The sequence below is a fragment of the Bacillus altitudinis 41KF2b genome (genome assembly GCF_000691145.1).
Lineage (GTDB): Bacteria > Bacillota > Bacilli > Bacillales > Bacillaceae > Bacillus > Bacillus altitudinis.
Window position 1 is genome coordinate 1 of record NZ_ASJC01000001.1, and the last position, 230,686, is coordinate 230,686.

242 protein-coding genes, 1 tRNA gene, 3 pseudogenes, 3 riboswitches and 1 other annotated feature are annotated in these 230,686 nt (G+C 40.9%); of the genes and pseudogenes, 169 read left to right on the forward strand and 77 right to left on the reverse strand.

Annotated features, from left to right (window positions below):
- Positions 1–263 precede the first annotated feature (263 nt).
- Positions 264–1,553: a glutamate/proton symporter GltT gene (gltT, locus tag BA79_RS00005; RefSeq protein ID WP_008348850.1), complete on the reverse strand. Its 1,290-nt coding sequence runs from the start codon at positions 1,551–1,553 to the stop codon at positions 264–266.
- 339 nt (positions 1,554–1,892) lie between these two features.
- Positions 1,893–2,030 carry a protein YhfH gene (gene yhfH, locus BA79_RS18735; RefSeq protein ID WP_008359029.1) on the reverse strand — a complete coding sequence of 46 codons (138 nt, stop codon included), beginning with the start codon at positions 2,028–2,030 and terminating at the stop codon, positions 1,893–1,895.
- Between the two features lie 155 nt (positions 2,031–2,185).
- Between yhfH and BA79_RS00010 the strand changes: the two genes are divergently transcribed.
- From BA79_RS00010 to BA79_RS00020, 3 genes are all read left to right on the forward strand, one after another.
- Entirely contained in the window at positions 2,186–2,929 is a 744-nt protein-coding gene (locus BA79_RS00010) for an MBL fold metallo-hydrolase (protein ID WP_029575465.1), read from the forward strand.
- A gap of 2 nt (positions 2,930–2,931) precedes the next feature.
- Positions 2,932–3,921: a lipoate--protein ligase gene (lplA, locus tag BA79_RS00015; protein WP_035392513.1), complete on the forward strand. Its 990-nt coding sequence runs from the start codon at positions 2,932–2,934 to the stop codon at positions 3,919–3,921.
- A gap of 172 nt (positions 3,922–4,093) precedes the next feature.
- Positions 4,094–5,647 (forward strand): fatty acid--CoA ligase family protein, encoded by a 1,554-nt coding sequence (locus BA79_RS00020; protein ID WP_035700149.1) that lies wholly within the window; start codon positions 4,094–4,096, stop codon positions 5,645–5,647.
- Between the two features lie 193 nt (positions 5,648–5,840).
- Here the strand turns inward: BA79_RS00020 and BA79_RS00025 are convergent, their stop codons facing one another.
- The gene (locus BA79_RS00025) at positions 5,841–6,257 is read right to left on the reverse strand and encodes a YhfM domain-containing protein (protein ID WP_007497192.1); all 417 of its coding nucleotides are present in this window, start codon (positions 6,255–6,257) and stop codon (positions 5,841–5,843) included.
- A 177-nt stretch (positions 6,258–6,434) separates the two neighbouring features.
- On the opposite strand from BA79_RS00025, the gene BA79_RS00030 reads away from it, so the two are divergent.
- On the forward strand, positions 6,435–7,718 hold the full coding sequence (locus BA79_RS00030; RefSeq protein WP_035700152.1) for a M48 family metallopeptidase: 1,284 nt from the start codon (positions 6,435–6,437) through the stop codon (positions 7,716–7,718).
- Positions 7,719–7,764: 46 nt separating this feature from the next.
- Here BA79_RS00030 and BA79_RS00035 read toward each other — a convergent pair whose 3' ends face one another.
- From BA79_RS00035 to BA79_RS00050, 4 genes are all read right to left on the reverse strand, one after another.
- On the reverse strand, positions 7,765–8,910 hold the full coding sequence (locus BA79_RS00035; RefSeq protein WP_008348814.1) for a serine alkaline protease SapB: 1,146 nt from the start codon (positions 8,908–8,910) through the stop codon (positions 7,765–7,767).
- Between the two features lie 387 nt (positions 8,911–9,297).
- Positions 9,298–9,882, reverse strand: coding sequence for a histidine phosphatase family protein (locus BA79_RS00040; RefSeq protein WP_035700154.1), 585 nt, complete (start codon positions 9,880–9,882; stop codon positions 9,298–9,300).
- A 61-nt stretch (positions 9,883–9,943) separates the two neighbouring features.
- Positions 9,944–11,305: a globin-coupled sensor protein gene (locus BA79_RS00045; RefSeq protein ID WP_375803964.1), complete on the reverse strand. Its 1,362-nt coding sequence runs from the start codon at positions 11,303–11,305 to the stop codon at positions 9,944–9,946.
- A 25-nt stretch (positions 11,306–11,330) separates the two neighbouring features.
- A complete protein-coding gene (locus BA79_RS00050; RefSeq protein WP_035700160.1) occupies positions 11,331–12,863 on the reverse strand; it encodes an FAD-dependent oxidoreductase in 1,533 nt (510 codons plus the stop codon).
- A gap of 142 nt (positions 12,864–13,005) precedes the next feature.
- Here BA79_RS00050 and BA79_RS00055 point away from each other — a divergent pair, with 142 nt between their 5' ends.
- Positions 13,006–13,866, forward strand: coding sequence for an SDR family oxidoreductase (locus tag BA79_RS00055; protein WP_035700162.1), 861 nt, complete (start codon positions 13,006–13,008; stop codon positions 13,864–13,866).
- 58 nt (positions 13,867–13,924) lie between these two features.
- Here the strand turns inward: BA79_RS00055 and BA79_RS00060 are convergent, their stop codons facing one another.
- The gene (locus BA79_RS00060; RefSeq protein ID WP_008348804.1) at positions 13,925–14,161 is read right to left on the reverse strand and encodes an IDEAL domain-containing protein; all 237 of its coding nucleotides are present in this window, start codon (positions 14,159–14,161) and stop codon (positions 13,925–13,927) included.
- A gap of 289 nt (positions 14,162–14,450) precedes the next feature.
- On the opposite strand from BA79_RS00060, the gene BA79_RS00065 reads away from it, so the two are divergent.
- From BA79_RS00065 to BA79_RS00075, 3 genes are all read left to right on the forward strand, one after another.
- The gene (locus BA79_RS00065; RefSeq protein ID WP_017366958.1) at positions 14,451–15,029 is read left to right on the forward strand and encodes a competence protein ComK; all 579 of its coding nucleotides are present in this window, start codon (positions 14,451–14,453) and stop codon (positions 15,027–15,029) included.
- Between the two features lie 143 nt (positions 15,030–15,172).
- Entirely contained in the window at positions 15,173–16,279 is a 1,107-nt protein-coding gene (locus BA79_RS00070) for an alanine racemase (protein ID WP_035701023.1), read from the forward strand.
- A gap of 301 nt (positions 16,280–16,580) precedes the next feature.
- Positions 16,581–17,063, forward strand: coding sequence for a hypothetical protein (locus BA79_RS00075; protein WP_025207098.1), 483 nt, complete (start codon positions 16,581–16,583; stop codon positions 17,061–17,063).
- 30 nt (positions 17,064–17,093) lie between these two features.
- On the opposite strand, the gene pdxR is transcribed toward BA79_RS00075, so the two are convergent.
- Positions 17,094–18,533 (reverse strand): MocR-like pyridoxine biosynthesis transcription factor PdxR, encoded by a 1,440-nt coding sequence (gene pdxR, locus BA79_RS00080; RefSeq protein WP_025207099.1) that lies wholly within the window; start codon positions 18,531–18,533, stop codon positions 17,094–17,096.
- Positions 18,534–18,676: 143 nt separating this feature from the next.
- On the opposite strand from pdxR, the gene BA79_RS00085 reads away from it, so the two are divergent.
- From BA79_RS00085 to BA79_RS00115, 7 genes are all read left to right on the forward strand, one after another.
- Positions 18,677–19,846 carry an MFS transporter gene (locus tag BA79_RS00085; protein ID WP_035700168.1) on the forward strand — a complete coding sequence of 390 codons (1,170 nt, stop codon included), beginning with the start codon at positions 18,677–18,679 and terminating at the stop codon, positions 19,844–19,846.
- Positions 19,847–19,908: 62 nt separating this feature from the next.
- A complete protein-coding gene (locus BA79_RS00090; protein ID WP_025207101.1) occupies positions 19,909–20,187 on the forward strand; it encodes a barstar family protein in 279 nt (92 codons plus the stop codon).
- A gap of 158 nt (positions 20,188–20,345) precedes the next feature.
- The gene (locus tag BA79_RS00095; protein WP_035700170.1) at positions 20,346–21,296 is read left to right on the forward strand and encodes an ABC transporter permease; all 951 of its coding nucleotides are present in this window, start codon (positions 20,346–20,348) and stop codon (positions 21,294–21,296) included.
- Positions 21,289–22,239 (forward strand): iron chelate uptake ABC transporter family permease subunit, encoded by a 951-nt coding sequence (locus tag BA79_RS00100; RefSeq protein WP_035700173.1) that lies wholly within the window; start codon positions 21,289–21,291, stop codon positions 22,237–22,239. The genes BA79_RS00095 and BA79_RS00100 overlap by 8 nt, the downstream gene beginning before the upstream one ends.
- Positions 22,230–22,988, forward strand: coding sequence for an iron ABC transporter ATP-binding protein (locus BA79_RS00105; protein WP_035700177.1), 759 nt, complete (start codon positions 22,230–22,232; stop codon positions 22,986–22,988). The genes BA79_RS00100 and BA79_RS00105 overlap by 10 nt, the downstream gene beginning before the upstream one ends.
- Positions 22,989–23,010: 22 nt before the next feature.
- Complete coding sequence (locus BA79_RS00110; RefSeq protein ID WP_035700179.1) at positions 23,011–23,955, forward strand: siderophore ABC transporter substrate-binding protein; 945 nt, start codon at positions 23,011–23,013, stop codon at positions 23,953–23,955.
- Positions 23,956–24,094: 139 nt separating this feature from the next.
- Positions 24,095–25,051, forward strand: coding sequence for an LCP family protein (locus BA79_RS00115; protein WP_008348636.1), 957 nt, complete (start codon positions 24,095–24,097; stop codon positions 25,049–25,051).
- Positions 25,052–25,086: 35 nt separating this feature from the next.
- Here BA79_RS00115 and BA79_RS00120 read toward each other — a convergent pair whose 3' ends face one another.
- Positions 25,087–25,521: a hypothetical protein gene (locus tag BA79_RS00120; RefSeq protein WP_035700181.1), complete on the reverse strand. Its 435-nt coding sequence runs from the start codon at positions 25,519–25,521 to the stop codon at positions 25,087–25,089.
- Positions 25,522–25,606: 85 nt separating this feature from the next.
- Entirely contained in the window at positions 25,607–25,969 is a 363-nt protein-coding gene (locus tag BA79_RS00125; RefSeq protein ID WP_008348633.1) for a YhjD family protein, read from the reverse strand.
- Positions 25,970–26,128: 159 nt separating this feature from the next.
- Between BA79_RS00125 and BA79_RS00130 the strand changes: the two genes are divergently transcribed.
- Both BA79_RS00130 and lepB read left to right on the forward strand, forming a co-directional pair.
- The gene (locus BA79_RS00130; RefSeq protein ID WP_017366969.1) at positions 26,129–26,746 is read left to right on the forward strand and encodes a TVP38/TMEM64 family protein; all 618 of its coding nucleotides are present in this window, start codon (positions 26,129–26,131) and stop codon (positions 26,744–26,746) included.
- Positions 26,746–27,258 (forward strand): signal peptidase I, encoded by a 513-nt coding sequence (gene lepB / locus BA79_RS00135; protein WP_007499139.1) that lies wholly within the window; start codon positions 26,746–26,748, stop codon positions 27,256–27,258. Before BA79_RS00130 ends, lepB begins: the two co-directional genes overlap by 1 nt.
- Before the next feature lie 35 nt (positions 27,259–27,293).
- Here the strand turns inward: lepB and BA79_RS00140 are convergent, their stop codons facing one another.
- Positions 27,294–28,436 (reverse strand): AbrB family transcriptional regulator, encoded by a 1,143-nt coding sequence (locus BA79_RS00140; protein ID WP_035700184.1) that lies wholly within the window; start codon positions 28,434–28,436, stop codon positions 27,294–27,296.
- A 274-nt stretch (positions 28,437–28,710) separates the two neighbouring features.
- On the opposite strand from BA79_RS00140, the gene BA79_RS00145 reads away from it, so the two are divergent.
- The 3 genes from BA79_RS00145 to BA79_RS00155 are packed head-to-tail and all read left to right on the forward strand — an operon-like array spanning position 28,711 to position 30,433.
- Positions 28,711–29,133 (forward strand): BlaI/MecI/CopY family transcriptional regulator, encoded by a 423-nt coding sequence (locus BA79_RS00145; protein WP_007499135.1) that lies wholly within the window; start codon positions 28,711–28,713, stop codon positions 29,131–29,133.
- Positions 29,126–29,965, forward strand: coding sequence for a M56 family metallopeptidase (locus BA79_RS00150; RefSeq protein WP_035700187.1), 840 nt, complete (start codon positions 29,126–29,128; stop codon positions 29,963–29,965). The genes BA79_RS00145 and BA79_RS00150 overlap by 8 nt, the downstream gene beginning before the upstream one ends.
- A 57-nt stretch (positions 29,966–30,022) precedes the next feature.
- Positions 30,023–30,433 (forward strand): DoxX family protein, encoded by a 411-nt coding sequence (locus BA79_RS00155; RefSeq protein ID WP_008348626.1) that lies wholly within the window; start codon positions 30,023–30,025, stop codon positions 30,431–30,433.
- Positions 30,434–30,624: 191 nt separating this feature from the next.
- On the opposite strand, the gene BA79_RS00160 is transcribed toward BA79_RS00155, so the two are convergent.
- Positions 30,625–31,071 (reverse strand): ferritin-like domain-containing protein, encoded by a 447-nt coding sequence (locus BA79_RS00160; RefSeq protein WP_007499129.1) that lies wholly within the window; start codon positions 31,069–31,071, stop codon positions 30,625–30,627.
- Positions 31,072–31,237: 166 nt separating this feature from the next.
- Here BA79_RS00160 and addB point away from each other — a divergent pair, with 166 nt between their 5' ends.
- From addB to BA79_RS00185, 5 genes are read left to right on the forward strand one after another with little or no spacing between them, the layout of a single operon-like run.
- Positions 31,238–34,747 carry a helicase-exonuclease AddAB subunit AddB gene (gene addB, locus BA79_RS00165; RefSeq protein ID WP_035700190.1) on the forward strand — a complete coding sequence of 1,170 codons (3,510 nt, stop codon included), beginning with the start codon at positions 31,238–31,240 and terminating at the stop codon, positions 34,745–34,747.
- Entirely contained in the window at positions 34,725–38,429 is a 3,705-nt protein-coding gene (gene addA / locus BA79_RS00170; RefSeq protein ID WP_035700193.1) for a helicase-exonuclease AddAB subunit AddA, read from the forward strand. The genes addB and addA overlap by 23 nt, the downstream gene beginning before the upstream one ends.
- Before the next feature lie 25 nt (positions 38,430–38,454).
- A complete protein-coding gene (gene sbcD / locus BA79_RS00175) occupies positions 38,455–39,630 on the forward strand; it encodes an exonuclease subunit SbcD (RefSeq protein ID WP_008348619.1) in 1,176 nt (391 codons plus the stop codon).
- Positions 39,627–43,022, forward strand: a complete 3,396-nt coding sequence (gene sbcC, locus BA79_RS00180; RefSeq protein ID WP_035700196.1) for an exonuclease subunit SbcC — start codon at positions 39,627–39,629, stop codon at positions 43,020–43,022. Before sbcD ends, sbcC begins: the two co-directional genes overlap by 4 nt.
- Positions 43,023–43,039: 17 nt before the next feature.
- Positions 43,040–43,339, forward strand: a complete 300-nt coding sequence (locus tag BA79_RS00185) for a hypothetical protein (RefSeq protein ID WP_035700204.1) — start codon at positions 43,040–43,042, stop codon at positions 43,337–43,339.
- A gap of 47 nt (positions 43,340–43,386) precedes the next feature.
- Here BA79_RS00185 and BA79_RS00190 read toward each other — a convergent pair whose 3' ends face one another.
- From BA79_RS00190 to BA79_RS00225, 8 genes are all read right to left on the reverse strand, one after another.
- Positions 43,387–43,605: a spore germination protein gene (locus BA79_RS00190; protein ID WP_003211468.1), complete on the reverse strand. Its 219-nt coding sequence runs from the start codon at positions 43,603–43,605 to the stop codon at positions 43,387–43,389.
- 22 nt (positions 43,606–43,627) lie between these two features.
- Complete coding sequence (locus BA79_RS00195; protein ID WP_035392488.1) at positions 43,628–44,062, reverse strand: spore germination protein GerPE; 435 nt, start codon at positions 44,060–44,062, stop codon at positions 43,628–43,630.
- The gene (locus BA79_RS00200) at positions 44,062–44,238 is read right to left on the reverse strand and encodes a germination protein GerPD (protein ID WP_003210893.1); all 177 of its coding nucleotides are present in this window, start codon (positions 44,236–44,238) and stop codon (positions 44,062–44,064) included. The genes BA79_RS00195 and BA79_RS00200 overlap by 1 nt, the downstream gene beginning before the upstream one ends.
- Positions 44,235–44,849, reverse strand: coding sequence for a spore germination protein GerPC (locus BA79_RS00205; protein ID WP_008348607.1), 615 nt, complete (start codon positions 44,847–44,849; stop codon positions 44,235–44,237). The genes BA79_RS00200 and BA79_RS00205 overlap by 4 nt, the downstream gene beginning before the upstream one ends.
- Positions 44,850–44,880: 31 nt before the next feature.
- Positions 44,881–45,114 carry a spore germination protein GerPB gene (locus BA79_RS00210; RefSeq protein ID WP_003210877.1) on the reverse strand — a complete coding sequence of 78 codons (234 nt, stop codon included), beginning with the start codon at positions 45,112–45,114 and terminating at the stop codon, positions 44,881–44,883.
- A gap of 14 nt (positions 45,115–45,128) precedes the next feature.
- On the reverse strand, positions 45,129–45,350 hold the full coding sequence (locus tag BA79_RS00215; protein ID WP_003211745.1) for a spore germination protein: 222 nt from the start codon (positions 45,348–45,350) through the stop codon (positions 45,129–45,131).
- A 127-nt stretch (positions 45,351–45,477) separates the two neighbouring features.
- Positions 45,478–45,639, reverse strand: a complete 162-nt coding sequence (locus BA79_RS00220; protein ID WP_008348605.1) for an aspartyl-phosphate phosphatase Spo0E family protein — start codon at positions 45,637–45,639, stop codon at positions 45,478–45,480.
- A 122-nt stretch (positions 45,640–45,761) separates the two neighbouring features.
- Positions 45,762–46,856, reverse strand: coding sequence for a CotH kinase family protein (locus BA79_RS00225; RefSeq protein WP_035700208.1), 1,095 nt, complete (start codon positions 46,854–46,856; stop codon positions 45,762–45,764).
- 203 nt (positions 46,857–47,059) lie between these two features.
- On the opposite strand from BA79_RS00225, the pseudogene BA79_RS19985 reads away from it, so the two are divergent.
- The 4 genes and pseudogenes from BA79_RS19985 to BA79_RS00240 form a co-directional block, all read left to right on the forward strand.
- Positions 47,060–47,110 (forward strand): annotated as a pseudogene (locus BA79_RS19985) (hypothetical protein); the annotation flags it as partial.
- Between the two features lie 256 nt (positions 47,111–47,366).
- Positions 47,367–47,693: a hypothetical protein gene (locus BA79_RS00230; protein WP_035700210.1), complete on the forward strand. Its 327-nt coding sequence runs from the start codon at positions 47,367–47,369 to the stop codon at positions 47,691–47,693.
- Between the two features lie 18 nt (positions 47,694–47,711).
- Positions 47,712–48,617, forward strand: a complete 906-nt coding sequence (locus BA79_RS00235) for a fumarylacetoacetate hydrolase family protein (protein WP_035700212.1) — start codon at positions 47,712–47,714, stop codon at positions 48,615–48,617.
- A gap of 91 nt (positions 48,618–48,708) precedes the next feature.
- Positions 48,709–49,077: a YisL family protein gene (locus tag BA79_RS00240; RefSeq protein ID WP_007499115.1), complete on the forward strand. Its 369-nt coding sequence runs from the start codon at positions 48,709–48,711 to the stop codon at positions 49,075–49,077.
- A gap of 38 nt (positions 49,078–49,115) precedes the next feature.
- Here BA79_RS00240 and BA79_RS00245 read toward each other — a convergent pair whose 3' ends face one another.
- Positions 49,116–49,643, reverse strand: a complete 528-nt coding sequence (locus BA79_RS00245; protein WP_025207116.1) for a DUF2777 family protein — start codon at positions 49,641–49,643, stop codon at positions 49,116–49,118.
- 156 nt (positions 49,644–49,799) lie between these two features.
- Between BA79_RS00245 and asnB the strand changes: the two genes are divergently transcribed.
- The 4 genes from asnB to BA79_RS00265 all read left to right on the forward strand — a co-directional run bounded on the left by asnB (position 49,800) and on the right by BA79_RS00265 (position 55,610).
- Positions 49,800–51,641, forward strand: a complete 1,842-nt coding sequence (gene asnB / locus BA79_RS00250) for an asparagine synthase (glutamine-hydrolyzing) (protein WP_024720029.1) — start codon at positions 49,800–49,802, stop codon at positions 51,639–51,641.
- Between the two features lie 147 nt (positions 51,642–51,788).
- Positions 51,789–53,306 (forward strand): phytoene desaturase family protein, encoded by a 1,518-nt coding sequence (locus tag BA79_RS00255; protein ID WP_035700215.1) that lies wholly within the window; start codon positions 51,789–51,791, stop codon positions 53,304–53,306.
- Positions 53,303–54,778, forward strand: a complete 1,476-nt coding sequence (locus BA79_RS00260; RefSeq protein ID WP_035700218.1) for a phytoene desaturase family protein — start codon at positions 53,303–53,305, stop codon at positions 54,776–54,778. Before BA79_RS00255 ends, BA79_RS00260 begins: the two co-directional genes overlap by 4 nt.
- The gene (locus BA79_RS00265; protein WP_035700220.1) at positions 54,771–55,610 is read left to right on the forward strand and encodes a phytoene/squalene synthase family protein; all 840 of its coding nucleotides are present in this window, start codon (positions 54,771–54,773) and stop codon (positions 55,608–55,610) included. Before BA79_RS00260 ends, BA79_RS00265 begins: the two co-directional genes overlap by 8 nt.
- A gap of 245 nt (positions 55,611–55,855) precedes the next feature.
- Here the strand turns inward: BA79_RS00265 and BA79_RS00270 are convergent, their stop codons facing one another.
- The gene (locus BA79_RS00270) at positions 55,856–57,232 is read right to left on the reverse strand and encodes an MATE family efflux transporter (RefSeq protein WP_035700223.1); all 1,377 of its coding nucleotides are present in this window, start codon (positions 57,230–57,232) and stop codon (positions 55,856–55,858) included.
- A 113-nt stretch (positions 57,233–57,345) separates the two neighbouring features.
- Here BA79_RS00270 and BA79_RS00275 point away from each other — a divergent pair, with 113 nt between their 5' ends.
- The 3 genes from BA79_RS00275 (at position 57,346) to BA79_RS00285 (ending at position 59,126) form a co-directional block, all read left to right on the forward strand.
- Positions 57,346–58,212, forward strand: a complete 867-nt coding sequence (locus BA79_RS00275) for an AraC family transcriptional regulator (RefSeq protein WP_035700225.1) — start codon at positions 57,346–57,348, stop codon at positions 58,210–58,212.
- A gap of 14 nt (positions 58,213–58,226) precedes the next feature.
- Entirely contained in the window at positions 58,227–58,787 is a 561-nt protein-coding gene (locus BA79_RS00280) for a GNAT family N-acetyltransferase (RefSeq protein WP_035392472.1), read from the forward strand.
- Between the two features lie 63 nt (positions 58,788–58,850).
- Positions 58,851–59,126: a hypothetical protein gene (locus BA79_RS00285; protein WP_035700228.1), complete on the forward strand. Its 276-nt coding sequence runs from the start codon at positions 58,851–58,853 to the stop codon at positions 59,124–59,126.
- A 167-nt stretch (positions 59,127–59,293) separates the two neighbouring features.
- Here the strand turns inward: BA79_RS00285 and BA79_RS00290 are convergent, their stop codons facing one another.
- Positions 59,294–59,830, reverse strand: coding sequence for a serine O-acetyltransferase (locus tag BA79_RS00290; RefSeq protein ID WP_035700230.1), 537 nt, complete (start codon positions 59,828–59,830; stop codon positions 59,294–59,296).
- 387 nt (positions 59,831–60,217) lie between these two features.
- Here BA79_RS00290 and BA79_RS00295 point away from each other — a divergent pair, with 387 nt between their 5' ends.
- The 6 genes from BA79_RS00295 to BA79_RS00320 are packed head-to-tail and all read left to right on the forward strand — an operon-like array spanning position 60,218 to position 68,528.
- Positions 60,218–61,564: an aspartate aminotransferase family protein gene (locus BA79_RS00295; protein ID WP_008348573.1), complete on the forward strand. Its 1,347-nt coding sequence runs from the start codon at positions 60,218–60,220 to the stop codon at positions 61,562–61,564.
- Complete coding sequence (locus BA79_RS00300; RefSeq protein WP_035700233.1) at positions 61,551–63,047, forward strand: pyridoxal phosphate-dependent decarboxylase family protein; 1,497 nt, start codon at positions 61,551–61,553, stop codon at positions 63,045–63,047. The genes BA79_RS00295 and BA79_RS00300 overlap by 14 nt, the downstream gene beginning before the upstream one ends.
- Entirely contained in the window at positions 63,044–64,825 is a 1,782-nt protein-coding gene (locus BA79_RS00305; RefSeq protein ID WP_035700236.1) for an IucA/IucC family protein, read from the forward strand. The genes BA79_RS00300 and BA79_RS00305 overlap by 4 nt, the downstream gene beginning before the upstream one ends.
- Positions 64,822–65,376: a GNAT family N-acetyltransferase gene (locus tag BA79_RS00310; protein WP_007499091.1), complete on the forward strand. Its 555-nt coding sequence runs from the start codon at positions 64,822–64,824 to the stop codon at positions 65,374–65,376. The genes BA79_RS00305 and BA79_RS00310 overlap by 4 nt, the downstream gene beginning before the upstream one ends.
- Entirely contained in the window at positions 65,351–66,700 is a 1,350-nt protein-coding gene (locus BA79_RS00315; protein ID WP_035700238.1) for a lysine N(6)-hydroxylase/L-ornithine N(5)-oxygenase family protein, read from the forward strand. The genes BA79_RS00310 and BA79_RS00315 overlap by 26 nt, the downstream gene beginning before the upstream one ends.
- A 13-nt stretch (positions 66,701–66,713) precedes the next feature.
- Complete coding sequence (locus tag BA79_RS00320) at positions 66,714–68,528, forward strand: IucA/IucC family protein (RefSeq protein ID WP_035700240.1); 1,815 nt, start codon at positions 66,714–66,716, stop codon at positions 68,526–68,528.
- 45 nt (positions 68,529–68,573) lie between these two features.
- Here the strand turns inward: BA79_RS00320 and BA79_RS00325 are convergent, their stop codons facing one another.
- The 5 genes from BA79_RS00325 to BA79_RS00345 form a co-directional block, all read right to left on the reverse strand.
- Positions 68,574–69,431, reverse strand: a complete 858-nt coding sequence (locus BA79_RS00325) for a GNAT family N-acetyltransferase (protein ID WP_035700242.1) — start codon at positions 69,429–69,431, stop codon at positions 68,574–68,576.
- Between the two features lie 138 nt (positions 69,432–69,569).
- Positions 69,570–70,505: a hypothetical protein gene (locus BA79_RS00330; RefSeq protein ID WP_017360193.1), complete on the reverse strand. Its 936-nt coding sequence runs from the start codon at positions 70,503–70,505 to the stop codon at positions 69,570–69,572.
- A gap of 117 nt (positions 70,506–70,622) precedes the next feature.
- Positions 70,623–74,051 (reverse strand): methionine synthase, encoded by a 3,429-nt coding sequence (gene metH / locus BA79_RS00335; RefSeq protein ID WP_035700245.1) that lies wholly within the window; start codon positions 74,049–74,051, stop codon positions 70,623–70,625.
- The gene (locus tag BA79_RS00340; protein WP_007499079.1) at positions 74,035–75,876 is read right to left on the reverse strand and encodes a bifunctional homocysteine S-methyltransferase/methylenetetrahydrofolate reductase; all 1,842 of its coding nucleotides are present in this window, start codon (positions 75,874–75,876) and stop codon (positions 74,035–74,037) included. The genes metH and BA79_RS00340 overlap by 17 nt, the downstream gene beginning before the upstream one ends.
- Before the next feature lie 78 nt (positions 75,877–75,954).
- Positions 75,955–76,073, reverse strand: a riboswitch (SAM riboswitch).
- Positions 76,074–76,154: 81 nt separating this feature from the next.
- Positions 76,155–76,646 (reverse strand): YajQ family cyclic di-GMP-binding protein, encoded by a 492-nt coding sequence (locus BA79_RS00345; RefSeq protein WP_007499076.1) that lies wholly within the window; start codon positions 76,644–76,646, stop codon positions 76,155–76,157.
- 226 nt (positions 76,647–76,872) lie between these two features.
- Here BA79_RS00345 and BA79_RS00350 point away from each other — a divergent pair, with 226 nt between their 5' ends.
- The 3 genes from BA79_RS00350 (at position 76,873) to BA79_RS00360 (ending at position 80,502) form a co-directional block, all read left to right on the forward strand.
- The gene (locus BA79_RS00350) at positions 76,873–77,721 is read left to right on the forward strand and encodes a CvfB family protein (RefSeq protein ID WP_035700247.1); all 849 of its coding nucleotides are present in this window, start codon (positions 76,873–76,875) and stop codon (positions 77,719–77,721) included.
- A 157-nt stretch (positions 77,722–77,878) separates the two neighbouring features.
- Positions 77,879–78,856, forward strand: coding sequence for a BMP family lipoprotein (locus tag BA79_RS00355; protein WP_035700250.1), 978 nt, complete (start codon positions 77,879–77,881; stop codon positions 78,854–78,856).
- Positions 78,853–80,502: a methyl-accepting chemotaxis protein gene (locus BA79_RS00360; protein ID WP_035700253.1), complete on the forward strand. Its 1,650-nt coding sequence runs from the start codon at positions 78,853–78,855 to the stop codon at positions 80,500–80,502. The genes BA79_RS00355 and BA79_RS00360 overlap by 4 nt, the downstream gene beginning before the upstream one ends.
- A gap of 41 nt (positions 80,503–80,543) precedes the next feature.
- On the opposite strand, the gene BA79_RS00365 is transcribed toward BA79_RS00360, so the two are convergent.
- Positions 80,544–81,401: a DegV family protein gene (locus BA79_RS00365; RefSeq protein ID WP_035700255.1), complete on the reverse strand. Its 858-nt coding sequence runs from the start codon at positions 81,399–81,401 to the stop codon at positions 80,544–80,546.
- A gap of 141 nt (positions 81,402–81,542) precedes the next feature.
- On the opposite strand from BA79_RS00365, the gene BA79_RS00370 reads away from it, so the two are divergent.
- Positions 81,543–82,385: a YitT family protein gene (locus BA79_RS00370; protein WP_025207135.1), complete on the forward strand. Its 843-nt coding sequence runs from the start codon at positions 81,543–81,545 to the stop codon at positions 82,383–82,385.
- Between the two features lie 14 nt (positions 82,386–82,399).
- Entirely contained in the window at positions 82,400–82,861 is a 462-nt protein-coding gene (locus tag BA79_RS00375; protein ID WP_035700258.1) for a BsuPI-related putative proteinase inhibitor, read from the forward strand.
- A 34-nt stretch (positions 82,862–82,895) separates the two neighbouring features.
- On the opposite strand, the gene BA79_RS00380 is transcribed toward BA79_RS00375, so the two are convergent.
- From BA79_RS00380 to BA79_RS00390, 3 genes are all read right to left on the reverse strand, one after another.
- Complete coding sequence (locus tag BA79_RS00380) at positions 82,896–83,087, reverse strand: DUF3813 domain-containing protein (RefSeq protein WP_008348541.1); 192 nt, start codon at positions 83,085–83,087, stop codon at positions 82,896–82,898.
- The gene (locus BA79_RS00385; RefSeq protein ID WP_008348539.1) at positions 83,084–83,236 is read right to left on the reverse strand and encodes a hypothetical protein; all 153 of its coding nucleotides are present in this window, start codon (positions 83,234–83,236) and stop codon (positions 83,084–83,086) included. Before BA79_RS00385 ends, BA79_RS00380 begins: the two co-directional genes overlap by 4 nt.
- 88 nt (positions 83,237–83,324) lie before the next feature.
- Positions 83,325–84,137, reverse strand: coding sequence for a Cof-type HAD-IIB family hydrolase (locus tag BA79_RS00390; RefSeq protein ID WP_017360186.1), 813 nt, complete (start codon positions 84,135–84,137; stop codon positions 83,325–83,327).
- Between the two features lie 137 nt (positions 84,138–84,274).
- On the opposite strand from BA79_RS00390, the gene BA79_RS00395 reads away from it, so the two are divergent.
- From BA79_RS00395 to BA79_RS00455, 13 genes are all read left to right on the forward strand, one after another.
- On the forward strand, positions 84,275–85,060 hold the full coding sequence (locus tag BA79_RS00395) for an alpha/beta fold hydrolase (RefSeq protein ID WP_008348536.1): 786 nt from the start codon (positions 84,275–84,277) through the stop codon (positions 85,058–85,060).
- 46 nt (positions 85,061–85,106) lie between these two features.
- On the forward strand, positions 85,107–85,415 hold the full coding sequence (locus tag BA79_RS00400; RefSeq protein WP_003211530.1) for a metal-sulfur cluster assembly factor: 309 nt from the start codon (positions 85,107–85,109) through the stop codon (positions 85,413–85,415).
- 117 nt (positions 85,416–85,532) lie between these two features.
- Positions 85,533–86,978: an FAD-binding oxidoreductase gene (locus BA79_RS00405; protein WP_035700263.1), complete on the forward strand. Its 1,446-nt coding sequence runs from the start codon at positions 85,533–85,535 to the stop codon at positions 86,976–86,978.
- Positions 86,975–87,523, forward strand: coding sequence for an MFS transporter (locus BA79_RS00410; protein WP_008348533.1), 549 nt, complete (start codon positions 86,975–86,977; stop codon positions 87,521–87,523). The genes BA79_RS00405 and BA79_RS00410 overlap by 4 nt, the downstream gene beginning before the upstream one ends.
- 138 nt (positions 87,524–87,661) lie before the next feature.
- Positions 87,662–88,699, forward strand: a complete 1,038-nt coding sequence (argC, locus tag BA79_RS00415) for an N-acetyl-gamma-glutamyl-phosphate reductase (RefSeq protein ID WP_029575391.1) — start codon at positions 87,662–87,664, stop codon at positions 88,697–88,699.
- A 20-nt stretch (positions 88,700–88,719) separates the two neighbouring features.
- On the forward strand, positions 88,720–89,940 hold the full coding sequence (gene argJ, locus BA79_RS00420; RefSeq protein WP_035700269.1) for a bifunctional ornithine acetyltransferase/N-acetylglutamate synthase: 1,221 nt from the start codon (positions 88,720–88,722) through the stop codon (positions 89,938–89,940).
- A gap of 14 nt (positions 89,941–89,954) precedes the next feature.
- A complete protein-coding gene (gene argB, locus BA79_RS00425; RefSeq protein WP_017360181.1) occupies positions 89,955–90,731 on the forward strand; it encodes an acetylglutamate kinase in 777 nt (258 codons plus the stop codon).
- Positions 90,728–91,879: an acetylornithine transaminase gene (gene argD, locus BA79_RS00430; RefSeq protein ID WP_035700272.1), complete on the forward strand. Its 1,152-nt coding sequence runs from the start codon at positions 90,728–90,730 to the stop codon at positions 91,877–91,879. Before argB ends, argD begins: the two co-directional genes overlap by 4 nt.
- Positions 91,880–91,948: 69 nt before the next feature.
- Complete coding sequence (locus tag BA79_RS00435; protein ID WP_017360179.1) at positions 91,949–93,010, forward strand: carbamoyl phosphate synthase small subunit; 1,062 nt, start codon at positions 91,949–91,951, stop codon at positions 93,008–93,010.
- The gene (carB, locus tag BA79_RS00440; RefSeq protein ID WP_035700275.1) at positions 93,003–96,083 is read left to right on the forward strand and encodes a carbamoyl-phosphate synthase (glutamine-hydrolyzing) large subunit; all 3,081 of its coding nucleotides are present in this window, start codon (positions 93,003–93,005) and stop codon (positions 96,081–96,083) included. Before BA79_RS00435 ends, carB begins: the two co-directional genes overlap by 8 nt.
- Complete coding sequence (gene argF, locus BA79_RS00445) at positions 96,080–97,030, forward strand: ornithine carbamoyltransferase (protein WP_008348520.1); 951 nt, start codon at positions 96,080–96,082, stop codon at positions 97,028–97,030. The genes carB and argF overlap by 4 nt, the downstream gene beginning before the upstream one ends.
- A gap of 103 nt (positions 97,031–97,133) precedes the next feature.
- Entirely contained in the window at positions 97,134–97,313 is a 180-nt protein-coding gene (locus tag BA79_RS00450) for a YjzC family protein (RefSeq protein WP_008348517.1), read from the forward strand.
- Between the two features lie 169 nt (positions 97,314–97,482).
- The gene (locus BA79_RS00455; protein ID WP_007499050.1) at positions 97,483–98,748 is read left to right on the forward strand and encodes an MFS transporter; all 1,266 of its coding nucleotides are present in this window, start codon (positions 97,483–97,485) and stop codon (positions 98,746–98,748) included.
- Positions 98,749–98,868: 120 nt separating this feature from the next.
- Here BA79_RS00455 and BA79_RS00460 read toward each other — a convergent pair whose 3' ends face one another.
- A complete protein-coding gene (locus BA79_RS00460; RefSeq protein WP_008348514.1) occupies positions 98,869–99,063 on the reverse strand; it encodes a YjzD family protein in 195 nt (64 codons plus the stop codon).
- A 212-nt stretch (positions 99,064–99,275) separates the two neighbouring features.
- Between BA79_RS00460 and BA79_RS00465 the strand changes: the two genes are divergently transcribed.
- From BA79_RS00465 to BA79_RS00480, 4 genes are all read left to right on the forward strand, one after another.
- A complete protein-coding gene (locus BA79_RS00465) occupies positions 99,276–100,016 on the forward strand; it encodes a hypothetical protein (RefSeq protein ID WP_007499048.1) in 741 nt (246 codons plus the stop codon).
- 75 nt (positions 100,017–100,091) lie between these two features.
- Positions 100,092–100,667 (forward strand): hypothetical protein, encoded by a 576-nt coding sequence (locus BA79_RS00470; protein ID WP_035700277.1) that lies wholly within the window; start codon positions 100,092–100,094, stop codon positions 100,665–100,667.
- A 90-nt stretch (positions 100,668–100,757) separates the two neighbouring features.
- Entirely contained in the window at positions 100,758–101,723 is a 966-nt protein-coding gene (locus BA79_RS00475; RefSeq protein ID WP_008348509.1) for a BMP family ABC transporter substrate-binding protein, read from the forward strand.
- Between the two features lie 11 nt (positions 101,724–101,734).
- Positions 101,735–101,932 (forward strand): ComZ family protein, encoded by a 198-nt coding sequence (locus BA79_RS00480; protein ID WP_008348507.1) that lies wholly within the window; start codon positions 101,735–101,737, stop codon positions 101,930–101,932.
- A 201-nt stretch (positions 101,933–102,133) separates the two neighbouring features.
- Here the strand turns inward: BA79_RS00480 and BA79_RS00485 are convergent, their stop codons facing one another.
- Positions 102,134–102,367: a hypothetical protein gene (locus BA79_RS00485; RefSeq protein WP_035700279.1), complete on the reverse strand. Its 234-nt coding sequence runs from the start codon at positions 102,365–102,367 to the stop codon at positions 102,134–102,136.
- A 169-nt stretch (positions 102,368–102,536) separates the two neighbouring features.
- Here BA79_RS00485 and BA79_RS00490 point away from each other — a divergent pair, with 169 nt between their 5' ends.
- From BA79_RS00490 to BA79_RS00530, 9 genes are all read left to right on the forward strand, one after another.
- Positions 102,537–103,475 carry a beta-ketoacyl-ACP synthase III gene (locus BA79_RS00490; RefSeq protein ID WP_008348504.1) on the forward strand — a complete coding sequence of 313 codons (939 nt, stop codon included), beginning with the start codon at positions 102,537–102,539 and terminating at the stop codon, positions 103,473–103,475.
- 21 nt (positions 103,476–103,496) lie between these two features.
- Positions 103,497–104,738: a beta-ketoacyl-ACP synthase II gene (gene fabF, locus BA79_RS00495; RefSeq protein ID WP_008348501.1), complete on the forward strand. Its 1,242-nt coding sequence runs from the start codon at positions 103,497–103,499 to the stop codon at positions 104,736–104,738.
- 77 nt (positions 104,739–104,815) lie between these two features.
- Positions 104,816–105,610 (forward strand): DUF2268 domain-containing putative Zn-dependent protease, encoded by a 795-nt coding sequence (locus tag BA79_RS00500; RefSeq protein ID WP_035700281.1) that lies wholly within the window; start codon positions 104,816–104,818, stop codon positions 105,608–105,610.
- A 170-nt stretch (positions 105,611–105,780) separates the two neighbouring features.
- On the forward strand, positions 105,781–106,761 hold the full coding sequence (locus tag BA79_RS00505; protein ID WP_035700284.1) for an ABC transporter ATP-binding protein: 981 nt from the start codon (positions 105,781–105,783) through the stop codon (positions 106,759–106,761).
- Positions 106,762–106,784: 23 nt separating this feature from the next.
- Positions 106,785–107,780, forward strand: a complete 996-nt coding sequence (locus BA79_RS00510; RefSeq protein ID WP_035701027.1) for an ABC transporter ATP-binding protein — start codon at positions 106,785–106,787, stop codon at positions 107,778–107,780.
- Positions 107,781–107,865: 85 nt separating this feature from the next.
- On the forward strand, positions 107,866–109,500 hold the full coding sequence (locus tag BA79_RS00515; RefSeq protein ID WP_008348494.1) for a peptide-binding protein: 1,635 nt from the start codon (positions 107,866–107,868) through the stop codon (positions 109,498–109,500).
- A 77-nt stretch (positions 109,501–109,577) separates the two neighbouring features.
- Complete coding sequence (locus tag BA79_RS00520; protein WP_007499031.1) at positions 109,578–110,528, forward strand: ABC transporter permease; 951 nt, start codon at positions 109,578–109,580, stop codon at positions 110,526–110,528.
- A gap of 33 nt (positions 110,529–110,561) precedes the next feature.
- A complete protein-coding gene (gene opp4C / locus BA79_RS00525) occupies positions 110,562–111,461 on the forward strand; it encodes an oligopeptide ABC transporter permease (protein WP_081114822.1) in 900 nt (299 codons plus the stop codon).
- Positions 111,462–111,626: 165 nt separating this feature from the next.
- Positions 111,627–112,379: a YjbA family protein gene (locus tag BA79_RS00530; protein ID WP_025207150.1), complete on the forward strand. Its 753-nt coding sequence runs from the start codon at positions 111,627–111,629 to the stop codon at positions 112,377–112,379.
- A gap of 35 nt (positions 112,380–112,414) precedes the next feature.
- On the opposite strand, the gene trpS is transcribed toward BA79_RS00530, so the two are convergent.
- Positions 112,415–113,410 (reverse strand): tryptophan--tRNA ligase, encoded by a 996-nt coding sequence (gene trpS / locus BA79_RS00535; protein WP_035700292.1) that lies wholly within the window; start codon positions 113,408–113,410, stop codon positions 112,415–112,417.
- A gap of 53 nt (positions 113,411–113,463) precedes the next feature.
- Positions 113,464–113,682: a binding site (T-box leader), on the reverse strand.
- Between the two features lie 482 nt (positions 113,683–114,164).
- On the opposite strand from trpS, the gene BA79_RS00545 reads away from it, so the two are divergent.
- From BA79_RS00545 to spxA, 8 genes are all read left to right on the forward strand, one after another.
- Positions 114,165–115,802 carry a peptide ABC transporter substrate-binding protein gene (locus BA79_RS00545; RefSeq protein ID WP_035700297.1) on the forward strand — a complete coding sequence of 546 codons (1,638 nt, stop codon included), beginning with the start codon at positions 114,165–114,167 and terminating at the stop codon, positions 115,800–115,802.
- A 116-nt stretch (positions 115,803–115,918) separates the two neighbouring features.
- Positions 115,919–116,863: an ABC transporter permease gene (locus BA79_RS00550; protein WP_007499022.1), complete on the forward strand. Its 945-nt coding sequence runs from the start codon at positions 115,919–115,921 to the stop codon at positions 116,861–116,863.
- Positions 116,864–116,866: 3 nt separating this feature from the next.
- Positions 116,867–117,784, forward strand: a complete 918-nt coding sequence (locus BA79_RS00555; protein ID WP_017360167.1) for an ABC transporter permease — start codon at positions 116,867–116,869, stop codon at positions 117,782–117,784.
- Between the two features lie 12 nt (positions 117,785–117,796).
- Positions 117,797–118,876, forward strand: coding sequence for an ABC transporter ATP-binding protein (locus BA79_RS00560; RefSeq protein WP_007499018.1), 1,080 nt, complete (start codon positions 117,797–117,799; stop codon positions 118,874–118,876).
- Between the two features lies 1 nt (position 118,877).
- The gene (locus tag BA79_RS00565; protein ID WP_007499016.1) at positions 118,878–119,795 is read left to right on the forward strand and encodes an ABC transporter ATP-binding protein; all 918 of its coding nucleotides are present in this window, start codon (positions 118,878–118,880) and stop codon (positions 119,793–119,795) included.
- A 105-nt stretch (positions 119,796–119,900) separates the two neighbouring features.
- Positions 119,901–120,188 (forward strand): hypothetical protein, encoded by a 288-nt coding sequence (locus BA79_RS00570; RefSeq protein WP_035700300.1) that lies wholly within the window; start codon positions 119,901–119,903, stop codon positions 120,186–120,188.
- A gap of 137 nt (positions 120,189–120,325) precedes the next feature.
- Positions 120,326–120,904, forward strand: coding sequence for a GNAT family N-acetyltransferase (locus BA79_RS00575; protein WP_024720065.1), 579 nt, complete (start codon positions 120,326–120,328; stop codon positions 120,902–120,904).
- A 193-nt stretch (positions 120,905–121,097) separates the two neighbouring features.
- Positions 121,098–121,493, forward strand: a complete 396-nt coding sequence (spxA, locus tag BA79_RS00580) for a transcriptional regulator SpxA (RefSeq protein ID WP_003211421.1) — start codon at positions 121,098–121,100, stop codon at positions 121,491–121,493.
- 40 nt (positions 121,494–121,533) lie between these two features.
- On the opposite strand, the gene BA79_RS00585 is transcribed toward spxA, so the two are convergent.
- Positions 121,534–122,199: a TerC family protein gene (locus BA79_RS00585; RefSeq protein ID WP_035700305.1), complete on the reverse strand. Its 666-nt coding sequence runs from the start codon at positions 122,197–122,199 to the stop codon at positions 121,534–121,536.
- A 264-nt stretch (positions 122,200–122,463) separates the two neighbouring features.
- Here BA79_RS00585 and mecA point away from each other — a divergent pair, with 264 nt between their 5' ends.
- The 4 genes from mecA (at position 122,464) to pepF (ending at position 128,099) form a co-directional block, all read left to right on the forward strand.
- The gene (mecA, locus tag BA79_RS00590) at positions 122,464–123,129 is read left to right on the forward strand and encodes an adaptor protein MecA (protein WP_008348474.1); all 666 of its coding nucleotides are present in this window, start codon (positions 122,464–122,466) and stop codon (positions 123,127–123,129) included.
- A gap of 85 nt (positions 123,130–123,214) precedes the next feature.
- On the forward strand, positions 123,215–124,735 hold the full coding sequence (cls, locus tag BA79_RS00595) for a cardiolipin synthase (protein ID WP_008348473.1): 1,521 nt from the start codon (positions 123,215–123,217) through the stop codon (positions 124,733–124,735).
- A gap of 162 nt (positions 124,736–124,897) precedes the next feature.
- Positions 124,898–126,058, forward strand: a complete 1,161-nt coding sequence (locus BA79_RS00600) for a competence protein CoiA (protein ID WP_035700308.1) — start codon at positions 124,898–124,900, stop codon at positions 126,056–126,058.
- Between the two features lie 214 nt (positions 126,059–126,272).
- On the forward strand, positions 126,273–128,099 hold the full coding sequence (gene pepF, locus BA79_RS00605) for an oligoendopeptidase F (RefSeq protein WP_282706805.1): 1,827 nt from the start codon (positions 126,273–126,275) through the stop codon (positions 128,097–128,099).
- A gap of 231 nt (positions 128,100–128,330) precedes the next feature.
- Here pepF and BA79_RS19335 read toward each other — a convergent pair whose 3' ends face one another.
- The 5 genes from BA79_RS19335 to BA79_RS00630 all read right to left on the reverse strand — a co-directional run bounded on the left by BA79_RS19335 (position 128,331) and on the right by BA79_RS00630 (position 131,750).
- Positions 128,331–128,504, reverse strand: coding sequence for a hypothetical protein (locus BA79_RS19335; RefSeq protein WP_008348466.1), 174 nt, complete (start codon positions 128,502–128,504; stop codon positions 128,331–128,333).
- Between the two features lie 296 nt (positions 128,505–128,800).
- On the reverse strand, positions 128,801–129,712 hold the full coding sequence (locus tag BA79_RS00615; protein WP_007499002.1) for a ClpXP adapter SpxH family protein: 912 nt from the start codon (positions 129,710–129,712) through the stop codon (positions 128,801–128,803).
- The gene (locus tag BA79_RS00620; RefSeq protein WP_007499001.1) at positions 129,709–130,107 is read right to left on the reverse strand and encodes a globin domain-containing protein; all 399 of its coding nucleotides are present in this window, start codon (positions 130,105–130,107) and stop codon (positions 129,709–129,711) included. Before BA79_RS00620 ends, BA79_RS00615 begins: the two co-directional genes overlap by 4 nt.
- A 277-nt stretch (positions 130,108–130,384) precedes the next feature.
- On the reverse strand, positions 130,385–131,149 hold the full coding sequence (locus BA79_RS00625) for a lytic transglycosylase domain-containing protein (RefSeq protein ID WP_008348461.1): 765 nt from the start codon (positions 131,147–131,149) through the stop codon (positions 130,385–130,387).
- A gap of 25 nt (positions 131,150–131,174) precedes the next feature.
- On the reverse strand, positions 131,175–131,750 hold the full coding sequence (locus BA79_RS00630) for a CYTH domain-containing protein (protein ID WP_035700312.1): 576 nt from the start codon (positions 131,748–131,750) through the stop codon (positions 131,175–131,177).
- Positions 131,751–131,967: 217 nt separating this feature from the next.
- On the opposite strand from BA79_RS00630, the gene BA79_RS00635 reads away from it, so the two are divergent.
- From BA79_RS00635 to BA79_RS00650, 4 genes are all read left to right on the forward strand, one after another.
- Positions 131,968–132,333 (forward strand): UPF0738 family protein, encoded by a 366-nt coding sequence (locus tag BA79_RS00635; protein ID WP_008348459.1) that lies wholly within the window; start codon positions 131,968–131,970, stop codon positions 132,331–132,333.
- A 33-nt stretch (positions 132,334–132,366) separates the two neighbouring features.
- Positions 132,367–132,996 (forward strand): GTP diphosphokinase, encoded by a 630-nt coding sequence (yjbM, locus tag BA79_RS00640; RefSeq protein WP_008348457.1) that lies wholly within the window; start codon positions 132,367–132,369, stop codon positions 132,994–132,996.
- 65 nt (positions 132,997–133,061) lie between these two features.
- Positions 133,062–133,862, forward strand: coding sequence for an NAD kinase (locus BA79_RS00645; RefSeq protein ID WP_008355343.1), 801 nt, complete (start codon positions 133,062–133,064; stop codon positions 133,860–133,862).
- Between the two features lie 17 nt (positions 133,863–133,879).
- Positions 133,880–134,773, forward strand: a complete 894-nt coding sequence (locus BA79_RS00650) for an RluA family pseudouridine synthase (RefSeq protein ID WP_035700315.1) — start codon at positions 133,880–133,882, stop codon at positions 134,771–134,773.
- Between the two features lie 40 nt (positions 134,774–134,813).
- Here the strand turns inward: BA79_RS00650 and prpE are convergent, their stop codons facing one another.
- Positions 134,814–135,557 (reverse strand): bis(5'-nucleosyl)-tetraphosphatase PrpE, encoded by a 744-nt coding sequence (prpE, locus tag BA79_RS00655; RefSeq protein ID WP_017367020.1) that lies wholly within the window; start codon positions 135,555–135,557, stop codon positions 134,814–134,816.
- Between the two features lie 160 nt (positions 135,558–135,717).
- Here prpE and BA79_RS00660 point away from each other — a divergent pair, with 160 nt between their 5' ends.
- From BA79_RS00660 to BA79_RS00705, 10 genes are all read left to right on the forward strand, one after another.
- On the forward strand, positions 135,718–137,565 hold the full coding sequence (locus BA79_RS00660) for a monovalent cation:proton antiporter family protein (RefSeq protein WP_035700319.1): 1,848 nt from the start codon (positions 135,718–135,720) through the stop codon (positions 137,563–137,565).
- A 53-nt stretch (positions 137,566–137,618) separates the two neighbouring features.
- Positions 137,619–137,728, forward strand: a riboswitch (TPP riboswitch).
- Between the two features lie 78 nt (positions 137,729–137,806).
- Positions 137,807–138,517: a thiaminase II gene (gene tenA, locus BA79_RS00665; RefSeq protein WP_035700321.1), complete on the forward strand. Its 711-nt coding sequence runs from the start codon at positions 137,807–137,809 to the stop codon at positions 138,515–138,517.
- A complete protein-coding gene (tenI, locus tag BA79_RS00670; RefSeq protein ID WP_035700324.1) occupies positions 138,492–139,109 on the forward strand; it encodes a thiazole tautomerase TenI in 618 nt (205 codons plus the stop codon). The genes tenA and tenI overlap by 26 nt, the downstream gene beginning before the upstream one ends.
- Entirely contained in the window at positions 139,093–140,205 is a 1,113-nt protein-coding gene (thiO, locus tag BA79_RS00675; protein ID WP_035700327.1) for a glycine oxidase ThiO, read from the forward strand. The genes tenI and thiO overlap by 17 nt, the downstream gene beginning before the upstream one ends.
- Positions 140,202–140,405, forward strand: a complete 204-nt coding sequence (gene thiS, locus BA79_RS00680) for a sulfur carrier protein ThiS (protein WP_017367025.1) — start codon at positions 140,202–140,204, stop codon at positions 140,403–140,405. Before thiO ends, thiS begins: the two co-directional genes overlap by 4 nt.
- A gap of 4 nt (positions 140,406–140,409) precedes the next feature.
- A complete protein-coding gene (locus tag BA79_RS00685; protein ID WP_007498979.1) occupies positions 140,410–141,177 on the forward strand; it encodes a thiazole synthase in 768 nt (255 codons plus the stop codon).
- Positions 141,174–142,187 (forward strand): thiazole biosynthesis adenylyltransferase ThiF, encoded by a 1,014-nt coding sequence (locus BA79_RS00690; RefSeq protein ID WP_035700330.1) that lies wholly within the window; start codon positions 141,174–141,176, stop codon positions 142,185–142,187. Before BA79_RS00685 ends, BA79_RS00690 begins: the two co-directional genes overlap by 4 nt.
- Before the next feature lie 17 nt (positions 142,188–142,204).
- Complete coding sequence (gene thiD, locus BA79_RS00695) at positions 142,205–143,011, forward strand: bifunctional hydroxymethylpyrimidine kinase/phosphomethylpyrimidine kinase (RefSeq protein WP_017359661.1); 807 nt, start codon at positions 142,205–142,207, stop codon at positions 143,009–143,011.
- Positions 143,012–143,160: 149 nt separating this feature from the next.
- Entirely contained in the window at positions 143,161–143,937 is a 777-nt protein-coding gene (gene fabI, locus BA79_RS00700; protein ID WP_035700334.1) for an enoyl-ACP reductase FabI, read from the forward strand.
- Between the two features lie 113 nt (positions 143,938–144,050).
- Positions 144,051–144,626, forward strand: coding sequence for a CotO family spore coat protein (locus BA79_RS00705; RefSeq protein ID WP_017359659.1), 576 nt, complete (start codon positions 144,051–144,053; stop codon positions 144,624–144,626).
- A 37-nt stretch (positions 144,627–144,663) separates the two neighbouring features.
- Here BA79_RS00705 and BA79_RS00710 read toward each other — a convergent pair whose 3' ends face one another.
- The 5 genes from BA79_RS00710 to BA79_RS00730 form a co-directional block, all read right to left on the reverse strand.
- Complete coding sequence (locus BA79_RS00710) at positions 144,664–145,107, reverse strand: CotY/CotZ family spore coat protein (RefSeq protein ID WP_008348434.1); 444 nt, start codon at positions 145,105–145,107, stop codon at positions 144,664–144,666.
- 212 nt (positions 145,108–145,319) lie between these two features.
- Positions 145,320–145,811: a CotY/CotZ family spore coat protein gene (locus tag BA79_RS00715; protein WP_008348432.1), complete on the reverse strand. Its 492-nt coding sequence runs from the start codon at positions 145,809–145,811 to the stop codon at positions 145,320–145,322.
- A gap of 147 nt (positions 145,812–145,958) precedes the next feature.
- On the reverse strand, positions 145,959–146,444 hold the full coding sequence (locus tag BA79_RS00720) for a spore coat protein (RefSeq protein WP_008348431.1): 486 nt from the start codon (positions 146,442–146,444) through the stop codon (positions 145,959–145,961).
- A gap of 88 nt (positions 146,445–146,532) precedes the next feature.
- Positions 146,533–146,868, reverse strand: coding sequence for a hypothetical protein (locus tag BA79_RS00725; RefSeq protein WP_008355377.1), 336 nt, complete (start codon positions 146,866–146,868; stop codon positions 146,533–146,535).
- A 44-nt stretch (positions 146,869–146,912) separates the two neighbouring features.
- Positions 146,913–147,299 carry a spore coat protein gene (locus BA79_RS00730; protein WP_007498962.1) on the reverse strand — a complete coding sequence of 129 codons (387 nt, stop codon included), beginning with the start codon at positions 147,297–147,299 and terminating at the stop codon, positions 146,913–146,915.
- 177 nt (positions 147,300–147,476) lie between these two features.
- On the opposite strand from BA79_RS00730, the gene BA79_RS00735 reads away from it, so the two are divergent.
- From BA79_RS00735 to spoVIF, 5 genes are all read left to right on the forward strand, one after another.
- Entirely contained in the window at positions 147,477–147,827 is a 351-nt protein-coding gene (locus BA79_RS00735; RefSeq protein ID WP_035700339.1) for a DUF1360 domain-containing protein, read from the forward strand.
- A gap of 71 nt (positions 147,828–147,898) precedes the next feature.
- Positions 147,899–148,027 (forward strand): hypothetical protein, encoded by a 129-nt coding sequence (locus BA79_RS19765; protein WP_008348422.1) that lies wholly within the window; start codon positions 147,899–147,901, stop codon positions 148,025–148,027.
- A gap of 84 nt (positions 148,028–148,111) precedes the next feature.
- Complete coding sequence (locus BA79_RS00740) at positions 148,112–148,333, forward strand: hypothetical protein (RefSeq protein WP_008348420.1); 222 nt, start codon at positions 148,112–148,114, stop codon at positions 148,331–148,333.
- Between the two features lie 84 nt (positions 148,334–148,417).
- Positions 148,418–148,555 carry a YjcZ family sporulation protein gene (locus BA79_RS18755; protein ID WP_008348419.1) on the forward strand — a complete coding sequence of 46 codons (138 nt, stop codon included), beginning with the start codon at positions 148,418–148,420 and terminating at the stop codon, positions 148,553–148,555.
- 136 nt (positions 148,556–148,691) lie between these two features.
- Positions 148,692–148,949 (forward strand): sporulation-specific transcription regulator SpoVIF, encoded by a 258-nt coding sequence (gene spoVIF / locus BA79_RS00750; RefSeq protein ID WP_008348417.1) that lies wholly within the window; start codon positions 148,692–148,694, stop codon positions 148,947–148,949.
- 16 nt (positions 148,950–148,965) lie between these two features.
- On the opposite strand, the gene BA79_RS00755 is transcribed toward spoVIF, so the two are convergent.
- Positions 148,966–151,275: an ATP-dependent helicase gene (locus tag BA79_RS00755; RefSeq protein WP_035700341.1), complete on the reverse strand. Its 2,310-nt coding sequence runs from the start codon at positions 151,273–151,275 to the stop codon at positions 148,966–148,968.
- A gap of 126 nt (positions 151,276–151,401) precedes the next feature.
- Here BA79_RS00755 and BA79_RS00760 point away from each other — a divergent pair, with 126 nt between their 5' ends.
- Entirely contained in the window at positions 151,402–151,659 is a 258-nt protein-coding gene (locus BA79_RS00760; RefSeq protein WP_008348414.1) for a hypothetical protein, read from the forward strand.
- Positions 151,660–151,742: 83 nt separating this feature from the next.
- On the opposite strand, the gene BA79_RS00765 is transcribed toward BA79_RS00760, so the two are convergent.
- From BA79_RS00765 to BA79_RS00775, 3 genes are read right to left on the reverse strand one after another with little or no spacing between them, the layout of a single operon-like run.
- Positions 151,743–152,177, reverse strand: coding sequence for a GNAT family N-acetyltransferase (locus tag BA79_RS00765; protein WP_008348412.1), 435 nt, complete (start codon positions 152,175–152,177; stop codon positions 151,743–151,745).
- Positions 152,178–152,183: 6 nt separating this feature from the next.
- The gene (locus BA79_RS00770) at positions 152,184–152,699 is read right to left on the reverse strand and encodes a YjcG family protein (RefSeq protein WP_017359656.1); all 516 of its coding nucleotides are present in this window, start codon (positions 152,697–152,699) and stop codon (positions 152,184–152,186) included.
- Positions 152,700–152,751: 52 nt separating this feature from the next.
- A complete protein-coding gene (locus BA79_RS00775; RefSeq protein WP_035700344.1) occupies positions 152,752–153,492 on the reverse strand; it encodes an esterase family protein in 741 nt (246 codons plus the stop codon).
- Positions 153,493–153,712: 220 nt separating this feature from the next.
- Positions 153,713–153,834, forward strand: a riboswitch (SAM riboswitch).
- A gap of 79 nt (positions 153,835–153,913) precedes the next feature.
- Between BA79_RS00775 and BA79_RS00780 the strand changes: the two genes are divergently transcribed.
- From BA79_RS00780 to BA79_RS00790, 3 genes are all read left to right on the forward strand, one after another.
- Positions 153,914–155,032 (forward strand): methionine biosynthesis PLP-dependent protein, encoded by a 1,119-nt coding sequence (locus BA79_RS00780; RefSeq protein ID WP_035700347.1) that lies wholly within the window; start codon positions 153,914–153,916, stop codon positions 155,030–155,032.
- On the forward strand, positions 155,029–156,207 hold the full coding sequence (metC, locus tag BA79_RS00785; protein ID WP_007498948.1) for a cystathionine beta-lyase: 1,179 nt from the start codon (positions 155,029–155,031) through the stop codon (positions 156,205–156,207). The genes BA79_RS00780 and metC overlap by 4 nt, the downstream gene beginning before the upstream one ends.
- Positions 156,208–156,335: 128 nt before the next feature.
- Positions 156,336–156,408 (forward strand) — tRNA-Val (locus BA79_RS00790).
- 131 nt (positions 156,409–156,539) lie between these two features.
- On the opposite strand, the gene BA79_RS18760 is transcribed toward BA79_RS00790, so the two are convergent.
- Positions 156,540–156,716, reverse strand: coding sequence for a hypothetical protein (locus BA79_RS18760; RefSeq protein ID WP_080770808.1), 177 nt, complete (start codon positions 156,714–156,716; stop codon positions 156,540–156,542).
- A 23-nt stretch (positions 156,717–156,739) separates the two neighbouring features.
- Positions 156,740–156,874, reverse strand: a complete 135-nt coding sequence (locus BA79_RS19770) for a hypothetical protein (RefSeq protein ID WP_255201842.1) — start codon at positions 156,872–156,874, stop codon at positions 156,740–156,742.
- A 513-nt stretch (positions 156,875–157,387) separates the two neighbouring features.
- Between BA79_RS19770 and BA79_RS00795 the strand changes: the two genes are divergently transcribed.
- The 7 genes and pseudogenes from BA79_RS00795 to BA79_RS19345 all read left to right on the forward strand — a co-directional run.
- The gene (locus BA79_RS00795; protein ID WP_051626165.1) at positions 157,388–157,972 is read left to right on the forward strand and encodes a hypothetical protein; all 585 of its coding nucleotides are present in this window, start codon (positions 157,388–157,390) and stop codon (positions 157,970–157,972) included.
- A 155-nt stretch (positions 157,973–158,127) separates the two neighbouring features.
- Positions 158,128–158,583: a hypothetical protein gene (locus BA79_RS00800; RefSeq protein ID WP_035700350.1), complete on the forward strand. Its 456-nt coding sequence runs from the start codon at positions 158,128–158,130 to the stop codon at positions 158,581–158,583.
- A 155-nt stretch (positions 158,584–158,738) separates the two neighbouring features.
- Positions 158,739–159,242, forward strand: coding sequence for a hypothetical protein (locus BA79_RS00805; RefSeq protein WP_035700353.1), 504 nt, complete (start codon positions 158,739–158,741; stop codon positions 159,240–159,242).
- A gap of 73 nt (positions 159,243–159,315) precedes the next feature.
- Positions 159,316–159,717, forward strand: coding sequence for a hypothetical protein (locus tag BA79_RS00810; RefSeq protein WP_035700356.1), 402 nt, complete (start codon positions 159,316–159,318; stop codon positions 159,715–159,717).
- A 115-nt stretch (positions 159,718–159,832) separates the two neighbouring features.
- On the forward strand, positions 159,833–160,000 hold the full coding sequence (locus BA79_RS19470) for a hypothetical protein (protein WP_165378828.1): 168 nt from the start codon (positions 159,833–159,835) through the stop codon (positions 159,998–160,000).
- Positions 160,001–160,047: 47 nt separating this feature from the next.
- Positions 160,048–160,716: a phage terminase small subunit gene (terS, locus tag BA79_RS19340; RefSeq protein ID WP_234898376.1), complete on the forward strand. Its 669-nt coding sequence runs from the start codon at positions 160,048–160,050 to the stop codon at positions 160,714–160,716.
- A pseudogene (locus BA79_RS19345) lies at positions 160,685–161,530 on the forward strand (PBSX family phage terminase large subunit); the annotation flags it as partial. The gene terS and the pseudogene BA79_RS19345, both read left to right, overlap by 32 nt.
- Positions 161,531–161,698: 168 nt before the next feature.
- Here BA79_RS19345 and BA79_RS00825 read toward each other — a convergent pair.
- Together BA79_RS00825 and BA79_RS00830 are read right to left on the reverse strand one after the other, a co-directional pair.
- Positions 161,699–162,022 (reverse strand): hypothetical protein, encoded by a 324-nt coding sequence (locus tag BA79_RS00825; protein ID WP_035700359.1) that lies wholly within the window; start codon positions 162,020–162,022, stop codon positions 161,699–161,701.
- A 21-nt stretch (positions 162,023–162,043) separates the two neighbouring features.
- Entirely contained in the window at positions 162,044–162,589 is a 546-nt protein-coding gene (locus BA79_RS00830; RefSeq protein WP_035700361.1) for a hypothetical protein, read from the reverse strand.
- A 317-nt stretch (positions 162,590–162,906) separates the two neighbouring features.
- On the opposite strand from BA79_RS00830, the gene BA79_RS00835 reads away from it, so the two are divergent.
- Positions 162,907–163,101 carry a hypothetical protein gene (locus tag BA79_RS00835; RefSeq protein WP_035700364.1) on the forward strand — a complete coding sequence of 65 codons (195 nt, stop codon included), beginning with the start codon at positions 162,907–162,909 and terminating at the stop codon, positions 163,099–163,101.
- On the opposite strand, the gene BA79_RS00840 is transcribed toward BA79_RS00835, so the two are convergent.
- Both BA79_RS00840 and BA79_RS00845 read right to left on the reverse strand, forming a co-directional pair.
- Positions 163,102–163,506 carry a TIR domain-containing protein gene (locus tag BA79_RS00840; protein WP_035700367.1) on the reverse strand — a complete coding sequence of 135 codons (405 nt, stop codon included), beginning with the start codon at positions 163,504–163,506 and terminating at the stop codon, positions 163,102–163,104.
- The gene (locus BA79_RS00845) at positions 163,499–163,954 is read right to left on the reverse strand and encodes a DUF4231 domain-containing protein (RefSeq protein WP_035700369.1); all 456 of its coding nucleotides are present in this window, start codon (positions 163,952–163,954) and stop codon (positions 163,499–163,501) included. Before BA79_RS00845 ends, BA79_RS00840 begins: the two co-directional genes overlap by 8 nt.
- Positions 163,955–164,305: 351 nt before the next feature.
- Between BA79_RS00845 and BA79_RS18710 the strand changes: the two genes are divergently transcribed.
- From BA79_RS18710 to BA79_RS00860, 4 genes and pseudogenes are all read left to right on the forward strand, one after another.
- Positions 164,306–164,845 carry a hypothetical protein gene (locus BA79_RS18710; protein WP_051626166.1) on the forward strand — a complete coding sequence of 180 codons (540 nt, stop codon included), beginning with the start codon at positions 164,306–164,308 and terminating at the stop codon, positions 164,843–164,845.
- Positions 164,846–165,011: 166 nt separating this feature from the next.
- A pseudogene (locus BA79_RS19900) lies at positions 165,012–165,155 on the forward strand (DUF3102 domain-containing protein); the annotation flags it as partial.
- A gap of 24 nt (positions 165,156–165,179) precedes the next feature.
- Positions 165,180–165,371 (forward strand): hypothetical protein, encoded by a 192-nt coding sequence (locus BA79_RS19905; protein ID WP_248596519.1) that lies wholly within the window; start codon positions 165,180–165,182, stop codon positions 165,369–165,371.
- Positions 165,353–165,577 carry a hypothetical protein gene (locus BA79_RS00860; RefSeq protein ID WP_035700371.1) on the forward strand — a complete coding sequence of 75 codons (225 nt, stop codon included), beginning with the start codon at positions 165,353–165,355 and terminating at the stop codon, positions 165,575–165,577. The genes BA79_RS19905 and BA79_RS00860 overlap by 19 nt, the downstream gene beginning before the upstream one ends.
- Before the next feature lie 496 nt (positions 165,578–166,073).
- Here BA79_RS00860 and BA79_RS00865 read toward each other — a convergent pair whose 3' ends face one another.
- The gene (locus tag BA79_RS00865) at positions 166,074–167,018 is read right to left on the reverse strand and encodes an acetyl-CoA carboxylase carboxyltransferase subunit alpha (RefSeq protein WP_035700373.1); all 945 of its coding nucleotides are present in this window, start codon (positions 167,016–167,018) and stop codon (positions 166,074–166,076) included.
- A 32-nt stretch (positions 167,019–167,050) separates the two neighbouring features.
- Complete coding sequence (locus tag BA79_RS00870) at positions 167,051–167,497, reverse strand: MarR family winged helix-turn-helix transcriptional regulator (RefSeq protein WP_035700376.1); 447 nt, start codon at positions 167,495–167,497, stop codon at positions 167,051–167,053.
- A 247-nt stretch (positions 167,498–167,744) separates the two neighbouring features.
- Between BA79_RS00870 and BA79_RS00875 the strand changes: the two genes are divergently transcribed.
- From BA79_RS00875 to BA79_RS00900, 6 genes are all read left to right on the forward strand, one after another.
- A complete protein-coding gene (locus BA79_RS00875; RefSeq protein WP_035700377.1) occupies positions 167,745–168,575 on the forward strand; it encodes a sialate O-acetylesterase in 831 nt (276 codons plus the stop codon).
- 127 nt (positions 168,576–168,702) lie between these two features.
- The gene (gene catA, locus BA79_RS00880) at positions 168,703–169,365 is read left to right on the forward strand and encodes a type A chloramphenicol O-acetyltransferase (protein ID WP_035700380.1); all 663 of its coding nucleotides are present in this window, start codon (positions 168,703–168,705) and stop codon (positions 169,363–169,365) included.
- 512 nt (positions 169,366–169,877) lie between these two features.
- Positions 169,878–170,372 carry a hypothetical protein gene (locus BA79_RS00885; RefSeq protein ID WP_248596520.1) on the forward strand — a complete coding sequence of 165 codons (495 nt, stop codon included), beginning with the start codon at positions 169,878–169,880 and terminating at the stop codon, positions 170,370–170,372.
- A 56-nt stretch (positions 170,373–170,428) separates the two neighbouring features.
- Positions 170,429–171,310 (forward strand): hypothetical protein, encoded by an 882-nt coding sequence (locus BA79_RS00890; protein ID WP_248596521.1) that lies wholly within the window; start codon positions 170,429–170,431, stop codon positions 171,308–171,310.
- Between the two features lie 292 nt (positions 171,311–171,602).
- Entirely contained in the window at positions 171,603–171,776 is a 174-nt protein-coding gene (locus BA79_RS00895; RefSeq protein WP_035700382.1) for a hypothetical protein, read from the forward strand.
- 110 nt (positions 171,777–171,886) lie between these two features.
- Positions 171,887–172,717: an SMI1/KNR4 family protein gene (locus BA79_RS00900; RefSeq protein ID WP_035700383.1), complete on the forward strand. Its 831-nt coding sequence runs from the start codon at positions 171,887–171,889 to the stop codon at positions 172,715–172,717.
- A 32-nt stretch (positions 172,718–172,749) separates the two neighbouring features.
- Here the strand turns inward: BA79_RS00900 and BA79_RS00905 are convergent, their stop codons facing one another.
- Together BA79_RS00905 and cuyB are read right to left on the reverse strand one after the other, a co-directional pair.
- Positions 172,750–173,625 (reverse strand): LysR family transcriptional regulator, encoded by an 876-nt coding sequence (locus BA79_RS00905; protein WP_035700384.1) that lies wholly within the window; start codon positions 173,623–173,625, stop codon positions 172,750–172,752.
- A 23-nt stretch (positions 173,626–173,648) separates the two neighbouring features.
- Entirely contained in the window at positions 173,649–174,347 is a 699-nt protein-coding gene (gene cuyB, locus BA79_RS00910; RefSeq protein WP_035700385.1) for a cysteate racemase, read from the reverse strand.
- Positions 174,348–174,540: 193 nt separating this feature from the next.
- On the opposite strand from cuyB, the gene BA79_RS00915 reads away from it, so the two are divergent.
- Entirely contained in the window at positions 174,541–175,065 is a 525-nt protein-coding gene (locus BA79_RS00915; RefSeq protein WP_035700388.1) for a DinB family protein, read from the forward strand.
- A gap of 4 nt (positions 175,066–175,069) precedes the next feature.
- Here BA79_RS00915 and BA79_RS00920 read toward each other — a convergent pair whose 3' ends face one another.
- Together BA79_RS00920 and BA79_RS00925 are read right to left on the reverse strand one after the other, a co-directional pair.
- The gene (locus BA79_RS00920) at positions 175,070–175,633 is read right to left on the reverse strand and encodes a GNAT family N-acetyltransferase (RefSeq protein WP_035700391.1); all 564 of its coding nucleotides are present in this window, start codon (positions 175,631–175,633) and stop codon (positions 175,070–175,072) included.
- A gap of 16 nt (positions 175,634–175,649) precedes the next feature.
- On the reverse strand, positions 175,650–176,555 hold the full coding sequence (locus BA79_RS00925) for a LysR family transcriptional regulator (protein ID WP_019743043.1): 906 nt from the start codon (positions 176,553–176,555) through the stop codon (positions 175,650–175,652).
- 112 nt (positions 176,556–176,667) lie between these two features.
- Here BA79_RS00925 and BA79_RS00930 point away from each other — a divergent pair, with 112 nt between their 5' ends.
- Positions 176,668–177,825, forward strand: coding sequence for an MFS transporter (locus tag BA79_RS00930; RefSeq protein WP_035701038.1), 1,158 nt, complete (start codon positions 176,668–176,670; stop codon positions 177,823–177,825).
- Positions 177,826–177,939: 114 nt separating this feature from the next.
- On the opposite strand, the gene lpdA (BA79_RS00935) is transcribed toward BA79_RS00930, so the two are convergent.
- Complete coding sequence (gene lpdA, locus BA79_RS00935; RefSeq protein ID WP_035700395.1) at positions 177,940–179,334, reverse strand: dihydrolipoyl dehydrogenase; 1,395 nt, start codon at positions 179,332–179,334, stop codon at positions 177,940–177,942.
- Between the two features lie 181 nt (positions 179,335–179,515).
- Here lpdA (BA79_RS00935) and BA79_RS00940 point away from each other — a divergent pair, with 181 nt between their 5' ends.
- From BA79_RS00940 to alr, 5 genes are all read left to right on the forward strand, one after another.
- The gene (locus tag BA79_RS00940; RefSeq protein WP_007498915.1) at positions 179,516–180,085 is read left to right on the forward strand and encodes a TetR/AcrR family transcriptional regulator; all 570 of its coding nucleotides are present in this window, start codon (positions 179,516–179,518) and stop codon (positions 180,083–180,085) included.
- A gap of 20 nt (positions 180,086–180,105) precedes the next feature.
- Entirely contained in the window at positions 180,106–180,525 is a 420-nt protein-coding gene (locus BA79_RS00945; protein ID WP_017367058.1) for a GNAT family N-acetyltransferase, read from the forward strand.
- Positions 180,526–180,790: 265 nt separating this feature from the next.
- Positions 180,791–181,249, forward strand: a complete 459-nt coding sequence (locus BA79_RS00950; protein WP_017367059.1) for an AraC family transcriptional regulator — start codon at positions 180,791–180,793, stop codon at positions 181,247–181,249.
- Positions 181,250–181,500: 251 nt separating this feature from the next.
- Entirely contained in the window at positions 181,501–182,112 is a 612-nt protein-coding gene (locus BA79_RS00955; RefSeq protein ID WP_035700399.1) for a hypothetical protein, read from the forward strand.
- A 183-nt stretch (positions 182,113–182,295) separates the two neighbouring features.
- Positions 182,296–183,477 (forward strand): alanine racemase, encoded by a 1,182-nt coding sequence (gene alr / locus BA79_RS00960; protein ID WP_035700402.1) that lies wholly within the window; start codon positions 182,296–182,298, stop codon positions 183,475–183,477.
- A 78-nt stretch (positions 183,478–183,555) separates the two neighbouring features.
- Here alr and BA79_RS00965 read toward each other — a convergent pair whose 3' ends face one another.
- A complete protein-coding gene (locus BA79_RS00965) occupies positions 183,556–184,668 on the reverse strand; it encodes an NAD(P)-dependent alcohol dehydrogenase (protein ID WP_007498906.1) in 1,113 nt (370 codons plus the stop codon).
- A gap of 212 nt (positions 184,669–184,880) precedes the next feature.
- Between BA79_RS00965 and BA79_RS00970 the strand changes: the two genes are divergently transcribed.
- The 4 genes from BA79_RS00970 (at position 184,881) to hag (BA79_RS00985) (ending at position 189,327) form a co-directional block, all read left to right on the forward strand.
- Positions 184,881–185,495: a TetR/AcrR family transcriptional regulator gene (locus tag BA79_RS00970; protein ID WP_035700405.1), complete on the forward strand. Its 615-nt coding sequence runs from the start codon at positions 184,881–184,883 to the stop codon at positions 185,493–185,495.
- A 110-nt stretch (positions 185,496–185,605) separates the two neighbouring features.
- On the forward strand, positions 185,606–187,126 hold the full coding sequence (locus BA79_RS00975) for a Kelch repeat-containing protein (protein WP_035701040.1): 1,521 nt from the start codon (positions 185,606–185,608) through the stop codon (positions 187,124–187,126).
- Positions 187,127–187,349: 223 nt separating this feature from the next.
- A complete protein-coding gene (gene hag / locus BA79_RS00980) occupies positions 187,350–188,216 on the forward strand; it encodes a flagellin Hag (protein WP_035700407.1) in 867 nt (288 codons plus the stop codon).
- A gap of 289 nt (positions 188,217–188,505) precedes the next feature.
- Positions 188,506–189,327 carry a flagellin Hag gene (gene hag / locus BA79_RS00985; RefSeq protein WP_008346306.1) on the forward strand — a complete coding sequence of 274 codons (822 nt, stop codon included), beginning with the start codon at positions 188,506–188,508 and terminating at the stop codon, positions 189,325–189,327.
- A 32-nt stretch (positions 189,328–189,359) separates the two neighbouring features.
- Here the strand turns inward: hag (BA79_RS00985) and BA79_RS00990 are convergent, their stop codons facing one another.
- Positions 189,360–190,829, reverse strand: a complete 1,470-nt coding sequence (locus tag BA79_RS00990; protein ID WP_051626168.1) for an NAD(P)/FAD-dependent oxidoreductase — start codon at positions 190,827–190,829, stop codon at positions 189,360–189,362.
- 221 nt (positions 190,830–191,050) lie between these two features.
- Here BA79_RS00990 and BA79_RS00995 point away from each other — a divergent pair, with 221 nt between their 5' ends.
- Entirely contained in the window at positions 191,051–191,875 is an 825-nt protein-coding gene (locus BA79_RS00995; protein ID WP_019743472.1) for a methyl-accepting chemotaxis protein, read from the forward strand.
- A 38-nt stretch (positions 191,876–191,913) separates the two neighbouring features.
- Here the strand turns inward: BA79_RS00995 and BA79_RS01000 are convergent, their stop codons facing one another.
- The gene (locus tag BA79_RS01000; protein ID WP_017359605.1) at positions 191,914–192,285 is read right to left on the reverse strand and encodes a DUF5412 domain-containing protein; all 372 of its coding nucleotides are present in this window, start codon (positions 192,283–192,285) and stop codon (positions 191,914–191,916) included.
- Positions 192,286–192,529: 244 nt separating this feature from the next.
- Between BA79_RS01000 and BA79_RS01005 the strand changes: the two genes are divergently transcribed.
- Entirely contained in the window at positions 192,530–193,153 is a 624-nt protein-coding gene (locus BA79_RS01005) for a poly-gamma-glutamate hydrolase family protein (protein ID WP_017359604.1), read from the forward strand.
- Here the strand turns inward: BA79_RS01005 and BA79_RS01010 are convergent.
- Positions 193,144–193,728, reverse strand: a complete 585-nt coding sequence (locus BA79_RS01010) for an ImmA/IrrE family metallo-endopeptidase (RefSeq protein ID WP_017359603.1) — start codon at positions 193,726–193,728, stop codon at positions 193,144–193,146. The two genes, BA79_RS01005 and BA79_RS01010, sit on opposite strands and share 10 nt — an antisense overlap.
- 311 nt (positions 193,729–194,039) lie before the next feature.
- Between BA79_RS01010 and BA79_RS01020 the strand changes: the two genes are divergently transcribed.
- Positions 194,040–194,939 carry an N-acetylmuramoyl-L-alanine amidase gene (locus tag BA79_RS01020; protein ID WP_035700416.1) on the forward strand — a complete coding sequence of 300 codons (900 nt, stop codon included), beginning with the start codon at positions 194,040–194,042 and terminating at the stop codon, positions 194,937–194,939.
- Here BA79_RS01020 and BA79_RS19775 read toward each other — a convergent pair.
- The 6 genes from BA79_RS19775 to BA79_RS01045 all read right to left on the reverse strand — a co-directional run bounded on the left by BA79_RS19775 (position 194,928) and on the right by BA79_RS01045 (position 198,517).
- Entirely contained in the window at positions 194,928–195,059 is a 132-nt protein-coding gene (locus tag BA79_RS19775; protein WP_255201815.1) for a hypothetical protein, read from the reverse strand. The genes BA79_RS01020 and BA79_RS19775 overlap by 12 nt on opposite strands.
- Before the next feature lie 99 nt (positions 195,060–195,158).
- Positions 195,159–195,335: a type II toxin-antitoxin system SpoIISB family antitoxin gene (locus BA79_RS01025; protein WP_008346289.1), complete on the reverse strand. Its 177-nt coding sequence runs from the start codon at positions 195,333–195,335 to the stop codon at positions 195,159–195,161.
- Complete coding sequence (locus BA79_RS01030) at positions 195,304–196,074, reverse strand: type II toxin-antitoxin system SpoIISA family toxin (protein WP_017359599.1); 771 nt, start codon at positions 196,072–196,074, stop codon at positions 195,304–195,306. The genes BA79_RS01025 and BA79_RS01030 overlap by 32 nt, the downstream gene beginning before the upstream one ends.
- A gap of 146 nt (positions 196,075–196,220) precedes the next feature.
- The gene (locus BA79_RS01035) at positions 196,221–197,219 is read right to left on the reverse strand and encodes an inorganic phosphate transporter (protein ID WP_017359158.1); all 999 of its coding nucleotides are present in this window, start codon (positions 197,217–197,219) and stop codon (positions 196,221–196,223) included.
- Between the two features lie 15 nt (positions 197,220–197,234).
- Positions 197,235–197,852, reverse strand: coding sequence for a DUF47 domain-containing protein (locus BA79_RS01040; RefSeq protein WP_035700419.1), 618 nt, complete (start codon positions 197,850–197,852; stop codon positions 197,235–197,237).
- Positions 197,853–198,058: 206 nt separating this feature from the next.
- The gene (locus BA79_RS01045) at positions 198,059–198,517 is read right to left on the reverse strand and encodes an ASCH domain-containing protein (protein WP_025207200.1); all 459 of its coding nucleotides are present in this window, start codon (positions 198,515–198,517) and stop codon (positions 198,059–198,061) included.
- 227 nt (positions 198,518–198,744) lie between these two features.
- On the opposite strand from BA79_RS01045, the gene ggt reads away from it, so the two are divergent.
- The 18 genes from ggt to BA79_RS01135 all read left to right on the forward strand — a co-directional run bounded on the left by ggt (position 198,745) and on the right by BA79_RS01135 (position 216,080).
- Positions 198,745–200,499, forward strand: a complete 1,755-nt coding sequence (gene ggt, locus BA79_RS01050; RefSeq protein WP_035700423.1) for a gamma-glutamyltransferase — start codon at positions 198,745–198,747, stop codon at positions 200,497–200,499.
- Between the two features lie 258 nt (positions 200,500–200,757).
- The gene (locus BA79_RS01055; protein WP_035700426.1) at positions 200,758–201,789 is read left to right on the forward strand and encodes a sulfate ABC transporter substrate-binding protein; all 1,032 of its coding nucleotides are present in this window, start codon (positions 200,758–200,760) and stop codon (positions 201,787–201,789) included.
- A 12-nt stretch (positions 201,790–201,801) separates the two neighbouring features.
- Positions 201,802–202,647 (forward strand): sulfate ABC transporter permease subunit CysT, encoded by an 846-nt coding sequence (gene cysT, locus BA79_RS01060; protein ID WP_035700429.1) that lies wholly within the window; start codon positions 201,802–201,804, stop codon positions 202,645–202,647.
- 5 nt (positions 202,648–202,652) lie between these two features.
- The gene (cysW, locus tag BA79_RS01065; RefSeq protein ID WP_035700432.1) at positions 202,653–203,522 is read left to right on the forward strand and encodes a sulfate ABC transporter permease subunit CysW; all 870 of its coding nucleotides are present in this window, start codon (positions 202,653–202,655) and stop codon (positions 203,520–203,522) included.
- Positions 203,523–203,537: 15 nt separating this feature from the next.
- The gene (locus BA79_RS01070; RefSeq protein ID WP_017359151.1) at positions 203,538–204,269 is read left to right on the forward strand and encodes a sulfate/molybdate ABC transporter ATP-binding protein; all 732 of its coding nucleotides are present in this window, start codon (positions 203,538–203,540) and stop codon (positions 204,267–204,269) included.
- A gap of 240 nt (positions 204,270–204,509) precedes the next feature.
- On the forward strand, positions 204,510–204,977 hold the full coding sequence (locus BA79_RS01075) for a PTS sugar transporter subunit IIA (protein ID WP_008346265.1): 468 nt from the start codon (positions 204,510–204,512) through the stop codon (positions 204,975–204,977).
- 50 nt (positions 204,978–205,027) lie between these two features.
- A complete protein-coding gene (locus tag BA79_RS01080; protein ID WP_035700436.1) occupies positions 205,028–206,401 on the forward strand; it encodes a PTS galactitol transporter subunit IIC in 1,374 nt (457 codons plus the stop codon).
- Positions 206,402–206,420: 19 nt separating this feature from the next.
- Positions 206,421–206,699 carry a PTS sugar transporter subunit IIB gene (locus BA79_RS01085; RefSeq protein ID WP_008346262.1) on the forward strand — a complete coding sequence of 93 codons (279 nt, stop codon included), beginning with the start codon at positions 206,421–206,423 and terminating at the stop codon, positions 206,697–206,699.
- A 62-nt stretch (positions 206,700–206,761) separates the two neighbouring features.
- Positions 206,762–207,208, forward strand: coding sequence for a hypothetical protein (locus tag BA79_RS01090; protein ID WP_008346260.1), 447 nt, complete (start codon positions 206,762–206,764; stop codon positions 207,206–207,208).
- Entirely contained in the window at positions 207,205–208,236 is a 1,032-nt protein-coding gene (locus BA79_RS01095) for an alcohol dehydrogenase catalytic domain-containing protein (RefSeq protein WP_035700438.1), read from the forward strand. The genes BA79_RS01090 and BA79_RS01095 overlap by 4 nt, the downstream gene beginning before the upstream one ends.
- A gap of 180 nt (positions 208,237–208,416) precedes the next feature.
- Positions 208,417–209,400, forward strand: coding sequence for a pyruvate dehydrogenase (acetyl-transferring) E1 component subunit alpha (pdhA, locus tag BA79_RS01100; RefSeq protein WP_008346257.1), 984 nt, complete (start codon positions 208,417–208,419; stop codon positions 209,398–209,400).
- A 16-nt stretch (positions 209,401–209,416) separates the two neighbouring features.
- Positions 209,417–210,412, forward strand: a complete 996-nt coding sequence (locus tag BA79_RS01105; protein WP_008346255.1) for an alpha-ketoacid dehydrogenase subunit beta — start codon at positions 209,417–209,419, stop codon at positions 210,410–210,412.
- 17 nt (positions 210,413–210,429) lie between these two features.
- Complete coding sequence (locus tag BA79_RS01110; RefSeq protein ID WP_035700439.1) at positions 210,430–211,752, forward strand: dihydrolipoamide acetyltransferase family protein; 1,323 nt, start codon at positions 210,430–210,432, stop codon at positions 211,750–211,752.
- 12 nt (positions 211,753–211,764) lie between these two features.
- Positions 211,765–213,147: a dihydrolipoyl dehydrogenase gene (lpdA, locus tag BA79_RS01115; RefSeq protein WP_035700441.1), complete on the forward strand. Its 1,383-nt coding sequence runs from the start codon at positions 211,765–211,767 to the stop codon at positions 213,145–213,147.
- 31 nt (positions 213,148–213,178) lie between these two features.
- The gene (locus BA79_RS01120; protein ID WP_024719603.1) at positions 213,179–213,874 is read left to right on the forward strand and encodes an SDR family NAD(P)-dependent oxidoreductase; all 696 of its coding nucleotides are present in this window, start codon (positions 213,179–213,181) and stop codon (positions 213,872–213,874) included.
- Positions 213,852–214,637 carry an SDR family NAD(P)-dependent oxidoreductase gene (locus BA79_RS01125; protein ID WP_035700444.1) on the forward strand — a complete coding sequence of 262 codons (786 nt, stop codon included), beginning with the start codon at positions 213,852–213,854 and terminating at the stop codon, positions 214,635–214,637. Before BA79_RS01120 ends, BA79_RS01125 begins: the two co-directional genes overlap by 23 nt.
- A gap of 93 nt (positions 214,638–214,730) precedes the next feature.
- Positions 214,731–215,687 (forward strand): sugar-binding transcriptional regulator, encoded by a 957-nt coding sequence (locus BA79_RS01130; RefSeq protein WP_017359143.1) that lies wholly within the window; start codon positions 214,731–214,733, stop codon positions 215,685–215,687.
- Between the two features lie 63 nt (positions 215,688–215,750).
- The gene (locus tag BA79_RS01135) at positions 215,751–216,080 is read left to right on the forward strand and encodes a hypothetical protein (protein WP_017359142.1); all 330 of its coding nucleotides are present in this window, start codon (positions 215,751–215,753) and stop codon (positions 216,078–216,080) included.
- 13 nt (positions 216,081–216,093) lie between these two features.
- On the opposite strand, the gene BA79_RS01140 is transcribed toward BA79_RS01135, so the two are convergent.
- Positions 216,094–217,419, reverse strand: a complete 1,326-nt coding sequence (locus tag BA79_RS01140) for an APC family permease (RefSeq protein WP_035700447.1) — start codon at positions 217,417–217,419, stop codon at positions 216,094–216,096.
- 329 nt (positions 217,420–217,748) lie between these two features.
- Between BA79_RS01140 and BA79_RS01145 the strand changes: the two genes are divergently transcribed.
- Positions 217,749–218,699, forward strand: a complete 951-nt coding sequence (locus BA79_RS01145) for a ring-cleaving dioxygenase (RefSeq protein WP_017359141.1) — start codon at positions 217,749–217,751, stop codon at positions 218,697–218,699.
- A gap of 42 nt (positions 218,700–218,741) precedes the next feature.
- On the opposite strand, the gene BA79_RS01150 is transcribed toward BA79_RS01145, so the two are convergent.
- Complete coding sequence (locus BA79_RS01150) at positions 218,742–220,061, reverse strand: S1C family serine protease (protein ID WP_035700451.1); 1,320 nt, start codon at positions 220,059–220,061, stop codon at positions 218,742–218,744.
- A 169-nt stretch (positions 220,062–220,230) separates the two neighbouring features.
- On the opposite strand from BA79_RS01150, the gene proG reads away from it, so the two are divergent.
- The 10 genes from proG (at position 220,231) to BA79_RS01200 (ending at position 230,627) form a co-directional block, all read left to right on the forward strand.
- The gene (gene proG, locus BA79_RS01155; RefSeq protein WP_025207214.1) at positions 220,231–221,055 is read left to right on the forward strand and encodes a pyrroline-5-carboxylate reductase ProG; all 825 of its coding nucleotides are present in this window, start codon (positions 220,231–220,233) and stop codon (positions 221,053–221,055) included.
- 189 nt (positions 221,056–221,244) lie between these two features.
- Positions 221,245–222,069 carry a M55 family metallopeptidase gene (locus tag BA79_RS01160; RefSeq protein WP_025207215.1) on the forward strand — a complete coding sequence of 275 codons (825 nt, stop codon included), beginning with the start codon at positions 221,245–221,247 and terminating at the stop codon, positions 222,067–222,069.
- An 18-nt stretch (positions 222,070–222,087) separates the two neighbouring features.
- A complete protein-coding gene (locus tag BA79_RS01165) occupies positions 222,088–223,023 on the forward strand; it encodes an ABC transporter permease (RefSeq protein WP_008346233.1) in 936 nt (311 codons plus the stop codon).
- A complete protein-coding gene (locus tag BA79_RS01170; RefSeq protein ID WP_008346230.1) occupies positions 223,020–223,982 on the forward strand; it encodes an ABC transporter permease in 963 nt (320 codons plus the stop codon). The genes BA79_RS01165 and BA79_RS01170 overlap by 4 nt, the downstream gene beginning before the upstream one ends.
- Positions 223,983–223,989: 7 nt before the next feature.
- Entirely contained in the window at positions 223,990–225,003 is a 1,014-nt protein-coding gene (locus tag BA79_RS01175) for an ABC transporter ATP-binding protein (protein WP_007498841.1), read from the forward strand.
- Positions 225,000–226,619, forward strand: coding sequence for a peptide ABC transporter substrate-binding protein (locus tag BA79_RS01180; protein WP_035700454.1), 1,620 nt, complete (start codon positions 225,000–225,002; stop codon positions 226,617–226,619). Before BA79_RS01175 ends, BA79_RS01180 begins: the two co-directional genes overlap by 4 nt.
- A 115-nt stretch (positions 226,620–226,734) precedes the next feature.
- Entirely contained in the window at positions 226,735–227,676 is a 942-nt protein-coding gene (locus BA79_RS01185) for a S66 peptidase family protein (RefSeq protein ID WP_035700458.1), read from the forward strand.
- A complete protein-coding gene (locus BA79_RS01190; RefSeq protein WP_035700462.1) occupies positions 227,673–228,752 on the forward strand; it encodes a dipeptide epimerase in 1,080 nt (359 codons plus the stop codon). Before BA79_RS01185 ends, BA79_RS01190 begins: the two co-directional genes overlap by 4 nt.
- Positions 228,752–229,669, forward strand: a complete 918-nt coding sequence (locus tag BA79_RS01195; protein WP_035700465.1) for a C40 family peptidase — start codon at positions 228,752–228,754, stop codon at positions 229,667–229,669. Before BA79_RS01190 ends, BA79_RS01195 begins: the two co-directional genes overlap by 1 nt.
- On the forward strand, positions 229,659–230,627 hold the full coding sequence (locus BA79_RS01200; RefSeq protein ID WP_035700468.1) for an ABC transporter ATP-binding protein: 969 nt from the start codon (positions 229,659–229,661) through the stop codon (positions 230,625–230,627). Before BA79_RS01195 ends, BA79_RS01200 begins: the two co-directional genes overlap by 11 nt.
- Positions 230,628–230,686: the final 59 nt, after the last annotated feature.

A 230,686-nucleotide genomic window follows, 5' to 3' on the forward strand; every position in this document is an offset into this window, starting at 1 on the left:
AAGCTTTGCAGATTCAAAACAACTGCATGGGGCCGGTTAAGGGGAAAACAAAATGTAAGTGAGCAAGTGCTTCTCACAGCTGCCTGCCAGAACATGAAGAAGATTGCCACACACCTAGCAAAGCTAGGATAGGTGTGTGGGAGGTCTTTTTCATGTTTTTCCTTCAATCTCATCTATCATAATGATGGTGAAAATAAAAAAGATTGTAGAAAAACATGGGTTTCTCTACAATCTGAGAACCCCGCAATCGGGGTTCTTTTTGATTAGCTTGAAAGCTGTGTTGGCTCAGGTACATCTTGTCCAGTCATCACGCGGTGTCCTTTTTCAGGGTCATATTGCCCTTCCCATTTAGACATCACGACAGCTGCAAGTGCGTTACCAGTTAAGTTGACAACGGTTCTTGCCATATCCATGATACGATCAACACCTGCAATAAAGGCTAGACCTTCAGCAGGAACACCGATCGTTCCAAGTGTTGCAAGTAATACAACAAAGGATGTACCAGGAACGGCAGCCATTCCTTTTGATGTCACCATCAGTACAAGGATTAGTGTGAGCTGCTGTACGATTGTGAGGTCAATGCCATATACCTGCGCTAGGAAAAGCGCCGCAATGGCTTGATACAAGACGGAGCCGTCCAGATTAAACGTATAACCAATTGGGATAACAAAAGAAACAATTCCTTTTGGACACCCGATGCGCTCCATTTTATCCATGACTCTCGGTAAAACTGTTTCAGAGCTGGATGTACTAAAGGCGAGAAGCATTTCGTCTTTCATGTAAGCAAGAAATCTGAAAATATTGACGCCAATCATCTTTCCAATAATTCCGAATACAACGATAAGGAAGAGAGCGAGCGCAAAATAAACAAGACCTACGAGCTTACCTAATGAAACGAGAGATTCAAGACCAAATTTTGATACTGTCACACCAATGAGCGCGAACACACCAAATGGTGCAGCTTTCATCACAACATTGACGACATGGAACATCGCATGTGACACACCTTCAAAGAAGGCGAGAACTGGTTTGCCGCGTTCACCAATCGCTGAAACGCCAAGTGCGAATAATACAGTGAAGAAAATAATCGCAAGCAAATCACCTTCCGCCAATGATTGGAAGAAGTTCGTCGGAACGATATGAAGGAACGTATCAGCAACTGATTTACTGCTTTGTTCTTTTTCCGTTTCAACATACTGGCTAATATCCTGTTTTTCTGTATGTCCAAAGTCAACGCCTGCACCTGGTTGAACAAAGTTCGCAAGCACAAGACCAAGGATGATCGCAAACGTTGTGATAATTTCAAAATAAAGAATGGTTCTAAAACCAAGCTTCCCTACTTTTTTACCATCACCCGCACCTGCAACACCTAAAATTAAGCTAGATACGACAATCGGAATGACAATCATCTTAATGAGTCGTAAGAAGAAGTCTCCAATTGGTTTTAAATATGTCTCAACACCAGGGTTACCGAAAAAGATCGCACCAACCACGACACCGAGAATAAGACCGATTAGGATTTGAGTAGCTAATCCAAATTTTAATTTTTTCATAGATTTCCTCCCTAACTTATTCATTAAAGGAATATTCCCATTATATTAAGTTTTAATATATGAATTAAAGTATAACTAAAATTAAAGAGGTTCGTCCACGATTAAATTATATTAAGAAAATACAAAATTATTTGAAAAAATGGACACTTCGAACCCCCTTCGTTGTTTTAATTCAATAAAAAGTGCCTTCCGAACTAAAAGTCATCATATGAAAATACTAAAAAACCCTTCTGTACCAAGGGTTTTACCTTTTTACCTATTTTTCAGAAAAAATAAAAAGCACTTTTGACTCCAACTGACGACGGAGGAAAAAAGTGCTTTTTTATTCTATTTATTACCTTATTTAAGATAACTTACTTGTGAGCATTCCTCACATTCATTACCGTAACACTCGTGCTGTTCCATTAAATCATTTCCACATTTTGTGCATTTTTTTGAAGGCAAATTTCTAAAAAACTCAGTGATTTTTCCTAGCATTTGTCATCCTCCAATACGTTTTATTGCTATCATTGTATTATAACAGATTAATAATTGTCAATCTGTTTTGTAACAATAGGCAAGAAGAATGCTTTTTTTATGAAAAATGGGTATATTGTAAGAAGGGGATTTTTTGAAAAGGAGGAAATATGACGATGAAATTAACCGTGATTGGCTGCTACGGAGGATTTCCAGCAGCTGGTGAAGCTACATCAGGTTATCTTTTTGAATCAGATGGTTTTCGTCTGCTTGTCGACTGCGGGAGCGGAGTTCTGTCAAAGCTTCAGCAATACATTGATATAGAAGAACTAGATGCTGTACTCCTTTCTCATTATCATCACGATCATATTGCAGATATCGGACCTCTCCAATATGCGAAGCTAGTGGGTTATCATTTAGGAAAAAGCAGTGGTCCGCTGACGATCTACGGACATACCGGGGATCAAGCAGCATTTCAGCGGCTCTCTGATGATGTACATACAAAGACAAAACCTTATCACCCGGAAGAGGGCATTCAAATCGGACCATTTCAAATTGATTTTTTGAAAACGGTTCATCCGGCAGAATGCTATGCGATGAGAATTCAGGCACATGAGGCTGTGGTGGTGTATACAGCTGATTCCAGCTATCAAGATGCATTTATCCCTTTTAGCAAGGATGCAGACTTACTTATTGCCGAAAGCAACTTTTACGCTGGACAAGACGGATCGGGTGCAGGACATATGAACAGCACTGAAGTAGGGAAGCTGGCAAGTGAAGCAAATGTTGGAGAGCTCATCATCACCCATCTGCCTCATTTCGGTCGGCATAAAGACCTAGTCAATGAAGCACAGGCGTTATATACTGGCAATATACAGCTTGCCCATTCAGGGCTTAGATGGAACAAGGAAGGAAGATAGAGATGCTGTTTATCGATAACGAGCAACATTATGACCCAATGATTAATTTAGCCATTGAAGAGTATTGCTTAAAATATTTAGATCCAGAAGAAACGTATTTGCTGTTTTACATCAACCAGCCGTCCATTATTATTGGAAAGAACCAAAATACAATAGAAGAAATCAATACAAAATATGTCGAAGACAATGGCATCAAAGTCGTTCGCAGGTTATCTGGCGGTGGTGCGGTTTACCATGACAAAGGAAACTTGAACTTCAGTTTTATTACAAAAGACGATGGGGACAGCTTTCATAACTTTAAAAAATTCACCGAGCCAGTCATCAAAGCGCTTGAAAAGCTTGGCGTCAAAGCGGAATTAAGCGGCAGAAATGACATCATGGCAGATGGGCGTAAAATTTCGGGGAATGCTCAATTTGCTACACGAGGACGTATCTTCAGTCATGGCACCCTATTATTTGATTCAGAAATCGAACATGTTGTCTCGGCATTAAATGTGAAGAAAGAAAAGATCGAATCAAAAGGGATTAAATCCATTAGAAGCAGGGTCGCCAACATTAGTGAACTGATGGATCAAAAAATGACAACAGAAGAATTTAGAAAAATTCTTTTAAGCTATATTTTTGACACGAACGGAGACGTGCCTGAGTATAAGCTGACAGAAAAAGATTGGGAGAAGATTCATGAGATTTCTCGTGATCGATACCAAAAATGGGAATGGAACTACGGCCGTTCTCCTAAGTTTAACTTGCAGCACTCTAAGCGTTTTCCAGCTGGATCGATTGATCTTCGATTAGAAGTGAAAAAAGGCATCATTCAAGACTGCAAAATTTTTGGTGACTTCTTCGGTGTAGGAGATATTGCTGATATTGAGAAACGACTCATTGGGCAGCAATATGATCGCAAAACCATTAGTGATGTATTAGAAGACATGGATATGCGCCATTATTTTGGTAACGTATCAAAAGAAGATTTTCTAGATTTGATTTATTAAGCAAGGACAAGCACGGCTAGAGATAGCGGTGCTTTTTCTAATGAAAGGGATGAAAGCGGTTTACATTTGATCTTGTGAATTTTTTCGATTGTCTATTATAATAGAAAAGAGGAATGTTTGGTCATAAAATGAATGGCTATTCATTCATTGATGAAGTATAAGGGGTGGGAGAATGGATTTGATCAAAAATCTTGAGCAGACTGCGATGACCAAGGGAGAGAACGTCGCACTGATCTTTGAAGAGAACAAGTGGACCTATCGAGAACTGATGACAAGTATCGAACGTTTTGCAGATGGTTTAGTGAGCGAAGGGTTTCAAGCGGGAGATCATATCGCACTGATTTTAGGAAATTCACCGCATTTTGTGATTTCATTTTTTGGTGCATTAAAGGCGGGGCTTGTTGTTGTACCTGTCAATCCAACATATACGCCAAGTGAAATCGGCTATATGCTGGTTACTGGTGATGTAAAAGGGATTGTTGCACCGGATCAGCTTCTGCCGATATACGAGCAGGTGTATGAACAGCTTCCAGCGATTGAACGAGTCATTATTTGTGCTCAAAATGAATCTGCGTGTAGGTCAAGTTTAAAAGAAGTATCTGATCGTCTTGTTTTCTTCGGAAAGCTTGTGTCTGGAGATGCACCAGAAGCTGAGCATCCTGCCATACAACCTGACGATACGGCCGTTATTTTATTTACATCTGGCACAACAGGAAAACCAAAAGGGGCAATGCTCACTCATGTTAACCTTTATTCAAATGCAAGAGACATTGCGGAGTACCTGTCAATTGATGAGAAGGACAAGGTGATTGCTGCTTTGCCGATGTTCCATGTGTTTTGTTTGACCGTCTGTATGAATGCCCCCTTGATTCATGGAGCGACCATCTATGTCCTGCCGCATTTCAGCCCATCAGAGCTTTTACGAATGATGGAGAAAGAAAAACCAACGCTATTTGTTGGTGTTCCAACCATGTATAACTATTTATACCGCCAGGACGGTCATGAGGAAGCGATGAAGTCGGTGAGGATTTGTATATCAGGCGGTGCGTCCATGCCTGTTGCTTTACTTCACGGTTTTGAAGAAAAGTTCGGTGTCACGGTGCTAGAGGGCTATGGATTATCAGAGGCTTCTCCAGTGACGGCATTCAATCCCCTTGATGGAAAAAGAAAACCAGGCTCGGTCGGCACTGATATTATGAATGTGAAAAATAAGATTGTGAATGAACTTGGAGAGGAAGTTGGACCAAACGAAGTCGGAGAACTCATCGCAAAAGGGCCAAACATTATGAAAGGCTATTACCAAATGCCAGAAGACACAGAGGCGGCCCTGAAAGACGGCTGGCTGTACACAGGAGATTTGGCGAGAAGAGATGAAGAAGGATATATTTATATCGTCGATCGAAAAAAGGATATGATTCTCGTTGGCGGGTATAATGTCTATCCAAGAGAAGTAGAAGAAGTGCTTTATCAACATGAAGCTGTAGCAGAAGCCGTTGTCATCGGTGTGCCAGATCCAAACACAGGAGAGGCTGTTGTCTGTTACATTTCCCCTAAGAAACATGCTCACATCAATCAAGAAGACATCATCACACATTGTTCACGCTATTTGGCGAAATATAAGCAGCCCCAAACGATCCATTTCATTGATGATATTCCAAAAAACACGACTGGTAAAATTTTAAGAAGAGCGCTAAAGGATAAGTACCAAGCAGAAACAAGTAAATAAAAAAAGAGTCTCTTCTTATGAAGAGGCTCCTCAGCGTGTAGACAAACCCTCGCATTCTTTGTCAGTCCTGCGTGCTTGGTTCACATTCGCTCCGCGCCTCCTAGATTGCAAAGGTTTTCTATCACGTTGAAAAGAAGACAAGGGGAGAAAATAAAGTTCATTTTATCCCTTTGTCAACAATCTAGGGAGTCTCCTATGAAGAGGCTCCTTTTTGAATCGCTTCTTGTACCTGTTTTCGAAAGGAATTTGACTGTTTTTGATTTAATTCATAATAGGTGCCGTCTACTAAAAAAACAACTTGAGAGCGGTTGGTCCATAGCTGAAAAGAAGTGCCATTTGTCCGTCCGAACATGACCTTGGCGATATAATCTGGCTTTTTTACATTCTTTTTGAGATGGCTGCTTGTTTGTTTCCCTTTGTTTAATTGTTCAATTAGATCCTCAGTTGTATCTTTATCATCTATTTCATAAGAAATGGACTGGTTCGTCGGTGAAAGCAATAATTTCTCTGCTCGATTTTCATCGAAGATGTCACTTGTCCGGCTGAACACATAAAAGAAGGTAATCAGTAAAAGCCCAAAGATCACAATTCCTGCAAGGATTTTCTTCATGATGAACCTCCAACTCACTTTTTTATGGTTAGTTTCTCCGATTTTTGAACAGCATAATCATTTTTTTCACTCAAGCTTTTTCAGATAGGGCATGCTATGATGGAGCCACATGAGACAGGTTCTAAACAAAAACGTGCGTGATTACAATAGAGAGAGAAATGGAAAGGAGGCTGACCAGTGCGAGTACGCAAATGGGTAGCTCTTGCAACGGTAGCATACATATTGTACGGTCTTTTTATTTATTCTTACTTATTTCTAATGGGGGATTCATCTGTCCCTGACAGTGTGAAAGGGACAAGTGCAGACCCGCATACATTTATGACAAGCCATGAGCTTGTGATTAGCGGAAGTTACTCGAACATTCGTAACCTGTTGTACTTTATGACAATTCCTTTAGATTGGTATGTCTTTTTCCTTTTGCTCATTTCTGGGTTTTCAAGGAAATTAGCAGATTGGAGCTTGGCAGCAGCTCGTTTTCACCTTTTGAGCAAACTTGTGTATGTGTTTGTGCTGTCACTTTTGACGATGCTGATCACATTGCCGGTCAAGTGGGTGAGCTACCAGTTGTCCTTGCACTACGGTGTTTCAGCACAAAGCACGGCAAGTTGGCTAAAAGACCAAACGCTTGATTTTTGGATTCAATATCCGCTGCTTGTTCTATGCGCGATTGTGTTCTTTTGGCTCATTCAAAAGAAAAGGAAATATTGGTGGCTGTATGCTTGGTGTTTAACTGTTCCAGTTACACTGTTTCTCTTCTTTATACAGCCGGTCGTTATTGATCCACTCTACAATGATTTTTACCCATTGAAGGATCAGGCACTTGAGAAGAAGATATTAACCCTTGCAGAGAAAGCACACATTCCAGCAGATCATGTATATGAAGTCAACATGTCAGAGAAAACAAACACGATGAATGCTTACGTCACAGGAATTGGTGAAAATAAGCGTATTGTTTTGTGGGATACGACACTTCAAAAGCTGAAAGACCGTGAAATCTTATTTATCATGGCGCATGAGATGGGACATTACGTGATGAAGCATGTATATATCGGTTTAGCAGGATATTTAGTGCTGTCTCTGGTTGGATTTTTTGCCATTGACCGTCTTTATTTTTCCCTTTACCAAAAAGGCGCTTCTCCATTTCGTCTGAAGGCACCATATGACGTTGCTGCTCTTCCGCTTCTTTTGATCATTGTATCTATGCTGTCATTTGTTGCTTCTCCTTTTACAAATGCTGTGTCAAGACATCAAGAACGTGCAGCTGATGAATATGCTGTGAACTTGACAAAGGATGGAGAGGCGGGGGTGACGTCATTTCAAAAGCTTGCAAAATCAGGGCTTTCCCAAGTCAATCCGCCACTTTTAGTGAAAATATTCCGCTATGGGCACCCGACGATGATGGAGAGAATCATCGATATGGAAAAAGCGGCGAAAAAAGAGGAAACATCGAAAAAGCAATAAATAAAAAATCCGGCTCAGTTCGCCGGATTTTTTTGTCACACTTATTTTAGTTAGAAGCTGCTTGAACGTTAATCAATCCTTTTCCGTAATAGAACGAATTACCAAGCGGTGTTGCCGTATTTTCTAAGCGCTGACGAACCTGAGACGTTGATAGATTCGGATACTTAGAAAGGATAAGCGCTGCTGCTCCTGCTACATGAGGAGATGCCATTGATGTTCCCGTATAAGATGTATATCCACTGCTTGGTACTGTACTTAAAATCGATGTACCAGGTGCAGAAACATCTAATTCAGGACCTGCGCTAGAAGATGAGTTTCTGACATTGTTGCTGTTCACGTTGGCAACAGCAATGGTTGAGTCGTATTTAGCAGGATAGCCAACGGTGCTAGTAGAGCCAGTGGAACCTGAATTCCCTGCTGCGGCAACGACAACTACTCCGCGATTATTCGCTGTGTCTACAGCATTTTTAAGCGCTGTGGAGCCGTTTGGTCCGCCTAAGCTCATATTGATGACATCCATGTTATTGGCAACAGCCCATTCAATACCACTGATAATCCAGCTGTATTGTCCATCGCCGTAACGATCTAACACTTTAACGGCATACAAGGAGGCGCTTGGCGCAACCCCAAGAACACCAATCGTGTTATCAAGGGCAGCAATGGTTCCGGCTACGTGAGTTCCGTGTGATTGAAAGTCTTGTGTGGCATTTGGCTCTGAAGGGACGAAGCTAGCACCGCCTGCAACATTTAAGTCAGGGTGTGCGGCGTGGATTCCAGTATCAAGGACAGCTACTTTGACGTTAGCACCTTTATAACCTTGAGCGTGTACGGCTGGAGCTTTGATTTGAGGGATACCATAAGGGACGGTTTGTGCATATGCTTCTGCTTTGTGGTCTTCTTCTACATAAGCAATGCTAGGGTCGTGTTCAAGTTTTTTTGCGGCTTGTTCAGACATCTTCACTTGTGCAGCATTAATGAGGCGGTATTGTTTTTCTAATTTCCCACCATTTTGTGTCACTGCTTGTTTCTTAGAGCTGTTTGTGGTGGCAGAAGCTTTAAAGCCAACGATATAGCTTTTTTCACTTTCTGACTTTGAGGCAGTCTCGGCATTTGCCATCGAGCCTCCAAACCCTGCTGAAAACAGAAGAGGGACAGCCAATAAAACACTTGTCATCACATTTTTCTTTTTCACGCACATTCCACATCCCTTTTTTCTTATTTCAGAATAATCATCCGTAGTCTATAAGAATGATCCGTTTGATTATTCTGTATTTTCAGTTTAATAGAGATAGGCAAATAAGAGTAGACCCGAATTTTTGTGGAAGTCCTAGCGAAAAATAGGGAATTAAGTCACTTGGAAATGATGGCAAAATATGTTTATTCTATATTCTCAACGGTTTTCTATTAAAAAGGAATCGTGCTTTTTTTCTCATGATCCATTTGAGGATAAACATTCGATACCCGAAATTCCATAAAATAGGTAGAAAAGGCTATCATCTATTTCGAATTTCGATATAAAAAAATATTATTTTATCATTGTTTTTGTCATGAAAAAGAACCTGCTATGAAAACAGGTTCTTTAAGAAGGGGCAGATTGTGTTAAATGGCTGACCACGTTGTAATCGTTCACCTTCCATTCACCATCTGTCCATTCCACATAATTTAAGCAGGCATTCTCAAGTCTTGTATCCTTAATACCCATCTGTTCGTCAGCTAGTGAGGTGAGTAAGGCATGGATGGCAGCCCCGTGTGCCACGATGAGTACCCGTTTATCTGGGTAGGTTGCTCTCACTTTTTCGATACCTTCTAGCATTCGATCTTGAAGTGCCGATAGTGGTTCCATATTTGGATACTGTTTATTTGGAAACAGTTTCTGACGTTCCTCAAATGACATGCCTTCAGCGTCGCCATAGTCACGTTCAATAAAATCGTCCATGATCACGAGCGGTGCATGTACATGCTGTAAAATCAAATGAGCTGTTTCTTTTGCCCTTGATAGCGGACTGGAAATGACAACATCCCAGTGGGCATCTTTTAAGTAAAGACCGGTTTGTTCCGCTTGCCATTTACCAGTGTCATTTAAAGGGATATCTGTTCGTCCTTGAATTCGTTTTGCTGCATTCCAATCGGTTTCACCGTGTCTGACTAGGCAAATTGCTGTCAATCAAATCCCGCCTTTTCTATCTTTTCTTCTATTATACTAAAACAGAAGAAGAATGACTGGATCAGTGATTTGTCAGGCTCGTTAATGACTCGACCGAACTTGCCACTTGGGACACTGTTTGTTTGACTTCTTTCAATTCGTTTAGGAATGTTTGCAAATCTATTTCAATTTTTCCGTTTTGGTTTTTGCTTAAGTTCATGCTGCTGACGATATCATCGAATAGCGAGTTGATTTGGGTCATTTTTTCTTTACTGTCTGTCACAAGTAAATTCACATCAGCAATATGCTGTGACACAATGGAGATTTGTGAATTTGTGTTGTTGACGAGCTCAGATACAGTTGAAACCGTTTTCTTTGTATCCTCTGATAATTTGCGAACCTCATTTGCAACGACAGCAAAGCCTTTGCCATGTTCACCTGCTCGAGCTGATTCGATTGAAGCGTTTAAAGAGAGTAAATTCGTTTGCTCCGCAATACCTGTGACGATCCCAAAAATTTGTTCAATTTGTTTTGCAATTTCTTCTAAGCGTTTAATTTCTGTTTCAATCTTTGTCATACTGCCGTCAATTTGGTTCATTTGCGTCTGCTGAATTTCTAACTCTTTTTTACCGCCAATTGATTTCTCTTCAACTTGTGCAGAAATCTTTGTGCCAGCCTGTGACATATCCGCCATCTCATCAGATTTTGATACAAGTTTGTCCACTGCATTTGTTGTGTTTGAGAAGAGAGAAGCAAGTGAATTAGATGTTTCTGTAATTTTTGTATGAAGCTCTTTTTGCTGTAGTTCTGCTTCATCACGAACTTTAGAGTATTCATTTTGGAACGTATCTAGGACAAGCTGCTGCTCTAGATTTAAAATTTTCGTCGTCGCCTTCACTGCCGTCTGATATTCTTTGAAATCTTGGATATGCTGGGCAAATAAATCCATAATGGATAGCAATAGGTCTTGGAAGGCTGCCATATACCATTTAGGTTGAAGCCCAATTCTTAAATGAACTTGTGCAATTTTAATTCTTTTGGCCACATAAGATTCGTCAATCACACCGGCAAACATTTCACTAATATGAATGCGTAGTGTTTTCTTTAGACGCTCGACTGAGCTGTTATCTTGAATGATGTGCATCAAGGAAGACTCGACTTCTAGGTTTTTATAAAATTTATCGACGATATGTTCAATTTCATCTTGAACGATTGGATTCAGCTGTTTCAAGATAAAAAGGTCTTGCTGCGTCAAATCAATCATTTTAATTTGTTTGGCAATGTCCGTATTCTCCGGAAAATTGATTCGTTTTATCCCATCATCCTGCTGTGTGAAAAAAGCAGTGTTTTTCTTTTTACTCTCTTTTTTAAATAACAATGTGTTTGTCCCCCCATGATCATCAAAAATATCAGACTTTATGTTTTTTATCGGATAATATTGGATTTTTTAAAGGGGAAACAGTGAAATTTTACTGTTCTTTATATGACCTTTTTAGTGGTTTTTTCGCCGGACCTTCTACTACTTCTCCCGTAATGGAGAAACGAGACCCGTGACAAGGACAGTCCCACGTGCGGTCACTATTATTCCACGCGACTTCACAGCCTAAATGAGTACAGGTTGTATCGACAAGAAAGATATCGCCGTCCTCTGACTTAAAAGCGCCACATTTTTTATGCTCATAAGACACAATCCCGCCTTCACCCGGTTTTAAATCATCAATTGTTTGATCAGCTCGCTTTAATTTACCGCTGATCAGCTTCGCTGCAACATTGGTGTTTTCTTTGATAAAGTCTTTTACGAATGCGTCTGACACGAGTCTTGATGGAGTAAAGATGGATTCGTAAGGATTCGATTTTCCTTCGATCAAATCTCCGATCAGTGTTGCTGCTACGTGGCTAGTGGTCATGCCCCATTTTCTAAAGCCTGTTGCCACAAAAATATTCGAATGATGTGATGTCAGGCGGCCAATGTATGGGATTTGATCCATTGTGACCATATCATGCGTGGACCAGCGGTAAAGGACTTCCGTTATGCCAAGGGTCGCTTCACCAAACTTTTCTAGTGCTTCATAGTGTGCGGATTCATCTCCGCCTTGTCCGGTTTTATGGCCTTGTCCACCGATGAGCACGACGTCTTCTCCATGGAATTTTGCTGTTCTTAATGAATGGGCAGGCTGATCAATTCCTAAGTACATGCCGTCTGGAAGCGGTTTTTTTGTTTTGGCTGCGACGACATAAGATTGCTCAGGATGGATTCGCGTGAAATACAGTCCTTTGCCATCGTAAAAAGGAAAGTGTGAGCATGAAATGATAGAGCGCCCCATCAGATGATGGCCACTTTTTGTGATGACAGCAGGGTGTTTTCCTTCTTTTACATCGACTGCCGTTGTCTGTTCAAATATGCGCACGCCTCTGTCAATGAGCTGATCGATCAGTGCATGAAGATAATGAAGAGGATGAAATTGTGCCTGCTGCGTCATGGCGAGGGCTGCCTTGATGCCAGCATCAAACGGGAGCGCTGTTTTCCATTCGCGATCGATACCGAGCTGTTTGTACGCATCTAATTCCTTCTTTAACTTTTTGACGCCGTTTTCTTCTGTTGTATAAAGATAAGCATCTTTTACCTCAAGCTGACAATCAATGTCATACTCTTTCACACGTGCTTGGATGAGTTCCTTTGCTTTTTCATTTGCTTCTACATATAAACGGGCTTTCGGCATACCGATATGCTGAATCAGCTCATGATAGTACACATCATGCTGGGAGGTAATTTTCGCTGTTGTATGTCCGGTGGTTCCTTGCAATACTTGATCAGCATCTATGATGATGACATCCAGTCCGCGTTCTGTCATTTCAAATGCAGTAGCGATACCGGTAATACCGGCACCGACAATGATGACATCTGCTGTAAGATCTTCGCTGACAGTAGGAAAAGAGGGCTTCTCACTATCAGCTAGCCATAACGACTTTGCTTGTTCCGATCCTTTATGTTCTTGTTCCATGTTGTCGCCTCCAGTCACTTGTTGTGTATAATTTTTCCACGATGCTGAAAATCATACATTTTAATGAAAACAAGAGCGAAATACATAAAAAAATGAGCAACACATAAAAATAAACGAGATAAAAAGGAAGGAGTGGACTGACGTGTCAACAAAGCAGCCAAAGAAAACGTTACCGCCTCAGCATCAGAACGAACGTCCAGGACTTGAATATAAAATGAACCCTAGACCTATCTTTGATCGAGAGGTGCAAGGCAAAAAGCTGACAGGGAAAACGGCGATTGTCACAGGTGGAGACAGCGGGATTGGAAGAGCAGTATCTGTCTTATTTGCGAAAGAAGGAGCCAATGTAGCGATTGTTTATTTGAATGAACATCGTGATGCGGAAGAAACGAAGGACTATATTGAAAAGATGGGAGGCCGCGTCATTTTAATATCAGGTGACCTAGGGGATGAAGCTTTTTCACACGAGGTCGTCAAACAAACAAAAGATGCTTTCGGTTCGATTGATATTTTGGTCAACAACGCAGGTGAACAGCATCCGCAAAAAAGCATTGAACAGATTACTTCTCACCAGCTTCTTCGGACATTTCAAACGAATATATTTGCCATGTTCTATTTAACAAAAGCGGTGCTCCCTCATTTAAAGAAAGGAAGCAGTATTATTAATACAGCATCGGTCACTGCTTATAAAGGTCATGAAACCTTAATTGATTATTCATCGACAAAAGGGGCGGTTGTAACGTTTACAAGATCATTATCTCTATCTCTGATTAAACAAGGGATTCGGGTAAATGGGGTAGCGCCTGGACCGATTTGGACACCGCTGATTCCATCCACATTTACAGAAAAGGAAGTGTCTGAATTTGGTGGAGATGTTCCAATGGAGCGGCCTGGTGAGCCAGTAGAGTTAGCGCCGAGTTATTTATTTTTAGCGAGCGAAGACTCTTCTTATATAAATGGACAAATGATTCATGTGAATGGCGGAACCATATTAAATGGATAAAAACAAAAAACTTGCGGTAAAGAGACAAGTTTCTGTCTCTCTGCCGCAAGTAAAATCATCATGATTGATGTAAGCAGTGTTCTGCATATTGAGCTGACAGGTCATTAAAACGCTTTTCATCACGCTGATCTAGCGCCTTGTCAATCTCTTCTCTAAGGAAGGTTAAGCGCTGTTTATAAAGCGCCTCATCTAAAACCATTTGAATATAAATGTCTAAAATAGTAACGCCATTCTCTTCGGTTTTTTGGGTGTTGCGGGACTTCATGAGCTCAGCATACGTTTTTTTCTCTTTCATAAAGAATCCCCCCGATGCCTTTTTTATAGTATATGGATTGGCGGAGAAAAAATCAACAAGAATTTATAATTTTTAGACAATTTATTTTTGAGCCATATCGACACCCCTTGTCCAGTCGACAAGATACGATATATCTTTAAAAATGGCTTTTAGATAGATCGAATGTACTAAAAAATATGATAAAAAGATGATTTTAAATAAATATTGAAAAAATCCTGTCGTTTCTTATACGTTGGTGATAGATTAATAGTATCTAAAATAACCAAAAATTAACACAGGAGGAAATGAAGTGTCAGGAATTAGTGAAACACCATTAGATTCATACGTCATTAATCAAACAACAATGGCGGTCCTTCCGGTTGAAGAAGGAAAACGAGTATATTCAAAAGTGATCGAAAGAGAGACAAGCTTTTACGTTGAATTAAAGCCGCTGCAAATTATAGAACGCAGTTGCAGGTTCTTTGGCTCAAGCTATGCAGGCAGAAAAGCGGGAACATACGAAGTAACAGGAATTTCCCACAAGCCTCCCATCGTGATTGACTCATCCAATCATCTGTATTTCTTCCCAACCTATTCATCCAACCGCCCTCAATGCGGATGGATCTCCCACAAATACATTCATATCTTTCAGGAATCATCCCTCGGAGACACGGTTGTTACTTTTACAAATGAGCAATCGGTCAAACTAGATGTCTCATATAAGTCATTTGAGAGTCAGGTACACCGAACAGCGTATCTTCGAACGAAATTTCAAGATCGACTTGATGGAGGTCTTCCTAAGAAACAAGAATTTATGCTGTATCCAAAGGAACAGCAGCTCAACCTTGTGTATGATTTTATCTTAAGAGAACTTCGTAATCGTTATTAGTGAGAGACCAGCGGCAGACAGCCGCTGGACTGCTTACTCATCGCCATCACTTTTTTGCAGAAAAAACCATTGATTATCGTATAAAAAAATATATAATTTATCTATATCGTATAATTTTTTATACAACGAAAGGGGTCATGGGGATGATGTATGAAGAGCTGGATACGCCGGCACTACTCATTGATAAAAGGGTGATGATGGAGAATGTAGCGGCGATGCAGCAATACGCAGACCGTCAGCATGTCAAATTGCGCCCTCATACGAAAACGCATAAAACGCCTGCACTTGCCAAGCTGCAGGAAGAGAAAGGTGCATCTGGCATTACGGTGGCGAAAGTAGGAGAGGCTGAAGTAATGGCAGCCCATGGGCTCAAGGATATTTTTATCGCCAATCAAATTGTAGGTGAGACTAAACTCAAGCGGATTCGCAAACTGGCAGAGTCGATACAGATTTCATTCGGTATAGATTGTGTTGAGCATGTGAAGCAGATTGAGCAAGTCTTTCGTGAATCAGAGAAAAAAGCGGAGGTTTTAATTGAGATAGAGGTTGGAGAGGGAAGGTCTGGTGTCATTGAAGAACGTGATTTCTGCCACATATTAGAGGCGATTCAAACAAGTGATGCCGTTCATTTAAAGGGGATTTTTTCTCATGATGGTCATACGTATCAAGCGGAAAGTAAAGCACATTGCCAGACATTATACAATGAGGCTGTAAATCGAACGCTCCGTTTTGCGCACATTGCAGAAGAAGCTGGTATGCCGATAGAGGTCGTCAGTATTGGATCAACACCGCCATTTTTATTTCAATTTGATATTCCAAAAGGAGTCACAGAAATACGGCCAGGCACATACATCTTGATGGATGCTTCCCAGTCCAATGTAATCGGCACATATTCACATTGTGCAGCATCTGTGCTGACAACGGTCATTAGTAAACCGACAGAGCGCCGGGTGATTACAGATGTAGGGGCCAAGGGGCTGACGGCACAAACACGTACAAAAGGGCTGACCAAAACAGAGGGCTTAGGCAAAGTGAAAGAATATGATGATGTATTTGTTTCAAGCGTATTTGACGAGCATGCCATTATCTATCATGAAGGCTTTCGTCAAAGTGTACAGATCGGTGAGAAGGTGCAAATTATTCCGAATCACATCTGTCCTGCTGTGAATCTTCATGAAAAAGCATACCTCATTCAAGATGGCGAAGTGGTAGAAGAGCTGGAGATTGCTTGTAAAGGAAAGCTGCAATAAATGGGTAGGATCATAAAAGGCGCCGAAAGGGGTCTTTTTTATTGGAGAAAAAATGGCGAAGATGAATTAGATTGAAACCAAATGTGCCTTTCTCGTCGTCTATTGACTGTATCATCATGAAATGGCAGGGAAATGTGAACCATTAGAAGGATTTTCATTCATTTCCGCATAAATCACAGAAGTGATACATGCGGTCTGTTACAATAAAAATAAGTCATTTCTTGCAAGGTGTTCGTATGAGGTAAAAGTTGATCATATTTGACCGATATGAACAAATGGGAAAGAGAAATGGGGGCCGTGTATGAAAAAACGATGGCATTTGATGCTGCTATTTACCGTGACAGTGACACTACTCACGGCCTGCAATCAAGCAGGTCAGCCGCCTTCAAAACAAAACACAAAAGAAGCTGCGTATGAACAATGGGTTCAACGTTATATGGATGAGTTAAATGAAGCATATGAACACATGACCGATCAATTTATTTCAGATGGACATGGAAAAATTCAAGTCAATGAAAAATTGACAAAAGCGACGAAAGCATTCGACCGTGTCATTCAAAAAGGGCTTACTCATCAAGAAGTGCCAGCTGTGTATCAAAAGGCAGACAAACAATTAAAGACAGGTCTTGCTTCATTTGAAAAAGGAGTTAGCAAGGTAGAGCAGCTGTTAAAGCGTCCTGATCAAGAAAAGCTGTTTATGTCAGCCACTCAACATTTTCAAGATGGATTGCAAGAGACAGCCTCTTTCATTGAAGAAGTAGGAAACGTTCAGCAATCACAATGAAAAGCCTGGAAGAGAGACTTCCAGGCTTTTTCAGATGTGCAGTGTTTGCTTTAATCGGCGTACACCTTCTTGAATCATGGCTTCATCCGTACAGGCAAAACCAAGCAGCAACCCTTTCCTTTTGCTTTCATAACAATAGGGGCTTAATGGATAAATGCCGACACCTGCCGCTTTTGCGGCCTCAATCGTACCTTGTTCATCAAAGTCTGATGTTCCTTCCAAAAAGACGTGAAGGCCTGTATCAGTTCCATATAAACGGAAGTGTTTGTCAAAGTGATGTGTCAAAAGAGCATCCATCATCGCTGCCTGCCGTTTTTTATACACCTGTCTCATCCGCCTGACATATCGCGTAAACTCGCCTTCTCTGAAAAAAGAGGCAAGAGTGATTTGCTCCATGATCGGCAGCTGTCTTTGAATAAGTGATTGCAGTGCAGCGATTTCTTTGATGACTGCTTTGGAGCCGATGATGGCAGCAAGGCGGATGCCTGGTGCAAGCACCTTGGAAAAACTGACAATATAGATCACATGATCGGGTGCTTCTGAAAATAAAGAAGGAAGCGGTCCGCCATGATAACGATAATCCCCATCAAAATCATCTTCTAATATGTAAGATTGAGCCTTCGCAGCAAACTGCAACAGCTCCCGTCTTCTATTGACGCTCATACAGACACCGGTTGGCCGCTGATGAGAGGGCGTTACAGCGATCAGCTTTGTACGTTCTGGCAATGTATTCACCATCATTCCTTCTTCATCGACTGGTGCGGGGTAAATAGTCATTTCGCGATGTAAAAAGGACAACCTAGCTCCAGGAAAACCAGGATCTTCAACAGCGACTGTATCTCCTTTTTTGAGCATGACTTGTGAAATTAAGTCAATGGCTTGCTGTGTGCCCCCTGTTAACACCATTTGGTCTTCTTCTATATCAATGCCGCGTTCAACCGATAAGTATTGGCGAATTTCTGAACGCACTTCCCATAATCCATGCGGAGAAGAATAGCCCCAATCCTTCATATTTAAGCGCTGTAGTGCTTTTAGAAGCGAGCGTTTCCATATGTTTTGAAAATGGTCGTCGATGGCTGGTTCTTGATGGCGGAAATCAATCTCAAGTGTGTCATGAAATTGATTGGCCGAGAGCCAGTGATCCATTTGTTTTTCAGCCTCGTCAAAGTGAGGTCTTGTCGGAAGTGCAAAAGGCGGTTCGTTTTGATGTGGGGGAGAAGCAGCATAGTGATTACTTGAAATGACCTTTGTCCCGCCTCTTCTAGAGGTGCTGACATAGCCTCTTGCTAGCAGTTCATCATAGGCAAGCTGTACGGTGGATCGAGATACGTTGAGCTCTTGTGCTAATACTCTTGTCGGAGTCAACTGATCATCAGGATTCAGTGTGTTTGTATGAATTTTTTGAATGATGCCATTGACGATTTGCTGCCAGAGCGGGGTAGAGCTGGAACGGTCTAAATGAATGTACACAGTGCACCTTCTTTCCTTTGTCATGTCATCATTGATGATGACATGGAATTATGGACTGGTCAATAGCTTCATTTTTGGATGTAGGAAGAAATCCAAATGATGTGTACACTGGTTCATATCATTTACACAGAGGAGAGAGTCCCATGATTCCTGCATCAAAAGAAGAAACAGCACAGCTATCCATGATTCCGTTTGTGTTCGTTTTATTTAGCCTTTTTATGATTACAACAGCAGTGAACCTGCAAGTCCCTCTTTATACGGAATATGCAGAGCAGGCAGGATACGGAAAGGCGTCAACAGCCCTTGTGTTTGCTGCGTATGTTTTCGGACTGATTCCAGTATTACTGTTACTTGGCGGCATGTCTGACCGGGCTGGACGAAAACCGATTTTATTGATCGCTCTTTGCTTTTCATTATGTGCCACCCTGCTCATGATCGTGCATCCGACCATACAAATGCTCTTTGTCGCCCGGCTGCTGCAAGGAGTGGGACTTGGGTTAAGTGTTGGCACATGTACTGCCTACTTGATTGCTTTATATCCAGAGAAATCGGGCTGGATCCCAACGTTTATCGCATTATGCAGTTCAATTGGATTTGGGGGAGGTGCTCTTTTTACAGCGATTCTTTCTTTTGAGCAAGTGTCACTGACGCCTCTTAGCTATTGGATTGTGTTGGTCTTGATTATGTTGACGATTGTTGCTGTATTCTTTTTGGTGCCGCCTGTACAAGGGGATGCAAGTAAACCGCTAATGAACATGCCGAGGTTTCCAAAAGGGACAATGCCTGCGAACATAGCCATTGCTATCGCATGGTCTGTGTGCGGTCTTGTCATTTCGATTTTGCCAGCACAGCTTAAATTAAATGGCTATGAATTGTGGGTAGGCCCGGCGCTGTTTTTTATTAATATGGCAGGTGTTCTGATGCAGCCTTTTGTCCGAAAGATGAATAGCAGTGCAGCGCTTCGTATCGGTTTTATTTGTCTTCCGTGCGGATATGGCCTGCTGTTATTCGGTGCTAATAGCGGGTCCATTTTCCTTGTCCTTGCTGGAACTCTTTTAGCGGGCACAGCTTGCTATGGATTTACTTACTTAGGCGGTCTCCAGCTGATTGTTGAGAAAGGGAAGAAGGAAGCGGCTAGAGCCGTTGCTGGGTATTACTTGTTTGCGTATCTAGGTCTTGGCATACCAAGTGTGTTCGTTGGTCTCTTTGCTGATATGTACGGTACTCAGACAGTGTTAACGCTCTTTTTCATGCTCGTGCTGGCTACCTGTCTGATCTTGCTTAGTTTAAGTTTCAGAGAGAGGCAAAAGTGAAATGGATTCTTTCTCTTTCCTCTCCAATTCGTTTAAAATAAAGACAGAAGAGGGGGAGGGAAATGAAAAAAGTACAGCTAAATGGAGCGATGTGCAGATCACAAGAGGAGCTTCATGATCAACTAAAAACAGTGTTACAACTTCCTGATCATTACGGGAAAAATCTTGATGCCCTTTGGGACTGTTTAACAGGAGAAGTGAGCTTGCCTGTAGAGCTTACATGGATTCATTATCAAGCAAGCAAAGACGAGCTTGGTGATTATGCAGAGAATTTGCGGCAGTTATTTCAAGAGGCTGAAGAGGAACTGCAAGGGCAGTTTCAATTGAATATTGAAGTGTAAAAAAGCAGCTGATCCCAAAAGCTGTTTTTTTATGCAGTTTTCACCCTTTCTCATTCTACTATTGAATATTTCACTAAATATGATAATATATGAACTGCCGTTAATTGATAATGATAATCATTTGTGGCAGAGAGCTTGATAGAAAGTGTGAACCCTGTATGAAGTTGTACCAATTAAGTTTGTTGTTTGTGTGTTTGGCATGTGCGTCGCTGTTTGTCGGAGTACAGGACCTGTCTCTTTTACAGTTGTTTCATCTATCAGATGAACAAATGAACACCTTATTTTCAAGTCGCATCCCGCGGCTGATGAGTATTGTGCTTGCTGGCATGAGCCTGAGCTTATGCGGTTTTATCATGCAAAGCATGACGAGAAATAAATTTGTCTCTCCAACGACTGCAGGAACAATGGATTGGGCCAAGCTGGGTATTTTAACCGCTATGCTTGTTTTTACACAGGCAAGCCCGCTGATGAAAATGGCGATTGCGTTTTTATTTACGTTAGCTGGCAATCTATTATTCTTAAAAATTCTACGCCATATTAAGGTGAACGATACGATCTACGTACCGTTAGTCGGCTTAATGTTTGGCGGAATTGTTAGTTCAATTTCCACGTTTATAGCCTATAAATATGATTTGATCCAAAACGTATCCGCATGGCTGCAAGGGGATTTTTCTCTTATTGTTCAGGGGCGTTATGAACTGCTCTATGTGAGTGTTCCTCTATTGATCATCGCGTATTTATATGCTGACCGCTTTACAGTGGCTGGTATGGGTGAGAGCTTTGCCGTCAATTTAGGTTTAACGTATAAACGTGTCATGGCAGTTGGTTTGGTGATTGTTTCGATGATTACTTCTGTAACGCTTTTGACTGTTGGCATGCTACCTTTCCTCGGCTTAATCATTCCGAATATTGTATCGATCTACCGAGGGGATCACTTGAAAAAGAGCCTTCCGCATACGGCTTTATTAGGGGCCATTTTTGTGCTCATATGTGACGTGCTCGGACGAGTGATCATTTATCCATATGAAATATCTGTCGGGCTTATGGTCGGCATCATTGGAAGTGCGATCTTCCTGTACATGTTATTAAGGAGGAAGCGCTATGCATAAGAAACGAACATTATTTCTCATTGCAGCCATTGCAGCCGTATTCATTGTCATCTTCGTCACCTTTCAAATGGGGTACTGGGAGTACACAGTGCCGAGCCGTTTAAAAAAGGTGCTTGCCATGACTTTGACAGGAGGCGCGATTGCCTTTTCCTCTGTTGTGTTTCAAACATTGACCAACAACAGAATCTTAACGCCAAGCATTTTAGGGTTAGACGCGCTTTACTTGTTTTTGCAAACGGCGATTATTTATCTTTTTGGATCGACCAACTTGATGATCGCGAATAAGAACCTGAATTTCTTTCTCTGCGTTGGATTAATGATTCTTTTTTCTGTGCTGCTCTATACGGTCATGTTCAAGCGCAAAAACAAGCATATTTTCTTACTCCTGCTTGTCGGGATTGTGTTTGGAACATTGTTCAAAAGTCTTTCTTCCTTTATGGAAATGCTCATTGACCCGAATGAATACCAAGTCGTACAGGACAAGTCCTTTGCCAGCTTTAATCACATGAACACAGATATTTTACTCTTCGCTTCTCTTTTATTTGCGGCGCTTTGTCTTTATATTTGGACCTTCCGCGCGAAATTAGATGTCATGTCGTTAGGAAAGGAACAGGCTGTGAATCTCGGGATTGACTATGACGGGATCACAAAAAAGATGCTGATCGTCATTGCCGTCCTTGTTTCTATTGCGACGGCCCTCGTCGGCCCGATTACGTTTCTTGGCTTACTCGTTGTAAATGTGGCAAGAGAGCTGTTTCGTACATATCGGCACACGTACTTGCTATTAGGCTCGTTTTTCATTAGTGTCATTGCGCTTGTAGGCGGGGAATTTCTTGTGGAAAAGGTATTTACGTTTCAAACACCGCTTAGTGTGCTGATTGATTTAGTCGGCGGACTGTATTTTATTTATCTACTTTTAAAGGAGAGTCGTTCATGGTCGTGATGAAGGGAGTTAGTAAGACATATAACGGAAAAACAGTGCTTCACGAAACAACTGTCAGTGTAAAAAAAGGACAGCTGACCTCTCTCATTGGTCCAAATGGCGCAGGCAAAAGTACGCTTTTGTCCATCATGAGCCGCCTGATTCAACCTGATACTGGGGAAGCTTATTTAGAGGATAAACCTTATCGAGCGTACTCTCCTCAGGATCTTGCGAAAAAAATGAGCATCTTGAAGCAGTCGAACCACATGAGTGTGCGTCTGACCGTTCGTGAGCTTGTCAGCTTTGGCCGCTTTCCTTACTCTCAAGGCCGCTTGACAAAAGAAGATGAGAACATGATTGATGTGTCGCTTCAATACATGAGACTCGTCGAAATCCAGCATCAATATTTAGATGAACTAAGCGGCGGACAAAGGCAGAGAGCCTTTATTGCCATGGTGCTGGCTCAGGATACGGATTATATTTTCTTAGATGAGCCTTTAAATAATTTAGATATGAACCATTCAGTTGAAATGATGAAGCTGTTTCAGCAGCTCGTGAAAGATCTTGGAAAAACGATTGTTGTTGTTCTCCATGATATTAACTTTGCATCTGTCTATACAGATCACATCGTCGCCTTAAAAGAGGGTCAGGTAATCAAAGAAGGAAGCGTTGATGAAGTGATTCAAACAGAAGCACTTGAACACATTTATGACATGCGCATACCGATCGAAGTCATTCGTGGTGAGCGTATTTGCTTATATTTTTCTTGAAAAAATGAAGAGGTGATCAATCATGAAAAAATGGATTTGGATGATAACAGTATTAACAGCGATTGCTGTCCTTGCTGCCTGTGGTAACCAAGGAAAAACAGCGGGAACGAATGAGGAAACCGTAACAGTAAAGGATATGTTGAATAAAGACGGTGTAAAAATCAAGAAAAACCCGAAAAAAGTCGTCGTCTTTGATATGGGAAGTCTCGATACACTTGATAAGCTTGGTGTCAACGTGACAGCCTTACCAAAACAAGTGATTCCTCACTATTTATCTAAATATGAAAGTGACAAATATGAGAATGTCGGCGGCTTAAAAGAGCCAAACTTTGAGAAAATTGCAGAAATCAAGCCTGACTTGATCATTATTCAGCATCGTCAAGCAGATGCATTTGATGAATTTTCTAAAATTGCTCCGACGATTTATATGGATGTAGATAACGCAAACTATATAGAATCATTTAAAAAGAATGCTGAAACATTAGGAAAGATTTTTGATAAGGAAGACAAAGTCAAAAAAGAACTTTCTGCCATTGACCAAAAAGTGGCTTCATTAAAGAAACAAGCCAAAGAGTTAAAGAAAAATGGACTCGTCATTATGGCGAACGACAGCAAAATGACGGCATTTGGTCCTAAGTCAAGATATGGTCTGATTCATGATGTATTTGGGATTACACCAGCAGATCAAAAGCTAGAGCCATCTGATAAACATGGACAAAGCATTTCGTATGAGTATATGGTCAAAACGAACCCAGATTACTTATTTGTCGTGGATCGCGGCGCGGCAATTGGAGAAGAAACGTCTGCGAAACAGCTTGTTGAAAATGATTATGTGAAATCAGTCAAAGCGGTTAAAAACAATCATGTGGTGTATTTAAACTCTGACATGTGGTATTTAGCTGGAGGCGGCCTTGAATCATTGAATGCGATGATTGATGAAGTGAAAAAAGGAATTGAACAAAAGTAATGGATGAAAAGCTGCTCCTATCGAGCAGCTTTTTTATTGTGGATACATAAAAATATGTTGCGTGCAGGAAACTTTCATCAAAATATGTTATAGTGGAACCTACATTGTGATACTAAGATAGAGTGAGGGTTCGGAAAGGATGAAGGAGAAAACAAGATCAAAAAGAAGGCTAAGACCTTGGGTGAAAGTCGTGCTGTTTATCATGGCATTTGTCATGGTTATGGCTGTATCTGTCACAGGATACGCATACTATAAAATTTCAAAAGCGTCGAATAAAGCGCAAGTATCTTTAGAAAGAGGAGAGACCTCGCAAAAGCGTGTGAAAGCTTTTGATCCAGGAAAGGATAGCTTTTCGGTGCTGCTCTTAGGGATTGACAGCCGTCCAGGTGAAACGGTAGACGAAGCAAGAAGTGATGCGGTCTTACTGGCGACGGTGAATCGAACAGACAAAACGATCAAGCTCCTAAGTATTCCTCGTGATTCTTATGTTGATATACCGGGGAGAGGATATGATAAAATTGCTCACGCCCATGCGTTTGGGAGTGCAGATTTATCAGTCAAAACGGTAGAGAATTTGTTAAACATCCCGGTAGACTATGTGATTGCAGGAAACTTTAAGGCGTTTCAAGACATTGTCGATGAGCTAAATGGAATTGACGTAACGATTGAAGATGAAGGCATTGCAAAACAAATGGAGAAGGATTCAAAAGGAAAAGTTCATGTGGAAACAGGCACGCATACGCTCAGTGGTGAAGAAGCATTAGCGTTTGTGAGAACGAGAAAGGCAGATAGTGATCTCATGCGCGGAAAGCGCCAAATGGAAGCACTTCAAGCCATCTTTGAAAAATCCAAATCCATTTCGTCCATACCGTCTTATGACAACATCATTGATACACTTGGAGATAACGTCTCTACCAATTTATCCATGAAACAGTTGATCGGTCTATTCCCTTTACTGAGTTCATTAAAATCAGTGGATACCATCCAGTTAAAAGGGCACGATTACCAGCCTGGGAATGTGTATTACTTTGAGTTAGATGGACCAGGATTAGAAGAAGTGAGACAAGAGCTGAGAAAACAGCTCGAATTATCATAATGGAGAAAGAGCCTGCCGCTGTGGCAGGCTTTTTTTTAATAATAGAGGGTTGCAGGCATCGTTGGGTACCACACACCATTTAAAGCAAGCGCCCAGCCATACACCTTTTGACCTGATTCAATCTTGTCCTTTACCGAAGTGAGCGCTTCGTATGAAAAGACTTGATAAGACTGTCCGGTTTTTTTAGCGACAATGACCGATAGAATATTGTCATTGAATACACTTGGCTCTTCGTCCGTACTCGTCCAAGCAATTCGATTATAGTAATTCATGTTGAAAGGATTTTCGAGTGCTTTCACTTCAAACTTTACTCGTTTTCCAACGATAGAAACCGTTGTATAGGCTACACTTGTTATTTGTGTAGATGCTGCTGGGGCTTGTTTTCCTGTTTGCAGTGGTTCTAATGCTGACACTGTGCTTGGCACAAGTAATCCTGCTGCTAAGGTAAGTGCTGTTATTTTTTTGAACATGAGTTGGAACCTCCTAATTTTTGGTATAATAATCAATTCGCCAAAAAGTGAAGAGTTCCTTCTATAAATGTAAAATATAACCATATTATTTTCCTGAATGGAGGAAATAATGGGTGAGCATTTCCTCTACACGATGACGTATACGGGGATTAAAATATTTATGCTTTTCTTCATAGCCATTGATCAGAAATAAATATGTCGTAAATCCTTCATCGTGTTCAATTTGCTGTACGTTCATTTTTTCTTTACGTAACTGTTGTTTCAGTTGATAAAGGGCTTTTTGTGCTTCTTTTAATGAAGAGGTGACTAGCTGAATATATGGTTCATTTAGTTTGAATGTTTGATGTTTTTTAAGGTGCGTCAAATCACGATTGAGGATGGAGATGACCATTGGAAGAAAGATGGCTTGTTCCATCATCTGAAGTTGTACGCTTGATAATCTCGTCATGTCCATGCCTGCTTTCTTTATATATAGAACATTTGTTCTTGTTTATTATATCGGATGAGTTAAAAAATCTCAAGGGGGTGCTGAGAGGGATTCATTTGTATATTTTTATGTTTTCCATGTAAAATGAAAGATAGACAAACCTTGAAGGAGTCAAACAAGTTGCCATTATTTCTTTCTATATTTACTCATGAAAATATCACATCATTTTTTGAAAGCTACAAGGCTTTTGGACCCATTGTGGCTATATTACTCCCTTTAATAGAAGCATTTCTACCGTTTTTACCTCTCGTGGCATTTGCGGTGGCCAATGCAAATGCTTTTGGGCTATGGGAAGGCTTTTTATTGACCTGGATTGGTGCAAGTGCAGGGTCTATCCTTGTCTTTTTACTGATCAGAAAATTTGGACAGATGAGGATGTTGAACTTTATTAGCAGACACCCTTCTATTCAAAAGCTAATGCTTTGGGTTGAAAAGCGGGGATTTGGTCCGTTGTTTATTTTACTCTGCTTTCCTTTTACACCCTCTGCTGCCGTTAATGTCGTAGCAGGTCTATCAAGAATCAGCGTCTGGCAGTTCTCATTAGCCGCTTTATCAGGGAAGTGTGTCATGCTCTTTATTATTAGTTTTATCGGCTATGACATTTCAGCTTTAGTAAAGAATCCGTTAAGAAGTGTTTTTGCGGTTCTAGTCATTGCTTTATTATGGTATGTTGGAAAGAGAGTAGAAAATAGGTTGAATATTCGGATGAGTCAGCGTGAGGACAAAGGAGGCTCTTAATGAAAAAGAAGCCATTGCTATGGTTCATGATTATTACATGCATCGTCTTGTTGTTCCAAGTAAAGAATTTCATGTTTGTCACGTACAAAGTAGAAGGGGTTAGTATGGACCCGACATTTACAGATGGAACAGAATTATTAATTAACAAGTTCTCGCCAAAACTCACGAAAATTAGCCGGTTTGACTATGTATTATTTCATGGCCCTAAAAATCAAATCTTGATCAAACGGGTCATTGGACTTCCAGGAGAAACAATCAAATATGAAGATGATCAACTGTTTGTTGATGGTGTAAAGTGGAAAGAGCCGTATTTAAAAGAGCAGAAAAAACATAAAATGGGCAACGTCCTAACAGGTGATTTTCAGCTGAAAGCCATCACCGGTCGTCAGAACATACAAAACAATCATTACTTCGTGATCGGAGATAATCGAATACATAGCTTTGACAGCCGGCATTTTGGAACGATCTCAAAGGATCAAGTAGTCGGTGTAAAAAGGAATCATGATGAATAAAAAAGAGCCGCTCTGCATAAGTAGAGCGGCTCTTTCTATTTAGCGGTTTTATAATCAGTCTGTCTTTTTGCCCAGACATGATGTAAGAAACGAAAAAACGGTGGCAGCATGGCGATGACCAAAATAATTCTGACGACTTGTACAGCCGCAACAAATGTGGAATCCTCGTGAAGTGTAACAGCTGTTGTGGCCATTTCTGCAATACCGCCAGGCGAAAAAGCAAGAATGGCCGTAATGACAGAAATACCTGTTATTTCTGCGATGGCAATTGAACTGAGAACGGTCGCAGCAATCAATCCGGCTGAGCTGACGACGGCCACAATCAAGGTATTTTTTAGCCCGACAAACATTTGTTTATTCATTTTTGACCCGATGGTTGCCCCTAGAAATACCTGTGACGCAATGTTCGCTTGGGCTGGCCAGTAAGGAATCAAATCATGACCTGTCAAGGCGCCTGCCCCTACTTGGAGAGCCGCCACACCTAACATACTGCCGATGAGCCAAGGGGCGGGAAAGTGAAGACGCACGGCTAGGCGTGACATCAGCCATGCCCCTACAATGAGTGCAGCAGTCCAAGAAATGTTTGATATTGTGAAAACGCCTGATGAGAAGGCGCTGCCTTGGGCGACTACCACATCTGATTGGCTTTTTGTATTTAAATAAAATACCGTAAATGGAATGGTCAGTACGACCATTAACACACGTATCGTTTGTACAAGACTCACTACAGCTGTATTTGCTCCAACCTCTTGGGCGATGCCCGGCATAGCGGAAAGACCGCCGGGGGCAGTGCCGACAAAGCTGGTCAGCATATCTGTTTTACTCAGCTTCCATAAGACAAATCCGGAGAGCATGGCTAATAAAATAGAAAAGACGAGCATGAAACTCACGGGAAGCCAATTTTCAGCGAAAATGTGAAGGACTTTCATGTTCATTTTTTGTCCTAGTTCGATTCCGAGAATGAATTGACCAAGGAGTAGCCATCTGCTGTGAATACGTAAGGTATTCTTTCCTTTACGCTGAAACAGGGCGGGACGGCGCAGGGCAATAAATGCAGCTGTCATTAATGTGCCAATCATCCAGCCGATAGACATCCCTGTTAGAGATAAAAGGAATCCACCTAAACCGCTTACCGCAATCAAAATGAGATCGGTTCGAAGGCTGTTTCCTTGCTTCATCACGTATAAACCTTCTTCCTGTATATTTGTTCAGTAAGTGAAATGTTGTTATCTTCACTATAATACAAAAGTCTCTATAAATAAAATACGAATTTTTTTAGTATTTTCATAAGATTATCTTATGGTTAACTCTGTTAGTAAAAATTGTTTTTGATATAAATGACATATAATTTTTGTCAAAAACAAATACAATATACAACGATTTTCCCTTATTTTTGTTATCGGTTGACTATCATTTTCAATTACACTACAATGCTTAGTGTGAGGTGATGACATGAAAATTCCTTCTTTTAAATATAATGAAAAGGGATTGAACCGCTTTTTCGGTCCTTTAGAAGGAAGGATCATGGAGATCCTTTATCAAGGTGAGGATATGCCGATTAAAGAGGTACAGCAGAAGCTGTCAGATGAGAAGCCAATTAATTTCAACACGGTCATGACGGTACTCAATCGATTAACCGAAAAAGGAATTGTGGAAAAGAAAACAAAAGGGCGTTCATCTATCTATAACCCTGTTTTAACAAAAGAAGAATTTCTAAATGAGCAAACGAAATGGATTACTCAAGGACTGATGGATGATTTCGGCCCCCTTGCAGTCAATCATATGGTGGACGCAATTGAAAGTGCTGATCCTGAATTACTGAAGGTACTCGAAGCAAGGCTTGCATCCAAAAAAGAGGAGAAACGACATGATTAAAATGAAGTCGAGTCTGCTGTTTTTAGGCGGTATATTGATTGGCTTAGTGATCTTTTACCAGATGGGCTATTATGTACTCTCAAGCTTTTTTGGCTGGAATCAAGCATATAACCTGATCCACGTATGTCAATCTGTTCTCGAATTTTATGGATTCACTCCTTTAAAGTATTTTCTGGATGCGTTCGTCTTGTATACGCTTGGTTTTGCCGTTTTCTATATGACAAAGCAGGTCAGAAAGTATCTTCATTTCAAAAGAAATATGCTGATGGCAGTCGATCAACATTCAACGCAAACTCTATCAGACAAGTATAGAAATGAGATCATTGTGTTTCATTGCCATGAACCGCTTGCTTTCGCAATGGGGATGCTTCGGCCAAAAGTGTATCTCTCAACAGCGCTTATAGACATGCTGGATGAAGGGGAAATCGATGCGGTTGTCTATCACGAATTACATCACAAATACAGCTACGATCCTTTAAAGACTTTCGCTTTCTCTATGCTCACAAAAGTGATTTGGTACATTCCTGTGTTAAAGCATATGAGACAAAGTTACTCCGTTTTTCGTGAAGTCATTGCAGATGACTATGCCATTCAGCAGACAGGGACTGAGCTTGGAGTAGGGCAAGCCCTTTTGAAACTCATTAAAAATAGAACCCAGTTTCAAAAACAAACGAAATTTGCCGTGTCCTTTGGAGACCGAGCATTAAATTTAAGAATCCAAAAAATCTTAAACCCAACATACAACATACCGTTCAATGTACCACTTATCCCAATTGTGACATCAACCATCCTCATGTTGGTCTTAATGATTATGCTCAACTTAAATTACTAATTTTTTTTACGAATGAACATTACATGATGTAGTGTAAAAATGGGAGGAAATCACTATATGAAAACAAATCAAGAAATAGGAACACTTTTTGTACGCGTCATCTTAGGCATTATTTTCTTTTTACATGGACTTCAAGCATATCAAGGTGGACTAGGAGGCACTGCGGCATTTTTTGGTCAAATTGGTGTTCCTGAATTTATGGCCTATATTGTCAAAACAATTGAACTGGTTGGTGGAATTGCCCTGATTCTAGGTTTAGGCACACGTCTTTTCGCAGCTTTATTTGTGCCAATTATGGCTGTAGCCATTATCACAGTTGGTTTTGCAAGAGGATTTGTGGGCGGTTATGAATTTGAACTTTCTTTAATGGTCATGGCGCTTTACTTGACACTTAGTGGCAGCAAGATGCTTTCGATTGATGGATTGTTAAAACAACAGCAGCAAAGCAATGAAGCAAAATTTCATTAAATAACAAAAAACTCCTTCTGCGATTTGTAGCAGAGGAGTTTTTTTATGGTCAAAAGGTCGTTTTATCATTAAAAAAGGAAAAGCGAAGAGGCGTTTTGATGATGACAGCCCTTTATTTCACATATTGAATGAGCAAAAAAGCAATTTCATTTTTTGACGGAACATACGATCTCCTATTAAAATAGGGGTAACTAAGAAACATGGTGCGTTAAAAGATATAGAAACCAGACAGCATGCTGCTGTTCATCTTGAGCAATACGCTTCATTAATTCCTTTGTTCCTTGATCACGGACATAGTCTGATACCGTTAAGTAAAAATCGACTGTTTTTTGTTCGTCTTTAAAGGCAAATAAGAGACCTTCCCTAAATTGGTCTGGACAAGGCTCTGTTATGCTTGGTTTGTGGTTTTTACCAGTCAAAGAATAGTATAGCTTTGTAAATAGCTGATAATGTCTGACTTCATCCTGACGTATTTCTTGAATGATTTTTTTCGCTTCAGGATTTTTTGCTTTTTGTGCAAGTTTTTCATAGCATTGGATCGCAGAATATTCGCCATTGATGGCCTTTTCAAGGTCTGCAATGATCCTTGTGTTTTGGCGCATGTCATATGGCGAGTAGTCATAATAACCGTAATACATGATATTGCCAGCCTCCTTTTAGATCATGATGGTTTATGATATGAAAAGAGTCGGGAAAGGTGCCTATTTTCTTTTCAATCGGAGGAGAAAGGGAAGGTGATAGGAAAATAGCTATTTACCTTTATTTTCGCTAGAATATGAGTACATAAGAAAGGTGTTGTGGAACGTGGAGATTCAGTTTTTAGCAGGCAGATCGGGGAGTGGAAAAACGACTGCAATTCTAGAAGAAATCAAAGAACAACTGCGGCTTGATCCGCTGGGTCCGCCAATCATTTTTTTAGTCCCGGATCAAATGACATTTTTAATGGAATATGAGCTTGCAAAAACGTCTGAAGCTGGTGGAATGATCAGGGCCAAAGTCTTTAGTTTTACTCGGCTTGCCTGGTCTATATTACAGCAGACTGGCGGTGCGAACCGTCAATTTGTCACAAGCACAGGAATTCAAATGCTCTTAAGAAAAGTAATAGAAGAACAGAAAGACAAGTTTAAGGTATTCAAAAAGGCGAGTGATAAACCGGGATTTGTTGAGCAAATAGAAAAGACGATGGCTGAATTCAAAAGGTACTGTATGATGCCGGAGGATATTGAAAAAATCTCGGCATCCAGTATGCATTCAGAGTATACAGAAGAAAGACGTGCGGCGGAAAAATTGCATGATCTTCATGTTCTTTATCAGCAGATGGAGCAGCATCTGCAAGATGAGTATGTGCACTCAGAGGATTACTTGACACTTCTGGCTCAGCAAATTCCTTTATCAGAAGAATTGAGAGGGGCACACATTTATATAGATGGTTTTTATCAGTTTACCCCCCAGCAGCTTCTTGTCATTGAACAGCTTTTGCTACATGCCGAAAAAATAACAGCTGCATTCACAGTGGATCGTTCCTATCATGACACGCAGCCAAATGAACTTGATTTATTTCGCATGACAGGTAAGACATATTCCCAGCTTTATCAGTTGGCCAAAGAGTGCGGAGCGGCTATTTCTGAGAACATTTTGGAGAGAAATAAGCGGCATCTTCATACCCCAGATCTAGCTTATTTAGAAAATCAATATGAACAGAGACCTTTGCAGCCGTATCAAGAAGAAACGCCTCACCTTACCGTATCGAAAAGTGCAAATAAACGAGCTGAAATTGAGGGAGTAGCGAGAGATATTCTTGCTTTAGTAAGAGAGGAAGGTCTTAGGTTACGAGATATCTCAATCGTTGCAAGACATGTAGACGACTATAAAGATACGTTAAAAGAGGTGTTTCGAGATTACGATATTCCTTTCTTTATTGATGGAAATGAATCGATGCAGTATCATCCGCTCATTGAGTTCATTCGCTCGAGCCTCGATGTCATAAAAGGGAACTGGCGGTATGAGGCGGTGTTTCGCTGTGTGAAAACGGAGTTCTTATTTCCGCTTGAACTCGCTAAAAACAAAGCGAGAGAACAGGCGGATCAGCTTGAAAACTATTGTATTGCTTACGGTGTAAAAGGTGAACGCTGGACGAATGGTTCACGCTTTCATTATCGCCGCTTTCAATCATTAGATGAAGATTTTGGACAAACCGATCAAGAAATAGAAATGGAGCAAATGCTGAATGATGTAAAAGAATGGATTGTTCCGCCACTCTTTCAATTGCAAAAAAGATTGAAAAAAGCGCAAAAGCTAAGAGACATGGTGGAGGCAGTGTATGTCTTTCTAGAGGAAGCCCAAGTGCCAGAAAAGCTTGAAAAGGCAAGGCTTGAGGCAGAAGAAGCAGGCAGATTAGCTGAAGCGATGCAGCATGGGCAAGTGTGGGATGCTGTCATTCAATTGATGGATGAATTTGTTGAAATGCTGGGCGAGGAGGTGCTCTCATTTCAATTATTTCAACAGATGATGGATACAGGACTGTCCTCTCTCAAGTTCGCTTTGATTCCCCCTTCACTTGATCAGGTGTTTATCGGAAGTATGGATTTATCCAGAATGTATCAAGTAAAGTGTACGTTTGTCATTGGAGTAAATGATGGAGTTATACCTGCACGGCCCTCTGATGAAAGTGTATTGTCTGAAGACGACCGGGAATGGTTAAAACGGGCAGGAGCAGAGCTGGCAGAGACAGGGAAGGAACGGCTGCTGGATGAACAATTTTTGATTTATCAAGCGCTGTCCAGTCCATCGCACTACCTGTATGTATCCTATTCAGCTTCAGATACGGAAGGGCGGTCTCTTTTGCCTTCGACCCTCATCAAGTATTGTGAGGAACTGATGCCAAACCATCAGCAAGCCCTCTATGTGTTAGATCCAGAGCAGTTGGATGATCAGGAGCAATTAAAATTTGTAACAAACGAGCATGTCTCGTTATCCTATACCGTTTCGCAGCTGCAACAATGGCTCAATCAATATCCGATCAGCGGCGTATGGTGGAGTGTATATAATCATTTGATGACCTCGTCCAACCGCGACGTATCAAATAAAATCATGTCCAGCTTGTTCTTTACAAATAGAGCGACACGTTTAAATCCGAATGTCACAAAAGAACTTTACGGTGACCATATTCAGGGCAGTGTTTCAAGAATGGAGAAATTCAATGCATGTGCATTTTCTCATTTTGCTTCCCACGGGTTAAAACTAAAAGATCGACAATTTTACAAATTAGAAGCACCTGATATCGGTCAGCTCTTTCACTCGGCTTTAAAACTGATTTCAGATACGCTTGTTGAACAAAAAAAGGATTGGAAAAACTTAACGAAGGAAGATTGTGTGACCTACTCAAGGCATGCAATCGAACAGCTGGCTCCACGTCTGCAAAAAGAAATTTTATTAAGCTCTAATCGGCATGCTTATATCAAAGAAAAGCTCCAAAAAATCCTCATCAGGGTGTCTTCTATATTAAGCGAACATGCAAAAGTGAGCGGATTCTCTCCGGTTGGACTTGAGTTAGGTTTTGGAGGTCAAGGACCTCTGCCGCCGTTTACTTTTCAATTAAAAAACGGCTGCACGATGGAGCTTGTTGGAAGGATTGACCGAGTGGATAAAGCAGAAGGATCAAAAGGACTTCTATTAAGAATTGTCGACTATAAGTCCAGTGAGAAGGGGCTTGATCTAGCAGAAGTTTACTACGGTTTAGCCTTGCAAATGCTCACTTATTTAGACCTGACCATTACGTATTCTAAAGAATGGCTTGGCATGGAAGCGACACCGGCAGGGATTTTATACTTCCATATTCATGACCCGCTGATTCAAGCGCCTATTCCGCTCGCAGAGGATGCAATTGAGCAGGAAATATTGAAGAAATTTAAAATGAAGGGTCTATTGCTCGAAGATGTGGAAGCAGTGAAGTTGATGGATCAAACACTCGAATCAGGAAGATCACAAGTCATCCAAGCTGGTTTGAAAAAGGATGGTTCTTTCCGATCTGACTCTGCGGTATTAAGTGAAGATCATTTTCACATTCTCACAAAACACGTTCGGCGAACCTTTGAAGAGGCAGGAGAAAGAATTACAAGCGGTGAGGTAGAGATAAACCCATATAAATTAAAGGATCAAACCCCTTGCCGCTTTTGCTCCTTTAAGTCTATTTGCCAATTTGATGAATCAATAGAAGATAATGAATTTAGGGTGCTCACCTCTGAGAAGGATGATGTCATGTTAGACCGGATCAAAAAAGAAGGGGATCAGTATGCAAATACCAAAACCGAATAACAGTACTTGGACAGATGACCAATGGAACGCCATCGTTTCAGAAGGACAAGATATTCTTGTTGCTGCGGCGGCGGGGTCAGGGAAAACAGCGGTCTTGGTTGAACGGCTCATTCGAAAAATGACTCGGCCGGAGCAGCCAGTTGATGTGGACAGGCTGCTCGTAGTGACTTTTACCAATGCTTCAGCAGCAGAAATGAAGCACCGGATCACTGAAGCACTTGAAAAAGAACTATCTAAAAAACCTGGTTCCCTTCATATGCGGAGACAACTGTCACTTATGAATCGTGCCAATATTTCTACCTTGCACTCCTTTTGTTTGCAAGTTCTGCGCACTTTTTATTATGAGATTGACCTTGATCCAGGTTTTCGTTTGGCTGATCAAACAGAAGGAGAATTACTAGGAGATGAAGTGTTAGATGAACTGTTTGAGGATGAGTATAAGGCTGGAAAGCCGTCATTCTTTGAACTCGTTGATCGTTACACATCTGATCGGCATGATTTAGATCTTCAATGGCTTGTCAAAAGAATTTATGAGTTTTCTAGGTCACATCCAGCTCCCGAACAATGGATGCGGGCATTCCTTTCTCTTTATGATGTGGATACACAGACAAAGGTAGAAGAATTACCCTTTTATCCATATATCAAAGAGGACCTTTCTCTCGTTTTAAGAAGCTGTCAGGAACTGCTGGAACAAGCGCTCAATTTATCAAAAGAGCCGGGCGGTCCAGCACCGAGAGCAGAGAATTTTATAGATGATTTAGAGCAAGTAAATGAATTAATAAGGCATCAAGATGATTTTGGAACACTTTATGAGCTTTTGCCAAACATCAATTTTAAAAGGTTAAAGACTTGCAAAGGGGATGACTATGACCCAGCTCTGTTAGAAAAAGCAACAGATGCACGCAATCAAGCCAAAAAACAATTAGAAAAGCTAAAAGATGAATACTTTATGCGCAGTCCCGATCAGCATTTAAAAAGCTTGGCTGAAATGAAGTCAGTTGTAGAAACACTTGTAGAGCTTGTGATTCAATATGGAGAGCGTTTCGAGAGAGCAAAACAAGAAAAATCAATCGTAGACTTTTCTGATCTAGAACATTATTGTTTGCGCATTTTAGCGAAGCAGGACGCAGAAGGAAATCTCATTGAAACAGAAGCGGCTAAGTACTATCAACAGCAATTTGAAGAAGTACTCGTGGATGAATACCAGGATACAAACCTTGTCCAAGAAACGATTTTAAAGCTTGTGTCTAAAGGGAAACATCCTGCCGAAGGCAACCGCTTTATGGTTGGTGATGTGAAGCAGTCCATTTATCGCTTTAGACTTGCAGAGCCGATGCTCTTTTTAAATAAATATAAACATTTTAAAGCAGACAGCAATGAAACAGGTAAAAGAATTGATCTAAATAAAAACTTCCGTAGCCGGGCTGATGTTTTAGACAGTACCAACTTTCTGTTCAAACAGCTGATGGGAGAAACGGTTGGAGAAATTGAATATGATGAACAAGCTGAATTAAAGCTTGGAGCGAGTTATCCGCAAAGTGAAGACACGACGACAGAAATGCTTCTTGTTCATTTAGATCAGCACGACACAGAAAGCGATGAAGAACGAGAAGAGCTAGAGACGGTTCAATTTGAGGCGAGAGTGATTGCAAAGAAAATAAAAGAATTGGTAGAACAGCCTTTTCAAGTGTACGATGCAAAACAGCAGCTGACCCGCAACTTGCAGTATCGAGACATTGTGATCTTGCTTCGATCAATGCCGTGGGCTCCGCAAATGATGGAAGAGTTGAAGAAGCAGGGAATCCCTGTTTATGCGAATCTTTCCTCAGGTTATTTCGAAGCGACAGAAGTATCTGTCATTCTTTCTTTGTTAAAAGTGATTGATAATCCATATCAAGATATTCCGCTCGCTGCTGTTTTAAGGTCACCTATTGTTCATTTAGACGAAAATGAGATGGCACTGATTAGAACCAGTGATAAAAAAGGCACTTATTATGATGCTGTGAAGGCATTTATGAGTGTGACACACTCTGATCATCCGACGTGCAGAAAGCTGGAGCGTTTCTTCCTTCAATTACGCAAATGGCGTGATTTTTCGATTCAGCATTCGGTAGCAGAACTGATTTGGGAAGTGTACCGAGATACACAATATCTAGATTATGTCGGCGGGATGCCAGGAGGCAAGCAAAGACAGGCAAACCTTCGGGCTTTATATGATCGAGCGAAACAGTATGAAAAGGCTGCATTTAGAGGGCTGTTTCGATTTCTTCGATTTATTGAAAGAATGCAAGAGCGTGGAGATGATCTTGGAGCGGCAAAAACGTTCAGTGAAACAGAGGATGTTGTCCGCATGATGACCATTCATAGCAGTAAAGGACTCGAATTCCCTGTTGTGTTTACTGCAGGACTTGGCAGGAACTTTAATATGATGGATCTAAATCAGTCCTACTTGCTCGATAAAGAACTAGGTTTTGGCAGCAAATATATTCATCCTGAGCTGAGAATTAGTTATGCAACATTACCGCTGATCGCGATGAAAAAAAAGATGAGAAAAGAGTTATTATCTGAAGAACTGAGGGTTCTATATGTGGCGCTCACAAGGGCGAAGGAAAAATTATTTTTAGTCGGCTCTGTCAAAAATCAAGTGAAAGCTTTAAGCAAGTGGCAAAATGCCGCAAAAGGAGACGACTGGCTCCTCCCTGATTTTGAACGATATCAAGCGAGAACATACTTAGATTTTATTGGCCCTGCCCTTATCCGTCATCAAGCGATGTCTTCTCTTTTAGAAGAATCGAGAGAAGTCGTTCTCTCTCATCCATCATCATTTTCTATCACCTTTCATCAAGCGTCCGATCTTCTACAAGAAGACATGTCACTTGAAAAACAAAAACAGGACGAAGTGGTACAAGCATTAATGGAAGGGGTGCCTGTTCAAGGATATGGCGATTACGAGGAGGAAGTAAAAGAAAGGCTTTCATGGCGATATCCATATTTAGTGGCCTCCCAAGTAGGGACAAAGCAGTCAGTTTCTGAGATCAAAAGAATGAAAGAAATACAGGATGAATACAGTGTGCCTTCTTCCGTTCGAAAAGCTCGTGCGACATTGTACGAACGACCGGCTTTTATGAAGAAAAAAACACTCACAGCCGCAGAACAAGGGACGGCCATGCATACAGTCATGCAGCATATCCCTCTTCCTTCAAATGAATTATATGATGAATCTCGTGTAGAAGAGCTGCTCCATTCTTTAAAAGAGAAAGACTTACTAACAGATGAACAAATCCAGTCCATCAATCGAGAAGGAATTGTGGCCTTCTTTTCTACTGCTATTGGTCAAAAACTGCGGAAAGCGGACTGGGTGAAACGAGAAGTATCGTTTAGTATGGTTTTACCGGTTAAAGAGGTATACAGCCATATTGATGCAGAAGGTGAACCTGTGCTCATTCAAGGAATGATTGATTGTTTATTTGAAGCAGATGGCAAGCTCTATTTACTTGATTATAAAACAGATCGAGTGACTGGCAGATTCTCAGGTGGATTAGAGGAAGCTGAGGCGATGTTAAAAAAACGCTATGAAACGCAAATATCGTTGTATACAGCAGCGGTAGAGCGTTTAACAAACAGAACATTAGAGGAGAAAATCCTTTATTTCTTTGATGGAAATCTAGAAATTTCTTTATAGGTGGAATGAATGAGAGGTGAATCACATGAGGATTCTGCATACAGCGGATTGGCATCTAGGGAAAACCCTTGAAGGCCGAAGCCGGCTTGAGGAGCAAGCTGAGTTTTTAGATGAATTAAATCAAATCGTCAAGGATGAACACATTGATGTCGTTGTGATGGCTGGAGATGCCTTTGATACAGTGAACCCTCCTGCTCGCGCAGAACAGCTTTTTTATGAAAGTCTGTCTGCATTATCTGATAAAGGAAAGCGTCAGGTGGTTGTGATCTCTGGCAACCATGATAACCCAGACCGTTTATCAGCCGCATCTCCTTTAACGAATGAGCAGGGGATTCATTTAATTGGATATCCGACAAATGATTTAATTCATGTCGATGTTCCTTCTGCAAGTGAACGTCTATCTATTGCAGCACTCGCTTACCCGTCCGAAGCAAGGCTCAACGAAGTGCTGGCTGAAACATTTGAAGAGAAACTGCTCCGTGATCAGTACAATTTAAAAATACAACAAATGTTTCAACATTTAAGCAGCCAATTTCAGGCGGATACGGTCAATATCGCAACAAGTCATATTTATGTGGCAGGTGGCAGTCAAACGGATTCGGAAAGGCCGATTGAAGTAGGAGGCGCATATACCGTTGCGGCCGAAAGTCTGCCTGAGGCGGCTTGTTATGTCGCACTGGGGCATTTGCATCGCCCCCAAACCATTAAACGTGCCAAAACGATTGCCCGCTATTCTGGATCTCCACTTGCATACAGCTTTTCTGAAGCAGGCTACGCCAAATCAGTCACCATTGTGGATGCAAAACCGAATGAAACAGCAAGCTGGAAAGAAGTGTTTTTATCAAGCGGTAAACCACTTATGAAGTGGAAGGCGACTGAAGGACTGAGCCAAGTACACAGTTGGCTGGATGAAAAGCGGGATCTTCAAGCCTGGATTGATTTAGAGATTCACTTAACAGATCAGCTGTCGATCGAACAAATTCATCAGCTTAGAAAACAGCATAGTGGATTTGTCCATATTAGACCAAAGTTTAAAGAGTTACAGCAAAAAGAAGAACAAAAACAAGTGGAAAAGCTCTCGATTGAAGAGCGGTTCGTGAAATTTTATGAGCGTCAGACAGGTGGAGGTCTACCTGATGAAAAAACCGTCAAGCTATTTTTAGAGCTTGCCAATGACATGCAAGAGGAGGAAGCGAATTGAAGCCGATCACGCTAACCATTAAAGGACTTCATAGCTTCAGAGAAGAGCAAACCATTGACTTTAGCTCCTTATGTGATGCAGGTGTGTTTGGTATTTTTGGACCGACTGGAAGCGGAAAATCGTCCATATTAGATGCCATGACACTCGCACTCTATGGCAAGGTCGAACGTGCACTCAATAATACGCATGGTATTTTGAACCAAGCTGAAGAAAAGCTGTCTGTCTCCTTTACGTTCGCTTTGCAAAGGGAACACCATATTTCTTATAAAGTGGAACGTGCCTTTAAACGGGCAGATGAAATGAAGGTTAGAACGACGTTATGCCGATTGATTGAAATTGGTGATACGCAGACAGTTCTTGCAGATAAAGCAAGTGAGGTCAATCGTAAAATAGAAGAATTACTTGGTTTAACCATTGACGATTTTACGAGAGCGGTTGTTTTACCCCAAGGAAAGTTTGCGGAATTCCTTTCATTGAAAGGAGCCGACAGACGCCAAATGCTGCAGCGCTTGTTTAATTTGGAGAAATATGGTGATCAGCTCGTCAAACGTTTACGCGCAAAGGCTCAAAATCACTATGGACAGAAAAACGAACTGCTGGCTGAACTGACTGGATTAGGAGAAGCTGGTCCAGAGGCATTAGCGAAAGCTAAAGAAGCAGCTGCGCAGGCGCAAGCTATTTTTCTTGAGAAAAAACAAACGCGGGACGAAGCGTTCACTACTTTTACAAAAGCGCAAGCCATCTGGCAGTATCAAAAGGAACAAGAAGCGTACGAGAAGGAACAAAACAAACTCAATCTACTGGCACCAACGATGGAAGAGAAAAAGAATCAACTTCGCATTGCAGAGCAGGCAGAGACATTAAAGCCTTATGCGGATGCATTAACAAAGGCTGAAAAGCAGCTCTCTCAAGCATCAAAAGAGAAGCAGGAAGCAGAAAAACATTTACTTCATCAACGAACGATCTATGATCAAATGACGCAGGAGTATGAGCAAACGCGGCAAAAGAAAATGGAAAATGAGCCAGAGCTTCTTCAAAAGAAAGAGCAGCTGATTCAATTAAAAGAAATTGAACGAAAAAAAGAAACAGCTCTTCAGGAAAAGACCGTACTAGAGCAGCAAAACCATGAAAAAGCGCAGCAATTGACTCAAAAAAAAGCGGAAGCCGAAAACGTGCAATCTTTATTAGAGCGTGCGCTTGCGAAACAAACACAGTTGAAGCATGAGCTGGAACAATTACAAGTCTCTGTCAAAGAGCGGAAACTTGTACAAGACGCACTTCGTTTCAGTGAAAATGTTCAAAGAATGAATGTGAGCATTCAAAAGGAAGAACAAAAGATTGAGGAGCTAAGACAGCGTTCAGCACAGGCGACACAATCATATGAAAAGCTTCAAAAACAGCAAAAAGATCATCATGAAAAAATAAATCAATCGTTTCAAGCGATAGAACAATTGTATTTTTATGTATGTGAATTTGAACGAGGTCTTACAGAATGGAGTCATAAAGAGCAGGACAAAAAACAAGAAAAATTAAAACAGCGTGATGTTGTCAGATCGGCAGAATTAAGAAAAGAATTAGCGGCAGAGCTAGTAGACGGTGAACCATGTCCTGTTTGTGGATCGATTCATCATGATCCAAATGCTGTGATAGACAATGACCATGAAGAAACGGTTGCCCAAATTGATGAATGGATTGTAAAAATGGATAAAGAGCTCAAGCTGGCAGAGGAATATGCTAGAGACATGTTTGCTGCAAAGCAGCTGCTTGAAACGCATGCCAATCAATTAGTTAAACAGTTCTCCTTTTTATCTCAAAAAGCCCCCGATTCGGAAGTAGCTGCAGCAGTAGAAGCAGTACAGAATCCGCAGTCTTTGCACCAGCTGATTCAAGAATGGAAAGGTGTAAAACAAGATATTCAAGCAATCGAAAGCAAACGAGCTCGTTTAATGGACGTCACTTATGATCAAGCGGCAGAAATGAGCAAAGTAAAAGATCAACTGACATTTGAGCAGCAGCGCATACAAGAACTAGACATGCTGATCAAGGAGCTTCGATCTGAGCTTTCCGAACAACTGACGCAATTTGAACAGACCTTTCCTCACCTGACAATCAACCAAGTGCAGGAAATGCAGCAACAAATTGACGAAAAGGATCAACAAGCGGAAGGTTATCAAGAGCGTATTGAGAAGAGTATTTCTTTTCTAGAGGAAAAACAGCAGGCAAAAGAGCATCTGCAAACAGCCATATACGATCTAGAGAAGGAACTCGATAAGTTGGCGCATCAGCTCGGAAGCCAGCAACACCTGATCGATCAATATGAAACAGATTTACAGCGATATCCTTTAAAAGCCGCTTCTCTTTCTGATGAACTGGACGAAGTTCAACAATCTCTTGCTCATTTAAATGAAAAAGAACAGCAATCGTACGAGCAATTTAAGCATGCACAGCAATTATTTAGTGAGGCACAAAGCCATTTCTCAAGCAGTGAACGTCAGCTCCAAGAGGCGAAGCGGCGAAAACAAGAAGCTGAGAAAGCGTGGCAAAAAGAAACAGCATCTACTCCTTTTGCTCATCCTCAGGAGATAGCACCTGCTTTAATGGATCGATCTGTACGTCTTACAGTCAAACAGGAAATTGATGAATTTGAGGATAAAAGAAAGCAATGTGCAGCAAACTTAAAGCGAATTTCTGAACTGTTAAAAGGTGAGTCGCTGGATGAAGACGAGTGGACAGACATTCAACTAAAAAAAGAAGCGGCAGAAAAAGCGCTTGAAGAAGCGACAGCGCTGAGTGGATCTGCACAAGAGCATCTGCGAGTGATTGAAACAAACCATCAGCGCTTTGCAAGCATTCATGAACGTCTTGAAGAATTGCAACAAGAAATTGACCGGCTGGATAAGCTTCAAACTGTGTTTAAAGGGAATACGTTTGTTGAGTTCCTAGCAGAAGAACAGTTAGAAAGTGTCAGCCGCGATGCTTCTCATCGTCTTGGGATTTTGACAAGACAAAGATATGCCATTGAAGTCGATTCAGAGGGCGGTTTTGTGATGCGGGATGATGCCAATGGAGGTGTCAGACGTCCGGTATCCAGCTTGTCTGGGGGAGAAACTTTCCTGACGTCTTTAGCACTTGCTCTTGCTCTGTCTGCACAAATTCAGCTGAGAGGTGAGTTCCCGCTGCAATTCTTCTTCTTAGATGAAGGATTTGGTACACTCGATCAAGACTTGTTAGATACGGTGATTACAGCATTAGAGAAGCTACAGTCTCAAAATTTGGCCGTTGGTGTGATCAGCCATGTGGAAGAATTAAAGATGAGACTGCCAAAGAAACTGATTGTCCACCCAGCAGATCCAAGCGGGAAAGGAACAACAGTCTCGATGGAATTAATGTAAAGTGAGGTGATCTCAGGTTGGCAAAGCAAACGATTGGATTATGTGAGCTGTGCGGAAGACAAGAGGTCGTCCTTACGGAACATCACTTGACCCCAAAAGAAGAGGGAGGGGCCTTTCTACCGACTACCTTCCTGTGTATCCCTTGCCATAAACAAGTACATGCTCTTTATACAAACCAGGAGCTTGCCGCACGTTTGAATACGCTGGATGCACTAAGACAAGATGAAAAGCTTGTTCCGTACATCAAATGGATTCGAAAGCAGCCGGCAAGCAAGCTGGTCAAAACAAAGAAATCAAGACAACGTAGAAAGAAATGAGCATAAAAAAGCGCTCCTCTAAATGAAATGAGTGTAGAGGAGCCGCTTTATGCATTGCCTACCATATTCTGATCATTTAAGTCAGGATCCACATAGTTGGTGGCGCTAATGCCATTATTTAAAATCAAGAAATCTCCGGTATTCCCCGCTCCAGAGCCTAAAGCAGATTTTGAAGAACTTTTAGGCGAAAGATAAAATGAGTCACCGACGTTTACGACGCCCCCAGAAATCGAGTTAATGTAAATGGGTCCGACAATTGCTGGCATAATCGACATCCTTTATTCGAAGTCATATCACCATCATATGCGCAGGTAGGTCCAATTGTGAGTTTGGCGGATGTTCGTCATTGTTGCTAAATAACTCTCGAATATGCTTCACTCGCGCAACGGCATTTATTCCGCACGTAGAGCCAATTTGATAGATAGACGAAGAAGAGACCCCTTCTACATGAATGGACGACACTTTAATGAGAGGCTTTTCATGATAAAAGGCCGTTCTAACCGCTCGTTCTGGCAGCATCAATGGGATCGGCTCATAATACACTTCAAATTCTTTTTCATCTAGGTTTTCAGCTTCATTTCCATAAAACAAACTAATGGTTCGCTGGACAGCTAACACCTTCACGTTCGGACAGAGCTCCTGTGTATCACCAATTTGAACAACACTCGCAATCCCGACAGAATTCACCTTCGAGAACTTCACTTGAGATGTGCGCTTAATCATTATCGAGGGGCTAGAGGAACAAACGGGCCAATAATTAATGATTCTGGCGGTGTATCGAAAATCGATGACAGCTGTACATGGTCCGTGTCCCCGATAATAAATAGGGAAGAGGACGATACCCCAACTACTTTAATGCTTCCGGTTTCGATGTTGCGGTTGACGACTGTGAAATTCATCCGTTTTCCTCTCCTTTCGTTTCATTTGGAATATGGGCTAAAAAGTGCTCGATTGCCCGTTTGACATCATGTTTCACGTATTCAGCAATTTGCTCGGAACGTTGAAGCGGGGTCATATCTTCCCTTTGTGGCAGCTGCCCCGCATAATATTTGATTCTGCTGTCTATTTGTTTTCGAATGTCCTCAATAATATGGTGTTTGTTGCTTTCATCAAGCGAGCCTTCGTATCGCTGCTCTAGTTCTTCAAGAAGCTGCGGTGCTTCTTCATTTAAGAATGCATCGACAAGCTGGCGTGTTTGATTGAAAAATTGATCAGCCATTTCTTGCTGCATCATTCCAATTCCCGGGGTTGTTGTTTGGCCCACTTCAAAATTTTGAACACTATTTGGATCAGATGGATTGAGACCGATATTTAATGTGCCTTCCAGCCGCTCGATTTTCAGTTGATCAAATTGATAATCAATCCGTTCAATCGTCGTTGTCGGTTTATCTTTGATCATTTGCATTTCCTGCTGAAGCTCGTTAAGCCTTTTTTCAAGCATCATGATTTGCTGTGTTTGCTTTTGAATGATGCCATACATTTGTGAAGCGCTGTTTTGATAGTCATACATATGCATACACCTCCGGGGATTGCAGATGAACTTATGTTGTTGGTGACTGAAGCGGTACAAAAGGTGCCGTGCTTGCGCCCTGAGACTCTTCAATTCCTTGTGTGCCTGCTGCGGCAGGTGCTGCTTCTACGTAGCTACCAGTGTTATACAGATTGGAGAGTGCTTTGATTGATCCAGCACTGCCGATTTGCAGAACGGATGAGTTACTCACAGACTCCACACGTAAGTAATTAATTTGTATCGCTTGATTAATATAGAAGTTCAATGGATTCTCACTCCTTACAAGTTACCAACAAGCGGTTGATCAATGACATCACTATCATACGTATTTGTCACACTTTTATAGTTGCTAATGCGTAATTGATCACCAGTGTTAAAACTGCCTGCGCCGGCAAACGTTTTAACCTGACTATTTGGAGAAATGGTGATGCAATCTCCAACATGAACGACTCCGCTCGTTCCGACGGCATTTACTTTAAAGGCTCCAACAATAGCCGGCATAGCGGTGCACATCCTTTAGAAAAATAGGGCACTTCGTTTTTGGGCGTTTCACCATAGCTTATGATGGGTCTTTTAATATGTGATTGTCTTTTTGAAGAACTTTGATGAGAGGAATGAAGTGTATGGTTTACCCTTTATTCGAGCATTCTTTAGAGGTGGTTTTGATGCCTTTATTCAAGAGTGTGTCAAGCTCTTGACTGCACCTGATGGTTTCTTCGGCATTCATTCCGAATTTTTTTGCGGTCTCAATCAAATGTAATCTTTTTTGTTCAATTTCATAATTGATCATAACGGACGCCAACTCTCACATTTTTTATCAAATAGAAGGATATGGTTAGTATACCCTATTTTTCTATAAAAAAAGCTCTTTCGTCAATATGAGAACTAAAGTGACAAAATTCGAAAGTGTCTTTACAGGTGCGATGTCTCTTTTTTAATCTCAGTTTGTAAATAACGTCGTCTTTTGTTGATATACTGTCGGATTAATTCTCGCTCTGAACGCAGCATGTCTTGTCGGTTTTTCGTATATGGATCATCTCCAATTCGCTGCTCAATCGAAGCATGCCATGTCTCAATGATGGGGAGAAGCCGTTTTTCTAAAAAATGTGTATCTAGTACGTGCTGGAAAAGGGCATAATAGTCTCTTTTAAATGCAGGGATGTCTAGTAATCTAGCGGTTAATGTATTGAAACCGCTGACTGGAATATAATCAAACGCCATTTCTTCTCCGTGAATATCACGACCCCAAGTCGCATCATAGTCCCAAGGCATTACTTGAAACCTTCCTTGATCATTCACATAAAGGGCATAGTTATGAACAAAGCCATCAAAATTTTGGGTACACACGACACCAATGAGCCAGCGGAAATATTGTGTCACATCAAGATACTGCTCAATCTTATTTGCAAACGTGTCGTCCCTTGCGGTGTTCAAAAAGTAAATAAATTCACTCAGCTGCTTGTCGTGTTCAGGAGTTCCCGTTTTTTTCTCATAACCGAGAAGAAGATGTTTTTTTGGCTTTTTATCAAATGAACTTAAAAGAGAGAAATTGGCGTCATCATCTACAGCATAATAAATGCCGCCACCATGCAGCTGTCGTTTTTGGAGGAACAGCTCATCTACAGATTCTATTTTTAAATATATGCCTTCTTTTCTTCCATTAATGGTCAGAAACACATGAGAAGCGGACGGGCTGAACACACCCATTTGTTCAAAGAAATAAAAAGACAGCCTGTTGCGAATGAAAGAAGGATCATTGTACTCTGCATTTAAGTGAAAAAGGGATTCGCCCTGTCTTTGCTTTGGTTTTCGATATTCAATTTGATAGGATTTTTTCTTGAGCTTTCGGATGTGTGATCCTCGGTATGAGGCATAAATATGTGACTTCGTTTGGCCGGTTTTCAGAATGGCCTCGACGGGTTCATCGTTCCATACGTCCTTTTTTAAATCCATGAGATCTTTTGGATGAATCCAGATATCCAGTTGTTTTAAAGGTTCTGTGTCCATGCGTTCATCACCCTCCTATATCTCCTCCACTATATGAAAATGAAGGAATGTCCTGTACCTGCTGGTAGGTATTCATGGAGTTTTCTAAGAAAGAGGCATTCGCCAAGAACACTTGTCTATCGAGTCTCGTAACATAAAGCAGAGAAGATAAACAGCTTTGTCTGTTTGTTTTGTCAGAGCACAGATTGGGAGGGGAATTGTTCGTGAGCACATTTGATCATTCGCATATTGAACATGCAGTTGATTCACTTCGAAGTGAGGGGCGTGATCATCACTTAGATCGTGAACCTGAATCGGGACATTCGCACAAATCATCTCGTTCTCGTCATTCAAATCGCCGTCACTGGTTCTTTGGTGGGGGAGGCTGCCGTAAGTCACATCGCAGCAAAAAAAGCCATAAAAGCTATCGCTCTAAAAAAAGTCGCTGCTCAAAGAAAAGTGTAAAGAGCGAGAAACCATGCAAAAGTAAAAAGTCGTATAAAAGCAAAAAGTCTTGCCGCAGCAAAAAGAGTGAACCAAAAAAATCATGCCGCAGCAAACACAGATCACATCATAAGAAAAGCTGCCGCAAATCACACCGCAGCCATCGATCTAAACGTTCTCATCACCATAAACGGAGTCACTCTTGCCGAAGATGCGGGAAGAAAAAACATCATTCCCGCCATCAAGGAAATGTTGATCGTAAATGGGATCAAGGGAATATGTGGGAGTATCGACGCTACCGCTAAATGTCAGGTCTTCATTTTTGAAACCCTTTTTAAAAGAGAGTATGATAAAAAAGGGTTTTTTTTATTTCGTAGAGAAATAAAAATGAGACATCATAATGTATTGAAATGAAGATTGTGAGGGGAAGACATGAAGTTTTTTACAGGTGAGATACATAACAGATTGTTTATCGGGGTCGTCATTGATGATGAATGGGTGATGGACGTCAAAAAGGCAGAAGCAAAACTATTTGAGCTAGAAACATTGCCAAACTCTTTATCTGAATGCATCAACATGGGGGACAAGTTTGTCGAACACGTCAAACAGCTTCTTGATTGGGCGGAGAAAAAAGAAGAAGACCGCGGCTCTTATGTCTATCCGCTTTCGGACGTGACACTCCATGCACCGATTCCAAAACCAACGAAAAACATCATGTGTGTTGGGAAAAACTATCAAGATCACGTCATGGAAATGGGAAGTGCGGCAGATATTCCTAAAGACGTGATGATCTTTACAAAGGCGCCTACCTCTGTTGTAGGGCATGAAGCGGACATTCTTCTCCATGAAGATGTGACAAGTGAATTGGATTACGAAGGGGAGCTTGCCATTGTCATTGGCAAAACAGGAAAGAATATTGCTCCTGAAGAGGTCCAAGATTACATTTTCGGTTACACCATTTTAAATGATATAACCGCAAGAGATTTGCAGAAAAAACACAAACAATTTTTCATCGGAAAAAGCTTAGATACAACTTGTCCAATGGGACCTTATATCGTTCACAAGTCAGTGATCGAGGATCATGGAGCACTCCATGTGGAAACAAAGGTAAACGGAGAGGTTCGTCAGTCTGCGAGTACGGAATTAATGATCTTCCCAATTGAAGACATTGTGTCAACTCTTTCAAAAGGGATGACGCTGGAAGCGGGAGACATCATTGCAACAGGTACACCTTCTGGAGTCGGCAAAGGTTTTGAACCGCCAAAATTTTTAGCCTCAGGCGATCAGGTTGAAGTAACAATTGAACCAATTGGGACGTTATCAAATCGCGTCAAATAAAGGCGTGTTGACACAGGATTGTCGCTTTGTGTTCGACTTATTTCGTGGTACGATGAGAAGGTAATTGTTCTGATAAAGGGGGAAATCACAAATGGGAACACATTTACATATTACAGCGTGGGTGCTAGGTATTATTCTATTTTTCGTTGCCTTTGCATTAGCAGGTAAAAACGATAAAGGCGCTAAAATTGTGCATATGATCGTACGCCTATTTTACTTGATTATTATTGCAACGGGTGTAGAGCTGTATGTTCGCACAGGAATGAAAATCCCGGGTTACGGGGGCGAGTATGTTGGAAAAATGATACTTGGTATTCTTGTGATTGGTTTCATGGAAATGGTCCTGGTACGCAAGAAAAAAGGAAAATCGGTGACGGGTGTATTCATTGGTTTTATCGTGGTTGCTATTGTGACCATTCTTCTCGGCTTACGTCTGCCGATCGGTTTCCATATCTTTTAAGATAAAAAGGGCATTGCTTATCAAAAGCAGTGCCCTTTTTATGTGAGATCAAACTGAGACATCAGCCGGTGACCGTCAGACGTCGTCCATTCCAATTGAACTTGATTTGCGTCCGAATGATGGTGGCATTGAAGGGCAAGTGATTGCATGTCTCCTGAAAACTGAAAAAAAGACACGCGATGAGAAGGATGGAAGGAAGAGAAGACACAATCATAGACGGAAAAGCCAAGCTGTTCTACATAGTCAATGATCTGATAAAAGACGCTTTCCGGTACGAACATGAGCAAATCAAGCCACCCTTTAGAAAGAGACGCTGTATATTGAATGCGTTCACCGCCTTTTACCTCCATCAACTTCCCATTCTCACAAAGAACGACAGACCCGAGCAATTCTCCTTTTGTCCATCGATCCTTTTCTTTCAAACAGATCATAGAACTTTGAAGGCTTTCAGGCATCATGATGTCTCCTTCTTCGTCTTCAATCAGACAATGACCGTTTTCCATCAGTAAGTATCCGTTACACCATTTTGGGTGGTTTTGCTGAAGATAGGTCATGCGGTTCTCCATTCGCAAAACCTCCTTTCCTCTTTCTTTTCTTACCAAATGAAGCTTGTCCTATACACAGGAGGAAAAAAGGACAAATCAACTATCAAGGAGACGATGCATAAACTAAGAAAGGCTAAATGAGAACACTTGATGAAAAACGGATGGGAGCTGATGATGATGTGTGGAATAACAGGCTGGGCAGACTTTAAAAAGCAGCTCATCCAACAGGATCATGTAATCAATCAAATGACAGATACATTATCTAAACGAGGGCCGGATGATACAAATACGTGGAAAAGTGAGCACGTTCTTTTCGGCCATAAACGGTTAGCCGTTGTCGATGTTGAAGGCGGAAAGCAGCCGATGACATATACCCATCAACACCATGATTATACGGTGGTATACAATGGAGAACTCTATAACACAGAGGATATACGAAAAGAATTATTCAAAAGGGGGCACCGCTTTCTTGGGCATTCTGATACAGAGGTTCTTCTTCACGCCTATACAGAATGGAAGGAAGAGTGTGTGACCCATTTTAATGGAATTTTTGCATTTGTCATTTGGGATAGTGAACGTGAATTATTATTTGCAGCGAGAGACCGGCTCGGTGTTAAGCCATTTTTCTATACAGAACGTCATCATTCCTTTTTGTTTGGCTCAGAAATCAAAGCACTTCTGGCTCATCCTGAAATGAAAGCCAAAGTGGATCATGAAGGGTTATCAGAAATCTTTGGTTTAGGGCCGTCTAGAACACCAGGGCAAGGCGTATTTAAAGGGGTGAAAGAGCTGAGACCTGCTCATGCTTTAACCTTCTCAAAAGATGGTTTGCGTGTGTGGAGGTACTGGAATGTCAAAAGCAAGCAGCATACAGATTCGCTTGATGACACCGCTCAGCACGTGAAGGAACTCTTTACGGATGCTGTTACAAGACAGCTCGTCTCTGATGTGCCTGTATGTACGTTTTTATCGGGCGGTGTGGATTCTAGTGCCATTACGGCCATTGCCGCCAAGCACTTTGAGAAAATAGGGAAAGCCCCGCTGCATACGTATTCCGTTGATTACGACGGAAATGATCAATTCTTTGAAGCAAGTCAATTTCAGCCCAATGCTGACGGGCCGTGGATTGATCGAATGACCAAAGCGTTTCAAACGAATCATCACAGCTGTATCATCGGGCAAAAAGAGCTGGCTTCTTATTTAAAAGAAGCGGTTGAAGTGCGAGATTTGCCGGGGATGGCAGATATTGATTCTTCCTTACTATGGTTCTGCCGAGAAATTAAAAAGGATTTTGTTGTCGGTTTATCAGGTGAATGTGCAGATGAAATTTTTGGAGGTTACCCATGGTTTCACATGGCAAGCGAAACCAATGGATTTCCGTGGATGAGATCAACGGAAGCACGCATTCAGCTTCTTCAAGACTCATGGCAAAAGAAATTATCACTGAAGGAATATGCGCAAAGCAAATATGAAGAAACCGTGGCAGAAACCCCTCTTTTAGATGGGGAAACTGGAGTAGATAAAGCCCGAAGAGAACTTTTTTACTTAAATATGATTTGGTTTATGACAACACTGCTGGATCGAAAAGATCGTATGAGCATGGGTGCGAGCCTTGAGGTACGTGTACCATTCGCAGATCATCGTCTTGTTGAGTATGTATGGAATATTCCTTGGGAAATGAAAATGTATGGAAATCGGGAAAAAGGGGTTTTGAGAAAAGCATTAGAGGGAATTTTACCGAATGAAGTGCTTTATCGCAAGAAGAGCCCTTATCCGAAAACACATCATCCTGCTTATACTCAGGCGGTAAAAGAGATGTTAACAGATTGTCTCGCGCAAAAGGATTCTGTGCTTCATGAATTTTTAGATCCACATCAATTAAAACAGCTGATTGAAACAGAAGGGGCTTCTTTCCAGGTTCCTTGGTATGGTCAGTTAATGAAAGGCCCACAGCTCATTGCCCATTTGGCACAGATTCATCATTGGTTTGAAACATATCGAATTGATATAGAAGCATAACAAAGGGTCGGCTTTCTTGCACTTGTTGAAAGGAAGTCGGCTTTTTTGCTACATAACATGAGACTTTTAGAGCACATCAAAAGTTGATCTAACCGCTTCAATTTGTATAATTAACTTAAAGTGAATTAATTTGGAGGAAAAAGGATAATGAAAATCATTGTGATCGGAGCAGGACCAGGGGGACTTGCAGCAGCTATGATGTTGCAAAGCAAAGGACATGATGTTCATATATATGAAAAACAGTCCTTTGTTGGCGGACGTAACTCTAAGTTTCAACTTGGTGATTTCACGTTTGATACAGGTCCTACTTTTCTCAGTATGATTCATATTGCAGAGGAACTATTCACCTTTGCCGGTAAAAATCTCTATGATTATATAGATGTGATTGAATTAAAAGAAATGTATAGGTTAATCTTTCAAGATGAGAAGCTTGATATGATTCGAGATCGAGACGAAATGTACAAACGACTAGAAGCCTTTGCACCTGGTGAGGGCGAAGGGTATGTACGTTTTATGAATGATACAAAACGAAAAATGGATCGCCTAACGCCGATTCTACAAAGTAAAATGGATCGTTTCCATCATTATTTGCGTCCAAAGGTCATCAAAGCACTTCCTCAGCTCTCATTAAATAAAAGCTTATATGATGTGCTGTCGGATTATTTCTCAAATGAATCAGTGAAATATGCCTTTACATTCCAATCAAAATATTTAGGGATGTCACCTTGGGAATGCCCAGGAGCGTTCTCAATTCTTTCCTTTATGGAGCATGACACAGGCGTTTATCATCCGAAAGGCGGAGTGAATCAGCTGTCAGAAGCGATGGCAAAGGCAGCTGTTGAATCTGGGGCTACCCTTCATCTATCAACTGGAGTTGAGAAGTTGCTGACGGAAGGCACGAAAGTGAAGGGCATTCGCTTAGAAACCGGTGAAGAAATACAGGCAGATGAGGTCGTCGTAAATGGTGATTTTGCACACGTGATGACAAAGCTTGTAGAGCCGGGTCTTTTAAAGAAATATAGCGAGAAGAAACTGAAAAAGAAAAAATTCTCATGCTCCACCTTTATGCTGTACCTAGGTTTAGATACGATATATGATGAGCCGCATCATACCATCGTTTTTTCCGATGACTATGCGAAGTTCGTCAAAGAGATTACGAAAACCTTTGAGCTGCCGGATGATCCGTCCATTTATATTCAAAATGCAAGTGTGACAGATGATTCGCTTGCGCCAAAAGGCAAGTCCGCTCTTTATGTGTTAGCACCCGTTGCCAATAATCAAAGCGGTATTGACTGGGAAGCGCATCAAGAAGAATTTAGAGAGCTTGTGCTGGATACACTGGAGCGGAAAACGGGCTTTAAGAATATCAGGCAGCATATTGAAGTCGAGCGGATGATCACGCCGAAGCATTGGGAAGAAGAGCTGTACGTGTATGAAGGAGCTACATTTAATCTTGGTCACCAGTTGACGCAGATGATGGTACTCAGGCCGCATAATGAATTTGATGAGTTGAAACACTGCTGGCTCGTTGGTGGAGGAACCCACCCAGGCAGTGGATTGCCAACCATTTTAGAATCAGCGCGTATTACGACAAATGCGATTCTGTCAAAAGAGAAACATACGCATAAAAGAGTGCCACATCAAGAAAAGGGGAGCGCCTCATGAAAAAACATATATTGATTGCTGGCGGCGGTATTGGCGGAATGATCTCAGCCCTCTATTTAAAAAAAGCTGGACATGATGTCACCCTTGTTGAAAAAAATGAACGGCTCGGCGGGAGACTTGCTTTTGTACGTGAGAAAGGATATAAAGTAGATGAAGGTCCGACCATTGTCCTACTTCCTGATATGTTAAAAGGCATTTTACATGACGTAGGCATTGATGAAACATCTCTTGATCTCTTGCAGCTCGATCCGCTGTATACGATCCACTATCAAGATGGAACTTCCTATACGAAATACTCTGATACACGGCGACAACTAGAAGAAATTAAACGTGTATTTCCAAAGGAAGAACAGGGATATTTAACATTTATGCAAGAAATGACGGATCGGTTTCAAGAAGGGCAGGAAGCTTTTCTAGAAAAATCATTTCATGAAAAACGAACCTTTTTTACAAAAGCGAACATGAAGATTTTAATGAAATTAAAAGCATATCGAACCGTTCAAAGTTCTCTCAAAAAATATTTTTCGGATGAGCGCCTCCGAGATGCATATGCACTTCAAACCCTCTATGTCGGAGGAAATCCGTATGAAGCTTCTGCCATTTATTCGCTTGTTTCATATAGTGAGCACGCACACGGAATTTACTATTTAAAAGGCGGATATGCGAGTTTAGTAGATATATTGGAGAGACAGCTCTTAAAGACGGGTGTACACATAAGAAAAAGTGAAGAAGTCGCACAATTTGAGTTTGAGGGGAAACGTGTGGTCAAGGCAAAAATAAATGATGAGCACATAGCAGCTGATGCATTTGTGATGAACGGAGATTATCCAGCGGCGTTAAAACAGCTTGGTTTAGGTGAACAAGACCGGCGTAAATACGTTCCATCCTCCGGCTGCGTGATGGTGTATCTAGGGTTAAACAAAGTATACGATGAAGCACCTGTTCATCAATTTTTCATGGGAGAACACTTTGATCAGCATATGAGAGAGGTGTTCCAAACGAAAACGATACCTCAAGATCCATCATTTTATACGTTTAATCCATCGACCATCGATCCATCCCTTGCCCCAGAAGGCAGCAGTGTCCTATATATGCTCATTCCTGTTCCATCAGGAGATCACATCAACTGGGAACAAGAGACAGACTTTGTGGATAAAATGGTGGAGCGTCTTGAGAAAAGAGGCTTTCCACAGCTGCGAGAGGCGGTTGTCTGGCAAAAGGTGAGAACACCGAATGATTCAATGCGAGAAGGATTGTTTGAAGGCGGCAGCTTTGGACTCGCTCCTAATTTGTTTCAATCAGGTGTGTTTCGCCCGCAAGTAAAGGTTGCAGATGTAGACAATCTATATGCGGTAGGTGCTTCCATCCATCCCGGCGGCGGGGTACCGATCGTGATGCAAAGTGCAAAGCTCATGGCTTCTGTACTGCTTAAAGAGCTGAACAACAGAAAGGAAGTGAAGCTAAGTGGTTGATGTGCAAACAGCATTGAAAATATGTGAAGAGACCATTCAAACACATTCAAAAACGTTTTATCGTGCCTTTTCCATGCTACCTAAAAAGAAAAGACAGGCTGTTTGGGCCGTATATTCTTTTTGTAGGAGAGCGGATGACATTGTAGATGAGTCTCCTTCACCAAAGGAAGAACTGGCGTCTTTTCAGGAGGCATTTAATCGTTTCTTGCAAGGAGAAGTAGATCGTGATGATCCAATGTGGGTGGCGCTGGAGTATACATTTCAACAGTTTCGTATGGATGAATCCCCATTCCGTGACCTGCTGCGAGGACAGGAGATGGATTTAGAGCAGCATCGATATGAAACGTTAGATGAACTGCTCATCTATTCCTATCATGTCGCAAGTACAGTTGGATTAATGCTGCTTCCGATCATTGCACCGCGTAAAAAAGAACAGCTAAAAGAAGCTGCGATCTCCCTTGGGATTGGCATGCAGTTGACCAATATTCTTCGAGATATTGGTGAGGATAAGGCGGAAAGGAACCGCATTTATTTGCCAAAACAAGTCATGGATCAATTTGGGTATACAGAGCAAGAATTACAAGAAGGGATCGTCAATCAAGCCTTCCAGCACGTATGGGAATATATTGCTTTTGAGGCAGAGGCGTACTATGAGGAATTTTTTGACCATCTCCATGAATTCCCACTTTATTCAAGGATACCAGTGAAAGCAGCTGCTCACTTTTATAAGGCTATTCTAGATAAAACTAGAGAAAACGAATACCGCGTCTTTACGAAGCGGTCATATATTTCAACACAAGAAAAAGCACTTATTTTAGAAGATATTACGTAATGAAAAGAAGACAAAGGGGTAAAATAAAGTTCGTTTTAGCCCTTTCAGCGTGTAGACAAACCCTCGCATTCGGTGTCAGTCCTGCGCTTCGGTGCTCACGAATGTTAAATTCGCTCCGCGCCGATGCTCGTCCTTCCTAGGGCTGCAAAGGTTTTCTATCACGCTGAAAAGAAGACAAAGGGCTAAAATAAAGTTCATTTTAGCCCTTTGTCAACAATCTGAAAGGACTGCACCCGCAGTCCTTTTTATGTGGAAGTAAATCGATAATCCGTCCACACCCTTGAACGCCACCGCCTATACATGAAGATACCTCTTACCCATTCATCCACGATAAAAGAAATCCAAACTCCGATCAGGCCCATCTCAAGTTGAATGCCTAATAAATAAGCGATTGGAAGGCCGATGCCCCACATTGAAATCATCGCCATATAGACTGGAAACTTCGCGTCACCAGCTGCCCTCAAGGAGTTGATGATGACCATATTAAAAGAACGTCCAGGCTCTAAAATAATCGTCAATATGAGGAGGAGGCTCGCTATTTGAATGATCTCACTGTTGCTAGTGAAAAAAGTAAGTAAATGCGTCGATGATAAAGATAAAGCAGTAGAAGAAAGAAGTGAGATGGCAATGGCCCAGTATAAGCTTTTCATGCATCTTCGATAGGCCGCATCAAATTCTTTCGCCCCGATCAGGCGCCCAATTAAGATTTGCGTTCCTTGGCTAATGGCGGCACCAAATAACATAATGAACATCATCAAATTCTGGGTATAGACTTTTGCTGCCAGTGCTTGCGTGCCCATAAATGTGATAAACAGCGTAATAATCATTTGAGAGCCATTATAAGAAAGCTGTTCTCCAGCAGAAGGAATGCCGATTTTTAGCAGTTTTTTTAAATGCGTTCGCTGGATGTAAAACATTCGCTTGAATGAAAACCGCAATCCAATGCGGTGTCGAACAATGAGAATCATGGCTGTTAGACCGATCAACCGTGCAAATGATGTGGAAAGAGCAACACCCATGACACCTAATACAGGGAAGCCAAATGGTCCAAAGATGACCAAATAATTACCAGCAACGTTTAACAGATTCATACCGATGGTGACATACATCGTATCTCTCGTGAATCCATAGCTTTTTAAAATAGCACTATAGGTCATAATGAGCGCCTGAATAAAAGAAAGCAGGCCGACAATCTGTAAAAAGACGGTTGCATCTGGCATGAGCTCGCTAGATAATCCCATCATATGCAGGATGGGCACAGCTAACACAAACATAAGAAGACTGATCACAAAGCTAATGAGGAAGTTGGTGCCTAGTGATACATAGGCAACTTGGGTCGCTTCCTGCTTGCGGCCAGCTCCTAAAAGCTGCGCAATGACAATCGTCGTCCCAGTCGTAATGAAGCTGAACATCACAATCAATAGATTTAATAGCTGATTACTAACCCCTACTGCGGCAACACTATTGTCAGAATACTGGCTGAGCATCAGTGTATCTGCGCTGCCCATCAGCATATATAAAGAGATTTCGATAAAAATAGGCCAAGTTAATGCAAATAATGAAGGGTGGGATTTTTCACTTTTGGCTTGAACCTTTTGTATTGTCAGTGCTTGAGGTTTCATCACATCACCTTCTTTCGTATAAATCCGATTTATAGTGTACCTTGCATCGACTATAATAAGAAGAGATGAAACCGAAACTTATTGGAGAAATCCGACTTCATAAGGGGATGAATATGGGTCCGTTTATTACATTTACTGTACCGCCATTTCCAGTCTATATTGCTTCAGGCAAAGGTGTATTCCACCCAGGAGAACGACATATCTCCAGAATTTTCACCGTATTTGATCTTCTTTATGTCACAAAAGGTGAACTGTGGATCACAGAAGACGAGGTGCCTCATCACGTAAAAGAGGGAGAATATATCATCTTATCACCGGGACTTGCCCATGGTGGACATCTGCCATGCAAAGAAGAAACACTTTATGAGTGGCTGCATTTTTCAATTGATTCATTTGAGTTTACAGATCGGCCGAGAGAACACTGGTTTGACATGAAGCAAAATCAAGCCACTTTTGAAAAAGCAGCAAGCTATGAATTTCGTCTGCCCCGAAAAGGAAAAGTGAAAGGGGGAAGCGTGCTACAGAAGCATCTTTCAGCGATGCGCGTTTTAAATGATGATGCGTCTGAACTTCAGCTCAAAAAGCAGCTTCAATTTGAGGAAATGCTCATTCATTTACAAAAAGAAGCATTTCATATTCCAAGTGCAAAGGAGACTGTCGCTTCAGAAGTAGTTCACTATCTTGAACGTCATTTTACGCAAAAATTACAGATGGAGAAGCTGGCAGAGATTCTTCATTATCATCCTGATTACATGACAAGGTGCATGCAGACCGTGTACGGACTGACGCCGAGCCAGTACATCAATCGACTCAAAATTGAAAAAGCCAAAAGCCTGCTTGCTTCAACGAATGAAAAAATAGCTCTCATTGCAGAACATGTAGGCATTGATGACCCTACTTATTTTTCAAAGCTGTTTCGGCAAAATGAAGGCATGACGCCTATCGAGTATCGTCATCTTGCTAAAAGAACGACAAAGTAAAGGAACGTGAACAGATGAAAGGAAAAAAAGAAGAGATTGTGAGCATACGTCCATTAGACGAAACCGATTTAGAAGTGGTATGGCATTTAAGGTTTAAAGCACCAGATCAGGCCTATCGAAAGTGGAATGCTCCGTATTTTATTGAACATGACATATCGCTTGCTGCATTTAAAAAACGCTATTTACAGGATGATTCTGTCCTGCCAAAACTATTTGGCATTGATGTCGGAGGTGAATTAAAGGGCACAGTTTCTTATTATTGGGAGAATGAACGCACACGCTGGCTGGAGTGTGGGATTCTTATTTATGACTCACGTTTTTGGAATGGGGGCGTTGGTACAAAGGCATTGCGTCTATGGATCGATGAACTCTTTTCACACATTGATATCCCACGCATCGGTCTGACCACCTGGTCTGGAAATGAACGCATGATGCGTTGCGCAGAGAAATGCGGGTTTATCCTTGAGGGAAGACTGCGTAAGGTTCGTTACTATCAAGGGGAGTATTATGATTCGATGCGGTATGGGATGCTGAGAGAAGAATGGCAAAGCCTTCCGAATCATTCATTTGAATAGTTGTTTTTAAGATTAGGAAAAAAGTATAGTAAGATTCAATAAATTGAAAAAGAAGGGTGGCGGATGAATGTGAAATGGATTACAGGTTGGTTTGTATCCATATTAGTCGCAATCTACCTATTCGTTGATGCACCAAAACACGGGAAAAATAAATGGTTATGGGCCATCTTAGGTCTTTTACTCGGGCTCTTCACACTTGGAATATATCTCATTCAAACAGGAAGAAAAGGGTTGGGCTGGACAGTACTGGTTGTGTCCATTTTCATCTATGCGATTGCCATCCTCGTCTTTGTCTTGTACTTTCTCATGCTGGTCTTCGGGTACTCCAACGCAAATTAGAGAGTACGGCTGTGGTGATTTGTTTCACTTCAAGTTGCTACCGATTGATGGTTTGATGGCGCCAAAGCATCTTAGGATCAATGGTGATGGGGCTCGGCATGATGATCCTCATGTTTATCCATCTTATTTTATCTCATGTGGCTCACTGCTTTGATCAAGTAAGTCCTTCATAAAGAAGGGCTTTTTTCTTTTATTTTTTGGGCAGGGACACCTGCAATGACAATCCGTTCTTCATAAAAGGAGCGATTCACTACAGCATTTGCTCCGATGGAAATATGATTCGCAATATAAATGTTTCCAAACAGTTTAGCGCCAGGGCCGATCCATACATGATCTCCGATGACGGGCACATCTTTTTCATGATGGTTTTGACCGATATTCACACCTTGATGAATATCACAAAACGCTCCGATTTTGGCATGCTTGTTCACAATCAACAGCCCAGTATGGTTGATTCTGAGCCCAGGTCCAAATACACCAATTGGGATATCAAAGCCAAGCTGCATGCCTTTCTTTTTATGTAAGTAACGATAAAACCATTTGCGTAACGTAGCACCGCTATTCGTATAGTACTCATATTTTCGTAAATATCTTTGATATTTCCAAATATCATCCCCAAGCCACTTTGGTCTTTTTCGATTGATGGCAAGTGCTTTCTGATCTTGTGCCAAGTAGTGGTGAAGGTCATGCTTCGTTAAAATCATCAGATCTCCCTCGATTCCCTTTCATTTCAGAGAAATTATACCATCATAACCATTTATATCAAGATAAAATAACGTTCATTTTTTGTTTTACTGCATTCATTTCATTCGGCCGTCCCGTATCAAACAAGGGAGCTACAACGAATAGAGCAAAAGAACCAGGAGAATTGTTTTGTAATTTTTTTCAATATTTTTCATACTCAAACGTTACATCGCCCTTATGGCTGTAGATGTTTGTAAAAAATACACGAAATTACTCGTTAAAAAGAGAATATAGCATTCATATGCTTTTAGAATCATCTTTTTGAATACAATTGACTTTCGTATCTTACATCCTCTAGGCTAGTAAATGAAAATGATAATCTTTATCAATTGGAGGAGTGTTTTATTATGTCCATCAAAACCGTTTCTAAAAATCAGCAATTTTTAGAGCAACAAAGTCAAAGAGAATCTAATGCAAGGTCTTACCCGAGACGGTTCCCATTAGCCATGCAAAAAGCCGAAGGTATGATCGTGACAGATGCAGATGGTAGAGAATTTTATGACTGCCTAGCAGGTGCAGGAACACTTGCCCTTGGTCACAATCACCCGGTTGTTATAGATGCTATTGAACGTATGCTTCATGAAAAAAGACCGTTGCATACGCTGGACATCACTTCAGAGATTAAAGAAGAATTTGTGAATGAGATTTTTTCTCACTTGCCAGAAGAGTTTGCAAAAAGAGCAAAAATTCAATTTTGTGGACCAACTGGTGGTGATGCTATAGAAGCAGCAATTAAATTAGTCAAGACAGCGACGGGAAATCGTTCCATTCTATCATTCCACGGAGCATATCATGGTGCTACACATGGCACGATGTCATTAAGCGGCAACTTATCGCCAAAAGAAAAAGTACAAGGATTAATGCCAGATGTTCACTTCCTGCCTTATCCATATGAATACCGCTGCCCATTTGGAATCGGCGGTAAAGACTCACATCGCATTTCCAGTTCTTATATTGAGCGTGTATTAAATGATCCTGAGAGTGGAATTCTCCCGCCAGCAGGCATGATCTTTGAAGCGGTGCAAGGGGAGGGCGGCTCCATCCCGGCATCAATTGAATGGATACAAGAAATGAGACGAATCACAAAAGAAAAAGGAATTCCACTGATTATTGATGAGGTTCAATCAGGCATCGGCCGAACGGGTAAGATGTTTGCCTTTGAACATGCTGGTATTGTGCCAGATGTCATTGTGTTATCAAAAGCAATTGGGGGAAGCCTGCCACTATCAGTTGTGATTTATGACAAAGACTTAGATCAATGGAATCCAGGTGCGCATATTGGCACGTTTAGAGGAAATCAAATGGCGATGGCAGCTGGAACTGCTACGCTTAAATTTATAAAAGAAACCAATCTGCTTGATCATGTAGAAGCACTTGGTCAGCGTATGCAGGCCAATCTAAAAGACATTCAAAAACAAGTGCCTGCTCTCGGTGATGTGCGAGGAAGAGGATTAATGATTGGTGTTGAAGTTGTGAATCCAGATGAGAAACAGGATGTGGACGGCAGTTATCCAGCAAATCCAGAGCTAGCCAGTCTCATTCAAAAGAATTGTTTTGATAAAGGCTTAATTGTGGAGACAGGAGGCCGTTTTGGAAGTGTGATTCGATTCTTACCGCCTTTGATCATGACAGAAGAACAGCTTGAAAAAGTCATCACGATTTTTAAAGAGGCAGTTTACGATGCAGTCAACTAAACCATCTGTCGATTCATTATTTATTCAACAAAGCCAGCTTGGGAGGGAGTCCTTCCAAGCGGCACTCTACACATCCATCGATAGCTTACTGGCAGAGTGGCAAACAAGCAGAGGACCGTATAGCGGAATATTGCCTGGGAAATTAGCGGCTCATGTCGAATCGTTATTCCAGATTCAACCGGCTGGTGAATCCATTGAGTCTGTTTTTCAAGATATAAAAAATCACCTTTTACCGCATTTAGTGGATGTGTCACATCCTAAATGCCTGGCACATTTGCATTGCCCACCTCTTATCCCTGCTCTGGCAGCAGAGGTGATCGTAAGTTCCTTTAACCAATCAATGGATTCCTTTGATCAAAGCGGCATTGCATCTTTGGTTGAGGAGGAAATCCTCAAGTGGTTATGTGAAAAGTTTTCTTATGGAGAACGAGCAGATGGGACCTTTACGAGCGGTGGAACCCAATCTAACTACATGGGACTGCTTTTAGCAAGAGATGCATTTTGCGAAAACACTTGGCAATGGAATGTACAGCAGAAAGGGTTGCCGAGCGAGGCAAATCGTATGCGGATTCTTTGCTCCAAGAATGCCCACTTCACTGTAAAAAAATCAGCATCTCAGCTAGGTTTAGGTGAACAGGCTGTTGTGTTAGTTGAGACAGACGAACATCACCGAATGGACCTGCATGATTTGCAGAAGAAGCTTATGGAGCTTAAGGAGCAGGATTTGCTTCCATTTGCAGTCGTGGCGACTTGCGGGACAACTGATTTTGGCAGTATTGATCCTGTACGTGACATATATGACATGGTGAAGCCTTTCGGTTTGTGGATTCATGCAGATGCTGCCTATGGAGGAGCGCTTGTATTAAGCAAAACCTTCCGAGGAAAATTAGATGGCATCGAGCTGGCTGATTCGATCACGATTGACTTTCATAAGCAATTTTATCAGCCGATCTCCTGCGGGGCATTTTTACTAAAGGATAAAAGACATTTTGGTTTGATTGATTACCACGCAGATTATCTCAATCCAAAGGAAGATGAACTGGAAGGCATTTTGCATCTCGTGAATAAATCTGTTCAGACGACGCGCCGGTTTGATGCGCTAAAACTCCTTCTCTCTCTGCGTATGATTGGAGAAGAAGGATTTGCAAGTATCATTGACCATACCATCCATTTTGCGAAAGATGTGGCTACGTTGATTGAGAAAAATGAGCATCTTGAGGTGATCAATCCTGATCCAGAAATCAATGCAGTCGTGTTCCGTTTTATGGATGATCATCAAGCAGAGGACATCAATAAAATCATTCATCGCACACTTTTCCAAACAGGAACGGCTGTCGTAGCAAAAACAGTAGCCGATGGTCAAACATGCTTAAAATTCACTTTGTTAAATCCGAGAACGACTATTACACATATTGAGGAAATCCTTTCTGACATTGTTGATATCGGGATCGTTCATATTCAATCCGGGAGGGTACTACGTTGAGTCAATATAAACAAATGGCTGAAAATGCAACGATGCAAAGCTTTTTAAACTGTTTTTTACGTGAAACAGGAATTGATCGATCTGCAAAGAAAGAGACAAAAGCAGACGGCTCACTTGTATTTGTAGCAGCATTAGCAAAACAAGATCTTGAGCTTGTCATTCCGATTCGATATTTTTCGCCTGTAGGCCGTCATCTCTTTGATTTTCCCGTTCGCTTTCGCCCGCAAGGCAGTGAGCAACAGGGAACGATCATCGATTACACCACACTTGTTGCTTTATGTTCAAAGGAACTTCTCATTGAATATGGCCGCACAGATGCAGAGGATGAGTTCATGCTTCGCATCATTTTAAGCTGCCGGAATATTGAACGATTCATCAGAGAGAGAGAAGGTGATCGAGCAGCTCTTTCTTCAGCTGATTTTGAATATATCGAAGCGGAGCAGTCACTCCTTCTTGGGCATTTAACGCATCCTACACCAAAAAGCAGACAAGGAATGACAGAAGAGGAGGAAGCTATTTATTCTCCTGAGCTGAAAGGCTCTTTCCAGCTTCATTACTTTAAAGCACATCCGTCAATTGTGCTTCAGGATTCTTCAATTTCACAGTCTGCGGCAAGTCTCATGTTTGAGGAGCTCATGCGCCAGATGCCAGAAGAAAAAGAGAGACTGACGACGTTAACAGAAGGCGGTCAATATGTCCTGATTCCGATTCATCCGCTACAAGTCCAAGTGGTCATGGAGAAAGCGTTCGTCAAGCGTTATATAGAGGACGGGATGCTGACGTATTTAGGGCCGCTAGGATCTGAATACACAGCGACATCTTCCTTTAGAACGGTCTATCAAAAAGACTCTGCGTACATGCTTAAATTCTCTGTCCCTGTAAAGATCACAAACTCTTTACGCGTTAACAAACAAAAGGAACTTGATCGCGGAGTTGAGATGTCTCGTATCTTAAAAACAGAATTAGGCGTTTCTTTATATGACAAATTCTCTGGATTCCGTGTGATTGAAGATCCTGCGTATCTATCTATTCAAGGGGATGAGGCGGAATCTGGCTTTGAAGTCGTCATTCGTCAAAATCCATTTTTGCATCATGAAAAAGGGGCAAGCTTAATTGCAGGGCTATGTCAGGATCATGCATACGGAGAAAAATCACGCCTTTCAGGCATTATTCATGAATTAGCAGACGCTGAAGGCAGATCAACAGAAGATGTCAGCCGTGATTGGTTCACACAATATTTATCGATTTCGTTAGAGCCGATGCTTTGGTTGTTTGAAACGTATGGTCTTGCCCTTGAAGCCCATCAGCAAAATGCTGTCGTACAGCTAAAGAATGGATATCCGCACACATTCTATTATCGTGACAACCAAGGCTACTATTATAGCGAATCGAAAAAGGATCAGCTTGCGAAGCTTGTTCAAAACTTAAGCGTCAGAAGTGAAACCATTTGTGCAGACGATGTAGCGGTTGAGAGACTGCGTTACTATTTCTTCTTTAATCATTTGTTTGGTCTTGTGAATGGTTTTGGTACAGAGGGGCTTGCACAAGAAGAAGATTTATTAGCCCTGATTAGAGACACACTGCTTGCGCATGAAGAGACATATGGTGCATCTGAGCTGACGAACAGTCTTCTCCGGTCACAGGAGCTGCCTTCAAAAGCGAACTTACTCACGCGGTTTGAAGATATGGATGAGCTGACGGGTTCTTTAGAAACGCAATCCAGGTACACGTCTGTGTTGAATCCGCTCTTTTTACATAAGGAGGCGTTGATTGGATGAGGCATCGAATTGGGTTCATTCGCGCTGAATATGAACGGGACGTCCAGCTTGTCCACAAGTGGATGCAAGAAGAGTATGTCCACCCATTTTGGCATTTGAATATTCCATTTCCTGCTTTTGAAAAGCACTTTTATCAGGCCATTCATGATCCGCATCAAACCCTTTATTTAGGAACCATTGATGGCACGCCGATGAGTTATTTTGAAGCATACAATGTGAAAGGGGATATCATTGAATCGTACTATGAGCCTTCTCCGCATGATCAAGGCATTCACCTGTTAATTGGAGAGCCAGATTATGTAGGGAAAGGATTTGCGGCTCCGCTGCTTCAAGCCATGACAGCATTTCAGTTTGAGCAGAACAAACGAACAGAAAAAATCGTGGCTGAGCCAGATATTCGGAACGAAAAAATGATTCATGTCTTTGAAAAGTGTGGATTCGAACGTGTGAAACCAGTTACTTTACCAGATAAAACAGGTCTTTTGATGTTTTGTCATCGAGATCGATTTGAAAGGAAGTATAACCATGACGCGGTTCAACAAGCAAAATAATGTAGTGGATGTCATTGGGATTGGCATTGGACCATTTAACCTAGGGCTTGCTGCATTATCTGAAGAAGTAGATGAAATTGACGCTTTGTTTTTTGAAAGAAGTGAAGCGTTCCACTGGCATCCAGGTATGCTCATTGAAGGGACAACACTTCAGGTCCCCTTTTTAGCGGATCTTGTCAGTATGGCGGATGTGAAAAGCAAATATAGCTTTCTCAACTATTTGCAGGAACAAAACCGTTTGTATTCATTTTACTTTCTAGAAGACTTCCATATCCCGCGCAAGGAATATAGCCATTATTGCCGCTGGGTCGCGGATCAATTAGATTCTTGCCAATTTGGCATGAATGTCGAATCTGTCTCTATCGTTGAAAAAGCTGGAGAAAAACGATATGAAGTGCATGTCCGTCATGTGAAAGATCAAACGGTAGAGGTGTTTGAAAGTAAGCATCTTGTTTTAGGTATCGGTACACAGCCTGCGGTACCAGCATCTCTTCAGCCAGCTTTAGGGGATCGGGTGTTTCATTCTGCTGATTACTTGAAACGAAAGAAAGAAGGCTGTTTTAAAGGAAAATCCGTGACGGTCATCGGTTCTGGTCAAAGTGCGGCAGAAGTATTCTATGACATTTTATCAGACGATGAGGCGAAGGATATTCATTGGTTTACACGCTCTAAAGGGTTTTTCCCAATGGAATATTCAAATTTGGGTCTTGAGTATTTCTCTCCAGACTATATTGATTTCTTTTATGAGCTTCCGCAGCCTAAAAAAGATGCGCTATTAAAGCAGCAAGATTTGCTGTATAAAGGCATCAGCTCAGCGATGATCCGAGATATTTATCACTTGCTTTATGAACGTTCTGCTTGCGGAGAGCAGCTGAACACCGTGCTGCAGGCGATGACGGAGGTCAATTTGATTGAGGAAACGAGGGACGGCTTATCGCTTTCATGCAATCAATGGGTCAAAGAGGAATCCTTTACGCATGAGACAGACATTGTCGTTTTGGCAACGGGCTATCAATCTGTATTACCGCCATTTATTGATCCGATTTCCCATCATATTCAGTGGGATCATCAAGGACGCTTCCAGGTTGAACGTGAATATCGATTGAAAACAAATACATTAGGTGAAAATGATATTTTTGTACAAAATGCAGAGCTTCATACACATGGAGTAGGCGCACCAGATTTAGGGCTAGGGGCGTACCGAAACAGTGTCATTATCAATGAACTGGCTCGTCGACCTGTGTATCCACTTTATCAAAAGCATGTTTTCCAGACATTCGGTACACATAAACACGCAAATACATTTGAAGAAATCAAAGGGTAAGGAGGATGAACCGATGAGTGTACAAGATGAATTGAAAAAAGCGGTCAATCCTGCTGCTTGGAAAAAAGCAAACCAGCGAATGGTGGCAAAAATGCTGTCCGAATATATGTATGAGGATATGCTTCATCCCGTTCAACTAAATCATCAGGATGGCATCGCCCAATATGAATTAATCATTCACGAACAGAAGAAATATCGTTATCTCGCAAAACCTCGTTTGTTTGATAGTTTTGATACGATTGCTGAATCGATCGAGTGCTGTCAAGACGGAACATGGACAAAGGATGTTAGTGCCATTGTGTTTTTACTAGACATTCAGCCAATCATCCCAATGTCTTCTGAAACAACTGGCCATCTGATCAAAGAGCTTCACCATACCTTGTTAGCGGATGTTCATTTGCTGTCGAAAAAAGCACTTCGTGCAGATGAGTTAACGGATACAGATTACGCATGGATTGAAGGCGAGATGACGGGTCATCCTTGGATCGTCTATAACAAAGGGCGTATTGGATTCAGCTACGATGATTACTTAGCCTATGCACCTGAAAGGCAGGAATGTGTGCAGCTGTCTTGGATTGCTGTTCACCGAGAACTTGCGACATTCCATGCGGTCGATCATGAGAACTATGAGCACATCATTGCCAAAGAATTAGATGAAGTCACGATTCGTCAATTCCAACGTGTGTTAAAGGATGAAGGGCTAAATGCGGCTGATTATTATATGATGCCTGTTCATAAATGGCAGTGGACGCATATGATCATCCAGCATTTCCCCGAAGATTTGGCCATGCGCCGTATCGTGTATTTAGGAGAAGGGCTGGATCAATATATTCCACAGCAATCGATCAGAACCTTTACGAACATCTCAAATAAAGGCAAGCATCATATTAAACTGCCAATGAGTATTTTAAATACGCTAGTGTACCGGGGGCTCCCATCAGAACGTACAGTTATTGCGCCACGTATTACAGCGCATATTAAAGGAATTGCCGATCAAGACGCCTTTTTATCCGATGTATGCCGCGTGATTTTACCAGGTGAGAATGCGAGTATCAATGTTGATCATCCTTATTACAGCAAGCTACCTGGTGCGCCATATCAATACCTTGAAATGCTTGGGGTCATTTTTAGAGAAAGCATTTATACGTATTTAGATGAAGGGGAGAGCCCTGTTACGCTGGCGGCACTGACTTATGAGGATCATGAAGGCGAGCCTTATCTAAAGCAGCTCATTGAAAAATCGGGTCTGTCAGCAAAAGAATGGATGGCGTCATTCTTCCATGTTGTCATGCCGCCGCTTCTGCACTTTATGTATCAATATGGCACGGTGTTTTCACCGCACGGACAAAATACAATTCTTGTATTAAAAGATCACAAGCCGCATCGTTTGGCCATCAAAGATTTTGTTGATGATGTGAACATTAGTGATCAACCGCTGCCTGAATTGGCTTCATTAGAAGAAGATCTAAAGGAAGTGCTGCGTAGTGAGCCGCCTGAGGGTCTTGTACAATTTATTTTTACGGGCCTGTTTATTTGCAATCTTCGTTACGTGTCAAACGTGTTAGACAATCACAATCTGTTAGATGAAACGACGCTTTGGCGCTTGCTTGCAGAAGAAATTCAGCAGTATCAAAAGCAATTTCCACAGCTAAAAGATCGTTTTGCTTTATTTGATCTATTCCAGCCTCAGCTGACAAAGCTTTGCTTAAACCGTAATCGCATGATTGATTATGGCTATGGAGATGGAGATGACCGGCCGCATGCATCAGAGCATGGCAAGGTCACAAATGCACTCGCTCAAGTTCTCTCATCCGTAGGCGAAAAGTAAATAAGAAAAGCTGTAGACAACATCTGTCTACAGCTTTTTGATTTTTTAAGAAAATGCTTGTGAGGCCAGGAAATAGAGAAGCGCAGGATCGTTCTGCTTTTCGTTCCCGCGAATCATCATAAAATGTGCGACGTTTGTTTTCGTAAATCCTGCTTCTACAAGTGATGCATGCAGGCGTTCAGCTGTTTCTTCCTGCATATCTAAACGAAAGGCGCCAGAATAAGACGTGAGAAGTGATTGAATGAGTGATAGCGCCGTTTGTTCATCGTTTGCTGCAAGCGGGCCAATCATCAGATTAGCTGGTGTTTCCACACCAAACGCGAAGCCGGTGATTTCGTGGTGTTCATCCTTTGCGATCAGTTTAAATGCTGCTCGCTCCATTCGCTTTATTAAGAAGTTTGATCGATTGGTCCCTGCGCCTTTTTCATCCAGCCTTTCAATAGACGGGAGGTGCGTTTCATCAGCGGGAAAAAGATGAATCTGATGTGACACGTGAAGCGCACTAGGATTTGTTTTTTGTGCTTTGTATGTATGAATATAACCGGCTGTCTGAAAGCCGATTTTTTCATAAACTGGCTGTCCTTGTACAGTAGCCGTTAAAACGACAGGGACACTTGGATCACTATGACGAAGCAGTGTGTCAATCATTTGACGGGCAAGACCGAGGCCTCGATGTGTCTCAGATACAATGACCGCTCCAATTGATGCCACTCTGTCATATTGAAAAAGTCCTGCGCATGAAATGACTTGTCCGTCAGTTGTTGTAAAACCGGTAAAATGTCCATTTGTTAAAAGAGATGTGAGCTCTTCCGCATTGTAATCAGGCCAGTCGACCTCTTTTGACAATGCGACAAGGTCTGGTATGTCATCAAGGGTTAAAGATCGTTGAATAACGTTTGGCAATACACGCAACTCCTTCTTAGCTGATTTCTCTATATGTATCGTACCATAAGAACGCATAAGAAAAAGGAAAAGGGGATACCTTTTCCTTCACCGTGTAGACAAACTCCGTTTTGGTGCTCCCTTTTCCTTTTGTATAGTTTAATAATTGAGGTCACGGTTGTATTCATATTCAAAGGTGAGCTGTAAGTTCTTAATTGAGACAACGCCTACTTTGATTAACCGTCCACCGATCAATTGAGGAACCTCGGTTGCATTAAAAGAAACAAAAAAGCGGTCTTTTGCCGGCACTTGACTTGTTTTATAAGAAGAGATGTCAACTTTTTGACCGTTCCAAGGTACGTTCACTGTTCCGCCTTTTAAGGAAGAGACGGTGAATACATAATTATATGCATTTGTACTACCTTTTTCAGCTTCTAATGACAGTCCAGTGACAACGGCATCCTGCGGCAAGCTGCTTAAATCAAAAGAAGAATTGGGAGATCCGGCTTCATTGAAACTATTCAATGTGGCAGGTGATCCATATCGTTTCGTTGTGCCCTTTTCAATACTTTTATCAAAGACAATACGATACATGTTGTCCTCTTCATTTAATAATTGCTTTGGTTTGACGGCTAAATAGTAGTCAGTACTGGCGGCAATTTTCGGCATATGGATGATTTCATTTTGGTTGTTTGTTCGCACAGAGGAAGACACGAGTGACCCGCTCTGATTGTAAAGATAAAGATCGAAATCATTTCCAGCTTTCACATTGACGAGTTTGATAGAAAAGCGGCCATCTGCTCCATCAAATTTAGAGCTGGTAAACCGATAAAAATCAATGTCATTCATAGAAGAGATACTGCCTTCGTGATATAAATAGGTCTTGTTTAGATGAAGAGAGTGCTGTAAAAATTGAGCTTTGTCCATCGTATCATTGTTTGCATAATCACTGTCTGGATACAGATGCTCCAATTCTTCTGTATAATATGTTGTTTGTTTCGTAGACGTTTCACTTGCTTGAGCAGGTGATTGGAAAAGAGGGCTAGCGATAAAGAGGCCTGTAAGCAATAAAACCCCGATCTTCTTTTTGAACATGACAAACATCTCCTTTTAAGTAAATGACTTTCATTTATAATATCGGTAAATAAACTTAATTTTTCATATTTATTCCATTTTTATTTATAAAAAGAACCTCCAATTCAGGAGGTTTTTTTAGTGAACGTTAAAATATCGAGCTTCAGGATGAGAAACGACAATGGCTGAAACGGATGCTTCAGGCTCCATCATAAACCCTTCTGTGAGATGAATCCCGATTTTTTCTGGCTGCAGCAGGTGGAATAGTTTTTCTTGGTCTTCTAGATTAGGGCACGCTGGATAGCCAAAGGAATAGCGCTGACCTTGATATTTGGCTTGGAAGCGTTTTTCCATCGTGAAATCGACTGGGTCTGGGAATCCCCATTTATCACGAATTACTTGATGCGTTCGTTCAGCCAAGCCTTCTGCAAGCTCAAGTGCTAAAGCTTGGACCGCATGCATTTTTAAATAGTCACCCTCTTGTTTAAATTGCTGCGCAACTTCTCGTATGCGGGCACCAGCCGTCACTGCAAATAAGGCGATATAATCTTTCTCGTTCTCTCCGCTTTTCCGCACATAATCAGAAATAGACCGGTACGGAAGTTTTTCCTGTCTTGGAAATTGGAATGTCTCAATGACGCGGTCAGGCGCTTCTGGATCATAGATATGCAGGTCATTCCGATTTGAATTGGCAGGGAAGAATTGATAGACAAATGCAGGTGCAAACCAGTTTTTCTCTCTGCCTTCTTGAAGAAGATCTGTGATCAGTTGTTTTAACTCCAATGCTTTTGGATGCTGTTCAGCCAAGAGCTTTTTGACCTTTCCTTTTAAACCGAGATGATGGCCGATCAGCATTTGCTCATTGACATAGGGCATAATGTGGTGCAAATCAATATCCCGTACATAATGGCGTTTCGTATTTTCAGGCGTGAATATCGCTGCCTCCGGAAGTGTCGCGCGTTTTTCTAGTAATTCAATCACGGCTTTTGGCTGCTTTGTTTCTTTTTCCTTATGGAGTGTTTCTTGATCCTCTAAGGGTTTTGTTTGAAATTGAAGAGGGTTCGTTCTTAATTCATTCGCTAAAGACAGGCCGTCCATTGCATCTTTGGCGTAAAGGACGGGGCCATCATATTGAGGCGAAATTTTCATCTTCGTAAACTTCCGTGAAAGCGCCGCGCCGCCCACCAAAATGGGAACAGAGATGTTTGCTTTTTGTAAATCTTGAGCGGTCAAGACCATTTGCTGTGCTGATTTGACAAGTAAACCTGATAATCCAATCATATCTGGCTTTTCTTTTTGCACCGCTTCAATCAATGTTTGTGGGGTTACTTTGATTCCGAGATCGACGACGTGAAAGCCATTATTGCTCAAAATGATGTCGACCAGGTTTTTCCCTATATCATGGACATCTCCTTTGACGGTGGCGAGGAGAATCTTCCCTTTGCCGCTTGCGTCCTTTTTCTCCATAAATTGCTCAAGGTATGAAACAGATGCTTTCATGACCTCAGCGGATTGAAGCACTTCAGCTACAATCAATTCGTTTTGATTAAAAAGGCGCCCAACCTCCGACATTCCCTGCATTAATGGTCCATTGATGATATGAAGAGGTGATTCAAATTTCTCCAAAGCAAGGGCAAGGTCATCAATCAGGCCTTCTTTCGTCCCTTCGACGACATAGAGTGCCAGCCTTTCATCAAGTGATAAGGAGATCTTTGGTTTCTTCTCTGTTTTCTTTTTCCCGCGATAAAATTGGGTGAACTCAGCAAGGGTTTGATCATTTGTTTCATAAAGTAAAGTTTCAGCCAGCTTGATTTCTTCCTTTGGAATTGAAGCGAAGCGTTCAAGCTTTTCAGTATTCACGATGGCATAATCAAGCCCCGCTTTGACGCAGTGATACAAATAAACGGCATTCAATATTTCTCTGCCAACTGGCGGGAGTCCGAAAGACACGTTACTAATGCCTAAAATGGTGAGACATTCAGGCAGTGCTGCTTTGATTCGCTCAATGCCTTTAATCGTCTCTTCAGCAGCACCAATATACTGTTCGTCTCCAGTACCTACTGGAAAGACAAGCGGGTCAAAAATGATATCACTCGCAGGGATTCCATATTTTTTCGTGAGCAGGTCATGGGATCTTACGGCAATCTCAAGTTTTCGATCTGCTGTGACGGCCATCCCTGTTTCATCGATTGTTCCAACAACAAGTGCACCGCCATATAGCTTGACAAGCGGAAGAATCTCTTCAAAGCGCTCTTCTCCATCCTCTAAATTAATAGAATTAATAATGGCTTTTCCTTGAGAATACATGAGTGCTTTTTCGATGACATGTTTATCGGTTGAATCAATGACAAAAGGAGCTTTCACTTTTTTCATGGCTTCTTTTAAAAAGCCTTCCATGTCTGCTATCTCATCACGATCAGGGTCTGCTAGACACACATCAATGACGTGAGCGCCATTTTTCACTTGAGCACGAGCAATTTCTGCTGCCTCTTCAAACTTTTGTTCTGCGATGAGCCGTTTGAATTTGCGTGAACCAATGACATTTGTGCGCTCACCAACAAAGAGGGGGCGCATCGCTTCTTCATAAATGAGGGGCTCGATTCCTGATACGGTATGCGGTGATGACTCATGCGACATGCTGCGGGGCTGAAGCGAACGTACTTCATCTGACAATGCCTGAATATGTGCAGGCGTTGTACCGCAGCAGCCACCGACGATATTTAACCAGCCTTCTTTTGCAAAAGCGGCAATTTTTTTAGCAAGCGAAGCAGGGGATTCGTGATATTGTCCTTCTTCATCAGGGAGACCAGCGTTTGGATAGCAACTGACAGCCGACTTTGAGATGGAGGAGAGTGTACGGATATGGTCTGTCATAAATTCTGGACCAGTTGCACAGTTTAGTCCGACGCTGATTGGTTTCATATGCTCAAGTGAGATATAAAAGGCTTCAATATCTTGGCCTGCAAGGGTAGTGCCCATCGGCTCAATCGTACCTGACACCATCAGTGGCAGCTCAATACCGGTCGCTTGAAAGGCTTCTTGAATGCCTTTAAATCCAGCTTTGACATTCAACATGTCTTGACTCGTTTCTAAAAGAAGAGCATCACATTTCCCATCAATCAGGGCGCGGGCTTGTTCTTCATAATTTGCAACGAGCTCTTCAAACGTTGTGCCGCCTGTTACGGATAATGTTTTTGTAGTGGGCCCCATTGCGCCTACAACAAAGCGGGGCCACTCTGGTGTGGACAAACGGTCTGTTTCACGCTTTGCCAGCTGAGCTGCTTTTACGTTCAATTCATAGGCGAGGTGGCCAAGTCCATATTCATCGAGAACGAGCTTCGTCGCGCCGAATGTATTTGTTTCGATTAAATCTGCACTTGCTTCAAGATATTGCCGGTGGATCGTGGAGATAATATGAGGGGCTGTGACGTTCAAATATTCGTTACAGCCCTCATACTCTTCTCCGCCGAAATCCTCTGCTGTGAGATCGGCGTTTTGAATCATTGTGCCCATTGCACCGTCAAGGACGAGGATGCGTTTTTTGAGCTGTTCAGTGATAGTTGGCATGGATGTTTGGCTCCTTTTCTTTCTGATGGATGTAAGTTGTCAGTTCTGCTGTTAAATCTGATCGAAGGAAAGGGGTAATTAAATAGATGCCATTAAACAATTCACAGGCTGTATCTAATAAAGAACGGGCAATCGCTAATCCTTCTGTCCGCTGCTTTTCTTTATCTTCGCCTGCCTTGGCCATAATCTCACGAATCGAGTCAGACAATTTAATGCCGGGAATTTCATGATGAATAAACTCAGCATTTCGGCTGCTTGTCAGCGGCATAATACCGATGTAAATCGGTTTATCCAAATGTCGGCTTTCTTCATGAATCTTCACAAGCTGTTCCTCAGAGTATACAGGTTGTGAAATAAAATAATCGGCACCGTATTCGATTTTCTTCTCGAGGCGTTTGACCGCTTTATCAATATGACGGACATTTGGATTAAACGCGCCAGCCACTGAAAAATTGGTCTTTTTCCCGAGCGGCTTCCCAGAGAAAGATAGTCCCTCGTTAAATTGTTTGATCAGACGGATCAAATCAAAGGAGGTTAAATCATACACAGATGTCGCACCTGGGAAGTCTCCAATTTTAGACGGATCGCCTGTGATGGCTAAAATATCGGTTAGTCCAAGCGTGTCCAGCCCCATTAAGTGGGATTGGAGTCCAATCAAATTGCGATCACGACATGTGATATGGACAAGTGAACGCATATCAAGCTGCTGTTTTAATAAAGCGCCGCATGCCACATTGCTAATACGCGGGGTAGCTAGAGAGTTATCGGCCAGCGTGAGGGCATCAATGCCAGCACTTTTTAATTCGTTCGCTGCGACAAGGAATTTTTCAAAGTTCAGCTTCTTCGGCGGGTCCAGCTCGACGATAATCGAACGTTTTTTCACAGCCAGCTCGTCAAGACCTGGTTCTGTCCGTTGATCTTGGATCGAAATGATTTCTTCTTTTAATACTTTCACTTCTTTTTCGGTGATAGGTGCTAAATCTTTGACCGCCTCTGCCATGGCGCTTATATGCTGAGGGGTTGTTCCGCAGCAGCCTCCAATGATTCGTGCGCCCTGATTTCTAAACTCAAGTGCACTTTTTCGGAAATAATCATTATCTGTATCATAGACGAGTCTGCCTTCTTCAAGGGAGGGGAGACTGCTGTTTGGATAGACAGATAAATGAGAATTTTCCAAAAGTGGAACACCTTCAAGTGCCTGAATCATATGATAAGGGCCCAGCCGGCAGTTAATGCCGACGACATCAGCGCCAAGTGAGGATAATTCAGATAAACCGTCTTTTAGCGGTGTACCGTCCTGCAATACACCTTGCTCATGCATGGAGACGTTCATGACAATCGGAAGCGCTGTTTCTTTGCGCGCTATCTCAAGCACGGCCTTTGCTTCTTCAATATCGTAATACGTTTCAAGCAGTAATCCATCAGGCTCTTCATTTAAAAGGATATAGAGCTGTTCTCTAAAGCTCCGTTTAATCTCGTCTAAAGAGTAGGCATTTTTGTTAAATGTTCGAATGCCGCCGATCGTTCCGAGGACATAAGCTGAGCCAGCGGCTGCTTTGGCAATTTGTACAGCTTTTGTGTTAATGCGTTTTGTTTCTTCCTCTAAGCCGTAGCGGGATAGTTTAATATAATTCGCACCGTATGTGTTCGTTTGAATAATGTCCGCTCCAGCTTGCACATATGCCTCGTGCACTCTTTTGACTTCATCTTCTTTTGATAAATTTAATTCTTCAAAGCAGCGGTCAATGCCATAAGAGTATAAAAGTGTTCCCATTGCTCCATCAGCAATCAGTACGCGATTTTGTAAGTCTTGTAATAGGCCCATTGGTTTCCTCCTTATTTCTATGTAACAAAAAAAGCCTTCTGATAAGAAGAAGACTTTTTGGCTGTATGGAAATTCTTCTCCTTATCTTCCAAGCAGTTGCTTGCTGGATTTAGCACCTTGGTCATAGAAAATAGATTTCTACTACACCGGTTGCTGAGGCTTCACAGGGCCAGTCCCTCTGCCTCTCTTGATAAGAAAGCGATATGAACATGTCAATGAATTGAACTTCCATCAACTGTATCGAAAAAATCGGAAATAATCAATGGAAAATTTGAAATTTATCGAAAATTTATAAATTGGACGTCAATAGGTAAATCTGCCTTGCGCATAAGCGCAATCACTTCTTGTAAATCATCTTTATTTTTTCCTGTCACACGCACTTGATCATCTTGAAATTGCGACTTTACTTTTATACCAGATTGTTTGATCAAGGCATTGATCTTTTTGGCATTGTCCTTATCAATCCCGCTAATCAGCTTTGCACGCTGGCGAACGGTTCCACCTAGGGCATGTTCTGTTTTTCCGTAGTCAATGTTTTTAGTCGGTACGTTTCGTTTAATCAGTTTTGTCACAAGGACATCCTTTAGCTGCTCCAGCTTGAAGTCATCATCAGAAATGAGAACGAGTTCTTCTTTTTCTAGTGAAATATCACTTTTACTTCCTTTAAAATCATAACGGTTTTTAATTTCTTTCAGTGCTGCTTGAATGGCGTTTTGCACCTCTGGCAGCTCCACCTTCGATACAATATCAAATGAACTTTCTTTTGCCATCACATATGACCTCCAACTATAGATATTGCGTCTATTTTATCATGCCAATAGGGGAAGAAGAAACTTTATCGAAGAGAGTTAAGATGCATGCGGTATAATTCAAGTGCAGTTTGTCCACTTTAGCTAACAGAACTAGAGATGTTCATGATGACAGAAGTATAGTAGAATAAAGTGAATCAAAAGATGAACGAACGCTCTTTTAAGGGCAGATAGGAAGGAAGAGAACATGAGACCAGGTGAGCAACTGACCTTGCAAATAGATAACGAGATGGAATACGGCTACTTTTTAACAGATGGCGAAGATTCTGTCCTCCTACATCGCAGTGAGATGACAGAGGATATTGGAGATCGTGATGAAGTAGAGGTCTACTTATATGTAGATCATGAGGAAAGACTGGCAGCGACGATGAAAATTCCTAAAATCAATGCACATACATACGACTGGGTAGAAGTCGTAGACGTTGTAGAAGGTATGGGTGCTTTTGTCGATATAGGTTTGTCAAAGGATGCACTTGTTGCAACTGAACACCTCCCGCCTTTTGAGGAAGCGTGGCCGAAAAAAGGCGACAAACTATACTGTATGCTCAAAGTGACAAGTTACGGGAGAATGTTCGCAAAACCAGCCACTGAAGATGTGATCAGTGAATTATTTACTGAAGCGCCAGAAACGTTAATGAACAAAGAAATCACGGGGACAATTTATCGCTTAATTGCGACAGGTTCTTTTATGCTGACAGATACAGGCGTGCGTGGATTTATCCACCGCACGGAACGAAAGGAAGAGCCTAGATTGGGATCGACCGTGACAGGACGCGTCATTGCAGTGAAAGAGGACGGAACTGTAAACGTTTCTCTGCTTCCGAGAAAGCAGGATGCATTATCTGTCGATGCAGAAGAAATCTTAACTTACATGAGAACGAGAAACGGTGCAATGCCTTTCGGCGATAAAAGCGATCCAGAAGATATCCGGGAAAGATTTCAAATGAGCAAAGCAGCCTTCAAACGAGCATTAGGTCATCTGATGAAAAATGATCTTGTTTACCAAAAAGAAGGATGGACATACGAGAAAAAGTGAGCATTTGCTCACTTTTTTTATTTTTGTCATAAATAATGGTTTTTTTCAGTGAAAAAAGTCATGAAAAAAGCTGAAAATCCTTCACTTTATCATTGAAACAATGACTCTCAAATCCGATAAATAAGGGGTAAGGATGATAAAAGGAGTGTGTTTTTGGATGAAAGTGAAGATTTCATTACTTCTGATGGCAGCGATGATCATGGTACTCGCCTCATGCAGCAATCAGCAGGGAGGACCACCGGTATCAAATACGAAGCATATTGGTGTCATGCTGACGGATGATGGTCTTGGTGATCAATCATTTAACGATTCATCATTTAAAGGATTAGAAAAAGCACGTGATGAGCTTGGCATTGAATTCGATTATAGAGAAATTGCAGAAACCGATACATATGAAAAAGGGCTGACCGAGCTTGTGAAAGATGGAAATGACCTGATCATCGGTGTAGGTTTCAGTATGCAAGAAGACTTAGAAAAGGTAGCGAAAAAATATCCGAAAAAGCAATTTTTACTCATTGATGCTGTGTCTGAACTGAAAAATGTCACATCAGTGACTTTTAAAGAAGAGCAGGGCAGCTATTTAGCGGGAGCTCTTGCTGCCATGACAACAAAAAGTGATGTTATTGGTTTTGTGGGCGGAGTCGATGCAGAGGTGATCCACCGATTTGAACAAGGCTATCAAAAAGGCGCAAAATCAGTGAATCCGAAAATCAAGGTCGTATCCACGTATGCTGGCACATTTAGTGATGCAGGCAAAGGCAGTAACATAGCGAAAGACATGATCAAAAAGAAAGCAGATGTTTTATATGCCGCAGCCGGTTATACGGGTGTTGGTGTATTAAAAGAAGCGCAAACGCAAGGCAAATATGCAATCGGCGTGGACAGCGATCAGTATTATACAGCTGAAAAAGCCGTTATTTCGTCTATGGTCAAAAAAGTAGATGAAGTCGTCTATCAATTCAGCGAACAGCTCGTCAAAAGCAGCAACATCAAAAGTGGACATATCGTTTACGACTTAAGTAATGACGGAATCGATATGGCAAGAATCCGGGTGCTCAAAGATGCTGAGAAATTGACCAAAAAATTAAATGGACTGAAGCAAACACTTCTGAAAGAAGAGGGGGCAGCATCATGAGCTTACGCATCAAAATTTTGCTCAACTCACTCATTTCACTTCTTTTAGCGGTTGGCGTAATTGCCTTTATTATTGTGAGTATGACAAAGATTCAGTCATCAAGCGAAACAGAAGTTCAAACCTTACTGAACGTACAAAAAACGAAGGCCAGCTTTGAAAGTGTCGAACAAGCCATGACCAATTATTCCATGACCCTTTCAGATGAACAGCTAGAGGTCGTTCAAACCGATATATCGACAGCGAAAAAACAGCTGCAAACGTTAAACAAAAACGCAGGAAATATGAACAAAGAAGCCCTAACACGGTTAAATTCAAAGTTTGACACATGGACGCAAGAAGCAAACAATGCCATTGGTGAAAAAAATGCCTCTGATGCCAGACGAGTGGCTGCCAGAATTGACGGTGTTTTAAACGACGTGCATACGATGAATAAAAGAGCACAAGAAGCGTATGAATACCATTTAGAGGAGGCGGCAGACAATGTGCAAAGGATCATCACAAGCGCATCTGTCGCAGCCCTCACGCTGATTGTCATCGCCGTCTTTTTAAATATTGGTTTAACGAGATCCATTGTGACACCAATCAAATCCCTTTCTTACCGGGCAAAACAGATTGCCGAAGGAAACCTCGCTGTGGAGCGGATGAACATCAAGCGTAAAGATGAAATCGGCGGATTAAATGAGTCGTTCAATCAAATGACGGATCAGCTGATTAGCTTGATTCAAGAAATCAGCCATGTCTCAAGCCAAGTAGAATCATTTTCGATTCAGTTAGATGATGAAAACAAAAAGCTTATGGAATCAGCCAATCAAGTGTCTGTATCGACAGACGAAATGGCAAATGGTTCACAAGCGATTTCAGAAGACCTTCAGCATGGCGTTAGTTTGATTGAGAAAATGGATTCACATGGCCGTAAGAATTCCGAAAGATCACATACAGTCATCCGTAGTACAGAGGATGCCATTGAAGCGGTAGAAAGCGGAAAGCACACGTTAACAGAAACAAAAGCAGCCATTGAAAAAAATACACGTGCGACGAGACAAATTGAAGAGTCTGCAGGAGAATTCACTCAGTACGCAAGCGGAATCTCCGAAATGGCCAAAACGGTTTCTGATATTGCAGACCAGACAAACCTCCTCTCGCTCAATGCGGCGATTGAAGCGGCAAGAGCAGGAGAAGCTGGCAAAGGGTTTGCCGTCGTAGCGGACGAAATTCGTAAGCTGGCAGATGAATCGTCTCGTGCAACAAGACAAATTTTTGACATGGTGAGTCATATTGAAAAAGGCATTCAATCCATTAGCCAAACTGTACAAGAAGGGGTCAAGCTATCACTTCAGCAGCAAGATGCAATGGACAAAACCTCACACTCCTTTGAAGATATAGAAAAAAAAGCACAACATATTAAGCAAGAAATGGCGGTCTTAAATGACCAAATTATTCAATCAACAGAGCTTGGCGGACAAGTGCTGCACTCGATTGAAAATATTAGTGCCGTTGTAGAAGAAACGGCAGCGGGCAGCGAAGAAATTTCTGCCTCGGCAAACGAACAACTGCAATCTTTCCATCAAATGAACAAACAAGTAGAAGAACTGATGAGTATGACGGCAAGGTTAAACGAAACCGTTCACCGATTTAAGCTATCATAAGAAAAGCACCCTTCCCGTGATGTTTCAGGGAAGGGTGCTTTTTATGATGGGCTGCCTGTAAAGAAGATGGCAAGTGTGCTAGGGCCTGAGTGGGACCCGACAGCCGCGCCGATGACCTGGATGTCGATTTCTTTTGGATGAAATTCGGCTTCGATTAATTGTCTCATTTCTTCTGCAAGTGCAGGGTCGTCTCCATGACTAATGCCAACAGTTTGACTAGACCAGTCAGATCCGCGTTCTTTCATTAGCTCGATAATGCGTTTCAACAATTTTTTCCGGCCACGAATTTTTTCAAGGGGTATCAGTTTTCCATCCTCAACGTGTAAAATGGGTTTAATACTTAACAACCCGCCAACAAATGCGGACGCTTTACTGATTCTTCCGCCTCTTGCTAAATACGATAAATCGTCTACAGTAAAAATATGTTGTAAAGATTCACAAAAATGCTTTACAGACGTTTCAATTTCTTGTATTGTATTTCCGTCAATGGCAAGTGATTGAGCGTGTTTGACAGCTAGTCCATAACCAAGTGAAGCACATTTAGAATCAATGATTCGTAAATCGAAATCAGGGTATTCTTCCTTCACTTCGTTTGCCATCATCACAGCGGTTTGGTATGTACCTGAAAGCTCTGATGAAAAGGCAACATAAATAGCGGATATATGGGTTTGTGCTGCAGAAACAAAGGCTTCTTTGATCCGGTTCGGTGAAGCTTGTGATGTTTTTGGACTTGCACCTTGTCTCATCGCATCAAATACTTGTTTTGGTTCAATGGTGATCAAATCCTCAAATTCCTGCTCGCCGAGTAATACACGCAGCGGAATGAGTGTCATGTTTTGTTCATCATAATAAGAAAGAGGCAGATCAGCAGCACTGTCTGCTATGATATGAACAGTCATCAAAATCCCTTCTTTCTAAAAAAATCAACCATATTTTACATCTTTTTAGCCTAACTATATCATAGAAAATCATTTTTTCGTGTTCAAATTCTAAATTTTAGGGAAAACCATAGAGAGAATGGTAAGTGGAGGAATGACAACATGTTCATTGGAGAAGCAAAAAAACTCATCGTCGTCGTCATTGGTGCCTTACTCAATGCGATTGGGCTGAATTTATTTTTAATCCCTGCTGACGTATATGCAAGTGGTTTTACAGGGGTTGCCCAGCTGTTATCTAGTTTAATCGATCAATATGCACCGTTTTATTTATCAACAGGGATCCTATTATTTATTTTAAACATTCCGGTCGGCATTTTAGGCTGGATGAAGGTTGGTCGTTCCTTTACTTTGTATAGCATTATTAGTGTGGCACTGACAACGATTTTCCTCGGCATTTTACCAGAGACAAGTGTTTCTGAAGATATTTTATTAAATGCTGTATTTGGCGGAGTCATTTCTGCACTTGGCATTGGGATTACACTGAAATATGGGGCATCTACAGGCGGCCTTGACATTATTGCGATGATTTTAGCGAAATGGAAAGACAAACCAGTGGGCACGTATTTCTTCATTTTAAACGGAATTATCATTTTTACAGCAGGATTGTTACAAGGTTGGGAGAAAGCTTTATATACCCTTGTCACATTATATGTGACGACTAGGGTAATTGATGCCATCCATACGAGACATGAAAAGCTGACTGCCATGATTGTGACAAAGAAAGCAGATGAAATCAAAGAAGCCATTTATGGAAAAATGGTCAGAGGGATTACGACTGTTCCGGCAAAAGGGGCATTTACCAATGAACAAAAAGAAATGATGGTCATTGTCATTACAAGGTATGAGCTGTATGAACTTGAACAAATTATAAAGGAAGTCGATCCAAAAGCCTTTACAAATATTGTTCAAACAACCAATATTCTTGGATTTTTCAGACGAGATTAAAAGGTGGGTAGAAGATGAAAAAAGGGTTAGTGCTTTTTCTCGTTCTATTGGTTTTAACAGCTTGTGGACAACAAAAAAAGGATGAACCAGACAAGGAGGTATCCGGTCAAATGGGAGAAAAAACCGTTGTACTCACAGTAGACCCCGTCCAAAAAGGTTCTTCGGTTCAATTTCATATGTCACTCAAAAATGAATCAGATCGAGATATTGAATTCACGTTTAACACAAGCCAAAAATTCGAATTGAGTGTGTACGATGAAGACGGAAATGAAAAATACCGTTACTCGAAAGACCGTATGTTCACACAAGCCATCCAATCCTTTGTGCTGAAAGCAGATGAAACATATGACTTCCAAGATACGTGGTCAAACGGTGTGGAGCCGGGGACGTATGAAGCGGTCGTCACATTTAAAGGAAAAGCAGAAGGGCTAAAGCAAATCATTGAGAAGAAAACGTTCCAAGTGAAATTAGCATAAGAAAAGCTGTCCACAAAGCGGACAGCTTTTTTCGTTAAAGATCATCAAGCAGGTCTTGGAACGTATGCAGCTGGTTTCTTTCTGCATCTGTCGAATTAGCAAATGCAGATGATACGGCGTTTTTAGCTCGCTGAACTGCTTGTTGACGCTCTAAACCAGATGGAAATGAAGAAGTAAGGGCTTCTTCAGTAAATGATTTGGCTTGATCAAAAAGTTCGTTTCTCACAATGAACCTCCAGAAGCATCAGTCTTCATATTTCCCCTGTCCTCCGCAGCTTCTTCAAGTGTGGAACGATACGGAAAACGTGCGTCATGCAGACTGACTGAATCTTTACCTTGTTGTATAAAGCGTTTCGATTTGCTTCTTTTACCCATTCGGAATCCGCCCCTTTACACAAGCTGACAGGACAACCTGTCTAACGGTAGTATGCCCGTTTCGACCTGTTATGTATGAATGGAAAAATTAAAGCGAGAAGTAATTCGTTAGGAATTTTGCAATCCCATCTTGTTCATTCGTATCTGTCACTTCATTAGAGACACGTTTCACTGCATCAATCCCGTTGCCCATGGCAACCCCGCATCCAGCAAATTCAAGCATCTCTAAATCATTGTCTTCATCTCCGAATGCCACAATCCGCTCCTGAGGCACACCGTAATAATCACTGATCTTTTGCAGTCCAACGGCTTTGTTCATACCTGTTTTAATAATTTCAATGACATGCCACGGAGCAGCCCAGCGTCTGTGGTCAATCACTTCTGCATGAACATCTGTCAAATAGCTCCGGATCGCTCCGACGTCTTCTTCTTTTGCGTGAATTAAGACGCTTGTGACATTCTCTCCAAGATTGTCCCGAAGGTCTCCAACGGTCACTTTGTTTGCATTCATATTAAATATATCAATGAGCTTTTCATCATGATAATGGAAATACAAATCGTCTAGCACTTCAGCTAACACATTGTGCACTTTATATTCCTCACTAATATCCACAAGCTGTTTCACGACTTGAAGATCAAGTGATGTGTGAAATCTGCCCCATTTTTCATCAAGAGGATGATGGACAAACGCTCCATTAAAGTTCACAATCGGTGAATCGAGCTGCAATTGCTGATAATAAGGAGAGCTGGAACGAAATGGCCGGCCAGTTGAAATACAGACATGATGCCCGCTGTCTTTCACTTTTTGAATGACATCAAGTGTGCGAGTTGAAATCGTTTTATCGTCTTTTAATAACGTGCCATCCAGGTCAAGTGCGATTAGATAAGGTTTAGTCTCCATAAAATCTCCTTTGATCTGTAAGTAATAGGAGGCAGCTAGTGCGGGTGCCTCCACCTATAGTGTATCTTTATCACATCTTCGTTGTCTACATGTTAAAATAAACAAAGACGGGAATGATAAAGGAGGATTCATAGGCTGTGATCACCATTGATGAGCAAATGACGCACGATATTCCATTTTTACATATCGTAAAAGCTGAAAATAAAGACAAACCACTGCCACTTGTATTTTTTATACATGGATTTACAAGTGCACGCGAGCACAACTTACACTTCGCCTTTCATTTGGCGGAAAAAGGCATGAGAGTCATTTTGCCTGACTGTGCTTATCATGGTGTAAGATCAGAAAACCTCAGCTTAGAGGAACTGGCATCAAAGTTTTGGGAAATCGTCCTAAACGAAATACGTGAAATCGATATACTTAAGACACATTTTCAAGAAAAACAATTGATTGAAGCTGATCTAATAGGTGTTGCAGGTACATCTATGGGAGGGATCACGACCTTTGGTGCACTTGCAAAGCATGATTGGATTAAAGCGGCAGTCAGCTTGATGGGCAGTCCGAAATATACGACATTCCTACAAGCACAAATTATGGACATGCGGCACAAAGGGTTGATGAAAGAGATTACAGATGAAGAGGTTCATCAGCAATTAGACGCGCTGCGTCCCTATGATCTAACGCTGCAAACAGATCGATTAAACAAAAGACCGCTGTTATTCTGGCATGCAGAAAACGATCCAGTTGTCCCTTACAGACATGCAAAAGCTCTTTATGACGAGTTAGCAGAAACCCAATATAAAGAAGATCCGCACCTGATTCGTTTTATTACAGATGGACAGGCTGGCCATAAGGTCTCAAGACAAGCGATGTTTGAAACGATTGATTGGTTTGTGACACACCTGAAAAGCACAAACGTTTAGCCAAAAGGAAAAGTACGTTATACTAGTTGAAAAAGGAGTGGATATCATGGATGAAGCATTGAAAGAAAATATTTTAGGCGCCCTAGAACAGGTGATTGACCCTGAGTTAAACGTAGACATCGTCAACCTTGGACTTGTCTATGATGTCGATCTTGATGAGAATGGAAAAGCGGATATCACAATGACTTTAACATCAATGGGGTGTCCCCTTGCACCAGTTATCGTGGATGAAGTGAAAAAAGCATTAAGCGACTTGCCTGAAGTGAAGGAAACTGAAGTTCACATCGTCTGGAATCCACCTTGGACACGTGACAAAATGTCAAGATACGCAAAAATTGCGCTTGGTATTCAATAAGTAAATACGACCTGGTATGAGTTGAACTCATGCCAGGTTTTTTTTATGAAAAATTAAGGTAGAGGAGGAGTATGGAATGATATAATGGATGTAATTTTATAGAACGGAGTACCTATAATGAAGCGAAAGTGGATATGGATCGTCCTTTTGATGGGATATGGTGCTGCCTTTTTTGCATCAGTCTCTATACGTGAAGGTCAAGCACACAAAAGACAAGGACTTGAGGCGTTTACAGATGTGAGTCACCTCATGCCGGTCAAAATAAAAAAAGTCGTGCAAGGAAAAGAAATAGAATCTTTAAAAGAAGTATTAGAAGAAGCAAAAGAGAAGAATCTGCCCATTTCAATCGCCGGAAAGCAGCATAGTATGGGTGGCCACACGTATTATGAAAATGGCATTGTACTAGACATGACGAAATTTCGCCGAATCGTATCATTTAATGAAAAAAAGAAGACCATTCGGGTCCAAAGCGGCGCCACATGGGATGATATTCAAAAATATGTGAACCCATATGGTCTTGCAGTAAAGGTGATGCAATCTCAAAACATCTTTACGATTGGTGGCTCGTTAAGTGCAAATGCACATGGACGTGACATTCGCTACGGCTCACTTATTGACACTGTGCGCTCTTTCACACTGTTAAAAGCAGATGGAGAGATCATCACAGTAAAGCCTAGCGATGATTTATTTACTGCCGTGATTGGAGGATACGGCTTATTCGGTGTCATTTTAGATGTTGAGCTTTCCTTAACAAAGGATGAATTATATAAAATGGAGACAACCTCTCTACACTACGATGAATACACTGATTATTTTCAAAAGCATGTAAAGAACAATAAAGAAGTGCGCATGCATCTCGCAAGAATCTCTACAGCGAAAACAAATTTTTTGAAAGAGATGTATGTGACGAATTATTCACTTACTTCTGATCAACAGATCGATCCATACCGCGAGCTCAAAGAAGATCAGCTCGTCATCCCTTTAAAATTTATGCTCGGCCTTTCGAGAAGATTTGATATGGGGAAAGATTTACTATGGAACTTGCAAAAGAAGTATTTTCAAAGTCAAAATGACCAGCTGATCACAAGAAATAACGTGATGCGGTCTGATTCTGCTTTTTTAGAATATGAAAATGAGTCAGATACCGATGTGCTTCAAGAATACTTTGTTCCAGTTGATCGTTTTCGTGCGTATATCGATGACATGAGAAGCTTTTTACAACAGGAAGAATTGAATTTAATGAACATCACGATCCGTTACGTACAAAAAAATGAAAAAGCGGATCTCTCATATGCGAAAGAAGATATGTTTGCACTTGTTTTGTTAGTGAATTATGGTTTTGAGAAAGAAGAGAAGGCAGAAGCAGAGCGGGTCATCCGGCAAATGACAGATATCACCTTACGGCACCATGGAAGCTATTACTTACCATACATGCCTTATCAAACGAAAGCACAAATGAAACAAGCGTATCCAAAAACCGATCTATTCTTTCAAAAGAAAAAGCAAGCAGATCCAGATGGCAGATTTATCAACTACTTTTATGAAAGGTACAATACACAATGAATGCTAAAGCAATGAAATGGTTCGTCTATTCACAAAGTCTACTGTTTTTCGCCAGTAGTCTCATTTTCCCTTTTTATATTCTTTTTATTAAAAATGTTGGGTCGAGCTATTCTCAATTTGGTCTTGCTTATGGTCTGTTTGGTTTGAGCGGTGCGTTCATTCATTTATTATTAGGAAAACTTCCTGAAACGACCGACAGGCGTCTCTTTTTAATCATTCATTCGTTTGGTATGGCGTTTCTTCTTCTCCTTTTTCCACATATCACAGAAGTAGAGCAAGTTTATATGATTCAGCTTGCCTTAGGTGTGCTAGGTGGTGTTCAGAAGCACGGAGAGAAACTGCTCGTCACCGAACTCACAAATGAGAAGAAGCGAATGAAAGAAGTTGGGCACTATCATTTTTGGACAGCGCTTTTTTCATCTATCGCCATTATGCTTGGCGGCCTGTTTGCTGATTTCTTCACCATTCATTTGATTTTTTATGCAAGTTCCCTATTATATTTATGCAGTGCGCTTCTGGTCCTCAATATGAAGAACAATAGATAAAATCCGCATGTCTCACGAAGATATGTGGATTTTTTTATGAAAAAAAATGAAAACAAATATTAAATATACAATTGAATTAATTTTTATACATGTTATAATGTTAAATAATTTCACAAAGATCAAGAGGGTGTATTGACGTTGAAAATAGGTATTATAGGTGCTACAGGGTACGGAGGTGCGGAATTAGTTCGTATCTTTAAGCAGCATCCACATGTGGAGGAATGTATATTGTATTCATCAAGTGATGATGGGCAATTATACAGTCAATCTTATCCGCATCTGACAACGATTACTGACCAAACATTAAAAGCCATTGATCCGGCTACCATTGTGCAAGAAACAGATGCTGTGTTTTTAGCGACACCAGCAGGCGTTTCAAGTGAACTCACACCGAAGCTCATGAATCAAGGGGTGCCAATTATTGATTTATCAGGTGACTTGCGCATTCAAGATGGCACTGTTTATGAAGCGTGGTATAAACGAAGGGCAGCGGATGAAGCATCGGTTCAACAAGCTGTATACGGATTATCTGAATTGAATCGTGAAACCATTAAGCAAGCGGAAGTCATTGCAAACCCAGGCTGCTTTCCTACTGCAGTTCTTCTAGGTTTAGCACCGCTGATGAAACAGAATTTAATCGATGAATCTATGATCATTATAGATGCAAAAACCGGGGTGTCCGGTGCAGGACGATCCGCCTCACTTGGCACACATTTTTCAGAGCTGAACGATAACTTTAAAATTTATAAGGTGAATGAACATCAGCACACACCTGAAATAGAACAAGTACTTAGAGAATGGAACCCGCAAACGGCGAACATCACATTTTCAACACACCTTGTCCCGATGACAAGAGGGATTATGGCGACGATGTATACACAATTGAAATCAGATGTCACAAAAGAAGATTTAATGAAACGGATGAAGGACTTTTATGAAGATTCCTATTTTGTAAGAGTGAGAGATCATGGGATATATCCACAAACAAAAGAAGTATACGGCAGTAACTTCTGTGACATTGGTTTTCATTTAGATGAGCGAACAGGCAGACTGACAATTGTATCTGTCATAGATAATCTCATGAAAGGCGCAGCCGGCCAAGCGGTTCAAAACTTCAACATCATCAAAGGCTTACATGAAGAGGCGGGCCTCACAATGACACCTCTCTATCCATAAGAACAGGGGAGACAACAAACATGATCGAATTGAATGAAAAAAGTATTGTCAAAATAGACGGGGACGTATCATCACCAAAAGGTTTTGAAGCAAAGGGGATTCATATAGGATTACGCTATTCAAAAAAAGACCTTGGCTTGATCATCAGTGAAGTACCAGCAGCGAGTGCAGCGGTATACACTCAAAGTCACTTTCAAGCTGCGCCTCTTCAAGTCACACAAAAAAGCTTGAAAAAGACGGGCAAACTAAAAGGTGTCATTGTCAATAGTGCCATCGCCAACGCATGTACAGGTGAGCAGGGATTAAAAGATGCATACGACATGCAGGCAGCCTGTGCAGACATGTTAGGGACAGAGCCTGATTACATTGCTGTTTCTTCTACTGGTGTCATTGGAGAGTGTCTGGATATGGATAAAATCAAAACAGGCATCGCTCAGCTAAAAGAAGCAAAAGCAGGAAATGGCCACTTTGAAGAAGCGATTTTAACAACAGATACAGTCATTAAAAATACGACATACTCCTTGACGATAGACGGGAAAGAGATTCTCATTTCTGGTGCAGCAAAGGGCTCTGGTATGATTCATCCGAACATGGCCACAATGCTCGGGTTTGTCACAACCGATGCAAATGTCGAACAAGAAGCTTTGCAAAATGCTCTTCGTGACATCACAGATGTGACGTTTAATCAAATTACCGTCGATGGAGAAACATCAACTAACGATATGGTGCTTGTGATGGCAAATGGAATGGCAGAAAACCAGGCACTGAATGAAGAACATCCAGAATGGCCATTGTTTAAAGAAGGATTAAAACTAGCCTGCGAAGATCTAGCAAAAGAGATTGCAAGAGACGGAGAAGGCGCAACTAAATTAATCGAAGCGAAAGTTGTTGGTGCAAAAAACAACTTAGAAGCTGGTATTATTGCCAAAAAAATCGTAGGTTCAAGTCTTGTGAAAACAGCCGTATACGGTACGGACGCCAACTGGGGCCGGATTGTCGGAGCAATCGGTCATAGCGCAGCTTCTGTCACGCCAGATGAGGTTGAAGTTTACTTAGGCGGGCAATGTCTGTTTAAACATAATGAACCTCAGTCTTTCTCAGAAGAGGAAGCAAAAGCGTATCTAGAGCAGGATGAGATTACGATTTTCATTCAAATGAATGAAGGAAATGGTGAAGCGGCAGCATGGGGCTGTGACCTTACCTATGATTATGTGAAAATTAACGCGAGCTATCGCACATAATGAAGGAGATAGACATGGATAAAACGATCGTGTTCAAGTGTGGAGGCAGTGTCATTCGAGAACTTTCCGATACCTTTTATGAAAATGTCCGCTCACTTCAAGCTGCTGGATTTAAACTGGCTATCGTACATGGCGGGGGCCCTGAAATCACGAGCATGCTGCAAAAATTAGAAGTGAAAACGGAATTTGTAGATGGACAGCGCAAAACAACAAAGCCGGTGTTAGAGGTAGCCGAAATGGTCCTTTCAGGAACGGTGAATAAATACTTTGTTTCAGAACTGGCAAAGCATGATATATCATCTGTCGGTGTATCTGGTAAAGATGGACAGATGCTTGTCGCCGATTTTCTCGATCAAGATGTATATGGGTACGTTGGCGAAATCAAAGAAGTCAATCCAGAGATGGCAGAAGCACTAATGGAGAAACAATTCATTCCCGTCATTGCGCCGCTATCTATGACCGAAGAATGCCAAACGTTAAATGTAAATGCTGATCTTGCAGCATCAGCAGTCGCAGGAGCTATGAAAGCTGATAAGCTCATGTTTGTCACAGATGTGGAAGGAATTTTAAAAAATGGAGAGCTGTTAGACGTTGTCACCGAACAAGAAGCGCTCAAGCTCATCGATGAAGGCATTATTTCCGGGGGAATGATTCCAAAAGTACAATCCGCGCTCAGTGCTTTATCAGGAGATGTGGATGAAGTCATGATTGTGAATGGAAAAGGCAGTATTTTTACAGGAGATACCTTTAAAGGAACTCGAATTGTAAAACAAAAGGAGGCGGTCCTGTGAGTCATCTTTTTCAAACATACGGACGGTGGAATGTTGAAATTAAAGAGGCAGAAGGTTCTTGGGCAGTTGATACAACTGGGAAAAAATATTTAGACTTTATACAAGGCATTGCGGTCACGAATTTAGGTCACAATCATCCAAAGGTCAATCAAGCCATCAAGAAGCAGCTTGACGAGGTCTGGCACGTATCAAATCTATTTGAAAATGGACTGCAAGAAAAAGCAGCGGAAAAGCTGGCAGCAAACAGTTCAGGAGATCTCGTATTTTTCTGCAACAGCGGGGCTGAAGCGAATGAAGGGGCTATCAAATTGGCCCGAAAAGCAACAGGGAAAACAAATATTGTGACGTTTTTGCACTCTTTCCATGGGCGCACGTATGCTGGTATGGCTGCCACAGGTCAAGATAAAATCAAAACTGGTTTTGGACCGATGCTGGAAGGCTTTCATTATGTACCGTTTAATGACCCTGAAGCGATTACAGCGTGTGAAATCGATGATGTCGCAGCTGTCATGCTGGAAGTGGTGCAAGGTGAAGGTGGAGTGAATCCAGCTACAGCTGAATTTCTAGAAGCCGTTCAAACGTTTTGCAAAAAACATCAAGCGCTGCTGATTGTAGATGAAATCCAAACGGGTATTGGGCGAACAGGGACAGCATTTGCCTATGAGCAATCGGGACTTGATCCTGATATTATTTCAGCCGCAAAAGGTTTAGGAAATGGGTTTCCAGTCGGTGCAGTGATAGGGAAAAAAGCTTTAGGGGATGCATTTTCTCCAGGCTCTCATGGCACAACATTTGGTGGCAACATGCTCGCTATGTCAGCTGTGAACGCAACTCTTGATGTGATATTCAAAGAAGACTTTCTTTCAGAAGTGAAAGAAAAGGGTGCGTATCTCTTAAAGAGACTGCAAGAAGTCAAACAGCTGAATATCGTGAAAGAAGTACGGGGCAAAGGATTAATGGCAGGGATTGAGTGTCACCAGCCAGTAGGTGATTACATCACAGCCCTTCGAGAGCAAGGTTTGCTGGTGCTTCCAGCTGGTCCGAATGTCATTCGTTTATTACCTCCACTGAATGTCAAAAAAGTTGAATTGGATCAAGCCATTGAAGCAATCATTCAAGTGTTAGCAAATGAAACAGTAACGGTCTAAATTTTTTTGCAACAAAACGTATAAACATGCATTTATATTATTAATTATTCAATACGGGGTGACACAAGCATGAAAGGTTATTTAAATTTAGAAGATGGAGCCTCTTTTGAAGGAGATCTGACAGGAGAAGCTGGCATAACAGGTGAAGTGGTCTTTTTTACAGGGATGACAGGTTATCAAGAGGTGCTCACAGATCCTTCTTATAAAGGACAAATCATTGTTTTCACATATCCACTCATCGGAAACTACGGGATCAATCATGAAGACTTTGAGAGCAAAAAACCACAAGTAAAAGCGGTCGTTGTCTATGAGGCAGCTGAGCATTTTTCTCATCACCTTGCAGCTGTAAGCTTAAAAGATTATTTACAGAAGTGGAACATTCCGCTTCTTACACATACAGATACTCGCGCAGTCGTGCAGAACATTCGAGCAAATGGAACGATGAATGCAGTGCTTAGTTTAGACGAAAATGAAACGCCGCCTGCAATGAAGCAAGACAATGTGGTTGAGCAGGTCACAGAAGATGAAGTATACACACAAGGCAGCGGTGAGGAACATGTAGCGCTCATTGATTTTGGCTTTAAAAAATCAATTGCGGACTCACTCGAAGCGCGCGGCTGTAAAGTCACAGTGATTCCGTACAAACAAATGGAAAAGGTATTTGATATCAAGCCAGATGCGATCCTTTTGTCAAATGGACCTGGAGATCCAAAAACAATGAAGCCATATTTAAAAACCATTCATGACATCATGATGACCTTCCCGACACTAGGCATTTGCTTAGGTCATCAATTAATTGCTCTTGCGCTTGGCGGGGATACGTATAAGCTTCCTTTTGGCCACCGCGGGGCGAATCATCCTGTACAAGATACAGAATCAAAACGTGTCTTTATGACAAGCCAAAATCATAGCTATGTGGTCAATGAAAAAAGCATGAATGACAAAGAAGTGGACGTCAAATTCCTCCACGTGAATGACGGATCTGTTGAAGGATTCATTCATAAAGAGAAGCTGATTATGTCCGTTCAATTTCATCCAGAAGCACACCCAGGCCCTGCAGAAAGTGAATGGGTATTCGATGATTTTATTGAGAAAGTGAAACAAGCAAGGAGAGAAGTCGCACATGCCTAAAGATCAAAGCATACAAACCATTCTAGTCATCGGGTCTGGTCCAATCATCATTGGTCAGGCAGCAGAATTTGATTACTCAGGAACACAAGGTTGTATGGCCTTAAAAGAAGAAGGCTACAACGTCATCTTAGTGAATAACAACCCAGCAACTATTATGACAGACGAGTCATTTGCTGATGAAATTTATTTTGAACCGCTTTCAGTTGATTCAGTGACAAGAATCATTGAAAAAGAGAAACCAGATGGTCTTTTAGCCAATCTTGGCGGACAGACAGCTTTAAACCTTGCTGTCGAGCTAGAAAAAGCCGGTGTGCTGAAAAAGCATGGGGTAAAACTGCTCGGAACGTCAGTTGAAACAATTGAAAACGGTGAAGATCGTGAGAAATTCCGTGCTCTCATGAAGCATTTGAATGAACCTGTACCAGAAAGTGAAATTGTGGATAATGCGAAAGACGCCCTTCAATTTGCAAAAGAAGTGGGCTTTCCTGTCATTCTTCGACCAGCCTACACACTTGGTGGTAAAGGGGGAGGCATCGCTTTAACTGAAGAGGCTTTTGAACCGCTGATTGAAGGTGCTCTTCTAGCGAGTCCGATTCATCAGTGCTTAGTTGAAAAAAGCATTGCTGGCTTTAAAGAAGTCGAGTATGAGGTCATGAGAGATCGTCAAAATACGTGTATCACTGTATGTAACATGGAAAATATCGATCCAGTTGGTGTGCATACAGGTGACTCGATTGTCGTTGCGCCGTCACAGACATTAACGGATCAGGATTATCAAATGCTCCGCTCAGCGAGCTTAAAAATTATTTCAGCGCTTGATGTCGTTGGCGGCTGTAATATCCAATTCGCTCTCGATCCACTCAGCAAAGAATATTTTGTCATTGAGGTCAACCCTCGGGTCAGCCGGTCTTCTGCTCTTGCATCGAAAGCAACAGGCTATCCGATTGCCAAAATGGCGGCAAAACTTGCGGTCGGTTATACACTAGATGAATTGAAAAATCCGCTTACAGGAACAACGTATGCTAGCTTTGAACCGGCACTCGATTATGTCGTGGTGAAATTCCCGCGCTGGCCGTTCGATAAATTTAAACAGGCAGACCGGAAATTAGGCACAAAAATGAAGGCGACTGGTGAAGTCATGGCGATTGACCGTAATTTAGAATCTGCCATTCAAAAAGCAGTCGCATCACTTGAAATCAAAACAAAGGGCTTCCACTTGCCTGAACTGAAAGAACATTCGACTGAACAATTATTTGAATTAATCAAAACACCGGACGATCGCCGTTTCTTCGCTGTCATGGAGCTGCTTTCCAGACAAGAAACCGTTGAAACGATTCATGAAACGACGAAGATTGATCTGTTTTTCTTACATGTTTTCAAGAATATGATCACACTCGAACAAGAATTGAAGAATCATCAGGGGACGCTATCCAAAGACACCTTAAGAAAAGTGAAGGAAAAAGGCTTTCTTGATGAAACAATCGCTTCTCTGACGGATCGCAGTGAACAAGATATCAGACAGCTTCGCCAAGAGTATGGCATTGCCGCTTCATTTAAAATTGTCGATACATGTGCGGCTGAATTCGATGCAAAAACGAATTACTTCTATTCAACGTACTTTGGCAAAAGTGATGGAGAGCATCAAGAGAAAACAAAGCAGCGTGCACTCATCATTGGCTCCGGTCCGATTCGAATTGGTCAGGGAGTTGAGTTTGATTATAGTGCCGTTCACGGCGTTCTTACTCTACAAAAGCTTGGATTTGAAACCATCATGATGAACAACAATCCAGAAACGGTTAGTACCGATTATGAGATTGCAGATCGTTTATACTTTGAGCCGATCACGTTGGAACATATTTTAAACGTAGTTGAAGCGGAGCAAATTGATTTTGTCATCGTTCAATTTGGCGGGCAGACAGCAATCAATGTGGCGGAAGGTTTAGAAAAAGCCGGCGTTACCTTGTTAGGCACGTCCTTTGACACACTAGATGCATTAGAAGATCGCGATTTATTCTATCAGCTTCTTGATGAACTGAATCTTCCTCATGCAAAAGGAGATACAGCTCATTCAAAAGAAGAAGCACTGGGGCATGCTGCAAGCATCGGGTACCCTGTTCTTATTCGTCCATCATATGTCATTGGGGGAATGGGCATGATCGTTGTCCATACAGAAGCTCAATTGGCAGCAATACTTGATCAGCCAGATCATTTACCTTATCCGATCTTAATTGATGAGTACGTCACTGGAAAAGAAGTGGAAGTGGATCTCATTTCAGACGGAAAGACGACATTCATTCCAACAATCGTTGAGCATATTGAAAAAGCGGGCGTACACTCAGGTGACAGCTTTGCCATCTTGCCAAGTGTCTCTATTAGTGAAGACATCAAAGAGCAGGTGTATAACGCTTCTGAACAAATCGCAAAGAAATTAGCTTTTAAAGGCATCATGAATATTCAATTTGTGATGAAAGGGAACCAGGCGCTCGTATTAGAGGTGAATCCTCGGGCAAGCCGGACTGTTCCAGTTGTAAGTAAAGTCATGGGTGTTGACATGATCCCAATGGCGACACAGCTGTTAGCTGGTGCAACGCTTGAAGAATTGAATCCTGTAACGAAGAATAAGGGGGGCACAGCTGTTAAATTCCCAGTCTTCTCCTCACATGCCATTCAAGATATCGATTTAAAGCTCACACCTGAAATGAAAGCGACGGGTGAAGGAATGTGTGTTGGAAAGAACGTCGAAAGCGCTTTGAAAAAAGTGTTTGCGCCGATCTGGCAACAGAAAGGGACCCTCTATATTCATGGCAGTGAATTACTCATAGATGAAGCTACACGAGCAGGCTTTAACGTCTGGACTGGCAGCTTTGAATCGTGGCTGCAACAAGACGATAAATCGCTTCACATTCATTTAGGTGATGATGAAGAGGCAAAAGAACAGCGTGTAAAAGCACTCACACATGGTGTTCAAGTTCTAACCGAATATGAAACAGCGCAAGCGTTCCTGCAAGGAAAAGATGGAGATGTATCACCAGTATCTCTCCACGAATTATATAAAAAGGAAGTGACGGCATGAGCCAAGTCGACGTGCAACCGGCATTATACGGAAAAGACTTTTTATCGTTAAAAGACTTTTCGATCAATGATATTGCGTACTTAATTGAAAAAGCAGAAGAAATGAAACAACATCCATATCAAGATTTATTCAAAGGAAAAACATTAGCGATGATCTTTGAAAAATCTTCAACTAGAACCCGTGTCTCGTTTGAAGCGGGCATGACGCAGCTAGGCGGACATGCGCTCTTCCTCAGCTCAAATGATCTGCAAATTGGCAGAGGAGAAACGATTGGTGATACAGCGCAGGTGCTGTCTGGGTATGTAGATGGCATTATGATTCGAACCTTTGAACATGAGAAGGTAGAAGAACTTGCAAAATACGCCTCTATTCCAGTGATCAACGGACTAACGGACTACTCTCATCCATGTCAGGCACTGGCTGATTTACTGACGATTAAAGAAGCGAAAGGCACACTAAAAGGTGTGAAAGTGGCGTACATCGGTGATGGGAATAATGTGGCTCATTCCTTAATGGTCGGCTGCGCGCAGTTAGGCTGTGACATTGCCGTTGCATCACCAAAAGGCTATGAACCTCTTCAAGAGGTGACAGACACTGCCCGGGAGTTTGCAAAACAATCAGGCGCAGAAGTCATCGTCACAACAGATGCAGTAGCTGCTGTTCAGGATGCAGATGTCATTTATTCAGACGTATTTACAAGCATGGGGCAGGAAGCTGAAACAGAGAAACGTCTAGCTGAATTTAAAGAATATCAAGTCAATGAGGAACTCATGCAACATGCAGCAGCAGATTATATCTTCCTTCATTGTCTGCCGGCACACCGCGGAGAAGAAGTGACGGCTGATATCATTGATGGACCACACTCTAAAGTATTCCAGCAGGCAGAAAATCGCCTGCATGTGCAAAAAGCGTTAATCAAAGAGCTCATGTATCAACAACCTAAATAAATCACAAGTGTCCCTGTCTCGACTGAGCAGGGACTTTTTACATGTTGGATTGGAGAGACAATGGACGGGACATAATAACATCAATCGAGAAAGGAGGATGGAAATGGGTCAACAGCATCAGTTTAAATCTGGTAATAAGGCACCTAATAATGGTGTTTATATCGAAATCGGTGAGACCGGTAGTATGGTGAAAGATCCTTTAAAGATAAAGCTTAAAGCAGGAGACGTCTTTCCAGATAACTCGAACCATAACCGCGTTTGGACTTACCAAAGAAAGCCGTAAGCAATTGACTAAGAGTCCATATGAATAAGTCTTTAGAGGCATGTGTCATGCCTCTTTTTTCTTTATAATAAAAAACAATTAAGTTCCAATTTTCAAATAAATAGTATGAAAAAAAGAAAGTTTAAGGTAAAATATGTAAGAATAGTATAAGGTTGAAAGGATTTGTGTGATGGAAAAGATGAATCTCAGTGAAAGTGTTTGGAATAAACGCTTCACCTCATTGTTCATATCAAGACTCATAAAAAATACAGGAGAAAGTTTTGCTTTTACATCCGTTCTTTGGTTATTGATTTTAAGAGGGGATGGAGCGCTCGGTACCGGACTTCTTCTAGCAGTGACAGTTCTTCCTTCATCATTGTTGGCCCCAATACTAGGACCTCTTATGAAAAGACACCATTTATCTAAATGGATGTTTGCTTCAGATGTCATTCGAGCAACCATTGTACTCATTATTCCACTACTGCATTTTTCGCACATATTGCCTCTATGGTTATTGATCTCATTAATGGTTATTCAATCGGCAACAGGTGCAGCCTATAACCCGGCTTCTGTGGCTATCCTTCCGCAGATTGTTCCAAAGCATCTCATTCAAAAAGCAAATGCGATCCTGCAATCATCTTTTGAAATTGTCGCACTTGCTGCGGTGATGGTCGCTGGTCTTTTGGTCAAATTAATTGGACCTGCAGATACGCTCCTGATCACCACTGCTTTATTCATCATATCGGGCTTGTTCATTATTGGCGTTAAACTCCAAAAGTCAGATGCAGAAAAAGCAGCAGACATTAAACAAGCAAAGAATACATATCTGTATAACTTAAAAAGAGGCTTTCTAGTCGTTAAAAATCATCATATTTTATTTGCACTGACCCTTTATTGTATTTTAATGAATGTCGCCGCAGCTCCGTGGCAGGCATTATCCGCTGTATATGTAGCAGAAGCGCTGCAAAGTGATTCAATGGTGTATTCCATTTTAAGAGGTGTCGCCGCAGTTGGTGCGTTTATGATGGGCTTTGCACTGGCGAAGGTGAAAATCAAAAGATTCGGCTTGTTCTTTATTGTCGCAGGCATGATTGAAGGAGCTGCATTCTTTATCACTGGAATGAGTACATGGCTTCCAGTCGTTCTTCTAGCTTCCTTTATTTTTGGTGCAGCCGTCAGTGCAATCAATGTCCCAGAGATGGTCATTATTCAAACGTCTGTTGACCAAGAAGATCAGCCGCAAGTATATGCCGTGATCAATGCGTCATCGAATGTCTTTCTCCCGCTTGCAGCCGTCATATCGGGCGTCCTGGCAGAACGCTTTGGAGCAGGACCTGTCATTGCGGGGGGTGGTGTGCTTGAAATTTTATCAGGCATCGCGATCTTCCTGTTCACAGGGCTAGCGAAAAGCCATTTGTCAGCAGACAAACAGAAGTCCGAAACGGTTGAGGTGTAACTCAAAAAACCCCCTGTAATTGACGGCAGGGGGTTTTAGCGTGCGCTCTCAACTTCTGGTCATCATTCTGAAAAAAAGAAAAAGAGCTAACCTCAAATCATTAGCTCTTTTTCACCAATATTAAGAATGTTCTGTTGAACTTTCTGTTTCTTTCATTGGACTTACTTCAGCAAAGATGAATAAAATAACCGTAAACACTATGGCAAGAATGGAAGTTAACGTAAAATCATAAGCAGCTCCATTCATAGATGCAACGATGTAACCAGCCATATGTGTCAGCAGAAAAGTCCAAATGAGGGTGATAATGTAATGCATTATTCCACCGTCCTTTATGTAACAATCTATTGACTATCATACCATAGATACGAGTTCAGAGAAAAGACTGTTTTCCGCCTTTATGTGACCATTTTGAGACCTTCTACTATAAAAATAAAAAGAATTCTTCTGTCTTTAGGGGATTTCCTTATTCCTACAAGAGTTGTTGTTCATATCATAGAAAGCAGAATCACTGAAAGGAGGCTGGCCATATGGGTGTAAGCGAACGTTTTTTCCAGCTTGGTTCCCAGTGGAACGTCATTCACCTTCCTCAAAAACCAAATGGCTTTGGCATTCTAATCCTCGGTGACCGAAATCACTTTGTGCAGGAAAATACATCATTCTGGCTTCAGCATTACGGAAGAAACCAGCTATTAACTGCTTTAAAGGATGAAGGATATACATTGTTTAATAGTCATCTTCATGGGAATCACTGGGGATGTGAAGATGCTGTTTTTAGTGCGAAACAGCTTGTTCATCACACATTAAAACAAGAAATATTAAACCGGGAAATTCATGTGCTGGCAGAGGGAATGGGCGCACTTGTCGCCATGAGTCTTGCCGAAGAAATGCCAGAAGTGCTAAGGTCTATAGCCATGATGAATCCATGTTTACACCTGCAAGCACAAAGAGAAAGAGAAAAGGAACACAAATTCTTCTACAAACAGTTCATGAAAGAACTCGCACAGAGCTATGGGTGCTCTGCAAAGGAAGCAGAAACGTATCCACTTCCTTCTTGCCCCGTTCATTCAGCTCATGTACCGATTCATATATGGCAGAGACTAAACGGCGCACCGTATGCCTATGAACTACATGCAAAGCCTTTTATTGATCAACATATGATGAATCCAGACCATTGTCAGATGGACCTCACCTTGCATATGTTTGATCATCCAAGAAGAATCTTTCAGTCCATTCACAAGTTTTATAAATCGCATGAAAGAGAATTGTAATGAATAGGATGATAACAGCCCTTCATGGAAAGGGCTCTTCTTTTTATTCGATATGCTAAAAAAGGGGACATGAACATGGAAACAGGACTGATCATAGGTGCAGATGAATTTCTTGGACTGACACTTTGTGAATATATGATGAAAGAGGGCATACAAGTGGATATCACATATCCTAAGGAGCAGTCAGAGGAGCAAAAAATGTTATTAGAAGAGCGGATGATGTGGCTCGGCCGCAATGATCTTGTCCGCGTTATTGATGGTCAAGATAGGAAAGAGGCATATGACCTGATCTTTTTTCAATCAGATGATTCAATGAACAGAGAGACAGACCTCGAAGCGAAGCATGGCATATACCGCTTGTTTTACGAAGAACCCGAAAGCCATTCGCATGAACAAAGCGTTTCGGCTGTTATCCTTCCACGCATGTTTGGTCCGTGGACACTCCATGAAGAGAGACGAATAAAGGATGATCACACATTTTTTGTAGAAGATGTCGCAAAGGAGCTTTTAAAGTGGGCACGGACTGATCAAAGGGAGGAAATGATCCATCAATTGAAGGTAGAAAGACAAACAGATGACAAACAAGCAGAAGAAATCATAGTAGAATGGAAAAGACAAAACTCAACATTTTTCGACAAAAAGCAAGAATGATCTTCCATCTTATCTTTTTTCAGTATAAAATAAACCTATATTTAACATACAGGTTCATGCCTGCGTGTTGCAAAGGGAGTTGAACATGGCATGAAGTACCAGCGGCTTGTCATGATCTTTTCGTTCCTTCTTCTTATGCTATCTGCCTGCTCGCAGGCGCCGTTAAAAGGACATATTGAGAAGGTGGGTTTACTCGTCCCCGATACGATTAATGATCAAGTTTGGGGAACGAAAGGTTATAAAGGCTTATTAAATATCCAATCAACATTTGGTGTAGATGTTTATTATAAGGAAGGGATGGTCGACAAGGAGAAAATCGTTGATGCCATTGAAGAATTTCATAAAAAAGGAGTCAATTTAATTATTGGCCATGGCAATGAATACAGCGAAATTTTCAACTTGATCAGTGAAGATTATCCGAAAACACAATTTATCACGGTCAATGGAGGCAAGCCTCAAGCTGATAATGTCACAAATGTCACGTTTAAAGGAGAAGCAATGGGCTTTTTCGGAGGCATGACAGCAGCACATATGTCCAAAACAAAAAAGATTGGTATTCTGGCTACATATGATTGGCAAAGTGAAGTAGACGGTTTTATCAAAGGTGCAAAATATCAGGACGAACATGTGCAAGTCCTAGCGGAATTTGTCGAAAACTGGGATGATGCTGACAAAGCGGTGAACCTCTATCAAAAATTGAAAAAACAAGGTGTAGATGTTGTGTATCCAGCAGGTGATGGTTATAATATCCCTGTCATTGAACAAATCAAAAACGACAATTTATCTGCGATCGGATATGTCACTGATCAATCCAACCTTGGAAGCCATACGGTGTTAACTAGCACAGTCCAGCATGTCGATAAAGCGTACAGTATCATTGCGAAGAAGTTTAATGAAGGCAAGCTAAACGAACAAGGTGAGTACTCCTTTGACTTTAAAGAAGGAGTGATCGAAATGGGGAAATTTAGCTCAACCATAGACCGCGCTTTTGTGAAAGACATTGAGAAGGATATTGCGAATTACAAAAAAACAGGCAAACTGCCAAATGAAAAGTGAGGACGTTGAACATGCAGCACGAAAAATCGATGGAGTTTTTACAAATTGCGATGAAGTATTTTCCACAAGCAAAAGAAGAATTAGATAAAGCAGGGATTCAGCTTGATCCACAAGCACTTCAGCCGCTTCTCTCTTTGTTTACATCTGTCATGCAAGAGGCATATGAGCTTGGAAAAGCAGATGCAGCATCAGAAAAAGCCACAGAATAGTGGCTTTCAGCGTGTAGACAAACCCTCGCATTCTTTGTCAGTCCTGCGCGCTGGTGCTCACGAATGACAAATTCGCTCCGTGCAAGTAGCTGTCCTTCCTAGACTGCAAAGGTTTTCTATCACGCTGAGAAGAAGACAAAGGGCTAAAATATTTTAGCCCTTTGTCAACAATCAAAAAAAGCCACAGAATAGTGGCTTTTTTTATGATAATTTTTTCTTGAAGGCACTAATCATAGGGCCAACATCTTTAAACACAGGCTTCAGCTCATCGATGGAGTTCATAATGTTTCCAATTTGATTCATGACATGCATGTAGTCAATGGAGTCATCACTTGAAGAAGTCTCTGCACGCTCCTCCTTTTTTTCTGCCTTGCTTTTCTCTTTTTCAAGCGGCTGACCAAACATCATTGCTGAGAAAATATCCTTTTGCGCCATATCACATGTTCCTTTCTACTACTGGTATATCATTAATCTATGAAAAAAGTGAGAGGAAAGGTTAGACGTTTGTATTGCCAAGGAGAAAAAAATAAGGTAAAATTAGTACCAGATACTAATATAAGATCACAATATCACATGCTCGTATGAGTAAAAGGAGTCTTATTCAATGAATGCTGGAATTATTGGCCTTGGCCGCTATATACCTGAAAAAGTATTAACAAATCGTGATTTAGAAAAAATGGTTGAAACTTCTGACGAGTGGATTCGTACTAGAACAGGTATAGAAGAAAGAAGAATTGCATCTGATGATGTCAATACATCTCATATGGCGCTTGCTGCTGCAAAAAAAGCATTAGCTGACGCAGATGTGGCTGCAGAAGATATTGATATGATTCTTGTAGCGACAGTTACGCCAGATCAAGCATTTCCGACAGTCGCTTGTATGATTCAAGAGCAGCTCGGTGCACATAAAGCATGTGCAATGGATATTAGCGCTGCCTGCGCTGGCTTTATGTATGGGCTTGTTACTGGAAAACAATTTATCGAATCAGGCACTTACAAACACGTGCTTGTCGTTGGTGTAGAAAAGCTTTCTCGCATTACCGACTGGGATGACCGCAACACAGCTGTTTTGTTTGGAGATGGAGCAGGGGCTGCTGTACTAGGAACAGTCAGCGAAGGCAAGGGAATTCTATCATTTGAGCTTGGAGCCGATGGAAGCGGCGGGAAGCACTTGTACTTAGATGAAAAAGATCATACAATCATGAATGGAAGAGAAGTATTTAAATTTGCTGTGAGACAAATGGGCGAGTCAAGCGTAAACGTGATAGAAAAAGCTGGACTATCAAAAGAAGACGTAGACTTCTTGATTCCGCATCAAGCAAACATTCGCATTATGGAAGCAGCACGCGAACGCTTAGAGCTGCCAGTTGAAAAAATGTCGAAAACAGTCCATAAATATGGAAACACATCAGCAGCATCCATTCCAATTTCACTATGTGAAGAAATCGAAGCCGGAAAAATTCATGACGGCGATGTGATTGTAATGGTTGGTTTTGGTGGAGGATTAACGTGGGGCGCAATCGCTATGCGATGGGGCCGATAAAAGAGTGGGGTGCACAAATTAATGGATAAGAAACGAGTAGTTGTTACAGGATTAGGTGCTTTGACACCTCTTGGCAACGATGTAGAGACAACATGGAAAAATGCTGTAGCAGGTGTATCAGGTGTTGGCCCGATCACACGTGTTGATTCAAGTGAATATACAGCAAAAGTAGCAGCAGAACTAAAAGATTTTAACATCGAAGATTACATGGAGAAAAAAGAAGCGAGAAAGATGGCACGCTTCACACAATATGCAGTCGTTGCTGCTCAAAAGGCTTTAGAAGATTCACGCCTCGAAATTACAGATGAAAACGCACCTCGTGTTGGGGTATGGGTTGGATCTGGTATTGGCGGACTTGAAACATTCGAAGAGCAATTCGAAGTGTATTCGAATAAAGGAGCAAGACGCGTAAGCCCGTTCTTCGTTCCAATGATGATTCCAGATATGGCAACAGGCCAAATTTCAATTGCACTTGGCGCAAAAGGGGTTAACTCTTGTACTGTAACAGCATGTGCAACAGGAACAAACTCCATTGGTGATGCCTTTAAAGTCATTCAGCGCGGAGATGCAGATGCGATGATTACAGGTGGAACAGAAGCGCCGTTAACAAAAATGTCGTTTGCTGGCTTCTGTGCAAACAAAGCCCTTTCGACAAATCCTGATCCAGATACAGCAAGTCGTCCATTTGATAAAAACCGTGACGGATTTGTCATGGGTGAGGGAGCGGGAATTGTTGTTCTTGAAGAATTAGAGCATGCGTTAAAACGTGGTGCGACCATTTATGCAGAAATCGTTGGCTACGGTTCAACTGGAGATGCATACCATATCACAGCACCTGCTCCAAATGGAGAAGGCGGCGTACGTGCAATGAAAGAAGCCATTCGTGATGCAGGTTTAACAGTGGAAGAAATTGATTATATCAATGCCCACGGAACAAGCACACCGTATAATGATAAGTTTGAAACAATGGCGATTAAAGAAGTGTTTGGAGAGCATGCGAATCAGCTTGCGATCAGTTCGACAAAATCAATGACAGGTCATTTACTTGGCGCAGCAGGCGGAGTAGAAGCGATTTTCTCTGTTCTGGCGATTAAAGACAGTGTCATTCCGCCAACGATTAACCTTGAAACACCAGATGAAGAATGTGATCTTGATTATGTAGCAAATGAAGCACGTTCAAAAGAAGTACAAGTTGCGTTGAGCAACTCACTTGGTTTTGGCGGGCACAATGCGACAATTATCTTCAAAAAATACGAAGCGTAATATGTCTTAAGAAGGCGGTGATCTATAAACAGATCGCCGCCTTTTTGCATATGATGAAAATGGAGGTGTTCAGCGGTATGGGTCTGATCAATACACAATATCTCATTGAGCAATCATCATCATTTCAGGAGCTGGCGGCACGTTTTGTCCCTTATTTTAAAGGTGCGGATAAAAAAGAAGGATCATCTATTCTCGCCCATTTACAACATCATGGGATGGTTCGATCATGGAACGCCTGCCAGGAAATGATCGACAAGCTCAAAGAAAAAGGGTATTTCCAGCTTGTGATGAAAGAATACAAAGCGCTGCAAAAAAAGTGGGGAGGTCCTGATGTCCCTGTCTTTATTTTGCCTGTTAATGAGAGCAGCAAAGAGATCAGAGAACAATTTTACTTTCAATCCGGCATGGCATTTGATGACAAAATCTTTCTTTTTTTATCCCCGCATACACCGAAGGAGCGAATCGGTACGTTGCTGACGCATGAATATCACCATGTATGCAGGTTGCATTTTCTCACGAAAGAAGAAAAAGATTTTACATTCCTTGATACAATCATGATGGAGGGGCTCGCTGAATATGCTGTGTATCATAGATATGGAGAAAGCTATACAGCAAAGTGGACGACTTTATATGACGAATCGCAGCTGCAACGCATGTACAAGAAATGGGTATCCAGTCACCTTTATCAGAAAGTGCAGGACGACGAAAGGCTGATACAGAATCTCCTTTATGGAAAAGGGAACTACCCCAAAATGCTTGGCTATGCCACTGGATTTTATATCGTGAAAAAGTATTTCGATGAGCACCGAATCAGCGAGGAGTCTATGATTGCGGAGCCTGCGGAAACGTTTTTAAAGGCGATAGAATCGTAAAGACAAACATTCACAAAAAAAGTGACATATTACAATTTTACTAAATACTTCTTGATTTCGTCATGCTGATGTAATAATATACAAATATAAATTTTGATAATTCTTTTTATTCTAAAAAGACGGAATTTTTTGATTCGGTTCATTTGATCTATGGAGAAAGGGGCGAATGCATGAGCACATTGCTTGAAGTGCAAAACTTAAAAACCTATTTTTTTCGAAAAAAGGAACCAATACCTGCTGTTGATGGCGTTGATTTTAGTATCAAAAAAGGGGAAACAGTCGCATTAGTCGGTGAGTCTGGGTCTGGTAAAAGTATTACGTCTTTATCCATCATGGGTCTGATTAATGGGACTGGTGGGAAGATTATGGATGGTTCCATTAAGCTTGATGGAAAAGACCTTGTTACATATAGTGAAAAGGAATTGTGCAATATTCGTGGTAATGATGTATCCATGATCTTTCAGGAACCCATGACCTCACTTAATCCCGTCTTAACCATCGGGGAACAAATAACAGAAATCCTCATTTACCACAAAAAACTTTCAAAAAAAGAAGCGACCAAAAAAGCGATTGACTTGCTAAAGCTTGTAGGCTTTTCCAGACCAGAACAAATCATCAAAGATTACCCGCACCGTTTATCCGGCGGTATGCGTCAACGAGTCATGATCGCCATAGCGCTAAGCTGTGATCCGAAGCTCCTCATTGCGGATGAGCCGACTACTGCGCTCGATGTGACCATACAAGCCCAGGTGCTGACCTTAATGAAAGATATATGTTCGACCTTTGGTACATCTATACTTCTCATTACGCATGATTTAGGTGTTGTGTCGGAAGTAGCAGACCGCGTCATTGTCATGTACTGCGGACAGGTTGTTGAAAATGGAACCGTTGAAGAGTTGTTTGATCAGCCGCTTCATCCATACACAGAAGGACTGCTTGAATCCATTCCGGTCATTGACGGAGACATTCAGCCATTAACGGCGATAAAAGGAAATGTCCCTGCGCCAGATCAGCTTCCCGCAGGATGCCGTTTTGCGCCAAGATGCCCGAAAGTAATGGAACGCTGCATAGGTGAATTGCCCAAACTGACAACCTTTGAAAATGGTAGAAGCGTCAGGTGTTTCTTATATGAGGAGGCAAGCCAAACATGACACTTGCTGAAAATCAACCATACATGACAGATCGATCTGAGAAAGAAACCATCCTGGAATTAAAAAATATACGAAAACACTTTCCGATTAAAGCTGGGGTGCTGCAAAAGAAAGTAGGAGCAGTCAAAGCGGTTGACGGCATCGACTTAAACATTTATAAAGGCGAAACGTTAGGCATCGTTGGAGAGTCTGGATGCGGTAAATCCACATTAGGGCGGACGATGATTCGTTTATATGAACCAACAGAAGGACAAATTCTATTTAAAGGGCAAGATATCTCTCATGTATCTGAATCAAAATTAAGACAATCAACAAGGAAAAACATCCAAATGGTTTTTCAAGATCCCTTTGCATCACTCAACCCTAGAAAAACACTTCGAAGTATCATCAAAGAACCCTACAAAACACATCACTTATATTCCTTAAAAGAAAGAAATGAAAAAGTAGAACAGCTTTTATCCAAAGTCGGCCTTCACCCAAGTTTTGCGAATCGATACCCGCACGAATTCTCCGGCGGGCAAAGGCAAAGGATCGGTATCGCTCGTGCACTTGCCATGAATCCTGAAATGATCATAGCAGATGAGCCTGTTTCAGCGCTTGACGTCTCCATTCAGGCGCAGGTCATCAATTTGATGGAAGAGCTTCAAGAAGAGTTTGACCTCACCTATCTATTTATCTCTCACGATCTCAGTGTGGTCCGCCACATTAGTGATCGAGTGGGCGTCATGTATCTTGGCAAAATGATGGAACTTGCGGATAAGCACAGCCTGTACGATGATCCGCTTCATCCGTATACACAGGCACTTTTATCTTCCGTTCCAGTCACCCGTAAAAAAGGTCATATGAAAAGGGAACGGATTATGCTGCAAGGGGATTTACCAAGCCCTGCAAATCCACCAAAAGGCTGTGTGTTTCATACAAGATGCCCGCATGCGAAAGAAGTCTGTAAAGAAAAAGTACCACAATTTCAAGAATTAAAAACGAACCACTTTGTGGCCTGCCACCTCTACGACGCTTGATCACGCTTGTATGATCTCATCTTTGAGAGGGGGGATAAAACGGGCTTCTGTCATCATTCTTTAAAAAAGATAGGGGGAATTGTCTATGAAAGATAGAAAGAGAAAGTCCATTTTGGTCAGTTTGCTGCTGATCTTTACATTGATCCTTGCTGCTTGTTCTGGTGGAAATAAAACGTCCGGAGACAGTGAAAAGAAATCCACAGGTAAACCTGTACAAGGCGGCGATCTTGTCATTGGTTCGATTGCAGAGCCTACATTATTTAACTCACTTTACTCAACAGACGTGGCAAGTTCTGATATTGAAGAAAGAATCTATAGCTTTTTGCTGCAAACAGATGGAAAGCTAAACCCACAGCTGGCGTTGGCAGAAGATATTAAAGAATCCGATGACGGTAAACAGTTTGATGTGACCATTAGAAAAGGCGTGAAGTTTCATGATGGAGAAGAACTGACTGCTGATGATGTTGTGTTTACATACAGCATTCCGATCAATAAGGATTACAATGGTGAGCGTGGATCAGGCTTTGAAGTATTAGAGTCTGTCAAAAAAACAGGGGATTATTCGGTCGAATTTAAGCTGAATAAAAAAGATCCATATTTTTATAACGTCACGCTAGGAAGCTATGGCATTTTACCAAAGCATATTTTAGGTGATGTCCCTATAAAGGATCTTGGCGAAAATGAATTTAACCGAAAAAATCCAATCGGCTCCGGCCCATTTAAATTTGCCGAGTGGAAAGAAGGGGACTATGTCAAACTAGAAGCTTTTGATGATTATTGGGATGGACGTCCATACCTTGATACAGTCACCATTAAAACGATTCCTGATCAAAATGCAGCCATGGCTCAGCTATCCGCAGGTGATATTGATTTCTTTGCAGTGCCTGGAGCAGAACTGCAAACAGCTGAAAAAGTCAGCAACATCAAAATCGAATCTGATCTAGGGCTAAATTATTCATATATTGGCTGGAATCAGAAAAACGAACTGTTCAAAAGTAAAAAAGTCCGTCAAGCGCTTACCCATGCCATTGATCGTCAAACGATTGTCGATCAAGTGTTAGATGGAGACGGGAAAGTAGCCAACATCCCAGAAAGCCCGCTGTCATGGAACTACCCTAAAAATGAAAATGTCCCAGTATTTGAATTTGATCAAGAAAAAGCGAAAAAGATGCTGAAAGAAGAAGGCTGGGAGGATACAGATGGAGATGGTTATCTTGATAAGGACGGTAAGAAGTTCTCCTTCGTCTTGAAGACGAACCAAGGAAACAAAGTCCGTGAAGATATTGCTGTCGTTGTCCAGCAGCAGCTCAAAGAAATTGGCATTGAAGCAAAACCGCAAATTGTGGAGTTCAGTGCATTAATCGAACAAACAACTCCGCCAAAATGGGATTATGATGCGTTATTACTCGGCTGGAGCTTAGCGACATTCCCTGACCAATACAGCATTTTCCATTCAAGTCAGTCTGAAAAAGGCTTAAATAACATTTGGTATAAAAATGAAGAAGTCGATAAGTTGCTAGTTGATGCCAAAAACTTGAGTGATCGAAAAGAGTATTCAAAGGCGTATGAAAAAATTTATGAGCTGATTGCAGAAGACCAGCCATATACGTTCCTTTATTATGCCAACTCACATCGCGCGATGCCATCTAATCTGCAAGGCTACTCTTACCACCCGAAAGATGAATATTACAAAATCGAAAAATGGTGGATTGAACAGTAGTCTGCAAGTGAAGAAGGGGAGGTGTCTCCCCTTTTTTCATCATAGTATGGCCATCCGATGAAAAAGGAGTTGTGCACATGGTTACATATATCATTAGAAGGACACTTCTTTCTATCCCGATTTTGTTTGGTATTACGATTTTGTCCTTTGCGATTATGAAAGCAGCACCAGGCGATCCGATGTCACTCATGATGGACCCGACCATTAGTGCCGCAGACCGGGAAGCCTTTATTGATAAGTATGGCTTGAACGATCCTGAATATGTGCAATATATGAAATGGCTCGGTAATATGCTTCAAGGTGACTTTGGCACATCCATTGTAAAAAAAGGAACGCCCGTGGCTGATTTGATTTTTGCCCGGCTGCCAAATACCCTCATCCTCATGATCTTTTCTACATTAGTTGCCCTGATCATTGCCATCCCATTTGGTGTTCTTTCAGCAAAACGTCCGTATACAAAACTTGACTATGGTATTACGGTTACATCATTTATCGGACTGGCTATTCCGAATTTCTGGTTTGGTTTGATCCTTATAATGGTGTTATCAGTGAATTTAGGATGGTTTCCGACCGGGGGTGTCTCTACCTTAAATGCAGATTTTAATCTATTTGACCGGCTTCATCATATTATTTTACCTGCCTTTGTTTTAGCAACGGCTGATATGGCCGGCCTTACACGTTATACAAGGTCAAGTATGCTCGATGTGATGCGGCAGGATTACATTCGTACGGCGCGAGCGAAAGGTTTTAGAGAGAACAAAGTCATCTTCAAACATGGATTGAGAAACGGTCTGATGCCTGTTATTACGATCTTTGGACTCATGATTCCATCCTTTATTGGCGGCGCGGTCGTGGTGGAACAAATCTTCACATGGCCAGGGCTTGGGAAACTGTTTATCGATTCTGCTTTTTCAAGAGATTATCCCGTCATTATGGCGATGACTGTTATCTCTGCTGTGCTCGTGGTCGTTGGAAACTTAATAGCGGATATTCTCTATGCGATCGTTGATCCGCGTATTGAATATTAGAAGGGAGCTGAAGCACAATTGGCACAACCTAATATGGGAACACCTTCTGTTGATCTCAAATTAAAAGAAGGCCTTCCGCCAAAACCAGAGACGATGCTTCGTTTATTTTGCGAGAAATTTTTCAAAAATAAATTGGCGGTTGCCGGCTCCGCTATTTTATTGGTCATTATCTTTTCCGCTATTTTCGCCCCGGTGATCGCACCTTACGCACCGGAACAGCAAGACTTATTGAAACGGCTACAACCTCCAAGTGCAGAGCATTTTATGGGAACCGACAAGTTTGGCCGAGATATTTTTTCAAGGGTGCTATACGGAGCGAGGGTGTCTCTATTAGTTGGCTTTGTCTCAGTAGTCGGAGCCATCACCATTGGTACCGTCATTGGGGCGGTAGCGGGATACTTTAAAGGCTTTGTCGATTCTGTGCTCATGAGAATGGTGGATGTGGTATTGTCTATTCCAGATATTTTTCTCTTGATCACGCTAGTGACAATTTTTAAACCGGGTATTGATAAATTGATTTTAATCTTTGCGCTGACTGGCTGGACAACAACCGCCAGGCTGATCCGCAGTGAATTCTTGTCACTTCGCACAAGAGAATTCGTACTCGCAGCAAGAACGATCGGAACGAAAAACCATGTCATCATCTTTTCGCATATTTTACCGAACTGTATCGGCCCTATTATTGTGTCTGCTACATTAAAAGTCGGTTCTGTTATTTTAGCTGAGTCGACACTTAGCTATCTAGGGTTCGGCATCCAGCCTCCAACGGCGAGCTGGGGAAACATGCTTCAAGATGCACAAAATTTCTCCATTATGGTGCAAGCATGGTGGTATCCACTGTTCCCAGGTTTACTGATTCTACTTACCGTTTTATGCTTTAACTTCTTAGGTGATGGACTGAGAGATGCCCTTGATCCTAAAAAGCTAAAATAAGGTTCTGCTTATAGAAAATCGTGAAAGGACTCTGCGAGACGTTCTCCTTTTCCTAGGAAATAAAGCCGTCCTTCCATCAGGGAGAAGTTTTAATAAAGTTGGAATAATTTCTCTATCCCTTGCCCATACTGTGGACAACAGTTTTTAAAAAGTGAGGGATTGGTTATGTTATTTCTTCATGACGTATGGGTGAATTGGTTTGAAGGGGAAGAGAATGGCTATAATGTGTGCCATTTTCATGAGTGGCGCAAGGAGGACAGCGTGGAGCTGTTAGATCAAGTACCTTTACTCAAGGTGCAGAGTCCTTTGTTTGATTACATAGAGAATGATCTATCAGAGCTGCCAAAGACGCTGCTAGAGACTGTATTTGAGAAATCATATATTCGAAAAAATCATGAACGCCGTAAATTAGAGTATTGCTTTGTGGTCACGGACGGGATTAGAATCATCGCTGTGGATACGATTGGTTATTCCATCCCTGTGAGAAAGAGCCGATTGATTCCAAGACAGGAGCAATTGGTATATGAAATGGTGAAAGATGTGAAGGCAGAGGAGTATGAATTCACGCCGGACAGCCTTGAATCGACGAAAGAATATCACATCCTATCATTACCACCGCAGCATATCAGCGGATTAACGAGAAAAGAAAGACAGCTGAAGCAGCTGATGTTTATGGCGCTAGATCAACTAAAGGGGCTTCAAAACCGAGCAGAAATTGCCTATTGGTATACAGAATGGAATCCGCGCATGTACAACCAGATCAAACGAATGTCTTTCGAGGAGATTTGGAACATGCTTTATAACGAAACCATTGATGGATGGTCAGAAAACCATTTAGCCTTTTGTGAAAAAATGATTAAAGGACAGCCATTTTTCGAAAAACTTTGGGAAATGGAAAATGAATCAAAAGTGAATTAGAAAAAGCTTGCAGCTGAATATGCTGCAAGCTTGTTTTATTTGCGTTTCCGGCCAAGACCCATCGCATTCTCCATTTTTTTCAGCATTTTGTTTGCCGTACGGTTCGCTTTTTCAGCACCTTCATCTAAAATGCGGTCAAGCTCTTCTGATTCAATGAGTTCATAATAGCGATCTTGAATCGGTTTTAATGCATCCACAACAACGTTCGCAAGATCTCCCTTAAATTCACCATAACCTTTGCCTTCGTATTTTTGTTCAAGTTCTGCAATCGATACGTTCCCTAATACAGAATAAATCGTCAGCAAGTTGGCAATTCCAGGTTTGTTTTCTTTGTCATATTTGACGATGCCTTCTGAATCAGTCACAGCACTTTTGATTTTCTTTTCAAGCTGTTTTGGCTCATCTAATAAGGTAATGAAAGATTTTTGGTTCGGATCAGATTTGCTCATCTTTTTCGTTGGGTCTGTTAAAGACATAATCCGAGCGCCTTCTTTTGGAATTTTGACTTCAGGTACAGTGAAGATGTCATTGTACTTTCGGTTAAAGCGTTCAGCAAGTGTTCTCGTTAATTCAAGATGCTGCTTTTGATCTTCTCCTACAGGAACTAAGTCCGTACCGTATAACAAAATATCGCCAGCCATTAATGGCGGATACGTTAATAGTCCTGAAACGACTGCTTCCTTACCAGCAGATTTGTCCTTAAATTGAGTCATTCTTTCTAATTCCCCAATATAAGCGACACATTGCAGCATCCATCCTGCCTGGGCGTGGGCAGGTACCTCTGATTGGATAAACAATGTTGCCTTCTCAGGATCAAGTCCCACTGCCAAATAAAGAGCGGCTAAGCTTCTAATATTTTGTCGAAGGGCTAAACGATCCTGACTCACCGTAATGGCATGCTGATCGACCACACAAAAGTAGCCGTTGTAATCATGCTGAAGATCGACAAATTGCTTCATCGCTCCAATGTAGTTCCCCAATGTCACAGAACCGCTAGGCTGAATGCCTGAGAAAATCGTCTTTTTTGTCATACTAAAACCTCTTTTCTTCAATATAAAAAGGCCCACCCATCACTTTTCAACAGAAAAGGGACGAATGAACCGTGGTACCACCCTTGTTATTTCAATACGAAATCACTCAAGACGTTGATATCGGAGACTGCTCCGTCTAAGCCTACTGACTCTGTCAAGTGTTCGGTTAGCTGCTCCAAAGCCCATTCCATACATGCCATTATCTGCTTGCACCAACCGCAGACTCTCTGTAAATGGTGAATATATGTACTCTTCTTTTTCATCGCAACAGTATGTCTATCTATTATAAAGGATGACCATGAAAAAGTCACGAAGCCTATTTGTGACCTTCTCATCATGTCGTTTGACACTTAAAATTTTAGATAAAATAGTAACTATCTGTCAGAATTTTTTAAAAAGGGATGATTAATTATATGTATAAAACATTATTCCTGCTGAATTTGTTAAATTATTTTAATCAATTTACGCTTTAATTTGTTGAAGTGATTGAGACTTTAGTTTATAAAAATCAATCTTTATCCCCATTTACGTTTTTTAAAAATATGTGAAATTGATATTGCAATAAATTATTCTATTCATTATAATGAATTTGTTCACACGTTTGTGCTAGGCTCTTTACATAGTGAAAATTCAGAAAAAACAAAAGAAATAGAAAGTAAGCTATTCAGGGACTTTTTTACGCTATTTCTTAAATCTGAATCTCATCTTCTATCGAGACCTTTGAACTAAAAACATATTATAAGGGGGAATACAGTTGAAAAAGCGTTGGTCTGTTGTTACTTTAATGCTTATTTTCACACTTGTATTAAGCGCTTGTGGTTTCAGCGGAAACAAATCAGGCGACAGCACGAGCAGTTCTGGAGAGGCTAAAACAACATTAAATGTGAATATCTCCACTGAGCCTTTTTCTCTACATCCGGGATTGGCAAATGATTCAACTTCAGGAAGTGTCATCCGTCAGACTTTTGAGGGATTAACAAGAATTAACGCTGAAGGTAAGCCAGAAAACGCAATGGCTTCTGATATCAAAACAAGTGATGATGGTAAAACTTACACATTCACACTTCGTGATGCAAAATGGTCTAATGGTGACCCTGTCACAGCACAAGACTTCGAATATGCTTGGAAATGGGCATTAGATCCTAAAAATGAATCTCAATATGCTTACCAGCTTTATTATATTAAAGGTGCTGAAGCTGCTAACAAAGGGGAAGTAAAAGTTTCTGATGTTGGCATTAAAGCAAAAGACGACAAAACGCTTGTAGTTGAGCTAGAGAACCCAACACCGTTCTTTACTGAACTAACTGCATTCTATACGTATATGCCAATCAACAAAAAAGTGGCTGAAAAGAATAAAAACTGGTACACAAATGCTGGTGAAAACTACGTATCTAATGGACCATTCGTTCTTTCTAAATGGAAGCATGGCGGTTCTATCACACTTGAAAAGAACAATGAATACTGGGATAAAGACACTGTGAAATTGAAAAAGATTAACATGTCTATGATCAAAGATACAAACACTGAACTTAGCATGTTCAAAAAAGGCGAACTTGACTGGGCTGGTTCTCCAACTGGAAACCTTCCAACTGAGTCTTTAAAAACGTTGAAAAAAGATGGCGGTCTTAAAATCCAAACGATCGCTGGTATTTATAACTACAAATTCAACACAGAAGTAAAACCTTTAAACAATGCAAACATCCGTAAGGCCCTTGCATACTCTATCAACCGTCAAGCGATCGTTGACAAAATTACGCAAGGTGAACAAGTTCCAGCGATGGCAATCGTTCCTCCAACAATGGAAGGATTCACGGATAACAAAACTGGTTACTTCAAAGATCACGATGTAGATACGGCTAAAAAACTTCTTGAAAAAGGTGCGAAAGAATTAGGTTATAAGTCTGTTTCTGATCTTCCAGCTTTGAAACTTTCTTACAACACTGATGAAGCTCATCAAAAGATTGCACAAGCAATTCAAGAAATGTGGAAAAAAGATTTAGGTGTGAACGTTGAACTTGATAACTCTGAGTGGAACGTATACATCGATAAAATCCACAGTGGAGACTACCAAATCGGACGTATGGGCTGGTTAGGAGACTTCAACGATCCAGTGAACTTCCTTGAGCTTTACAAAGATAAAGACGGTGGAAACAATGACACTGGATGGGAAAGCAAAGAGTACAAACAATTATTGAATGATTCTGCAAAAGAAACAGACAAAACAAAGCGTGAAGAAATGCTGAAAAAAGCAGAAAAAATCATCATCGACGATATGCCTGTAGCACCTATTTACTTCTACACTCAGCTTTGGGTACAAGATCCAAAACTTAAAGGTGTGGTTGTATCTGGACTTGGTGATGTTCAATACAAATGGGCACATTTCGAAAAGTAAGAGTTATAGTGTAAGAGATCTACGGCAAGGATCTTAAGGTATATGGAGGATGTCTCTCCATATACCTTTCTTGCTGATTAGAGAAATTGTTGTAAAATCATGGAGGTGCAATTCCGTTGCTTAAATATATCGGTAAGCGATTAATATATATTTTAATCACACTGTTTGTTATTGTAACTGCAACTTTCTTTCTCATGCAGGCAGCACCTGGTGGTCCATTCTCTGGAGAGAAGAAACTTCCTGCTGAAATTGAAGCAAACCTAAACGAGCACTACGGGTTGGACAAACCCTTATTTGTTCAATATGTGAGCTACTTAGGCTCAGTTGCAAAATTAGATTTTGGTCCCTCATTTAAATATAAAGGACAAACTGTTAATGATTTAATCAGTTCTGGATTCCCCGTTTCCTTTACCCTCGGAATTGAGGCAATTCTCCTCGCATTAGCATTTGGTGTATTGTTTGGGGTCCTTGCAGCGCTCTATCATAACAAGTGGCAAGACTATACGATTGCCATTTTAACGATCTTTGGAATCTCAGTTCCAAGTTTCATCTTAGCGGCGCTATTACAATATGTATTTGCATCTGAGGCAAGCTTTTTAGCGATCTTCCCAGTTGCAGGATGGGAGTCTTGGGCAAGCACCGTACTACCTTCTATTGCACTTTCCTTCATGCCAATGGCATTTATCGCTAGACTTGCACGGTCAAGTATGCTTGAAGTATTAAATAGTGACTACATTAGAACGGCTAGAGCAAAAGGATTAACAAAATCAGCTGTGACGATCAAACACGCCATTCGAAACGCATTGTTACCTGTTATCACATACATGGGACCAATGGCAGCTTCAGTGTTGACAGGTAGTTTTGTCGTGGAGAAGATTTTTGGTATTCCGGGTCTAGGCTCTCACTTTGTTACAAGCATTACAAACCGTGATTACACCGTCATCATGGGTGTCACAGTCTTCTACAGTATTATTCTATTAGTCAGTATTCTAGTTGTTGACGTCCTCTACGGAATTATTGATCCTAGAATTAAACTGACGAAGGCGAAGAAAGGGGTCTAACACATGGAAGAGATGAGAAAAGATTTATTTGTGCCTGCGACAGCTGACGCAGCAGAATCTGAAAAAATTTCTAAACCTAGTCTATCTTTATGGAAGGATGCCATGCTTCGCTTCCGTGCAAATAAACTTGCAATGGTTGGACTTGCAATCATTTTCATTATTGTGATTCTGGCCATTTTCGTTCCAGTGTTCTCGAAATATGATTATTCAACGACAGATTTGCTTAATGCAGATCAGCCGCCATCAAAAGAGCATTGGTTTGGTACAGATGATTTAGGCCGAGACATGTTTGTTCGTACATGGGTAGGGGCAAGAATTTCGATCTTCATCGGTCTTGCTGCAGCAGTTCTTGACGTGATCATTGGGATCATCTGGGGAAGTATTGCTGCGTTCAAAGGCGGCCGTACAGATGAAGTCATGATGCGTATCGCAGACGTTTTATGGGCAATTCCAACACTATTAATGGTTATTTTAATGATGGTTGTTCTGCCAAAAGGATTATTAACGATTATCCTTGCTATGACAGTCGTAGGCTGGATTAACATGGCACGTATCGTTCGAGGGCAAGTTTTACAATTGAAGAGCCAAGAATACGTTCTTGCAGCACAAACATTAGGTGCAAAAACATCTAGACTTTTATTTAAACACTTGATTCCAAACTCAATGGGACCGATTCTTGTCACAATGACATTAACGATTCCTTCTGCTATTTTCACAGAAGCATTCTTAAGCTATCTAGGGCTTGGTGTACCGGCTCCATTAGCTAGCTGGGGAACAATGGCTTCTGACGGAATTCCGGCCATGACGTATTATCCATGGAGATTATGGTTCCCAGCCGCATTTATCTGTATTACAATGTTTGGTTTTAACGTGGTTGGAGACGGACTAAGAGACGCTTTAGATCCGAAGTTGCGTAAATAAGGAGTGATTAGGATGGAACGTGAACGTATTCTAGAGGTGAAAGACCTTGCAATCTCATTTAAAACATATGGTGGAGAGGTTCAAGCCATTCGTGGTGTGAACTTCCACTTAAATAAAGGCGAGACACTTGCTATTGTAGGTGAATCTGGTTCTGGTAAAAGTGTAACATCACAGGCCATCATGCGATTAATCCCGATGCCGCCAGGTTATTTCAAGCGCGGAGAGATTTTATTTGATGGGCAAGATATTGTCAAGAAAACGGAAAAGCAAATGCAAACCATTCGAGGAAAAGACATTTCGATGATCTTCCAAGATCCGATGACTTCTTTGAACCCAACCATGAAGGTCGGGAAACAAATTACAGAAGTACTTTTCAAGCATGAACAAATCTCAAAAGAAGCGGCTGAAAAAAGAGCCATTGAACTTTTAGAGCTTGTTGGGATTCCAATGCCTGAAAAAAGAATCAAACAATATCCGCATGAATTTAGTGGCGGGATGAGACAAAGGGTTGTCATCGCGATGGCACTTGCAGCCGACCCAAAGCTGTTGATTGCTGATGAGCCAACGACTGCACTTGATGTAACCATTCAGGCGCAAATCTTAGAATTAATGAAAGAAATTCAGCAAAAAGTCGAAACATCTATTATCTTTATTACCCATGATCTAGGTGTTGTGGCCAATGTTGCTGATCGTGTAGCCGTTATGTATGCTGGACAGATTGTGGAGACAGGGACTGTTGATGAAATTTTCTACAATCCGAAACATCCATATACATGGGGACTTTTAGCATCTATGCCAAGCCTAGACACAGATGGAGGAGCTGAAGGGAAACTAACGGCGATTCCAGGAACACCACCAGATTTAACAAACCCGCCGAAAGGAGATGCATTTGCACTCCGGAGCGATTATGCAATGAAAATTGACTTTGAACAAGAACCGCCAATGTTCAAAGTATCAGATACGCATTATGTGAAATCATGGCTACTTCATCCGAATGCCCCTAAAGTTGAACCGCCTGCTTCCGTAAAGGCGAGAATGCGTGAACTAGAAGGTAGCTACGAAAAACCTGTATTAGTAAAAGAGGGTGAATAGCATGGCAGAAAAACTGTTAGAAATTAAAAATTTAAAACAGCATTTCCATACAGCAAGAGGGACTGTAAAAGCAGTTGATGGTGTCTCATTTGATATTTATAAAGGTGAAACACTTGGACTTGTAGGTGAATCTGGATGTGGAAAGTCGACAACTGGCCGTTCGATCATAAGACTTTATGATGCGACAGATGGCGAAGTTCTCTATAAAGGAGAAAGCGTACACGGAAAGAAATCAAGACAAAAAATGCTTGAATTTAACCGCCAAATGCAGATGATTTTCCAAGACCCATATGCTTCACTTAACCCTAGAATGACAGTGCTTGATATCATTGCAGAAGGTATTGACATTCATGGTCTTGCGAAAACAAAACAAGCACGTAAAGAGCGTGTATATCAATTGCTTGAAACAGTTGGTTTGAATAAAGAGCATGCGAATAGATACCCGCATGAATTTTCAGGCGGTCAAAGGCAGCGTATTGGGATTGCTCGTGCGTTAGCTGTTGAGCCGGATTTCATCATTGCCGATGAGCCAATCTCTGCACTAGATGTGTCGATCCAAGCGCAGGTCGTCAACTTAATGAAAGAACTGCAAGAAGAAAAGGGCTTAACGTATTTATTCATTGCCCATGACCTTTCCATGGTGAAATATATCAGCGATCGTATCGGTGTGATGTATTTTGGGAAATTGGTTGAGCTGGCACCAGCGAATGAATTATATGAAAACCCGCTTCATCCATATACAAAATCATTACTATCTGCGATTCCGCTTCCAGATCCTGATTATGAGCGTAACCGCAAACGGATTAAATACGATCCATCTGTTCATAAAGGAACAAATACGGAATTTCGTGAAGTTAAGCCAGGTCACTTTGTCAGCTGTACTGAGGAAGAATTCAAAGAGATCAAAGCAAAACAATAAGAACAGAGAAGAAGCACTGCTATATCAGTGCTTCTTTTTTTATTTTACAAAAAAACAAGTTGATGGTAATTTTTATGTAAAATGAGTAAGCCAGGAGGAAATCAAATGTTGTTATGGAAGACGTTTCGCTATTCATGTCTTCACTTTTTTATCGTCACGATGCTTTTTTCAATATCTTTTTTAACGGAACCAAACGGAGGAAAGTGGATGATCGCATTTTTAGTGCTCATTTGCATCATTTCATTTTCGGTTGAATTTGCTGTGTATCGGCGCACGAATAAACAGAAGGAAGAAGTCCGGCGTATAAAGTACCTTTATTTCATCATGTTTCAGGTCGCAATGACACTTCTTTTGTTTGCTTGCTTTCAAATGCTCATGAATCGTTCGATATAAAACTTTTTTGCTTTCTCTTGAAAAAAAGTGAAACCACCAATGGCATTGCTGCGTCTTACTAGTACAGGCGTTTAAATAGCAGGAAATCGGGAATAGATAAGGAAGTGGTTCTTAACTACATCATAAGGAGCGGATCCATGAATTGGTATGAAAAGCTCAGTGAATACTTCCCGATAGAAGAAATGAAGTCAAAAGAGCATATGGAAGCTTTATTAAAGGAAAGAAGTGATATTTATCATAAAGAAGAAGGGCCTCATCATGTGATGATGTACGCTGAATTTGATTCTTTCATCTTTATTGATTATTTATTTGTTTCCAAGGATGCAAGAGGTGAAGGCCTCGGCTCAAAGCTCATTCATAAGCTGAAGGAAAAAAGAAAACCGATCTTGCTTGAGGTCGAGCCTGTAGATGAAGATGATGCAGATACCGCAAAACGCCTAAAGTTTTATCAGAGAGAGCACTTCAAGCATGCTGAATCAATTGGTTATAAACGCAGGTCACTTGCAACGAATGAAGTGAACCGCATGGAAATTCTTTATTGGTCGCCTCGTACAGATAATGAGGAAGAAATGATGGAGGCCATGAGAAAGACGTACGAAAGAATCCATACGTATAAAGATGAAGAATGGTATGGACAATCGTATGAGGATGTTGATGATGTGCTGAAGCTCGTTGAAAATAGAAAACAAAAAAATATTTTCGATCATCTCGACTAAATGAGAATGTTCAGACATCAAACATCGGCACAAAAAGAATGAAATTGTCTAGTTTTTGTCACAAAAATTGCAAGAAAATCTGTTCACACTTACTTTTTTATAGTATAATCACTATAAAGATTACTTATTTAGAACAATTTTAATTTAAGAATACAGATCAATATTCATTCTACAAATTGAGGAGTGAAGATTTATGGTAACATTATACACATCACCAAGCTGTACATCATGTAGAAAAGCAAGAGCGTGGTTAGAAGAGCACAATATTCCATACCAAGAGAGAAATATCTTTTCTGAGCCTCTTTCAATCGATGAAATCAAAGAGATTCTTCGTATGACGGAAGATGGTACAGATGAAATTATCTCAACACGTTCTAAAGTATTCCAAAAACTAAATGTAAATGTTGAGACAATGCCACTTCAACAATTGTATAAACTAATCAATGAGCACCCTGGTCTTCTAAGACGTCCAATTATTTTGGACGAAAAAAGACTGCAAGTTGGGTACAACGAAGATGAAATTAGACGTTTCCTTCCTAGAACGGTTCGTACATTCCAACTTCGAGAAGCTCAGCGACTTGCTAACTAATAGACAACACGAAAAGCTGCCGATCATTTGGCAGCTTTTTTTATTTATTTTCAACCGTTTGTTCGTAAAAGAGACTGGCTAAAATAACGGTTGCGACGGTTAAAAAAGGAAGCAACAATTCAAGTGTAGTATGCTGCGCCATAAATTCATTCAGTTTTACATCACGGACAATCATTTCTCCGCCAGTAAAAGCTAAAAGGGCACTCCCTCCGTATAAAAGAATCGGAAACTTGGTTAGTGCTGCATGAATCAGCTTACTCCCCCAAATAATAATCGGGACTGAAATCATTAAGCCAAAGGCAGTGAGCACCATGTTCCCCTTAGCCGCCCCTGCAACAGCAATCACATTATCAAGTGACATAAAAAGATCTGCAATCACGATGGTCTGAACAGCACGCCAAAGGGAGCCGCTGCTTTTAATCCGAATGGATTCTTTCTTTTGTTCAATTAACAAATTGTATCCTATATAAAGGAGAAAGAGACCGCCGATAAATTGCAAATATGGGATGGTCAATAAATAAACGGCAGCACCAGTCATGGTAATTCTCATCAGCACTGCCAAAAGTGTGCCGATCCATATGGCTTTGTTTCGTTTTTCATTTGATAAGCTTCGACTGGCCATCGCAATGATTAATGCATTATCTCCGCCTAATATGAGGTCTATGCCAATAATCATCAGTAAGGATACGATCCACTCTGTTTCCATCCAGTTCACCTCATTTCACTAAAATAGCTCGTACAACCAATATATGAAGACAATTCAAATATATGTTTCTGCAAGTTTTCTCTGCAAAAAATGCGTTTTTATTTCTTTTATTCATGTTTTATCATAAAATAGACAGTACACAGCAATACCTCATTTCTTTAAATGGTTAACATGTAGACGGAACGGGTAAAGTGTAGTAAAGTACTATTAATTGGGAGCTTGTATGTCCCTTCAACATCTTATATAGAAGGGAAGGTTGGCAAAATGGAAATCGAAAGAATAAATGAACATACAGTCAAATTTTATATTTCCTACGGTGATATTGAAGATCGCGGTTTTGACCGTGAAGAGATTTGGTATAATCGTGAGCGCAGTGAAGAGCTGTTCTGGGAAGTGATGGACGAAGTGCACGAAGAAGAAGAATTTGCAGTAGAGGGACCACTTTGGATTCAAGTACAGGCACTTGATAAAGGTCTTGAAATTGTCGTGACAAAAGCCCAACTTTCTAAAGATGGACAAAAGCTCGAATTGCCGATTCCAGAAGATAAAAAAGATCAAACAGATGAAGAAAGTTTAGATGCTCTGCTTGATGATTTTCATAAAGAAGAGCAAGATCAAGAAGATCATAATGAGAAGGACAAAAAACTTCAACTTCAGTTCGTATTGAAAATGGATGACTTTGAAGATTTGATTGCACTTTCTCAATTAAATATGCAGGATTTTACGACAAGTTTATATTCGTTTGAAAACCGTTATTATCTATATGTTGACTTCCACGAGGATTTGTCAGATGAGCAGGTGGAGAATAAGCTTAGTATTCTGCTTGAATATGCTCATGAATCAGTGGTCAGCATCTACAGACTGCAAGAATACGGTCAGCTGATTGTCAAAGAGAATGCGCTTGAAACGATTCAACAGCACTTCTCGTAACAACCAAAAGTCGATTTCTATAGAGGAATCGACTTTTTTATCTGAATGAAAAAGTAAATAAAGTGATCGGCAAGGAGAAAATGAAATGAGAAATGTAGTCAAAGTTCTATTTTTTCTTATCATTACGATAGGTGCTTATTTGATTATCCAAATTTTTGCCGGTGATCTAGCGGTAAGTGTATTAAGTTCCGTCAGTGTTCTATTCACTTTATCGATTATCTTCATCGGGTTTGTCATTTTCTTAGAAAACAGAAATCCCTCTCAAACGATTACGTGGCTTGTGCTGCTTGGGAGCTTTCCGCTTTTCGGGTTTTTGTTTTATATTTTCTTTGGACGCAATATTAAAAAGCGCAGACTGTTTGAAAAGAAAGCGGTACTAGACGAACAGCTTGTCCAGGAAGATGAACGTATCCACAGAGAAGCGATTGAAAAAATGACTCATATGGGTGACCATCAGCAGCTCTTATTTAAGCTGGCCCACAGACTTGGACATACCCCTATTACGTATCGCACATCCTCTAAAGTTCTGACCAATGGAGAAGAAACGTTCTCTCATATTTTTGAAGAAATCAAAAAAGCAACACATCACATTCACCTAGAATATTATATTCTCCGTCATGATGATCTGGGACAAGAATTAAAGGACATTTTAATCGAGAAAGCAAAAAGTGGTGTGATTGTCCGCTTTTTATATGATGATGTAGGCAGCCTAAAACTCTCCCGTCAATATATTGCTGACTTAGAAAAGGCTGGCGTGCAGATCGTTCCGTTTTTACCAGTGAGACTGCCCTTATTAAATAATAAAATCAATTTCCGAAATCACCGGAAAATTGTGGTGATTGATGGAGAAGTAGGATTTGTCGGCGGACTTAACATTGGGGACGAATATATGGGCAGAAGCAGACAATATGGATTTTGGCGTGATACCCACCTGATGATTAAAGGTGAGGCCGTTCGTGATTTGCAGCAGATTTTTATGCAGGATTGGTATTACATGACCAATGAAAGATGCTCGGGTGTGGATTATTTTAAAGATTTCAGCCATATGGAGAGTAGAGCAGAAGGCGTACAAATGATTGCGGGTGGTCCTGATAAACAGTGGGAAGTCATTAAAAATCTCTTTTTCTCCATGATTATCTCCGCCAAAAAATCAATTTGGATTGCTTCACCTTATTTTGTACCAGATGATGATATTTTGTCCGCACTGAAAATTGCTGCTTTGAGCGGAGTCGATGTTCGAATCATTGCGCCGAAAAATCCAGATAAACGCATCGTATTTCATGCGTCCCGTTCATACTTCCCCGAACTTTTAGAAGCAGGTGCGAAGGTATACGAATATGATCAAGGCTTTATGCATAGTAAGTTTATCATTGTGGATAGTGAGCTAGCATCAATTGGTACAGCAAATATGGATATGAGAAGTTTTCATCTGAACTTTGAAGTGAATGCTTTCCTCTATAAAACAAAAAGCACAGAGAAGCTGGTCAACGACTTCTTAGGTGATTTAGAGCAGTCACATGAAATTGTTCCAGAAGAATTTGCGAAGAGACCTTTGAGGGTGAGGCTGTTTGAATCAACAGCAAGATTATTATCACCTCTTTTATAAAAATTGTATTTTCCCCCTTTTCTAAAAGGGGGATTTTTTATTTTACTAAGGGAAAGTAGTTTAAAATCGCGTTTTGATACGATAAAAGTTCATTATCGATATTCGCTTCCTGATGAGAGAAAAAGCTATAATACGGTCATCAAAGAGCAAGGGGCGAAATATATGAATGCAGCGATCATGGAGAATGGCAAGCTGATTCGCATCACACAACATCTGACTAAAAGGCGGCTAGAGCATGTAAGAGCTACGTGCAAATTTTACTGTCCTGAATGTAGGCAGGAGGTTCTATTAAAGCTAGGTGAGCATCGTGTCCATCATTTTGCACATAAACAGCTCTCGGCATGTCCATTAGCGTCCACCGGTGAAACAGCTTATCATCAGGCAGGGAAAATGGCTCTTAAGGATTGGCTCACGCAGCTTGGATATGAGCCGTTACTAGAGAAATATGTTTCAAACATTCAGCAGCGCCCTGATGTGACCGTTGCTATAGAAAATAAAAGCTATGCCATCGAATTTCAATGTGCAAATATTTCGTGGAAAGAGCTACATAAACGAACGGAAGGTATCCGTGCTGCGGGGCTCTATCCTATATGGGTCATAGGGGCGAATCGTTTAAAACGAATGGCTGGCCAGCTCTTTTCATTCTCCTCCATTCATTGGGGAATTTTAAGGCAGTCAAAGAATAGGAGACTCATTTTTTATTGTCCGATCCAAAATAGATTCATCCACCTGGATCAACTTCTCGTGTTTCAGCCAACGAAAATATGTGCCTCAATGACCGTTAGACCGCCTTCAGCTTATCGCCAACTATCAGCACTCTTATCTGTTTCCTCGAGCAATCATCAATTGTATAAAGAGTGGCTCAAGTGTATTCGGCAATTTAGGGAGCGACCACCCCGCATTTTAGCAAACGAAAGCAAGCGTTTAAGAACCATTTTTTATGAGCATCATCAAACAGCATGGTCATTTCTACCGACAGAATTATTTATCCCCCTGACAGAAGCATATATCTTTTCAAGCCCTGTTTATGTGTGGCAAGGATGTCTTTATGATTGGATGGTTCGAAAGGGAAAAGAACAAGTGACCATTCATCTTCTTTTAAAAGAAATTGAGCGATGTGTCCAGAATAAAGAAGTGAAGCTCCGATATGCCAATGTCACAATAGAAGAAATCAAAGAGGTGATCATTTCATATGTACGGGCGCTTGTGAAACTAGGGTTTTTATACATGACGAAAGAGGGTAATTATCAAGTAACGTCGAATCAAAAGCCTATACGAACAGCAGATGAAGCGATAAAACGAGATGCTTTCTTATTTCATTAGCATGTTTCATGCCCACTTTGATCATGATAAGAAAAAGGTGGTGCTGCTATTGAATAGAAAGAAACGCTTTTTTCTCATTTTTTTAGTTTGTTTGGTATTTATTTCTGCATATGATTTGACAAACATAGTTCAAAACAAAGAAGATAAATACAACACCAATTTCTTTCACTTTCCGAAAGGTTGGTTCAACACAACTCATGCAAGGGGGATTCATATGACTTCACAAAATAACAACAATCATTTACCAGACAGAAGCGAAGTAAAAGAAGAAAACAAATGGCGCCTTGAAGATATTTTTGAAAGTGTCGATTCTTGGAATAAGGAATTCGAAGCTGTAAAAAAAGAAATTCCGAAGCTCGCCCAATTTAAAGGCAAGCTGGCCCATTCTGCTGATGTCTTGTATGAAGCCCTAACATTTCAGGATCAACTTTCTGAAAAGCTTGGCAAGCTTTATACATATGCGCACATGAAATACGATGAAGATACAACAAATTCATCATTTCAGGCTTTAAATGATAAAGCATCCAATTTATTTACACAGCTGTCTAGTACATCTGCCTATATTGTTCCGGAAATTTTATCTATTCAAGAAGATAAGCTGCAGCAATTCATTTTGGAAAAAGAAGAATTAAAACTTTATTCTCACGCTCTCGAAGAAATTAACAAAGAGCGTCCGCATATTTTAAGTGAAGAGCAAGAAGCTTTATTAGCTGAAGCCTCTGAACCTTTATCAACATCATCCACTACGTTTAGTATGTTTAATAATGCAGATATTTCGTTCCCTTCTGTTAAGGATGAAAATGGAGAAGAAAAGAAAATTACTCATGGCAACTTCATTACCTTTTTAAACAGTGATGATCGTGAAGTGAGAAAGAATGCTTTTAAAGCCGTTTATAAAACGTATGATCAGTATAAGAATACTTTGGCGTCTACACTCAGCGGCTCGATTAAAAAGGATAATTTTTATGCGAAAGTACGTCATTACAAATCGGCAAGAGAAGCAGCGTTATCACGCAACAGTATTCCTGAAGAAGTGTATGACAATCTAATTGATACAGTTCATCAATATTTACCGTTATTACACCGCTACATTGAATTGCGTAAAAAGGTATTAAAGCTTGATGAAGTGCACAATTATGACTTGTATACACCATTAGTAAAAGATGCTGGCATGAAGCTGACCTATGATGAAGCAAAGGATTATATGCTGAAAGGGTTAGCTCCATTAGGAGAAGAATATGTTTCGGTATTAAAAGAGGGACTCGAAAATCGCTGGGTAGACGTTTATGAGAATAAAGGGAAACGAAGCGGCGCGTATTCTTCTGGAAGCTATGGTACAAATCCTTATATCTTAATGAACTGGCAAAATAATATTGATAATTTATTTACGCTGGCTCATGAATTTGGTCACTCTGTTCATAGCTACTATACAAGAAAGCATCAGCCATATCCGTACGGAAACTACAGCATTTTTGTAGCGGAAGTAGCTTCTACAACAAATGAAGCATTACTAGGCGAATACTTACTCAATCATTTAGAGGACAAAAAGCAGCGCTTGTATGTGCTCAATCACTTGTTAGAAGGATTTAGAGGGACTGTATTCAGACAAACGATGTTTGCAGAGTTCGAGCACCTGATTCATGTGAAAGCGCAAGAAGGGGAGGCATTAACGCCAGAGTTTATGACGAACCTGTATTACGACCTGAATAAGAAGTATTTTGGCGACGGTATGGTTGTGGATAAGGAAATCGGATTAGAATGGACGCGAATTCCGCATTTCTATTACAACTATTATGTGTATCAATATGCGACAGGCTATAGTGCGGCTCAGGCATTAAGTAAACAAATTTTAGAAGAAGGGAAACCTGCGGTGGAGCGTTATACAGACTTCCTTAAAGCAGGAAGCTCTGACTATCCAATCAACGTGCTGAAAAAAGCTGGTGTAGATATGGCATCGAAAGAACCAATTGAGGCAGCATGTCAATTGTTTGAAGAAAAATTAAAGGAAATGGAAGAGCTCATCTCAAAGACTGGTGAGTAACGAGAAGACTTCTGTCAGATGTGTGAGTGCAAACTCACCTTTTGGCAGGAGTTTTTTCTTGAAATAAAAAAGACCAGATTGTTGACAAAGGGCTAAAATGAACTTGATTTTAGCCCTTTGACTTCTTTTTAGCGTGATAGAAAACCTTTGCACGCAGGACTGACACCGAATGCGAGGGTTTGCCTACACGCTAGACCTCGTCTATATGAACGAGGTTTGTACATTCAATGATTACGCTTTAAAACCTTTGAAGGTTTTTCGGTGATTCATTCGATAGAGTGTAAAGAGAATGGAAGCGAATAGGAGTGGAGATGTCAGGTAAAGAGGCAGCATCTTCATTAACCCTAATATATTTAAACAGAAACATAAGCCAATGGCAACAAGTCCAATGGTTGTGCTGCGCATGCAGATCCCCCCATTTTTTTGTTACTTTCACTATATGAAAGTGACAGTCCTCTTATGTTTTGTGACAAAAATATGAACATATAGTATATCGGTTGTCATAAGTCGACAAAATTTGATATACTACAGATGTGAAATTAATCACATACAAACATTACCCCTTTGTTTGACCGTGAAAAATTTCTCCCATCCCCTTTGTTGTCGTTAAGACATAGTGAAACCGCGCTTATCCCGGCGCGGTTTCTTCGTACTTATAAATAGAACAAGTGTTCTTTTGGGGGTGAAGAAAAAAACATGGGTCAGCACCCATGTTCATTCTCACAGCGGTAGACATCAAGATCTGAATGATTGTCTCCTTCTGTATAACGCCAAAACATTTCTTGATGTACTTGTACACGTTCTACCTTTTTAGCGAATGCGAGCTTTTTCATCTCGCGTTCAACTTCTTCAAGTGTCAGGTCATATACAACGGCAATTTCTTTTGCTGATGCAAATTGAAAGTAAGCGATAAACCATTCAATTGGCGGTCGTTCTGAAGGTGTTGGTTTTTCGCCAATCATTTCAAAGAGAATTTCCTCGTAAATATCATAAGAATATGCACCTGAAATCTTTAATCCTTCTTCACCATTGATCGTATTAAAAAAGGCGAAAGTGGGAAGCTCAGACACATCCATTTCAGCTGCGATTTTCATATCACATTGGAGCGCTTTGACAGCACTTTGAGAATGGATATCTCGCTGGAACTCTTCAATGTCCAGTCCAGCCGTTTTTGCATTTTCTAGCAAGACTTGTTCACTGGTGACGTCCTGCTGATGGCAAAAAAGCGATTCTTGAATGAGTCGTAAAAATTTCATTCCGCATTTTCTGCCCTGAAGTTCAGCTGCTTTTAATGCAAGAGAGGCGAGATAAGGTGATGTCACAATTTGTTCAGACAGCATTTGTTCTTTTTTGGTCTGAGTTTTCGTGGCAAATTTCCCCCACGCTTCGGTTAGTAAATGTTTTTTTCGTTTCCGGTTCAAAGCATTAATACTAGAACTTGTAACCGTTCGTAAAGTGAAGAAACGGCCATATTTCATTTTCAACTTTTTAATTGATGGCTCTAATAACCAGCAGTCCGGGCTGAGAGGATCAATGAATACATAGATTTCAATCGGCTTTTGAGGATGTCCGTGACAATGTGAGAAATATTGCTCATGCGGATTGCAGCTCAAGATCGTCCGTCCTTTTCAGGTATTTGGTTGACCATGTGACGAGCCGTCAAAGACAGCCGCTCAAATAAAAAGTCACGAATATCGCCGGTTAGTCCTACTTGATCCATTGCATCCTCCATACATTCAAGCCATGCGTCCGCCCGCTCCTCAGTAATCGGAAAAGGGAGATGTCTCGCCCGTAGCATTGGGTGACCATGCTCCTCAGTATAAAGCGGCGGTCCGCCTAAATATTGAGTTAAGAACTGTTTTTGTTTTCTTGCTGTTTCTTTTAAGTCATCCGGGAAAATAGGATGAAGCAAAGGATGACACTTTACATTTTCATAAAAAGTATCAACAAGTTGCGATAGAAGTTCCTCTCCAACCGCTTCGTAAGGTGCGTTAAACGATTGTACCATGTTGACTACTCCTTTAACTCGTAGCTAATAGGATGGCTCACCCTATTGCGAATTTCATGTATTTCAAAAGTGATATTCAGTTTGTTCTATTTTATTGTTTCTATTCTTGTATACTTATTTTAACAACCTCTACTCAATTCCACAAACAAACCGCTTTGGTCCTTTGGGAATAGTGAGGGAGACAGGTTCCGTGTTCAATTGACCATATCATAACACATTCAGTCAAAAAAGGGTGAAAAGCGACATACAAAAAACCGAAGAGGTTATTCTCTTCGGTTTAGGCGAAATATTGAGCTGTGATTTTCTTTACATAATTTTGTGTTTCTTTAAATGGAGGAATGCCTCCGTACTTATCTACATTCCCTGAGCCTGCGTTATAAGCGGCTAAGGCAAGTGAGACATTTCCATTATATTTTTGCAGCATTTGTTTTAAATACTTCGTTCCGCCTTCAATGTTTTGGGCTGCATCAAAGGCATTGTTCACGCCAAGTGATTTAGCAGTAGACGGCATAAGCTGCATCAGTCCAAGTGCACCAGCATGGCTGACAGCATTCGTGCGATAACCGGATTCTTGCTTGATCACTGCGTGGATCAGCTTTTCTGGAACTCCGTGCTTTTGAGCCATTTGTGAGACGATCTGATTAATCTCTTTTGATGAAGAGCCTGAAACAGCTTTTTGAAGCGGCGGTGTGTAGCTGTTATTTAAGACGTTTCCAATACCATTTGCGGTATTCAATTGGCTGTCATTTGCATAAAGAGACTGAGATTGAAGCTGTTCACTGCCTGCTATCGCAGATAAATATGGGTTCATTCGTGCATATTGCGTGTTCGGAGACGTTGATGGGTCCGACCCCATGAAAGCAGAAATGGAAAGCGGGAGACGAGATAATTCTGATCCGCCTAAAAAATCTTGCAACAGCGACTGGAATGAAGTCTCAGCGCTTGATTCTTGTCCAGCTGTGAGTTGTGTTTGTCCATTATCAGATTGTAACGTTTTGAGTGCTTGAAGCTGCATAAAGGATTGAAGTTGATTGACGTTCATCATGTTCCTCCTTCAAGGAATTCATCTATTCTTTTGTTTTCATTTTTTCTTCATAAAAACGTACGACTTTGTTTTTCGTGTGTCTTGGTGGGATCTGAAATTGCTGAAGCAATGCTGTGAAAGCGGCTTGTCCAATGTCTAAATCGCTCACTTCAAATTCAAGTTCATAGTCCTCTACTGTTAAATATCGGCTGTGATCCAAAACAATTAAGCCTTCTTTGATCATTTTTTCTGCTCTTGACGTTTCCAGTGAACCAAAATACACGATTTGATCCTTTTGGATGTGAAGGTTTACTAATCTGTCTGCCACTTCACCTTCTGGCAGATGGAAATGTTCAAGACTTGCGGGAGGATCGATCGTTTGGTGAGTTTCCAAAAGGCCGATCTTATGCGGTTCCTTTAATGTGAGAACCCACTGCCCGCCTTTTTCTCTCATTCGTAATGCAGCGAATTTGGATTTTATATCAAATTGAGGTGTATCAAAATAATAGTTGGTTTGAGTGTGGAAGTCCTCGTCCTTTAATTGAAAATATTCTTTTAGCTGTTCAAATTCTTCTTTCATTAATAATTGTTTTAGTTCTATCTCAATTTCCTGTGCCATTTTGACATCAACCTTTCATTTAGAGGAAATATGATTATTGTACATGAAAAGCGTCTTTTTTTCTTATTTATTCCTTAAAAAGAGACGTATATAGATGCTAAATGAGGCAAAATGAACAACGAAATGGAGAAATCAAATTTTCTCAAAAAGTTCGGTTTATCAATATTGAACTTGATATGATAAAATAAAGCTGTACTTTGTTGTAAAGGAGATCATGATGCAAAACAGAATTGAAATCACAGAAGCAACTTTAAAAGAAGACAGGCTGATCTTGACGGTCCAGTCAGATGAGCAAATTCAAAAAGCAAAAGCATCAGGACAAATGCTTGTTGATTCTGATCACTTTGCGTTCGTTTACATACTTGAGACTGAGGAGTCTTTTACGTATCTGATTTTAGGAGAACATACATGGGCTCCATTAAAAGAAGCAATGAATCGTGAAATCCCTGTCTATTTGGCGGCGGAAGAGCAAACGCTAGAACTCATTCAACTTCATCAGGAATTAAACTATTTAATCGACAATATTAAAGACAATGCCAATTACGGAGATATGGAAGAGAAAGTGAAGAGCACATTCCTCTGAAATAATTAGGTATTTGGAATTGGGGGAAGTTTCATGGACAAAAAACAATGGGATCAATTCCTCGCACCATATAAGCAAGCAGTCGAAGAATTAAAAGTGAAACTAAAAGGCATCCGAAAACTGTATGAATTTGAGGATGACCATTCACCAGTAGAATTTGTCACTGGCCGAGTGAAACCCGTTGCCAGCATATTGGAAAAGGCAAAGCGTAAAAATATCCCGATGCATGAGATTGAAACGATGCAGGATATTGCAGGGCTTCGCATTATGTGCCAATTTGTAGAAGATATACAAGTCGTCAAGAAAATGCTTCAGTCACGAAAAGACTTCGTGGTTGTAGATAAACGCGACTATATTGCAGAACATAAAGAAAGCGGATACCGCTCGTACCACCTTGTTGTGTTATATCCGCTGCAAACGATCAATGGAGAGAAGCAGCTCCTCGTCGAAATCCAAATCCGTACATTAGCCATGAATTTTTGGGCGACCATCGAGCATTCTCTGAATTATAAATATAGCGGGAATATCCCGGAGAAGGTCAAGCAGCGCCTTCAAAGAGCTTCTGAGGCAGCATCTCTTCTTGATGATGAGATGTCTGAAATCAGAGGGGAAATTCAAGAAGCGCAAGTGGCATTTTCCCGGAAAAAGAAAAACGATAGCTGAGCCTAAGCTTGATCAAATATGATGCTGCTTTCTCGTCGCAGCAAGGTGGAAAAGGAGAAGAATTCATGAAATTTGCAGTTTCTTCGAAAGGGAATTCTGTATCTGACACACTTAAAAATAAAATACAGACCTACTTATTGGATTTTGGAATGGAATTAAATGAAGAGGAACCCGATCTCGTCATTACAGTTGGCGGAGACGGAACCCTTTTATACGCTTTTCACCGGTATAGCAACCGTCTGAACGAAACCGCTTTTGTCGGCGTACATACAGGCCATCTTGGTTTTTATGCGGACTGGGTCCCGAGTGAAATTGAAAAGCTTGTGTTAGCCATTGCCAAAACGCCTTATCATATTGTGGAATATCCGATTCTTGAAGTCATCGTCAGGTACAACGATGGGGGCAGGGAAGAAAAATATTTAGCAATGAATGAATGTACGATTAAAAGTATGGAAGGTACACTTGTGGCAGATGTTGAGATTAGGGGTCAGCTTTTTGAAACATTCAGAGGAGACGGTCTTTGTTTGTCTACACCATCTGGCAGTACAGCCTATAATAAGGCACTTGGCGGGGCTATTATTCACCCATCCATTAGGGCGATCCAGCTGGCAGAAATGGCTTCAATCAACAACAGAGTGTTTAGAACGGTCGGTTCGCCGCTCATTTTGCCGGACCACCATACGTGTGTGATCAAACCGATTAATGATGTGGATTTTCAGGTGACGATAGATCATTTGTCGCTGCTGCATAAAGATGTGAAATCCATTCAATGCCGAGTGGCAGACGAGAATGTCCGGTTTGCCCGATTTAGACCATTTCCGTTTTGGAAAAGGGTGCAAGATTCCTTTATCGGCAAAGGAGAATAAGAAAGAGGTTGTTCTAGCTGGAATACTTTAAGATAAACAAAACCATATCAGCCAAAGAAGAAGGCAGGCTGCTGAAGGACTACTTAATCGATCTTGGCATTTCAAAAAGAATGCTGACAGATATTAAATTTGATGGCGGTGACCTTCTGATTAATGGAGAGCATGTGACCGTGAGATATGAGCTGCGCGAGGGAGACAGGCTCACCATTTTATTCCCCGAGGAAAAAGTGAGTGAAGGGCTAAAACCTTCGGCCATTCCACTTGATATTTTATTTGAGGACGAGCACGTGCTTGTGCTGAATAAAAAGCCGTATATCCCATCGATTCCTTCTCGAGAGCACCCTGAGCATAGTATTGCAAATGGACTGCTTCACCATTATGCTGAGCAGTCCGTTCGGCTGACTGTCCACTTGGTGAACCGTCTTGATCGTGATACTTCTGGTGTCATGTTAGTCGCTAAACATCGCTTTGCACACAGCCTTTTATCAAAGGCGCAGAAAAAAGGGGAAGTCAAGCGAACGTATAGAGCCATGACACATGGCATGATCACGCAAAAGGAAGGAACAATTAGAGCAAAAATTGCTCGAAAAGGGGACAGCATTATTGAACGAATGGTAGATGAGTCTGGTCAGGAAGCCGTAACACATTATACAGTGCGGGCGGTACATACTCATTTAGACATGTCTGATGTGTCCCTCACCCTTGAAACGGGAAGAACTCATCAAATTCGTGTTCACATGCAATTCCTTGGTCATCCGCTTGTTGGAGATACGCTATATGGTGGAACAAGCGAGAGAATAGGCAGGCAGGCACTTCATAGTGAAACCCTTGTTTTTCCGCATCCGATGACAGGGGAGTCCATGACCTTTTCGGCTCCTTTGCCGGATGATATGACATTATTGCTTCAGTAAACAAGTAAACCCGGTCACCTGTCATGGTGGACCGGGTTTTTTATTGCGTGAAATGCTGAAACCTTGAATCATCATATGGCATAGATGAAGGAACAGATACTGTCTCAAGTTCTGGGTATCTAAGAGCAGAGAGCTGGTGGCCAAAGACGCAGCCTGTATCAATATTAACCGTTCTACCGATAAATCTTGGTTCTTTTACGGGTGTATGCCCGTACACAATCCATGGTTTTCCGTGATATTCCTTTGCCCAGTCCTTCCTGACAGGTCGACCGTCTGGCCATGTTTCTCCGGTGACTGCTCCAAATAATAGATAAGACCTCATCTGTTTGTTCGGTTTTTTGCCAATATCCTTTTCCTTCATCGCTGCGTGTGCAATGATCAGTTCATTCGGAATCAGTACATCATAAAGCGGTGCCTTTTCAAATAAATGTTTAAATTCACGTGATAAAATGGTTTGTTCATCATGCGGCAGGTTTTTGATTTCGTTTACCGTTGTTTCAATGCCATGCAGTAATTTTACGGGATTTCCTTTCAAATAGCGATACAGCTTAAAACAATGGTTGCCAGGCACATAGCGGATGGCGCCCTTAGAATAGGCGTGTATGACAAATTGCATGACGGCAACTGATCGAGGGCCGCGGTCTGTTAAATCACCAACAAGGGCTAGTGTTCTCTTATCAGGGTGGACAGGTAGTCCATGTTTGAGTTCGTATCCTAGTTTGTGTATGAGGGTAAGCAGCTCTTCGTAGCAGCCGTGGATATCGCCGATGATATCGAATTTCATAAAGGTTCCTCCTGATTTTTTCATCCATTTATCGGATATAAAGAAGTTTGAATTTTAGAAAATATAACGAATGGCTTTCATTTCATTTGGGCAATTGTTAGAATCAATGCTTTAACGTAAAACTTAAAAATTAAACATGAATGTTAGGAGGCTTTAGCCAATGGAGCATACATCTGTTTCATCACTCGTTGTCGTTATTATTGTAGCCTTTTTCACCCCCATTTTATTGCACCGATTTAAGCTGACCATCCCGGTCGTTGTCGCTGAAATCATCATGGGGCTCATCATTGGAAAAAGCGGTCTTCAACTAGTTGTTGAACATGACGCATGGCTAGATACGTTATCCATGCTAGGTTTTATTTTTCTTATGTTTTTAAGTGGACTTGAAATAGATTTTTCTTCTTTTGAATCAAAGAAGAAAGCGCGAGAACTACCAAATGGATTAAAAGAACCGAATACATTTAAAACAGCAACCATTATTTTTGTTGGCGTATTTTGTATGTCCTTTATCCTGTCTTATGCGTTTGTCCTTGCAGGATTTATTCAAAATGCCTTTTTAATGACGCTTATTATTTCCACCATCTCATTGGGTGTGGTAGTTCCTACCTTAAAAGAAGAAAAGTTGATGCAGACGAATATTGGTCAAATCATTTTGCTTGTAGCCGTCATTGCTGATTTGGTGACAATGATTTTACTTGCTGTGTTTTCCTCCATTTATGGCGATGGAACAGGGAACATGTGGTTGCTCTTATTATTATTTGGGGCAGGTATTCTTCTTTATTTATTTGGCCGGGTATTTAAGACAAAGTCCATTTTTCAGTCCATGTCAAAAGGAACGGTGCAAATTGGGACAAGAGCCATCTTTACTCTCATTATAGTCTTAGTTGCCTTATCTGAATCACTCGGTGCTGAAAATATTCTTGGGGCTTTTTTAGCAGGTGTGCTTGTGTCTCTTCTTTCGCCTAATAAAGAACTCGTACAGCAGCTGGACTCGTTTGGCTATGGATTTTTAATTCCGATCTTTTTTGTGATGGTCGGTGTGGACCTGAATATATGGTCACTCTTTAAAGATCCAACCATCATGATCATGATTCCGCTGCTGTTTATCGCATTATTGCTTAGTAAACTCGTTCCGATTCTTTATTTAAAAAAATGGTATGACATGAAAAAAGTCATTGGTTCTGGTTTTTTATTAACCTCGACGTTATCCCTTGTCATTGCTGCTGCAACGATTGGTGAGCGGCTTGGTGTCATTGATCATAAAATGTCAGGAGCCCTTATTCTAGTCGCTGTGCTCACGAGTATTTTAACGCCTGTTTGGTTTAAGGCGTTATTTAAACAAGAACGTGAAACCAATCATAAAAAGCGTGTGACGTTTATTGGGGCGAATCAGCTGACGTTACCTGTGACGCTTGATTTGCATCAGGATGAATATGACATCCGTATTTTACACGTCTTTCAGGAAAATAAAGAAGCCTTGCTTGCTGACTCCATCTTTGAAGTTGAAGCGATTGAACAATATGACGATGATACGCTCAGACAGGCTGGCATCGGGCAAGAGGATGTGCTCGTTGTGGCTACAGGCAGTGAAACGAAAAATAAGGAAATTGCTTTATTTGCAAAAGAAGAAGGAGCTAAACAAGTCATTGCAAGTGTCAACAAAGCAGAAGCCGAGCTGACATTAAAGGAAGCAGGGATCGATACCTTTTCTAACTTCCTATCATCTAAAACGGTGCTGAGGGCATTGATTGAAGCACCTGATGCGATTCGCTTGTTAACAAATGAGGATTCTTCTTTGTATCAAATTCAAATGAACAATCATCGGTATCATAATGTCATGCTGCGGGAATTTCCTTTTACCGGCGATTTGGTGTTTGTCCGTATTTTTAGAGGAATTGACAGCTTAGTACCGCATGGGGATACGACGCTTAGAAGCGGTGACCGCGTGCTTGTGTCTGGCTCCCGGGAGTATGTGGCAGGACTAAGAGCCCAATTAGAGTTGCAATGAACCCTTGACCGATGAACAAATCCTGATTAAGATAGAGGTACAACAATATATGTTTGATCCACTAGGGGAGTCCTTTAAAAGGGCTGAGATAAAAGTGTAGACTTTTAGACCCTCATTACCTGAACAGGTTCATACCTGCGTAGGGAAGTGGTGCGGTGTTTGACTATGCTTTTTACAAATTCCAAACCACTTTCCACGCGGAAAGTGGTTTTTTTATATGGAAAAACAGGAGGAGAGGAACATGACATTTTCGAATGAATGTAAAGAAGCAGCAGCTAGATGGTGGAATGGGAGCTTTACACACCCTTTTGTGCAAGGGATTGGTGATGGCACACTTTCACTCGATCGTTTCACTTATTATGTGATGCAGGATTCGTACTATTTAACTCATTTTGCAAAAGTACAGTCATATGGAGCCGCCATTAGTGAGGACTTACATACGACAGGCAGAATGGCATATCATGCGCAGGGTACGTATGAAGCAGAGCTATCACTGCATAGAAAGTTCACAGAACTGCTCCAGATCTCTGATGAAGCGCTGGCAAACTTTAAACCTTCTCCAACTGCATATGCATATACCTCGCATATGTACCGATCTGTGAAAAGCGGTCGTTTTGAAGAAATTTTAGCCGCATTATTGCCGTGCTACTGGCTTTATTATGAGGTAGGAGAAAAACTGAAACAAACAACACCTGACCATCCGATTTATCAAGAATGGATTTTGACATATGGCGGAGATTGGTTTAAAGAGCTTGTTTTTGAACAGGTGAACCGTTTTAATGAACTTGCAGAAAAAGCGCCAGAACATGTGCGGGCTAATATGAAAGAAAATTTCGTGATTTCGAGCTATTACGAATACCATTTCTGGGAGATGGCATATGAAAAAGAAATGTGGCAGACAGCATGCTTAGATGGGGTTGGTGCAAATGGAACTCCACGCAGTGACAAATGATACGCTTCCTATCAGGGAGCTCATCAAGCAAATAAAAGACATTGCGTCTGAAGTAGACTTTATTCATATTCGTGAACGATCGAAGGCAGCAGGTGAACTGGTTCACCTCGTGAAACAACTCCTAGCAGAAGGTGTTCCGAAAGAAAAGCTGATTATCAATGACCGAGTTGACGTTGCGCTGCTGACCAATATTCACCGGGTTCATCTTCCTGGACACAGCTTTTCGCCAAAGGAATTAAGACAAAAATTTCCTCACCTCCATGCGGGGGTATCGGTTCATTCGATAGAAGAAGCCAAAGCAGCAGAGAAGAACGGGGCAGAGTATGTCATGTTTGGGCATGTGTATGATACCGCATGCAAACCCGGACTACAGGCGAGAGGCATAAAGGTTGTGGAGGAAATGACTTCTACGCTGTCCATTCCAGTTGTTGTCATTGGTGGAATCACACCAGAACGACTGCCAGAATTGATGCATGTTGATTTAAAGGGAATAGCCGTCATGTCGGGGATTTTTGCTCATCCTCAGCCGCGCAAAATGGCGCAAACATTTTCTAAAAAGCGAGAGGAGAATCCTTATGAACAAGCATTATGATGTGGCAATCATTGGTGGTGGAATCATAGGGATGTCGATCGCTTATCACCTTGCAAAAGCAGGAAAGCAGATTGTCTTATTTGAGGCAAATGAGATCGGGAAGCAAACGACGAGTGCGGCTGCTGGCATGCTGGGTGCACATGCTGAAGGAGAAGGTGATGAAGATATTTTCTTTCAAGTAGGCAGACAAAGTCAGGCTTTATATGAAAAATTAACGGTCGACCTTCAGCATGAATCGGGCATTGATATTCGGACATCAGTGGGCGGGATTATGAAGGTGGCTTTTACAGAACAAGAAAAGCGTGCGCTTTGCCGGATGCAGCATTTGCCCACATTTGAATGGCTTGAAGCAAGCAGCGTAAAAGAACGTATGCCTCAAATAGCAGATGACATTGTAGGAGCAGGCTTGATAGTAGATGATGTACATGTCGAGCCATATGCGGTATGCAGGGCTTTTTGGCAGGCGGCTGTTCGGCATGGAGCGGATGTGAAGGAGTTTACCCCCGTTATTGATGTAAAGAGGGGAAAAGAAACATTGACAGTCAGTACAGCTAAAGGCAGCTTCACATGTGATCATCTGACTGTAGCAAGTGGTGTATGGTCAGGTCGTTTTTTAGAAGAACTGGGGTTATCACATTCTCTCTATCCAGTAAAAGGAGAATGCGTGTCTGTTTGGAATAACGGTCCAGCGCTTGCACACACCATCTACCATGATCATTGTTATATCGTTCAAAGGGATAGCGGTAAGCTAGTGATTGGTGCAACGATGAAACCGAATGACTGGCAGGCCGTTCCGACACTTGGCGGTATTGAAGCAGTTATTCACAAAGCATCTCAGCTCATGCCTTCTATTCGAGAGATGCCGATTGATCAATGCTGGGCAGGTCTTCGGCCAGCGACAAGCGACCGGCATCCCTATATCGGAAAACATCCAGAAGACGAGCGTATTCTTTTTGCAACGGGACATTATCGAAATGGCATTTTACTTGCGCCAATTACGGGGGAAATCATTCGCCGCTTGATAGTAGGCGAGTCTGTTCACAAGGAATGGCTTCATGCGTTTCGGATTGGGCGAAAGGAGGCATTGTTCGTATGAAAATTCAATTGAATGGAAGAATGGTTGATTTCGATAAGGAAAATGGCACGATTTTTGATTTGCTATCAGCCTATCAGCTTGAAAATCGAGTGGTGATCGTTGAAAAGAACCAAGAAATTATAGATAAAGAAGCCTTTCAACAGGTAAAAATTCAACCAAATGACACGATTGAAATCGTTCACTTTGTAGGAGGAGGATGACACCATGCTGCGCATTGGCGGAAAAACATTTACATCAAGACTATTACTAGGGACAGGAAAGTATCCATCATTTGAAGTTCAAAAAGAGGCGGTCAACGTATCAGAAGCTGAAATTTTGACCTTTGCTGTGCGAAGAATGAACATATTTGAACCATCACAGCCCAATTTTTTAGAGCAGCTCGATTTATCAGCCTATACATTGCTACCAAATACTGCAGGGGCAAGTACAGCGGAAGAAGCGGTGAGGATTGCTCGTTTAGCGAAAGCTTCTGGACTGTGTGACATGATCAAAGTAGAAGTCATTGGCTGCTCAAGGTCTCTTCTGCCAGATCCAGTCGAAACGTTAAAAGCATCTGAAATGCTATTAGAAGAAGGTTTTATCGTGTTGCCATATACGTCAGATGATGTGGTGTTGGCAAGGAAATTAGAAGAACTTGGTGTCCATGCCATTATGCCAGGTGCTTCTCCAATTGGATCAGGTCAAGGACTTTTAAACCCTCTGAATCTATCGTTTATTATCGAACAGGCAAAGGTGCCAGTTATTATTGATGCGGGTGTAGGTTCGCCGAAGGATGCTGCTTATGCGATGGAATTGGGCGCTGATGCTGTATTACTGAATACAGCCGTGTCTGGCGCAAAGGACCCTGTGAAAATGGCTAAAGCGATGAAGCTGGCGATTGAATCTGGAAGACTCGGTTTCGAGGCAGGCCGTATTCCACTCAAAAACTATGGAACAGCCAGCAGTCCGCAAGAAGGAATGCCAGCATTTTGAGCACACGTTATTCACGCCAAGAGCTTTTTAGGCCGATCGGTACAGAAGGACAAAAACGGCTAAATGCCTCAAATGCCGTCATTATTGGGGCTGGGGCACTTGGAACAGCGAGTGCTGAAATGCTCGTCCGTGCCGGCGTAGGATCTGTCACCATTTTGGATAGAGATTATATTGAATGGAGCAACCTGCAGCGTCAGCAGCTTTACACAGAACAAGATGTTCTTGATCGGCTGCCAAAGGCTGTGGCTGCTGAGAAAAGACTCAAGCAGGTGAACAGTGACGTTCATGTGAGAGGCATCGTCATTGACGTGACCGCTCAAAATATTGATGAGTACGTCAGCGGGGCATCCATCATCGTGGATGCAGCGGATAATTTTGAGGTGAGAATGATTGCGAACGATGCGGCCGTCAAACATCAAATTCCGTTCCTTTACGGGGCCTGTGTAGCAAGCTATGGTATTCAATTCACAGTGATTCCTGGTGAAACACCATGTTTACACTGCCTGCTTGAGCATTTGCCTGCACAAGGCATGACATGTGATACAGCAGGAATTATTAGTCCAGTAGTGCAGCAGGTTGCGGCCTATCAAGTGGCGGATGCACTGAAGCTTTTAACAGGACACCACATCACACCGGTATTAAGATCGTTTGATTTATGGACAAACGAGCGATCTGATATTCGATCCGTTACGTCTTTAAAAAAGAAACAATGTCCAAGCTGCGGTCTTAAGACATATCCATTTCTCTCATATGATCAAAGAGCAAAAGCAGATGTATTATGTGGACGAAATACCGTACAAATTCGCAGTGCACTAGGGGCACCCCCTGCGCTGCATGAAGTAGCCCGTCAGCTAAAGAAAGCAGGAATGGATGTGTTGGAAAATCCTTATTTGCTTTCGTGTCAGAAGGATGAGTACAAGCTTGTTTTATTCAAAGATGGCAGAGCGCTTGTACATGGGACAAATGATATTGCGAAAGCGAGAACGATTTATCATCAATGGATTGGCTAATGAGAGGGTGAGATGACATGACGATTAAAAAAGCATTAACCATCGCAGGTACTGATTCTGGTGGTGGAGCAGGTATTCAAGCAGACTTGAAAACCTTTCAGGAGCTTGGTGTGTACGGAATGTCCGCCATTACGGCCATTACAGCGCAAAACACACTTGGCGTTCACGGTATTTATCCTCTGTCTATCGAGGCGCTCGAAAGTCAAATTGATGCAGTAGCAGAAGACTTGTTGCCAGATGCCGCTAAAACAGGGATGCTGTGGAGTGCCGACATGATCAGTGTCGTTGCTGAAAAGACGAAGCAATATGACTTGAAACTAATTGTCGATCCAGTCATGATTGCCAAAGGCGGCGCTTCTTTATTAAATGAAGATGCGGTCTCTGCTATGAAAACACAGTTACTACCTGTCAGTTATGCAGTCACACCGAATCTCCCTGAGGCAGAAGTGCTGATAGGCATGCGCATTCAGACAAAAGACGATCGCCATAGAGCAGCAGAACGACTTTATGAGCTTGGCACGTCCTATGTTGTGATCAAAGGAGGTCATAGTCCTTCAGACGGCCTCATTACAGACCTTTTGTACGATGGAAAAAGCTTTTTTGAACTCACGAACGAACATATTGATACACCACATACACACGGAACAGGCTGTACATTTGCAGCGGCATTAACGGCAGAAATAGCAAAAGGTCGTTCCATGAAGGAAGCCTTTGAAACGGCAGAAACCTTTGTCCATGAGGCGATCAAATTTCCTCTGAATATTGGCGCTGGGCACGGACCGACTAACCACTTTGCTTATCAGCAAAACAGAGTCAAAGCATAAAAAGAAGACTGTCTTCACTTGTGAGGACGGTCTTTTTTCTGAAATAAAAACTTTCTTTCAACGGAAATTGTCAATATCTCATGATTTGTGATAAGATTATGATCAGGTACTAATACTATGTCTTGAAAAAATAGGAGGCTTTAATACATATGAACTTTTCTTTAGAAGGCCGTAATATTGTGGTGATGGGTGTTGCCAATAAACGAAGCATCGCTTGGGGAATCGCTCGTTCACTTCACGAAGCAGGAGCTCGTTTGATTTTTACTTATGTTGGAGATCGTCTGGCAGAATCAGTGAAAGAGCTAGCAAGCACGCTAGAGCGTGATGATTCCATTATTCTTCCTTGTGATGTGACAAGTGATGAAGAAATCGAAAAATGTTTTGCAACGATTAAAGAAAAAGTACAAGTCATCCATGGTGTTGCACATGCGATTGCATTTGCGAACAAAGAAGAGCTTGTCGGTGAATATTTGAACACGAACCGTGAAGGTTTCCTTTTAGCGCACAACATTAGTGCCTATTCACTAACAGCTGTAGCAAAAGCAGCACGTCCGCTCATGACAGAAGGCGGAAGCATTGTCACACTTACTTACCTAGGCGGAGAGCGCGTTGTCTCTAACTACAATGTCATGGGTGTAGCAAAAGCAGCCCTTGAAGCAAGTGTGAAATACTTAGCAAATGATCTTGGAGCGGAAGGCATCCGTGTGAACAGCATTTCTGCTGGACCAATTCGTACGTTATCTGCAAAAGGAATCAGCGGCTTTAATACGATCCTGAAGGATATTGAAGAGCGTGCACCGCTTCGCCGTACAACGACTCCTGAAGAAGTTGGCGATACAGCACTATTCTTATTCAGTGATTTATCGCGCGGCATGACAGGTGAGAATCTTCATGTTGATTCTGGCTTCCATATCATTGCCCGCTAAACGAATAATTGATTTGCAGCATACCAATCACTGGTATGCTGTTTTTTATTTTTCTTCTGATTTGGGGTGTCCTCTCATATATATAAGGAATGAATCATTCGGGAGGGATCAGTATGTCAAATAAAGGTGATGAGAATCAAAAGCCGCTTATGTATATTGTTCAGCCGAGCTATGATGAATCAGCGCCGGCCATGCAAAATATTGTGAGAAAGCGAAAGAAGTCAGAAAAACCTTCAGAAACCAATAAAAGCGCCAAAGAGGATGCAATCGACGAGAGCGTGCAAGAACCTGTATCACAGGAAGTAAAGCAGAAAAAAGAAGAGCCGCCTGCACTACAGCAAGAGCGGGAGATCAATCAAGAAAAAGATGATTCACAAAATCGAGAGCCAGTACAAGAACAAGAAAAACAGCCAGAAGGCGTATTTCATGAAACAAAAGAAGAACCAAGAAGAAAACGAGTGAAGAAGCCGTTAAGCCAAATGAATATCGAGGAGAAAGTCGATTTTCTTACAAGTCTGCCGCATAATATGCCGAGAGCGCTTTGCCTCATTGAAGCCGATGGAAAAACATATAGAGGAATCATCATGGAGAGAAAAGACAATATGGTGGTCATCCGCACGGCAGGCGGCGGTAATCCAGTGGAATTAGCAATTGGTGATATTTCTTCTATTCATCCACTTGGTTTTTAATGAACATAAAAAAAGTCCCATAACGGGACTTTTTTTGTTAGCAGCTACGGTTGATGAGTCTTGGATTTAAGCACTCGATTGCGCAGAAGCAGTCAAGGTCTACTTCAATGCAATACTTTGATTTTTCTAAACGGAACACATCACATACGGAATCTTTATCTGTAAAATCTAAAATATGACGATCTTTGTCAAATGCAATAAGCAAGCTGAGTGTTGCGCAGTGATCAGAGATGTGTTCGACTCTGAAAAATGCAGTGCTGAAGCAAGGGCCGGCATCTACTTCTCCGACGTTTCCGAATGCGACGAATGGTTTTGATTTTGAGGTAAATAGAACAAATGGGACAGTGTCACCTAATGAATGTGATGGAGAAAGGAGATTGCTGTAACAGCTGGTCGGGCAATCCTCTTCGACGGCATTTTGTAAGTCGTTTATGTTTTCAACAGCCTCTGCTACACAGTTCCATGAATGTTTGCGGCTCATATTCAACCCTCCTATACAAGGAAATTTGTTTGAGTGTTTGAGCACTGTCATCATCATCTATAAGCTTTATTATGTGTCTCGCCGGTTGATGCATCTAATGTCAATCAATGCGGAAGCGGCCGCCTTTTGCTGACTGCTCCGCATGATTGGTTGTCATTCGTGAGGAAGGGGATGCTTTGACTTATGACAAGATAGATGAGCGGGCGATTGGTTTAGCCGTGGTGATGATGCTTTTTATCTTTTGTTGGCATGACTCTGTCGACAAGTTCTGGATTTAAACATTGGATCGCGCAGAAACAGTTCAAATCAACTTCGATACAAAAGTCCGCTTTTTCTAAACCAAAGAAGTCAGGATCGCAAGGGTGACAAACGCTTAACGTATGTCCGTGTACATCAACAGGTCTTAATACAGATAATGTGGCACAGCAGTCATGCAATTTTTCAACCCGGAAGAAAATGGATTCGAAGCATTGGCAATCGTCAACAAATCCTCCAATGTTTCCGAAAGTAGAGAACAATCCGCCCTTTTTATCAAAAAGTAAAAACGGAATCGTATCTTTTCCAGAAACTGTCGGGCTTAATAAATTACTGTAGCAGCTCGTAGGACATTTATCTTCTACAGCTTCCTGCTCTGCTAAAATCTTATCAACCGCATCGCATACACAGTTTTCATCATGTCGGCCATGGTGTTTTCCGCAGCTCATGGATTTCAGCTCCTTTAACAAGGTATTTGACTTTAGTCCTTAACAACATATGTATGCGCCCTCTAGTTGGTGTGGGTAAATGACTATTTATCTTTGTTGTATTTTTAGAAAAAGGAAAAGCAGAGCTTTTCGCTCTGCTTTTGTACATTAGAGGATACCAATTGCAACGATCGTCGCAACAAGTGTCTGTGTAAGTGTTTGGATGGCAATAGAGATGTCCGCATCGATTGTAGAGACTGTAACGTTTCTAGAGTTTTCGATAACAAGTTTCTGACGATTTGTTTGTTTGTGGCTAGCTGCTTGTAAGAGATCTTGCGTGACGCGGTCAGCTAGGTCACCATCAGCGATTGAGATGTTTGTAATGGTGATGATCGCTGTTTGAACAGCTGCTTGGATAGATGCTGCAACCTGTGCATCAACAGAAGAGACGTTAATGTCACAAGAATCTCTAACGATAATGACTTCCTCAGATGTCTGCTTTGTGACACTCACTTGATCAAAGTCTTGTAAAACATCTTCATCATCATAATAGTGGCCGTCACAAACTGCTTTTCTTTCGTAGTTATGATGGTAATCGCCGTGGTGTGTACAGTTACGATCTAGAGCAACCCAAGAGTATGGTTTAGAATCCATTTCTTTTCCTCCTTCCGTTTACTTTATTAAATGCTGGAATGATTGGTTTTGTCTCGGGCATTTATCCTAGCAGGCAACCCATTTTTATTTAATCGTTATTTTGCTGCGCTTGACGGCGCTGCTGGATACGATCTCGAAGTGAATTTCGTTTAGGACGCACTTGTGGTTCAGGCTCGACCTCTTCTGCATGTTTTGCTGCCTCTGCCTGACGCTTTTTCTCTTGCTGCTGCTGTACGAAATCATCTGCTTTCTTTTGTAAATCCTGAACCAGCTTCAAAATCATCCTTCTTTGATCTTCTGAAAGGTTTGCTTTCTGATCATCTGTGACATTATTTTTGTTTAAAATATCACTCACAAGAAGGCTTGTTAATGGATCAACATCAGTGTTGATTTGAAACTCCTTTTTTTCGTTCTCTTCAGCCACGATTATTTCACCTCTTTCATACATGATGTTAGAAAAAGAAAGGGTCAAAGAATGCCGGCTTCAACTAAAAGTACATTCAGTGTTTGAGTGAGAATTTGTACGGAGTTCATAATGGATGCATCAGATAATGTAATCGTGACGTTATAACAATTGATGATTTGAATCACTGTTTTCTTTTGAACTGTCACTTGTTGTGCAGCTAAAAGCTGTTCTGTGATGTCTGCAGCCAATTCATCATCTGGTACAAGAATTTGAATTAAAAGAGTAATGATTGTCGTTACGGTCGCTTGAAGGGAGAGTGCGGCTGTTACATCTGTTTTATGAATCGTGACATTTTCGGAATCCTTGATCTCGATGAAATCATCATAATTGCTGATTAATTCGTTTAACAGTTGTGTGTATAATAAATCAGCACTTTCTTCAATAGACAATACTTTCACTCCTTTCTTATCTATACATTATTTAATGCAGCAGAGGCTCAAGGTGGAATCGGAAAGCATGAAAAAGTACAACCCAATTTTATTTGCACTCGATTCATCATGGCGGTCTTTCTTTTTGCATATATAAAGAAAGGACGGAAAAAGAAGAATGAAGGAGGTGGAGGTTCCATGAGCGGCGCTTTGTCATTTGCTATATTTGCCCTCGCATCCTTTAGGCTGACGAGATTGATCGTGTTTGATACGATTACAGCCCCCTTTCGCCGTCTATTTCATGAAGAGCAAGAAGAGGTAAACGAACAAGGTGAAGTCGAGACCTATATCGTCATTAAGGGGAAGGGACTGCGATCTTGGATAGGAGAGCTGTTAAGCTGTTATTGGTGTACGGGTATGTGGTGCACTGCTGCTTTACTACTGATATACATATTTTTTCCTGTCATCAGCATGTGGCTTAATTTACTATTAGCGATTGCCGCCGCAGCAGGCTTGATTGAAGCAGTCGTGTCGAAGCTTGTGAAATAAACAGGCATTCTGATCAGACACGCTTAAAGAAAATGCATATACTAACATGGAATAGGAAAGGAAGGGTTGCGATGAAACCAACTGAAACACCGTCACATATGCTTCAAGGGTATCCAGCGCAGTCAAATCAACAATCTGTATATACGAAGAAAATCAAGAAGACGGGCTGCGGCTGCGGGAAGAAAAAGAAACCTCAATAGAGAAAAACAAAAGCCGGATTTATCCGGTTTTTTTGTTGCCCTTTTTTTGGGTGATGCATATGTAAGAGAGAAGGGGTGACCAGAATGGATGCATTCGAACAATTAATCGGTTCCTTGTTCACTAAACCCCATGATGGGAAAGAGCAAGCGCACGAAAAAGCTGAAATGGATCTAGCGAATAAAGCGAAGGATCTTGAAGAGCACTTAAAAGCATTTGGCGAGAAAATGGATACTTTTGCGAAAGAAACAGAAGCATTCATGATCCGTCATGGAGAGGCAGATTACGTCTTTAAACAGCAGAAATAAAAATTCCGCACTTTTTTATGTGATCGTCCAAACCATTTCATGTATTTTTCATATTTTGTAAGGGAGAAGAGGAGGTGCTAAAATATGAGTTGTTACGGTTACGGTGGCGGTTATTGCGGAGGTTATGGCGGCGGCTACGGCGGCGGTTATGGTTCAACTTTTGTTCTTGTCGTCGTGCTTTTCATCCTTCTAATCATCGTTGGTGCTTCTTTCTTTAACTAAACAGTAAGAAGGTGAGGGAAGCAATAGGGAAGCCTTTTGCTTTCCTTTCTCTTTGCTAACAAGGCAGCAGGATAGGCACATATCTCGCCTATTTTCATATAGTAAGGTGATTACTCCACAAAGAGGAGGCAAAGGAATGGATAATAAATTCTTTAAAAGCGTGGAAAATAAAACAGGTGTAAATATGAATGATGTCTTTAAGCTTGCAGGTTCTTTGCAAAACGCGAACTTTAAAGATGAGAATACCGTTCGAGGTGTCATTAAAAAAGTGGCGCAGCTTGCAAACAAACGTGTACCTAAAGAAATGGAAGACAAAATCGTTCAATCGATTACAAGTGGAAAAGAAAAGCTTGATTTTAATACAATCGCTAAAATGATGAACAACAAAAAATAAACAACAGGCTCTCCATTTAAAGGGGGGCCTGTTGTTTTTGTGTGAATAATTCACGATTTTTCTTTAAAAGAGGGTACAAAAAGCGGGAACGGTGAGCAGTTTTTCCTCTTCTATATGATGGAACGGATAGATAAAGGGATTGTTCTGCTCTCGTCATGGCAACGTATAATAAGCGCCGCTCCTCTTCAATGGCTTCTTCATCACCGCTTCTCAGCTCATCAAGTGCAAAGTCATGAGGGAGCGCCCCATCAACCACGCTCGTGATGTACACTGTTTGGAATTCTAGTCCCTTCGCACGGTGGATCGTCATGAGCTGAACGCCTGGTTCATCTGATTTTTCCTTTTCAGCAGATTTCATATGTTCGGCATGAGCGAGGAAGGCTTCAATTGTTTCAAAACGTTTCGCCGCTGTTTTCACATCTCGTACATCATCTGTTCCTTTTTCAAGCACATTCGTATCATTCACACGTTTTTTTAAATAATCACCAAGTCCCATCCTTTGTTCAATAAACGCTACAGCTTTAGATGGCTTTAACGATTTTAACGTTCGAAACAGGGGAACGATCGATTGCAGTTTTTTGCGCTGAAACGGCTGAATGTCTGTTAGCTTTCCAAGTGCCTCTACCATAGAACAATCTTCCGTAATGGTCAGCGCCTTCAGGGTATTCAGTGTTTGCTGCTTTAAAAAGAAAACGGGCAGCAGCAGCTTCATTGCGGCGACATCATCTGCATCCTGACTTAGCGAAAGAAAAGCGAGCAGCACCCGAACAATTCTTCTGCTATAAAAGGCTTTTACGCCAGCATCGGTTTGATACGGAATCGCCGATTGATGAAGACGTTCATAAATCGCGCGGCCTCCCGTATTCGTTCTAAACAGCACGCAAAAGTCATTCGGTTTCGCACCGTTTTTAATTTTCTCCTGAATATCTGCTACGATCATGGTCGCTTCCTCTTCCTCGTCATATGGATAAAAAAGAGTCGGCGGAATTTTCTCCACGCGAACGGCTTTTAACGTTTTCTCGTAACGATGCTGGTTCTTCTTAATAATGGCGTCTGCACTTGCGACAATCGTATGATGAGAGCGGTAATTTGCATGTAAATGGACGATCTTGGCCGAAGGATAGTCCTGTTTGAAGTCAAGAATAAAAGCAGGATTGCTTCCTCTAAATGCATAGATGGCTTGATCATCATCGCCTACACAAAATAGCTGCTCGGATTCTCCAGCTAAAAGCTGGATTAATTGATATTGTACGGGATTAATATCTTGAAATTCATCTACTAAAATATACTTGAATCGTTCTTGATATTGTTTGAGCAATTCAGGCTGCTTATTCAGCATGTGTAAACAGGCAATCGCCATGTCATCAAAGTCAAATTGTTGATTTTCACGCTTTTGCTGTTCGTATGACTGATAGATTGTCCACATTTGCTTTTCCTTTTCATCTTTCAGCTCAGGAAGTTCGTTTGGCAAAAAAGCATTTTTCCAATAGCCGATTGATTGCAGCACTTGATCGGTTGGATAGTCTTTTTCATCAAGTCCTTCATGCATGATCGCTTTGCGAATATACTGCTCTTTTTGCCAGTCGAATTTAATCAAATGCTGTCCGTTCCATTTGCCCCGATCATCGTGAAGCAACATTTTATAAAATAGACTGTGGAATGTGCCTGTCACAACTTGGCTCGCCTGTGAAGGATGAAGCTGATACTGCATACGCAGTCTTTCTTTCATTTCACTGCTTGCTTTTGTGGTGAAGGTCACGAGCAGGATATGGTGAGCAGGGATTTGATGGTGCGACATCAGATAAGCAGCTCTTGCTGTCAGTACCCTTGTTTTCCCGCTACCGGCGCCAGCCAGCACAAGCATCGGACCGTCTTTGTGTGTGACAGCTTGAAGCTGCGGTGCGCTAAAGGTGATGTGTGGAAAGAGGTCAATGGTATGCACTTCTTCTTTCTTTTCTAAATGAAAGGTTTCGCCAAATTGAATGGACCGTGGTTCCTGCCAGTCACACGATTCTTCTGTTTGTGAGATGATCTGTTTGCCGGTTGGAAAGCGAAAGCCGCCAAGTTCTTTGTAGGATGCATGTTCCTCTCGTTCAGCCGGTTTCTTTTCCTCTTGTTGTTCTCTTTTTTCGCAAATCTCTTGCTGAGATATTTGCTTATGGATAAAGGCAGGTTCTTCATGTATATTTAATCTAAAAAGGACGGGTTGTCCGCAATATGGGCAAGATAAATGCCCTTTTTTGCCCTCATCATGGAGGAATTGATAGTGTTCTCTCGAATATGTATGTAATGAGATCGTTCGATCATGTCGTCGTGCGCATTTCAAAGCTAGTCCTCCAATAGTCAATCAATGTTAAAAAGAAACACATCTAATCATATCAAATGAGGCGTGTTTCAAACAGTCATAATTAGGGAATAGTAGAGTAGAAGAGAAGCAAAGGAGGCGTTCTTGATGGGATATATAGCCCCGATTCAGCCGGATCTGTATTTTCAATATATCAATCGTCCTGCTCCTCAGGATAAAGAAGACTATGCGAAAGTGACGAAGGTCACCCGCACCTTTCATGACAAGGTATACAGAGAGCTGGAGAAAAAAGAGGACTTAGTGACAGAAGCGGAAACGAAAGTACAGCAAAAAAAGCGGGAACGCTTTGTACGAGATATGTTTATGGAAGAAGGTAAGGGCGTTCATATCAATACTTACGTCTAAATGACTGCGCTTTCTTCCTGAGCGAACGAGATGGAATCAATAAAAAGCCAGGGCATCCATGATGCCCTGGCTTTTTATTTTCGTTAAACGGATAGTGTTTTTGTCATTTTGACATGTGTAATCCCTGCTTCTTCAAACGGTTCTGAAACGGCTTTGTAGCCTTTCTTTTCGTAGAAGGGAAGAGCTTGGACTTGTGCATGCATGACAGCTTCTTTCGCCCCGTTTGCCATCGCTTCAGACTCAAGTGCTTCTAAAAGCTGGTGGCCAAGGCCGAAAGAGCGCGCCTCTTTTAATACACAAATTCGTTCAAGCTTTGCCTTATGACCTTCAATTATGCGCAGTCTAGCAGCAGCTTGTGGTTTGTTGTCATCATTATAAATGACAAAGTGAATGGCTTCGTCCTCAAGTTCATCAATTTCGATCTCTAACGGGACTTCTTGTTCTTTTACGAAAACTTCTTTTCGAACATAATAAGCATCTTCTCGTTGTGTTTGTTCTTTTACGATGACTGTATTCAAATGTCTTTAACCCTCTTCTCCTAAGATAAATGTTTCATAAACGGTCCAAGAACCGTTCTCTAATTGATATAAAAGATGGAAGCGGTCAACCGTTTCCTCGTGGTCAATTTTTCTCAGCTTCAATGTGCCTAGAACGTCTGAATGCTCATCGTCTGATAACTTTTGAGCCACTGTCACATGCGGAACAAATGCATATTCAGGTGTACCAGCAAGCGGATCAGTGTACAACTTCTCATTGAGAGCCATTAATTCTTCGTTCGGTTCTACTTTCATATAAATCACGTTGTTTACAGGAGCGAATGAACTGAATTTTTTAATACGTAACGTAATAGGAGAAGCATTTTTTGCGTACTCTCGCAAGGTGGAGACGACCTCAGCTGCTTCTAGATCCGTTAATTCAAAAGGTGTTCTTAATGTTAAATGAGGTGGTATGAGTGCATAGTTCGGATCATAACGTTTCCGATAAGAGTTCGCAATGTCTTGCAATTTTTTTGATGGAAATAAAACAACTCCGTATTTCATCATGTTCCCTCCTGATTAAGAAAGTATTTATTATTTTTTATTATAACAAAATTCAGTTGATTAACGAATATGGGAGCATTCTTTTTAACGAAGGTGAAATGAGCGGCTGCCAAAACGTCCATTTATGATCGCCTTCGAATGTCTCAAATAAATAATCCGCACCGGACTTCTCCAAAAGGATCTTTAATTCTTCGTTCGGCTGAATAAAGTCAAGCACTTGCCCATCTGTCGTTTTCACAGCTGTTTCTTCTAACCCGATTTGATGGATAATGGCATAGTGAGCAAGGGATGATGACTGTTTGACTGCTTGCAGAACCGACTCATCCACGTAAGGAGACTGCAAAATCAGTCCACCAAATAACGAAGGATAATCAATGGCTGTCATAAGTGAGATCGTAGCACCTAATGAATCACCAATAAATGTACGACCTGATCCAACTTGATACGTTGGGTAGTGTTCATCAATATACGGAACTAGTTCATTTGCCAAAAAGCGTTTATACGCCTCGAACTTTGGTCCGTCTGGATGATACGTATTTCGCCTTTCAGTCACATTTTCATATGGGACACCAATGATAATCGAGCGTTCCATTTCTTTGTTTTGCATTAATTCTTCCGCCTGTCTGCCTATTTTACCTAGACGGAAATAATCATGACCATCTTGTGCAATGATGACATGATATGTATAAAGGGGGGAGTAATTAACTGGCAAATAAATCAAAATGGTCATATCTGCCCCAAGTTCTTTTGACTGTAAGGTTTCTTCTTGAATGATGCCTGTTTTCTTCACCATAATCCATTCCTCCAGCTAACCAAATTCATCATAAGTGAAACGTTTCCATTCATTGTAACACGAAAAACAGTGTTGTTCCTATATGCTAACATGCAATCAAATTGGCTGACATTCAATCTGCTGCAAAATACAGAAAATTTTAATTAATCGTTACATTTCCCCTTGAAAAATGAGGTTTAATGCGTTACAGTATTAAGAATTAGAACAGACAGACAACACATTCTTATCGTGAGAGGTGGAGGGACTGGCCCTTTGAAACCTCAGCAACCGGTATGCATCACTTCATGTGATGTACCAAGGTGCTAAATCCAGCAAGCAGCTTTTTTGCTTGGAAGATAAGAGGAAGCGATTAAACCCCTTCTTCTTATGAAGAAGGGGTTTTTCTGTTTTGAAATTAGATTTTTACTTAGGATGGTGTCAAATGACAGAACATGTGGAAACGAAGTTAGCGCAAATTGGAAACCGCAGCGAAGAGGTGACTGGTACTGTCAGTCCTCCCGTTTATCTTTCAACAGCTTACAGACATAGAGGCATTGGGGAATCAACAGGATTTGATTATATTCGGACGAAAAACCCAACAAGGCAGCTTGTAGAAGATGCGATTGCTTCACTCGAAGAAGGAACGGCCGGTTTTGCCTTCAGTTCGGGAATGGCTGCCATCCAAACGATCATGGCGCTGTTTGAGAGCGGGGATGAACTCATTGTTTCATCAGATTTATATGGCGGTACATACCGTCTATTTGAAAACGAATGGAAAAAGTACGGACTGCGCTTTGTTTATGATGATTTTTCAGATGAAGACTGTTTACGCTCTAAAATGACGCCAAATACAAAAGCCGTCTTTATTGAAACGCCAACAAACCCACTCATGCAGGAAGCGGATATTCAAAAGGTTGCGAAAATCGCAAAAGATCACGGTGCATTGGTCATTGTGGATAACACCTTTTATACGCCCGTCTTGCAAAAACCGATTACACTCGGAGCAGACATTGTCATTCATAGTGCAACCAAATATTTAGGCGGACATAACGATGTTCTTGCCGGACTTGTCGTCACAAATGGGGAGCAGCTATCGGAAGACATGTTCCAGCATCAAAACGCCATCGGAGCGGTTTTATCTCCATTTGACTCATGGCTTTTAATGAGAGGAATGAAAACATTGGCGCTGAGAATGCGCCAGCACGAAGCTAATGCGAAGGAATTAGCTGACTTTCTAAAGCAGCAGCCGGAAATTCAAGATGTGCTTTACCCAGGAAAGGGAGGCATGCTGTCATTCCGAGTAGCCAAAGAGGACTGGGTCAATCCATTTTTAAAGAAGCTGAAAACGATTTGTTTTGCTGAAAGCCTTGGCGGAGTCGAAAGCTTCATCACGTATCCAGCGACGCAAACCCATATGGACATCCCAGAAGAGATTCGCATCGCAAACGGTGTGTGTAACAAATTGCTGCGTTTCTCAGTCGGGATTGAGCATGTGGAGGACCTAAAAGCAGACCTGAAACAGGCACTATCAAATGTGAAAGAGGAGGTACATACGAAATGACCACACACGATTGGACACTAGAAACACAACTCGTTCATAATGCGTTTAAAACAGACCGTTCAACAGGTGCAGTCAGTGTGCCGATTCAACATGCATCGACGTTTCACCAAAGCAGCTTCGATGACTTTGGTCAATATGACTACTCCCGATCAGGCACCCCTACACGTCAGGCATTAGAGGATACCATTGCAGCGCTAGAAGGAGGAACGAGAGGGCTTGCCTTTGCGTCAGGCATGGCAGCCATTTCAACCGCTTTTCTTCTATTATCAAAAGGAGATCATGTCCTTGTCACAAGAGATGTGTACGGCGGGACTTTCCGAATGATCACCCAAGTTCTTTCAAGATTTGGGATTGAGCATACCTTTGTGGACATGACCAATTTGAATGAAGTGAAACAAGGCATTCAATCAAATACAAAAGTCATTTACATGGAAACACCGTCAAACCCTACACTCGGTATTACAGATATTGAAGGTGTCGTACAGATTGCGAAAGAACATGACTGTCTGACTTTCTTAGATAATACGTTTTTAACGCCTGCGCTTCAGCGTCCGCTGGACCTTGGTGTTGACGTTGTTCTGCACAGCGCAACGAAATTTTTAAGCGGCCACAGTGATGTACTGTCAGGCTTAGCCGTGGTGAAAGATGAGAAGCTAGGAGACGAACTTTATTCGCTGCAAAACTCCTTCGGCGCGGTGCTTGGCGTACAGGATTGCTGGCTTGTGCTTAGAGGATTAAAGACCCTTCAAGTCAGATTAGAAAAAGCCAGTCAAACCGCATTAGAACTGGCTACATTCCTAAAAGAACATCCTGCGGTCAAAAAAGTATATTACCCAGGATTAGATGATCACCCAGGGGCAGACATTCAGCGGAAACAGGCGAGCGGTGCAGGTGCTGTTCTTTCATTTGAACTAGAAAACCAAGCGGCTGTCAAAGAATTGGTCGATGGCGTCACATTACCTGTATTCGCCGTCAGCCTCGGAGCAGTCGAATCCATTCTTTCCTATCCGGCCAAAATGTCCCATGCCGCTATGCCAAAAGAAGAAAGAGAAAAAAGAGGTATCTCGGATGGTTTACTTCGATTAAGTGTGGGCGTAGAAAACGGAGAAGACCTCAAAAGGGACTTCAAACAAGCACTAGATCAACTAAAGCCAGCTCTTGTGAACCAATCATAAAAGTCAGTGAAAAGCCGGTGCAGATACCGGCTTTGTGCCTTTTTTGAACAAAACCATTGACGTCTGACGATGATGGTTATATAATAGAGACTGTCAGTAACAGAAAGCCCAGAACTGATACATAACCCGATTCCGTAGCTCAGCTGGGAGAGCGCTACCTTGACAGGGTAGAGGTCGCTGGTTCGAGCCCAGTCGGAATCATTGTTGAAACCCTTGTGTAGCAAGGGTTTTTTTGTTTTTATCTTTTCTCATAAAACAAAGATTTAGACTTGTGGGGCCATTCTTTCAAAAAAAGTTATGAAATTGATCAAATGGCCTAAAAATTATTTAAATTAATTTGCGGTTTCGCTCCGAGCTGTTTTAAATACATCGAATTTATCAGCTGTATCTTTATCAACTTTTTCTGTCACATGACTATAGGTATCAGAAAGTACCTTGAGGCTTTCATGACCAGTTCTTTTTTGTATGGCTTTCATTTGAGCTCCAGCTTCAATAAGAAGAGTAACCATTGTATGCCTTAGATCATGAAGTCTTATTTTTTTATCTCAGCTTTCTTTCTGAACTTATCCCATCGAGCAGTTGGGGTTGTATAATAAAATGGTTTTCCACTTCCGTTGTGGAATAAGAATTCAAAAGTTCCACCTTCCCAATCTTCACCAACTTTCATTTTTTCTTTCCTCCACCACAAATAATAGTTCTGTAAATCTTCCATATACCATTCAGGCATTGAAACGAAACCGAAGCTGCTTTGTGCATTTCTAAACTATAGCGAAATTTTTTCTAAGATCCGTCATGCCTTCAAGGTACGGGAATAAACATATTATACTCTAAAATAAGAACTTGCGTTCGTTTTTTTAAAAGTATACTTAAGCTAGAGGCTTAGTTAAAACTCTGAATTTGAGATTTATATATTTAATTCTATAAAAATATACAATTTTTGAGTAAAATGTATAAAGGTGATTATAGTCAACAATAATTATTAGCGTTCTCTTTTAAGCAAGTATTTAAATCGCAGCTTGATGAAACTATTTTATGATACTAGGGGTGTTTCTGTTTTGAGATATTTTAAAGATAAGATTAATCAAATTTTTAAAAAAATAAACTTTTACGTCGCAATGATAGGCATATTATTTATTATTATGATTATAACAATGCTATCAATGTGCTTGTAGATAATACTTTGTCATATAATTTTTGGGTTTTCTCAATTTATTTATTAATGTATGCATTTATCATACAATCATTATTTAAAATTAACCCCGAATATTTGAAAGTACCTAAAAATATATATGAATGGTTAGATATTCCGATTCTTTATAATAAAGATCAATTTCTAAATGAAACTAAAAAAAAGAAAATTAATAAAGAAGATCTTATGGAAAATTTAGATTACTTTCGTAAACAACTCTTAACATATACTAAACATGACTTAACTAAACTAAGGATGCTCAAAGCATATGTAAGGGCTAAAAACAGTAAGGGGAATTTTGCAACAATTATGCAAACATTAATTGCATTAATTTCAGGTCCTTTATTTGTTTTTGTTATCAGACAAGAAGCTGTTATTAACTACTTTGGTAATCCTGAAGCTAATCCACTTATGAATAGTATTATGACTTATATATTTATAACCTTATTATTTGTGTTTGTTTTGATTAACATCACTTTTTTATTTTCAGGTAATAAAACCAGATTATCTTTTATAGAGGAAATGATTGAGGTTTGTATAAAAGATATCGAAGAAGAAAATAACAAATCAGCTTGATTTGTGTATTTTTGTATGGTTTCAAAGTATTTAGATAGTGTGACAGACATGATTGTTTGAAATAGTCCAAGACGGAGAGCCTGCGGACACTGATCAACACCTTTTAGTGGTGCTGATTGGTGTCCTTTTTTTATTTCTTAGAAAGGAGTGGCACCATGAATAAAAAACAGATTGAAGGACTCATTCACAATTATCACTGGATGACGAAAGAGGTTCAGCGACTCCAGCGTGTTTTATATGGCACCGACATTCCTATGCGCAGCTGGGGCGTTGCTCAATACGGCATCGAGGCAACCTTACCGAAAGGGAGCAAAGGAAAAAGTCAAGCTGAATTGCGTGACATGGATATGAGGGAAGAAAGATTGTTTAAACGTCTTCGTGAATTTGAAGAGCGTGTATATGCAATAGAGGCAGCAGCAAGTAAAATCGAAGGAGAAAAGAACCGTGTGGTCTATGACTGCATGATGGAAGGTATGAGTTATCGTGCCATTGGGCTTCACTTGGGCCTGTCTCGTGAAAAGGTCCGTCAGATGAAAGATAATATCATCGACCAATTATGCCAATATTGCCACTTTGTGCACTTGTTGAAAGAGGAAAAATCCGTAGTGTAAAATGGAAGGCAGGACGGGGAGGCGTAATATTCACGTGTCACCACAAATTAATATATTTTCACTTGCCTTGCGAGCTTGGGATTCGTTCGACAAATTTCGTAGACTCCTCAACTTTATCAATCTTATCCGATAATGATATTGAGGAGTGAGTAGAGTTGGGTAAAAAAAAGAAACACGCAAAAAAAAATAAAATACGAAGTGAAAAAATAAAAAAAATAGATGATGAAATTTACTCAAAAAAGTTAATGGAGTTAGAAGATGTCATCTACACTTACCGAAATGAGGAATTACTTTCTTATTTTTTTGAAGAGTTTAAACAAGGTAAAGCAAAGAAAGATTATATAAAAAGTGTCTCATCACTCTCTGATTTAAACATTGAATGTCTAGAATTCGCAATAGCAAGATTTACTCAAATTGATAATAATTTATCTCCTGACAGAAGGTATCTAAATGTAATTATGCCTTTATTCGTAGCATTTCTTGTAATGCTTTCTAGATTAAGTGAAGTAATAAATTTTTTTGGTATTCTCCTTACAGGCGGTACGCTTTTTTATTTTCTATTTTTCCTTAATAAGGACAGAAAGAACAGAGGTTATGCAAATGCCATGTTAATAACATTTGAGCAAGTCCACGCTAGGAAACAGAAAGAAAAAGAGTGAATTTCGTTCGACAAATTATGCGAATAGTTCCATGTGTTCGCTTTCTGCCGATAAAAAGGTGGGAGGTGAAAAAATGGAATATGTTGAGATCTTTAAAAATCATTTTCAAAATTTCATAACGGACACAAATTATGACTATTATGAGATTATGGCTAAAGGAGTTTATGAATTTATTGAGGGAGATGAAATTAAATTTATTTATTCTAAAAACCCCTTCAATATCAATAGTGCCGAACATTATTTCTTCTTAGAATCTGGTTTACTCATTGCCAAACAAAAAGAGGAACGATTCGCTTTGGATTTCTATAAGAGTAGGATTGTTAAAAAAAATCTTACTTTTAGTGGAAGAAGAGAAGCTAATTTGACTTTTACTTTTGAGAACGGTGAAAAGATTGAATTTGATTCAAAAGATTGTAATGAAGCTCATGAATTCAACTATGCTAAATCAATTAAAGAACTTTACAAACTAATTTAAGCACCCTTCGGGGTGTTTTTTGTAAACTGCTTCCGATAATTCTTTACACCAAGCATCGGCTTAAAGGTAGAGTGCGGCGGCAGTTTAGAGTGAACAAATTAAAGGAGTGAATGACATGACAACGGAACCGCCTTTAGGTGTTATTCCTAAGTGGTTACATGATGAACGTAGAACAGAAGATATAGCAGCAGCTATTGAACGAAGAATATCAGCAAGGTCAGAAATTACTCTTGAGTGGTTTGAAGAGTACAACAACCTCATCAAGCACCAAGTAAAAAAATAAAGATCCCGAAACAAACGCAATCAGAAGGAGGCGGAAGGTGAATGTAAATGGAATCGAAGCACATTCAGGCGGAGAAAGATTACGTCAAAGGTATGAAATACAAGGACCTTGCCGAGAAATACGGGGTGTCGATCAACACCATAAAATCATGGAAAAAGCGGCATGGTTGGGAAAGAAAAAAGGGTGCACCCAAAAGAAAAAGTGTGCACACAAAAAAGGGTGGTCAACCCGGTAACGTTAATGCGTTAGGTAATAGCGGGGGAGCAGCACCAATAAGAAACCAAAACGCAAAGACGCATGGATTTCATTCAAAGCACATGCCAGCAGAAGCGTTTGAGATCATGCAGGACATTCAGGAGTTTTCACCTGTTGATTTACTTTGGGAACAAATACAAATCCAGTTCACAGCAATTGTGCGGGCACAGAAAATAATGTTCGTTGAAAGCAAAGACGAAATGATTAAAGAGCTGAAAAAAGCACGGTATGTTTTTCATGAGGGTGACCTTGAAGAAAAAGAAACTGAAGAAGAAGAATACGAATTTCAATTCGCTTGGGATCGTCATGCTACATTCCTAAACGCTCAATCTAGGGCAATGTCTGAGCTTAGGGGCTTAATAAAGCAATTCGACAACATAGCCCATGAGACAGACGAAAGCCGGCTTAAACTGGAGCAGATGCGTCGGTGTCATGTGGATAGAAGAGCTTGCAGAATTTAAGTCAGATGAGGAAGTAAGCACCATCATGAACTCCGTTCTACGTGAAGAACTAACACACAAAATAAAGACAGAGAACCCACGTAAACGAGCAGGGAAGTTTGATTATACGTTCTATTACACTTATAACCCGCCAAAGTGTAAGCAAAATTGGGTTAACAAGAAGTATGAAACGTCTTTCCCTGCCGATAACACATACATTCATCACTCAACATACCTAGACAACCCTCATCTATCAAAAGCGTTTATTAATGAGGCTGAAGAAACTAAAGCCAAAAACGAAAAGAAGTATAGATGGGAATATCTTGGGGAAGCGATCGGAACTGGCGTTGTTCCATTCGATAACCTTCAAATCAAGAAAGGCAGCATAACTGATGATATGCTCCGCTCCTTTGACAATATACGTCAAGGCGTTGACTTTGGTTATGGTCCAGACCCGCTTGCTTTCGTCAGATGGCATTATGACAAGAAGCGAAGCAAAATATATGTACTTGATGAATTATATGATCACAAAGTTTCTAACAGAGAACTAGCAAAGTGGATTAAATCAAAAGGCTATGAAAGCAATGAGATTACAGCCGATAGCGCTGAACCAAAAAGTATAGCCGAGCTTAAAAAGGAACACGGCATTAGAAGGGTTTCAGGAGCAAAGAAAGGCCCTGACTCGGTTCAATATGGTGAGGAATGGCTTGGTGATTTAGATGAAATAGTCATTGATCCATTGAGAACACCAAATTTAGCCCGTGAATTTGAGAACATTGATTATCAAACAGATAAAGACGGCAACCCTAAACCACGTCTTGAGGATAAGATTAATTAATTTGTCTTTTTGGCCAATATCATCAACAACTACTTTGTAATCTTCAATCTATTCCAATTTCTTTTTTCTTTCATTCACTATAAACACCTCCATGTTCAAGTATTTCTAAAGAGAGGTGCCTATATGTAATTGATGGCAATAAAAAAGACCTTCAAACCAAGGCCATTAATTGAATTTCTTTTTTAATCCATCCATCATATCTGCATCATAAAAAGATTGTAAAAGCTCGTCCACATTGATTTTTTTATCCTTCTTGCTTAGAAATTGATCAATGATCTTTTCATATTCTTCTCTAGTGTTTCCTTCAATATCTGAAAGGTTTAATTCTTCACCGAAGTGTCTAATGAACGCTATCTTTGTTATATCATATGCCTTTTTGTTTTCTTCTTCACAGGTGCAAAATGCTCCTGAGAGAGTGATGAGGAATTGAACGTCTTCATCGTCTAAACCATTGGCTTTTTGGAACTGAATGAATTGATTTTGTGACATATATAGTCACCATCCTTTTATCTAAAGTATAAGTAAATCAGCAGTGAGAACGATGTATTCAACAACAAGTCCGATTGTATCAGCTACACCTGAGTCTATATGTTTTTTAAGCTCTGCAGAAACAACCTTTCGAGCCCTACCAGCTGCATTTTTTGGAGTATCAATAATTTTTTCTAATTCTTTAATGATCTTGTTTGCATTTTTGACAGTACCATTTACAGCTTCCTTTCCAAAACGTTGCTGTAAAACCCATTTTGCCCAGTCGTTATTCACTAAGCCTTTAATTACTTTGATTGCTGCCTTAATAGCCGCACCCTTAGGGCCATTTGTAGTAGCAAGTGGATCATTGTTAGCATTCTCAATAGCTTTAAATGCTTGAAGCAAGGCTTCTTGTTTTTCTAATGGTAAATCTCTTAAAGCAAGTTGTTTTTGTAGCTCAGTAGGATTGAAAGTTACTGCCAAATCTTCTTTCTGTTCGATCTTTTCTGCTGCATACGTAGCTGTTGTGGGAATGAAAACTGCTGCTGATATGAGAACTAGCAACATCTTAACAAAAAACTTTTTCATTGGAATACTTCCTTTCTAATCATTTTTCAATAGTGAGGATATCACAGAAAGGAATTTATTGTTTGGGGAATAAATAACTAACGGCAAACAACCTATCAAGCCAAAAAGCAAATAACAAGTCAATACTAATGGTGAAAGAAAATTATATAGTCTCGTCTTACGTTTGCCATTATATGTAAATAGGGGTGGTGAGTAAAAGTCAGTGTAGAAGAAGATAATTATAAAACAAAAAAGCCCTTTATAGAGGGCAATTAAAATGGTTTAATTGTTTTAAAATGAGGTATTAAAATAATAAAAAAAACTGGAGATGAAACTGTATGGAAAAGAAACAATTTGTAAAGAAACCTGTTGTTGTAGAAGCATATCAAATTGATAAAGAAATGGACATTGAGACATTAGAAGGCACTATGAAAGCATCGCCTGGCGATTGGATTATTAAAGGTGTACATGGTGAAATCTATCCGTGTAAGCCAGATATATTTGAAAAGACGTATAAACCATTTTATGAATAATTAAGCTTCGTCAATAGCTTTTTTGATAGCTTCTTTAGTGAAAGATTTAGCCCATTTTGCTTTAGAATTTAGAATACTTATTGGAGAAGTATTGCTGTTGTTTATTTTTACAGCAACAAGTTTCATTCCTAATTCTTTCGCTTTGTCAATTTCCCAGTCGCACCAGCTGCTTTTGTGAGTATCTTCACCAACTAAAAGCAAGAAGTATCCGCATGTATTCATGCGCCTAGATATAGCTCTTCTAATTGCTCCGGTGTCTGTTGAATTAACTGAAACATCTGTTGAACCGTCTTCAAATTGAATATCTTTAAAATTAGGTGTATTATTTTTAGACCAAGCGACAAGCATATTCTTATAAGTCTTATCATTATCGTAATCGTAGCTTATAAATATTTTTTTAGTCATGTTTTTCTTCTCCTTTTGCTTTGTTCTGCATATTAGCCCAATTAATATTCTCTTGCGATATTATTGATTCGGTTCTCTCAACCAACAATTTAAAAATATCGCCCTCTGAGTAAACACCGGTCTTTGTGTAGTATTGATACTTTTCGTGTTTTAATGTTTCACAAATACGTCTGTATTCTATGTAATTCTCTTGGTGTTTTCCTAAGCTCAAAAATCCTTCTAACATTGTAATTATTCCACCAGCTAAGGCGATCGACAATGTAATCCATATACTATTTAACTTCGTCAAGACACTTAGAATAGGGATAGATGGAGCTAGAATTATAATTAGGATCTTCATAACTCTGTAATTCTTTTGATGATGTAATGATTTTTTATCATACCATTCGATCTGACCTTCTAGTCTATCTTGTATGTATTTACTTTCAGTTCCACAATCATGTTCCAAAACATTCCACCTCAACTTCCATTATATACAGTTAATGGATTATTTCAACAGATAAATAGACTGATAGTCCTTTTTTTAAAACTTTAAAGTCCAAAATTGAAATATCTGCCACCCTATCTGTATGATAGGAACATTATGACGGTCACTACTATCTTTTAAAATGAGTGTATTAAGCTGCCTATAATTAGGAGGGAGCTAGACCACTATAGTTTTAAGCTACAGTGGTGGTATTATCGAGCAGCGCAGACGAAGGAATTTTTGTTGGAATAGATTAATAATCAATCTAGAAAGAACAATCTTTTATTTAACAATTTATTCCTCCTGTCGATAATTCAGTTGAGGTGATAGGATATGAAATGGAATCTATTTAAACGAAGTCATTTTGAGAGAAAACTAGAAGAAGAAACTGAAATTAAAAAATTTCAAAGTGAAGTATTTAACAAGAACAACTTAAAGCGTAATTTAGCGCAAATGGATCCAACAAGTCTAAATGCTTATTTGAAATTTCATTTCCCTAAAGATGGACAAGATTACACAAATCATAGAATTAAGGTACAAGTCGTAAGGTCATTAGATAAAGTTGATTTATCATCTGCAATTGCAAGAATGGAAAGAATAGAACACACAAATGATCAAAAAAGATATTTCTTTTTTATTGGATTTATATTCACAACAATTACTGCTTTTATAGCCCCTATTTCTAATAAAGTTGAACTCAATTCCGATGCACATTGGAAGATTTTTATTATAGTGATATCAATTATATGTATAGCACTGTTTTTAATACAGCAACATTTTCACAAAAGTGTGTTGCATGATGATTATAATCGTTCTGATCTAGTACATTTCAAAGAATTACTTATTCAAGCAAAAGCTGATAAAGATAGTTAAACATCATTACAGCGGAATAAACACATATAAGCAAGTTGCTGGTCAAGCCATATTTGAGAATGGCAGAAGGTTGAAACATGTGAAGGAGAATGATTTGGTTGTCGGGTAGTGGGGAAGGTGGTTACAAACAAATATTGAATTTTCTCAAGAGCAAGCTAGGAAATTTATAAGATCATACGAGCAGTTTGGAAATTCCACGACGTCGTGGAATTTAGACACAAATAAATTATTTGAAATGATATCATTGCCCACCTCAATAGACAGACAAGAATTAATCGATTCATCTCTCCATATCCCATCAACAGGCGAAACAAAAACTGTAGATGAAATGACTGTGAGTGAGCTGCGTGAAGTTAAGAAAGCATTAAAGGAAGCGGAACAAGATAAGAAGCGATTAGAACATGAGTTAGATGAAGCTAAGAATATGGATCACGATGAAATGATTGAAGATTTATTATTAACCCATGTTATCATAGAAGAAAATGGATGTTGGAGGATTGTCAGCAAATGCTCAAATCAAAGTTAGTTGTTTGGACGTTTATCGTTGTGACTGGATTCTATATGCTCATAAGTATATGGAACATTGCTATATTTCCAGATAAGACATGGACAGATTACGCAGGACAGATTTTGATTGTCATTTTTGGAAGTATGGTGAATGGTTTAATCGCTGCATTCTTTATGTACGCAGCAGCTATGTTAGTGAAATATATTAATGGTGATAAAGCATAAATTTGTAGACAGGGAGATGTTACCATATGAATTGATTGAGCATTTGAGTCACAGTGGTATCACAAGAAATGTTTTTACTAATAAGAATCACTCAGTATAAGGTAGGAAACAAAATCGAATGAACCTTTATGTACCAGGGGTTAGGACAATTATTTAGAATGTGTTAGAATTAGTCAGAAAACGTGTCTCGTCCTTGACAGGGTAGAGGTCGCTGGTTCGAGCCCAATCGGAATCATCGTTGAAACCCTTGCCTAGCAAGGGTTTTTTGTTTTTTTGACAACGAATTTTTGTTCTGTTTCTTTTGATTGGGGACGAATTGGGAACGAACTTTATCCATTAGATTGTTTCTCAGTATTTTTAGAATCAAAAAATCCCTTTTCCATACAGATCACACACTTTTAATAGTATCAGCATATCCAGTTTAAGAGGTTACTTACAAAATATTTAGAACTTTTTAGTAAGAATCCTCAGAAATGTAATACGGTTTTAAGTATTTTCATTTATAATTCTCTATTTGTCTATACTTTTCATATCGCTGTTGTATAAGCTCTTCCGAGGATAATCGTATCAATTTTTTTAGAGATGATTCGATTGCAGATTCAATCAATTTTGCCTGTGATTTTATATCATTTTGTGCTCCACCCTTAATTTCAGGAATGATTTCATCAATAATTCCTAAATGCTTTAAATCTTTTGCTGAAATTTTCATATGTTTAGCAGCTTCTGGAGCATACTTAGCATCCTTCCATAGGATAGATGCTGCTCCTTCTGGCGAAATGACCGAGTACCATGAATACTCTAACATATGGATATGGTTACCGACACTAATGCCAAGAGCTCCACCACTTGATGCCTCTCCAATTACAATACAAACAATTGGCACTTTAAGTGTAGCCATTTCCAATAGATTTCGAGCTATCGCTTCAGAAATTCCACGTTCTTCAGACCCTTTGCCTGGATAGGCGCCAATTGTATCAATAAATGTAATAATAGGGCGATTAAATTTATCAGCTTGTTTCATCAGTCTTAGCGCTTTTCTATATCCTTCTGGATGTGACATTCCAAAATTTCTTTCTATATTTTCCTTTGTACTTCTCCCTCTTTGATGACCAATAACCGTAACGGGCATCCCTTTAAATTTTGCAATACCACCTATCATTGCTTGATCATCACCATATAATCGATCACCATGAAGTTCGAAAAAGTTTGTAAACAATAAAGGTATATAATCCAATGTCGTGGGCCGGTTACGTAGTCTTGCAATTTGAACTCGTTGAAAAGGTGTAAGATTAGAATAAATTTCATCTTGCATTTTATTTAAACGTTTTTCTAATTCTTGAATTTCTGATGATAAATCTACATTATGTTCTTTCATCATTTTCTTTAATTCATCAAATTTCTCTTTTAGTTCAATCATAGGACGTTCAAAATCCAAACTCATTTTATCCTCCAAAGGGTATGATTTACCTCACTCTAATCAAAAGACTTAGAAATAGAATCAATAAATAATTCAAAACCATCCACAACTATTTTTTGTTCTGATTCTGATAAATTACTGAGGATACGTTGATAAAATGTAAGGGATTGTTCTCTTAAGCGATTAACAGTAATGTGACCTTTTTCTGTGAGGTGCAGAAAAAGTTCTCTTCTGTTTTTTTCATTTACTTCACGATAAACAAGTCCCTTTTTTACTAACTTATCTACCAATCTACTTACAGTTGAAGTCTCTAATCTAAGTTTATTGGATAGTTGCCAAACAGTTAATTTTTCCATCTCTATTTCCTCTAACGCCATCATTTGAGAAGTTGGTAGAGGTTTTTCAAATGGTCCATTGGGCAAATTTTGAGATTCAAAAACCCCAGTTATTATAATCATTTTCTTAATATCTGATCTTAGTTTTAAGGCATCTTTTCTTTTCAAAAAAGGTCACCCTCCTAAAATTAATGTATTATACATCAATTGTATTATACATGAATATGTTTTTTTCACAAGTTTAACATCAGCCCATATGACAACATGGACAAGAGATTTCTTCTTGTTAAAATGGTTTAAGTGGATTGATCATAGTCGATCCACCTGATTGATGCATCAGGATCTTACCCTAAGTAATTACTGTTTACTGTTCTTTCAACAAAAATATGAAAAATGAAGAGAGGGGGAGAAAAATATGAAGTCATTTTTACTAATTGGACAATCTAATATGGCGGGTCGAGGCTTTAAGCATGAAGTGCCGCCAATTTATAATGAAAGAATCATGATGCTGCGAAATGGAAGATGGCAAATGATGACTGAACCTATTCATTTTGATAGGCCGGTAGCTGGTGTAGGACTGGCGGCTTCCTTCGCGGAGACTTGGTGTAAGGATCATGAGGGAGAAAAAATTGGTCTTATTCCATGTGCTGAAGGTGGCAGTTCCATTGATGAGTGGTCACGAGATGGGGTATTATTTCGTCATGCAATAAATGAAGCTACATTTGCAAAGGAAGATAGCGAATTGGCCGGGATATTATGGCATCAAGGAGAAAGTGACAGCCGAGATGGGAAATACAAAGAATACGATGAAAAAATACGAAGATTATTTCATGAGCTAAGAACTGAATTATCTGTACCTAACATTCCGCTTGTGATAGGTGGTTTGGGCGATTTCTTAGGAAAGACAGCATTTGGCGCAGGATGTGTGGATTATCAACTGATCAATGAGGAACTACAAAAATATGCACATGATCATGAAAATTGTTATTATGTTACTGCGAAAAGCCTTATACCTAATCCGGACGGAATTCACATCAATGCGATGTCCCAGAGAATATTTGGGATAAGATACTATGAAGCATTTCGAAAAACAGAACATATACATGAACCATTACCAAATGAACATGAGCTAGTGAAAGACTGTCATAATAGAATGAATACCTCAGCGGAGAATACATATATAGCACTAGAAAAATTCACGTTGGGCAAGATGACTTATGAAGAGTTGCTGGAGGCTTTAACGTAGGCAAAGCTCATAGTAGTCTTTGAATAAACAGAAACATGATATATCTTGTGAAAGGATGATTGTGGTGGTAAAAACAGATAAAGCTTCCTCCTGAATACAAGCAATTACATTCAGGAGGAGATAAAAAATGTTTAAACAAATAGATGAAAATTATCCGAGAAAAGAGCACTTTCATCATTATATGACGGTAACCCGATGCACATATAGTCTGGTGATCGATCTAGACATCACGAAATTGTATGCAATATTAAAAGAAAAAAGGCTAAAAGTATATCCTGTGCAAATTTATTTGTTAGCAAGAGCTGTGCAAAAATTACCGGAATTTCGGATGGATCAAGTGAACGATGAACTTGGTTACTGGGAGATTCTCCATCCTAGTTATACGATTTTAAATAAAGAAACAAAGACGTTTTCAAGTATTTGGACGCCTTATGATGAAAACTTTGCTCGGTTTTATAAAAGCTGTGTAGCGGACATGGACACTTACAGCAAAAGCAGCAGCCTATTTCCGAAACCTCATATGCCAGAAAACATGTTCAATATTTCAAGCCTGCCGTGGATTGATTTTACTTCTTTTAACCTTAATGTATCTACAGATATAACTTATTTACTGCCAATATTTACGATAGGCAAGTTTAAGGTGGAAGAAGGAAAAATCATTCTGCCCGTTGCGATTCAAGTCCATCATGCTGTTTGTGATGGCTATCATGTCGGTCAATATGTTGAATATTTGAGATGGCTTATTGAACATTGTGAAGAGTGGTTAGACGATTCATTGGATATGTCCTGAATGTCAGGAGTGATTTGCAAGAGGTTTCCAATGGTTTATAGAAGTTAGCATAAAGCAGACTTTAACGAGTCTGCTTATTTGTTGTGTGATGAAGAAGTTATTAGTTTGCAAGTTTGCAAATAAGGCAATCATGTTTTGTTTCTCAATTATTTTTGCGGTTTCTTTTCGGTGTTTTGAAAATTCCATTATGTGATAATAAATGTAATATAAAGGGATTTGATGGAGTGTGGATAGGGATATAGAAATTTTCATCTTACAGTCTTCAAGAGTAGTAGACCTGAAAAATGATTCTGAGTGTTTGTCATTTAAGCTTCTAAATTAATTAATGATAGGTGATAAACTACGGAGTAATGGAATATTTTGAAACTGCAAAAAGGGCGGGCAGATTCTTATAGAAGAAAGCAGTGATTTTGTCGGATGTTAAAAAATGTATACTCACTCTATCTAAAATCATTATATTGAATTAAATGTATATGTATTTACTCTAAAAATTGATAAAGGTGGTGGTTTACATGATGAAGAAAAGCAATACATTATTACTGTCTTCAATATTTTTAGCTAGCACGATATTCCCTGCAACTGTTTCAGCAACTACTGTTGAGAAAAATGAAACTGAATGGATAACAATTGCAGAGGATACTGCAACGGATTCTGTATCACATTCAACTAACAAAAAATCGGCCAAAGCAGATTATGTTACGAATTGGAAACTAAGAAAAACTGGTGGATTGATTGGTGAAATATTTCAATGTAACTACAGCATGTTAACGACAGCGAAGTCAAAGGGAAAAATTGATTATATAGAAGCAAAATCAAGACTATATGGAGGAGATGGAGGACTTTCTAAAAGCAAGACCGATTCTGCGAAGAAATCAAATTATGCTGGAGCGAATGCTGCAGGTGGTGTAGATGGTGGTTGGGGATGTAAAGGTAAAGCGATTGGAAACTCTTTATATAAAGATAGTGGTTATAAAACTGTTAGTCGCCAAAAGACTTTTAAAATTTAATAGTCGTGATGAGACATAGAAAAATTGTATTCATAACCATTTTCATCGTATTACTAATGGCTTTTATTTTATTTGTCAGACAAGAAAAAGTCTCTAACGATCAAGACTATAATGATGAAATGTTGGATGTTACTGGACCAGGAACGGAGACCGTATCATATGGTATGTATGAACCTGAGGGGAAGCTGCTTGATACACTAGATATCGGTTTGATTAAGAATAACCAAATGAACAAAGTTCTTTCCTTCTCACACTACATAGATGCAGCTAGAAAGTACACGTTATTCTTACTAGCAAATTTTAATCAAATAGCATTTTCTGCAGATAATCATAGACCAGCTAAATCATACACATTTGAGATGACTAAAGACCAGGTGATGACATTACCAATCAAAGCGACATTACCAAAAGATGTTGGAGAAATAGCGTTTATTATTGTTCCCGAAGCAAAATATCATTTGAAAGATAGTCATATAGATATAGCGACAGGTTTACAAGAAAATTATATTATGCGATACATCACAAAAAAAGCTTCATCTCATCATATTAGAAGTGAATTTTCTCCAATATATAAAACGGATGAATTAACTGGAGAAGAAATTTTCATGGCTTCAGGAAAGGTTTCAAATAAAGTGCTGTATACTTCAAAAAGTCAAATGCCCGTCTATCTCCAAGTGGATAATACAAGTAAAGAAAAAATGAATTATGCTTTAGTCGCATTCTCGGAATTCGATCAACAAAAATTCAATGGAAAACATGTGATGTATGTATCTGTAGAAAGTGAAAAAACAAATGTTTATCAAATAAAATTGCCAAAAGTGAAAAAGGAAAAGAATTTTCAAGTCATTGCTTTTCCTGCACCTTTTGATAATAGTACTAAATTTGAGGAAGTTAATTTTAGAGGCTATTCTTCTATTAGAACGTTAATTCAACCATAGGAGGCAATTTTATGTGGATGATCATTATTTTATTCATTATATTGATAGGATTTACAGGAAACATGGTATCGATTTTGAGAAATATTCAACAATCTAATGAAAAGATTATAAAATTATTAGAAGAAAATCAGACACACAAGTAGTCCATTGAGTTATGGTTTATGACAGCGTATTTAGTACACTGCTCCTGAGAGGGAGCTCTTTTTTTTCGGTTTCTTTTTGGAAAGAGTAGCAGAATGTTATAGAAAGGCTCTTAAAGCTCAAAATGATATTCAAAAAGGAGAGTGTCTGTATGGTGATTAAAAGACTCCTAATCATTGTATCCATTGTATTGTTAAGTGTTTCAACAGCAGAAACTATAAAAATCATTGAAACGAAATCAATTCGGAATACAACAATGGAGGAACAAAAATCAAATCGAAACACGATTATGATTGATCGAAATACAACTTCTGAAAATGTATAGACAAGATTAAAACAGACTTTAAGAGTCTGTTTTTTTATGAAGTAGAATGAGTAAATGAACAGTTGGTCAATGTTATACTTATCTCAGATAGATACGAGGAGGCATCCACTTTGAAAACATTCTGGGAGAAAGATGAAGAGAGTCCTTTTACGTTAGAAAAGATAGATGAGGAACAAATTCGTGAAGCAGAGGGAACACTTGGAGTCACTTTACCCGATACATACAAAAAACTCATTTTAGAATGGAATGGTGGTTTTACAGTTCGTAATGCTTTTCCAACCGAACGGCCGAATTCATGGGCAGAGGATCATGTTCAATTCGACCATCTAAGAGGAATCGCCAAAGATGATGGAATTATGAATAGTGTTCAGTTAAGTGATGAATTGGAGCTGCCAGAGGGACTTGTTTTCATCAGCGGGGAAGAAGATACATGGATCGCCATGGATTACCGAGAAACGAAGGAACATCCTCCTATTCACTATTTCGATTTAGAGATGGAGGTAGATTATAAGCTGGCAGATAGTTTCGATGAATTTGTTGAGCGGTTATATACAGCTGACGACGCCATGGTTGAAGTAATAGAGATTGAGAAGGAAGCTTCGGATTTATATATCAGTAAAGAAGAGCTTGAACACATTTTTGAGAGAGGAGACCTTCGTCAGCAGAATCTCTTCAAAATGGCACATTATCCGATGGAAGACATTGAAGAGATCGCATGGTTTTTCTTGCGCATGAAACAGTGCATCAAACAGATAAAAGATCAACATGTCTTGTATGAAACAGCTACTGCTATTCACTCCAACCTTCTGTTAAACCCAGATATGCCAAGGAATGACCGTATCAATAAAGAGCTGCAAGAAATTGCTGAAATTCTAGAAAATAGTGGAGATCCGAATACCGCCTTTTTGGGAGAGGACATTCATCCAGTGAAAAAACGATAGTGAAAGAAAAAAGCCCCTAAAAAGGGCTTTTTTTAATCTAATTCATGAAAAAACTGTTTGAGTTGATCAATGAAAACGGATTTGGATTTTCCTTTTTTATAAATGAACTCGATATTGATGTTGAAATTGATAGATGGCTCGATTGAAATTTGTTTTAATGTTCCTTGTTTTACTTCATTTCTAACACAATGATGAGGAAGAAACGATAGTCCCATTCCTTGTAGCACTAAATTTTTTGCAGTTTCCATATGATCAACCTCAATGGAAATGTTCGGTGTGATGTTGTTTTTTTGAAATAATCGGTGGAGCATCAACCAATCAAATGACCCATAGTCAAAGAAAATAAAAGGTTGTTCTTCTAGTTCATTCATATTGATGTTGCCTAGGCTGGCAAGCGGGTGATGAGTTGGGACGAACAGCCCGATTGGATCGCTGAAAATCGGGATTGATTCAATTTGAGGATGTGTTTCAGTCCTGACAATGCCAAAGTCTACTTGGTTGTTAATCACTTTTTGGACAACATCCTTTGAATGTCCTGTTACAATTTTCACTTTCAGGTTTTCGTATTTTTCTTTTAGGGCGGGCAATATGTTAGGCAATAGATTATTGGAAATAGAGGATGCGCATCCAATCGTCAATTCATAAGGGATCATCGTTTGTTTGAGACTATGCTTTGCTTCTTGATAAGAATGGAGAATCTTTTTGGCATGCGGGTAAAACTGTTCACCTTTTTCCGTCAGAGATAGTTTATTTCTCTGTCTATCAAATAATTTCAGGTCTAATTCTTTTTCTAACGATTGAATACGTGCCGAAACAGAAGGCTGGGTTAAATACAGTGCTTCTGCAGCTTTATTGATACTGCCTAGCTGGCATACATAAATAAACGCTTCTATATTCTCAATATTCATGTTATCCCCTTATATGACGTTCTTTAAATGTTTAGCTTCTCAAGCTCATACACTAATTTTACAGCTTCTTTCGCTAAAATGACAGTAGGGTCAATCACTTTCACAGCTTTGGTTGACCTTAGAACTAAAGGAATTTCTGTACAGCCGGCAATGATGGCTTCTGCTCCTTGATTGATTAAAATTTCTGCAGCTAACGCCAGTTCACTTTCGCCTTTACTCAATTTCCCTGCTTTCACGGCATAAATCCCATTCATCACGTTTTTCTGAAGATTTTCACTAGGAGTCATGACATCAATCTTGTGATGGGCACAAGCCTTTTGATAGAGCTGGGTTTTTAATGTGCCATCAGTACATAGTAAGCCCACAGACGTATAGTGATGTTTGTTCAGATGCTTTGCGGTTTCTAATGGCATATTCATGATAGGGATATGAGTGGATTGTTGTACGTTTTCTAAAAAGAAGTGAGCGGTATTGCATGCAATCAGAATAAAGTCCGCTCCTGCGCGTTCTAATCTTTTAGCTGATGCAATCATATATTCTGTAGGATCTTCGCCTTTCCCAAATATGGCATTGGTTCTATCAGGGATTTGCGGATCATTATCAGCAATTACATGGAGATGATCCTGATCTTTTATCGCTGGTGTATGAGAAATGATTTTTTTCATCAGATCAATCGTCGCTAAAGGGCCCATACCACCCATAATACCAATTGTTGTAGACATGCATATCACCACATTTCATTTTTTTCTATTATAAAAAAAGAAAGGATGGTGAGTGTTATAGAAAAGTTCTATTTGTATATAGAAGGTTGATTAAAAGCACCTTTTATTTTCTTCTTTATCTGTTTTGCGGTATGAGTTGCAATCTAATCAAAAAATATTAGAATAAAGAAAAATTGATAAAGGAGCTACCATTATGAATTTCAATTTGGATGAAGCTTTAGATATGTTGAGTCGAACTCCTCGTACATTAGAAAGTCTTTTGTCAGGTTTATCGAAGGATTGGCTTCACAGTCGTGAAGGGGAGGGAACGTGGAATCCCGTTGAAGTCATTGAACATTTGATTGAAGCAGAGAAATCCAACTGGATTCCCCGATTAAATGTCATTCTTGCTGATGGAGAGAATACCCCATTTCCTGCATTTGACCGCTACGCCCATTTGAATCAAACTGAAAGACAGATAGAACAAGCACTAGCGGAGTTTCATCATGTGCGGATGGAGAATGTGTCATACATTCAGCGTATGACACATTCAAGTCTTGATCTAGAGAAAAAGGGCGTCCATCCAGAATTCGGCATCGTGCAAGTGAGCGAATTACTTTCTGCGTGGGTTGTCCATGATTTCACCCATATCTCCCAAATTGTTCGAGTCATGGCGGAACGATATCGAACCGATGTGGGTCCATGGAGCGCTTATTTAGGGATTTTGAATAGGAAATAAATGTTTAATGACGCTTCGCGGCCCACTCAGATTGAAGAATGGCATATTGATATTCATCGACCCAATGTCCTTTTGACATATAATTTTGCAGCAAATGTCCTTCGCGTCTCATGTCTAAACGTTCCAGCACTCGAATGGATTTTTCGTTGCGTACATCTGTAAAGGCAATGATTTTATGCTTGTTCAGTGTAGTGAAAATATATTCGATCATTGAATTCAAGGCTTCATGAATATAGCCCTTTCCTTGAAATTCAGGCGCAAGTGTAAATCCTATTTCAACGATTCTAGGCTCGCTGCCGAGTGTATGAATGGCGCAATCTCCTATCAGCTGATTGGATTCAGATAAGGCAATCGCGTATTGAAACCAAGTCCCTGGTTGATTAGGTTGTTGCGTCATTTGGTGTTGTACAAATGATTCAGCGTCTTCGTGCGTGTAGTTTTCCCAGGATTGAAATGTGGCAATAGAGGGGTTTGATCGGTATTGATAAAATGCTTCAATATCCTGCTGATCAAACTGACGAATCACGACCCGGTTTGTTCTTGTAAATATGCTGTTTGCATTCTTCATGTGTTACCCTCACTTTTTAGTTTGTTCTTGATTTGAAAAAGTCTATTAGCCATTCAGATAGCTGTTTTTGCGCTTTGGTCACAAATCGATCGGCATAATACGTTAATTCAAGATGCCGAACAGGAGCAGGGGCAGAAATAGGGATAGAGACAATATTAGGCCATGCTGAATGTTGCTTTAACAGCCCTCTTGGCTGGATGGTGGCGCCGATCCCGGCTTCAACCAACTGCAATAGTGAAGTGGCAGACCCAACATCCATGACCGTGTCCAATTCAAAACCGTGTTCTTTACATACGTCATCGACCAAATCTCTTCCTAGGTAGCCTTTTGGATACATGACCAGTGCATGCTTTGTCAGCTCTTTTAGCGTCACTTCACGCCTTTTTGCCAGTTCACTGTCTGAATGAACAAACAATTCGTAGGGCTCATCGCCAAGTGGAATTTGAATCAGTCGTTTATCCGCAGGCCCGCGCAGCCCAATTCCGATATCGACTTTATGTGAGAGCACCTCGTCACGAACAAAGATGGTCGAAAAAGCCTTTAGGTTGATCTCTGGATACAGCGTTTTAAATTCTACAAAAAGCGGAACAAGCTGAAAGTCAAGATCAGAGGGAAGGACGGCAAGCCGAACGGTACCCCGCTGTTCAGATAACAGTTCTTTCATGGCATTTTTTGCATCTCGTTCAGCCTGAAGCATTTTCATGCCATATTGATAAAGAAGCGTACCAGCTTCAGTTGCAACTACTTTTTTACCGATTCGGTCAAAGAGCGGCATCCCAACTTCAGCTTCAAGCAGTTGAATCTGTTGGCTTAATGTAGGCTGTGATATACCTAGTTGCTCTGCAGCCTTTGTGAAATGTAAATGATCGAATACAGCCATAAAATAGGTAATGTGACGAGTATCCATATGCCATCCTTTCATTAATGATAGTATTTTCCTATCATCATAATACGAATTATTGTATTGATCAATGAATGAAGCGGATTTATACTCATAGTAACCTCAACAAGATGAGAGAGGAAGAAGAGTATTGATAAAAAAAATATTTTATTTAGCTGCTTTATTTTTAGCTGCCTTAAACTTGCGCCCAATCATTACATCCGTGGCTTCTATGATGAGCATGATTCAATCAGACCTTGGCGTTAGTGCACTCACGGCAAGTCTTTTAACCACTTTGCCGGTCTTGTGCATGGGAGTGTTTGCCCCTGTAGCAACGAAACTAAGCCGCCGGTTTGGATTAGAGAGAACTCTTTTTTTCTCGATTTTTCTTATCACAATTGCGACTGGACTGCGTGGTACAAGTCAAACGGTTACCATCCTTCTCGTGACTGCTTTTGCAGGAGGAGTTGGAATAAGTTTTGCCGGACCATTGTTGTCTAGTTTTATTAAAAAGTATTTCCCGAAAAGTCCTGGGATTGTCAGTGTGTACTCTATATCGATGACAGTTGGAGCTGCACTTGCTTCGGGCTTGACCATTCCGATTTACCTTCGCAGTGAGCATAACCTTCCACTTGCGTTATCTTGCTGGGCGGTTTTAGGCGTTATTGCACTGATTTTATGGCTCGGTCTAGCTCGTCAAAACCAACAAGCGGATCATGCAGATGTGCCGCTGAGATTACCGCTGCGAAACAAAAAAGCCATTCAATTCACCTTGTTCTTTGGCTTTATGTCTAGCATGTTCTATTCGTTAACAGCGTGGATTTCACCCATTGCGCTTGATTTTGGGAATAGTCCGCAGTATGCCGCCATGCTGCTTACGATATTTACGCTCATTCAGATTCCGGTGGCATTACTCGTTCCAAACATCGTCAATCGTCTAGGAAAGCCGAAATTATTTCTGATTTTATGCAGTTTGTCAGAGCTGATTGGCCTCATATTCCTTCTACTGCCAATGCCGATCCTGCCAGCTGTTATTTTTCTGGGGATTGGAGCAGGTGGATTATTTCCTTTAGCGCTTATGCTGCCTATTATTGAAACGCGTACACCAGAAGAAGCCGGTACATGGTCAGCGATGTCACAGATGGGCGGGTACATCATGGGAGGATTTGGTCCATTTTTAATCGGTTTGATTTTCGATATCAGCGGACATTTTCAAGCTGCTATTGTCGCAATGCTCGCCATCGTGATGCTGATGATTGGCGTGCAGTTATCGATGAAGTTAGGGAAAAAACGTGATGAGGTATCCAATTAAAGATCAATATACCGCTGCTTTTATATCATGACTCAATTGAAATCGCCATAGCCTATTCCTAAGTAGGCTATGGCGATTATTTTACTCAATTTTTAAAAGATGCACCTGAATGAATTATCGTGCCAGATTTTTTTCAACTTTACGAGTGGCCATTTCTGCAGCCTCCATGATCATTTCACCTAATGTTGGGTGAGGATGAATCGTCATGGCTAAATCTTCTACTGTAGCACCAATTTCGATAGAGAGAGAAAGTTCTGATATAAGAGTAGATGCCTCTGCACCTACGATCTGTGCTCCTAAAATAAGGCCAGATTCAGCATGGGCCACAATCTTCACAAATCCTTCTGGTTCTTTTAATGCCAGTGCTCGACCATTAATAGAGAACATTGTTTTTCCAGTAACAGTCGGAATGGATTGTTGCTTGCAATCCGTTTCGCTCAGTCCAACACTCGTCAATTCTGGGCTGGAAAACACAACGAGAGGGATCGCTTTATAATCGATCATCGAAGGTTTCCCGGCGATTGCTTCTGCTGCCACCTTCGCTTCATAGGAAGCTTTATGAGCCAGAGCAGGACCCTCGGTGATATCACCAATTGCATAAATGTGCGGAATGGAAGTTCTGCATTGTTCATCAATTTTAACTAGTCCGTTAGGGGTAATGGACAAACCGATAGAATCAAGACCTAATGTTCCATCTGTATTCGGTTTTCTTCCGACAGTAATTAGGGCATATTCCGCTTTCACCGTGTAGCTTTCTTTCTGTTTCTCATAATGAAGATCAATTCCGCTTATATGCTGCTCGGCATCTGTGACGTTTGCTCCTGTAATAATCGTGATGTTATCTTCTTTCAATTGACGAACGACAGGCGAGACAAGTTCACTTTCAAAACCAGGCAATACTTGATTGCCGCCTTCTAGAATGGTGACTTTTGATCCAAACCTTGCAAACATCTGTCCGAGTTCAACACCAATATATCCACCCCCAACTACGACAAGGCTTTTAGGGATTTCGGGAAGGGATAGTGCTTCAGTGGAAGACAATATACGACCTCCGAAAGGGAGTGATTTAATTTCAATTGGACGAGAGCCGGTTGCTAATATAAGGTATTTGAAGTTGATTCGTTTTTCACCTTTTTCGGCATGTTGAATCACCGCTGTATGCTGATCGAACAAGCTTGCATCGCCTTCCAAAATGGTAACTCCAGCTGACTTTAACAAAAATTGGACGCCTCCAGCTTGTTTTTCCACAACAGCTTTTTTGAACGCTTGAGCTTCATTGAAAGAACTGCTTTCTTGAAAACCACCCCATTTTGTGCGGAGTTTGAACCGCTCTGCTTCTGCTATTAGCGCTTTAGAAGGGATACAGCCTACATGGGTGCATACGCCACCTAACTGATCACGTTCTACTATCGCAGTCTTCATGCCGAGATGAGCTGAACGTAACGCCGCCACGTAGCCCCCTGGACCTGATCCAATCACTAATGTATCTACTGTTTCTAAATGAATCATTCCTTGCACCTCCAATTTCAAAATATGATGATCATAATATATTATAGTCATCATATTTTAGTGAAGTCAATCCCATTTGAGTGAGGAAAGATGGATTTTAGTCAATTGACACAAGATAATATGATAATTATAATATTTTAATAAATACACTTAGATGAGTTAAAAGGAAGGAGAAAAGAGGATGCCTTATCCGAAAGGTCATAAGTCAAAAGTGAGAGAGCAGATCATCGCTAGTGCTGCACGAGCATTTCGAACAAATGGCGTCCGTAGTATCAGTTTGCCATACATTATGAAAGGGGCAGGTCTAACTCATGGAGGGTTTTACGCTCACTTTAAGAACAAGGATCAGTTGGTGATAGAGACTTTTCATTTTGCTATTACTGATACGATCAAGCTGCTGCAAAGTGTTGCAGACAAGAAAACAGACCAGCCTCGAATTCAGACGATCATTGACTTTTATTTAAGTTCCGTTCACCGTGATCAGACGGAGATCGGCTGTATATTGCCTGCACTGGCAGGGGAGATTGCTCAATTATCGCAAGAGGTACGTAAAGCCTATACAGATGAATTGAAACGGTTTATGGCGTTTATAGCTGATACGGGAAACATAGATCTCTCTACCAGTTACGCACTAGTAAGCAGCATGATTGGTACAATTGCTCTTGCACGAGCTGTCAATGATTCGCAGTTCAGTGATCAATTGTTAATGGCAGGTAGAACACAGGCAAAACACATTTTAAATTCAAATTAAAAAACATAGGGGATGTTGCGATGTTGATTAGAGAAGCAAGCATAGAAGATTATCCACAATTAAGACAAATCTATTTAGAATCCCGACGTCAGAGCTTTCACTGGCTCAATACAGAAGAAATCAATCTGCAAGATTTTGATCAAGATACGCAGGAAGAGCAAATTTTCTTAGCTGAGGAGAGCAATAAAATCCTTGGATTCATCTCATTATATGTACCAGATCGTTTTATTCATCTCTTGTTTGTACATCCAGAAGCTGCTGGTCAAGGGGCTGGCGATCTGCTGCTTAAGCAAGCTATAAAAGTTTTGGGAACACCAGTCACCCTCAAATGTGTATCCGAAAATCACAAAGCTTTGTCTTTTTATCAAAAAAGAGGATGGAAGGCTGTTGTAGAGGAAGGGGAGCCTGGGGCGAAGTACTGGGTGCTTATTTATGAATAGAAATCTTTTTATCTAATCATTCACAAGGCCCTCTAAAGGGTCTTTTTGATTGTCAGTTTTCTGAAAGCCATTCCTTCAAAGGAAAATCAATAACAAATGAGCGGCTAAAATCCGTTCTTTTTTATGCTTAAAAATTGGATATCTTATGAATGAGAATATGAGATTCCATTATTATTAATATCCTAATGCATTATATTTTAAAGGGTGTTACCGTTGGATGTAAGGAATGATTGGCCAATCTTCCAATAAGAGTTGGAGGGGAATCATGAATTACAAAATTGAAATGTTAACGAATATGAAAATGGTGTATATGAGAAATATAGGACCGTATGGCAGTAAAGAGAATGTGGAGATGATGAAGAAATTTAAAAAATGGATCAAAGAACATCAATTCAATGACGAATTAAAGAAACATGGCATATACGGTGTTTCTCAAGATGATCCTGCAAGAACTTTACCTGAAAATTGCAGATATGACCTCATGTTCATGACAAATAGAGATTTCTCCAAAGATCAACTTGTTCAGACTGGTCATGTTGAAGGAGGAATGTATGCTGTGTTCACGGTGACACATACAGTCGAAAAAGTGAATTTGTTTTGGACGCAATTGCCTCAAATGATCCAACACAATCAATTGAACATGCGTGATGCACCTATTATGGAGAGATATAGAGAAGAAGAAGGCGAAGATAAGGTGTGTGAATTCTTACTGCCTATCTTTTAAACATTTTATCTAACTTCAATGAAAACAGACCTCTTGTGGTCTGTTTTCATGAATGTAAAATCTACACGTTTAAATAATTTAGGACTCGTTCCTTTAAATAACAATATTGAGCCTTATTCGTATCTTGAAATGCTTCTTCCCGATTTGAAGGTACATCCAAATAAAAGATTTCTTCTGAAGCACTTAATCCAGATGCTATACTATGGCTAAACCAATATGACAATAAAAGGTCATGTCAGGAGGAGCATGGTGTGATATTCATCATAGGAATTGTAATCGCTTTTATTGTTGCTATTTTAGGCTTTACTGTTTTCGTAAATGTAGGTAATGGATTAGGAACGGCTTTTAGCATCATTGGGGGAATGGTCATTTTATTCATAGCGGGAAGGCTGCAAAGACAAAAAGAAAAGAATGATCCAAACATCTTATTAGATAAGATGATGATGCTCTTTCACGAAGACGGATTTCAGTCCTCAACATACATCTTTTCGCAAAATGTTGATAAAGGATTTGCGATTGATGACGAGCGAAAGAAAATGCGCTTTATTACATATCAACCTAGCGGCTCATCTCAGAAATTCAGGTTTGAAGTCACTGAGCTTTCCTTGCAAGAGTTGAAACAAATTGACGTGTTAGAAGATGGTATACCGATTGAACATTCTACTGAGAGTGATAATAATGAAGAGATTTCTACACTTCAATTAAGATTAACGATGAATGATCAAGAAGCATCAACGATCACGATCACCTTCCTGCAATTTGATGTGCCAGTTCGTAAGAGCACCGCTGAATATTTGATTGAACGAGAAAATCTGGAGGAGATTTATCATCAAATTGATTCAATGATGAAATCTGCGTATTAAGTAAATTTCTGTTCATAAAAAAGAAATCACAGTTTGATTGTGGTTTCTTTTTTTATCTCAATCAAGTTAAAGCCAGTCCAGTCATTGTAGTTGAATGTTTTTCTCAAAAATGAATAAAGATAGACTAGACACGAAAACGAACATTGATATTGAAATGACTCATGTGATGAGGAGGAAGCATACATGCAAAAGCTTTGCAGGGAGGTCTGGATTGAAGTCAATCTTGATGCGATAAAAAGGAATATCGAAGCGATTCAAGCGCATATTCCAAGAAAAAGTAAGATCATGGCTGTCGTGAAGGCGAATGCTTATGGACACGGTTCAGTGGAGGTAGCGCGGCAGGCACTAGAAAGCGGTGCGACAGAACTTGCAGTTGCTAGCTTAGAAGAAGGGATTGTATTGCGAAGAGCAAAAATAGAAGCACCTATTCTTGTGCTTGGATTTACACCGCTCGATTGTGTGAAAAGGGCCGCAGCCTGGAGAATCGATCTCTCCGGCCTTCGAGAAGACTGGATTGCTCAAGCAAATGAGATCTTAGCGGAAGAAGAAAGCCAGCGCCGGCTTGGGATTCATGTCAATGTTGACACAGGGATGGGGCGATTAGGTGTACGGACAAAGGAAGAGCTGTTAGCGGTGGTGAAGGCGCTTGAAAAGAGTGAAAACCTGAGGTGGGATGGAATATTTACGCATTTCTCCACTGCGGATGAGCCTGATCCTGATTTTACGTTGCTTCAGCACAGCATCTTCATTGATTTTCTTCGGTTTTTGAAAGAAGAAGGGATCAAACTGCCGACCGTACATATGAATAATACAGCTGCTTCGATTGCGTTTCCTGAATTTAGTGCCGATATGATCCGGCTTGGTATCGGACTTTATGGATTGTATCCATCGCAATATATTCAAAGCTTAGACGCTGTTCAATTGGAACCAGCACTAAGCTTAAAGGCAAGAATTGCTTTTGTAAAAGAAATGGTCACAAAACCTAGGACGGTCAGCTATGGGGCAACCTATGTGGCAAAGCCTGACGAAGTCATTGCGACCATACCGATTGGTTATGCAGATGGGTACTCACGTGCTTTATCCAATCGAGGGTTTATGCTTTTCCGCGGAGAAAGAATGCCGATTGCTGGCCGAGTCACAATGGATATGACGATGATCAGTTTAGGGGAAATGAAAGCAAAGCAAGGCGAGGAAGTCGTCATTTATGGCCGTCAAAAGGGCGGAGAAATTTCTGTTGATGAAATTGCTGAAATGCTCAATACGATTAACTATGAAGTCATTGCAACATTAAGCCGCCGTGTTCCAAGGTTTTATCGTCGAGGCGGGAAGATTATTAAAATATCGACGCCGGTGATGTATGTGTGAAGGTAAGGACAGCATGAAAGTCCAAAAATCCCCCTTTATATGGAAAGGGGGATTTTGAGTTTCATGTCTCATTACGACTTAAGCTCGATACTCTTTATCTAAAATAAGAATTGGTTTAATCGTAGATCCATTTTTAGAATCTTCAAAGGCTTGTTCAATCTCTTCTAATTCGTAGAATTTTGCTAGTTTCTCAACTGGGAATTGTCCATTTTTAAAGAACTTGACTAATTTAGGAATGAATAGTTGAGGAACGGCATCTCCTTCTATCACACCTTTTAACGTGAGCGCATTGAGCATGAGATCATTGGTCACATTAAACGTTAAATCGCGCTTTCCTACTGCTACTGTTGCACAAGTTCCTTTGACACGTAGGCAGTGAAGGGCAGCTAGCGTGACTTCTGGTACTCCAGTTGTTTCAAATGAGTAATGTGCCCCTTTTCCTTCTGTGATTTCCTTAACTTTTTCAGCTGGGTTCTCATGTTTACTGTTGATGACATGTGTTGCACCTAATTCTTTTGCTAGCTCAAGGCGGCTATCATGGATATCAACGGCAATAATCGGATCACAGCCTGCAATTTTTGCTGCCATTAACCCACTTAAACCAACAGCACCTGTACCGAACACAACAAAGCTTGTACCTGGAGCTGGAGCAAGTGAATTTAAGACAGTACCGCTCCCAGTCATTAAGCCGCAGCCGAATGGTCCTAAATAACGTAAATCAGTTTCTTTGTCTACTTTCACCACATTTTTCTCATCAACCGTTGCATATGTACCAAATGACGATTGACCAAAAAATTGTGATACATCTTGATGATCATGTGTATGGATAGGCGTTTCATTATGTTTATTACGACCAGAAAAATTCAGTGGAATCATGTTTTCACATCCACCAGCGTTCCCGTCAAGACAATTATGGCAATGACCGCAATAAGCGAAACCAAGTACAACGTGGTCTCCTTCTTGAACGGTTGTGACATTAGAACCTGCTTTCACGACAATGCCAGAGCCTTCATGTCCTAATAAAGCAGGACGTGGGACAGGAAGCGTGCCATCTAATACAGTGGCATCCGTATGACAAACGCCAGATGCAACGATTTTGACAAGCACTTCATCTGCTTTTGGATCATCTAGTAATAGTGTTTGTTTCTCGAAATCTTTTTCATTTGTTGTGACCATCGCTTGAATTTCCATATCATGTGCCCTCACTTTTTGTATAGTATGATATTCTGAAGAAGTTAGATCAAATGTCACAAAAAATTCATTTCTTTATGACTAAGTTGATTGTAGGACGAAAGATTTTTCGTTTCAATCAGCAAAAAAACTTATTTGTATAGGTTTTCAACACAAATGAATTTATGTATCTCTAATCAACATTTTTTAAAAAGTGTCTAAAGGAGGGGCCCATGATCAAAAAAGAGGATCGCCGTGTTGAGCGAACAAAAGAAACACTTCGTCAAACATTCAAAATACTAGTAAAAGAAAAAGGATATTCGCACGTAAAAGTGAAGGATATTGTGGAAAAGGCAAACTATAATCGGACGACGTTTTATGTGCATTATGAAAGTAAAGATGAATTAGCAGCAGATGTTATTCACCGGGAAATGGTCGATTTCGAATATGAATTTTGTAAGCCGACTCGTGAAAATCCACTGTTGGATTTAACTCGCATGAAACCAGAGGGCACCGATGTATTTCAATATATCGTTGAAAATCGCGACTATTATGATTTATTAGTGATAGAAGACCGAATTCCCCACATACAAGAACAATTGCTGAAGAAAATACAATATATCTTCAAAAATAGAATGTCATTTGTTAGTGATCAGTATGAAGAAATCAACGACAGTTATTTTGTCCAGTATCGTTCATACGGCATCTTTGGTTTTATCATTGAATGGATCAGAAATGACTACAATGCATCTCCCTCAGAAATGGCACGCCGCATTATCAATTTATTATATATTCAATCCTCACTTATGATTCAATTGAAAGATGAAGAAACGATTATGAGAAAGTAATAGAAATAAATACATCCTGCATTTATGATGGGGCAAAATGAAAAAAATTAAATTTTATTACAAATATGTCGATAAAAGGAGGGATATTTAAGATATGGGGGAATGAAATGATGAAAAAAGGATTATTTTTAGTGCTTTTGACCATTTTTATGATGGTCACAATTCATCCGTTAAAAGCTCATGCAGCTGAGACAAATGGTTGGACGAAGCGAGCGGACTTACCGGAAGAGCGTATTAATGCTGGTGTAGGAGTAGTAGATGGAAAGATTTATTTATTTGGTGGAGCAAGTGAAAAAAACAAGTTAAATAATCAAACATTTATGTATGACCCTAAGAAAGATGTGTGGGAAGAAAAAACGAGCATGCCGAGAAATAGAACAGGCGGTACATATGCTACAGTAGGTAAGAAAATATATCTAATAGGTGGAATAAACGAAGAGACAAAAACAGCTTATAACACAATTGATATATATGATACAGAACTTGATCAGTGGGCTGAAGAGCCAATTCAAATTCCAAGAGAGCCTGTATTTCCATCTTATAGCAAGGGAACTTTGTACGCAGTTGCAGTAAAAGAGAATATATATATTGTATCTTCAAAAAACGCTTATAAGAATAATGTCTATCAATACAATACATCCACGGGTGAATGGACGAGTTTGAATTCATCTAGTTTACCACCTAGAAATGGAAGAGCCATTTCAGCAATTGACGGAAAAATATATGTTGCAGGTGGCGAAAATTCGATCGGTCATAGTAGAGAAAAGAATTTGTTTCAATATGATATTGCAACAGATACTTGGAAGAGGCTAATCGATGCTCAATTGACATCTTATACATATGAACCCTCCTATGAAACTTACAACGGTAAGTTCTTTATTATTGGTGGGCAATTATATGGTGATAATTCGAAAAATATGGTAAACAAAGTTCAGATTTTCAATCCACAGGATGGTCAATTTAAAAATTCAGCATATGAATTGCCAGAAGGAAGAGTATCAGCTGTTGCAGCAATTGTTGATGATCAATTATATGTCATTGGCGGACGTGACTACTCTTATAGTATGAGAAATCTTTCTGTAAAAAGTGATTACAGATCAGTGATTTCTATTTCATTAAAAGACTTACAAGTGACTGAGGATGAAACAAAGCCGGATGATGGGATAGCAGAAGACCCAAAGGATCAAGATGGGACAAAGCCTGGTGATGGAACAACAGAAGAACCGAAAGATCAGGACGGAACAAAGCCAGGTGATGATACAACAGAAGACCCAAAGGATCAGGACGGAACAAAGCCAGGTGATGGGTCAACGGAAGAACCGAAAGATCAGGACGGAACAAAACCTGGTGACGGCACAACAGAAGAACCGAAAGATCAAGATGGAACAAAACCCGGAGAAGAAACTGCGAAAGGTATACTTTCCATTACCATGATCAATGGGTTACAAAAGGATTATCTGCTCTCAATGAAAGAAATTAACGATTTTCTTAACTGGTATAAAGAAAGAAGCTTTGGAATCGGAATGAACTTTTATGAGATCAATGATGAACATAATAAAGGACCTTTCACAAGTAAGAAAGATTATGTGGTGTACCAAAATATATTAATGTTTGATATCAAACAATATTAATAAAATGAAAGCTGCTGATAATAGATTAGCAGCTTTTTATTTTACATTATTGTTAAAATTAGGATGAACATCATAAAAAAACAAGATATTTTTTTAAAAATCTGCTAAACATCCCATAACTACGTCCGATAATAGAATTGTCAGGGTTGATAAGCCCTAGAATAAAGGACTTTTTTCAGACAAGGACGTCTGTCAGGTCCCACATACATGGAGGTAATAGGAAATGAGAATTAACCACAATATCGCAGCACTTAACACATTAAACCGTTTGTCTGCAAACAACGGTGCGAGCCAAAAGAACATGGAGAAACTTTCTTCTGGTCTTAAAATCAACCGTGCAGGAGATGACGCAGCTGGTCTTGCTATCTCTGAAAAAATGCGTGGACAAATCCGCGGATTAGAAATGGCTTCTAAAAACGCACAAGACGGTATCTCTCTTATCCAAACAGCTGAAGGTGCATTGACTGAAACTCACTCAATCCTTCAACGTGTTCGTGAGCTTGTTGTTCAAGCTGGAAACACTGGTACACAAGACGATACAGACCTTAATGCAATTCAAGAAGAAATCAACGCTTTAGTTGAAGAAGTCGGTGGCGAAACTGGAAGTAAAGGTATTGCTGATCGTACTCAATTCAACGGTAAAGACCTTTTAGATGGTTCTTTTGCTAGTGGTACAGCTAATTTAGTATTCCAAATTGGAGCTAACGGTGGTCAACAACTGACTGTAAACATTGACAGCATGAAAGCAGCTGATTTAGGAAGTGCGACAGTTAAAATTAGTAATATTGATGTAACTGATTTTGCAACTACAACTTTTGATGACCAACTTGCTGGAATTGATGAAGCTATCAACCAAGTATCAGCACAACGTTCTAAACTTGGAGCAGTTCAAAACCGTCTAGAGCACACAATCAACAACCTTGGTGCTTCTGGTGAAAACTTAACAGCTGCTGAGTCTCGTATCCGTGACGTTGACATGGCGAAAGAAATGAGTGAGTTCACTAAGAACAACATTCTTTCTCAAGCTTCTCAAGCAATGCTTGCACAAGCGAACCAACAGCCACAAAACGTACTTCAATTACTACGTTAATGAAAGGCCCCTTGATGGGGCTTTTTTTTATGCTGTTTTTTCCTTCACATTTTCTCCAGTCTTATGATTCTTAAATCCCTCTGATAAATCATGAAAAATGACCTTTAAATTTGGCATACTCTAGCGAAACAATCATAATGAATAAGACTTTTTACTTATTTATTCCTTTTTTGTTAAACATATTCCATTAAAGTTCGATAAATGGATTGTAAGGCTTACAAAAAAATTCTATTTTAGAACTTTTAGACATGGATGTCTAATTGGTTCAAACACATGGAGGTCATTTAATATGAGAATTAACCACAATATCGCAGCACTTAACACACTGAACCGTTTGTCTGCAAATAATGGAGCAGGGCAAAAGAACATGGAGAAGCTTTCTTCTGGTCTTCGTATCAACCGTGCAGGAGATGACGCAGCAGGTCTTGCGATTTCTGAAAAAATGCGTGGACAAATCCGGGGGTTAGAAATGGCGTCTAAAAACGCACAAGATGGTATTTCTCTTATTCAAACAGCTGAAGGTGCATTAACTGAAACACATGCGATTCTTCAACGTATGCGTGAGTTGACAGTTCAAGCGGGTAACGTAGGTACACAGCAGACTGAGGATTTAACGGCGATTCAAGATGAGATTAAAGCACTTGTTGAAGAGATTGATGGTATCTCAAGCCGCACAGCATTTAACGGAAAGAACCTTTTAAATGGAGATGTTACAGACGGATTCCAATTCCAAATTGGTGCGAACAAGGAACAACATATTATTGTTGAAATTGGTAAAATGGATGCAGAAACATTAACAGTTAAAGATATTGATGTAAGTGTTGATGGCTTCAATTTCGATACTGAAATTGAAAAAATCGATGCGGCAATCGGCGCTGTATCTAAACAACGTTCATCACTTGGGGCGGTCCAAAACCGTCTAGAGCACACAATCAACAACCTTGGTGCTTCTGCTGAAAACTTAACAGCTGCTGAGTCTCGTATTCGCGACGTTGACATGGCGAAAGAAATGAGTGAGTTCACTAAGAACAACATTCTTTCTCAAGCTTCACAAGCAATGCTTGCACAAGCGAACCAACAGCCACAAAACGTACTTCAGTTATTACGTTAATTAAAAGCCCCCTTTGAGGGGCTTTTTTTATGTTAGTTTGATTTTAGCAATTGATGTAATTGAAAGTCTGGAACAGCTTCATAGAAGAAAGCTCGATTTAATTCATCATTCTTTTGATCCCACCTATGCCACCAGTGGCCGACATCACCAGTGAAGTCAGCTTGAATCATGTCTTGCAGCTGCTCTAGGTTGATGATTTTTCTCGGTTCTATTAAGAATGAATGCATACGATGATATGCCTCAAGGTATTTAGTTTGTTTTGTTTGAACGGCATATTGTACATAATAATTTAAAAATTCTTGTACAAATGTCAGATGGGGAATGGGGGTTCCTTTTAACTCGACGCCTTCCCATGCCATATCCGCAATTGCACAAAGCCACCAGCCAAGTTCATTGGCGTGCTGCATTTGTTGTAAGGTATGCCGTTCAAAAGAAATAAGCTCATTTTCTTGTGCTTGTTTGAGCATACGCTCAAGTGTCTGTGCCTCAAGAGCGGCTTTTGTCATTCCCTGACCATGTATTGGATCTAATGTGCATAAGGCATCACCCATGACCAATAAGCCGCTTGGCCAATCTTCCATTTGTTCATAGTGGTTTCTGACACAAGCCGGAACTCTAAATCCTTTTGGTTTCGTATAGGGAATTAAATGAGTGATGGCTTCTGCTATCGAGGGATTGGTCAGCCTAGCGGTCTCTACATCAAACTGATCAGCGTCCGTTGTTGGATAATGAGAGCCGCCAGCTGCTGAGAGAAGAACCGCTACTAAATCATGATCTACTCGTTCAAACAGTCCTGTTGGAATTTTCTTATTTGGCTGTCCAACGATGACCATTGGTTCCAGATTCGGTGCCTCAGGTGGTATTTGGTAGTATCTTGTGCTATAGCCAAGAGACACGATTAGCTCATCTGTCTGCGGCAAGGTTCGCCCTGCGCTTTTCAGCCATTTTGGCAATTTAGACATTCTTCCAGACGTATCAATGACTAAGTCCGCACTTATTTTGTTGATGATTCCAGGCTTTATCCTCCGATCTTTGACCTGTAATCCACTCACTTGAGTCGTTTCTTCTTCAAAAAGAAGAGCCATCGCTTCATGTTTTTCTAAAAATTGAACACGTTCCTCACGTAACATTCTTTGCATCAGCACCCACTCTAGTACGGCGCGTCGTGTGACAGCTGTTTCTTCAGTATCCGTGAGTACTAACTCGCCATCTTTTGTCAAAAATCGAGATGTCTGATGCCATGTGTTGTACCCGCCCATTTCGAGTAATTCTTTTGTATAACCAGAAAATAGACGTTCTACTATTTGTTTGCCTAGTGGCAGCATTCTATGTGGATGAAAAGCTTGAGGCGTGCCAAGACGATTCTCAGGAGAGTCTGGCAATTCGTCCTTTTCAATAATCAATACTTCAAGGTAAAAACTTGATAAAACCTTTGCAGCGAGCATTCCCGTTATTCCGCCTCCGATGACGATCGCCCGCTCATACTTCATGGGTTGTGTCACAACATGCGCCTCCAGTGAATATATAAAATGGTTACATGACCATTTCATCATATGTTGATTTTCTAAGTATAGCAAATTCTTGTTTTTTTGAATATAGAAAGGAATTGGCATACTTTTTACTCGTAAATATGAAAAAAACTTCAATCTTGATCATTATTTTTAAAAAATAATGATCAAATTTAAGAGGAATGACCGATAAATATATTAAGGGGGTAGAGAGAATGGATATACTACAGAGTATTGTAACCGCAGCACCTTATATGATGAAGATTTTAAAAGATGAAGTGACGATGGGTGTCATTGATCGAGAAAAATTCTTGCTGTATTTGCCATCAAAAGATGTGGATTTTCAAATACGGACAGGAGATCCCATTAAACCAGATGATCAGAATATGAAAAATGCGCTTAGAGGAGAAACATCAAGTACATTCGTACCTGAATCGGTGTATGGGACGCCTTTAAATGCAATGGGATTGCCGATTTTCGATGAAAATCAACAAGTCATTGGTGCAATCGCTTTAGGTTTTCCACTTAAAAATCAAATAGAACTTGAGGCGTATATGGAGTCATTGAACGACATCATTCAAAGTATTCAAGAAAAAGTACATGTGGTGGCGGCTCATTCAGAAGAGCTCTCTGCGACAAGTGAGGAAATGACATTCCAAACACAGCAAACACTTGAAAGCTCGAAAAAAACTTCAGATATTACAAAAATGATCAAAGGTATCTCTAAACAAACGAGTTTGCTAGGATTGAATGCTTCAATTGAAGCAGCCAGGGCAGGGAAAGAGGGAGCGGGTTTTAGTGTGGTAGCGAGCGAGGTTCAAAAGCTATCAAGCGAAACCTCACGTGCAACAGAAAACATAGAAAGCTCATTGCAAGGGATATCCTCTAATATACATACATTACTTGAGAGTATGGGCCATATGAAAGGGTCATCTTCAGAACAAGCTTTATTAGTGACGGAGTTTAGTGAAATTGTAGACAGGTTGACGACGGTTAGCAAAGAAATGAAAGAATTTATGCAAAAGGTGATGTCAACGTAAAAAACGAATCCAAAAAGGGTTCGTTTTTTGTTGGCTCGTTATTTTCTGTTTTTCTGATCAAAGCGATAATCGTATGTTTCACCTTTGACCACATTTAAAAACTCATGTCCAATTTGAACGAGCTGTGCATTTTCCCATTTAATCAGAGGATCTTTATCAGGGTACTTCCAGTAGATTGTTTTCTTGTGATGGGTGAGTTTGTTTTCAATTTCTGCTCTGACCGCATTCTCTTTTAGCTTTCCTCCACTATGTCGATACGTGTTAATGGTATAGGTTCCATCAGGTGATGATATCGAGCGGATGAATGTTCCGTGAGACACGCCTTGAAGAGAGAAGCATTTCCAGTAAATAATTCCGGCGAAGCTAAGACATAAGATGGCAAGGATGATGGTGGTTTTCTTTTTAAACATGAATTCCTCCAGGTGTAGATCGCAATATTCTAATATATGAGAGAGATGACAAAAAGATTCATATAGTCCAAAAGTTCTATTCATTTCAATTATCGGTCATTTTTTCTCAACATTCAACAGTTAGCCCGTAAAGATAAGGAAAATTTAAGGATGCATTCAGATCACACTGGTCATTCGAAAACACTTTACAAAAGAATTTGCGATCAGTAGACTTATGCTCATATAGAGAAATGGGGCAGATGGAATGAATCGAATCATAGATACGTATCAAAATTATGAAGAGCTTTCCGCTCATGAAAGAAAAGGGATCGACTATCAAATTCTTCATCAGCGGAAAGGGGATCAGCTTCTCGTCCTGTCACCTCATGCGGGAGGGATTGAATCTGGCGTGAGCGAGCTGGTCCATGAAGTAGCAACCGATTATTCTATGTATTTATTCGAGGGCCTTAAAGTGAAAGGCAATCATGTTCTTCATATTACGAGCACACGTTTTGATGAGCCGATTTGTCTTTCTCAAGTGCATACACATCATTATACATTTGCACTCCACGGCTATGGAGAAACAGACGTTCTACAAACTTTAGTTGGTGGTACCGACAGGGAAAAAGCTGCTGAAACAGTGAAGTGTCTCACACAAAATGGCTTCCATGCCTTGCTTTTATCTGAATCGGATCAATTTGCTGGAACACATCCTCAAAATATTAATAATCAATGCCTCACAGGAAAAAGTGTTCAAATTGAAATTAGCCAAGCTCAGAGAAGAGCTTTCTTTCAAGACTTTAGGCGGAGCCGTAGGCGTGATACACAAACCGAACAATTTTATCAATACACAAATGTACTGAAACAAGTGTTAAGTCTTTATGAATAAACTTCTGACGTCACGTGTGCTGACGCTTTTGTTTGATATGTAGCTTCATTTTCTGCGACCTTGCTGGCTCTCATTAAATAAGAAGTGAATTCTTTTTGAAATTGAATGCCGGCTCTTCGCTGTTCAAATAGAGCAAGCCGTTTTTCAGCAAAAGCCCGAGTGACATGAAATGTTTGAGCAATATGCAAAATGGCTTGCTGCCTAAGGTTTGGGAGCGTCATTTGCAGCAGCATAAAAGTCGGAACACAAAAGTGATACATGAATTGTTTTGCTTGAAACTCTTGCAGTTCTCGAAAGAGCTTGTGCATGTTAAAGTGGTTGCCTGTATGCTTCAGCACATGACAAAGCTCGTGGGCGAAATCCTGCCACTGTTCTTCTGACGATAAGGCTCTGTTTAAAATAATACTGTAAAGACCTTGATGTTTGATCATCATGCTGCCAGTATCCTCGTAGTGTACCCATACATGAAATTCAGCTGCGATCCTATGCATGTCTACATAAGCAGGACCACTTATTTGCAGTTGAGTGTATAACCGTTTAATATCTTCTTCTAAATGGGTTAAAAAATAAGTCATGTCAAAACCTCCATACAAACGTATGTTCTATTTTTGCCGTAAAAGAAAAGTCCATATAGGACTAAATGGCTAATAAAGCTATCGCTTACTTTTTATATCGGCTTGTTTTTAACAATTTTAACATAAAATCAAAGAAAATTGGAAGTTTTTCCTGTTTTTTATTCTATTTTTTTATTTTTTACAAAGATAAAACGGCGATTGAATTCAAATTTTACCATAGTCTTATGACGAAAACAAACAAATTTGTCTTACGTTTGCCACCGATTGATGAGCAAGATCAAACATCAATTTAGCAAAAAGGAGTGCAAAACATGGTACAAATTTATCAAGATTTTATTCCAGTTGGAAACGGAAATCGGCCAGGATATGCTATGACGCCGCTTTATGTAACTGTGCATAACACAGCCAATACATCTAAGGGAGCTGACGCAAAAAGTCATGCGGCATATGTCAAACGCTCAACAACAGAGGTAAGCTGGCACTTCACAGTGGATGACAGAGAAATTTTTCAGCATCTCCCTTTAAATGAAAATGGGTGGCATGCTGGGGATGGACATGGAGATGGCAACCGAAAATCGATTGGCATTGAAATTTGTGAAAACGAAGATGGAAACTTTCAACAAGCTGTCAAACATGCCCAGTGGCTTATTCAAAAGCTTTTAAAAGAACATGGCATTCCATTAGCAAATGTGGTGACGCATCAGCATTGGTCAGGAAAAACATGTCCACGTCTGCTGCTAGCTACATGGGATGAATTTAAAAGAGGAATTGAGACTGCAGGTGATCCGGAAACGGTGATCACATATGTGGTGAAAAGCGGGGATACGCTAACGAGTATTGCCAAAGCCCATGGTGTCACAGTGAGTGATTTACAGACATGGAATCAGATTAGTGACCCGAACATGATTCGAGTTGGACAAGTTCTCAAGATTTATCATGCAGAAGAAAAGCTCAGTTATGAACTGCCGGATGGGGTGTTAAAGGTGACATCACCTCTGACAAAAGGGGAGCATGTACGTCTCGTCCAAAAAGCGCTTGCTGCTGTGTATTTTTATCCTGACAAAACAGCTGCAGATAAGGGCATTGATGGCGTTTATGGGGAAAAAACAGCCAATGCCGTCGCGCGATTTCAACTGATGAATGGTCTAACAAGTGATGGAGTATACGGTCCTAAAACAAAAGTGAAGTTGCTTCAACTATTAAATCAGTGAGTCTTTCTTTTTGGCCGCTTGAATGACGGCTTCACTTTTTTCGTGTAATCGGCAGATATAAGGGGATGGCTTAAATTCAGCAAACTGAACATACCTCAATTGTTTAAGTTTCTTTTTCATATTGGCACCTCAATCGTTGCAGCAGTTGGTTTTATTGTATGCAAGTAGATGTGAAAACGGAAGTAGGACGCGGATGATGTTCCGCGTCCTTTAGTGTAATCAAGCTTTTTTATTTTTATACTCATCTAGGAGCTGTTCATTCTTTTTGAAAATACGCTCCGTATGGGGACTTACTTTGTAATCAGCCATACTAATATGGCGCTTTTTCTTTAAAATCTTAAATGGGTTTTTCTTGCGATTGTTATTATCCCCTTGAAGTGCGTGTTCCATCTTCATCACCTTCCTCTTCGTCAGGCAAGATTAGGTCATAAATCGTTGTAAGTGAAGTCATTAATAAATAGTCGAATTCAGTGACAATTTCCTCAGAGGTCAGCTTAATCACAAAGTGTGCATCCGCTACTGAAAACGGGATGAGAACCAATTTGCCGAAGTCATCGTAATACACTTCCTGCCTGTCAAGCTTTGCTTGAATAAGCGCTCTCTGATCAAGTGTCCGCAGCAGGTCATCTTTTTGCTCCTGCGTATCATAAGGACAAAGAACTGCTTGAATATTCATTTTTTCTGCAAAAGAATAGATCAGTCGTTCAATTCCCTCTATATATGCTTCTATACTTCCATAATATACATGGATCGGTTCGTTTTTCAATAGGTATTGGTACGTTTTTAGTTTATTGAGGTAAGAATGAAGCAGGTCGTTATTTTGTTCTAGGAGTTGATGGGTGTCGGTTTCAAGTTCATGATTTCCGAGTTTTTTAATATAGGAGCTGAGGAAAATAAAGGCATCAGTTAATGCGAAAAAAACAGCAATAATCAGGTAGTGCATCCAATCGGTGAAGATTGAAGCAGGGTCATTTGTCCAGTACACAACAGCACCCGCTACATAAATCCAATACCACGTTTTACGAATCGCAAACATCTTTTCTTTTACTTTTTGTTCAAAGCGCCATACCGCAAATACATATACAGCAAGAGCACCTAGCAATAACCAAACAGTCAATTGAAAAAATAATAGCATGTTCCTCTCTCCCATAGACAGATGGATACTTATTTATTTCTATGGATATGTTTGGAAACCCTGCTTCATGAAAAAATGGCTTGCAGAAAAAGAGCATTTGAGCATGCAAACAAATAAAAAAAGACCTGTTAGACAGGTCTTTGATATTAGAGAATCGCATTTAACACAAAGTATATAAGTGCCCCTAGAGTTCCCGAAATCGGTAATGTGATCACCCAAGTGACAAGCATACGTTTTGCCGTACCCCAGTTGACTCCTTTTACTCTATGTGCAGAACCTACACCTAGAATAGAAGATGAGATCACGTGAGTGGTACTAACCGGTAAGTGAATAAATGTCGCACCGAAGATAATAGCTGCACCCGTTAAGTCTGCAGATACTCCGTTTACTGGACGAATCTTCATGATTTTACCGCCGACTGTTTTAATAATCTTCCAGCCGCCAATAGACGTACCTAGTCCCATTGCAAGCGCACAAGAGAATTGTACCCAGAAAGGAATGTCGTCTGTTGTATGCAAATTACCTGCAATTAAAGCCATCGTAATAATTCCCATCGCTTTTTGCGCATCGTTTGTTCCGTGGGTATACGATTGCAGTGCAGCCGTTAAAATTTGAACACGTCGGAATTGTTTATTTGTTTTTGCGAGATTATTGTTTCGGAATATAATTTTGATAATGGTATACACGATATATCCTAAAACAAAAGCCAGGATAGGTGAAAGCAAAAGTGCTTGAATGATTTTAATGAATCCCGAATAGTTTAAAGCGCCAAAACCAGCAGAGGCAATAACAGCTCCTGCAATTGATCCGATCAGTGCATGTGAAGAACTACTCGGAATCCCGTAATACCAAGTAAGCAAGTTCCAAGTAATCGCTGCAATTAAAGCAGCCAAAATGACGACAGATCCGTTTTGAAGTGTAAAAGGATCTGCGATGTCTTTTGTAATGGACTTTGCCACACCTGTAAATGTCATTGCTCCTAAGAAGTTCATAAACGCTGCCATAATAATAGCATGTCTTGGCTTTAACGCCTTTGTTGAAACTGAAGTAGCAATGGCATTTGCTGTATCGTGGAATCCGTTAATGAAATCAAAAGCAAGTGCACAAATGACAATAAGTATGGTAAGGATGAGTAATGTATCCATGTTTAACTAACCCCGTTACGCATTCTTCATAATGATTGTTTCTAGATTGTTGGCAACACTTTGACAGGAATCTGCGATTTCTTCAAGTGTTTCGTAAATTTCTTTGTATTGAATGACCTTAATTGGATCTGTTTCTTTTCCAAACAAGTTCTTTAGTGATTTGCGGTGAAGATTGTCACAATTATGCTCAATCTCTTTAATTTTGATTGCGTGCGGATGAATATCTTTTAAGCGATTTTCAGCCAGTAATTCAATAGTCGTTAAAATTTCTTTCGCACATTCTCTGATGTAGTGGCTGAATTTGTCGATATGTTCGTCAGAGCTTGTAATTGAATAAATTTCTAAAGTTGCTGAAAAATGCTCAATGCCGTCTAAAACATCGTCGAGGCTATTCGTCAATTGAAGAATGTCTTCACGTTCAATCGGTGTAATAAAGGCTTTGTTCAGCTCTTTAATCATGGTATGAACATGATTATCACCTTTTGTCTCATATTCCTTCAATGTGTCAGAAAATTCTTTCAGAGTGGTTTGATTTGTTACTTTATAGCTAACAAAATACTCAGCAGTTTCATCTAAATTTTTAGCAATTTCCGTTAACAAGACGGAAAACTTGTCTTTTTTCCTTTTTAACATGTAAAAACCCTCCATTGTATAAATGAGACAATGCACACATCAAATAATTATATATTCTTTTGTCGAAAAAAAACAGGTGTAGTCGAAAATTTCTTCACTTTTTCTATTTGATCTTATTCTGACCTAAAGATGTGATCTCAACTCACCTTTTTCAGAAAGGGGAAAAGAAAGCAAAAAAGCGGACCATTTTTGGCACCGCTTAAACGTTAAGAAGCTGAATAAACAAGCTTAAACCGCTCACAAACAAGAAGCATATCTTCCTTAAATGTTAATCCGTACGGCTTAAGGGCTTCTGTGAAAAATTCTTCATGTTCTTTGTACCAATAGTCATATGAAAGATCTCCTTCACCTTCTGCTTTTGCAAATGATTCAGGAACCTCATTCATTGGCATGATATCTACTTGTGTGATCTCTATGATGGCTTTTGGTTCCTCCTGGCTGTCCAAAATGACCGCATATTGACCGGGTTTTGGAAGAGGCTCTTGTTCTTTTTCGTAAAAAAGGTATCCAGAACAAGTGGCTGTTTTTTTTCCTTGTTGTACAAGGTCAAGCAAGTGATCTGGATCTGCGCCAAATGCCCAAGCAGAAACAGAGGCGTGATCAGGAGTTTTTTCTGATTTTTCTTCCCAATAAGATTCCCAAAATAAAGTGCTTTTGTGGTTCATCCTTTTTCCCCCTTTGTTATGAGTTTATTATATCGTGAAGTTTCCTACTTGGAAATCGTATGTCTTTATTACTACGAACTGTGCATGTCATATGTTTTGAAAACATGCGTTTTGTTTGGCAGATATAGGATGATAGAATGAAAAATTTTGAAATTTTAGAATAATCTATTGTATTCTGGTCAAGAAGTCGGTAAGGTCAAAGTAAGAATATGGAAGGGGTGTTGTTCATGAAACGCATTTCTCTAACTGTTTTGTCCATATGTCTGTTTGTTTTCTCGTTTTTCCTGCCGGTCAGCCAAGTCACTGCAAACGAAACTCATGGGAATAAAGTAGCTGTTGGCAAAGATGGTATGGTGGCTACTGCACATCCACTTGCATCGGAGATTGGTGCTGACGTATTGAAAAAAGGTGGGAACGCAGTGGATGCTGCTGTTGCCATTCAGTACGCACTTAACGTAACAGAGCCAATGATGTCTGGAATTGGCGGCGGCGGATTTATGATGGTTTATGATGGGAAGACAAAGGAAACATCCATCATCAATAGCAGAGAGCGAGCACCACAGGGCGCAACACCTGACATGTTTTTAACAGATGATGGAAAAGTGATTCCGTTTGCTGAGCGATCTACACATGGAAATGCGGTAGGTGTTCCAGGGACTGTAAAAGGTCTTGAAGCTGCATTAGATAAGTGGGGTACTCGTTCTATGAAGGAATTGATTGAGCCCTCCATTCAACTTGCAGAAGATGGTTTTGAAATTGATTCTGTCTTGGCAAATGCGATTGATGATCACCAAGGAAAATTGAAAAAAACGGCCGCAGCGCCAATTTTTCTTCCAAATGATCAGCCACTCGAAGAAGGAGATCTGCTTGTCCAGCCAGGTCTTGCAAAAACATTTAAACTCATTGCGAAAAAAGGAAGCAAAGCGTTTTATGAAGGAAAAGTAGCAAAGGCACTTGCAAATACAGTTCAAGATTTTGGCGGGACGATGACTTCAAAAGATATCAAACGTTATGAAGTCAAGACTGACAAGCCAATCTGGGGAGACTATAAAGGATATCAGCTTGCAAGCATGCCTCCACCAAGCTCAGGCGGGGTGTTTATGCTACAAATTCTCAAAATACTTGACCATTTTAACCTGTCTCAGTATGACCCCAAATCATTCGAAAAATATCAGCTGCTTGCTGAAACAATGCACCTCTCCTATGCTGACAGAGCCGCATATGCCGGCGACCCCGAATTCGTAGATGTTCCACTAAAAGGACTACTAGACGATGATTACATTTCAGAAAGAGCCTCTCTCATTCAATTAGATCAAATGAATCGCAGCCCGAAAGAAGGAGATCCTTGGGCATATGAGGATGAAAAAAATCCATCCCCAATTGTTCCTCAGCCAGAAGATAAAACCATTGGTGAGACGACCCATTTTACTGTTGCAGATCAGTGGGGAAATGTTGTGTCATTTACAACGACCATTGAACAATTATTTGGTACAGGGATTCTTGTTCCAGAGTATGGATTTTTCTTAAATAATGAACTGACTGATTTTGATGCACGACCTGGCGGTGCAAATGAAGTCCAGCCAAATAAACGTCCATTATCAAGTATGACCCCGACGATCATTTTTAAAGATGGAGAGCCTGTCATGACTGTTGGATCTCCTGGTGGAACGACGATCATTGCTTCTGTTTCACAGACGATTCTCAATTTACTTGAATATGACATGGAGCTTCAGGATGCGGTAGAAGAGCCAAGAATCTACACAAACAGCTTAACTTCGTATCGTTATGAAGTAGGCGTCCCTCTAGATGTAAGAACAAAGTTAAATGATATGGGTCACCAGTTTGGCAGTTCACCTATTGATATAGGGAATGTGCAAGCTTTACTGATTGATCGAAAAGCAGGGACATTCACTGGAGTAGCTGATTCTACGAGAAATGGAACTGCTGTTGGTGTCAATCTAAAGGTAGCTGCAGATCAATAGCATTTCCCGGGAAAAGAAGCGCCTCATCAAGAAGGCGTTTCTTTTTTTCATTAAAATAAAAACACAGTTGACACCTGTGAATAGTTTGAATAATATATAGACTAACATCAATCATACATAGCTGATCGGACAACCGAAGGCTCTTGGCATTGACGTACAGGACTTTTTTGTACTTCAATCGCTGAGGGCCTTTTTTGCGTATAGAACTGAAAACGGCAAGGTTGGTGTCACTATTCAATGTGAAAGGGAGCGGATAACATGAAAAATTGGATATGGATGTCTATTGCGATGACACTTTTCATCATCACAAGTGCCGCATGCTCAAATGCGAATGAAGCCTCAAATCAAAAGGGAAAGGTTGAGCTGTTGAATGTGTCATACGATCCTACCCGTGAATTGTATCAGGAATACAATCAAGCCTTCCAGACTTATTGGAAAGACAAAACCGGTGAAGATGTGACGATACAGCAGTCTCATGGAGGGTCGGGTAAGCAGGGGAGATCGATTATTGATGGACTCGAAGCAGACGTGGCTACACTTGCTCTTGGGTACGACATTGATGCCATTGCAGATCGAGGGCTACTTTCAAAGGATTGGCAAAAAGAATTTCCGAATCAGTCCACACCTTATACGTCTACGATTGTGTTTCTTGTGAAGAAAGGGAACCCCAAAAATATTAAAGACTGGGATGACCTGATTCAGCCAGGTGTATCCATTATCACACCAAATCCAAAAACGTCAGGCGGTGCAAGATGGAATTATTTAGCCGCATGGGCATATGCCGATAAAACCTTTCATGGGGATGAAGAAAAAACGAAGGATTTTGTGAAAAAGTTATATGAACATGTCGAGGTGCTCGATTCAGGTGCTCGTGGCGCCACAACAACTTTTGTCGAGCGCGGTCTTGGTGACGTGTTAATTGCTTGGGAAAATGAAGCCTATTTAACACTGCATGAATTAGGCAAAGACAAATTTGAGATTGTCAGTCCCTCTATTAGTATTTTAGCAGAGCCGCCCGTTGCCGTTGTCGACCAAAATGTGAAACGAAAAGGAACAGAGAAAGTGGCAAAGGCTTATTTAGATTATTTGTATTCTAAAAAAGGACAGGAAATTGCGGCTAAAAACTATTATCGACCAAGAAATCAAGAAGTGCTAAACAAATATAAAGATCAATTTAAAGAGATTGATATGGTGACCATTGATCAGGCATTTGGCGGATGGCGAAAGGCGCAGAAAAGATTTTTTGATGATGGCGGATTATTTGATCAGATATATAGCGGACAAAAATAGGGGGGCGACGTGATGAAGAAAGGCTATGCTGCCGCCAATAAAAGAAAACGTGTATTGCCTGGATTCGGGCTGAGTCTCGGAGTGACACTTGTTTATGTCAGTGCGATTGTCGTGATTCCTTTATCTATGGTATTTATTTGGACGGCTTCATTAGGAGCAGAAGGAATTTGGAATGTCTTTAGTGATGCACGGGTGCTAAAGTCGCTGCAGCTTACGGTTACGACTTCTTTTGCAGCTGCACTCATCAATGCAGGTTTCGGTGTACTGATCGCATGGGTTCTCACGCGGTACTCGTTTCCAGGAAAGAACATCCTGGATGCCCTCATCGATTTGCCGTTTGCTCTTCCAACGGCAGTGGCTGGCATCGCTTTGACGACTCTTTATTCTCCGAATGGGTGGATTGGGCAATTTTTGCATGTGAAGGTGGCTTACACCCCGCTCGGGATTATTTTGGCACTGATTTTTATTGGCATTCCATTTGTCATAAGAACGGTTCAACCGGTCATTGAGGGGCTTGAGCAGGAAGTGGAAGAGGCCGCAGCTATACTTGGTGCTACAAGAAAACAGACCTTTTTTCATGTACTGCTGCCTGCCTTGTTTCCAGCGGTGATGACTGGATTTTCTCTTGCATTTGCAAGAGCACTCGGTGAATATGGCTCCGTTGTGTTTATAGCGGGAAATATTCCGTTTAAAACAGAGATTACACCACTGATGATCATGTCTAAGCTTGAGCAGTATGATTATCCAGGTGCCGCAGCTATTGCCTGTTTCATGCTGCTCTTATCATTTGTCATTTTGTTATTGATTCACGGATTGCAGTGGTTTGTCGAGCGGAAAAAACAAGTGGAAGTGAGGTGAGATGATTGGAAAGGGAGCTTCTTAAAGAGCACCGCATCAAGTACAGGAGTCCTGTGACGGAATCAAAAGCGGTGAAGCGTATGTTAATTAGTGTGGTGTATGCTTTTTTGATTTTGTTTTTACTCATGCCGTTGATTGCTGTATTTTCAAAGGCTTTTGAGAAAGGATGGAGTTCTTATCTTCTTGCCATCTCACATCCAGACACGCTTGCGGCAATTAAATTGACTGTTTTCATTGTGATGATCACATTGCCGCTTCAAATGATATTTGGGGTCAGTGCTGCTTGGCTCATCACAAAATTTCATTTCCCGGGAAAACGTTTGTTAACGACTGTCATTGATCTTCCGTTTGCGGTGTCACCTGTCATTGCAGGACTTGTATTTGTACTTTTATTTGGTTCAAATGGACTTTTAGGACCGTCGCTTTTAGCAAATGGATGGAAAGTGATTTACTCTGTACCAGGGATGATTCTTGCGACCATCTTTGTGACATTTCCTTTTGTTGCGAGAGAGTTAATTCCGTTTATGCAAAATGAAGGCATTCATGAGGAAGAAGCATCACTTACGCTTGGTGCCAGTGGGTGGCAGACCTTTTTCCTTGTGACACTTCCAAATATAAAATGGGCCCTTTTTTACGGCGCCATTTTAGCAGGGGCTAGGGCAATTGGTGAATTTGGTGCAGTGTCGGTTGTATCTGGTCATATACGCGGAATGACGAATACGATGCCGCTTCATATAGAAATTCTATACAACGAGTATCAATTCCAAGCGGCTTTTGCTGTGGCCTCTCTCATGGCGTTTGTAGCGGTCATTACATTAATCATCAAGCAGATCATTCAGCAGAGAGATCACAGGCTTGGCAAGCGTTCAAAATAAATGGAGGGATCAGCCTTGGGGATTACAGCGAAACAAATATCAAAGCAATTTGGGCAGACGAAGGTTTTGCAAAACGTGGATTTGACGATCGGAAATGGGGAATTAATATCCTTACTAGGACCATCTGGATCAGGTAAGACGACTTTATTAAGAATTATTGCAGGGCTTGATGATGCGAATACAGGGCAGATCTTATTTGGAGAACAAGATTATACTCACATTCCAGTGCGAAAACGGCAAATTGGTTTTGTCTTTCAGCAATATGCGCTTTTTCGAAATATGACGGTATTTGATAATGTGGCTTATGGATTGAAGATGAAACCTAGAGGAGAAAGGCTGCCTAAAAAAGACATCAAAGAGCGGGTGCATGAGCTGCTGAAAGTTGTTCAATTAACGCAGTATGAACACCGTTATCCAGAGCAGCTGTCAGGTGGACAAAAGCAACGTGTAGCACTCGCACGTGCGCTAGCCGTTAAACCGAAAGCTCTTCTCTTAGATGAACCTTTTGGTGCACTAGATTCAAAGGTGAGAAAAGAATTAAGACATTGGCTGAAAAAAGTTCATCAAGAATTTCAAATGACGACCATCTTTGTGACGCATGATCAAGAAGAAGCGTTTGATATCGCTGATCGTGTTGTAGTGATGAATGAGGGCAGAATCGAAAAAATCGGCACAAAAAAAGAAATGACAGAGCAGACAGACAACCTTTTTGTAGCTGAATTTTTAGATATAGGAAGCCATATTTAACAAGAAGTTGATGTGATGTAATGAAAGAGATGCGGCAAAAAGCTGCATCTTTTTTTATAAAAATTTTCCTAGGAACATTGACTTATAATTTCGAATATTATAATATTTTTACAAAGGTAACAGTATTGAACATTTTATAAAACATGTATTTGTAAGCGCTTTACGAAAGGTTCTATTTTAAAATGTTCATTCTTTTTGTTACATGTGTTCATATTTATACCAAATGAAAGGGGTGGTTGTTTGAACAGCTTGTTTGAGTTAGATCAACAGCTGATTGAGCTGCAATACGAAGCATCTTCAAGTGAGGAGGTGACTGCCTATTTAGCAGAAAGGTTAGAAACTGGAGGGTATATCAAATCGAGCTTTTTACCAGCAGTGCTTGAAAGAGAAAAAACATATCCGACCGGTCTACCTCTTGCGACCTTTGGGGTAGCCATTCCCCATACAGATCCTGAACATGTAAACAAACCGGCGATCAGTGTAGCGACATTAAAGGAACCTGTTATTTTTCATAAGATGGGAAGCCCTCATGAGACAGTTCAAGCCAAAATTGTGTTCGTTCTGGCAATCTCTGAACCTAGTAAGCAGCTCGTGATGTTAGAGAAACTGATGACGCTTTTCAGAAAAGAAGAAGTGATGACAAGTTTATCTCACATGACATCGTATGAAGAAGCTGTTGATGTACTTCAAAAAGAATTAAACCAATAGTTATTCACGACATAATGTAAGCGCTTTATCTAAAATCAGGAGGTGGATGTATGATCAAGCAAGCCGTCGATTTCATCTTAGACTTAGGGCCAACAATTATGCTCCCAATTATTATGACGTTATTCGGTATGATTTTAAGGCAAGGATTTAAAAAATCCTTCCGTGCAGGTATTACGATCGGAATTGGATTTGTCGGGGTCAATCTTGTCATTAATTTACTTGTAAGCGGTCTTGGACCAGCAGCCAAAGCCATGGTCAATTCTCTTGGATTAAAGCTTGATATTTTAGATGTCGGCTGGCCGATTGGAGCCGCCATTTCATTTGGTACACCTGTCGCTCCTTTGATGATTCCTCTTGTGCTCTTGTTAAATGTCATTTTGCTGTCTGTTAACTTTACGAAAACATTGAATGTGGATATTTGGAATTTCTGGCATTTGATTTTCGCTGCCTCTGTTACTTACTACGCTTATCATAATATGTTCTTAGCTCTTGCCGTTGGTTTAATCGTTTCTGCGATTACACTAAAACTCGCCGATTGGACGGCACCGACGATTGAACACCATTTCGGATTAAAAGGCGTATCGATGGCTCATGCTGAAACGGTCAACTTCGCTCCGCTGATGTATGCGTCAAACCGCGTGATTGATAAAATCCCTGGTCTAAACAAAATTCATGCGGATCCAGAAACTTTGAAAAAACGTTTTGGCATCTTTGGTGAACCGCTTGTGATGGGTCTTATACTTGGTATCATTATTGGTCTTCTTGGGGGCTATGATGCAAAAGGTGTCATGACCCTTGGAATTCAAATGGCTGCAGTGCTTGTGTTAATGCCAAGAATGGTTGCTTTATTAATGGAAGGACTTATTCCAATCTCTGAGGGTGCTCGTTCTTATATTCAAAAGCGTTTCCCTGGAAAAAATGTCTATATTGGTTTGGATACAGCGATTGTCATTGGTCATCCAGCGAATATGGCTGTCGCCCTTTTGATGGTGCCAATCACCATTTTGCTCGCTGTCGTTCTTCCTTACAATGGTATGCTGCCGTTTGCAGACTTATCGGTTCTGCCATTTACAGTAGTATGGGCAGTAGCAGCCGCTCGTGGGAATATTATTCGCGGCCTCATTAACAGTATTTTTACCTTAATGATTGTTTTCTTCATTGCAACGAACCTTGCACCACTCGCCACAACAATGGGGAAAGCAGTTGGTTTCGACTTCCCAGAAGGGGCAAATATGATCTCTGGTATCGATCTTGGTTCACACGTCATTCCTTGGATCATGGTGAGACTTCTTGATCCGAGCAATCCTTACTTCATTGCAGCGATTATCTGTGCACTGGCATATGCGCTTCTTTGGTACTGGGTGCGAAATGATATTAAAAAGCAGTATGCAAAAGAAATGGGCTTAGATCAGAAAGATCAATAAACGAGCTGGAGGGATTCTCATGGCAAAAAAAATATTAGTATCTTGCGGAACGGCAGTTGCGACGTCAACGGTTGTGGCAAAAAAGGTAGAAGAGACATTAAAGGAAAAAGGATACGATGTCATCGTTGAACAATGTAAGGCATCTGAGGTTCCGCAGAAAGCGGAGGGTGCTGATTTAATTGTGACGACAACGCCTGTTAGTGATACAAAAGGAACGCCTGTGATTCAAACGTTATCTTTTTTAACGGGATTTGGCATTGAAGAGGATATTGAAAAAATTATCGATCATATTAAGTGAACGATGATTGCGTGGAGGAGCTGCGAAAGCTCCTTCCATGTCATTTGAAAGGGGGAGCTCTCATGCAGCAGCATGCTTATAGCCGAACGTCTGCCATGTTTTCTATTTTCCTTCCGGCCTTGTTAATATGTGTGTTTTTTCTCTGGTCTCTTTATACGTTGATGTCGGCAGGACCTGAGCCATTAGCTGTGTTAGGTGTCTATACGCTGCCTATCCTTATGCTTTCTAGCATCACTGGCCTGAATCAGCCAACGAATATCATGATTAGTGAAGATGAGCTGAAAATAGGTGCTTTTGGCAGGTGGCACACATATGCCGTGTCCGATATTAAAGGAAAATTGTTTTTAAAACCATATCCTCATATCGGGAAAGTATATGTCAGAGTGGGACCTGCGCGAATATTTGGCGGACGCTACTGGATTTCAAGTGAGATGAGTGAGTACAAGCAGCTCGTTCAATCCTTGCAGAGTCTTGCGACATGTGATGAAAAGGAGGATGCGGCTAAATGAAATCAGCTGTCTTTTATTCTTCAGAGGACATTCGTTACGAGGAGCGGAAGCGGCCAGCCATTGGTGACGACGAAGTATTATTAAAAATGCGTGCCTGCGGGTTATGTGGGACGGATATTTATAAAGCGACACATGAGACGGTACCTCCTGGCACAGTGCTAGGGCATGAAATCGCTGGTGACATTATCGAAACAGGCCGTCATGTCACACATGTTCAAACGGGAGACAGGGTGTATGTAGCGCATCATGTCCCTTGTTTTACTTGTGACTTTTGTCAAAGAGGATTTTATACAATGTGCCCGCAATTTGCAGCCACAAATGTAGAGCCGGGCGGTTTTTCGGAATATATTCGTGTTCCTGCTTTACATGTGAAGCATACAATGGGCAAGCTCCCACATGACGTCTCATATGAACAAGGAGCGATGGTCGAACCGGTTGCCTGCTGTCTTCACGGCTTTGAAAGGGCGCCCGTTCATCCTGGAGATTCGGTCTTGATTCTTGGAGCGGGGCAAATAGGCTGCATTCAATTACAGCTTGCCAAATATTATTTGGCTGGAAAAGTGATGATCACAGACGTAAATGAGAACAGGCTCCTTCAAGCAAGAAATCTTGGGGCGGACGTCGCTTTTCATCCAGCATCTGAGCCAGTAGAAAACCGCGTCATGAAAGAAACAGATGGAAAGGGAGCGGACCTTGTCATTATTTCTGTGGGGAGCAGTGCGCTTTTAAAAGAAGCATTTCAAGCTGTCGCAAGAGGCGGAACGATTTTGGTCTTTGCTCACTTTCCGAAAGGGGATGTCTCCATTCCAGCAGAACGTTTTTTCCATGATGAAGTGAAAGTAGTCGGAGCTTATTCGTCGCATCCATACCATTATCGTGAAGCGCTGGAGCTCTTAAAAGCAAAGGCCGTTCATACAGAAAAAATGGTGACGCATCGATATCCATTAAGTCAGCTTCGTCAGGCGATAGAATGCGCTAGGCATCCAGAAGGTGAAAGCGTCAAAATCATGATGTATCCAGATGAATGAGAATGTACGAGATGGAGAGAAAGAGAAGGTCTTTGGAAAAGGGCTTTGCCTTTCTCTTTTTTTCTGAAAAAAGATGAAAACGCTTAAAAAATAAACGGAAATGCTTGACTTCAATGAGAGTTAAACGTATGATAATTACAAATGTAACACATAAGAACAAATGTAAAGGGGAGAGAAGAAATGCAAAAACAAATCACTTTGCCTGAACAGATTAGTCATGAGAAATTAGCAGATTTATATAAACAAATGTGGTTAGTAAGATATTTTGATGAAAAGGTCGATCAATTCTTTGCTAAAGGATTAATCCATGGAACGACCCATTTATGTGTTGGACAGGAAGCATCGGCTGTTGGATCTATTGCTGTGTTAAAGGATGAAGATAAGATTGTCAGTACACACCGCGGACATGGTCACTGTATTGCAAAAGGTGCAGAGGTCAATAAAATGATGGCTGAACTGTTCGGACGTGAAACAGGTTACTGCAAAGGAAAAGGCGGTTCCATGCATATTGCCGATTTAGAAAAAGGAAACCTTGGGGCAAATGGAATTGTTGGCGGCGGTATTCCGCTTGCAACAGGTGCGGCGCTCACGTCCAAGATGAAAAAGGAAGGCTTTGTGGTCCTTTGTTTCTTCGGAGACGGCGCCACAAATGAAGGCAGCTTCCACGAAGCGCTGAACCTTGCTTCCATTTGGGATTTACCTGTTGTGTTTATTTGTGAAAACAACCAATACGGCATGTCTGGTCCTGTGAAAGAAATGATCAACATTGAAGACATCTCAACAAGAGCAGAAAGCTACGGAATGCCAGGGAAAACAGTTGATGGAAATGACATGGTTGAGATCATGAATACAGTAGATGAAGCGGTAAGCCGTGCAAGAGCTGGAGAAGGGCCATCACTCATTGAAATGAAAACGTATCGCTGGAAGGGTCACTCAAAGAGTGATGCGAAAAAATACCGTACACGTGAAGAAGAGACAGAATGGAGACAAAAAGACGGAATTAAACGCTTTAAGTCACTCTTAATGGAGCTAGATGTTCTGACAGAAGAGCAGGCTGCTCGTTTACAAGAAGAAGCGAAGCAAGAGATCGAGGCATCTGTTGAATTTGCGAAAAATAGTAAAGAACCATCAATTGACACACTATTAGAGGATGTATACGCCTAATTAGGAGGGGAATCACGTGACAAACACGACAGTAAGAGAGATTTCATATTTAGAAGCCGTTCGAGAAGCAATGAGTCAGGAAATGAGAAAAAATCAAGATGTCTTCATTTTAGGTGAAGATATAGGCGTATACGGTGGCGCATTTGGTGTCACGCGCGGGATGATCGAGGAATTCGGTCCAGAACGCGTCCGCAATACGCCGATTTCAGAGGCTGCCATCGCAGGAGGCGCAGTCGGAGCGGCTTTGACAGGGATGCGTCCGATTTTAGAACTACAATTCTCTGACTTTATTACAATTGCAATGGATCAGCTTGTAAACCAAGCAGCGAAAACACGTTACATGTTTGGCGGAAAAGGGAAAGTGCCGCTTGTTGTCAGAACACCAGCAGGTTCCGGGACAGGTGCCGCAGCGCAGCACTCCCAAAGCTTAGAAGCGTGGATGGCTCATATTCCTGGACTAAAGGTGGTTCAGCCTTCAACAGCTTATGATGCAAAAGGACTTTTAAAAGCAGCAATGGATGATGACAACCCTGTCATTTTCTATGAACACAAGCTTTTATATAAAACAATTGGTGAAGTACCAGAAGAGCAGTACTCGATTCCTTTAGGGAAAGCGGATGTGAAGAGAAGCGGAAAGGACGTCACAATTGTTGCAACAGCCATTATGGTGCACAAAGCGCTCGAAGCAGCGAAGGAACTAGAAGCGGAAGGAATCGATGTCGAGATCATTGATCCGAGAACGCTCGTCCCATTAGATGAAGAAACCATTATTGAATCTGTGAAAAAAACAGGCAAATGTATCGTTGTGCATGAGGCAGTGAAACGAGGCGGTTACGGCGGAGAGATTGCGAGTATGATAGCGGAAAGTGAAGCCTTCGACTATTTAGATGCACCTATTAAACGACTTGGCGGTCTTGCCGTCCCAATACCGTACAACCCAACGCTGGAAAAAGCAGTCATTCCACAAGTGCCAGATATTATTGAAGCAGCAAAAGAGCTCGTGCGCTCTTAAGTAAAGGGGAGAAGATCATGCCAAAAGAGATATTTATGCCGAAGCTAAGCAGTACGATGGAGATCGGTACCTTGCTTCAATGGTTTAAAGAAGAAGGAGATTCGGTTGAAATCGGTGAGCCTCTATTTGAGATTATGACAGACAAAATCAATATCGAGGTTGAAGCCTATGATGATGGCGTTTTTCTAAAGAAATATTACGAAGCAGATGATCAGATTCCAGTTAATGCTGTCATTGGATATATCGGAGAGGCTAATGAGCAGGTACCGAGCGAGCCGCCAGCGCAGTCAGATGAAGCATCTTCTGAAGACAGCGGAACGTCATCACCATCTGAACCATCTGTTTCGACTGAAGCTGAACCAGCGGTGGGTGAGAAAGTACGCGCAACTCCTGCAGCGAGAAAAACGGCAAAAGATCACCAAGTAGCCATTCACGAAGTATCTGGTACAGGACCAAAAGGCAGAATTCAAAAACGGGATGTCGAAGCGGCCCTTCATACGAGCGAGGAAGGCCAGCGCGTATCACCACTTGCAGGAAAAGTGGCTGCTCGTGAAGGGATCGACTTAGCGAATGTTGCTGGTTCTGGCGCTCACGGCAAAATCATGAAGAGTGATGTGACAGCAGCAGGCGCACTAAAGGCAGAGGCTGCTCCAGTGAGAACACAAAAACTAGCCGGGATGAGAAAAGTGATCGCAGATCGCATGTCACAAAGTGCCTTTACAGCGCCGCACGTCACATTAACAAGTGAAATTGATATGACAAAAGCAAAAGAAGTGCGCAAACAGCTGCTCCCAGCGATTGAAAAAGAGACAGGCTACAGATTGTCGTTTACAGAAATCATCATCCATGCGGTCAGCAGTGTCCTCACGCGCCATCCGCAAATCAATATGACGTTTGAACAAAATGAGCTCCATTTCCATGAGGATGTGCACATTGGTCTTGCGGTTGCTGTGAAAGACGGCTTAATGGTTCCGGTCATCTCTCATGCAAATCAAAAAGGGCTGAAACAGCTCACAAAAGAAGCAAAAGAAATTGGTCGAAATGCACGCGATCAAAAGCTACTGCCAGACCAGTTGAAGGGGTCTACATTTACCATTAGTAACTTAGGGATGTATGCCATTGACACGTTTACCCCAATTATTAATCAGCCGGAAGTGGCGATTTTAGGCGTTGGACGCATTCAAGAAAAACCTGTAGTGATCGATGGAGAAATTCAGGTGCGGCCAATGATGGGCGTCAGTTTATCATTTGATCATCGAGTGGTAGATGGTGCACCAGCAGCAGCCTTTTTAACAGACCTTAAAAAAGTGCTTGAACAACCATTTGAATTGCTAATGTAGGAGATGAATCGGATGACAAAAACGTATGATCTGACAGTCATTGGCGGAGGGCCTGGCGGATACACTGCCGCCCTTCAAGCCGCTGAACGTGGACACAAAGTTGCATTGATTGAAGAGGATTTTCTAGGGGGGACTTGTTTAAATCGAGGCTGTATCCCTTCAAAGACACTGCTCAAACATGCAGAAGTCATTGAATCCATTGAGAAAGCAAAAAGCTGGGGAATCGAAACAGGTGAGATGGTTCTTTCCTTCGATAAAATGAGAAAACGTAAAGATGATGTCATCGAAAAACTCAGGGGCGGAATCGCCTTTTTATTAAAGCAAGGAAAGATTGATGTATATAACGGCAGAGGCACAGCTGTCACAAAAAATCGCATTGACATTGAAAAACAAGATGGGTCAGAAACGATTGAAACAAAAGAGCTGATCATTGCCACTGGCTCATCACCTGCTATTCCGCCTATTCCAGGGCTCAAAGAGATTCAATTTGACACAAGTGATACGATCTTTGACATCCCAGATATTCCTGCATCTGTAGTCATCATTGGCGGGGGTGTAATTGGTCTTGAGCTGGCATGCATCTTCCAGAGTCTCCAATCAAAAGTCACCATTATAGAAGCCGCTCCGTCGATTATTCCGCAGGAAGATGAAGAAGCTTCGAAATTACTAGAAAAAGAATTGAAGAAAAAAGGCATCCATATCGCAAAGAAAACGACGGTGACAGAGGTAACAGAAAGCGAAGGAGTCAAAGCGATTCATGCGACAGACGATAAAGGAGAGACGCACATCTTTACGGCTGAAAGACTGCTAGTTTGCGTCGGAAGAAGACCAAATGTCTCTGCTGTCAGTCAGCTTGATCTTCAGCTGGATGGTCCTTTTATTAAAGTAAACGACGAGATGAAGACAAGTGTTGAAGGTGTATATGCAATTGGAGATGTAGCCGGCGGCTATCAGCTCGCTCATGCGGCAATGGCAGAGGCAGCTGTTGCGGTCAGCAATATATGCGGCGAACCTGAAAGAATGAATCACGACATCGTTCCTAGATGTATTTATACATTGCCAGAGGTAGCGAGTGTTGGACTGACTGAGAAAGAGGCGAAAGCGAAAGGGCTGAACGTGCGGGCAGAGCGATTTGATTTAGCTGCAAGTGGAAAAGCGTTGGCAGCAGGTGTTCAAACCGGTTTTATTAAACTCGTGTACGATACCGTATATGGTGAAGTCATTGGCGCTACAATGGTTGGTCCGCATGTAACGGAGATGATATCAGAGGCTTCCTCATTTATGTATTTAGAAGGAACAGCGGAAGAGATGGCCAAAATGATTCACCCGCATCCAACCATCTCAGAAGGCTTTTATGAAGCAGCTCTTGATATTGTGAGTAAGCTGAGAAAATAAATGCCAAACAAGGGATAGGGAGGAGATCCGTGTGCACGTCCAGCTTCATCAGAAAGTGGCACTTGTGACAGATAGCACAGATGGATTTGGAGAAGCCATCTGCCTAGCTTTGGCCCAGGCAGGTGCACATGTTTTCATACACGCTTTTCGTGATGAATCAAAAGCAAAGTCGATAAGCGAAGACATTGAAAAATTAGGCGGCCAATCGACTGTTGTCATCAATCCGCTTGAGACACCGCGTGATGCTACGCTTATGCTAAGGCAAGTCATCGATACATGCGGCAAGCTTGATATTTTAGTCAATCAAGCCGAGCAAAAAGCAGATGAGGAGATTGATGACGTAAGTCCTGAGATATGGGTCGATGAAGTGGAAAGATCCGTAAATACAGTCTTTCTTTCCAGTCAAGCCGCTGTGTGGCATATGGTGGATCAGAAGCAGGGCTGCATCATTAATATTTCCTCATCAGGCAGCATAACAGGTGATGGCGGGATCTCACATGCTACATCTAATAGTATGTTGAATGCCATGACAAAAGGATTAGCGCGCGAATTTAAAGACAAAGGCATCCGGGTATTGGCACTACTTCCGCCGCCTCTCCATTTGCTTCCTGACAAAGAGCAAATCAAGGAGACGGTGGCTCATATGACGGTTTTCTTAAGTACATCGTACGGTGCATTTACAGATGGAGCAGCAATTATGCTTGATGGGGGTGAGAGCGCTGGCTAATCAACAAAAACCAGTTCTCATCGTAGGTGGCGCCCAAGGAATCGGCAAAGAAATTGCTCAGCGTTTTTTAAAAGAAGGGCATCGTGTAGCTGTGTCAGATATAGATGAACAAGGACTTTCGCTTTTAAAACAACAGCATCCTCAGCTGCTGACGTTCCAAGCTGACGTTTCATCGTGGGAAAGTGTTCAGCAAATGGTGTCAGCAGCTGAAAGGGAGTTGGGTGGCATTGGGCATCTTGTCTATTCAGCAGGAATGACGAAATCCCTTCCTTTTTTAGAGGTTGATTTTTCACTTTGGAAAAAGACACTGGCTGTGAATCTATATGGTCTTTTCTATTGCATCAAAGCATTAGCACCCTATCTATGTGAGCGGAAAGAAGGCAGCGTTGTCATTATTGGATCAGGATCTGCGATAACAGGCTCTGGCGGCGGCATCCAGTATTACGCGTCAAAAGCCGGGGCATTTGGTCTCATGCGTTCGCTTGTAAAGGAATTGGGTTCCCATCATGTCCGCATCAATGTCATTGCACCACGCGTCATTGAATCTCAGATGCTTGATACGCTCTATCCGACTGAGCTTGAGAAAAGTCAGCTTCGATCCCTTATTCCTATCGGGAGATTAGGAAAACCAGAAGATATTGCTGGAGTCACTTTATTTCTCGCAAGTGATGAGGGAAGCTATTTGCACGGACAGATACTGTTATTAGACGGCGGGAGAACGTATCAGCCTAAATATAGCGAGGGAAAAAGAGCGGAGAGTTGATCGCTCTTTTTGTCATTTTCATAACAATTGTTCCAATTAGAAACGAATGTTTGGTATACTGGTAATCATAGTATATTAAAAGGATGATGTCACATGCTGAATTGGGAAGAAAGACGACAGCTCGTCAAGGTTGCTCATCTTTATTATACAGACGGGTGGACGCAGCAAGAGATTGCAAAAAAACTCAATGTCTCAAGACCAGTCATTTCAAAGCTCTTACAAAAAGCAAAAGATGTGGGAATCGTTGAAGTGTACATTAAAGACGAAAGTATTCATACAGTGGAACTTGAAAAACAGCTGGAAACGACCTTTCAATTAACGGATGCTGTCGTTGTTCCAAGTGTCGGGACAATGTCTGAGATGGTCAAACGGGCAGTCGGTCAAGCGGGCGCCTATTATCTTTCTAAAAACATGAAAGGCGCTGAGAAAATCGGTATTTCATGGGGGACCACACTTGCCGAGCTCGTGAAGGAATATCCATTTGAACGAAGAAACGATGTCAAAGTCATTCCTTTAGAGGGTGGAATGGGCAGGCAGGCGGTCGACATTCACGCGAATCAGCTGGCGTATGAGCTGGCAAAGAAAATGAATGGTACGTGCTCCTATTTATATGCACCTGCGATCTTAGAAACAGAAGAATTAAAAGAGCGGCTGATGGCGATGCAGGACATAGAAGCTGTGCTTGAAGAAGGCAGAAATGTTGATATTGCCCTCATCGGTATTGGGAATCCGCATAAAGGCTCTACATTAAAAACAGTCGGTTATTTAAAAGAAGAAGATTTGTCTGGTTTAAGGCAATCAGGAGCTGTTGGTGATATTGGTTTTCGTTTCTTTGACGGGGAAGGGAAACCAGTCCAAGATGAGCTGAACCAAAAGGTGATTGGATTATCGTTAGAACAATTAAAGAACGTGAAAAAAGTCATCGCAGTTGTGGAAGGAACCCATAAGGCTGAAAGTATTTTAGGGGCCTTAAACGGCGGCTTTATTCAGGTGCTCGTCACCGATGAATTGACTGCGGCAGCTATTTTAAAGGAAGCATCTGTCCAATAAACAGCTGACAGCCATCGTATTGTATAAAAAGAGCAACATCAAACGAGAAAGGAGCTGTGTATCTTGAAGAAAACCGAAATGGAAGCAAACCTACACTGTACTCGGTGCCAAGAAGAGACCCTCCACAGCATCGTTTATGTGAATGATCAGATGAAAAGCGTTGAGTGTACAGAGTGTCATCAGAAAATCAGTGTGCAAGTCGACATCATAAAGGAATTTTACAAAGAAGTATATGAAAAAATTGCGACAAAGCCGAAGCGGATGACGCAGGAGTATAAGGCGAATCTGAATGGATTTATTTCAAGACTCCCCATCCGGGTTTTAAGTAAGCCATACCGGCTGATGAGATATTTAAACGAATCTTATAAGGTCATTAAGCAATATAAAAAATAAAGCAGAGGCTGTCTTAGCGCTCTGCTTTATTTTGTGTTTTTTTCATATAGTAATAAATCGGCAGTCCGGCAATGCCGATCAGCATGGAGATCAGGCAGCTTTGCCAATCGGTGATCATGGTGCTGATTAAGACAAAGAAAGAGCCGATAATCGCAATGATCGGTGTGAGCGGGTAAAGTGGTACGCTATAAGCGCGCTTTATTCCCTTGTTTTGTTTTCTTAGCTTAAAGACAGCGAAAAAGGCCATCACATAAAAGATGTAAATCATGAAAATCGAAACCTCTGACAGCTTCTCGGGATTACTGACGATCATAAACACAATGGCAATCAAAATCTGTACAAATACAGCGATCCAAGGTGTTTGAAAAGTAGGATGAATGCGTGAAATGGCTTTGGCAAATGGAATTTGTTTTCGTTCTGCCATCGCAAAAATGACACGCGGGAACGAAAGAACCTTTCCATTCAAACAGCCAAAGATACTAATGATGATTCCGATACTAATAATTTTACCGCCAATGGGACCAAAGAGCATTGTAGCAGCTGTGCTTGTGGCATTTTCACCTAGTTGAACGATTTGATCAGCTGGTAACACATGCAAAAGGGCGATGTTAATAAAGAGATAACATGCTGTGACAATTAAAATACCGCCTGCCATCGCGCGAGGAAGCAGTTTCTCTGGATTTTTCATTTCACCGCCAAGCGCTGCAAGCAAAATCCAGCCATCATAGGCGAATAATGTTGCCAAAATTGCTGCACCGAAGTTCATCTGAGCGATACTCTCATTGACGGCTGTGAAAATATGTTCATTTCCTTTCCATAAGCCAAACACAATAATTGCTGCAATTGGAACAAGTTTTCCGATCGTGGTCAGTCCTTGGACAAAACCACCGTATTTCGTTCCCATGATGTTGATCACACATAAAAAAAGAACGGTGATAATGCCAATGGTTGTAGCCCATAAAGAAGAAAGAGAAAATAAATTAGCTAATAATGAACCAAAATAAAGACCAAGAGCACCAATAATCGCTGGTCCGTAAATAATAATTTGCACCCAGCCACATAAGTAGCCCCAAAATTCACCGTATACTTCTTCAAGATAGGCATATAAACCGCCAGTACGTGGGATTTGTGTACCAATTTCAGCGACTGTGAGTCCGCCTGCAAGGGTTAAGATCCCGCCTAACAGCCATGCGAATAAGGCGATGCCTGAGCTTCCTGAATAAGAAAGGACGTTGCCAGGCTTCATAAAAACGCCAGATCCAATAATTGTTCCGATGACAAGAGATAGGGCAAAAAATAAGCCGATGTCTTGTTTTAACGCTGGTTGTTCTTTGTTCATTACACACGACCTCCTGCATCACTTTCATACGTTACTGTGACATGTATTTTGTTCATTGTAATACGATTTTAGGAAAACAAGAATTAAAAAAATTTTCTGATTTTCGTATTTGTATTTAAAAGTGTTCGTTTATTGGGGATATTAGGATGAATGTTATCTTAAAAGCGAACAATATAAGAATATTTTTGATGTAATGTTAATTTAATAGGCGAAAACCGAACATCCAATAAAGATGCAGCCGAATGGTTGACTTTTCTTCTAAAATGACCTATTTTATTCATAAGGATATTATCTTGAATTCGAGATATTTTATAATAGGAGTGAACACAATGAAAATAAATGGGATTCACCACGTATCGGCACTAACAGCAAATGCTCAGAAAAACGTTGATTTCTACCGCCAAATCCTTGGCTTAAAACTGGTGAAAAAAACAGTCAATCAAGATGATCCATCGATGTATCATCTATTTTATGGAGATGAGGTCGCCTCACCTGGTACAGAGCTGACGTTTTTTGAAATACCGATGCTCGCCCGCCGGCTGGACGGAACAAATGCGATCTCACGCACAGGTCTGATTGTCACTTCAGAAGAGGCACTCACTTTTTGGGAAAAGCGCTTTGAAGAAAAAGGTGTAAAGAAAGAAACAGCTTCTTTAAGAGGTGGCAGACCTGCCTTGAAATTTACAGATCCAGAAGGACAGCAGCTGTTTTTGACTGTAGAACCAAGCGTGCAAGATGAAGCGAAGCCGCCAGTGCATGATGAGATTCCTGCTGATTTTGCGATCAGAGGTTTGGGGCCAGTAGAATTAACAGTCGCAGAAGCAGATAAAACGATCAGTGTGTTAACGAGCATCCTTGGTTTCACAGAAAAAGCACGTGAACAATCAAATGATGGGGAAATCGTAACGATTTTTGAATCAGGACAAGGCGGAGCTGGAACAGAGATTCATGTCATTGAAAAAGCAGAAGGACCTGTTGAGCGATCTGGCAGAGGGAGTGTTCATCACGTAGCTTTTCGTGTAGCGGACGCAGAAGAGCTTGAAAAATGGCATGATAAAATAGCCAAAGCCGGTTTCACCAACTCTGGTGTTGTAGAACGTTTTTATTTTAAAGCCTTATATTTTAGAGAGCCAAACGGCATTTTGTTTGAAATCTCAACAGATGGTCCGGGATTCACAGTGGATGAAAGCGTGGATGAACTTGGTGATCAATTAGCACTTCCACCATTTTTAGAGCACAAACGAGCAGAAATTGAACAAAGATTGGTCCCAATCAAGTGAACATGAAAAAAGCAGCTCATAAAAATTGAGCTGCTTTTTTCGTTAAGAACTGACTTGCTTTGATTCAGATTGTGTTAATGTCACTTGTTTTGTTTCTTCTGTTCCATTACGAACGAGTGTGATGCTGATGGTATCTCCTACTTTTGCATTCGTGTAAAGCTCGTGGCGTAATTCACTGCCGGTTGTCACTTTTTTGCCATTGATGGCGGTGATGACATCCTCTGTCTTTAATCCAGCTTTGGCAGCAGGTGAGCCAGTAGCGATTTCTTTTACGTACACGCCTTTATCCAGCTGACTGCTTGTCAGTCCAAGCGTTTCCTGCTGATAAGCATCTGGTACTTGTTCGAGATCCAGCATGCTGATACCGATGTAAGGTCGTTCGATTTTTCCTTTTGTGAGAAGCTGCTCTGCAATTGGTTTGACATCATTGATTGGGAGCGCAAACCCGATACCTTCCACACCTGTTTCAGAAATTTTCATACTGGTGATCCCCACAACCTTTCCGTCTGTTGTTAAAAGCGGCCCGCCGCTGTTGCCGGGGTTAATGGCTGCATCTGTTTGAATGACATTAATACTGCTTTCGCCAGCTGATGTATCCATAGACACTGTTCGATCGACACCGCTGACAATTCCTTGTGTCACTGTTCTTGATAAATCTTCACCAAGCGGGTTTCCGATTGCGATGACGGTTTCTCCTGCACGAAGGGATGAGGAGTCTCCAAGTTCAGCGACTTTTGTAACGCCGCTGCTGCTAATTTCCACGACAGCAAGATCAGTTAGCGGATCAGAACCGACTACTTTTCCTTCCACCGTCTTACCATTATGCAAGGAGACTGTTAATTTATTTGCTCCTTCAATCACATGGTTGTTTGTTAATACATAGGCTTTACTGCCCGATTTTTTGAAAATAACCCCTGATCCGGTACCGCTTTCTTGCTCTTGACTGCTACTGTTTTGATTTTGCTGTGATCCATCAAAAGGTGTGTTCATATCGCCAAAATCTGTGCTTGTTTGACTTTGTGTTTGATAGTTTGTAATGCCGACGATGGCTGGTGATACGTTTTCGACCATACTTGAAATACTGCTGGTCGAATTCGATGTTTGTGACGCTGTTGTTTTTGACGAATTTGTACTTGTATCATTTGTCGATACAGCGGCTGTTTTCGTTGACGAATCAGTTGAATGATTTTCTGAATGCTGAGCATATGGAGTTAGAACGTAAACACCTAACGCTAACGTACCGCCTACAATCCCGCTGACAAATGGCTTCAGCCAGCCACTTGGCTTCTTCTGTGTTTTTTTCGGCTGTTCAATGGTTTGTAATTCATAAGAAGTGTGTTTTTCATCTTTGTGTTGTGTCATTAAGATCACTCTCTTTCATCGATTTTTACATGTATGTGTTCAAGATGTTTGACCGTATGTGGTGGATACTGACTTTATCGTAAGAAAAAAGTGTGGGATAAAAATGAAAACATTGTGGGAAATTGTTAAAATAAGTAGTGAATCTAAGCAAAATAGAGGAGATTAAACTGTGGAGACTATTGGAATCATTGGATATGGAAGCATGGCAGATATGATGGTACAAAAATGGCTGGACAAAGGAGTACTTCATGCCAGTCAGTTTATGATCCATACAAGAAGTGAAACGGAGCGTCTGCAACAGCTGAAAGAGAAGAACCAGCATGTCAACATTTGCTCTTTAGATGACATCTCTGCATCATGTGATGTCGTGTTTGTTTGTGTACCACCGCTTGCTGTACTTGATGTCTTAGATCAACTGAGCCTCGCAAAGACATCTCTTCATATCGTATCAGTGGCAGCGGCTGTCACGTTAGACAAATTAATGCAACATACGAATCAGCCGGTGTCTAGATACATTCCCACTTTGACATCAGCCGTAGGCACGGGTGTATCCCTTGTGGCGCATGGTGAAACCGCTGGGCAGGAGGCGCAAGAACGGCTCCACCGCCTGCTTTCAGCTTTTAGTATCGTCAGGGAAGTGGAAGAGGACCGCTTTGATGCGGCGAGTAATTTGACAAGCTCTTCTCCGGGCTTTATTGCAGCAATCTTTGAAGAAATGGCGAGAGCCGCTGTTCGGAATAGTGAGCTTTCTTTAGAAGAAGCCTATGAATTTTTAACATATGCGCTGCTCGGTACAGGACAAGTTCTTGTTGAACACGGACTGACATTTGCTGAAACGGTGAACAGGGTCGCAACAAAAGGCGGGATTACAGGAGAAGGCGCTGCAGTCATCCAGCAGCAGGCACCGCAAATGTTCGATGACTTGTTTACACAAACGATGAAAAAATATGCGCAACTAAAATCGCAAATCGATGAAGCAGACAAACACCACTAAAGACATAGCTAGTGGTGTTTTTTCTGTAAATTAAATCCTTTATCATCAATGCTTTTGACCTGTATTACCTGAGTCTAATTTCCTTATTTTCAGACATTGTATTGAAAAATCAATCAAGTTCTCATATAATTTTTTAGAAAATTTAGAAAAATATACACAAATTTTAAGTTTAATTAAAGGGGGATGGGGATGAAGCTCTATTTATCAGTCGATATGGAGGGAATTACTGGTCTAGCTGATCATACATTTGTTGATAGCCGCCAGCACAATTATGAGCGCGGGAGAAAAATCATGACAGGTGAAGTGAACGCCTGTGTAGAAGCTCTTCTTACACATGGGGCGACCGATATTTTAGTGAATGATAGCCATTCTAAAATGAATAATCTGTTGATTGAAGATTTGCATGAGGAAGCATCTCTCATATCAGGTGATGTAAAGCCTTATTCAATGGTCCAAGGATTAGATCAAACGTATGATGCCGCTGTTTTTTTAGGCTATCATGCAAGGGCATCAATGAAAGGTGTGATGTCTCACAGTATGATTTTTGGTGTCAGACATTTTTACATAAATGATCATCCGATTGGTGAAATGGGCTTTAATGCGTATGTCGCAGGCTATTATGGTGTTCCGGTCATTCTTGTATGCGGAGACGATCAAGCAGCACTTGAAGCTGAAAAGTTAATGCCTGGCGTGAAAACAGTGGCGGTGAAAGAAACCATTTCAAGATCTGCTGTGAAATGCTTAACACCAGCGAAAGTGAGCACCCTCATCTCGCAGCAAGTGGAAGCTGCCATGAAACAAATTCATCAAATGAAGCCGCTCACGCCTCCTGAGCAGCCAGTGCTGAAAATCGAGTTTGCCAATTATGGACAAGCCGAATGGGCGAATTTAATGCCGGGTACGGCCATCATCGAAGGGACAACAACGGTGACGTACCAAGCAGAGAATATATTAGAAGCCTACCAAGCGATGCTTGTCATGACAGAGCTTGCCGCACGTACAACATTTTGTTAAGCGAGGGGGAGACAGCAGATGGCCAGCTTTTTGCTCAAGCGTTTGATTGCCATGATTGCCACGATTTTAACCATCACAACTTTAACGTTTATTTTAATGAAGGTCATCCCAGGATCGCCCTTCAATGAAGAACGAAATACAAACGAAACTGTCCAGCGAAACCTCGAAAGCTACTATCACTTAGACGAACCACTCTATGTTCAATATATGATCTATTTAAAATCCATCGTTACTTTTGATTTTGGTCCTTCCATTAAAAAGCCTTCTGAAAGTGTCAATGATTTATTGGCGAGAGGTTTTCCAGTCTCATTAGAACTTGGTCTTATCTCTATTTTGATTGCTGTCATCTCCGGTATCTTGCTCGGAATCATGGCTGCCCTCCGGCATAATGGCTTGATTGATTATATCGCCATGACGATTGCTGTTTTCGGTATATCCATACCAAACTTTATCTTTGCTACCTTATTAATTCAGCAGCTTGCTGTGAATGTAAAGCTCTTTCCTACAGCGATGTGGACAAGTCCAATGCATATGGTGCTTCCTACCATTGCACTGGCGGTAGGTCCAATGGCGATCATTGCCCGGTTAACGAGATCGAGCATGATTGAAGTGCTGTCGCAGGACTATATTCGAACTGCAAAAGCGAAAGGACTTTCCCCTTATAAAATTGTGTTTAAACATGCCCTGCGGAATGCACTTTTACCTGTTGTCACGATCCTTGGCACGCTTGTCGCAAGTATTTTAACTGGCAGTTTTGTGATTGAAAAAATATTTGCGATCCCTGGAATGGGAAAATACTTTGTCGAGAGTATTAATAACCGTGACTATCCTGTCATCATGGGAACCACTGTTTTTTACAGCATCATCTTAATTACCCTTCTTTTCATTGTAGATGTGACATATCGTCTGCTTGATCCAAGGATCCAGCTGCATCAGAAAGGAGGAAAGGCATGAGTATACACCTTCAGCATGATCAAATGAATCAAGCGCATGAAGTGCCAGATGAATGGTTTGCGCCTAAAGAACAAAAGACATCTGAAGTCCATGCCATTAAAAGACCCTCACTTTCGTATTGGGCAGATACTTGGCGACGGTTAAAACAAAATAAACTCGCTATGTTTAGTTTATCGGTGCTGATTTTTCTTTTCGTCATGGCTGTATTAGGTCCACTCCTTGCGCCGAATAGTGTGACAGAACAGCGGCTTTCCATGCAAAACTTGCCGCCGTCAGCTGCTCACTGGTTTGGAACAGATGAGCTTGGACGTGATGTGTTTACACGTACTTGGTATGGCGCACGCATTTCGTTATTTGTGGGCGTGATGGCCGCTCTCATTGATTTTGCGATCGGTGTCATCTATGGCGGTATTGCAGGATATAAGGGCGGGAAGTATGACCATGTCATGATGCGGATCGTCGAGGTGCTTTACGGTCTGCCGTATTTACTTGTCGTCATTTTATTGATGGTTCTGATGGGGCCTGGGCTTGTCACTATTATTGTGGCGCTCACTGTCACAGGCTGGATCGGGATGGCAAGAATCGTGAGAGGTCAAGTCCTTCAGCTGAAAAGCCAAGAATATGTCCTTGCCTCGAAAACCTTTGGCGCAAAAAGTTTGCGCATCATCCGCAGAAATTTACTGCCGAATACGATGGGACCAATTATTGTCCAGATGACGCTAACTGTACCGACAGCGATTTTTGCTGAAGCATTCTTAAGTTTTCTCGGTTTAGGGATTCAAGCCCCGTTTGCAAGCTGGGGTGTGATGGCCAATGACGCCTTGCCGACAGTGCTGTCAGATAATGGCCACTGGTGGCGTTTATTCTTTCCGGCATTTTTTATTTCGCTGACGATGTTTTGCTTTAATAATTTAGGTGATGGCTTGCAAGATGCGCTTGATCCGAAGATGAAGAGGTGATGGCGTGATGAAAAAAATGCTTCGGATTATCGATCTGCATGTTAGCTTTCGGACATATGGCGGTTCTGTTCAAGCGGTACGCGGGGTGAATGTGGATGTGTATGAAAAAGAAACCCTCGCCATTGTAGGAGAATCAGGCTGCGGAAAAAGTGTGACGTCTCAAAGTATCATGCGGCTTCTCCCTGCATACAGCGCACAAGTCGATCAAGGGGAAATTTGGTTTCGTGATCGCAACTTGCTGTCATTATCTGAAAAAGACATGCGCAGCATCCGTGGTGTCGATATCTCCATGATTTTTCAAGATCCTATGACGGCACTCAACCCGACGCTAACAATTGGGGATCAGCTGATGGAAGCTGCAAAAGTGCATCAGAAGCTGACAAAAAAAGAAGTGAAAGAAGAGGCGCTTCGTATGCTTGACTTGGTGGGGATACCGCAGCCGAAAGAGAGACTGAAGCAATATCCGCATCAATTCAGCGGTGGCATGAGGCAGCGGCTCATGATTGCAATGGCTCTTATTTGTGAGCCGAAGGTGCTGATTGCAGATGAACCGACAACTGCACTAGATGTCACCATACAGGCGCAGATTTTAGAACTATTTAAGGAGATTCAGAAAAAAACAGGCGTGACGATTATTTTAATCACACATGACCTAGGGGTCGTAGCACAAGTCGCTGATCGAGTGGCCGTCATGTACGGGGGGAAAATCGTTGAAGTTGGGACAAGGCGAGATATCTTTTACAGTCCGCAGCATCCCTATACAAAAGGGCTACTGCAATCCGTTCCAAGGCTGGATATGAAAGATGAACTCATTCCTATTGAAGGAAGCCCGCCTGATTTATTTGCCCCGCCAAAAGGATGTCCATATACCGATCGATGCCCGTCTGCGATGAAAGTGTGTGATCATATCATGCCGCATGAAACGCAGCGTTCACCTACACATGCAGTACATTGCTGGCTTCAAGATGAACGAGCGAAGCAAACGGTTTTATCTTCAACACAAAGGGGGAGTTTTTCATGAGAAAAACAGGTTGGATTCTCAGTATGTGCTTTATCGCAGTGATGCTGCTTGCAGGATGTACAGCCAATGAGCAAGCAGGCAAAGGATCTTCAAGCAAGGGCGAAGAGAAAGTTTTAACATTAAATAATGAAAATGAACCGACATCATTTGATCCGCCCATTGGTTTTAATAATGTGTCCTGGCAAGGGCTCAATAACTTAATGGAAGGATTAACGAGACTGAATGAGAAGCACGAACCATCTGCTGCCATGGCGGAAAAATGGGACATTTCAAAGGACGGAAAAACGTACACGTTCCATTTAAGGGATGGGATTAAGTGGTCAAATGGTGACCCAGTCAAAGCAAGTGACTTTGAATATGCGTGGAAGCGGCTGCTAGATCCAAAGACGGGCTCTTCTGCGGCATTCTTAGCTTATATGATTGAAGGGGGCGAAGCGTTTAACAGCGGAAAAGGGAAGAAAGAAGATGTAAAAGTCAAGGCTGTTAATGATCAAACGCTAGAGGTCAAGCTAGCATACCCGCAGAAATCTTTCTTAAATATGACCGCAAACCCTGCCTTTTTCCCGGTGAATGAGAAGGTAGCGGAGAAGGACCCGAACTGGGCCAAGGATGCGAAAACCTTTGTCGGTAATGGACCGTTTAAGCTGACAGAGTGGAAGCATGATGAAAGCTTTACAATGGAAAAAAGTGACACGTATTGGGACAAACAAACGGTCAAGCTGGATCAAGTGAAATGGCTCATGATCAGTGATCGAAACACAGATTACCAAATGTATCAATCAGGAGATTTAGATACGGCCTTCGTTCCGGCAGAACAAAGTGAAGACCTGTTAAAAAGCAAAGATGTGCAAATTGAAGATCAAGCAGGGCTGTTTTTTTATCGTCTAAATGTCAACATGGAGCCTTTTCAAAATAAGAACATTCGCAAAGCCTTTCAAATGGCGATCAATCCTCAGGATATTGTAGAGTATGTAACGAAAAATGAAGAGAAGCCAGCACGTGCCTTCGTTTCACCAGGAATTTTAGATTCAAAGGGTGAAGATTTCAGAGAAGCTGGTGGCGACCTTGTCAAACATGATACGAGTGAAGCCGTAAAACTATTAGAAAAAGGGTTGAAAGAAGAGAACTATTCAAAGCTGCCGCCCGTCACATTAACATATAGTACAAAGCCTGAAAATAAGAAAAAAGCAGAAGCCATTCAGCAGCAATTAAAAGAAGCGCTAGGGGTAGATGTGAAGCTTGCAAACATGGAAGCAAATGTGTTTGCAGAAGATCAAAAGGCACTCAAATTCCAATTCTCGCAAAGTTCATTTCTAGCTGACTATGCAGACCCAATCAATTTCTTAGAGAGCTTCCAAACAGGAAATGCGATGAACCGGACAGGTTGGTCAAATGATACGTATGACCAGCTGATCAAAAAGGCGAGTCAAGAAGCAGATGAACAAAAGAGAAATCGTATGCTGCATGATGCCGAGGCACTTCTCATGGAAGAAGCACCGATCATTCCCATTCATTTTTATAACCAAGTCTATTTACAAAAAGAAGGCGTAAAGGGCATTGTCCGTCATCCTGTTGGTTACATTGATTTGAAATGGGCGCAGGTAGATGGAGAGTAAATGAAAAGAATGAGAGAACGGGACGCTTTGAAAAAAGCGTCTGTTCCTTTATTCGTTCATGTTATGAAGAAGATGCCCATAGATTGAAAGAAACGAAGAGAAAGAGGGGATTGGCATGAACCATCTGCCAGTGGCACTTCAAACAGGAGATACAGTGGGAATCATTGCACCAGCAAGCCCGCCTGATGGGCTGAAATTAGCAAGAGGTATTTCTTTTTTAGAAAGCTTAGGGCTAAAGGTGAAAAAGGGGAAGTATATCGACTCCCGGTATGGTTATTTAGCAGGTCATGATCATGAACGAGTGGAAGATATTCATCACATGTTTCAAGATCCAGACGTGAAGGCAGTGATTTGTGCTTGCGGAGGATACGGAACAGGAAGAATTGCAGAAGCCATTGATTATGACCTCATTCGCCGGAACCCAAAAATCTTTTGGGGATACAGTGATATTACGTTTTTACATACAGCGATTCAGCAGCAGACGGGTCTTGTGACCTTTCATGGTCCAATGCTCTCCTCTGATGTGGGACTTGAAGGGGTTCACCCGTATACAAAGGATACCTTTTTACAGCTATTCACTCCGAAAGCCTTTTCGTATACGAACCACCTGTCACCTCTTCATACTTTTTATCATGGCACGGCTTCAGGCGAAATCACCGGAGGAAATCTTGCCCTTATTGTCACGACACTCGGTACACCTTTTGAAATTGATACAAAGGGGAAGCTTTTATTGATAGAAGATATTGACGAAGAACCATATAAAATCGATCGAATGATGCAGCACTTAGCATCTGCAGGAAAATTACGTGATGCGGCTGGATTTATCATTGGTGATTTTCATCAATGTGAGCCGAAAAAGAAAGAGCAGTCGTTAACGCTCGATCAGTTATGGGAGACGTATATTGTTCCGCAACAGAAACCTGCACTTGGTGGTTTTCGGATCGGTCATTCATCTCCAAACTTCGCCATTCCAATCGGCGTGCACGCAACATTAGATGCTACAGGGAAAAAACTTCATATTTCCCCAGGTGTTGCAGCGAAAGAGGCGATCAAATGAAAATCGTAGATGTTCGCACATGCAGAACGAATGTACCGCTAAAGAAGCCTTTCAAAACAGCATTAAGAACGGTGTATGACGCCGCATCTCTTATTGTGATCATCACCTATGATCAAGGTGATGTCAGCTATGGAGAGGCAGTGCCGACATCGGTCATTACAGGTGAAACACTGGAAAGCATCGACTATGCTATTTGCGCTGTGATGAGGCCGCTCTTGATTGGGGCCTCATTGTCACAATATGAACAAATCTTTTCAGCGATCGACCGTGTACTTGTAGGAAACACGAGTGCAAAGGCTGCAATAGATATGGCGATTTACGATGGTTTAGCGAAGCAGGCTGGCCTGCCGCTTTATCAATATCTTGGTGGTTATCGTGATCAGCTGGAAACGGATTATACGGTCAGTGTCAACCGTCCGCTAGAAATGGCAGAGGATGCGAAGCAATATGCAACTGAAGGCTTTCGTACCTTAAAGATCAAAGTGGGAAAAGATGATATAGAGACGGATATTCAGCGGATCAAACGGATTCGAGAAAAAGTCGGGCCGGATATTCAAATCAGGCTTGACGCCAACCAAGGCTGGACATGGAAGGAAGCGGTTGTGGCCATTCGAAAAATGGAGGCATTCGATATTGAACTAGTCGAGCAGCCAGTGCCTAAAGAAGACATCGAGGGTCTGCGCCGGGTGACGGAAGCAACAGACACATTGATTATGGCAGATGAAAGTATTTTTAGCCTCCATGATGCCATCAAGGTGTTAGAAACGAGAAGCTGTGATCTCATCAACTTAAAATTAATGAAAACAGGCGGTATCAAAAAAACGCTGAAAATCAATAGTTTAGCAGAAGCATACGGCGTCAAGTGCATGGTTGGCAGTATGATCGAATCAAAACTAGGGATTACCGCAGCCGCTCATCTTGCTGCAAGCCAGCCGAATATTACCCGTTACGATTTTGATGCGCCGCTTATGCTAAAAGAGGACTTAATAGACGGAGGAATTGTCTATCAAGGAAAAGATATTCTCTTTCCGCTGCATCATGGGTTAGGCATTCAAAGAGTGAAAGGGGTCTTATGATGTTATATGAATCAAAGGTTCCAGTCGCAAATATATGGACAGCACCGCAGTCGCCGAGAGAAATAGATCGACACGTTCTTCAAAGTTCCGTCCAGATCAAAGAATGGATTGATGAGCAAACATATGAACAGAAATTGGCCTTATGTGAAGAAAACCTTATTCAAACCCAAGTACTGCTTGGCGAACGAGTCATTGGGCTGGAGGAAACAGATGGCTGGATGAAAGTTGTCATCCCGCAGCAGGCAAGCCGGAAACACCCGCAAGGCTATCCAGGTTATATACCTGTAGAGCAATTAAATGAAGTATCAGAGAGTGAACCACCTGCTAGTCCCTTGATTGTTTGTCAGAAAAAAGCGGTTTTATATCAAAACGGAACACCGGATATGGAGGTTAGTTTTTTAACAGAACTAGCACCTGTTGAAGAAAGGAGCGATTCCTTTGATGTTCTGACTCCAGTAGGAAGAAGAGAAATCAAAAAAGAAGATGTGCGCCGCGCTTCATCACCTTCTTCTATGAGCGGTAAGGATGCCTTAGCCATAGGAAAACAATTTATTGGACTGTCATATTTGTGGGGCGGCATGAGCAGCTATGGCTACGACTGTTCGGGTTTTGTTTACAGTATGTACAAAGCGTGTGGATGTTTATTACCGAGAGACGCAAGTGACCAAGCAGTTCAAGGAACTCCAGTCGCATCAAATCATTTGGCGCCAGGTGATCTCATGTTTTTTGCCAATGACAATGGGAAGGGAGCAGTTCGTCACGTAGGGATGTATGCTGGAGATGGCATGATGCTTCACTCGCCTAAAACGGGCAGACAGATTGAACTTCTTACTCTTTCTGGTACTTCATATGAACAGGAATGGGCAGGAACAAGGCGGTATTTGAAAGCTGAGAGGGGGAGATGTGATGGGAAGTGAACCACTTCTGCAAGTCAACAACTTAAAAAAGCATTTTCATCTATCGAAAGGAAGAACGTTAAAAGCATTAGATGGTGTCACCTTTCAGCTGAAACAAGGCGAAACCTTTGGTCTTGTTGGTGAGTCAGGCTGCGGTAAATCTACACTTGGAAAAGTGCTCATGCGGCTTTATGACCCGACAGAAGGTGAAGCTTTGTATGAAGGGAAAAGTCTCCATCACTTATCGAACCGAGAATCATTTGATTTCAATAGACAAATTCAAATGGTGTTTCAAGATCCGTATTCTTCTTTAAATCCTAGGCTCTCTGTAAAAGATATTATGCTAGAACCGATGGAGATCCATCAATTGTATGGCAGTCAAAAGAAAAGGATCGAGCGCGTGAAGGAACTGCTTGAAGCGGTGGGGCTAAGTCATGATTTTGCTACACGCTATCCTCACGAATTCAGCGGAGGTCAGAGGCAAAGAATAGGGATTGCTAGAGCACTCGCCTTATCGCCAAAGTTTATCGTGGCAGATGAGCCGATTTCTGCACTAGATGTATCCGTTCAAGCTCAAGTCGTGAATTTGCTGAAAAAACTGCAAAAAGAAGAAGGATTGACGTTTTTATTTATTGCCCATGATTTATCGATGGTCAAATATATTAGCGATCGAATCGGTGTCATGTACTTAGGACATCTCGTGGAGATGACCAGCAGTGATGCTTTATATAAAACACCACTTCATCCATATACACAAGCATTGCTGTCTGCTATCCCGATTCCAGATCCTGATGTGGAAGATAAACGCAAGCGGTTTATTTTAAAGGGAGAAATTCCAAGTCCAGTGAATCCGCCAAGCGGCTGCGTATTTCGGACAAGATGTCCTGCTGCAATGGATGTATGTGCGGACAAAAAGCCAGTATTACAAGCAGTCGAAGAAGGACATGAAGTGGCTTGTCATTTATATGATAGGAAATAGATAAAGGGAAGTAGACAAGCGTTTAAAAAGCCAGCGAGTAGACAAGCTGGCTTTTTGGC

Bases quoted from the DNA above. Each gene is read 5' to 3' on its own strand.
- gltT (WP_008348850.1), bottom strand. From the start codon at position 1,553: ATGAAAAAATTAAAATTTGGATTAGCTACTCAAATCCTAATCGGTCTT.
- yhfH (WP_008359029.1), bottom strand. From the start codon at position 2,030: ATGCTAGGAAAAATCACTGAGTTTTTTAGAAATTTGCCTTCAAAAAAA.
- BA79_RS00010 (WP_029575465.1), top strand. From the start codon at position 2,186: ATGAAATTAACCGTGATTGGCTGCTACGGAGGATTTCCAGCAGCTGGT.
- lplA (WP_035392513.1), top strand. From the start codon at position 2,932: ATGCTGTTTATCGATAACGAGCAACATTATGACCCAATGATTAATTTA.
- BA79_RS00020 (WP_035700149.1), top strand. From the start codon at position 4,094: ATGGATTTGATCAAAAATCTTGAGCAGACTGCGATGACCAAGGGAGAG.
- BA79_RS00025 (WP_007497192.1), bottom strand. From the start codon at position 6,257: ATGAAGAAAATCCTTGCAGGAATTGTGATCTTTGGGCTTTTACTGATT.
- BA79_RS00050 (WP_035700160.1), bottom strand. From the start codon at position 12,863: ATGGAACAAGAACATAAAGGATCGGAACAAGCAAAGTCGTTATGGCTA.
- BA79_RS00060 (WP_008348804.1), bottom strand. From the start codon at position 14,161: ATGAAAGAGAAAAAAACGTATGCTGAGCTCATGAAGTCCCGCAACACC.
- BA79_RS00070 (WP_035701023.1), top strand. From the start codon at position 15,173: ATGATGTATGAAGAGCTGGATACGCCGGCACTACTCATTGATAAAAGG.
- BA79_RS00075 (WP_025207098.1), top strand. From the start codon at position 16,581: ATGAAAAAACGATGGCATTTGATGCTGCTATTTACCGTGACAGTGACA.
- BA79_RS00085 (WP_035700168.1), top strand. From the start codon at position 18,677: ATGATTCCTGCATCAAAAGAAGAAACAGCACAGCTATCCATGATTCCG.
- BA79_RS00090 (WP_025207101.1), top strand. From the start codon at position 19,909: ATGAAAAAAGTACAGCTAAATGGAGCGATGTGCAGATCACAAGAGGAG.
- BA79_RS00095 (WP_035700170.1), top strand. From the start codon at position 20,346: ATGAAGTTGTACCAATTAAGTTTGTTGTTTGTGTGTTTGGCATGTGCG.
- BA79_RS00100 (WP_035700173.1), top strand. From the start codon at position 21,289: ATGCATAAGAAACGAACATTATTTCTCATTGCAGCCATTGCAGCCGTA.
- BA79_RS00105 (WP_035700177.1), top strand. From the start codon at position 22,230: ATGGTCGTGATGAAGGGAGTTAGTAAGACATATAACGGAAAAACAGTG.
- BA79_RS00110 (WP_035700179.1), top strand. From the start codon at position 23,011: ATGAAAAAATGGATTTGGATGATAACAGTATTAACAGCGATTGCTGTC.
- BA79_RS00115 (WP_008348636.1), top strand. From the start codon at position 24,095: ATGAAGGAGAAAACAAGATCAAAAAGAAGGCTAAGACCTTGGGTGAAA.
- BA79_RS00120 (WP_035700181.1), bottom strand. From the start codon at position 25,521: ATGTTCAAAAAAATAACAGCACTTACCTTAGCAGCAGGATTACTTGTG.
- BA79_RS00125 (WP_008348633.1), bottom strand. From the start codon at position 25,969: ATGACGAGATTATCAAGCGTACAACTTCAGATGATGGAACAAGCCATC.
- lepB (WP_007499139.1), top strand. From the start codon at position 26,746: ATGAAAAAGAAGCCATTGCTATGGTTCATGATTATTACATGCATCGTC.
- BA79_RS00140 (WP_035700184.1), bottom strand. From the start codon at position 28,436: ATGAAGCAAGGAAACAGCCTTCGAACCGATCTCATTTTGATTGCGGTA.
- BA79_RS00145 (WP_007499135.1), top strand. From the start codon at position 28,711: ATGAAAATTCCTTCTTTTAAATATAATGAAAAGGGATTGAACCGCTTT.
- BA79_RS00150 (WP_035700187.1), top strand. From the start codon at position 29,126: ATGATTAAAATGAAGTCGAGTCTGCTGTTTTTAGGCGGTATATTGATT.
- BA79_RS00155 (WP_008348626.1), top strand. From the start codon at position 30,023: ATGAAAACAAATCAAGAAATAGGAACACTTTTTGTACGCGTCATCTTA.
- BA79_RS00160 (WP_007499129.1), bottom strand. From the start codon at position 31,071: ATGTATTACGGTTATTATGACTACTCGCCATATGACATGCGCCAAAAC.
- addA (WP_035700193.1), top strand. From the start codon at position 34,725: ATGCAAATACCAAAACCGAATAACAGTACTTGGACAGATGACCAATGG.
- sbcD (WP_008348619.1), top strand. From the start codon at position 38,455: ATGAGGATTCTGCATACAGCGGATTGGCATCTAGGGAAAACCCTTGAA.
- BA79_RS00190 (WP_003211468.1), bottom strand. From the start codon at position 43,605: ATGCCAGCAATTGTCGGACCCATTTACATTAACTCGATTTCTGGGGGC.
- BA79_RS00195 (WP_035392488.1), bottom strand. From the start codon at position 44,062: ATGATTAAGCGCACATCTCAAGTGAAGTTCTCGAAGGTGAATTCTGTC.
- BA79_RS00200 (WP_003210893.1), bottom strand. From the start codon at position 44,238: ATGAATTTCACAGTCGTCAACCGCAACATCGAAACCGGAAGCATTAAA.
- BA79_RS00205 (WP_008348607.1), bottom strand. From the start codon at position 44,849: ATGTATGACTATCAAAACAGCGCTTCACAAATGTATGGCATCATTCAA.
- BA79_RS00215 (WP_003211745.1), bottom strand. From the start codon at position 45,350: ATGCCGGCTATTGTTGGAGCCTTTAAAGTAAATGCCGTCGGAACGAGC.
- BA79_RS00220 (WP_008348605.1), bottom strand. From the start codon at position 45,639: ATGATCAATTATGAAATTGAACAAAAAAGATTACATTTGATTGAGACC.
- BA79_RS00225 (WP_035700208.1), bottom strand. From the start codon at position 46,856: ATGGACACAGAACCTTTAAAACAACTGGATATCTGGATTCATCCAAAA.
- BA79_RS00235 (WP_035700212.1), top strand. From the start codon at position 47,712: ATGAAGTTTTTTACAGGTGAGATACATAACAGATTGTTTATCGGGGTC.
- BA79_RS00240 (WP_007499115.1), top strand. From the start codon at position 48,709: ATGGGAACACATTTACATATTACAGCGTGGGTGCTAGGTATTATTCTA.
- BA79_RS00245 (WP_025207116.1), bottom strand. From the start codon at position 49,643: ATGGAGAACCGCATGACCTATCTTCAGCAAAACCACCCAAAATGGTGT.
- asnB (WP_024720029.1), top strand. From the start codon at position 49,800: ATGTGTGGAATAACAGGCTGGGCAGACTTTAAAAAGCAGCTCATCCAA.
- BA79_RS00255 (WP_035700215.1), top strand. From the start codon at position 51,789: ATGAAAATCATTGTGATCGGAGCAGGACCAGGGGGACTTGCAGCAGCT.
- BA79_RS00260 (WP_035700218.1), top strand. From the start codon at position 53,303: ATGAAAAAACATATATTGATTGCTGGCGGCGGTATTGGCGGAATGATC.
- BA79_RS00270 (WP_035700223.1), bottom strand. From the start codon at position 57,232: ATGAAACCTCAAGCACTGACAATACAAAAGGTTCAAGCCAAAAGTGAA.
- BA79_RS00275 (WP_035700225.1), top strand. From the start codon at position 57,346: ATGGGTCCGTTTATTACATTTACTGTACCGCCATTTCCAGTCTATATT.
- BA79_RS00280 (WP_035392472.1), top strand. From the start codon at position 58,227: ATGAAAGGAAAAAAAGAAGAGATTGTGAGCATACGTCCATTAGACGAA.
- BA79_RS00285 (WP_035700228.1), top strand. From the start codon at position 58,851: ATGAATGTGAAATGGATTACAGGTTGGTTTGTATCCATATTAGTCGCA.
- BA79_RS00290 (WP_035700230.1), bottom strand. From the start codon at position 59,830: ATGATTTTAACGAAGCATGACCTTCACCACTACTTGGCACAAGATCAG.
- BA79_RS00295 (WP_008348573.1), top strand. From the start codon at position 60,218: ATGTCCATCAAAACCGTTTCTAAAAATCAGCAATTTTTAGAGCAACAA.
- BA79_RS00300 (WP_035700233.1), top strand. From the start codon at position 61,551: ATGCAGTCAACTAAACCATCTGTCGATTCATTATTTATTCAACAAAGC.
- BA79_RS00310 (WP_007499091.1), top strand. From the start codon at position 64,822: ATGAGGCATCGAATTGGGTTCATTCGCGCTGAATATGAACGGGACGTC.
- BA79_RS00315 (WP_035700238.1), top strand. From the start codon at position 65,351: ATGACGCGGTTCAACAAGCAAAATAATGTAGTGGATGTCATTGGGATT.
- BA79_RS00320 (WP_035700240.1), top strand. From the start codon at position 66,714: ATGAGTGTACAAGATGAATTGAAAAAAGCGGTCAATCCTGCTGCTTGG.
- BA79_RS00330 (WP_017360193.1), bottom strand. From the start codon at position 70,505: ATGTTCAAAAAGAAGATCGGGGTTTTATTGCTTACAGGCCTCTTTATC.
- metH (WP_035700245.1), bottom strand. From the start codon at position 74,051: ATGCCAACTATCACTGAACAGCTCAAAAAACGCATCCTCGTCCTTGAC.
- BA79_RS00340 (WP_007499079.1), bottom strand. From the start codon at position 75,876: ATGGGCCTATTACAAGACTTACAAAATCGCGTACTGATTGCTGATGGA.
- BA79_RS00345 (WP_007499076.1), bottom strand. From the start codon at position 76,646: ATGGCAAAAGAAAGTTCATTTGATATTGTATCGAAGGTGGAGCTGCCA.
- BA79_RS00350 (WP_035700247.1), top strand. From the start codon at position 76,873: ATGAGACCAGGTGAGCAACTGACCTTGCAAATAGATAACGAGATGGAA.
- BA79_RS00355 (WP_035700250.1), top strand. From the start codon at position 77,879: ATGAAAGTGAAGATTTCATTACTTCTGATGGCAGCGATGATCATGGTA.
- BA79_RS00360 (WP_035700253.1), top strand. From the start codon at position 78,853: ATGAGCTTACGCATCAAAATTTTGCTCAACTCACTCATTTCACTTCTT.
- BA79_RS00365 (WP_035700255.1), bottom strand. From the start codon at position 81,401: ATGACTGTTCATATCATAGCAGACAGTGCTGCTGATCTGCCTCTTTCT.
- BA79_RS00370 (WP_025207135.1), top strand. From the start codon at position 81,543: ATGTTCATTGGAGAAGCAAAAAAACTCATCGTCGTCGTCATTGGTGCC.
- BA79_RS00375 (WP_035700258.1), top strand. From the start codon at position 82,400: ATGAAAAAAGGGTTAGTGCTTTTTCTCGTTCTATTGGTTTTAACAGCT.
- BA79_RS00385 (WP_008348539.1), bottom strand. From the start codon at position 83,236: ATGGGTAAAAGAAGCAAATCGAAACGCTTTATACAACAAGGTAAAGAT.
- BA79_RS00390 (WP_017360186.1), bottom strand. From the start codon at position 84,137: ATGGAGACTAAACCTTATCTAATCGCACTTGACCTGGATGGCACGTTA.
- BA79_RS00400 (WP_003211530.1), top strand. From the start codon at position 85,107: ATGGATGAAGCATTGAAAGAAAATATTTTAGGCGCCCTAGAACAGGTG.
- BA79_RS00405 (WP_035700263.1), top strand. From the start codon at position 85,533: ATGAAGCGAAAGTGGATATGGATCGTCCTTTTGATGGGATATGGTGCT.
- BA79_RS00410 (WP_008348533.1), top strand. From the start codon at position 86,975: ATGAATGCTAAAGCAATGAAATGGTTCGTCTATTCACAAAGTCTACTG.
- argJ (WP_035700269.1), top strand. From the start codon at position 88,720: ATGATCGAATTGAATGAAAAAAGTATTGTCAAAATAGACGGGGACGTA.
- argB (WP_017360181.1), top strand. From the start codon at position 89,955: ATGGATAAAACGATCGTGTTCAAGTGTGGAGGCAGTGTCATTCGAGAA.
- BA79_RS00435 (WP_017360179.1), top strand. From the start codon at position 91,949: ATGAAAGGTTATTTAAATTTAGAAGATGGAGCCTCTTTTGAAGGAGAT.
- carB (WP_035700275.1), top strand. From the start codon at position 93,003: ATGCCTAAAGATCAAAGCATACAAACCATTCTAGTCATCGGGTCTGGT.
- argF (WP_008348520.1), top strand. From the start codon at position 96,080: ATGAGCCAAGTCGACGTGCAACCGGCATTATACGGAAAAGACTTTTTA.
- BA79_RS00450 (WP_008348517.1), top strand. From the start codon at position 97,134: ATGGGTCAACAGCATCAGTTTAAATCTGGTAATAAGGCACCTAATAAT.
- BA79_RS00455 (WP_007499050.1), top strand. From the start codon at position 97,483: ATGGAAAAGATGAATCTCAGTGAAAGTGTTTGGAATAAACGCTTCACC.
- BA79_RS00460 (WP_008348514.1), bottom strand. From the start codon at position 99,063: ATGCATTACATTATCACCCTCATTTGGACTTTTCTGCTGACACATATG.
- BA79_RS00465 (WP_007499048.1), top strand. From the start codon at position 99,276: ATGGGTGTAAGCGAACGTTTTTTCCAGCTTGGTTCCCAGTGGAACGTC.
- BA79_RS00470 (WP_035700277.1), top strand. From the start codon at position 100,092: ATGGAAACAGGACTGATCATAGGTGCAGATGAATTTCTTGGACTGACA.
- BA79_RS00475 (WP_008348509.1), top strand. From the start codon at position 100,758: ATGAAGTACCAGCGGCTTGTCATGATCTTTTCGTTCCTTCTTCTTATG.
- BA79_RS00480 (WP_008348507.1), top strand. From the start codon at position 101,735: ATGCAGCACGAAAAATCGATGGAGTTTTTACAAATTGCGATGAAGTAT.
- BA79_RS00485 (WP_035700279.1), bottom strand. From the start codon at position 102,367: ATGGCGCAAAAGGATATTTTCTCAGCAATGATGTTTGGTCAGCCGCTT.
- BA79_RS00490 (WP_008348504.1), top strand. From the start codon at position 102,537: ATGAATGCTGGAATTATTGGCCTTGGCCGCTATATACCTGAAAAAGTA.
- fabF (WP_008348501.1), top strand. From the start codon at position 103,497: ATGGATAAGAAACGAGTAGTTGTTACAGGATTAGGTGCTTTGACACCT.
- BA79_RS00500 (WP_035700281.1), top strand. From the start codon at position 104,816: ATGGGTCTGATCAATACACAATATCTCATTGAGCAATCATCATCATTT.
- BA79_RS00505 (WP_035700284.1), top strand. From the start codon at position 105,781: ATGAGCACATTGCTTGAAGTGCAAAACTTAAAAACCTATTTTTTTCGA.
- BA79_RS00510 (WP_035701027.1), top strand. From the start codon at position 106,785: ATGACAGATCGATCTGAGAAAGAAACCATCCTGGAATTAAAAAATATA.
- BA79_RS00515 (WP_008348494.1), top strand. From the start codon at position 107,866: ATGAAAGATAGAAAGAGAAAGTCCATTTTGGTCAGTTTGCTGCTGATC.
- BA79_RS00520 (WP_007499031.1), top strand. From the start codon at position 109,578: ATGGTTACATATATCATTAGAAGGACACTTCTTTCTATCCCGATTTTG.
- opp4C (WP_081114822.1), top strand. From the start codon at position 110,562: ATGGGAACACCTTCTGTTGATCTCAAATTAAAAGAAGGCCTTCCGCCA.
- BA79_RS00530 (WP_025207150.1), top strand. From the start codon at position 111,627: ATGTTATTTCTTCATGACGTATGGGTGAATTGGTTTGAAGGGGAAGAG.
- trpS (WP_035700292.1), bottom strand. From the start codon at position 113,410: ATGACAAAAAAGACGATTTTCTCAGGCATTCAGCCTAGCGGTTCTGTG.
- BA79_RS00555 (WP_017360167.1), top strand. From the start codon at position 116,867: ATGGAAGAGATGAGAAAAGATTTATTTGTGCCTGCGACAGCTGACGCA.
- BA79_RS00560 (WP_007499018.1), top strand. From the start codon at position 117,797: ATGGAACGTGAACGTATTCTAGAGGTGAAAGACCTTGCAATCTCATTT.
- BA79_RS00565 (WP_007499016.1), top strand. From the start codon at position 118,878: ATGGCAGAAAAACTGTTAGAAATTAAAAATTTAAAACAGCATTTCCAT.
- BA79_RS00570 (WP_035700300.1), top strand. From the start codon at position 119,901: ATGTTGTTATGGAAGACGTTTCGCTATTCATGTCTTCACTTTTTTATC.
- BA79_RS00575 (WP_024720065.1), top strand. From the start codon at position 120,326: ATGAATTGGTATGAAAAGCTCAGTGAATACTTCCCGATAGAAGAAATG.
- spxA (WP_003211421.1), top strand. From the start codon at position 121,098: ATGGTAACATTATACACATCACCAAGCTGTACATCATGTAGAAAAGCA.
- BA79_RS00585 (WP_035700305.1), bottom strand. From the start codon at position 122,199: ATGGAAACAGAGTGGATCGTATCCTTACTGATGATTATTGGCATAGAC.
- mecA (WP_008348474.1), top strand. From the start codon at position 122,464: ATGGAAATCGAAAGAATAAATGAACATACAGTCAAATTTTATATTTCC.
- cls (WP_008348473.1), top strand. From the start codon at position 123,215: ATGAGAAATGTAGTCAAAGTTCTATTTTTTCTTATCATTACGATAGGT.
- BA79_RS00600 (WP_035700308.1), top strand. From the start codon at position 124,898: ATGAATGCAGCGATCATGGAGAATGGCAAGCTGATTCGCATCACACAA.
- pepF (WP_282706805.1), top strand. From the start codon at position 126,273: ATGACTTCACAAAATAACAACAATCATTTACCAGACAGAAGCGAAGTA.
- BA79_RS19335 (WP_008348466.1), bottom strand. From the start codon at position 128,504: ATGCGCAGCACAACCATTGGACTTGTTGCCATTGGCTTATGTTTCTGT.
- BA79_RS00620 (WP_007499001.1), bottom strand. From the start codon at position 130,107: ATGGTACAATCGTTTAACGCACCTTACGAAGCGGTTGGAGAGGAACTT.
- BA79_RS00625 (WP_008348461.1), bottom strand. From the start codon at position 131,149: ATGAACGTCAATCAACTTCAATCCTTTATGCAGCTTCAAGCACTCAAA.
- BA79_RS00630 (WP_035700312.1), bottom strand. From the start codon at position 131,750: ATGGCACAGGAAATTGAGATAGAACTAAAACAATTATTAATGAAAGAA.
- BA79_RS00635 (WP_008348459.1), top strand. From the start codon at position 131,968: ATGCAAAACAGAATTGAAATCACAGAAGCAACTTTAAAAGAAGACAGG.
- yjbM (WP_008348457.1), top strand. From the start codon at position 132,367: ATGGACAAAAAACAATGGGATCAATTCCTCGCACCATATAAGCAAGCA.
- BA79_RS00645 (WP_008355343.1), top strand. From the start codon at position 133,062: ATGAAATTTGCAGTTTCTTCGAAAGGGAATTCTGTATCTGACACACTT.
- prpE (WP_017367020.1), bottom strand. From the start codon at position 135,557: ATGAAATTCGATATCATCGGCGATATCCACGGCTGCTACGAAGAGCTG.
- BA79_RS00660 (WP_035700319.1), top strand. From the start codon at position 135,718: ATGGAGCATACATCTGTTTCATCACTCGTTGTCGTTATTATTGTAGCC.
- tenA (WP_035700321.1), top strand. From the start codon at position 137,807: ATGACATTTTCGAATGAATGTAAAGAAGCAGCAGCTAGATGGTGGAAT.
- tenI (WP_035700324.1), top strand. From the start codon at position 138,492: ATGGAACTCCACGCAGTGACAAATGATACGCTTCCTATCAGGGAGCTC.
- thiO (WP_035700327.1), top strand. From the start codon at position 139,093: ATGAACAAGCATTATGATGTGGCAATCATTGGTGGTGGAATCATAGGG.
- thiS (WP_017367025.1), top strand. From the start codon at position 140,202: ATGAAAATTCAATTGAATGGAAGAATGGTTGATTTCGATAAGGAAAAT.
- BA79_RS00685 (WP_007498979.1), top strand. From the start codon at position 140,410: ATGCTGCGCATTGGCGGAAAAACATTTACATCAAGACTATTACTAGGG.
- thiD (WP_017359661.1), top strand. From the start codon at position 142,205: ATGACGATTAAAAAAGCATTAACCATCGCAGGTACTGATTCTGGTGGT.
- fabI (WP_035700334.1), top strand. From the start codon at position 143,161: ATGAACTTTTCTTTAGAAGGCCGTAATATTGTGGTGATGGGTGTTGCC.
- BA79_RS00705 (WP_017359659.1), top strand. From the start codon at position 144,051: ATGTCAAATAAAGGTGATGAGAATCAAAAGCCGCTTATGTATATTGTT.
- BA79_RS00710 (WP_008348434.1), bottom strand. From the start codon at position 145,107: ATGAGCCGCAAACATTCATGGAACTGTGTAGCAGAGGCTGTTGAAAAC.
- BA79_RS00715 (WP_008348432.1), bottom strand. From the start codon at position 145,811: ATGAGCTGCGGAAAACACCATGGCCGACATGATGAAAACTGTGTATGC.
- BA79_RS00720 (WP_008348431.1), bottom strand. From the start codon at position 146,444: ATGGATTCTAAACCATACTCTTGGGTTGCTCTAGATCGTAACTGTACA.
- BA79_RS00735 (WP_035700339.1), top strand. From the start codon at position 147,477: ATGAGCGGCGCTTTGTCATTTGCTATATTTGCCCTCGCATCCTTTAGG.
- BA79_RS19765 (WP_008348422.1), top strand. From the start codon at position 147,899: ATGAAACCAACTGAAACACCGTCACATATGCTTCAAGGGTATCCAGCG.
- BA79_RS00740 (WP_008348420.1), top strand. From the start codon at position 148,112: ATGGATGCATTCGAACAATTAATCGGTTCCTTGTTCACTAAACCCCAT.
- BA79_RS18755 (WP_008348419.1), top strand. From the start codon at position 148,418: ATGAGTTGTTACGGTTACGGTGGCGGTTATTGCGGAGGTTATGGCGGC.
- spoVIF (WP_008348417.1), top strand. From the start codon at position 148,692: ATGGATAATAAATTCTTTAAAAGCGTGGAAAATAAAACAGGTGTAAAT.
- BA79_RS00760 (WP_008348414.1), top strand. From the start codon at position 151,402: ATGGGATATATAGCCCCGATTCAGCCGGATCTGTATTTTCAATATATC.
- BA79_RS00770 (WP_017359656.1), bottom strand. From the start codon at position 152,699: ATGAAATACGGAGTTGTTTTATTTCCATCAAAAAAATTGCAAGACATT.
- BA79_RS00775 (WP_035700344.1), bottom strand. From the start codon at position 153,492: ATGGTGAAGAAAACAGGCATCATTCAAGAAGAAACCTTACAGTCAAAA.
- BA79_RS00780 (WP_035700347.1), top strand. From the start codon at position 153,914: ATGACAGAACATGTGGAAACGAAGTTAGCGCAAATTGGAAACCGCAGC.
- metC (WP_007498948.1), top strand. From the start codon at position 155,029: ATGACCACACACGATTGGACACTAGAAACACAACTCGTTCATAATGCG.
- BA79_RS18760 (WP_080770808.1), bottom strand. From the start codon at position 156,716: ATGGTTACTCTTCTTATTGAAGCTGGAGCTCAAATGAAAGCCATACAA.
- BA79_RS19770 (WP_255201842.1), bottom strand. From the start codon at position 156,874: ATGAAAGTTGGTGAAGATTGGGAAGGTGGAACTTTTGAATTCTTATTC.
- BA79_RS00800 (WP_035700350.1), top strand. From the start codon at position 158,128: ATGAATAAAAAACAGATTGAAGGACTCATTCACAATTATCACTGGATG.
- BA79_RS00810 (WP_035700356.1), top strand. From the start codon at position 159,316: ATGGAATATGTTGAGATCTTTAAAAATCATTTTCAAAATTTCATAACG.
- BA79_RS19470 (WP_165378828.1), top strand. From the start codon at position 159,833: ATGACAACGGAACCGCCTTTAGGTGTTATTCCTAAGTGGTTACATGAT.
- terS (WP_234898376.1), top strand. From the start codon at position 160,048: ATGGAATCGAAGCACATTCAGGCGGAGAAAGATTACGTCAAAGGTATG.
- BA79_RS00825 (WP_035700359.1), bottom strand. From the start codon at position 162,022: ATGTCACAAAATCAATTCATTCAGTTCCAAAAAGCCAATGGTTTAGAC.
- BA79_RS00830 (WP_035700361.1), bottom strand. From the start codon at position 162,589: ATGAAAAAGTTTTTTGTTAAGATGTTGCTAGTTCTCATATCAGCAGCA.
- BA79_RS00835 (WP_035700364.1), top strand. From the start codon at position 162,907: ATGGAAAAGAAACAATTTGTAAAGAAACCTGTTGTTGTAGAAGCATAT.
- BA79_RS00840 (WP_035700367.1), bottom strand. From the start codon at position 163,506: ATGACTAAAAAAATATTTATAAGCTACGATTACGATAATGATAAGACT.
- BA79_RS18710 (WP_051626166.1), top strand. From the start codon at position 164,306: ATGAAATGGAATCTATTTAAACGAAGTCATTTTGAGAGAAAACTAGAA.
- BA79_RS00860 (WP_035700371.1), top strand. From the start codon at position 165,353: ATGCTCAAATCAAAGTTAGTTGTTTGGACGTTTATCGTTGTGACTGGA.
- BA79_RS00865 (WP_035700373.1), bottom strand. From the start codon at position 167,018: ATGAGTTTGGATTTTGAACGTCCTATGATTGAACTAAAAGAGAAATTT.
- BA79_RS00875 (WP_035700377.1), top strand. From the start codon at position 167,745: ATGAAGTCATTTTTACTAATTGGACAATCTAATATGGCGGGTCGAGGC.
- catA (WP_035700380.1), top strand. From the start codon at position 168,703: ATGTTTAAACAAATAGATGAAAATTATCCGAGAAAAGAGCACTTTCAT.
- BA79_RS00885 (WP_248596520.1), top strand. From the start codon at position 169,878: ATGATGAAGAAAAGCAATACATTATTACTGTCTTCAATATTTTTAGCT.
- BA79_RS00890 (WP_248596521.1), top strand. From the start codon at position 170,429: ATGGCTTTTATTTTATTTGTCAGACAAGAAAAAGTCTCTAACGATCAA.
- BA79_RS00895 (WP_035700382.1), top strand. From the start codon at position 171,603: ATGGTGATTAAAAGACTCCTAATCATTGTATCCATTGTATTGTTAAGT.
- BA79_RS00905 (WP_035700384.1), bottom strand. From the start codon at position 173,625: ATGAATATTGAGAATATAGAAGCGTTTATTTATGTATGCCAGCTAGGC.
- cuyB (WP_035700385.1), bottom strand. From the start codon at position 174,347: ATGTCTACAACAATTGGTATTATGGGTGGTATGGGCCCTTTAGCGACG.
- BA79_RS00915 (WP_035700388.1), top strand. From the start codon at position 174,541: ATGAATTTCAATTTGGATGAAGCTTTAGATATGTTGAGTCGAACTCCT.
- BA79_RS00920 (WP_035700391.1), bottom strand. From the start codon at position 175,633: ATGAAGAATGCAAACAGCATATTTACAAGAACAAACCGGGTCGTGATT.
- BA79_RS00925 (WP_019743043.1), bottom strand. From the start codon at position 176,555: ATGAAAGGATGGCATATGGATACTCGTCACATTACCTATTTTATGGCT.
- lpdA (WP_035700395.1), bottom strand. From the start codon at position 179,334: ATGATTCATTTAGAAACAGTAGATACATTAGTGATTGGATCAGGTCCA.
- BA79_RS00940 (WP_007498915.1), top strand. From the start codon at position 179,516: ATGCCTTATCCGAAAGGTCATAAGTCAAAAGTGAGAGAGCAGATCATC.
- BA79_RS00945 (WP_017367058.1), top strand. From the start codon at position 180,106: ATGTTGATTAGAGAAGCAAGCATAGAAGATTATCCACAATTAAGACAA.
- BA79_RS00950 (WP_017367059.1), top strand. From the start codon at position 180,791: ATGAATTACAAAATTGAAATGTTAACGAATATGAAAATGGTGTATATG.
- alr (WP_035700402.1), top strand. From the start codon at position 182,296: ATGCAAAAGCTTTGCAGGGAGGTCTGGATTGAAGTCAATCTTGATGCG.
- BA79_RS00965 (WP_007498906.1), bottom strand. From the start codon at position 184,668: ATGGAAATTCAAGCGATGGTCACAACAAATGAAAAAGATTTCGAGAAA.
- BA79_RS00970 (WP_035700405.1), top strand. From the start codon at position 184,881: ATGATCAAAAAAGAGGATCGCCGTGTTGAGCGAACAAAAGAAACACTT.
- BA79_RS00975 (WP_035701040.1), top strand. From the start codon at position 185,606: ATGAAAAAAGGATTATTTTTAGTGCTTTTGACCATTTTTATGATGGTC.
- hag (WP_035700407.1), top strand. From the start codon at position 187,350: ATGAGAATTAACCACAATATCGCAGCACTTAACACATTAAACCGTTTG.
- hag (WP_008346306.1), top strand. From the start codon at position 188,506: ATGAGAATTAACCACAATATCGCAGCACTTAACACACTGAACCGTTTG.
- BA79_RS00995 (WP_019743472.1), top strand. From the start codon at position 191,051: ATGGATATACTACAGAGTATTGTAACCGCAGCACCTTATATGATGAAG.
- BA79_RS01000 (WP_017359605.1), bottom strand. From the start codon at position 192,285: ATGTTTAAAAAGAAAACCACCATCATCCTTGCCATCTTATGTCTTAGC.
- BA79_RS01005 (WP_017359604.1), top strand. From the start codon at position 192,530: ATGAATCGAATCATAGATACGTATCAAAATTATGAAGAGCTTTCCGCT.
- BA79_RS01010 (WP_017359603.1), bottom strand. From the start codon at position 193,728: ATGACTTATTTTTTAACCCATTTAGAAGAAGATATTAAACGGTTATAC.
- BA79_RS01020 (WP_035700416.1), top strand. From the start codon at position 194,040: ATGGTACAAATTTATCAAGATTTTATTCCAGTTGGAAACGGAAATCGG.
- BA79_RS19775 (WP_255201815.1), bottom strand. From the start codon at position 195,059: ATGAAAAAGAAACTTAAACAATTGAGGTATGTTCAGTTTGCTGAATTT.
- BA79_RS01025 (WP_008346289.1), bottom strand. From the start codon at position 195,335: ATGAAGATGGAACACGCACTTCAAGGGGATAATAACAATCGCAAGAAA.
- BA79_RS01030 (WP_017359599.1), bottom strand. From the start codon at position 196,074: ATGCTATTATTTTTTCAATTGACTGTTTGGTTATTGCTAGGTGCTCTT.
- BA79_RS01035 (WP_017359158.1), bottom strand. From the start codon at position 197,219: ATGGATACATTACTCATCCTTACCATACTTATTGTCATTTGTGCACTT.
- BA79_RS01040 (WP_035700419.1), bottom strand. From the start codon at position 197,852: ATGTTAAAAAGGAAAAAAGACAAGTTTTCCGTCTTGTTAACGGAAATT.
- BA79_RS01045 (WP_025207200.1), bottom strand. From the start codon at position 198,517: ATGAACCACAAAAGCACTTTATTTTGGGAATCTTATTGGGAAGAAAAA.
- ggt (WP_035700423.1), top strand. From the start codon at position 198,745: ATGAAACGCATTTCTCTAACTGTTTTGTCCATATGTCTGTTTGTTTTC.
- BA79_RS01055 (WP_035700426.1), top strand. From the start codon at position 200,758: ATGAAAAATTGGATATGGATGTCTATTGCGATGACACTTTTCATCATC.
- cysT (WP_035700429.1), top strand. From the start codon at position 201,802: ATGAAGAAAGGCTATGCTGCCGCCAATAAAAGAAAACGTGTATTGCCT.
- BA79_RS01080 (WP_035700436.1), top strand. From the start codon at position 205,028: ATGATCAAGCAAGCCGTCGATTTCATCTTAGACTTAGGGCCAACAATT.
- BA79_RS01085 (WP_008346262.1), top strand. From the start codon at position 206,421: ATGGCAAAAAAAATATTAGTATCTTGCGGAACGGCAGTTGCGACGTCA.
- BA79_RS01090 (WP_008346260.1), top strand. From the start codon at position 206,762: ATGCAGCAGCATGCTTATAGCCGAACGTCTGCCATGTTTTCTATTTTC.
- BA79_RS01095 (WP_035700438.1), top strand. From the start codon at position 207,205: ATGAAATCAGCTGTCTTTTATTCTTCAGAGGACATTCGTTACGAGGAG.
- pdhA (WP_008346257.1), top strand. From the start codon at position 208,417: ATGCAAAAACAAATCACTTTGCCTGAACAGATTAGTCATGAGAAATTA.
- BA79_RS01110 (WP_035700439.1), top strand. From the start codon at position 210,430: ATGCCAAAAGAGATATTTATGCCGAAGCTAAGCAGTACGATGGAGATC.
- lpdA (WP_035700441.1), top strand. From the start codon at position 211,765: ATGACAAAAACGTATGATCTGACAGTCATTGGCGGAGGGCCTGGCGGA.
- BA79_RS01125 (WP_035700444.1), top strand. From the start codon at position 213,852: ATGGGGGTGAGAGCGCTGGCTAATCAACAAAAACCAGTTCTCATCGTA.
- BA79_RS01130 (WP_017359143.1), top strand. From the start codon at position 214,731: ATGCTGAATTGGGAAGAAAGACGACAGCTCGTCAAGGTTGCTCATCTT.
- BA79_RS01140 (WP_035700447.1), bottom strand. From the start codon at position 217,419: ATGAACAAAGAACAACCAGCGTTAAAACAAGACATCGGCTTATTTTTT.
- BA79_RS01145 (WP_017359141.1), top strand. From the start codon at position 217,749: ATGAAAATAAATGGGATTCACCACGTATCGGCACTAACAGCAAATGCT.
- BA79_RS01150 (WP_035700451.1), bottom strand. From the start codon at position 220,061: ATGACACAACACAAAGATGAAAAACACACTTCTTATGAATTACAAACC.
- BA79_RS01160 (WP_025207215.1), top strand. From the start codon at position 221,245: ATGAAGCTCTATTTATCAGTCGATATGGAGGGAATTACTGGTCTAGCT.
- BA79_RS01165 (WP_008346233.1), top strand. From the start codon at position 222,088: ATGGCCAGCTTTTTGCTCAAGCGTTTGATTGCCATGATTGCCACGATT.
- BA79_RS01170 (WP_008346230.1), top strand. From the start codon at position 223,020: ATGAGTATACACCTTCAGCATGATCAAATGAATCAAGCGCATGAAGTG.
- BA79_RS01175 (WP_007498841.1), top strand. From the start codon at position 223,990: ATGAAAAAAATGCTTCGGATTATCGATCTGCATGTTAGCTTTCGGACA.
- BA79_RS01180 (WP_035700454.1), top strand. From the start codon at position 225,000: ATGAGAAAAACAGGTTGGATTCTCAGTATGTGCTTTATCGCAGTGATG.
- BA79_RS01185 (WP_035700458.1), top strand. From the start codon at position 226,735: ATGAACCATCTGCCAGTGGCACTTCAAACAGGAGATACAGTGGGAATC.
- BA79_RS01190 (WP_035700462.1), top strand. From the start codon at position 227,673: ATGAAAATCGTAGATGTTCGCACATGCAGAACGAATGTACCGCTAAAG.
- BA79_RS01195 (WP_035700465.1), top strand. From the start codon at position 228,752: ATGTTATATGAATCAAAGGTTCCAGTCGCAAATATATGGACAGCACCG.
- BA79_RS01200 (WP_035700468.1), top strand. From the start codon at position 229,659: ATGGGAAGTGAACCACTTCTGCAAGTCAACAACTTAAAAAAGCATTTT.